The sequence below is a fragment of the Streptomyces sp. 2P-4 genome (assembly GCF_030167965.1).
Classification (GTDB): Bacteria; Actinomycetota; Actinomycetes; order Streptomycetales; family Streptomycetaceae; genus Streptomyces; species Streptomyces globosus_A.
Genome location: NZ_CP095011.1, coordinates 2,186,520 through 2,417,205, shown reverse-complemented (window position 1 = coordinate 2,417,205; position 230,686 = coordinate 2,186,520). Strand labels below are relative to the sequence as shown.

The window sequence follows — 230,686 nt, the reverse complement described above, 5'->3', positions numbered from 1 at the left end:
GAGGGCGCCGCCGCCACCGGCATGAGCCTGGACACGCACCGCTTCGACGACCTGCTCGACCACCCCGGCCTCGCCGCCCGGCAGCTCGGCCTCGACGCCCTCGCCGACGGCTGCCGCTCCTGCGCACTCGTCGAGGTCTGCGGCGGCGGCCACTACCCGCACCGCTACCGCTCCGGCGAAGGCTTCCGCAACCCCTCCGTCTACTGCGCCGACCTCCAGGCCCTGATCCGGCACATCGCCGCCGCGCTGCACCGGGCCGCCGAGGAAGGCGCCGCCGTCCCCGGCCGCACCGCGCCGCCGCCCGGCCGCGCCGCCGCCAAGGCGCCCGCCCCCACCCGGGCGGCCGCCCCGTGACCGCCCCGCTGAGCACCCTCACCGTCCCCTCGGCGACCCTGCGCGCCCTCGCCTCGACCGAGCCCTCCGCCGCAGGGTGCCGCCTCGTCTGCGACGTCCGCCGCTCCAAGCGGCTCGTCCTGCTCCGGGCCATCCTCGACGCCGCCTCCTCCCGCGGCGGCCGCGCCGCCGAGGCCGCCGACCACTGGGCCCTGCTGGAAGAGGCCGAACGGCACGCCCCCGACGCCGTCCACGACGTCCTGCACTACCCCGCCACCGGCGTCTGGGCCGAGGAGACCCTCCGCCGCCTGCACGACCCGGCCGGCCCGCCCCCCGACCTCGCCCACCTCGGCGCCCTCGCCGCCGCGGCCGCCCTGCGGGCCGGCATCGCCTTCAAGGCCGTCCTGCGGCCCGCGGGCGGCCGCCTCGCCCTGCCCACCCTCGGGGTGCTCCGCCCGCCCCGGCCCGGCCCCCTCGCCCTCACCGAGCGCTCCTGGGACCCCGACGACCCCGCAGCCCTCTCCCTGCACACCCTTCCCGACGGCCGCACCAGCCTCGACGACCTCGACCCCTACCGCGCCGCGGGCCACACCCGCCCCGCGCCCGTCCGCGCCGCCCGCCGCCTCACCCCCAAGGGCCACAAACGCTGGGACACCCAGTGGACCGGCGCCCTCACCCTCCTGGAGCGCTACGACACCGCCCGCGCCGAGGAGGCCGCCCTCCTCCTGCGCTCCGTCGTCCCGCTCGCCGGCGGATCCCGCTCCCACGGCGCCACCCTGCCCGCCGCCGCCGGCTCCGTCCTCGCCCGCGCCCAGGCCCCGCCCGCCCTGGCCGCCACGCTCGTCCACGAGGTCCAGCACGGCAAACTGACCGCCCTCGCCGACGTCCTCCCCCTGCACACCGCCGACCGGACCCCGCGGCACTGGGCCCCCTGGCGCACCGACCCGCGCCCCCTGGACGGCCTGCTGCACGGCACGTACGCCCACCTGGCCCTCGCCGGCTACTGGCAGCGCGCCGCCCTCTACGGATCCCGCGGCGCATGGGCCCGCCACGCCCGCATCCGCGCCCAGGTCGCGGCCGTCCTGCCCGAACTGCGCGCCCACCCCCGACTGACCATCGCAGGACGCGAGTTCACCGACGCGATGGCCGAGGCGGAGCGCGCCATGGACGAGCTGCCGCCACCCGGCGACCGGTACGCCGCCGCCCGCCGCGCCGTCGAGCGGGCCCGCCGCGCCTGGTACGCGCAACACCCCGAACTCGACCCGTCCGCACAGGGCTGACGGGCCGTCGGCTGCGGTACCTTTTCAACCCCGTCCACCGCCCGGATTCCAGGGAGACGGCCGCATGACCACCGGTATTCGGCAGGAACGCGACCCGGCCCCCGCGCGGCCGCAGCGCTTCGTCATCAGCTTCGCCGGCTTCAACCGGCCCTGGGCCGTGTGGATCGCCTACCGGCTGGAGGAGCACGGCCACCGCGTCGCCCTCCAGCGCTGGGACCCCCAGTCCGCCGGCGGCCTCACCCAGGCCCTCGACGACCTCGCCCGCGGCGGCAGCCGCGTCCTCCTCGTCCTCAGCGAGCGCTACTTCTCCGCCGGCACCCACTCCGAGCAGGAGTGGAACACCGCCCTGCGGGCCGCCCACGACAACCACCCCGGCCGGTTCGCCGCCGTCTGCCTCACCGACGCCCCCCTGCCCAGCGCCGTCGCCGTCCTGGAGAAGACCGACCTGTGGGGCCTCGACGCGTACGAGGCCGAGTACCGCGTCCTGCGCCGCCTGGAGCTGCCCACCGACCGCGTCGGCACCGAGACCGGCCGCCGCGGCCCCCGCTTCCCCAACGACCCGCCCGAGATCTGGGGCCGCGTCCCCCGCCGCAACCCCCGCTTCACCGGCCGCAACGACGTCATCGGCAGGCTCCGCGCCGCCCTCGCCGAAGCCCCGCCCGGCGCCTCCATCGTCACCCTCCTCGGCCTCTCCGGAGTCGGCAAGACCCAGGTCGCCACCGAGTACGCCTACCGCTTCGCCTCCGAGTACGACGTCGTCTGGTGGGTCCCCGCCGAGGACCGCCCCACCCTCCGCGAACGCCTCGCCGACCTCGCCCCCGAGCTGGGCCTGCCGCGCGGCGCCGGCAGCTACGGCGAGCAGATCCGGGCCGTCCTGGAGGCGCTGCGGCGCGGAACCCCGTACAACCGCTGGCTGATGGTCTTCGACGGCTGCGACAACCCCGACGACCTCACCGACATGCTGCCCTCCGGCGCCGGCGACGTCATCATCACCTCCCGCAACCGCGAATGGGCCTCCCGGCACACCAGCCTCGTCGAGGTCCCCCTCTACGCCCGGCCCGAGTCGGTCACCTTCATCCGCCGCCGCGCCCACCGCCTCACCGGCGAGGAGGCCGACCAGCTCGCCGAAGCACTGGAGGACTACCCGCTCGCCCTCGACCAGACCGCCGGCTGGCTCGCCGACTCGCCCCTGACCGTCGGCGACTACCTGGGGCTGCTGCGCCGCCGCCTGGACTCCCACGAGGCCGTCACCGTCTCCGACGACTACCCGCTGCCCTTCCCCACCGCCCTGGCCATACTCCTCAACAACGTCCGGGAGAACTTCCCCGACGCGCTCGCCCTGCTCCGCCTGTTCGTGTTCTTCGCGCCCGGGCCCGTCCCGCTGCGGCTGCTGCGCGAGTTCCCCGTCGACGACGCGCCCGAACAGCTCGCCGGGCTCATCAACGACCAGATCCGCTGGAACGCCGCCCTGAACAAGCTCGTCCAGTTCTCCGTCGTCCGCCTCGAATACTCCGACCTCGCCGTCGAGGAGGGCGGCGGCGGGCTGGAGACCGTCCAACTCCACCGCATGGTCCACGGCATCGTCCGCGAGAACCTCTCCGAGGAGGAGGCCCGCCCCCTCGCCCGCGCCGTCCGCCAGGTCCTCGCCGCCGCCGACCCCGGCCGGCCCTCCGACTCCCGGCTGTGGCCCCGCTTCGCCGAGCTGATCCCCCACCTGGAGAGCGCCGGCGTCCTGACCAGCACCAACCCGCGGATCCAGACCTTCCTCCTGAACTGCCTGCGCTACCTCATGCTCGCCGGCGAGTACCGCACCTGCCTGCGCCTGGCCGAGCAGACCGACCACGAGTGGCGGGCGATGCTCGGCGACGACCACGACCAGGTCCGCGAGCTCAGCTACCACTACGGCGGCGCCCTGCGCATGCTCGGCCACTTCAAGCGCGCCGAGATCCTCGCCAAGTCCGTCGCCGACCGCATGCTCGCCGAACGCGGCGACCGCGACCTGGAGACCCTCCGCGCCACCAGCACCTACGCCGGCGTCCTCCTCGGCACCGCCAAGTTCGAGCAGGCCCGCGAACTGCTGGAGCACTCCTTCGCCCGCTACCGCGAACTCCTCGGCGAGGACGACTCCACCACCCTCAACGCCGAGAACAACGTCGCCGTCGTCCTGCGCCTGCTGGGCCGCTACCAGGAGGCGTACGAGACCGACCTCGACACCCTGCGCCGCCGCGAGCGCGTCCTGCGCGTCCGCCACATCGCCACCCTCTCCTCCGGGATCGGCTGCGCCATGGGCCTGCGCCTGATGGGCCGCTACCGCGAGGCCCTCGCCCGCCAGGAACAGGGCCTCAAACTCCACCTCCAGGTCCTCGGCCCCAACCACCCGCAGACCCTGCGCGCCGAACACAACCTCGGCATGTGCCTGCGCCGCTCCGGCGACATCCCCGGCGCCGGCGCCCGGCTGCGCAGCGTCCTGGAGCGCTCCACGCGCGTCTTCGGCGCAGAGTTCCCCTGGACCCTGATGGTCGCCTCCGACTACGCCACCTACCTGCGCGAGTACGGGGACATCGGCGAGGCCAGGCGGATCTCCGAGGAGGTCGTCCGCGGCTACCAGACCCAGCTCGGCCTCGCCCACCCCTACAGCATCGGCACCGTCGGCAACCTCGCCCTCGTCCTGCGCGCGCAGGGCGAGCGGGTCGAGGCGCTGAACCTCGCCGAGCAGGCCCTGGTCGGGATGCGCGGCGCCGTCGGCGAACGCCACCCGTGGACGCTGGGCTGCGCCCTCAACGCCACCGGGCACCGCAACATCACCGGCCGGCTCCACGACGCGCTGGAACTCGGCCGCGAGACACTCCGCAACTGCGAGCAGGTCCTCGGCCCGGACCACCCGATGACCCTGAGCGCGCAGATCGCCCTCGCCGCCGACCTGCGATCGGTACGGGAGGACGCGGAGGCGCAGAAACACGAGGACGCGGGCCTGCGGGCGCTGACCCGCACCCTCGGCCCCCAGCACGTCCACACCGTCTCCGCCCGCCAGCAGATGCGCCCCTACTGGGACTTCGAACCCCAGCCGTAGGCACACCGGCGGGCGGGCCGTCGCGGGGGAGGGGCGTGCCTCCTTTAGGCCAGCCAGCCCTGCCGCACGGCCCGCACGCCCGCCTCGAAGCGGCTGCGCGCGCCCAGGCGCTCCATCAGGCCCGTCGCGACGCGGCGGGCCGTCCGGTGCGAGACCCCGAGCCGCTTGGCGATGGCCTCGTCGGTGAACCCGTCCGCGAGGAGCTTCAGGGCGGTCGCCTCGGTGTCGGTCAGCCCGCTCCCGTCGTCCCGGCGGGCCTTCTCGCCGAACGGCCTGGCCCCCTCCCACACGCTCTCGAACAGCGCGCACAGGGCGGTCAGCGTCCCCTGCCCGGTCAGGACGACCGCACCGGCCGCGGTGTCGTCGCTGTCGACCGGGATCACCGCCGTGGCCCGGTCCGTGATGATCATCCGCAGGGGCAGGACGGGCGCCGTCCGCGCCTGCCGGCCCAGCGTGCCCAGCCACTCCGCGTACGCCACGGTGTGCGGGCTGTTGCGGACGCTGTCCAGGTAGACCGTCCGCATCCGGATCCCGCGCCGCAGCAGCGCCTCGTCCAGCGGACGCGAGGCCTCCAGGTTCTCCGGGGTCTGCTCGCCGTCCGGGGCGAACACCATCACCTCCTCCCGCACCTCCCGGTGCAGCAGCGTGAGGCGCTCGCGGATCCGGTCCAGCCCCAGCAGCTGCTCGACACCCGGCTCCGACGCCGTCGGCCGCAGGTCCGCGTACTCCGAGATGAGCCGGGCCGCGGCGGCCCGCGACGCCTCGACACGCTGCTGCTGCGCCGCGAGCTCGGCCTGCTGCCGGGCGAGCAGCAGCTCCATGCCGACATCCGGGCTGACCGCGCGCAGGCGGCCCGGGTGCTCGTACGAGGGCCGGACGAGGGCCAGTTCGCTCAGCTGGTCGAGGCCGGAGCGGACGGCTTCCTCAGGCAGGCCCAGACGGGCGGCGAGCCCGGCCACGCCCTCGTGGGGATGGGTCAGCATCCCCCGGTAGACGGCTTCCGTTGTCTGGTCGAGACCCAGCAGGGTCAACATGCGCGCCTTCACCCCCCGATGAAGTGATCTTCAAAGATGATGATGACACGGAAATCAAGCCGAACGACCGGTTGGGGTGCAGGTTGGCCCCTTCCGTCCAAAGCCCCAAGCGGCCAATTCGCAGAACTGGTTGGGGATCGCCTGGTTTGGGAGGCTCAGGCCCATGTATCTGATCCACGCACAGTTCCGGGCCCCCTCGGAGGGGTGCGCCCTGCCGGTCGACGCGGCGCACCGCGTGCTGGCCCTCGCGCGGTCCGGTGAGGGCGTCGAGCACGTCACCGCCCATCCGTACGCGCAGCCGCACCCGGTGCTCGGTCTGTTCCTCCTCGCGTCCTCCCTGCACGAGGCGGAGGGGCGGGCGGCGGGCGTCTGCCGGCGCCTGCTGAGGGAGCACCGGGACATGTCCGGCTGGGCGCTGCTGAAGGCCGAGGTGCCGCTGCTGGCCCCATTGGGACATGGCCCCTTGGGTCCACCCGGAACGCCTTCCACCCCCCGCGACCTGCGGCGAGAGTAGTTCCCGCCGGGAGGGACAGCCCCCGGCGGGAAGGACCGGCGCCACATCACCGCGGGATGCGGGCCGGATCCGTCCACCCGTACCCCTGCCGGAAGGTCCTCGCCATGAACGCCGCCCGTATCGCCAAGGCCGCCGCGGTCACCGCCCTCGCCGCCGGAACCCTCTCCTTCGGCTCCTCCCTCGCCGCCCTCCCCGGCGACGGCACCCTCACCCGCAGCGTCTCCTCCGCCGCGCTCCCGAAGCAGGACTTCGGCTGGCAGAGCGCCGGAGCGGGCCTGCCGAACAACGACTTCGGCTGGCAGTAGCCGGCCCGCCGCCCGCCCCGCCGCGGCTGCACCTGCAGGGCAGCCGGCACCGGCGGCATGCGGCGGCCGGACACGGCCGAAGGCCCAGCCCCCCGGGAACGGGGAGCCGGGCCTCCGGGCGGCTCGGGGTCCGGGGCTACGCCTCGAACACCTCGCTGATCAGCTGCTGCTGCTCCGCCTGGTGGCGCTTGGCCGAGCCGACCGCCGGGGAGGAGGAGTGCGGCCGCGAGATGCGGCGCAGACGCTCGCCCGCCGGGATGTCGGCGCCGACCGCCAGGTCCAGGTGGTCGATCAGGTTGAGCGCGATGAACGGCCAGGCACCCTGGTTCGCCGGCTCCTCCTGGGCCCAGATGTACTTCGCCGCGTTCGGGTACTTGGCGATCTCGGCCTGGAGCTCCGCACCCGGCAGCGGGTACAGGCGCTCGATGCGGATGATGGCGGTGTCGGTGACGCCGCGCTTGACCCGCTCGGCCTCCAGGTCGTAGTAGACCTTGCCCGCGCAGAAGACGACCTTGCGCACGGCGCCCGGGTCGACCGTCGAGTCGCCGATGACCGGGCGGAACGAGCCGCTGGTGAACTCCTCCGCCTTCGACGCCGCCGCCTTCAGGCGCAGCATCGACTTCGGGGTGAAGACGATGAGCGGCTTGTGGTGCGGGTTGTGGACCTGCCAGCGCAGCAGGTGGAAGTAGTTCGACGGCAGCGTCGGCATGGCGACCGTCATGTTGTTCTGCGCGCACAGCTGCAGGAACCGCTCCGGGCGGGCCGAGGAGTGGTCCGGGCCCTGGCCCTCGTAGCCGTGCGGCAGCAGCAGGGTGACGCCGGACGTCTGGCCCCACTTCTGCTCGGCCGAGGAGATGAACTCGTCGACGACGGTCTGCGCGCCGTTGACGAAGTCGCCGAACTGGGCCTCCCACAGCACCAGCGCGTCCGGGCGGGCCAGCGAGTAGCCGTACTCGAAGCCCATCGCCGCGTACTCGGACAGCAGCGAGTCGTAGACGTTGAAGCGGGCCTGGTCGTCCGACAGGTGCTGGAGCGGGGTGTAGTCCTCGCCGGTCTCCCGGTCGATCAGCACCGCGTGGCGCTGGCCGAAGGTGCCGCGGCGGGAGTCCTGGCCGGACAGCCGGACCGGGGTGCCCTCCATCAGCAGCGAGCCGAACGCGAGGGTCTCGCCCATGCCCCAGTCGATGGTGCCGTCGTCGATCATCGCCGCGCGGCGCTGCAGCTGAGGCAGCAGGCGCGGGTGGACGGTGTGGCTGTCGGGGGCGTTCACCTGGGACTCGGCGATCCGCTTGACGACCTCCGGGGAGACCGCCGTGTTCACGGCGACCGGGAACTCGGCCCGCTCCACCGTGCCCGGGATGCCGGCCGCGGGCTGCGCGGCGGCCTCGCGGACCTCCGCGAAGACCTTCTCCAGCTGGCCCTGGAAGTCCTGCAGCGCCTGCTCGGCCTCTTCCAGCGTGATGTCGCCGCGGCCGATCAGGGACTCGGTGTACAGCTTGCGCACCGAGCGCTTCTTGTCGATCAGGTCGTACATCAGCGGCTGCGTGAACGCCGGGTTGTCCGACTCGTTGTGGCCGCGGCGGCGGTAGCAGATGAGGTCGATGACCACGTCCTTGTTGAACGCCTGGCGGAACTCGAAGGCGAGCCGCGCCACACGGACCACGGCCTCCGGGTCGTCGCCGTTCACGTGGAAGATCGGCGCCTCGATCATGCGGGCCACGTCGGTCGCGTACATCGAGGAACGCGAGGACTCCGGGGCGGCGGTGAAGCCGACCTGGTTGTTGATCACGACGTGGACGGTGCCGCCGGTGCGGTAGCCGCGCAGCTGCGACATGTTCAGCGTCTCGGCGACGACACCCTGGCCGGCGAACGCCGCGTCGCCGTGCAGCGCGACGGGCAGGACGGTGAAGTCCGTGCCGCCCTTGTTGATGATGTCCTGCTTGGCGCGGGCGACGCCCTCCAGGACCGGGTCGACGGCCTCCAGGTGGGAGGGGTTCGCGACGAGCGAGACCTTGATCTGCTCGCCGTCCAGGCCCGTGAAGGTGCCCTCGGCGCCCAGGTGGTACTTCACGTCGCCGGAGCCGTGCATCGACTTCGGGTCGAGGTTGCCCTCGAACTCGCGGAAGATCTGCGCGTACGACTTGCCGACGATGTTGGCGAGGACGTTCAGGCGGCCGCGGTGGGCCATGCCGATGACGACCTCTTCGAGGCGGGCCTCGGCCGCGGAGTCGATGACCGCGTCGAGCAGCGGGATGACGGACTCGCCGCCCTCCAGCGAGAACCGCTTCTGGCCGACGTACTTGGTCTGCAGGAACGTCTCGAACGCCTCGGCCGCGTTCAGGCGGCGCAGGATCCGCAGCTGCTCCTCGCGCTCCGGCTTGGAGTGCGGGCGCTCGATGCGGTCCTGGATCCAGCGGCGCTGCTTCGGGTCCTGGATGTGCATGAACTCGACGCCGGTGGTGCGGCAGTACGAGTCGCGCAGCACGCCGAGGATGTCGCGCAGCTTCATCATCGACTTGCCGGCGAAGCCGCCGACGGCGAACTCGCGCTCCAGGTCCCACAGGGTGAGGCCGTGCTCGGTGATGTCCAGGTCGGGGTGCTTGCGCTGCTTGTACTCCAGCGGGTCGGTGTCGGCCATGACGTGGCCGCGGACCCGGTAGGAGTGGATCAGCTCGAAGACGCGGGCCGCCTTCGTGACGTCGTCGTCGTGGCTGGCGTCGATGTCGCGCATCCAGCGGACCGGCTCGTACGGGATCCGCAGCGCCTCGAAGACGTCGTCGTAGAAGCCGTTCTCGCCGAGCAGCAGGTTGGCGACGATCCGCAGGAACTCGCCGGAGGCCGCGCCCTGGATGACCCGGTGGTCGTAGGTCGAGGTCAGGGTCATGACCTTGGAGACGCCCAGCTTGTTCAGGGTGTCCTGCGAGGTGCCCTGGAACTCGGCCGGGTAGTCCATGGAGCCGACGCCCATGATGACGGACTGTCCGGGCATCAGGCGGGGCACGGAGTGGACGGTGCCGAGGCCGCCGGGGTTGGTCAGGGAGACCGTGACGCCGGTGAAGTCGTCCATCGTCAGCTTGCCGACGCGGGCGCGGCGGACGATGTCCTCGTAGGCCTGCCAGAACTCGAAGAAGTCGAGGGTCTCGGCCTTCTTGATGCCCGCGACGACGAGCTGGCGGTCGCCGTTCGGCTTGACCAGGTCGATCGCGAGCCCGAAGTTGACGTGCTCCGGCTTGACGAGGGTCGGCTTGCCGTCCTTCTCCGCGAAGGAGTAGTTCATCGACGGCATGGCCTTGATGGCCTGCACCATCGCGTAGCCGATGAGGTGGGTGAAGGAGATCTTCCCGCCCCGGGCGCGCTTGAGGTGGTTGTTGATGACGATCCGGTTGTCGAACAGCAGCTTCACCGGGACGGCGCGCACGGAGGTGGCGGTCGGCACGTCCAGGGAGGCGTTCATGTTCTTCGCGACCGCGGCGGCCGGGCCGCGGAGCGTCACCAGCTCGGGGCCCGACGGGGCCTCGGTGGCGGGCGCGGCCTTCGGGGCGGCGGCGGGAGCGGCGGGCGCGGCCGGAGCGGCGGCCGAGGCCTGGGAGGTGACAGTCACAGCAGGGGCACCAGAGGGGGAGGCAGGAGCAGGGGCAGGAGCTGACACAGGCGCGGGTGCGGCGGCGGAGGCGGGTGCGGCGCTCGCCGCCCCCGTGGCGGCGGCGTCGGAGGCCTGCGCGGTGACGGCGGTGGAGGCCTGTGCGGAGGCGCCATCCGTCGTCGGGGTACTCACCGGCTCGTCGGCCTTGGCGGGAGCGCTCGCGCCCCCCGGCTTGTAGTCGGCGAAGAAGTCCCACCAGGCCCGGTCGACCGAGTTCGGGTCCTGGAGGTACTGCTGGTAGATCTCGTCGACGAGCCACTCATTGGCGCCGAAGCCTGAGGCAGGGGTGTTCCCGCCCTCTGCTGCTTCGGTCGTCGTGCTCGAGTTACTGGGGGACTGTGGCGACACGGCGGCAACCGCCCTCTTCCGCTTCACAAGGTATGGACAGCGGGAATAAAGGCTACGCCTCCCGGGCGGGGAGATGCAGGCCGGGCGGGACTTACGTCATGTAGGTCACACCGAACGGCGGGTTTCAGAGCCCGGAATGGCGGGAAACCAGCCTGGTTCGGGTATGCGCCAACCGGGTTGCGACCCACTGGCTTCGCACCCCTGACGGACCCCGGGCACATGTGGCCGAGATCATGTCCTTCCCGGTCGAACCCTACGTCAATGCGACGCCTGCGGGGCGCCCGGAAGGGTGACGAGAATCCGGCAGCCCCGCGCCGATTCGGCCACGCGGATCCGGCCGCCGTGCAGCTCGACCGCCCAGCGGGCGATCGCCAGGCCCAGTCCCGTCCCCCCGTCGCTGCTCTCGCCGCTGTGCGCGCTGCCGCGGTTGAACCGCTCGAAGACCCGGTGCCGCTCGGCCTCCGGGATCCCCGGCCCCTCGTCGACCACTTCCAGGGCGAGGCTTTCGGGGGCCTCCCCGGCACGGGCGCGGACCGTGACCCGGCCCAGCGCCGGGCTGTGCTTGACCGCGTTGTCGATCAGGTTGGCCACCACCTGGTGCAGCCGCTCGGCGTCCGCGTACGCCGTCAGCCCCGGCGGGAACACGTCCAGGTGCAGGTGGACGTCGTTGCGGGTGTGCCCGCCCGACCCGGACGCCAGGCCGGGCCGTCCGGCAGCCGCCAGCCCCGCCTCCTTCAGCACCCCCGACAGGTACGGCCACACCTCGAAGCGCCGCGCCCGCAGCGGGACCACGCCGTTGTCCACCCGGGACAGGTCCAGCAGCGTCCCGACCAGCCGGCCCAGGCGCTCCGTCTGCTTCAGCGCCGTCCGCATGGTCTCCGGATCGGCCTCGGAGACCCCGTCGACGACGTTCTCCAGCACGGCGCGCAGCGCCGCGATCGGCGTGCGCAGCTCGTGCGAGACGTTGGCGACAAGCTCCCTGCGGTGCCGGTCCACCGCCTCCAGGTCGTCCGCCATCAGGTTGATCGTGGAGGCCAGGTCGCCCAGCTCGTCGCGGCGGCCCGCCCCGCGGACCCGGCGCGTGAAGTCCCCGTGCGATATCGCCCGCGCCACGCGCGTCATGTCGTCCAGCGGGGCCGTCAGGCCGTGCGCGACGAACTGGGTGATCAGCATCGAGGCGATGACCGAGAAGACGGTGATGAACCGCAGCTCGGTGTCGGTGCGCAGGGCCACCAGCAGCAGGCCCGTCGTGATGAACACCGAGACCACGACCAGCGTCCCGAGCTTGGTCTTGATCGAGAAGGGCGAGAAGGGGCGCAGGCCCCCGCTGTGGGCGTCCGCCCGCTGAGAGGTCCGCTGAGAGGTCCGCTGGGACGCCCGCTGGGGTGCGTGCCGGAAGCGGCCGGGGCCGCGCGCCCTGCCCTGGCGGTCCGCGCTCACGCCTGCGCCGGGGTCTCCAGGGCGTACCCGACGCCGTGCACGGTGCGGATCCGCTCGGCCCCGATCTTCCGCCGGAGGGCCTTGATGTGGCTGTCGACGGTACGGGTGCCCGAGGCGTCCGCCCAGTCCCACACCTCGGCCAGCAGCTGCTCGCGGGAGAGCACCGCCCGCGGTGTCCCGGCCAGGCACACCAGCAGGTCGAACTCGGTCGGCGTCAGGTGGACGTCCTCCGCCTGCACCCGCACCCGGCGCTGGGCGTGGTCGATCTCCAGGTCGCCCAGGCGCAGCGTGGCCCCGCGAGGGGTGTGCGCGGCGAGCGTGGCCCGCTCCACGCGGCGCAGCAGGACGTGCACCCGCGCGGCCAGCTCGCGCATCGAGAACGGCTTCGTCATGTAGTCGTCGGCGCCGACGCCGAGCCCGACCAGCATGTCGGTCTCGTCGTCCCGCGCGGTCAGCATGAGGACGGGCACCGGGCGCTGCGCCTGGACCCGGCGGCACACCTCCAGGCCGTCGAAGCCGGGCAGCATCACGTCCAGTACGAGCAGCTCGGGCTGCCAGCTCTCGGCGGACGCCACGGCGGCCGGGCCGTCGTACGCCGCCTGCACCTGGAAGCCCTCGGCGCGCAGCCGGGCCGTGATGGCGTCGGCGATGGTGCGGTCGTCCTCGACCACGAGCACGCGCCGCTGTGCGCCTGGGGTGGCCGCGGCGCCGCCGGTGTGGGTGGTGTGTGTCTGTTCCATGTCCCGCCCCTGGAGATCCGCGTGATGGGGTGCAGCGTAGAGGAGCCACCGGCCTGCGGCTATGCGGGGTTCAGACAGCGAAACCACCGGAATTACTGATTCCGAATGCGGTCGGAATGGGGATATGGCGGGGGATGCCGGGTGGGGCGCAGGCCGGTTCCGGGAGGTCCGTCACGGCGGCGTCGCTCGGTCGGCCTCGAAGGGGGGCAGGGCGTCCAGGACGGGTCGCAGGCCCGCCGGGATCGAGCCGTCGGCCGTCGCCACCTCGCGCCCCGCGTGCACGAACACGTACGTGAAGCCGTCGAAGACGGTGCCGCCGTCCATCGAGACCCGCGGCAGCCGCGGGAAGTCCGCCGCGGCGAGCGCGGCGCGAAGTTCCGCCAGGTCCTCCGGCGACAGCCGGCCCGAGCCCGCCGGCCGGGCCTCGCCGTCCAGGCGCGCCCACGAGCCGTCGCCCTTGACCAGCAGGCTCGTCGTCTTACCGGCGTAGCCGCCGCTCCGGGTCACCGTCACCAGCCGTTCGGCGGTGGGGGAGGGCGCGTCCGGCGCCGGGGCGGCCTCCGGCGGGGCAGGCGGCGTGGACGGGGCGGCGGTCGCGGGCGGCGCGCCCGCCGGACTGGCCGCGGATCCGCCCCCGGGCGCCGTGCTGCACCCGGCCAACACCACCGCGACCCCCGCCAGCGCTCCCGCCGTGTTCACCACTCTCCGTGCGCGCACACCCACCCCCGCAGGCTCCACCGGTCGGCCGACCAATGAGTATGGAGGGCGCACCGTTCCCACGGAACCCACCGGAGGACCGCATCCCCACCGCCGCCCGGCGCGCACTGCCGCCGCTGCTCGCCGTCGTCCTCGGCCTGTGGGGCCTGGGGCGCGCGGGCAGCATGTGGCGGGACGAGTCCGTCACCTGGCAGGTCGCGCACCGCCCGCCCGGCGGGCTGTGGGACCTCGTCGGACAGGTCGACGCGGTGCACGGCCTGTACTACCTGCTCGTGCACACCGTCTTCCGGATCGCCGGCACCGGCCCGGACGCGGCCCTCGACGGCGGCCTGTGGGCGCTGCGGCTCCCCTCGGTCGCCGCGACCGCCCTCGCCGCCGCCGGCGTCGCCGCGGTCGGCCGCCGCCTCGCCGGGGAACGGGCCGGCCTCATCGCCGGGGCCGTCTACGCGGTGCTGCCGCCCGTGCAGGCGTACGCCCAGGAAGGCCGGTCGTACGCGCTCGTCGCCGCCGCCGTCGCCTGGGCCACGTACCTGATGCTGCGCGAGCGCTGGGCCGCGTACGGGGCGGTCATGCTGCTCGGCTGCTGGCTGCACGAGTTCGCGGTCCTCGCCCTGGCCGCCCACGCCGTCACCGCACGCCGCTCGCCGGGCTGGCGGCGCAGCGCCGCCGCCGTGCTCGTCCTGCTCCTGCCGCTCGCCGCGGTCAGCGCCCGGCAGGCCGAGCAGCAGCTGGGCTGGCTCGGCCGGCCGAAGTGGCACGACTGGGCCGCGTACGCGGCCGTCGCCGTCGCCGTCTGGCTGCTCGCCCGGCGCGGCGCCCTGCCGGACCGCCTGGCCCGCGTCGCCGTACCGCTCGCCCTGCTGCCGCCGGGACTGCTGCTGGCCGTCTCGCTCGTCCACCCCTGGTACGTCGACCGGTACGTCCTCTACTCCCTCGCCGGGCTCGCCCTGGCCGCCGGGGCGCGCCTCGCGAGCGTGCGCGGCCGGCTGCCGTGGGCGCTGGCCGCGGTGCTGCTCGTACCCGCCGCCTGCTGGTCGGTGTGGCTGCGGACGCCCGACAGCCGCAAGGACGACGCCCTCGCCGTGGCCGCCGCCGTCCGCGAGCAGGCCCGCCCCGGCGACCCGGTGCTGTTCATGCCGGCCCGGCGCCGCGAGTGGCTGCTGTCCTCGCCGGGCGTGTACGGCACCCTGTCCGACCTGGCGCTGGAGCGGACCCCCGCCGCCTCGGCGAGCCTGTGGGGCACGGAGCTGCCGCCGGACGAGATCCGGGCCCGGCTGCTGGCGTCACCGCGGGTGCTGGCCCTGACCGACCCGGAGGGCCAGCCGCTGGACCCGTACCCGCGGGAGGCGGTGAAACGGGAGGTCCTGGCCGCCCACTTCGACGTCTGCTCGGTGACGGACCTCCACGGCGCCCGCCTGACGATCCACGCCCGCCACGGCACGTGCCCGTAGCCGTCCACACCTGTCCCGGCACGTGCCCTGAGCCCGCCGGCCGGGGCGGCAACCCGCTGCGTACGGGTCACTCCCGCCTCGCGGCGGGCCACCCCGTACCAGGGACGCCCGCGCTCGCGAAGCGCCTCGGTGCACCACCCGCCCCGATCACCCTCACTCCACCCAGACGAGCACCCCGTCCCCCTCCCGGGCCGCCCCGCTGAAGAACTGCCGCAGCTCCCGGTAGCGGTCCACCACCCACTCCAGTGACTCCCCGCGCTCCCACACCGCCGCCGGGTAAACGCCCTCCGCGGCCAGGTCCCGCGCGGTCACCCCCTCGACCAGCATTGCGGGCGGCGTGGAGGCGAGGGCCTCGGCGGCCGCGGCGACGCGGTCGGGCGCGAGGTGCCGCGGCGGCCCGTACCCCCAGGGGGACGCGCCCGGCACCGCCGCGTCGCCGTACACGACATCCACCGGGAAGCCGATCCGGTCCAGCAGGAACGACAGCGCGTGCCACGCCTTGCCGGTGCTGTGGCACCGCGGCGGGACCGCCCCCGCGGAAGGCGGCACCGGCGCCGCCGCGCACTCCGCCTCGGCCGCCCCCTCCGCGCGCTCCCGCGCCCAGTCCGGCTCGCGCAGCGCCCGCCGGAACTCGGCGGGCCGCAACCGCACGTACATCCCGATCATGCTCATGCCCGGAGGCTAAGCCGCCCCACCGACAGCCCGACCCGGACCCGCCGTCCGCGGGGAGCGCCTGCACCCGCCCCCGGCTCGTTCGCCCCGGGCGAACACCTGTTGGGGAACACCGGCCCGCGCATATCCATTGAGTCGGTGTAGCTCAACTTGACTGCCGGAAGGAAGATCATGGCTTCGACGTCCGTAACGCTCACCCTGCCCGTGCTGCCGCTCGACGACGAGGTCGTGCTGCCCGGAATGGTGGTTCCGCTGGACCTGTCCGACGCCGAGGTGCGGGGTGCCGTCGAGGCCGCCCAGGCCGCGGGCGGCAGCGGGAAGCCGCGGGTGCTGCTCGTCCCGCGGGTCGACGGGCGGTACGCCGGCACCGGTGTGCTCGGGACCGTCGAGCAGGTGGGCCGCCTCGCCGACGGCGACCCCGGCGCCCTCATCCGCGGCGTCGGCCGCGTCCGTATCGGCGCCGGCACCACCGGACCCGGCGCCGCCCTGTGGGTCGAGGGGGAGAGCGTCGACGAGCGGCTCGCGGACCCGCTGCCCGGCGCCGTCACCGAGCTCGTCAAGGAGTACAAGGCCCTCGCCACCAGCTGGCTCAAGAAGCGCGGCGCCTGGCAGGTCGTCGACCGCATCCAGCAGATCGAGGGCGTCTCCGCGCTCGCCGACAACTCCGGCTACTCCCCGTTCCTGACCGTCGCCCAGAAGGTCGAGCTGCTGGAGACCGCCGATCCCGTCGCCCGCCTCCGTCTCGCCATCGCCTGGCTGCGCGACCACCTCGCCGAGCAGGACGTCGCCGAGTCCATCGCCAAGGACGTCCAGGACGGCGTGGACAAGCAGCAGCGCGAGTTCCTGCTGCGCCGCCAGCTCGAAGCCGTCCGCAAGGAGCTCCGCGAGCTGAACGGCGAGAAGGAGGGCGAGGAGTCCGACGACTACCGCGCCCGCGTCGAGGCCGCCGACCTCCCGGAGAAGGTCCGCGAGGCCGCGCTCAAGGAGGTCGACAAGCTGGAGCGGGCCAGCGACCAGTCCCCGGAGGGATCCTGGATCCTCACCTGGCTGGACACCGTCCTCGAACTCCCCTGGAACGAGCACAGCGAGGACGCCTACGACATCCGCGGCGCCCGTGCCGTCCTGGACGCCGAGCACGCCGGCCTCGCCGACGTCAAGGACCGCATCACCGAGTACCTCGCCGTCCGCAAGCGCCGCTCCGACCGCGGGCTGGGCGTCGTCGGCGGCCGCCGCGGCGGGGCCGTCCTCGCCCTCGTCGGGCCGCCCGGCGTCGGCAAGACCTCCCTCGGCGAGTCCGTCGCCCACGCGATGGGCCGCAAGTTCGTCCGCGTCGCCCTCGGCGGTGTCCGGGACGAGGCCGAGATCCGCGGCCACCGCCGTACGTACGTCGGCGCGCTGCCCGGCCGTATCGTCCGTGCGATCAAGGAGGCCGGGTCCATGAACCCCGTCGTCCTCCTCGACGAGATCGACAAGGTCGGCTCCGACTTCCGCGGCGACCCCGCCGCCGCCCTCCTCGAAGTCCTCGACCCGGCGCAGAACCACACCTTCCGCGACCACTACCTGGAGGTCGAGCTCGACCTCAGCGACGTCGTCTTCCTCGCCACCGCCAACGTCCTGGAGGCCATCCCCGAGGCCCTCGCCGACCGCATGGAGCTGGTCCGCCTCGACGGCTACACCGAGGACGAGAAGGTCGTCATCGCCCGAGACCACCTGGTGCCCCGCCAGCTGGAGCGCGCCGGACTCGCCGCGGAGGAGGTCGTCCTGGAGGACTCCGCCCTGCGCAGGCTGGCCGGCGAGTACACCCGCGAGGCCGGCGTCCGCACCCTGGAGCGCTCCATCGCCCGCCTGCTGCGCAAGGTGGCCGCCCAGCATGAACTCGGCGAGCGGGACCTTCCCCTGCACATCGGCGCCGAGGACCTGCGCGGGCTCATCGGGCGCCCGCACCACGTCCCGGAGTCCGCGCAGGACCCCGCCGAGCGGCGCACCGCCGTCCCCGGCGTGGCCACCGGCCTGGCCGTGACCGGCGCCGGCGGCGACGTCCTGTTCGTCGAGGCGTCCCTCGCCGACCCGGAGACCGGCGCCGCCGGGCTGACGCTGACCGGGCAGCTCGGCGACGTCATGAAGGAGTCCGCGCAGATCGCGCTCAGCTTCCTCCGCTCGCACGGTGCGGAGCTGGAGCTGCCGGTCGCCGACCTGAAGGACCGGGGCGTGCACATCCACTTCCCGGCGGGAGCCGTCCCGAAGGACGGGCCGAGCGCGGGCATCACCATGACGACCGCCCTGGCCTCGCTGCTCTCCGGCCGGCAGGTCCGCACCGACGTGGCCATGACCGGCGAGGTCTCCCTCACCGGCCGGGTCCTGCCGATCGGCGGCGTCAAGCAGAAGCTGCTCGCCGCGCACCGCGCCGGCCTGACCACCGTCGTCATCCCCAAGCGGAACGAGGCCGACCTGGACGACGTGCCCGCCGAGGTGCTGGAGCGGCTCCAGGTGCACGCCGTGACGGACGTGCGCCAGGTGCTGGAGCTGGCGCTGTCCCCGGCGGAGGCCGCCGCGCCCGCCGTCCCCGCGGCCGCCTGACCCCGCCCCGACTCCGCCCTGTACCGCCGGCCGGCACCCGGCGCGGCCCGGGATCCCGTTCCGGCGGGGTCCCGGGCCGCGCCCGCCGGCGCTGCGAAATACTGTGGCCCCTCGGCACAGCAGTGCCGACACACGGACAGGAGCGGCACGTGCACGGCAGCGAAGACCAGGAGTTCCTCGCCCTGGAGCGGGAACTGTCCGTCTTCCTGCGGCGGGCCCGCGCCTCCTCCGGCGAGATGGCCCGCGCCCTCCACCCCGAGCTGGAGCCCGCCGCGTACGGGCTGCTCGTACGCCTGGAGGCGGCCGGCCGGCAGCGGGCCACCGACCTCGCCGCCTACTTCGGCGTCGGCAAGGCCACCATGAGCCGCCAGCTGCGCGCCCTGGAGGTGCTCGGGCTGGTGGCCCGCGAGCAGGACCCCGCGGACGGCCGTGCGTTCCTCGTCGGGCTCACCGACGAGGGCCGCGAGCGGTTCCTGAAGGTGCGCGGCGCCCGCCGCGAGCGGTACATGCGCAAGCTGGCCGACTGGGACCGCGGCGAGGTCGCGGAGCTGGCCCGGCTGCTGAACCAGCTCAACCAGGGCGAGGAATAGGCAGGCGCGCCCCCGGGCGCCCGCAAGGTGCCCCCGGGGCCCCAGGCGCCCGCCGGCGCCTCCTCGGCCCCCGCCTACAGTTCCGCGTACGCCGCCGACGCGTCGTCGTGCCGTTTGCCGCGGGCCCGGTCACGGCGGCCGGGGTCCGACTCCAGCGCCCGCACCCGCCCGATCAGCCCCTGCGCCCCCTCCTTGCGCAGCACCGCCAGGCACTGCGCCCAGTCGCCCTCCCCGAACGTGTCCTTCCACCGGCTCGCCCCGTCGGTGAGCACCGCCAGCGACCGCACCGCCTCCCGCGGGGTGCGCCCGGTCACCGCGCGGGCCGCCACCGCCGGGTCGGCGGCCGCCGTGAAGAAGCCGCCCTCCGCGTTCCGCAGGGCGTCCGCCGACTCCTGCGTCCGCAGGGCCGCGCGGGGGATCCGGTCCAGCCGGTCGTCGACGACCGCCGAGACCGCCCCGTCCGGGGCCTCCAGCAGCAGCACCGAGTCCGACAGCACGAGGTGCTCCACGGCCTCCCCGTCCCAGCGGACGACCACCACCGTCGCCTGCGGCGTGCGTACGTGAGAAAGGTCACACGCCCCCCGGTGGGCGTCGGCCGTCGCCCGGATCGACTCCGCCAGGATCCGGGCCAGCGGCATGTCCCGCCGCGAACCGGACAGTTCGGTCAATCGGCCCCCCAGTCGGGCGGTGAACCACGGGACGCCGTGCGAGCATCCCGTGTCGCCGGCGGGCGGCGTGACCCCGTCCAGGGCGACCAGTACGCCGCCCCCCGCGGCGGGTGTAGCGGCTGATAGCCAGTCCTCGTTGGGGCGTTCCGGGTCGCCGGGGGCCGTGGCGAGGTCGATGCGCATACGGGCATTCTGCCCACCGCCGCCGCCGCGGCAGGGCCGCCGCGCGCCAAAGGTCCGTACCAGAAAGGGCGGTGGCGTCCGCCCGCCGCAACCGAGGCCTCCCGGCGGCGCCGGCGCACCCCGGCGCATGTGGGCGCGCATACTGCCAAAGCCCCCACCGATCTTTCAACCACCCGTCCGCGGAGCGGCAGGGCGGCCGGTGCGCCGAGTTGGTCGCCAACTCTTCCGTGATGTTCACTCGTTCGAGTGGCCGGGTGGGCGATGTCAGGCTCTCTCCCCAACACACTGCGAAGGTCTGAGGCGGTACGAGGGGGCAGGGGGCGTTTACTTGTTGACCGGCCGTTACCTCGGCCACACGAGTAGACGAGCACGAGCACACGTACAGGATTGCGAGCACCGGTGCAGAAGAAGCGGTCTCGGAAGAACGGCACCGCCACCGACGGACCCGCCCCCGCAGGACGCCGCGTCCACGTACGCAGCAGGCTGGTCGTCGGCGTAGCCGTCGCCGGCCTCACTGTCCTCGCGGCAGGCGCACCCGCCGTCGTCACGGCCACCCGCGAGCTGAACGACTCCCAGCAGCTCGTCACCCTCGCCGAACAGACCCGGCACACCCTCACCCTCGCGCACCTCCTCGCCGACGAGCGCGACGCCGTCGTCGAGTACGTCGCCAAGGGCCGGCCCGGAGGCCAGGCCAAGGGGCCCCTCCAGGAGCGCGCCGCCCTCACCGACCGGCGCATCGCCGAGGTCCAGGCCGAAGCCGAGGCCGAGGCCGACGAACCCCTCGCCAAGGCCGCCGGCAGCATCCAGGGCGTCCGCACCGAGGCCGTCGACGGCAAGGGCACCGCCCTCGCCGCCCACCAGGCCTACGCCGCCGTCCTCGCCGAACTCCTCGCCCCCGGCGACCGGCTCGCCGAGCAGACCCCGCCGCGCGCCGAGGCCGCCCTCGCCACCACCCGCCCCCTGGCCCCCCTCGGCCAGGCCGTGGAGCAGGCATCCGCCACCCGCGGACTGCTCCTCGCCGCACTGGCCGTGCCCCGCAGCGAGCAGGGCGCCGGAGCGGCCGCCGCGGACGAACTGTCAGCCGCCGCCCAGCGGGCCCGCGTACGCGAGCAGGCCGCCCTCGACGACTTCACGCGCGCCGCCCGCCCCGACGTACGCCAGACCCTCGCCGCGACCGTCACCGGCCCCGAGGTCAAGGCCGCCGACGAGAACCTCAAGCGGCTCACCGAACGCCCCACCCTCTCCACCGCCGACCGCAAGCTCGACGGCGCGTCCCTCGCCCCCTCGCTGACCGCGCGCATCGACCGCATGCGCTCCGTCGAGGCCACCCTCGCCGGCCAGCGGGCCACCGCCCTCGCCGCGCTCCGCGACGACGACGTGACCCGCCTCGAACTCGTCATCGCCGTGCTCGGCCTGCTGTTTCTGGTCGCCGTCGGCGTCTCCACCGCCGTCGCCCGCTCCCTCACCCGGCCGCTGTCCGTGCTCCGGCGCGGCGCGGCCCGCCTCGCGACGCCCGAGGGCTCCGTCGAGCCCGTCCGGTTCACCGGCCGGAACGACGAGTTCGCCGAAGTCGTCCGCCACCTCAACCAGGTCCGCGAGCAGACCGTCTCCCTCCACACCAAGATCGCCGGCATGGACGCCGACCGGCGCCGCCTCATCGGCCGCAACGAAGCCCTCTCCGCCGGACGGGACGCGCTCGAAGCGGAACTCCGCGACCTGCGCGCCGGCCTGGAGGAGCACCGGCGCATCATGTCCACCACGTCGGTCTCCCTGTCGCTGCGCACCCTCGGCCTCGTCGAGCGCCAACTCGCCGTCATCGACGAGCTGGAGGCCAAGGAACAGGACCCGGACCGGCTCGAAACCCTCTTCCGGCTGGACCACCTGGCGACCGTGATGCGCCGCCACAACGAGAACCTCCTCGTCCTCGCCGGGCAGGAACACGGCACCGGCGGCGCGACGCCCGTCCCGCTCGTCGACGTCATGCGCGCGGCGGTCAGCGAGATCGAGCGGTACGAGCGCGTCGACCTGGCCGTTGTGCCGTCGTTCACCCAGGTCGCCGGGCACGCAGCCGACGACATCTCGCACGTCCTCGCCGAACTGCTGGAGAACGCCACGACGTTCTCGCCGCCCGGCGCCAAGGTCAAGGCCTCCGCCCGCCACCTCGACACGGGCGACGTGGTGTTCTCCGTCGCAGACGAGGGCATCGGCATCACCGCCGACCGGCTCGAAGCACTCAACACCCGCCTGGCCACCCCCGACGCGTACGACGAGGAGACCGAGGCCGAACACGGCCTCGGACTCGGCCTGTACGTGGCCGGGCGCCTCGCCGCGCGCCACGGCGTCACCGCCGAACTGCGCGCCGGCCGGTACGGCGGCACCGAAGCGCTGGTCGTCGTCCCCGCGGCACTCCTCCAGGACGGGCCGCCGGCCGCGTCCCCCGTGCACACCTTCGCCACCCCGGCGGGCCTGCCGCAGTTCCAGCTGCCCGGCGTCGTCGCGGAGGCCAACGAGCACGTCCTCCCGCCGCGCCTGCGGCCGGAGGAGCGCGCGGGGGCGGCCGGGGGCGCGGGTGCCGGCGGTGCTGACGAGGTCGCCGGTGCTGCTGCGGTGGCCGCTGGTGAGGAGCTTGTCGGGTCCCACGAGGCCTACGAGGCGTACGGGCCGTACGGCGCTCCCGGTGGTACCGGGGAGGCGGCCGCGGGTGCTGCGGCCGACCCGACCGGTGCGGCCGACGCGATCGGTGCGGCCGACGCGACCGGTGCGGCCGACCCGACCGGTGCGGCCGACGCGACCGGTGCGGCCGAAGGGGCGGCCGAAGCCGCGGGCGCGGCGGCCGGGCCTGTCCCGGACCCGCTGTTCGATCCGCTGACGGACCCGCTGCCCGAGTTCGCCGCCGAGTCCGGGTCGGAGTCCGGGGCCGGGCCGGCCGCCGATCCGCGGCCCGAGTCCGCCGCCGACCCGCAGGGCGCGCCGGTCGCCGACCCGCAGGGCGGCACGGCCGCGCAGGCCGACGTGCCCGCGGAGGGCGCGCCCGCCGACCCCGCCGCCGGGCCGGGGTTCGCCGCGCCCGTGCAGGCCGTCGCCCCCGTCACCCTGGCCGACGCCTTCGCCGCCGACGCCGCGGCCGCCGCTGCCGCCGACGGCACCACCGCCGACGCGCACGCCCCCGCTCCCGAGGACGCGCCCGCCCCGCTGCCGATGCGCCGGAGGGTCCCGCAGGAGCAACTGCCGTCCGCCGAGCAGGTGTTCACCGCGCAGACCCCGGCCGACCGGGATCCGGGCGGCGAACTCCTCGCGCGTGTCGTCCCCGACGCGGAAGGGTCCGCCTTCGGGGCGGCCGACACCGGCCCGGCGGCCGCCGGGTCCTCGACCGCCGCCGCCCCGCCGGCCGTCGTACCGGACGGGGACCCCGCGCTGCCCGGGCAGTCCGCCGCACCCGTCGCCCCCGACGCGGAACGGCTGCCCCCGACCGACCAGGTCTTCACCGCCGGCGGCGGCGTACCCGCTGCGGCCGAGCCGCACCGGCACGCCCCCGCCGACAACGAGTGGGTCCCCCGCCAGGGCAGCCACCCCCAGCCCGGCACCACGGAGGCCGTCACCGACAAGGGCCTGCCCAAGCGGACGCCCCGCGTCGTCGCCGGCCGCGCCCAGACGGCCCCCGGCGCCGCCGCCGGACCCGGCGCGGTCCCCGCACGGCCGGCCCCGCGCCGCGTCGACGCGGAGGAACTGCGCCGCCGGCTCGGCGGGTTCTACCAGGGGACGCGGGACGGACGGCGCGTCGTGGCCGCCGAACTCGCACAGGACACCGACCAGGGGGACACCGCACAGGAGGCACGCACATGACCGCGCCCAGTACGTACGGACTGAGCACCCAGGCCCGCAACCTGCAGTGGCTGCTGACCGACCTGGTCGAGGAGGTGCCCGGCGTCAACTCCGTCGCCGTCGTGTCCTCGGACGGGCTGCTGCTGCTGTCCTCCGACCCCGGCGGCGCGGCCGCGGCCGCGGCCGGCGGGAGCGGCGCGGGCGGGCCCGGCCGGCCCAGGGGCCCGCGCGGCGCGTCCGCCGACCTCGCCACGATCGTCTCCGGCCTCGGCAGCCTCACCACCGGCGCGGCGGCCCTGATGGAGGGCGGCAGCGTCAAGCAGACCATGGTCGCGATGGAGCACGGCTCGGTGTTCGTGATGGCGATCAGCGACGGCTCGCTCCTCGGCGTGCACGCCACGCCCGACTGCGACATGAGCGTCGTCGCCTACCACATGGCCCTGTTCGTCGGCCGCGCCGGACACGTCCTCACCCCCGAAGTCCGCAGCGAGCTGCGCCAGTCCATGGAGAACACCCCGTGAGAGGTACGGCCTCCGACCGGCTTCCCATACGTGGAGCCGATCGCCGCCCCGCCCGCGTCCGCCCGTACTCCCTGACGGGCGGCCGCACCCGCTTCACGCAGGTCCTGCACGTCGAGACGTTCGTCGCCGCCCTCGACAGCCGCGTCTCGCAGCCGCAGCAGCCCGGCGGCGGCAACGCCCCCGACGGGGTGCCGGCCGCGGACCGGGACGCCGACCGCGACCGGATGCCCGAGATGCCGGCCATCGTCGAGGTCTGCCGCCGCATGCGCACCATCGCGGAGATAGCCGCCCTGCTCAAGCTGCCGCTCGGCGTCGTCCGCGTCCTCGTCAGCGACCTCGCGGACCAGGGCAGGGTCCGCGTCTACGGCACCGGGCACGGCCCGGGCCGCCCCGACCGCGCACTGCTCGAAAGGGTGCTCAGTGGCCTTCGCCGTCTTTGAACCCGCCATCGACGACGAACCCGTCCAGCCCTGGCAGTACGACCGCTCCCGCGCGCCCGTCGCCGTCAAGGTGCTCGTCGCGGGCGGCTTCGGCGTCGGCAAGACCACCTTCGTGTCGTCGGTCTCCGAGATCGCCCCGCTGCGCACCGAGGCGGTGATGACGCAGGCCAGCGTGGACACCGACGACCTGTCGGCCACGCCGGAGAAGAACACCACCACCGTCGCGATGGACTTCGGCCGGGTCACCCTCGCCGACGACCTCGTGCTGTACGTGTACGGGACGCCCGGCCAGGAGCGGTTCTGGTTCATGTGGGACGACCTCGTGCGCGGGGCGATCGGCGGGCTCGTCATGGCCGACACGCGCCGCCTGCGCGACTGCTTCCCGGCGCTCGACTACTTCGAGAGCTGCGGGCTGCCGTACGCCGTGGCCGTCAACCACTTCGACGGCTCCCACGCGTACGAGCCGGAGGACGTGCGGGAGGCGCTCACCATCCCGGAGCACGTACCCGTACTGGTCATGGACGCGCGGCGCCGGGAGACCGTCGTCGAGTCGCTGCTCATGCTCGTCCGACACGCCCTCGACGCGACACCCGAGTAGCGGCGGGACCCGCCCGCCCCACCCGCCCTGCCTGCTCCACCCGCCCTGCCTGCCCCGCCCGCACCACCAGCCACCCACCCACCCCCCCCCCGCACCGGAAACGAGACGTGAGATGCGCAAGATACTCGTCGTGGGGGCCGGCCAGTCCGGTCTCCAGCTCGCCGTCGGCCTCCGGGTGAAGGGGTACGACGTCACCCTCATGTCCAACCGGACCGCGGACGAGATCCGCACCGGCCGGGTCATGTCCACGCAGGTCATGTTCGACACCGCTCTGCGGCACGAGCGCGACCTCGGGCTCGACTTCTGGGCCCGGCACGCCCCCCGCATCGAGGGCCTCGGCGTCTCCGTCGCCGGGCCCGACGGCGCCCGCGCCGTCGACTGGCTCGGGCGCCTCAAGGCGTACGCGCAGTCGGTGGACCAGCGGGTGAAGATGGCGGGCTGGCTCGACGCGTTCGTCCAGCAGGGCGGCCAACTCGTCGTGCACAGCGCGTCCGTCGCCGACCTGGACTACTTCTCGCGCACCTACGACCTGGTGCTCGTGGCGGCCGGCAAGGGCGAACTCGTGTCGATGTTCGGGCGGGACGAGGTGCGCTCCCCGTACGGCAGCCCGCAGCGCGCGCTGGCCGTCTCGTACGTGCACGGGCTCGCCCCGAGGCCCGAGCACCCGGGGACGGAGGCGGTGCGCTGCAACCTGGTGCCGGGCGTGGGCGAGCTGTTCGTCATGCCCGCGCTCACCACGTCGGGGCGGGCCGACATCCTGTTCTGGGAGGGCGTCCCGGGCGGCCCGCTCGACGTGTTCCGCGGCGTGAGCGACCCGGCCGAGCACCTCGCGCTGACGCTGGACCTGATGAAGGCCTTCACGCCGTGGGAGCACGCGCGCACCGCGAACGTCGAACTGACGGACGCGGGCGCCACCCTGGCGGGCCGGTACGCGCCGACTGTCCGCAACCCGGTCGGGCGGCTGCCCGGCGGCGGGGCGGTGCTGGGCGTCGCGGACGTCGTCGTCGCCAACGACCCGATCACCGGGCAGGGCGCGAACTCGGCGGCCAAGTGCGCGGCCTCGTACCTGTCGTCGATCCTGATGCACGGCGACAAGCCGTTCGACGAGGCCTGGATGAAGGCCACCTTCGACAGGTTCTGGTTCACCACCGGCAAGCCCGTGACGCAGTGGACGAACGCGATGCTGGCGCCTCCGCCGGCGCACGTGCTGGAGCTCATCGGCGCCGGCGGGCACCACCAGGAAGTGGCGGACCGGTTCGCCAACGGCTTCGACAACCCGGCCGACTTCGACGCATTCTTCTACGACCCGCAGGACGCGGCAGACTACCTGGCGGAGGTGCGGGGCGCGGAGGCGGGCCCCGAGGCGGACGCGGAGGCGGAGGCCGTCGCGGGCCCCGGGGCGGCGGGCGGGTCCGGTTCGGCGGCCGGTTCCGACGCTGCGGCCGTCCCGGGCTCCCGGTCCGTCCCGGGCTCCCGGTCCGTCCCGGGCTCCCGGTCCGTGCCCGGTTCCGGTACGGCGTCCGCGCCGGCGGGCGGTCCGGCTGCCGAGTAGCCGGTGTCGTCCCCGGCCGAGGCCGCGGCGGGCAGCGGCGGCGGGACGAACGAGGCCAGCGGGGCGTCGCCCGCGTCGGGGCGCACGGCCCCCAGCAGCGGGTTCGCGGCGATGGGCGACACCTTCACCGCGGCGCCCGGCCGCGGGGCCTGGATGACCTTGCCGTCGCCGATGTAGAGGGCGACGTGCGTGGCCGTCGGGAAGTACACCACCAGGTCCCCCGGCCGCAGCCGGTCCAGCGGCACCCGCGGCAGCCGCGCCCACTGCTCCTGGCTGGTGCGCGGGATCGCCCGGCCGGCGTGGGCCCAGGCCTGCGAGGTCAGGCCCGAGCAGTCGAACGCCTCCGGGCCCTCGGCGCCCCACTCGTACGGCTTGCCGACCTGCGCGGCGGCGTACGCGAGGGCCGAGCCGCCCGCAGCCGTCGGGGTGCGCGCGGCCGTCGAGGCGGGCGCGCCCAGCGCCCCCGACGACAGGAGTTCGCGCTGCGCGGAGGCGGTGTCCCGGGCCTCGCGGGCGTCGACCTGCGTGAGCTGGTCGGGGGTCAGGGCGGCGAGCATCCGCTCGACCTCCCGGAGCCTGCGGTCCGCCTCCTCCTTGAGCTCCTTCTTGCGGGCCGCGCCCGCCTGCTGCGCGTCGAGGGCCTTCCGGGCGGCGGTGGCGAGGGTGTCGGCGTGCTGCTCGCCGCGGGTGAGGCGGGCCAGAACGCCCGCCTGGCGGGCGCCCTCGCGGGCCGCGAGGCGGCGCTGGTCCTGTGCCGCCCGCAGATCGCCGGTGAGCAGCATCCGGGCGTACGGGGACAGGCCGCGCACCCCCTGGTACTGCTCGCGGGCGATCCGGCCGGCGGCGGCCCGCTCGGCGTCGAGGGCGGCGCGGGCGCGGCCGAGCTCGGTGCCCAGGCGGCGCTCGTCGTCCTGGCGGGCCTTGAGGGCGGCCTCGGCGGCGTTGTAGGCCTCGGCGGCCTCCTCGGCCTGGCGGTAGAGCGCCTGGAGGCGGGTCAGCAGGGCGCCGACGGAGTCGGAGTCGGCGGCGGTCGCGGCTGGGGAGGTTGGGGCGGAGGTTGCCGGGGAGGCGGACGGGGCCGGGGTGTCGGCCGGTGCCGTGCCCGGGGTCGCCGTTCCGGCCGTTGGCGTGGGTGTGGCCATGGGTGTGGCCGTGGCTGTCGTCGTGGCCTCGGCCCTCGTCGTCGTACGGCCGGTCGCGGCCGGGGCGGACGGGGTCGCGGCCCCCGTGGCCGCGGAGGTCGGGGCGGCCGTCCGGGGAACGGGGGGCGGCGTCGCGGTCGGCAGCGGATCGGCGTGCGGGGCGGGGGCTGGCGCGGCGTGCGGGGCGGGGAGCGGTCCGGCCGTGAGGCAGGCGGCGGCGAGGCAGGCGGCGGGGAGCAGACGGCGGGGCACGTGGTCACCTCCAGGCCGCCGATGCTGACACGGGCGGTATGACAATCCGCCCACCCCGCGCGGCCCTGCCGCACCGGCCACCCGGACGGCGTACGCACCGGCGGGGACACGGTGCGAGCCTGTCCGGGGGAGGGGTCAGGTGCTCAGGAGGCGGGCTTTGGCCGCCGAGAACTCCTCCGGGGTCAGGAGGCCTTCCCGGGCGAGGGCGGCCAGCTGGGCCAGCGAGGCTGCGAGGTCGGAGCCGCCGGCGGGGACTGCGGGGCCCGGGCCGGGCGGAGTGGGAGCGGAGTCCGCGGGGGGAGGGGCGGGCGCAGGCGCGGGGGCGGGTGCCGCGGAGTCGGGCTCTGCCGGGGCGGGCCGACCGGGTTGCCAAGGCGTCGGGCGGGGGCCGTGGTCCGGGGCGCGGTGCGGTGCCTGGGCCGCGTCCCACACATAGGCCCCGCGGGCCAGCAGGCCGCGGAGGAGGGGGCGGCCCGCGGGGCGGCGGGCCGGGTGGACGACGGTGCCGACGGGGCGGATGAACATCAGGCGGCCCCCAGCCGTTCGGCCGGGATGCGGACCGAGCCCGCGATGCGGCCGCCCGCGGCGCGGACGGCGATGGCCGCGTCCTCGGCCCACACGTGCTCGACGACCAGGAGGAGGGCGCAGCTGCCGCGTTCGAGGAGGTCCGCGGCCTCCTTGACGTCCTCCGGGCCGATCAGCGGGGCCGCCTCCCGGTGGGCGAGCAGCCCGTGCAGTTCGACGTACTCGTCGAACTCGGCGGCCATCACCTCGCCCTGTGCCGTCTTGGCCGCCACGAGGCCGTCGATCAGCCGCACGTTGCCGGTCTTGCGCAGCCCCAGCACCGCCTCCACCGCCGGCACGCGCAACTGCTCCTCGGGGAAGGCGAGGACGATGAACTCCACAGGTCCCATGTGCCGAGGCTCCCAGGTCCGCCCGTTCATGACTATTCGTCGGCACACTATGGCATAAGCGGACATGTCACCCGTTCACTTGCTACGTTTCCTGTATGACCGCTCTGACGGCAGAGGTGGCGGACCCCGCCCCGCCTCCGCCCCCCGGCGCCCGCGCACCCCGGGGCAGGGGGGCCGAGCTGATGCTCCTCGCCGGGGCCGTCGCGATCTCCGTCCTCGGCCACCTCCACGTCGGCTTCGCACTGACCGGCGCAGCGCCGCGCGGCGCCGACCGCTACGCCGCCGGGCTCGCCTGTGCCGCTCTGCTCGCCCACCTCGCCGTCCGTTTCCGGGCGCCGTACGCGGACCCGCTGCTGCTGCCGATCGCGTTCCTGCTGAACGGGCTCGGGCTGGTCCTCATCCAGCGCCTCGACGCCACCACCCCCCACCACCTGGCGGCCGGGGACCAGCTGCGGTGGTCCGGGCTCGGAGCCGCCCTGTTCGTCGTCGCCGTCGCCGTGCTGCGCGACCACCGGGCGCTCCAGCGCTACGCCTACCTGGCGGCGGCCGCGGGCCTGGTGCTGATGCTCGTCCCCGTGTTCTTCCCGCCGGTCAACGGGGCGCACATCTGGATCCGGTTCGGGGGGCTGTCCTTCCAGCCGGGGGAGTTCGCGAAGATCCTGCTCGCGGTGTTCTTCGCCGCCTACCTCGCCGCGAACCGGACCGCGCTCGCCCTCACCGGCCGCCGGCTGTTCTGGCGGCTGCGGCTCCTGCCGGGCCGCGCCCTCGGGCCCGTCCTCGCGATCTGGCTGCTGAGCGTCGGCATGCTCGTGCTGGAACGGGACCTCGGCACGTCCCTGCTCTTCTTCGGCCTCTTCGTCATCATGCTGTTCACCGCCACCGGGCGGACCGGCTGGATCGCCATCGGGCTCGCCCTCGCCGCGCTGGGGGCCTACGCCGTCGGCACCCTCGAACCGCACGTCCACAGCCGGGTCGAGGACTGGCTGCACCCCCTCGCCTCCGTCGAGCGCGGCGAAGGCCCCGGCCAGCTCGCCCAGTCCCTCTTCGCGTTCGGCGCCGGCGGCCTGCTCGGCGCCGGGCTCGGACACGGCCAGTCCTTCCTCATCGGCTTCGCCGCCAAATCCGACTTCATCCTCGCCACCGCCGGCGAAGAGCTCGGCCTCGCCGGCCTCACCGCCATCCTGCTGCTGTACGGGATCCTCGTGCACCGCGGCTTCCGCGCCGGGCTCGCGCTGCGCGACCCCTTCGGGCGGCTGCTGGCCACCGGCCTCGCCTCGATCATCGCCCTCCAGGTGTTCGGCATCGCCGGGGGCGTGACCGGGCTGATCCCGCTCACGGGCATGGCCATGCCCTTCCTGGCGCAGGGCGGCTCGTCCGTCGTCACCAACTGGATCATCGTCGCGCTGCTCGTCCGGCTGAGCGACAGCGCGCGCAGGCCGCTGCCGGACGGCGGGGCGGAGGGGGGCGGGTGATCCGGCACATCCGCTGGTGCGCCTGGTTCTGCGCACTGCTCCTCGCGGCCCTGCTCGTCAACGCCGCACGCGTGCAGGTCTGGGAGGCCGCCGCCTACCGGGACAGCCCGGCCAACAAGCGGCCCGCCGTGGAGCGGTGGGCCCAGCCGCGCGGCGACATCCTGGTCGAGGGACGGCCCGTCACCGGCTCCCGGGACAGCCGGCAGCTGCTGCGCTGGGAGCGCACGTACGCGGACGGCCCGCTGTACGCGCCGGTCACCGGGTTCGCCTCGCAGACGTACGGGACGAGCCTGCTGGAGCGCGCCGAGGACGCCCTCCTCGCCGGGACCGACCCCGGGCTCACCGCCTTCCCCCTCTGGTACGACCTGGCCCGCGGCCGGCCCTCCGGCGGGAACGCGGAGACCACCCTCGTCGCGGCCGTCCAGCAGGCCGGGTACACCGCCCTGGAGGGCAAGCGGGGGGCGGTCGCCGCCCTCGAACCGGTCACCGGGCGGATCCTCGCCCTCGTCAGCAGCCCCTCCTACGACCCGGGGGAGCTGTCCGGGACCGGTACGGCCGTCACCGCGGCCTGGACCCGGCTCAACGAGGACCCCGCCCGGCCCATGCTGAACCGGGCGCTGCACGAGACGTACCCGCCCGGATCCACGTTCAAGATCGTGACGGCGGCTGCGGCGCTCGACGCGGGCACCGTCACCGACGTGGACGCGCCGACCCGTACCCCCGACCCCTACCCGCTGCCCGGCACCCGCACCCTGCTCCCCAACGCGGCCTCGGGCTGCGAGGACGCCTCCATGGCCGACGCGGTGCGGTGGTCCTGCAACACGGTGATGGCCCGGATCGGCGTCCGCGTGGGGCTGCGGGGCATGGCGGAGGCGGCCCGCCGGTTCGGGTTCAACGACGCGGGGCTGCGCGTGCCCGCCTGGGTGTCCCGTTCGAACTTCGACACCGACATGAGCCCCGACCAGCTCGCCCTGTCCTCCATCGGGCAGTTCAACACCAAGGCCACGCCGCTCCAGATGGCCCGGGTCGCCGCGGCCGTCGCGTCCGGCGGGGAGCTGCCGGCCCCGTACCTCGTGGAGCGCGCCACCCGCGCCGACGGCACCCAGATCCGCACCGGCGGCCGCCGCGGCGGATCCGGGCGGGCCATGACGCCCTCGACGGCCCTGCGGCTCCAGGAGCTGATGGTCGGTGCCGTCGAGGACGGCACCGCGCGCAACGCGGCCGTCGCCGGAGCGGTCGTCGGCGGCAAGACGGGCACCGCCCAGCACGGCGTCGGCAACGCCGGCACGCCGTACGCCTGGTTCATCGGCTGGGCCAAGGCCGCGGACGAGCCCCTGCCGGGGGTCGCGGTCGCGGTGGTGGTCGAGGACGCCTCCGGGGACCGCGGCGACATCAGCGGCAACAGTGCGGCCGCGCCGATCGCCCGCGCGGTGATGGAGGCGGCCCTCCGGGCCGGGCCCTGAGTGCTTCCCCACGGGTCGGGGGCGTTGGCGGCACCGGACAGCGGTAGACGAGTCGTCAACAAGTCGGGCGCGGGGGATTGACGGGCTTGCTGACAAGCAGTCTCATAACTGGTGTACGCCGCACGGCGATTGCGGCCGGCGGCGACCGACGTCGACCCCCGCCAACCCAGTTAGGGCGAGGTGCCCCGCCATGACGACCACCACGACCACCGACGGGACGGACCCCGGCCGGGTCCTCCAGGACGCGCTCGGCCTCCTCAAGGACCGCGAGCAGATCGCGGCGCGGCTGCTCGAATCCTCCGCCAAGCACTCCTTCGACCCCGACAAGGAACTCGACTGGGACGCCCCCCTCGTCGACGGCGCGTACTACGTGCCGCCGGAACTCCTGTCGCTGTACGACACCCCGCTCTGGAAGCGCATGGGCGAACAGCAGCGCATCGACCTCTCGCGGCACGAGGCCGCCTCCCTCGCCTCCCTCGGCATCTGGTTCGAGATCATCCTCATGCAGCTCCTCGTCAGGCACATCTACGACAAGCCGCTGACGAGCAACCACGTCCGCTACGCCCTCACCGAGATAGCCGACGAGTGCCGCCACTCGATGATGTTCGCCCGCCTGATCCAGAAGATCGGGGCCCCCGACTACCCCGTCTCCCCCCTCCACCACAACCTCGCCCGCCTCCTCAAGACCGTCTCCACCACCCCCGGCTCCTTCGCCTGCACCCTCCTCGGCGAGGAGATCCTCGACTGGATGCAGCGCCTCACCTTCCCCGACGAGCGCATCCAGCCCCTCGTCCGCGGCATCACCCGCATCCACGTCGTCGAGGAAGCCCGCCACGTCCGCTACGCCCGCGAGGAACTCCGCCGCCAGATGCTGACCGCACCCCGCTGGGAGCAGGAACTGACCCGCATCAGCTGCGGAGAGGCCGCCCGCGTCTTCTCCCTCGCCTTCGTCAACCCCCGGGTGTACGAGAACGTCGGCCTCGACCGCCGCGAAGCCGTCGCCCAGGTCAAGGCCAGCGGCCACCGCCGCGAGGTCATGCAGACCGGCGCCAAGCGGCTCACCGACTTCCTCGACGACATCGGCGTCCTGCGCGGAGTCGGCCGCAGGCTGTGGCGCGCCTCCGGCCTCCTCGCCTGATCGCCACCCGGACGGCGGTCCCCGGAAGCTAACCTGCGGGCATGACCGCACCCGCGTACCGCCGGCTGAGCGTCGAGGAGCGGCGGGCCCAGCTCCTCGACGCGGCCCTGTCGCTGTTCGCGCACCGGGCACCCGAAGACGTCTCCCTCGACGGCGTCGCCGAGGCCGCGGGCGTCTCGCGGCCCCTGGTGTACCGCTACTTCCCGGGCGGCAAGCAGCAGCTGTACGAGGCCGCACTGCGCTCCGCCGCCGACCGGCTCGACCAGTGCTTCGCCGTACCGCAGACCGGGCCCCTCACCCGCCGCCTCTCCCTCGCCCTCGACCACTACCTGGCGTTCGTCGACGAGCACGACACCGGTTTCGCCGCCCTCCTGCAGGGCGGCAGCGTCGTCGAGACCTCCCGCACCACCGCCACCGTCGACGGAATCCGCCGCTCGGCCGCCCAGCAGATCCTCCTCCACCTCGCCGTGCCCACCCCCGGGCCGCGGCTGCGGATGATGGTCCGGACATGGATCACCGCCGTCGAGGCCGCCTCCCTCATATGGGTCGACGAAGGCAAACACCCCGACGCCGCAACCCTGCGGGACTGGCTCGTCGACCAGTTCATCGCCCTCCTGGCCGCCACCGCCGCCACCGACCCCGAAACCGCCGCGGCCGCCCGCGCCGCCCTCGCCCTGGAGGAGGCGGACGGGCCGGCCGGCCTCCTCGCCCGACGGGTCATCCCCGTGGTCTCCGAGGCCGCGCACCTGCTGTGAGCAGGGCCGGGCCGGGAGCCGTGGGGGACACTGGAGGCGTGAGAAGCGAACCCACCCCCTTCGAGGGCGGCCCGATGGACGGCCGGGTCCTGCCCGTCCTCGTCGGCCCCACCGGCCACCCCCCGAAGTGGTACGAGATCCCGGTCCCGGCGGCCGACGGCGGTGACCCGACCATCCTGCTGTACGAGCGCGTGCCCTCCGGGTACAGCAAGCGGCTGGCGCTCCAGAAGGGGTGGAAGTACGACTACCGGCCGGGCGGGGAGAAGCCGAAGCTGCGCTGGCCGTGGAGCAGGCCGACGGGGCGGTAGCGGCCCCTCCGCCTGAAGGCGGTACTGCGGCCCGCGCCGGTCCGCGCCGGCGGCGCCAGGGGCGTACGGGGCGTCAGCGGCGCCGGCGGCGCCAGGGGCCTCCGGGGCGTCAGTGGTCCGTGCGGCCCCGGCGGTGCATGGCGAAGGCCAGGCCCGCGGCGCCGACCGCCGCGATGCCGCCGCCCGCCGCGAGCAGCAGCAGCCCGTCGCCCGGCTCGTCGGCCAGGGTGTGCAGCCGCAGGGTGCCGGTCGTCCCGGCGGCGACGACCCGTCCGTCCCGGATTCCGGTCTTGTGGCCGCTCCCGTCCGCGTCCCCGGCTCCGCCCGCGGGGCGCGGACTCGCCGCGGTCGCCTGGCGTGCCGTCGCCGCCCCGCCGCCGACCCAGGAGTCCAGTCGGCCGTCCGGCCGCAGGGCCGCGTGCAGCGCGCCTGTCCCGCCGATGTCCGTGACCCCGTTCCGGCTGGTCAGCACCGCGGCTGTGACCCCGTCGGCGTCCAGGATCTCCGCCTCGTACGCCTCCCCGGCCCGGTAGACGTCCGCCCGGGACACCCCGTCCGCGAGCGCGACGCTCCGCAGGAGCGTGCGCGGGCCGGCGGACTGCGCCGCAGACGCGGCCGGCAGCCCCTCCGCCAGGGCGGAAGCCGTCGGCAGGGCGAGCAGCCCTGCGGCGCATGCGGCCACGGCTGCGGCACGAACGGGACGCCTGCTCAAGGGACTTCCTTCCGAGGTGGGGAACCAACGCCGACGCGCCCACCCTAGGAACCGGCCGTTGCGGTACCGCGATGAGCATGTAACAGCCACCCGGCGGAGAGCCGTAGATGCCGTTACACAACCGAGAAGTCCTCCGGGGGATTGCCACCGGACGCCCCGGCTGCTCCCATGAACGGCGGGGGGTGAAGCCGATGCCCGAACCCGTGCCCGCACGGCTCACAGTGCTGCCGAGCGGCCGCCCCGGCCGCGGCCGGCTCTACGTGAACCTGCCCGACGGCAGGGCAGTGGCCTGGTACGACCGGCAGGCCAACCGGATCAGCCTGCTCGCCGACCCGCACCGCGAAGCGGTCCTCGCCGCCCTGCGGCCCTACCTCACCGGGGCTCCGGCCGTCGGCCCGCCGCCCGTGCCGACCGCCGCCGCGCTGCGCCGCCTCGCGCTGCCACCGGACCGGGACCTCGCCCCCAACCGGCCCGGCGAAGCCCTGCTCGGCGAACTGGCCTTCGGGTCGCCGGGCGGGCGGGAACGGCACCGCATACGGCAGGCGCTGGGTGTGCAGCAGCGCATGGGGGACCGGCTCGACGGGCTCGAAGGGGGCGGCTGGCGGGTCCTGCACTGCGTGCCGGTGAGGGGGCTCGGCCGGATCGACCACCTGGTGATCGGACCCGGCGGGGTGTTCTGCGTGCGGACCGTCGCGGGGCGGCGGCAGCGGGTCGTCGTCGGGGACCTGCTGATCGGCGTCGGCCGGGCCGAACCGCGTCCGGAACCCCGCTGGATCCGCCGGGCGGCAGCCGCCGCGGCCGGTGCGCTCGGGACGCCGGTCGGAGCGGCGCTGGCCGTCGTGGACGCCTCCCGCCTCGACGTCGCGCCCACCGTCCGCGACATCCGGGTGCTGGAGCCGGCCACGGCGCCGGCCGCCTTCGCGGCGGCCCCGGCGACCCTCAAACCGCCGGAGGTGGAGGCGCTGTTCGGGCTCGCGCGGGACATCCGGACCTGGCGGGGGTGGTGAGGGGGCGCTACGCCGAGCTGCGCTTCCTCGGGGCCGCCTTCTTCGCCGCGGCCGTCTTCCCGGCCGCCGTCTTGGCCGTCGACTTCGTGGCGGACGCCTTCGTCCGGGACGCCTTCGTCTCGGACGCCTTGGCCGTCGCCTTCCCCGACGCCGATGTCGACGTCGACTTGCGTGCCTTCGCGGTCGCCGGCTGGGAGCGGGCGGCCGTCGACTTCTTGCCGCCGACCGCCTTCGGGGCGGCAGGCGCCGTCTTGCGGGTGCGCCGCATCGGAGTGACCTCCGCCTCCTCCCTCTCCTCCTTCCCCGCCTTCCCCTCCTTGCCCTCCTGCGGCGTGCCCTCGCGGGAGGCCTTCGCCGCCTTCACGCTCTTCTCCAGCGCCGCCATCAGGTCGATGACCTTGCCGCCCGCCGGCTGGACCTCCGCCTCCGACGGCGGTTCGAACGCGCCGCCCGCCTTCGCCTCGATCATCGCCTCGACGGCCTCGCGGTACTCGTCCTTCAGCGACGACATCTCCACCTCGCCGAGCGTCGCCATCAGCGCGTCCGCCAGGTCCAGCTCCGCGTCCCGCACCGCCACGGACGACTCGGGGGCCACCCCCTCCGGCCGGCGGATCTCGTCCGGCCACAGCAGGCCGTGCATGGCGATCACGTCGTCCACCACGCGCAGCATGCCCAGGCGCTCGCGGCCCCGCAGGGCGAACTTGGCGATGGCGACGCGGCGGCTGCGCTTCAGGGCCTCGCGCAGCAGGGTGTACGGCTTGGCGGCCGTCGCGCCGTTCGCCGCCAGGTAGTACGCCGCGTCCATCTGGAGGGGGTCGATCTCGTCCGCCGGGACGAAGGAGACGATCTCGATCGTCTTCGCCGTGGAGATCGGCAGCTGGGCCAGGTCCTCGTCGGTGATCGGGATGATCGAGCCGTCCGCCTCCTCGTAGCCCTTGCCGATCTCGGCGCCCGACAGCTCCTCGCCGTCCAGCTCGCACACCTTGCGGTAGCGGACACGCCCGCCGTCCTCCAGGTGGATCTGGCGGAACGAGATCGCATGGCTCTCGGTGGCGTTCACCAGCTTGATCGGGATGCTGACCAGGCCGAAGGAAATGGCGCCGTTCCAGATGGATCGCACGGTTCCTCCCGTTTCGTGGCAATCTCATCGTATGACGCCGATCACCATGGTGGAGGGGCGCCGCATCTCGCTCAGCAACCTGGACAAGGTCATCCACCCCGAGACCGGCTTCACCAAGGGCGAGGTACTGCACTACTACGCCACCGTCGCGAAGTTCCTTCTGCCGCACATCCAGGACCGGCCGGTTTCGTTCCTGCGCTATCCGGACGGCCCCGAGGGGCAGCTCTTCTTCACGAAGAACCCGCCGCCCGGCACCCCCGACTGGGTGAAGACCGCGCCGGTGCCCCGGTCCGACGACCCCTCCGCAGAGCAGATCGTCGTCTCCGACCTGCCCACCCTGATGTGGGCCGCCAACCTCGTCGTGGAGTTCCACGTCCCGCAGTGGACCGCCGGCAGCCCCGGCATCGCCAACCGCCTCATCCTCGACCTCGACCCCGGCGCGCCCGCCACCGTCGTCGAGTGCTGCGCCGCTGCCGTGTGGCTTCGGGAACGGCTCGCCGCGGACGGGCTGCGGGCCTGCGCCAAGACCTCCGGGGCCAAGGGGCTGCACCTGTCCGTGCCGCTCGAACCCGTCCCCTCGGAGCAGGTGTCGGCCTACGCCAAGGCCCTGGCCCAGGAGGCGGAGCGGGCGCTGCCCGATCTCGTCGTGCACCGCATGGCGAAAGCGCTGCGGCCCGGGAAGGTCTTCGTCGACCACAGCCAGAACGCCGCCGCCAAGACCACCGCCGCGCCGTACACGCTGCGGGCCCGTGCCCGGCCCACCGTCTCCGCGCCCGTGTCGTGGAAGGAGGTGGAGGCCTGCCGCAACCCCGCCGACCTGGTGTTCCTCGCCGACGACATCCTGCCCCGGATCGAACGGGACGGCGACCTGTCCGCCGTCCTCCTCGACCCCGCCGCCGCCCACCGGCTGCCCGGAGCGCGGCCGTGATCCGCGTCGCCCTCGCCGCATCCGTACGCACCCTGCCGCGGGGCGCGGGGCTCGCGTACGAGCCGAAGTTCGACGGGCACCGGCTCGTCGTGATCCGGAAGCCGGAGGGCGTGGTGCTCCAGGCGCGGTCCGGGCGGATCGTGAGCGGCGCCTTCCCCGACCTCGTCGCGGCCGCGCTGCAGCTGCCCGCCGACACCGTCCTCGACGGGGAGGTCGTCGTCTGGCACGCCGGGCGCACCGACTTCGCCCTCGTGCAGCGGCGGGCCGCCGCGGCGACAGCCGCCCGGGCCGCCGTACTCGCGCAGAGCCACCCCGCCTCGTACGCGGCCTTCGACGTCCTGGAACTCGCCGGGCTCGACGTCCGGGCCCGGCCCTACGAGCGGCGCCGCGCCCTCCTCGTCGACCTGCTGCTGCCCCTCGGGCCGCCCCTTCAGCCCGTCCCCATGACCACCGATCCGGAGCTGGCCGCCACCTGGTACGAGACGCTCCCCGCCAGCGGCATCGAAGGGCTCGTGGTCAAACGGCTCGACCAGCCCTACCCGGCGGGGCGGCGGGGCTGGCAGAAGCTGCGGCACACGGAGGTCCGGGACGCCGCCGTCGTCGGCTACACCGGGACGGAGCGGAGGCCGCAGGCGCTGGTGGTCGTGCTGCCCGTCGGGGACGGGACGCCCGTCGTCTCCAGCCCGCTGTCCGCCGGACTGCGCGGGGAGGTCGCCGCCGAGCTGGCCGCCCGGGGGGCCGGCGCCCCGGCGGTGCGCACGGCCACCGCCGTCGGCGTGGGCGACGTCGCCTACCGGGTGCTCGACCCGCCGCTGTCCGCCGAGGTGCGGCACACCTCCACGCGGCACCCGCCGCCCGAAGTGCTGCGGCTGCGGACACCGCTCTGACCTGCGCCGCGAAGGCACAGGTCAGAGCTGTTTGCGCAGGTCAGGAGTGGGCGCCGCGGCCCGCGCCCGGCGGGGACCCCGGCTGCGGGTGCGGGCCCGGCCCCTCCGCGCGCCGGTAGCCGGACTCCCGGCGGGCGCGGACCTCGTCCGGGTGCTCGGAGGTCGTCGACCCGAAGTTCCCGTAGCCCTGCATCTCGTGCGGGCGCAGACCGCCCTCCGGGATGCCGACGGAGTCGCGCTCCTCGCGGACCTCGTACACCGCCCCGCCCTCCGGCACATGCGGCTGGCTCTCGGCGTCCGGCGGCGGCGGCTCCTTGGCCCGGACCCGCTGCCCCAGCTTGAAGCCGGCCAGCAGGAAGCCCGCGATCAGGATGCCGACCACGAAGAACCAGGCGATGTCGGTGAGAGTCGCGTCGACCGCGATGTAGCTCATGTCCATACGAGTCATTTTCCCGGTTTTCTGGTGATTCACCCGGGGAGAAATGGTTCCCGCCGATCCGATTGCCCCCGGGGCCGGAGGGTATGCGCCGCGGGCGACCGACCGGAGAGAGGAGCCGGGCCATGCCCCGCGGATCGTCACCCAAGCGCGAACGGCAGTACGAGCACATCAAGGAGAGCGCGGAGGAGCGCGGCGTACCCGAGGCCCGTGCCAAGGAGATCGCCGCCCGCACCGTCAACAAGGTCCGCGCCCAGGAAGGCGAGGCCGAGACGGCGAGCAGGCTGTCCCTGGAGGACATGCCCCCGTCGCGGCGCGGCGGCCTGCACTCCCACGAGGGAGCACAGGGACCGACGTACGCGCAGCTGTACGAGGAGGCCCGGAGGCGCAACGTCCGCGGCCGCTCCGACATGAACAAGGCACAGCTCAAGCGGGCCCTCGGGAAATAGGCGTCAGCGCAGGGGGCCGTCCGTGTCGCGGAGCGGCCGGACGCCGCGCCCGGCCAGCACCGCGAGGATCTCCGCGCAGATCGCGAGGGCCGTCTCGGCAGGCGTACGGGCGCCCAGGTCCAGGCCGATCGGCCCGTGCACCCGCGACAGCTCCGCCTCCCGCACGCCCGCGGCCCGAAGCCCCTCGCGCCGCCGGGCCGTCGTCTTCCGCGAGCCCAGCGCGCCCACGTACGGAACCCCCAGCTCCAGCGCCGCCCGCAGGGCCGGCACGTCGAACTCCGGATCGTGGCTCAGCATCACCAGGCACGCCGCGTCCCGCCGCGCCGCCAGCAACTCCTCCGCCTCCGCGGCACCGGCCACGCACTCCGCCTCCCAGCCCAGCAGCCGCGCCTGCGCCCCGATCACCTCCGCCAGCTCGCCGCCGCCCCCGACCACCAGGTGCGGGGCCGACGGAAACGCCTCCACCAGCACCAGCCCCGCCTGCCCGTACAGAGCGTCCCGACCCGCCCGGCGCGCCGCCAGCAGCTCCCCGGCCCGCCGTACGGCCTCGTCCGCCGACCCGTCCGCCGCGTCCACGACCTCGCTCACCGCCCTGTCCGCCCGCTCGTTCAGCCGCGTCACCAGCGCCACCCCTGCCCCCCGGCCCAGCAGCTCCCACCACCGCGCCGGCACCGACGCCAGCGGCTGCAGTAGGACCTCCGCCCGGCCGCCGCAGGTCAGCCGCGCCGCCGCCGCGCCCTCCGCCCCGACCGACACCTCGCACACCCGGGCCGTGTCCCCGGCCCGCCACGCCGCCGCCTCCGCCACCAGCTCGGCGTCGAAGACGCCCCCGTACAGCGAGCCCGCACACCCGCCGCGGGCGTCCACCAGCAGGGCCCCGGCCGGCTCCCGCGGGCCGAAGCCCTGCTCGGCGACCGGGCGGGCCAGGAACGCCGCCCGCCCCTCGGCCGTCCACCGCTGCGCCGCCTCCACCAGTCCGCGCATCGCGCTGCTCCCTCCTCGTCGTCAGAGCGCCGTCGTCGCCGGGGCCGCCGATGCGTGCCGCGGCCCCATCACCAACCTATGCACGCCGCCCGCGCCCACCCATGCCCCGAACCCACAGACCGCAGGGACCGCCCTCGTACGGACCACCGGGCCGACGCGGCGGCCGGCGGCACTTGCGGATCGCCCCCCGATGGGGTTCCGTCGAAAGGGAGAGGCCTAGCGAGGACCCATGTTCTTCACCGACCGCGACGACGCGGGACGACGACTCGCCGAAGCGCTCAGGGCGTACGCGGCGGAGGACCCCGTCGTCCTCGGCCTCCCGCGCGGCGGAGTCCCCGTCGCCTACCACGCGGCCCGCGCCCTCGGCGCCCCCCTCGACGTGGTCGTCGTCCGCAAGCTCGGGGTGCCGTACCAGCCCGAGCTGGCGTTCGGGGCGATCGGCGAGGGCGGCGTACGCGTCATCAGCGACGACATCGTCCGCCGCGGCCGGATCAGCGAGGCGGACATCGCCCGCGTCGAACGCGCCGAACAGGAGGAACTCCGCCGCCGCGCCGACCGCTTCCGCTCCGGCCGCGCCCCCGTCCCCCTCGACGGCCGCACCGCGATCGTCGTCGACGACGGCATCGCGACGGGCGCCACCGCGGCCGCCGCCTGCCGCGTCGTACGGGCCCACGGCGCGCGCCGCGTCGTGATGGCGGCGCCGGTGGCCGCACCCAACGCGGTGGCCCGCCTCGCCGAGGCCGCGGACGAGGTGGTCACCCTGGCGGAACCGGCCGCGTTCTCCGCGGTGGGCCAGTGGTACCGCGACTTCGACCAGACCCCGGACGACGCGGTGGTCGCCCTCCTGGCCAGGGCGGCGGCCGAAAGGACCGGCGAAACATGAGGCAGCGGACCGACCCGACCCCCGTGGTGATCGACGCGGCGGGCCTCCCGCTGGAAGGCGACCTGGCCCTCCCCCCGAACACCCCCGCCGTCGTCCTCTTCGCCCACGGCTCCGGCAGCAGCCGCCACAGCCCGCGCAACCGGCAGGTCGCCGACACCCTCGTCCGCGCCGGCCTCGGCACGCTCCTCTTCGACCTGCTGACCCCGCAGGAGGAAGGGGACCGCGCCCGCGTCTTCGACATCCCGACCCTGGCAGGCCGCCTCACCGCGGCGACGGCCTGGCTGCGCACCCGCCCGGGAACCCCGCCCGCCCTGGCCTACTTCGGGGCGAGCACGGGCGCGGCCGCAGCCCTGACGGCAGCCGCCGCCCCGGACTCCCCGGTCTACGCGGTGGTCTCCCGCGGCGGCCGCCCCGACCTCGCGGACCACCTCCCCGCGGTCCGCGCCCCCACCCTCCTCATCGTCGGCGGCGACGACACCCAGGTCCTGATGCTGAACCGCGAGGCGCAGTCCCGCCTCCGCTGCGAAAGCCGCCTGGAGGTGGTGGAGGGCGCAACCCACCTCTTCGAGGAACCGGGCGCCCTGGAGGAAGTCGCCACCCTGGCCACCAGGTGGCTCACCACCCACCTCCCCGGCCGCAGTGGCGCGGCCCCGTCTCAGACCTGAGGCGCGAAACCGACGAACCCGGCCCAGGCGGCGGGGGAGAGGGCGATCCGGGGCCCGTCCTGCACCTTGGAGTCACGGACGTGGACGGCGTGCGCACCAGCGGCAACCTCGACACAGCTGTCTCCGTCGCCGCTGCTGTAGCTGCTTTTGAACCAGGCCAGTTCATGCGCGTTCATAGTGCTCCTCGCATCTCCCGCAGCAGGCCCGCGGAGTCCTCCAAGGAGAGGGCCTGTGCGCGCATCCTGGCATATCGCCGTTGGAGCACGCTGATCTCCTTCGGGTCGGCGAAGAAGAGGCCTCCACGCTGCCCCTCGTTGTAGGCGAACCAGCGGGCCTCTGACGTCTCCAACAGCTGCACGGGCCCGGCAAGCCCCGCATGTGAAGGACGTACCAGCGGCATCACCTGGATCTCCACGTTGCGCAGGCGGGCGACCTCCAGTACGTGCTCGATGAGCATCCGGGTCACCTCCACCCCGCCCGTCCTCCGCAGGAACAGGTGTTCCTCCAGGATGAAGCCGAAGGTCGTGTTCGGGCGTTCCCGCAGCAGTCGCTGCCGTTCCGCCCGCGCCGCCCACTGCGCCTCGATCTGTTCGTCGCTCAGCGGCGGCAGCTGGTCCACGAACAGGGTGCGCGCGTACGACTCGGGCTGCAAGAGGCCAGGGACCATCCGGCACTCGTACGTGTACAGGGTGACCGCCTCCGCCTCCAACCCCGCCCACCGCCGGAACCAACTGGCCAGTCCCGGCTGCCGCGACAGATGCCGGGCCGCCTGCCGCAGCGCGCCCGTGTTCCCCAGTGCCTCCTCCGCCTGCTCCACGAAATGCCGGTCCGGCATCCTCCTGCCCTGCTCGACGGAGGCCACGGTGTGCCGTGAGAAACTGACCCGCTCCGCGAACTCCGCACGGCTCAGGCCCGCATGCTCCCGCAGGGCCTGGACGACCGCGCCGAACGTGCGCAGGCTGTCCGACGCCTCCGGCTCCCCGCCGACCGGGCCGCAGCCGCCCGCCGCCTCCGCGCCAGCACCGCCCTGGTCCGTGTTCCCGTAGGCCATCCCGGCCCACCTCCCGCGCACGTGCCCGCTTACCGCTCCCGACCCGCCCCATGGTCACGGACCGTGACGCGTACTGTCCACCCTCCGTACGCGTACGCTGACGCGGCGTACGCGGTGGGTCCCTGGTGAACGGCTCGCCCCCGCCCCCACATTGGGGTCATGACACCCCACTCCACCGAACGGACTCTGCCTGCGCCGGTCACCGTACGTGTGTTCTCCGAGCGGTTCCGCTCCACCCGCCGCGGTGCCCGCCTCGCCCGCTGCCTCGCCGTGCACCAGCTCCAGGCGTGGGGCATCAGGTCCGACACCGTCCTCTCCCACGACGCGGCGCTCGTCATCGCCGAACTCACCGCCAACGCCGTCACGCACGGCCGTCTGCCGGGAAGGGACTTCGCACTCACCCTCACCCTCGCTCCCGACACCCTCCGCATCGAGGTCTCCGACACCCGCAGCGAGCGCCTCCCGCCCACCCCGGCCACAGAGCCGCCACCGCTCTCCGAATCGGGCAGGGGCCTGCTCCTCGTCCAATCCCTCGCAACCCACTGGGAGGTCCACCCGCGCACCCCCGTCGGCAAGACGATCTCCGCGCACCTGCCCATCCCCCGTTGACCTCCGGGTGGGGGGCTTGCGTTGGGAGGCCGGTACCGAACCTCGTGGCGGCGGGTTGCCGTCGTCGCCTGGGTGTTTACGAGTCTGGGCGCTCGCCGGATCGGAGCCCTGCTCGTCCCGGTGCATCTCTGACGTAGCCCGCGGACGGAAGGAGGTGCCCCATGTCGAAGGGGAGGGCGAAGGCGTCGTCGGCCACGGGGAGGAGCAGCCGCCAAGCCGAGGTCAGGTTCTCGACAGCCGGCTTCCGCCCGGTGAGCGTGTGCACGGCCGAGGTCCGGTCGGGCCGGCGGAGGGCTGCCGATCACCCCGTGGCAGACGGGTGCGTGAGTACCGGCAGCGGCCACCTCCTCGACGGCGAAGCCGTGATCGCGCTCGTGCCGCGCGTTCCCCGTGTGGCCCACACGCCCCTCGCGCGGGACCTGCGCAACAACGACAAAGGCCCGGACTCAGTGGAACTGAGTTCGGGCCTTCATGCTTGGCACTTCAGCTGGTCAGCGACACTTTCACACTGAGTGGCTGGAGTGCCCCCGGCAGGATTCGAACCTGCGCACACGGCTCCGGAGGCCGTCGGCATTTCCAGCGTTTTCCCAGGTAAGTGACCTAGCTGACGTAATGTTAGAAGCTCCGTCCCGCGGATGTCCCGTGAAAATGAAATGTCCCGTTTAGGTATCACTCTGCGCTGGAGTCCCGCGCGTTGAGGTCCGGCCGCGACAGGGTGGGCATCAGAGGTCCCTCAGTGCGTCAGGCTGCGCGACCCCGGCTCGAGTGGTCGGGACGTCTCGGTAACCCAATCATTCGGAACGCTCGGAACGCGGGTGGCCGTCGTGCCGTACGTCGGTTGAGCACCGAGTGGATCCAAGGGGGGACACGCCCTCGCCCGACCGCCGGCTACTTCCGTCCGGGGGTCCACTTCATGCCGAGCCGGTAGGCGCGGGAGATCACGTCCTGGACTCCGGGACCGTCCGCCGGGGTGAACCAGCGCACCTCGCGTCCGATGACGAGTTCGCCCTTCTGCCGCTTGATGAGGGCGATGGCACAGGCGTGCGTAGATGTAGACGAAGAGCAGGAGCTTCTGGAACTCGGCCTGGTGGTCCAGATTGATGGCGAGGTTCTCTCCCGCCTCCCGTGCCCCGGTCCGGTCGTCCGAGTCGAGGGCGACGTAGGGGAAGCGGTCCACCGCGCCGAAGGCAGGCACCCACGAGCACGGCGCCCACGGCGGCCAATGGCTCACCCTTGCCGACCAGTCCCGCCCAACCCGCCCCGCGGATGCCCTTCCCGTCTACCTCCGCCTGGCCGCCCGCCTCGCACGCGGGACCGGCAACCGCCCCTACGAACGACTCGCCAGCCTGCTCCTGGGTGTCCGCGACTGCCACCACCGCCTCGGCATGCCGGACGACTTCACCACCTATGCCGCCGACCTGCGCGCCGCCCAGAAGCGCAAGCGGAATCTGATGCGACTGATAGACGACTGTGGGCTACGACTCGCCAAGCATGTCATGTTGACATCGTCAACACACCTCACTGTTGTTTACGGTTGAACTCTCGTGTACGCTGATCGCGGGGCTGGGGGTCTGCCCGCGTCGCGAGACGGGGCATTCTCCCGTGGGGAGTCGTGTGCTCGCAGGGCCGCGCGAAAACGCAAGGGAATGGGCTGTGGCGACGGAGATGATCGCGGGGCGGTTCCGGCTCCTGGGGGCTGTGGACTCGGGCAACATGGGCGAGGTCCACAGAGCCGAGGATCTCGAGGCCGCTCCAGGCGACGCCGACCGCGTCGTGGCGGTCAAGCTGATCCTCCGGCGCCGGTCCGGCCTGCAGATCGACACGCACGGCGACACCAAGACCGTGGAACGGTTCGCCCGCGAGGTGCGGATCATGCAGACCTTCGGCCGGCACCCCAACCTCCCGCGTACGATCGCCGGCGGTGTGGACGACACGAACGGCGGCCTGCCCTACCTCGCGATGGAATTCCTCGACGGCCATCCTCTGGCCGACCTGGTCGCCGACGAGCCACAGCTGCCGATCTCCTGGGCGGCGGCCATCGCCGCGCAGATGGCTGAGGGACTCAAGGCCGCACACGTCGAGGGCGTCGTGCACCGCGACCTCAAGCCCCGCAATGTCATGCTCACCCGCGGTGGCCTCGTGAAGGTCCTCGACTTCGGCATGGGCCGGATCGTCGACGACCCGGACGGTACCAAGCTCACCAGTACGGGCGTCACCGTCGGCACCGCCCGCTACATGGCACCCGAACAGTTCCAGGGCGGAGCCGTAACCCCGGCGGCGGACCTCTACGCCCTCGGGTGCGTCCTGTACGAGATGCTCCTCGGCGTACCGCCGTTCGTCGGCACCTCCGCGTACGAACTCGGCGATAAGCACGTCCATCAGGCACCAAATCCGGTCCGGCTGGTCCGGCACGACGTCCCCGAGGCGCTCGCCCGCCTCGTCGACCGCCTCCTCGCCAAGAACCCGGCGGACCGTCCCGAGAGCGCCGCCGCCGTACGGGACGCCCTGCTGCCGTTCGTCGCGCCCGGCGATCCGCTGCCCGCCTGGCGCGAGTTCGATCCGGTGGGCCGCCTCCTCCAGGACCGGTCCGCGCTCTCCACGCCCACGGCGCGGCAGGCTCCAGCCGACCAGCCGCCCGCCCAGACCCGCCCGCAGGCCTCCGGCATGGACGTCTTCGGTGTCCACCGGGACCTGATCGACGAGTACCGCGCCTTCACCCAGGGCGGCACGATCATCCGCGACGAACGCGTCGCCGACTTCGTCCGGCGCGACCTCGACGCCAAGTCCCAGTGGCCCAACCCCTGGCTCTCCCTCAACCCCTTCTTCGACTCCGCCGGAACCGTTGCCGAACTCGCGTCCCAGGGCGTCCTCCACCCCGAGTGCGCGCGGATCTTCCAGGCGAAGAAGACCAGGGGCGGCACCGTCTGCGACGGCCGCCCGCTCACCCTCCACCAGCACCAGCGCGAAGCCGTCGACGCCGCCCGGTCCGGGGCATCCTACGTCCTCACCACCGGCACCGGCTCGGGCAAGTCCCTCTCCTACATCGTGCCCATCGTCGACAAGGTCCTCAGGGACCGGGAGACGGAGCCGAGAGGGACGGCCAAGAGAGTCCGCGCGATCATCGTCTACCCCATGAACGCCCTGGCCAACAGCCAGCTCAAGGAGCTGGAGAAGTACCTGAGGGACGGCTACGGCGCAGGACGCGAGCCCGTCACCTTCGCCCGCTACACCGGCCAGGAGGACGACGCCGCCCGCAGGGAGATCCGTGACAACCCGCCGGACATCCTGCTCACCAACTACGTGATGCTGGAGCTGATGCTCACCCGCCCCGACGACCGAGACAGCCTCGTCCGGATGGCCAAGGGCCTCGAATTCCTCGTCTTCGACGAACTCCACACCTACCGCGGCCGCCAGGGCGCCGATGTCGCCCTGCTCATCCGCCGTGTCCGCGAGGCGTGCCAGGCCGACCGTCTCCAGTGCGTCGGAACCTCCGCCACGATGTCCACCGAGGGCACGATCGACGAGCAGAAGAGCGTGGTCGCGGGCGTCGCCTCCAAGCTCTTCGGCACGAGGATCCGCACCGAGCACGTCATCGGCGAGACCCTGGTCCGCGCCACCGACCCGGCCCCCGACACCGTCCCTGCCGAGCGGCTGCGCACCACCGACGCGCCCCGTGCGTACGCGGACCTGGTCCGCGACCCGCTCGCCCGCTGGATCGAGACCCGCTTCGGCCTGGCCACCGACACCCTCACCGACCGCCTCGTCCGCCAGAAACCCGCCAAGATCGAGGACGCGGCCGAGGACCTCGCCCGGGAGAGCGGCGTGTCCGTCGAGGACTGCGCCGCGGCTCTGCGCGCCACCCTGGAGGCCGGCTCGCAGGCCCGTCACCCCGTCACGGAGCGCCCCCTCTTCGCCTTCCGCCTCCACCAGTTCCTCTCCAAGGGCGACACCGTCTACGTCACCCTGGAGGACCCGGAAAGCCGCCACCTCACCCGCGACTACCAGCAGGTGCAGCCCGGCACCGACGGCAAGCTCCTCATCCCGCTCGCCTTCTGCCGGGAGTGCGGCCAGGAGTACCTGACGGTGTGGCGCACCGAGAAGGACGGAGAGGTCCGCTACGAGTCCCGCCGCGACACCTCCGCCACGGGCGGCAGGGCCGGCGACGGCTACCTCTACGTCGGCCGCCCGTGGCCCCGCTCGCTCGACGAGGCCGTCGCCGAGCGCAAGCTGCCGGAGTCGTGGCTGGAGCTCGACGACCGTGGTCAGGAAGTCGTCAGGAAGTCGTACCGCGAGCGCGCGCCCCGCGCCGTGACCGTCGACCCCTACGGGTACGAGGGACGGGGCGACCTGGACGCCGCCTTCATCCCGGCCCCGTTCCGCTTCTGCATCCAGTGCTCGGTGTCCTACGAGCAGCCGCGTGGCAAGGACTTCGCGAAGCTCGCGACCCTCGACCAGGAAGGCCGGTCCTCCGCCACCTCCCTGGTGTCGGCGGCCGTCGTCCGCTCCCTCAAGGCCGTTCCCGAGGAAGCCCTCGACAAGGAGGCGCGCAAGCTCCTCACCTTCGTCGACAACCGCCAGGACGCCTCCCTCCAGGCCGGCCACTTCAACGACTTCGTCCAGATCACCCAGCTGCGCGGCGCGCTCTACCGGGCCGCCCTGGACGCGGGGGAAGAGGGCATCCACCACGAGGAGCTGGCCACCCGCGTGGCGAACGCCCTCGCCCTGGACCCCGTCGAGTACACCGGCCAGTCGGACCTGCCGCCCGCCCTCGCCCGCAACGCGGCCAAGACCCTGCGTGACGTCATCGCCTTCCGTCTCTACCTCGACCTGGAGAGCGGCTGGCGCATCACCATGCCGAACCTGGAGCGGACCGGTCTGCTGACGATCGACTACGCGGACCTCCAGTGGGTCGCCGAGCGTGACGAGCGCTGGCAGGACACGCATGCGGCGCTCCGCGACGCCGACCCCGCCCTGCGCGCCGAGATCACGCGGACGCTCCTGGACGACATGCGCCGCGAACTCGCCATTGACGTCCAGTACTTCCGCGACGACTTCGACGCCCTCCAGCGTGCCAGCGAGGAACGCCTCATCGACCCGTGGGTCCTCGGCAGGTCCGACGCGCCCAGGGTCAAGACCGCCTACCCGCAGCCCTCCAGCCCCGGCATGGACCGGTCCGGGCACTTCCTCTCGGCCCGCGGCAAGTTCGGCAAGTACCTGCGCCGCACCGCACCCACGGTCTTCGACGTGCGCGACGGCGTGAAGCTGGACAACACCGACCTCCAGAAGATCATCGAGGGCCTGCTGAAGGTGCTCGCGAAGGCCGGCCTGGTCACCGAGGTCAGTGCCGCCCCCCAGCGCGCCGGCCGCTTCCGCGCGCCGACCGGTCCCGCCGCCACCGGCTACCGGATCTCCGCCGCCTCCCTCATCTGGCGGGCCGGCCCCGGCGAGTCCGGCGCCCACGACCCCCTGACCCGCACGTACGCCAGCGGCGACGGGCCGCGCGTCAACACCTTCTTCCGCGACCTCTACCGCAACGCCGCCGCCGAACTGTCCGGCCTGTTCGCCCGCGAGCACACCGCCCAGGTCGACCCCGCCGAGCGTGAGCGCCGCGAAGAAGCCTTCAGCAAGGCCGAACTGAAGCTCCTCTACTGCTCCCCGACCATGGAGCTGGGCGTCGACATCTCGTCCCTCAACGCGGTCATGATGCGCAACGTGCCGCCCACCCCGGCCAACTACGCACAGCGCAGCGGACGCGCCGGCCGGAGCGGCCAGCCCGCCCTCGTCACCACGTACTGCGCCACCGGCAACAGCCACGACCAGTACTACTTCCGTCGCTCCGAGCGCATGGTGGCGGGCGCCGTCGCCCCGCCGCGCCTCGACCTCGCCAACGAAGACCTCGTCCTCTCCCACCTCCAGGGCATCTGGCTCGCCGAGGCCGGGCTGAAGCTCGGCCGGGCCATTCCGCAGATCATCGACATCGCGTACGACGAGAGCCTGGGCCGCCCGAACCCGGCGCTCCACCTCCACGACGACCTGTACGCGGCCTCCCGCGACGCCGACGCGCAGGCCCGTACGGTGGCGGCGGCCCACCGGGTCCTCGGCCCGTTGCTCGCCGACTTCGCCACGACCGTCTGGTGGGACGAGCGCTGGATCGAGGACCGTGTCCGCACCGCCCCCGACCGCTTCGACCGCGCCTTCGACCGCTGGCGAGACCTCTTCCGGGCCGCCCTCGTCGACCAGTACGTCCAGAACAAGCGGGTCCTCGACCACACCCTCACGGAAGGCGACCGGCGGCGCGCCGTCGCCCGCCGCAAGGAGGCCGAGACCCAGCTCAACCTCCTGAAGAACGAGACCCCGGACAGCCGGTCCGTCCTCTCCGACTTCAACCCCTACCGCTACCTCGCCTCCGAGGGCTTCCTGCCCGGCTACTCCTTCCCCCGCCTGCCGCTGGCCGCCTACATCCCGACCACCGGCCGCCGCCACGGCGACGGCGACTACCTCCAGCGCCCCCGTTTCCTCGCCATCCGCGAGTTCGGCCCCGGCGCGCTGATCTACCACGAGGGCGCTCGCTACCAGGTGACCCGCGTCCAGCTGCCCCCGGACTCCTCCGGTGACATCGCCACCACCGCGGCCACCCGCTGCAAGCACTGCGGCTACCACCACGATCCCGAGCAGCGCGCCGACGTCTGCGACATGTGCAAGGAGCCGCTCGGCGCCGCCGCCTACAACCTGCTGCACCTGCACACCGTCTACACCCAGCGCCGGGAGCGGATCTCCTCCGACGAGGAGGAGCGCCGTAGGGCCGGATTCCGGCTGGAGGTCTCGTACCGCTTCCAGGACCACGGCATCCGCAAGGGCCGCCAGGACGCCCACGTCGCGGACCCGGCGGGCAGTCTCGCCACGATCTCGTACGGCGACTCGGCCACCGTCCGCATCACCAACAAGGGACGGCTGCGCGCCAAGGAGAACGAGCAGGACGGCTACTGGCTAGACCCCGCAAGCGGCCACTGGATGAACGAACGCGATGCCGCCGAGGCGTCCGGCGACTCCAGCGAGATGCCGGTCATCGACCCGGACGGCAACGAGAAGCGCCGCAGGAAGCGAGTCGTCCCCTTCGTCGAGGACCGCCGCAACATCCTCGTCGTCACCCTCGACGAGCCGCTGCCCGAGCCCATCGCCCTCACTCTCATGTACGCCCTGGAGCGGGGCGTCGAGGCGGCGTTCGAGCTGGAGGACTCCGAGCTCACCAGCGAACTGCTCCCGCCCGACGACGGTCCCCGCAACCGCTTCCTGCTCACCGAGGCCGCGGAGGGCGGCGCCGGCGTCCTGCGCCGCCTCCAGGCCGAGCCCGGAGCGCTTGCCGTCGCCGCCCGCCGCGCCCTGGAGATCTGCCACTTCGACGAGCACGGAGTGGACCAGGCCGAGCAGCACTGCGCCCGCGGCTGCTACGACTGCCTGCTCACCTACGGCAACCAGCTCGACCATGCGGCCATCGACCGCCACACCGTCGTCCACCTGCTGCGCCGCCTCGCTTCCGCCGTGTCCGAGCCCGAAGGGCGGGGCGAGTCCCCGACGGAGCAGCACCGGCGGCTCGTCGAGGAGCTGGGGCGAACGGCCCCGAAGCTCGCCGACGCGCCGGCCGACGACATGGCGAGCACTCCCCTGGAGCAGACCCTCGTCAACTGGCTCAGGGACCACGGCCTGCGCCTGCCTGACGAGGGCCAGACCCTCGTCGGCACCGCCCTCCCCGACTTCGTCTACCACCTGCCCGGCGTCAACCTCGCCGTTTTCGTCGACGGGCCGGACAGGGAGGAGGACGCCACCCGCGACGAGGACGCCGAGGAGCGCCTCTACGACGCCGGCTGGGGCGTCGTCCGCTTCCCGGCCGACCCCGCCGACTGGGACGCCGTCGTCGCCCGCCACGCCCGCTACTTCGGCGGCCCCGCCGCCTCCTGACCACGGAACCGACCGACCACCCGAGGACCCCGAGGACTCACCCGATGACGCTCACCTACTCCGCCGGTTCCCTGGTCACCGCCCGAGGCCGCGAATGGGTCGTGCTCCCCGAGAGCGCCCCCGACATGCTCGTCCTGCGCCCGCTCGGCGGTTCCGACGACGACATCGCCGCCGTCTTCCCCGCCTTCGAGGACGTCAGAGGCGCCGAGTTCGCCCCGCCGTCCGCCGCCGACCTCGGCGACCACCGCGCCGCCGGGCTGCTGCGCTCCGCCCTCCGCATCGGCTTCCGCTCCGGAGCCGGCCCCTTCCGCTCCCTCGCCGGCATCGCCGTCGAACCCCGCGCCTACCAGCTCGTCCCGCTCCTCATGGCGCTGCGGCAGAGCACCGTACGGCTCCTCATCTCCGACGACGTCGGTATCGGCAAGACCGTCGAGGCCGGCCTCATCGCGAGCGAACTCCTCGCCCAGGGCGAGGCACGCGGCCTTGCCGTCCTCTGCTCACCGGCCCTCGCCGAGCAGTGGCAGGAGGAGCTGCGCACTAAGTTCGGCCTCGACGCCGAACTCGTCCTCGCCTCCACCGTCTCCCGCCTGGAGCGCGGCCTGGACCTGGGGCAGTCGCTCTTCGACAAGTACCCCCACGTCATCGTCTCCACCGACTTCATCAAGTCCACCCGCCACCGCGACGACTTCGTCAAGCACTGCCCCGACCTGGTGATCGTCGACGAGGCCCACACCTGCGTCGTCGCCGACGACACCACCTCCACGCAGAACCAGCTCCGCTACGAGCTGCTGCGTCGCGTAGCCGAGGACGCCGAGCGTCACCTGCTCCTCGTGACCGCCACCCCGCACAGCGGCAAGGAGTCCGCCTTCCGCAACCTCCTCGGCCTGGTCAGGCCCGAACTGGCAGGCACGGACCTGGACTCCGACCGGGGCCGACGACTCCTCGCCCAGCACTTCGTCCAGCGCAAGCGCGCCGACGTACGCCAGTACCTGACGACTGAGGACGGCCTCGGCGACGACAGCCTGGCCGAGCGGACCGCGTTCCCGTCCGACCGCTTCTTCAAGGACGAGACCTACAAGCTGTCACCGGCCTACCGCGCCCTCCTCGACGACGCCATCGCCTATGCGAGCGAGCGCGTCGAGGCCGCCGGCAGCCAGGGCAAGCGCGAGGCCCGTATCGCCTGGTGGTCCGCGATCGCCCTGCTCCGCTCCCTCGTCTCCTCCCCGCGCGCCGCCGCCCAGACCCTCCGTACACGCTCGGCCGCCGCGGCCGCCGCCAGCGCCGAGGAAGCCGACCGCTTCGGCGCGCCCCTCACCCGTGACGCGGCCGACAGCGACAGCCTGGAGGGCATGGACGTGGCCCCCGGCGCCGAGACCGACGACGCGGGCGCCCGCCTCGCCGAACTCGCCGACCGGGCCGCCGCCCTGGAGGGCCCGGAAGGCGACCTGAAGCTGAAGGCCCTGGTCAAGCACCTCAAGGCGCTGCTCGCCGACGGCTACCACCCGATCGTCTTCTGCCGCTACATCCCCACCGCCGAGTACGTCGCCGAGCACCTGGGCGGCAAGCTCGGCAAGAAGACCGTCGTCCGCGCCGTCACCGGCACCCTCTCGCCCCAGCAGCGCATCGAGCGGATCGAGGAGCTGGCGGAGGAGGCCGGGCAGGACCCCGCCGCCCGCCGCGTCCTCGTCGCCACCGACTGCCTCTCCGAGGGCGTCAACCTCCAGCACCACTTCGACGCCGTCGTCCACTACGACCTCGCCTGGAACCCCACCCGCCACGACCAGCGCGAGGGCCGCGTCGACCGCTACGGGCAGCAGCGCGACGAGGTCCGGGTCATCACCCTGTACGGCAGCGACAACGGCATCGACGGCAAGGTCCTCGACGTCCTCATCAAGAAGCACCGCCAGATCAAGAAGGACCTCGGCATCTCCGTCTCCGTCCCCGACGAGACCTCCTCCGGCGTCACCGACGCCATCGTGGAGTGGCTGCTGCTGCGCGGCCGGGAGGGCGAGCAGGGCACCCTCTTCGAGGCAGACTCCTTCCAGCAGAGCTTCGCCGACCTGGAGGCCGACTGGAAGTCGGCGGCCGAACGCGAGACCCGCTCCCGCTCCCGGTTCGCCCAGCGCTCCATCCACCCGGAGGAGGTCGCCCGTGAGGTCCTCGCCATCCGCGACACCCTCGGCCGCGCCGACGAGGTGAACGACTTCGTACGGACCTCCCTCGCGGCCCTGGAAGCCCACCTGGTGGAGGCGGGCGACGGCTCCGGCGACTTCACCGCCGAGGTCAGCGGCACCTCCGCCGGCCTGCGCGACGCCCTCGCCCCCGTCGTCGGCTCCGCCGCCGTCGAAGGCGCCCGCCCCATCCCGTTCCGTACGACCTCGGCCGTGGCCCGGGGCGAGGCCGCCCTCGTCCGCACCGACCCCGTCGTCGGTGCCATCGCCGCCCACGTCCTGAACTCCGCCCTCGACAGCCAGGCCGACGGCCGCCGCCCCGCCCGCCGCTGCGGTGTTGTCGCCACCCGCGCCGTCGACACCCGCACGACCCTGCTCCTCGTCCGCTACCGCTTCCACCTCACGCTGCCCTCCCGGCAGGGAGAGAAGCAGCTCGTCGCCGAGGACGCCCGCCTCCTCGCCTTCCAGGGCTCCCCGAAGAACGCCGTCTGGCTGACCGAGGAGCAGGCCCACGCCCTCCTCGCCGCCCGGGCCGCCGACAGCGTCGACCCCGACCACGGCGAGGCCATGATGACCCGCGTCCTCGGCCAGCTCCCCGCCGTCACCGACCACCTGGAGCAGTTCGGCGGCACCCTCGCCACCGAACTCCACGAGTCCCACCGGCGGGTCCGCCGCGCCTCCGACGAGATCGTCCGGGGCCTGCGGGTCACCGCCCAGAAGCCGGCCGACATCCTCGGCGTCTACGTCTACCTGCCCGCCGCGTCCGGAGAGGCCGCCGTCTGATGTCCGCCACCACCCGCAACCAGGTCTTCTCCGCCGTCCACACCGTCGGCGGCCTGCTCCCCGCCGACATGCTGCTCCGCATCGCCGACGGCAAGGACATCAAGGGCTCCGCCCCCGCCGACTACCAGGTCATCGGCGCCCGTTCCGTACGCGACGAGGCCGAACGCCACTGGGACTACCTGAAGTCCGTCTGGCGCGAACTGCGCGAGAAGCTGCCGGTCGCCCCGGACGCCGAGACCCCGGCCGACCCGACGGGCCTCGCGGTCTCCCAGTGGCTGGAACCGCTCTTCGCCGAGCTGGGCTTCGGCCGCCTGACCCCGATCGGCGCCACCGGGATCCGGGCGGACAGCGACCCCGACCGCGTCTTCCCCATCAGCCACCGCTGGAACCACGCCCTCCTCCACATGACGGCCTGGAACGCCGACCTGGACAAGCGCACCGGCGGCGCGGGCACGGTCCCGCCCCAGTCCCTTGTCCAGGAGTGCCTGAACCGCACGGAGGCCCACCTGTGGGGCGTCCTCACCAACGGCCGCCGACTCCGGATCCTGCGCGACTCCAGCGCGCTCGCCACCGCCTCGTACGTCGAGTTCGACCTTGAAGCCATCTTCGACGGCGAACTCTTCAGCGAGTTCGTGCTCCTGTACCGCCTGCTGCACGTCTCCCGCTTCGCGGTGGCGGAGGGCGCGGCCCCGTCCGCCTGCTGGCTGGAGAAGTGGCGTACGGAGGCGATCGCGTCGGGCACGCGCGCCCTGGACCAGCTCCGCAAGGGCGTCCAGGAGGCCATCACGACCTTGGGCACGGGCTTCCTGCGCCACCCGGCGAACACGACCCTGCGCGAGGGCACGGACGTCAAGGCCCTCCACGGCGCGCTGCTGCGGCTCGTCTACCGCCTGCTGTTCGTCTTCGTGGCGGAGGACCGCGACGCCCTGCACGGCCCGGAGGCGACCGACCAGGCCCGGGACCGCTACACGACCTACTTCTCGTCGGCTCGTCTGAGGCAGCACGCCCGCCGCCGCCGGGGCACGGCCCACGGCGACCTCTACCAGGCCCTTCGGATCGTCCTGGACGCCCTCGGCGACGAGAACGGCCGCCCGGAACTGGGCCTGCCGGGCCTCGGCGGCATCTTCGACGAGACGGAGACGGACGCCCCCCTGAAGGGCCTGTCCCTCTCGAACGAGTACCTCCTCACGGCCGTACGCCACCTTTCCCAGGTCCGGGACGCTGGTTCGCGGCGCTGGCGCACCGTCGACTACCGCCACCTGGACGCCGAGGAACTGGGCTCGATCTACGAGTCCCTGCTCGAACTGGTCCCGCAGCACAGCGCGGCCGACCGCACCTTCGAACTGGTGGAGCTGGCCGGCAACACGAGGAAGACGACGGGCTCGTACTACACCCCGTCCTCGCTCATCGAGTGCCTGCTTGACTCCGCCCTGGACCCGGTCCTGGACGACGCGGTCAAGCGCGGTGAGCAGACGGCGAGCGCGGCGGGCGACCCGGACCCGTCGGACGCGATCGTCCGCGAACTCCTTTCCCTGACGGTCTGCGACCCGGCCTGCGGCTCGGGCCACTTCCTGGTGGCGGCGTCGCGGCGGATCGCGAAGCGGGTGGCGGCGGTACGGGAACGTAACCCGGAGCCCACGCTTGAGGCCGTCCGCCACGCGCTGCACGAGGTCGTGGCGCGATGCGTCTACGGCGTCGACCTCAACCCGATGGCCGTCGAACTGGCCAAGGTGTCGCTGTGGCTGGAGGCCCTGGAACCGGGCAAGCCGCTCGGCTTCCTGGACGCCCACGTGAAGCACGGCAACGCGCTCATCGGGGCGACGCCGAAGCTGCTGCGGGGCGGGATTCCGGACGAGGCGTTCATTGCGACGGAGGGCGACGACAAGAAGCAGGCCAAGTCGCTGGAGAAGCTGAACGCCGAGGAGCGGAAGGGCCAGTTCACCCTCTTCGACATGGAGGACGAGGGCGTGAAGGTCGCGAACACGACCCTCGCGGCCGGCATGCGCCGGATCACCCACGCCCCCTCGGACAACCTGCGTGAGGTACGGGGCCAGGCGGCGGCCTACGAACAGTGGGAGAAGTCCGCCGACTACCTCAACGCCCTCCACTTGGCCGACGCCTGGTGCTCCGCCTTCATGTGGCTCAAGACCCCGGAGGCTCCCAGGGCGGTCACGCACGGCCTCTTCCGCTCCCTGGAGGACCCGGACGCGTCCAGCGCCTCGAAGGCCACCCACGACGAGATCGTCCGCCTGCGGGAGCAGTACCACTTCTTCCACTGGCACCTGGAGTTCCCGGAGGTGTTCTCCGTCCCGGACGGGGTTGTCACGGGGACGGTGGACGAGGCGACGGGCTGGGCGGGCGGCTTCGACTGCGTGCTCGGGAACCCGCCGTGGGACAGCGTGGACTTCCGGGAGCAGGAGTTCTTCGCACAGCGTGCACCCGAGATCGCGGAGGCGTCCCGTACTGCTGTACGGAAGAAGATGATCGAGGCGCTCAAGGACTCGCCGGACACGCTACCCCTGCACGAGGAGTTCGAGGCCGGCAAGCGGGAGGTGTACGCCGAGAGCCACTTCCTGCGCAGGTCGAAGCGGGTGCCGCTGACAGGCCAGGGGAACCTGAACCTGTACGCGGTGTTCGCGGAGACGGACCGGATACTGACGGGGGAGCGGGGACGCGCCGGCGTCATCGTGCCGACGGGCATCGCGACGGACGCACGGACGCAGTACTTCTTCAAGGACCTGGTGCAGCAGGGCTCGATCGCGGCGCTGTACGACTTCGAGAACGCGGCGCCCCTTTTCCCGGACGTGCACCGTTCGTTCAAGTTCAGCATCCTGTCCCTGACGGGCCGAGCCCTGCGCGAGCCTGCCGCTAGGTTCGCCTTCTTCCTCCACGACCCGGCGGAGCTGGACGAGGCGGACAAGGCGTTCACCCTCACACCCGAGGAGATCACCCTCCTCAACCCGAACACGGGCACGTGCCCGGTCTTCCGCTCCCGCCCCGACGCCGAGATCACTCTCGGTGTCTATCGTCGACTTCCTGTCCTTGTTAAGGAGTCGGATGAACATGGGCGGCGCGGCAGTAATCCGTGGGGCGTGTCATTCAATCGAATGTTTGACATGGGGCACAACTCCAGCCTTTTCCGCACTCGTGAGGAGCTTGAAGGCGACGATTGGCGGCTGGATGGCAACGTCTTCGTCCGGGGGGAGGCGAAGATGCTTCCCTTGAGTGAAGCGAAGATGCTTCACCACTATGACCACCGATGGGCAACTTATGAAGAGGACGGCTCCACCCGAGACTTGACCCTCGGGGAGAAGCGGGATCCATGCGCAGAGGTACTCCCGCGATACTGGGTTGCCGAGGGAGAGGTGGATGAAAGACTTGCCAACAGGCGTTGGGTGAGGCGCTGGCTCCTCGGCTGGCGAGACATCTGCCGTGCTACCGATGAACGAACTATGATCAGTGCTGTGTTTCCTGTGAGTGCAGTTGGTCACCCGTTCCCGGTAATCTATACGCCACATTCGGGAAATGTCCCAGTGCTATGTGCTCAGCTTTCCTCTTTTGTCCTTGACTATGTGGCTCGCCAAAAGATTGGTGGAACGCACCTGACTTATGGCTATGTGTCTCAACTTCCAGTTTGCGGGCCGGCTCAAGCAGCACCCCACCTTCCCTGGGTTTCCGAGCGATTTCTGGAACTGGCATACACCTCCATGGGCATGGAAGCGCTTGCCCGCGACCTCGGCGACACCGGCGCCCCCTTCATCTGGGACGAAGACCGCCGCACCGTCATCCGTGCCGAGCTCGACGCCCTGTTCTTCCACCTTTACGGCATCACCCGCGACGACGTCGACTACATCCTCGACACCTTCCCCATCGTCAAGCGCAAGGACGAGGCCAAGTACGGCACTTACCGCACCAAGGACCTCATCCTCGCCGAGTACGACCGCATGGCGGCGGCCGGCGTCAGCCTGACGACGCCGCTAGTGGACGGCGAGAACTACACCTCCACCCTCACCCCGCCCCCGGGCCACGGCCCCCGTCACGAAGGAACCGGAGAGTGACGAGTCCGCCGCCGGCCGGGGCGCGGGCCGAGGCGGTCGCGCGGGAGCGGGAGCGGCTGCGGGCGCTCAGGGAGCGCAGGGAGGCTCAGAGCGCGGACTCCGGAATCGACGGGTTCACCGTACGCAGATGGCGGAAGGTGGGGGTGCTCGGAGCCCAGGCAGTGCCGCGCGCCCACACCCTGCTCCGGCGACTCGCCGACTTCGCGCACGACGCGGCCCACGATGCCGCGCACGACGTACTCACCGACGCGCTGCGCGACGAACCTGACGACCGGCTGCTGCCCGCTGTCCGGACCGTACTCGAACGGGCCGACCCGGCCGTGGTCGCCGCGACGCTCGCGGAGGTTCACGCGGGCGGCTTCCTGTGGCTGTCCGAAGTCGGGGAGCAACGGCTTACCGCGCTGACGGCGGGCGACGACACCCTCGCCGTCTCCGGGAGCGAGGACCCCTCCGGGGCTTTCGCTCTCCTCGCCGCGTTCGCGGCGGAGCGTACGGCCGCCTTCCCGCCCCGGATGCTGCCGCGTGTGCTCCCATGGATACCGCTGAGTGTCCTCGACGACCTGATCGACGCCGGAGCGGTCGGTTCCGAGCACCAGCCCTGGCAGTACCGGGCCGAGGAGATGGAGCACGCGTACCTCAAGGCCCGGCTGATCCCCGACCAGGTGACCGCCGAGCAGGCGACCGCGCTGGAATGGACGGCCCGGGAACGCCGGAACGCGTTCCTCGCCGGGGGCGAGCCGCTGCCCTCGGCCGGTGACGTCTACGACCTCCTGGAGCGGGTCGCCGACGGCGACGCCTCGGTCGTGAAGGAGCTGGAACGGGAGCTGCCCCGTGACCTGGTGCTCCGGCTGCGCCGGCTCCTGGACGGGGTCGCGGTCGGCAACTGGGACCGGGACATATGGGAGGACCGGGGGTTGTGGCGGCTCATTTTCGCTCTGTGGGAGCCCAAGGCGGCCGTCAACCCGTCGCGCTCGCCGCTGCACGCGCTGATGGCCCTGCGCCAGGCCTACGACCTGCTGTGCATGAACGACCTCGCACGTGCGTCCGCCCAGATCGACAAGCTGGTGACGTACGAGGCCGCCGACCCGGCCTGCCGGGCCGAGGCCCTCAACTTCCACGCGTACACGCTGCTGCTCCAAGAGGAACTCGATGCGGCGGCCCTGGTCCTGGAAGGCATCCGCGACGCGCACGAGCGGGCCGAGTCCAACCTTCGTATGCTCCGCCGGCGTCAAGCGGTTCAGCGCAACGACAGACCGGCGGCCTCCAACCCCTATCTCGACCTCGGGCTGCCGCACGGCGCACCGAGCTGGACGACCCGGTACCGGGACCTCCGCCGGGAGCATGTGCGTGATGTGGACATGAGCGCGCAGTTCAACAGCGCGATGAAACGCATCAGGGACGCCGAGCGTGACGAGGACTGGTCTGGCTTCTTCGTGCTGCCGCTCGACCTGGACGTGTTCGAGCTTCCGGACGAGGTGCCGGTCACGTTGGTCCCGCCCCTGACCCCCCTGAGCAGGCGAACGACATCTCACTCTCCCGAAGGCCTGGGGCTCGTGCGGCAGCGGGCGGTGGCGGACCTGCTGCCCCACCTGCTCAACGCGCCCCGGCGCCCCGACCGCAACGCAAGGACGCACACACAGTGAAAAAGGTGCCGCGCAGCCAGCGGAAGACCTCGGTGGTTCCCAAGCGGGTTCCTGCCAAGGGGAACAACGGCCTCAAGCATCGTCGGGACAAGCGGCGAGCGGAGGCCGAAGCCCCTGCTGCCCCTCCGCAGGCGTCCCGCCGACTTCCCGCGGACTCCCCGCGCACCTACCGCCCCGAGGAACTGCTCAGCCCTCACATGCTGCTCGCACGTTTCACCGAGCGGGCGACCGAGCTCCTGGCCGCTGTCCCGGAAGAGGAGAGGCCGGCGCAGACCGCTGTGGCGGCTGCCCTGCGCCAGGCCGTTCTGGAGGCGTTCCGCTCCCGGGAGGAGTACGTGGCCCGGATGGTCGAGGTCGATCTGCTCGCCGGGGCGCCCAAGCAGAATGCCACCTCGCTTCGCAAGGGCATCCGTGCCGCCCTGCTGGACCAGGGCGTGCGGTGCGTGGACGCCCCCGACGGCGAACACGAGCTCTTCGTGGTGGTGGAAGGCGACGGTGAGGCGTTCGAGGTGCTGCGCCCGGCTTACGTGGACCAGGCCACCGGCAAACTGGTGCTCGCCGGGCAGCTGCGCCGCCTGCCCGCCCCGGACGGAGCGGGCGACTCGGCCGGAGGCGGCGACGCCGCGAACGGGGAGGGCGTGTGACCGCGACCGGGATCGATTTCGGTACCACCAACTCGGTGGTGGCCCAGTGGCTGGGCGATGACGTCGACGTGCTGTCGCTGGACGCCCACCACATCGACGCCGACTGGCGTCACCCCGGCTTCGAGTACCTCTTCCCGTCGGTGGTGGGCATGAGCTCACTGCGCCGGGGAGCGTTGTTCGGCTGGGAGGCCAAGCTCCGCTCCGAAGAGGCGGCCGAGGCCTGCAAGCGACTACTCAAGAGCGACGAGTACGTCACGATCCACGGCCGCAGGTTCGCGGCCACGACGGTGGCGGCCGGTGTCTTCCAGGCCATGCGCAAGGGAGCGGAGCACAACCTCACCACCATCGATCAGGCCGTGATCACCGTGCCCGCCAACGCCACGGGAGCTGCCCGCTACCGCACGCGCGCCGCCGCGCGGTTCGCCGGCATCGAGGTCCTGGCGCTGCTCAACGAGCCGACCGCGGCGGCGATCTCGTACGTGCACGAGCTGCGAGAGGCCCGCACCATCCTCGTCTTCGACTGGGGTGGCGGCACGATCGATGTCACCGTGCTCGACTACCAGGACGGGTTCTTCGAGGAGCTCGCTTCACGGGGTGTGACCGAGCTGGGGGGCCTGGAGATCGATCGCCGCCTGCGTGACCTCGTCCTCGAACGGGCTCCGGCGCGATCGGCGTGGACGCCCGCGCAGGAGCGGCAGTTCGGGCTGGACGTGGAGCGCAGCAAGATCCGCCTCTCCTCCGAGGAGTCCGTCCCCATCAGGACTCCGGACGGCGACACCGTCCAGGTGTGGCAGGGGGAGTTGGAGGACGCAATCACCGACCTCGTGGACCGCGCTCTCGCACCGGTTCAGCAGTGCCTCAGCGACCTTCACATGGCGCCCCTGGATGTGGACGCGGTGCTGATGATCGGTGGCACGAGCCAGATCCCGAGCGTCCGGGCCGCGGTCGCCGAGGTCATGCAGCAGCAGCCCGTCGAGGTCGATCTGTGCGATCCCATGACTGCGGTCGCCCGAGGCGCCTCCATCGCGGCAGCCGTACTGTCGGGGGAGACCGAAGGCGTGATCCAGGTGGCGACGAGTCACGCCCTGGGCACGGTCGTCACGGACGACACCGGACAGCGGGCGTTCAGCCAGATCATCCCGCGCAACTCACCCCTGCCGTGGAAGGAGCGCAAGAGCTACACGCCTCGCCGGGACAACGCACGCAGCCTTGCCGTGGAGATCTGGGAAGGAGACCCCCACCGTCCGCTCGACCACGCTGACAACGTCCAGCTGACGGACCTCCGCCTCACCTACCAGAATCCCCGGGCCCGCGAGGACTCCCGCTTCCTGCTGGAGTACACGTACGACACCAACGGGCTCCTGCACGTCAAGGCGACCCTTGAGCACACCGGCGAGGAAGTGCTGAACGAGGAGATCAAGAGCTTCAGCTCCGGTGGTCCGACGCCGGCGGTGCGCAGGGAACTCGATGATCTGCTCGCGGGCAACACGGTCACCACGCTCCTGCCGACGCAGACGCGGAGGCGATCCGCGGGCTCGGCTTCCAAGGCGCTCGTGGTCGACGGCTCCAACCTGGCGTGGATCGGCAGGTCGCCCCGACGACCCGGTGTATACGGCAGGGACGACCGGCCGTCCTACGCCCAACTGCTGTCCGCGCGCGACGCCCTGGCATCGCGGTATCCCGATGCCGTGCTCCACGTGGTCGTCGACGCCACCTTCCGGCACAAGGTCGCGGAGGAGGAACGCGCCGCGGTGGACTCGGCGCTCGCTACAGGGAACCTCATCCAGCCCCCGGCCGGAACCGAGGGCAAGGGCGACGCGCTGGTCACGGCGATCGCGCAGGACTCGGACGGAATCGTCGTCACCAACGACAACTACGCCGAACTGCAAGGCAGGTACCCCTGGTTGCGGGACAAGGACCGGGTGCTCGGGGCCACCCTGACCCAGGGCATGTGGGTCTTCACGCCGCGCACCTGCGTACCACCCCGTCATCGGATCGTACGAGCGGAGGCGTTCCAGCAGTCGCGGGCCCTGATTCCTCCGAGCCCAGATCCACTGCCCGAGTTCAGGTACCACCGCCCTCACGAGGAGTAGTGATGACTGGCGGGGTGGTGAACGACAGGACGAGCCTCAGAGCCGAGATGCTGGCGCTCCTGCTCGAGCCGTTGGGGGTGGATGCCATGGTCGGACCGGCCGCACTCCAGCGATTCGCCAAGGAGGTGGACGCGGTCGCCCAGGCGCGCGGGTGTGCCGGCCTGCCGCCGTCCGGGAGCACGCTTCCGTGGGTGTCCGACGCGGTGGCGGAGTGCTTCGAGGAGCGCGAACTGGCCCGTCTGACAACGGCCAGGGGCGGGACTCCGGCACCGGACGCGGGCAGATCCCTCCGGGAACTGAAGCGGCTCGAAGGACTGCGGACTCATCTCCAGGCACTGGAGGGCGTGCCGGTGGAAGCGCTTCGGGCGGACGCCGCGGCGGTGGCCGCCGTGGAGCGGCTGCTGCCCGAAGTCCTGGAGCCGTGTCGTCGTGCGGACCGGGAATGGCCCGAGGAGATCTGGCGCTCGATCCGTGAGATCGACATCGAACCCGCGCTGGCCGACCTCAGTCGTCGACGAGGAGGCCGGAAGGCGGCGGAGGCGCGCGAGCTCGTGCTCAGGCACAGTGCTGCGGCGGCCTGGAATCTGCGGAACCGGGAGCTGGTGCCGCTGCTGGAGAAGGTGCGGGACTTCGCCGCCGCGGAGGAGTCGTACGAGGCGGTCCTGTCCGAGCGGCCGCAGTGGTGGCGCTGGCTCGCACCGGACGCGCGGTTCGGGTTCAGGTCGGATCGACGTGACGCTCTGCTCTGGGCGATCGAGGTCCGTGACACCGGTGCCGTGTCCGGAAGTACGGTGGACATGCTCGCGGACGACAGCGTGCGGGTGGTGATCGGGCACGGGCTCGCGACGGCGCCCGTGAACACGGCCGTGTCTCCGGCCGCGCCCGCCGCGAGCTCGGCCGCACGGCTCACGGCGGGGCTGCTGGCGGTCGCCTCCCGGACCGACGTCAACGAGCTGCGGGCGTTCGAGTCCTGGTACACGAAGAACGTCGAGTCGTTCGACCGCGTGGCGGCGGACATGGACCTGTGGCGAACCGAACCGGATCTGCGCGAGGCCCTCGGGGCCCTGGTCGGCGAGCTCGCGCCCGGGACGGTGGACACGAGCCGATCGGCCTACCGCGACATCCAGACCGCTCTCCGGGAGGAGGCCGAGGCTCGTCCTTCGCGGGCGCCGTACTCCGCGCACGCGATCGAGAGCGAGGACCTCGTCGGGGTCATCCGCCGCATCGGAGCGCTCGAACGCGAACTGCGCGATGCCGTACGGGTCATGCCCACGGCGCGAGGCAGGCTGCGCGTGGCCATCGCGGGAAGGACCAAGTCCGGGAAGACCACGCTGCGCAAAGCGCTGACCCGTGAGGCGGACCGGACCGGGATCGGGCGAGGGGCGCATCGCACCACGCGGGAGACCTCCGCGTTCCACGTCGGCTCCGTGACGTACCTCGACACGCCCGGCGTCGCCGCGAAGGACGACGACCTCGACGCCACGCGTGCTCGGGCCGCGTGCGACGGCGCCGACGCGGTGATATGGAACTACGCCGACACGCTGCGTGAGGAGGAGTCCGCCGAGCTCCAGCGACTCCTCCTCACGGGGAAACCTCTGCTCGCTGTCGTCAATGTGAAGGGAAAGGTCGACGAACCGCACCGTCTTGAACGCTTCGCCAAGGATCCGGAGAGAGAGTTCGCGTCGGCGACGGGTCACACGGTTCGGATCGAGCAGGTCTCCGCAGCGGTCGGCGTCACGTCGCCCGTCGTCCTCCCGGTCCACTCCGGTGCCGCGCACGAAGCGTTGTCCACGGCGGACCGCGAGCTGGGGGACAGGGCCCTTCGGGCGAGCAGGTTGCCCGAGCTGGAGCAGTCCCTCACCCGGCTCCTGGCCGAGCGTGCGATTCCGCTTCGTGCGGTTCGCCTGGCCGAGGACGTGCGGGCGCCGCTCGCGGCGTTCCACGACCGGCTGATCGAGGAACTCCCCGGGATCGATCTCGCGCTTGCCGAACTCGCATGCTCGACGGCGCGTGACCGGGCAGAGTCGCTGGAAGCCTTCCGGACAGCGGGCCGGGACACGCGTGACCTACTCGAAGCCGAGCGCCACCGCGCCAAGGAGCGGGTGCCGGAGGTGGTTCGGGACCTGGGCGGCGTGGCTGACGCGCAGCGGTGGAGCGACTTCGTCACCGGTTTGGACCTGGAGGGACTTCTCTCCGGTCTCGGGGACACGTTCGAGCAGGAGGCGCGGAAACGGGGGATGCTTCTGCGCGTGCGGGCGAGCGCCACGGACCATCAGGACGACGCGCAGCCGCGTGTACGACCGCGTCCTGATCTGAAGGAGCAGGCCGCGAGCCTGGGCACGGCGGCCGTCAAGGGGGCGGCGACGGCCCTTCTGGGCTCTGTCGCCGCCAAGGGGATCCCCAAGAAGCTTGCGGTCCCCCCTCCCGCGGCGACGTTGGTCTACGCGGTGGAGGGCCTGGCCGGAGCGGCGAAAGCGGTGAGCGGTGAGGTTGCCCGCGCGCGGCGGGCGAAGGACGGGTGGACCAGCACGACCACGACCGAGGCTGAGGCCTGCCTCGATGACCTGTTCGACGGGCTTGCGGCGTGGTCGGCTCGTATCACCGATGACGCGACGGCTCAGATCGATGCCCGGTTCGAGGCGCGGTCCGCGGACATCAGGGTCACGCGGGAGCGGTTCGAGCGGCTCTGCGGGCTGCGGACGGCTGTGCGGTCCGCCCTCGACGCGATCGACCTCGTCCTGGCGCGCCGGCTCCTGGCTCTCGCGGGAGGGGACCCGGCGGCGATCCGTCGGGCACGTCGGACGCCGGGAGTCGAACTTCGTGTCTGGGCCGACGCGTCCCGCGTCGCGGACGTGCGGTCGTGTCTGCGGGACCAGTTCGTGGACGTTCTCACCGAACGGTTCGAGATCGGCGCGGATTCCGGATGCCTCGGCATCCTCGAAGGAACTGAAGGGAACACAGATGGTTGACGGTGGTCCGGTCGACGCGCCCACGATCGACGGGGGCCGAAGCGCTCTGGTACTCGCGTTGGCCGCACGTGCCGAAGAAGTCCTGAGGGCTCATCCTCGCACTCGCGCCCTGACCACGAGCCTGCCTCGTGCGGACACGAGCCCTTTGCGGATCGCACTGCTGGGCCCTTACAGCGCGGGGAAGTCCACGCTCGTTGCGGCACTGCTCCGGCTCCCGTCGGCCGACATCGTCGATCTCGTCGACGCGGCGCCCAAGACGCACGAGGCGACGTCGTACGAGTGGAACGGAGCGACGCTGGTCGACCTGCCCGGGACGCTGTCGGGTGTCGACGGGCACGCCGACGCGGCGCGGGGCGGCGTACGTGGTGCGGACGCGCTGATGATCGTGACAACGAGCGAACTGCCTGGCGAAGCAGAGACCAGGACGATTCTGCGGGCTCTCGACGCTGATGGGTTCGCTGACCGGAGTGTGGTCGTCGTCAACAAGATGAACGCCGAGAACAGCGATCGCGATGTCATCCTCGACGAGATCCGCGGGCGCCTCGGGCCTTTCGCCGACCGCGTCCCGATCGTCCCGACCGACGCACGCGACTACATCGACGCGCTCCATGACCCCACTCTCCCGCCCGATCAGCGCCAGTGGCTTGTCGCGGAGAGCGGTATCGACGCTCTGGCGGCTGAGTTGCGGAGAATGACCGCGCCCGGTGTCAGCGGTGTCCGGCCCGAGGCCCAGGCCTTCGAACTCCTTCGAGTGCTGGCGGACGCCGAGCGGCAGTGGGTGCTGGACGGCGAGGAACTCGATGCCGCGGAGAGCGCGAAGAAGGTCGAGGAGTCGATCTCCCGGACGAAGGAGCATGTGCTGAGCGCCCTGGTGAGAGGGAGTGAAGTCGTCGCTTCCAGGATCACGACGGCCGGAGACAGGGCCGCTGCCGGCGTCTCGGAGAAGGACGGGGTCGTCCCCGACCGCGTCACTCGTGCCGTCCAGGAGCAACTGGAGCGTGCGAGACATGAGTTCGACGCGAGTTTCTCTTCGTCGGTGAGGACGGCGTTCGACGCGCTGGTCGCCGAGTACGGAACCGGTGTGCCCGAGCCCGAATCCTGGGTGAACGACCTCGAAGCACGTAAGGCGACGTTCGACGGGTCCCCGGATGGCACGCCACCGTTGACGCAGGGGGTCAAGGAAGCGGCGAAGAAGGCCGCGAAGCTGGGTACCGAGAAGGCGGGCGAGTGGATCGGGAAGATCGCGGACGGCGGTAACGGGCCGGGAAGCGCGGCCTCCGCCGTCGTGGAAAAGCTCAGCAAGAACCGGGTGGGCCGGAAGATCCTTGACGCCGGAGGGAAAGTCACCAACGGCGCGGAGAAGTTCAAACCGTGGGGCAAGACCAAGGCGGCCGGCAAGGTAGCCGGTACGGCCCGCAAGGTGCAGTGGGTGCTGGCAGTCACGGGGCCGTTGATGGACCTGACGAGCGTCGCGCAGGACCAGAGCAAGTGGATGGCGCTCAACAAACGGCGGAAGCAGATCAAGGATCACTTCGACGAGGAAGCGCGCGAACAGCGGACCGCTCTCACCGATGCCGGTGAGCGGTACCTGAGCGAATGGATCACCGAGGTGGAACGGTCGCTCAGCGGTCTCACGAAGCGGGGCTCGGACATCAAAGCCGAGCGTGAAGCGGCCCTGACGGCGATCAAGGGCCTCCGCGACGAGGCCGAGAAGCTGGTCGGGCCGACCCGCTGACCTGACGGACCGTGGTCCCGGCGGTGAACGCGCCCCGTGACCATGGCCGCTGGGACAGGCGCTCAGGTTCCGATGCGAACCCTTGCCGACCGGAACCAGGCGTACCCGACCGGGCGCTCGGACCCGTCGGCGTGTCGGCGCCGTTAGCCTGTCGGTATGACGGAGCGTGTCGTGCCCGGCCGTACGGACGGCCTGATCACCCTGGAGGCCGCGGACGCGCTGTGGGTCGGGCTGACGGCCGGCGGCGCCGTGCCGACGGCTTCCGGGGCGTTCACCCGCTCGCCCGCCCGTGCCCGGACGGGGTACGTCCTGCTCGGGAGCCGGGTGGTCGCGACGGTCAGGGTGGGCGGTGGTCGGTGGGGTGTCGCGGAGCGCGAGGTGCGCCGGGCGGCCGCGGAACTGAACGCGGTGGTCATGGATCGGCGGGACCTGGTCCGCGTCGGCCCGTTCCGCGGAGCGCCGGAGCCGGAGCCTGAGCCGGAGCGCGACGAGGAGACGCCGCTGCGCTGGCGGTGGCGCGTCGCGGGGGAACTGGGGGAGCCGGGCGGCTCCGGGCGCGGGACACGGCACGAGGCCAGCCGGCCGTGTCATCTGGCGGGGATCGACTGGCGACGGCTACTCGTGGAGCACACCCCCGACGGGACCCGGCGGACGTGGTGGCTGCCGCGCGGGGTGGTGAGGCTGCTCGACGCGGCCGAGCACGCCGAGACGCGGTGGCTGCGAGCCGCGCGGACCCGTGAGACGGGCACGGCCGTGGCCGAGCCGCCCTCCCGCCCTCGGCGGGCGGGGGACGCCGACGGGCGGCGCGCGACGAGCCCTGAGGGCCCCGCCGCCTCAGTGCGCCCATACGGCAGAGAGCTCGAAGGCCAGCTGTACTCGGTGCTCAGCAGAAGGCCCGGCATCTCCCAGAAGGTGGCCGGGTGGGTGTGCGCCGTCTGCGGCGGCGCGCCCGCCGCAGTGCTCGACCACTGCCACGAGCACGGCTACGTCCGCGCCCCCGTCTGCCAGTCCTGCAACACGCGGGAACGCCCCGATCATCTGTACGCCAACGACGTCCGCGTCGCGAACCGCTACGCCCGCCTCTTCCACACCGACGCCGGCGACTGGCTTCGCCACTGGCACCGCTGCACCGGCTGCCGCGCGCGCACCACCCTGCCGCTGCCGCACCTCGCCGCGTGGACCGCCTTCATAGCCTGCCGGTCACTGCGCCCGACCCACCGGGCCCCGCGCGGGCGCGAGCCCTGCGGCACCCTGCGCGTGTCCTGGGCGGGTAGTCAGAACGCGCCCCGGTCCTGCCTGTTCACGGTCACGGTCGATTTCTGCCCCGCCGGCGAGCACCGTGTCCTGGCGCGGGTCCCCTACCGTGAGGCCGCCGAGCGGTTCCGTGGCTGGCTCGCCGAGACGGCCCCCGCCGTGGCCGCCGCGTCCGGCCCCGACCGCCTGGACGGCCTCCCCGCCCAGCCCCGGCCGGTCGTCGTGGACCCCGGCGGCGAGGGCCTGGGACTGTTCTGAGGTGAGGAGCCGCCCGCCGCGTACGGCGACGGGCGGCCCCCGCGTGACACCGGGCGGGCGTGCCGTTCGGTGCCCGCCTCGCCCGCCTGCTCGTGGCCGAGCGGCTGACGGCCTGGGAGGTGTCACCGATCTGTGGGAAGCCGGCGAGTCCGTCGAGGACATCGCGTACGAGTACGACATGGAGCCGGAGCAGGTGGACGCGGTCCGCCAGGCTGTGGTGCGCCTTGCCGCCTGAGTTCTTCCTCGACCGCAACCTCGGACGGCGCGTCGCCGAGGAACTGCGTGCCCGTGGATGGACCGTGCACAGATCGGTGAGGTCTTCGCGGGCGACGCCCAGGGCGTACCGGACGAGGAGTGGATCCTCCACGGGCTTGCCAAGGAGTGGGTGCCTCTGTCGAAAGACGGGCGGATCAAGACACGCGACCGCGCGATCCGGCCGGTCCACGAGCACGCGGCCGTACTGTTCTATCTGGACAACCAACAGATCCGCAGCCTGGAAATGGTCGAGCGTCTCCACATCTGCCGCGAGGCGATCCATCGGGCGGTCGAAAGGGGCGGCCCCGCCGCCTATGCCGTCCGAGCGGACCGTATCGAGCGCACCTGGCCTGACTTGCGCACCGCCCCCGCCCCCCTCCGGGTGGCCGCCCCCACGCCGGGCGGTGTGCCGCGCGTCCATGCCGCCTCACAGCCGATGGCGTCGTCCCCGTCGTGGTCCAGCCGGTGCGGGTCGCGAGCCGACCGAGGCGGACGGGAGACCGTCTTCCGGCGGTGTCAGGCCCGGAGTATGTCGGCCACTTGGTGGAGCGCGTCCTCGCGGTGCCGCTCGCGCGCCGCGCGGACCTCGGGGTCGGGTGACCACAGTGCCTGCCGGCCCGGGTGGTACGTACGCACCACCTGGAAGTGTTCTTGGCCGGCGAGGGCCGGGTGCGCCTTCTCCAGCCGCCGCCAGGTGGCCTGCGCGTCGCCGCCCTGGAGCAGGACGACACGGAGGTCCGGCATCAGTCCGAGGAGGCGCGCGAGGGCCTCGGCGCCGGCCTTCTGTTCGGAGGCGTCGGGCTTCCGATTGATGTACCAGGGGTAGGCGTTCCAGGGCGTGACATCGCGGGCGTCGATGCCGGCCTGCTCGAAGGCCCGGCACTGACGCTCGGCGGTCGGGTCGTCGTTCTCCGTGCACAGGAAGCCCGAGCCGGTGCCGTCCTGGGTCTTGGGCCCCGGATCGCGCAGCACGGACAGCACGCGCGCCTCGGTTCCGCCGTGCCAAGGAGCGACGTACGGCATCCAGCCCCTGCCATCCTGGTCCCGCAGGCCGTCGACCAGCTCGTTGATCGCGCGGACGTGTGCCGCGTACCGATTCCGCTCCTGGTCGGTACGGAACGTCTCGTCCGCCATCTGTCGCGCCATATCGTCCTCCCCCGCCGTCTCCACCCGAGTGCACGCCGACAGGGGTGGTGGTCGGCCTCCTACGCTAGCGGGTGGCACTGACACATGGGGGCGAGGCCCGAGACGTCAGGAGGCGGGTGAGGTCGGCAGCCAGCCCACCGCGCGGAGCGTCGGCATGACCCGGGTGATGACGTACGCCATGACCGGCGTCTCGTCGTCGTCCACGGGGAAGTACAGCGCGTGCTGGAGAGGCTTCACATCCTGCGGGTGCTCCAGGTCGACCGGGGGGAGGTCTTCCCGGTCGAAGGCGGGTTCCAGCGTGACGCCGGGACGGCTCGTCAGAGTCCGCAGGAGCGGCAGCCCGCATTGTGCGGCGAGTTGCGCCGTGGTGAGGGACTTCTTGAAGCCGGCCCGGTCCGAGCCGGTCCCCGGTATGACGGTCCAGGCCATGAGGCGCAGGCGCCCCCTTCCGGCGGGCACGGCCTCGATGCCTGCGCGGCGGCGGCCGTGCAGATTGGCCAGGAGGGCGGGCATCTCGGGAACCACCGACGGCTGGTGGAGGACCAGGTCCCGCTCACCGTTGTCCCAGCGGGTGTCGTGCAGGGTGAGTTGAGGACGACCGGGCAGGGCGAGACGCCATTCCACGGCGGTCCCGTTCTCCGTGGATCCGGAGCAGGTGGCTCCGTGCCGCGTTGCGCGGGTGCCTGACCGCCGCAGGGTCAGCTGGTCCGTAAGTCTCATGACGGTTGAGCTTCTCCTCAAGAGGTGCGGCCGTGCGGCCGTCTGACTGTCAATCATGCCGCCCGGATCCGCAATCCGTACACAAATTCGTATGAAGTGTGGCAGGAAATATACGTTGACGACGTCAACGCATCTCCGCCATTCTGGGACTCCCGGGTTCGGACTCCGCCGTCACACCCGCCGACTCCCGTGGATGGAGCCACACCGTGAGCGACCAGCCCCACCCCTCCCTCCGCGACCTCGTCCTCCAGCGCCTGGCCGCCGCCGGCCTGGAGCCGGAGACGGCGGATCTGCTGCGCGACCTCTTCCCCGGGACTCGGGCCGGAAGCGCCTCCCGAACCGGTCCTCTCTTCCTCCGCTCCATCACGGCCGCCGGGTGGCGAGGCATCGGTCCGGAGGCCACGCTCGGCCTCACCCCCGCACCGGGTCTCACCGTGGTCGCCGGACGCAACGGCTCCGGTAAGTCCAGCTTCGCCGAGGCCGCCGAGATGGCACTGACGGGCGACAACTTCCGCTGGCAGGACCGTACTCAGATCTGGCGGCAGGGGTGGCGGAATCTGCACGATCCGGCGGCTCCCCGCGTGGAGGTGGAGTGCCGCCGTGACGGTGCCGACACGCCCGTCACCGTCCGCAGGAGCTGGCACGGCGACGGGCTGGGCGACGCACGGGTGGCGGTCCACCGGCCAGGCCTGCCCGGCGGAGAGCTGGGCGAGGTCGTCGGCGTGGAGGAACTCGCGCTGTACCGGCCGTTCCTCTCGTACAGCGAACTCGGCGCCGTGATCAACGGCCCCATGACCGCCCTCCATGACGGACTCGCCCAGATCCTCGGCCTGGAGCAGCTCTCCGAGGCCTACAAGGAGGCGGGAGCCCGCCTCAAGGCGATCAAGGACGGCGAGAAGAAGGCCACCGACCTGGCAGCCACGGTCCTCACCGAACTGCGGGGCTCCGGCGACCCGAGGGCCGTCGCGGCCGTGGAGGTTCTCTCCGCACGCCGCCCGGACCGCGAACGCGTTCGCACCCTCCTCGCCGCACGGCCCGAGGGCGACAACGCCGAACTCGAAAGAATGCGCGGGCTCTCCACCCTCGAAGGGCCTGATCTGAGCGACATCAGCGGTGCCGTGACGCGGCTGCGGGAAGCCGCGGCCCGGGCCGATGACGCGCGGTCCGGCTCCGCCGAGGACGCCCGTCGTCTCTCCGACCTCCTGGAGCGGGCGCTCGACCACCGGCGGCGGGCGCGGACCACCGACTGCCCCGTCTGTGACACGCCCGGACTGCTCGACGACGACTGGGCGGTGCGCGCCCGGGAGCAGGTCGAACGGCTCCAGCACGAAGCCGCGGAAGCGCAGTCCGCGCGCGACGACCTGCGCGGCGCCATCCGCGCCGTCCACGATCTCGTCCAGCCCGTCCCCGTATGGCTCCGGCCGGAGGACTCGCCGCTCGCCGCCCTCTGGCGGGAATGGTCCCTGTGCCGGAGCACGACCGACCCCCGCCCGCTGGCGGATCAGGTCGAGCGCCTTTCGGCCGCCCTCGCCGACGCCTGCCGGCAGGAGAGCGAGCGGGCGGCCCGCCTGCTCGCTGATCAGGACGCCGGCTGGCAGCCGCTCGGGGTGCGCCTCGCTGAATGGCTGGCCGCCGCCGACCGGGCCGCCGAGGCCGCATCGCTCGGCAAGCGGCTCAAGGACGCGCAGACCTGGCTCAAGAAGGTCACCGACGAACTCCGCGAGGAGCGGCTGCGCCCGTTCGCCGACCAGTCGCAGACCATCTGGAAGCTGCTCTGCGAGCGCAGCAGCGTCACGCTCGGCTCGATCGGCCTGACGGGGACGGCCAACCAGCGCAAGGTGAAGCTCGACGTGTCCGTGGACGCCATGGACGCGCCCGCCTTCGGCGTGATGAGCCAGGGCGAACTGCACTCGCTCGCCCTCTCGCTGTTCCTCCCCCGCGCCACCCACCCCGACAGCCCCTTCGGGTTCCTGGTGATCGACGACCCGGTGCAGTCCATGGACCCGGAGAAGGTCGAGGGGCTCGCGCGGGTCCTCCACGCCTGTGCCCAGCGCCGCCAGGTGATCGTCTTCACTCACGACACCCGCCTCCAGCAGGCCATCCGCCACCTGCGCATCCCCGCGACGATCATGCAGGTCTCCCGGCAGACCGACTCCGTCGTCAAGGTCACCCGCACCGACGACCCGGTCTCCCTCGCGCTGAGCGAGGCCCGGGCCGTCGCCAAGGACCCGAACGTGCCCCAGGACGTCGCCGACCGCGTCCTGCCCCAGATGTGCCGAGGCGCCCTGGAGGCCGCCTGCCTGGAACCCGCACGGCGCCGCCTGCGGGCCGAAGGCCACGGCCACGCCGACGTCGAGGCCAGGATCGGCAAGGCGCACAAGCTCACCGATCTCGCCGCGCTCGCCTTCTACGACAGCACCATGGAGCCCGCCCAGGTCCTCGCGGCCGTCGCGCAGGACCACGGCCCCTGGGCCCGCGCGCTCATCGAGCGGTGCAACGCCGGCGCCCACCAGCTCCTCACCCCGATCGGCGACCGCATGGACCTGGTCCGGGACACCGAGCGCCTCGCGAAGGCGGTGCGGAGCCGATGACCAGCACCCCCGACGACCTGGCCGCGGCCGCCCGTCGTCTGCTCCTCCCTCCTCCCGGTGTTCCCCACACCCTCGCGCCGGGACTCCGCGCCCGAGCCGCCGCGGCCCTGCTCCGGCTGGCCCTGGACGAGGCCATGGACGGCTTTTGGCGGCGGCTCAGTCCCGCCATGGCGCACAGCCGTGGCCGTACCAAGGCGCTCTGTCTTGAGTGGTACGCCCCGTGCTCCGTGGCCCGTCAGTGGTACGCCGTATGGTCCGCGCTCAGCGCGGCCTGCCACCACCACACGTACGAACTCCCGCCCACCCCGGGCGAGGTCAGGGCCTGGCACGACGACGTCGTCGAACTGCTCGCCGCCCTCCGCCAAGGACCCGAGCGGACCGAAGCCTGACCGGTGCACCGAAAGGACCACGGCATGGACACACGCCGCTACCGCATGGTCGTCACCAGCGGCCTCGACTATGTCAGCACCGGCGCGCAGGTCGACGCCCGGCTCCGGGACTGGCTGCGTGAACCGCCCAAGAACTACGACATCCAGGCGTTCGCGGAGGGACGCAACGAGATAGCCCGGGGAGTCACGCTCGACCACGACTCGGCGACCGGCACCGGCGGGGCGTACGGGCGTTGGCGCCTCCGGGAGACCGCCCCGGACGGCACCTGGCAGACGACCCTGGTGATCAGGCAGACGGAGAGTCGGCCGACCCGCGTACAGCTGGACGTAGAGCACCTTCCCGACGATCCGGACACGTTGCCGACGGCCGCCAAGACCCCCCGCCTTGCGGCAAGCCTGCTGGACGTCCTCCAGGCCCGCGACGGGCTCGCGGACGTGACCCGGATGCCACAGGTCGTCGAGGCGGCCGACATCGACTCCGTCATCGACGAGTTGTGCGACGCGGAGCGCCGTCTGCCGATCGTCATGGCCACCGCCCCGAACGGGGCCGACTTCGATGTCTGGCTGGAGCGGACCCTGGACCCGCTGGTCCGTCCCCTGGCCGGCCTCGCCATCCTCTACGCCCTCGCGCCCGGGGCGGACAACCGCTTCAACCGGCTCATGGAGTACCACCGGGTGTACGGCGGCGGCATCCGGACCTTCCTTCCCGGTGTGGACCCGGCCTGGGCGGCCGACGGCCAGCGCCACCGCGTCATGTCGCACCGGGTCGTCGCCGAGAACCCGGCCCGGGCCCGCCGCCTGCTCGCCCAGCTTCCCCAGGGCCTCGCCACCCGGGCGCCACTGCCGCCCGAGCTGGACGCGGTACCCGTGTTGCGCGCGCGTACCAAGGAGAGCTCGGGCAGCTCCGAGCTGGAGCGGCTGAGGGACGAGAACCACGCCCTCTTCGAGATCCTCGAGGAAGCCGGGCGCGAGCAGCGGGTACGGGCCGACGAGATCAGGGACCTGAAGAACGAACTCCAGCGCGCCAGGAGCGACGAGATCACGCTGATCGCCGAATACGACGAGCAGTACCGGGAACTGCACGAGACCCGGGTCCAGCTTGTCACCGTGCAGAAGCGCCTGCTCGCCCTCGGCGCCGCCGAAGCCGCGTATGCCCCGGACGACGGCGGTCCCGCTGTCCCCGAGTCCTTCGCGGAGATCCTGGAACGGATCGAGGAGATGCCTCGCGTGCACTTCACCGGAACCAGGAAGATCACCCTGGAACTGGACGACCAGGCGTACGGTTCCTCCTGGGTCCGTATGGCCTGGGACGCACTGCTGGCGCTTCGGGACTACGCCGACGTCTCGGTCGACGCCCCAGCCGACGGCGCGGCCTTCCGTGACTTCAAGCAGTGGTGCGAGGACGCTCCGGGCGGCATGCACGCGATATCGCCCCGTAAGGTCGTGCGCGATGAGTCCAAGACGGTGAAGACGAACACCGTCTGGCGCAAGGAGCGGACCTTCCCCGTCCCGGAATACGTGAATCCCGCCTGCCGGCTGTTCATGGGCGCGCACGTGAGGATCGGCGGCGGCAACACCGTCGCTCCACGCCTGCACTACCACGACGCCGCCTGCGCCGAGCACGGGATCTTCATCGGATACATCGGGCCGCACCTCACCAACACCCTCACCTGAGGTACGGAGCGGGGCTAAGGTCCTTCTCGGCACCGGTCTTCGGGCATATGCCCTGCCCGTGTCCAAGGACTGACGGGAACGAGGAACGTACGTGAACCAGGAGTGTGCGTGAACGAGGACAGCGGCAACCCCGCCGAGTACCCGGAGTTCCGGCTGCGGCTGCCCGGCGGGGACGGCATCGGGCGGGCGGTCGGACTCCTCCTCGACGCCGTCGGCACCAACGGGAGCCGCAAGTTCCTGGTCCGGGCCGGTTCGCCGGCCCGGGAGCACGTCATGCCGTCGTTCCCCAAGCACTTCAGCGGCACCTTCAAGCGGCGCGAGGAGCTGAGAGCCGCCGGAGTCCTCGCGCCGTCCGACCGCTGGCCCGGCTGGCTGGAGCTGACCGCTGACGTCGAGTGCGGATCGCCGTCCGCCGCCGCCGAGATACTCGTCGGAGCCCCGCGCAACGGCTGGGAGGAGTGGCGCACCGAGGCGGGCACACCGCTGTCCGACTTCATGGAGGGCATGCGTTCCGGGCCCAACCGGGCTTGGCTCGTGCGCGGCTCGAACGTGGCGGGCAGTGACCTCGTCCACCGGCTCTGGCTCCCGGAGGGGAGGGTCACGCTGTCGGCCTCGCGGCTGCGCCAGGGAGTGGCGCAGGGGGCGAGCAAGGAGCGGCTGAGAGCGTTCGTCGAGGAGGACTACGGGACGACGGCGACCTACAACCAGAAGCTGGAGCTCGTCGACGAGCTGTACGCGTTCCTCTCCTGGATGAAGCCGGGCGACACGGTGTGCGGCATCTCCGGGGGCCGCCTGTACGTGGGTGAGATCACCGGAACGGTCGAGCAGACCGCCTCCGAAGGCGGCCGCTCCAACCTGCGCCGCCCCGTCGACTGGCAGAGCAGCGGGTACGCCTACGACGAGCTTCCCGAGGAACTCCAGCAGAAGCTCTCGGCGCAGCACGACGTCGTCGACCTCACCTCCGTGCAGGCCCTCATCGACGGACTCGGCCGTACTGACGAGGAGCTCGCCGACGAGGCCGTTTCCCGGGAACGCGACCCGAGCGAGACAGTCCCGGCCCTCGCGGCCCGGCGTGAGCTGGAGCTTCCCGAGCCGGGCCAGGCCCTCGCCGACGACCTGCTCGTCCACGACGTGGAGTGGCTGCGCGAGGTGAAGGACCTCCTCTGGGACGAACGGCAGCTGGTGCTGTACGGACCGCCGGGCACGGGCAAGACCCACCTGGCCCTCAAACTCGCCGAGTTCCTCGGAGGCGGGCCCGAACGGGTCAAGCTGGTGCAGTTCCATCCCTCGTACGCGTACGAGGACTTCTTCGAAGGCTTCCGGCCGAAGGAGGACCCCGACACCCGGGAGGTCGCCTTCCGACTGACGGCGGGCCCGCTGCGGGAGCTCGCCGACCTCGCCTCCCGCGAAGGAAACCGCCACATCCCGCACTTCCTGATCATCGATGAGATCAACCGTGCGAATCTGGCCAAGGTCTTCGGAGAGCTCTACTTCCTCCTGGAGTACCGGAACAAGTCGGTCCGCCTGACTTACTCGGGCGACGACTTCGCCCTCCCGTCCAATCTCTTCGTCATCGGCACGATGAACACCGCCGACCGCTCCATCGCCCTTGTCGACGCGGCCATGCGACGGCGCTTCGCCTTCGTGGAGCTCTCGCCGCGTACCGAGCCCACCCAGGGGCTGCTGCGCCGCTGGCTCGCCGCACAGGACCGCGGCCCCGAGCCGGCGGACCTGCTGGACGCGCTCAACTCCCGCATCGACGACCCCGATTTCCGTATCGGCCCCTCGTACCTGATGAAGAAGGCGGTCTACCGGGAAGGCGGCCTCGACCGCACCTGGCGCACCAAGATCCTTCCGCTCCTGGAGGAGCATCACTATGGAGAGGGAATCGACATCGCCAAGACCTACGGTCTCAAAGCCCTTCGCGCGAACATCGCACCGGCTGCCGGCCCGGCTGAGCCCGACGCGTGACCGGCATCGAGCTCGTCGAACACGCCCCGCACACCACCCATGACCTGCCGGCGGCCGTCGGCCGGGCACTCGCCGCCTCCCGGATCGTGGACGCGTCGCCCGACCCGTACCGGACCGGGGGATGGCGGCTGCGCGCGGGGAGCAAGGTCGGAGCCTTCGTGGTCAGGGCCCCGGGGGAGGACCCCGTCACCCTGAGGATCACCCCGAAGGTGCCGATCGCCCACCTGTTCTTCCTCCTGGGGTACGCCCTGAACCCGCGGATCCACCAAGAGGGCACGGTGGAGGTGTCGGCGCACACGGAACTGGTTCCCTTCTTCGCCCAGACCTACGAGAGGACGCAGGAGCGAGCCCTGAGGCAAGGAGTGCTGCAGGGTTACCGGCACACGGAAGAAGCGTCCCCTGTCCTTCGCGGTCGGCTCAGGGAGACCGACCAGGTGCGCCGTCACCACGGACGGCTCTTTCCCCTGGAAGTGGCCTATGACGAGTACACCACCGACATCCCCGAGAACCGGCTGCTGCGGGCGGCGACCGAGCGGCTGCTGAGCCTGCCCCGCGTCCCGGCCGGAGTACGGCGGTCCCTCCAGCACCAACGGGCCCGGCTCATCGACGCCGAGCCCCTGCTGCGCGGCGCCGCTCCGCCCCGGTGGCGGCCGAGCCGTCTGAACCTCCGCTACCAGCCCGCGCTGCGGCTGGCGGAGACCGTCCTGCGCCGCCAGTCGCCCGAGCACCTGCCGGGTGACGTCACCGTCGACGGATTCCTGCTCGACATGAACAAACTCTTCGAGGACTTCGTCTGCGTGGCCCTGCGTGAGGCCCTCACAGCGCATGGCGGACACTGCGCGCTCCAGGCCAGGGGAGTGCATCTCGACGCGGACGTGACCATCCGCATGAGGCCGGATCTCCTCCGGTACGGGGACGACGGCCGCCCGCTGAACGTGGCCGACGCCAAGTACAAGGCGCAGAAGCTCGACGGTTTTCCCGACGCCGACCTCTACCAGATGCTCGCCTACTGCACGGCGCTGGGTCTTCCCGAGGGGCATCTGATCTACGCCGGGGGCGGCACGCTTCACGCTTCCCACCGTGTTCGGAACGCGGGGATCGTCATCCACCAGCACGTCCTGGACCTGGAAGGGCCGCCGGCGGAATTGCTCGGGACGGTCCGGGACCTTGCCCGCCTGATGGCCGAGGGCGCGGGACTCGCATCCCCCTAAGATCGTTTCGGCCGCGCCGCACGCCACGAGGTAAGGAGCCCACCGTGCCCCAGCTCGCCTTCGCGAACAGCTTCTGGGAGAGCTACGACGTGCTGGAGAAGCCCGTCAAAGCCGGAGTGCGCAAGGCGATGGCCAAGTTCCAACAGCTCACCGTCGCGGAACTGCACGCCGACAAGGGGCTTCACCTGGAGTCGGTGGAGAAGGCGCGCGATCCACGGATGAGGACCATCCGGATCAACGACTTCTGGCGCGGAGTGGTCCTCGCCCCGAACGACGGCAGCGATCTCTTCCTCCTCGTCAACGTCGTGCCGCACGACGACGCCTACAGCTGGGCGGCCAAGCGGCTCTACACGGTCAACACCGCCACCCGCGGCCTGGAGGTCCGCAACGTCGTCGCCATCGAGCAACTGACGCCGGTCCTGGAGAAGGCGGCGGCAGTGGCCCCCACTCTGCTTTTCGCCTCCCATTCGGACACCGTGCTGCGGGAACTCGGCATCGACGCGCAGGTGTTGCGGGCGGTGCGCACCATCACGGACCAGGCCCAGCTGGACGCGTTCGGCACCCTGCTTCCCGAGGACCAGTTCGAAGTCCTCCAGTACCTCGCGGAGGGCTTCAACCCCGAAGAGGTCTACCGCGACGTCGTCACCGCACGGCGGCCCGCCGACGCTCCTGAAGACCCCGCGGACGACCTCGCGTCGGCGATCCTCCACACCAGAAGCCGCATCACGCTCGTGACCGGGCCGGACGAACTGGCCGAGATCCTGGAGAAGCCCTTCGCCGCCTGGCGGGTCTTCCTCCACCCCTCCCAGCGGCGCGTTGCCTACCGCGTGTCCTACGGCGGACCGGCCCAGGTGACCGGAGGCCCGGGCACGGGCAAGACCGTTGTCGCCCTGCACCGTGTCAAACACCTGCTGTCCCGCTCCGAAGACAGCCGGGTCCTGTTCACCACGTACACCAACGCGCTCGCGGTGAGCCTGCGCGAGAACCTCGCGCTGCTGCTCGACGGCGATGAGGCGCAGCTTCGCAGGGTCGACGTGACGACGGTGAACGCCTACGCACACCGAGTCCTTCAGACAGCATGCGGCCGGACGCCGTCCCTCGTCGGAGACCGTGAGGAGCGGCAGATCTGGCAGCGGGTCGGCAAACGCCTCGGCCTTCCGTGGCCGGAGCAGTTCCTCGCCCAGGAATATCGCCACGTCGTACTCGCCCAGGACATCGACACGCTCGATGCCTACCGGGGCGCGGTGCGCAGAGGACGCGGCTCGGCGCTGCCCGTAGCCCAGCGAGAGCGCGTCTGGGAGGCGGTGCAGCTCTTCCGGGCCGAACTCTCCGCCCGAGGCGGCCGCACCCACCTCGAAGTCTGCGCCGAGGCGGCACGGCTACTGTCGGCGCGACAAGCCTCGGACGGTCATGACTACCACCACGTGGTCGTCGACGAGGCGCAGGACCTGCATCCGGCCCAGTGGCGCGTACTGAGGGCCGCTGTACGGCGCGGACCCGATGACCTCTTCATCACCGGTGACCCTCATCAGCGGATCTACGACTCCCGGGTCAGCCTGAGTTCACTGGGGATCGGGGTGACAGGCCGGAGCAGTCGGCTGAGGGTCAACTACCGCAGCACGGAGGAGATCCTGAGCTGGTCCACCGGCATCCTGAACGATGTGGCTGTCGAGGATCTCGGCGGGGACGGTGTGGACACCCTCCTCGGCTACCGTTCCCTCCTCCGTGGAGGCCGGCCTCATGTCATGGGACACGCCACCGAGCAGGCTGAGGCGGACGCGATCGTCGAGCGGATCGAGGAGTGGATCGGCCAGGGCATGCGTGCTGAGGAGATCGGGGTGTGTGCCCGGTTCCACCTGCTCCTGGACAAGGTGTACGACAGGCTCGCGGCTCGGGGCATTCCCGTGGTCCGGGTCAAGGAGGCGCCGGGGGCGGGAGCGGCAGGAGTGCGCCTCGCGACGATGCACGCGATGAAAGGGCTGGAGTTCCGGGGCGTCGGTGTACTCGGCGTCTCCGACGGCGCGCTTCCCTTCGCCCGCGAGGTCACCGCGGCGGCGACGGACAGACTGCAGCACGAGGCTGATCTGCTGCGCGAGCGGTGCCTGCTGTTCGTGGCCTGCACACGGGCGCGGGAAGCGCTGCACGTGTCCTGGAGCGGAAAGCCGAGCTCGTTCGTTCCCCTGCCCGCCGCACTTCTCTGACCCGTCGGGCTGTCACTCGCCCGAGTCGCCCGCATGGGGGACGAGGGCGCCGTTGGTCAGTCCGTCCCTGGCCAGAGCGGCAGCCCTCTGCCCCAGTTCCGCCAGCTTCGTCATGCGCTCCTCGAACTCCTGGAGTGTGCGGAAGACCGCTCCGTAGCGACGCTGGTCGGTGACCGCCATCTGCGGGATGCGTGCCGCTCGCGCGTCCACACGATGCGTACCGCTGGCGCTGGTCGAGCGGCGGACATTTGACACGCTCTGAAGAAAGCCGCGCAGGTAGTCCGTATCGAGTTGAGGACTCGTCGAATGGGGGCCGCCGGCATCGGTCTCGATCAGACCCGCCCTGGACAGTTCAGCGAGGCTGACCGTGGCCGTGTCCAGAGAGTCTTCTCCCACCCCCTCTCGCAGAGCGGGCAGGAGGGCACCCAGTGCGTGGAGTTGCTGCTCGATCTCTTCCCGCAGGGACTGGTACTCCGCTCGGAAGTCATGGGTGGAACGGTGGACGTGATGGCCCGGAGTGAGATCGACGGTCTCGTCGAGAAGGTCGATGAGGGGGACGTCGACGACCTGGTCATTACTGGGTTCCAGCGGTCCGTCCGGCTCGTTGCCCGTCAGGTCGATCATGCGCACGTGCGACGGATCCGCGTCGTCCGGCTTCGGGCGGCGGAGGGTCCAGAGCAGTACGGGGACGGAGTGCGAGGAGGCGACTCCGCCAGGCAGTGCGACGACCTGGACGAGGATTCCCCGCCGCACGAGCTCTGCCCGGATCCGGCGTCCCGCCTTGCGGTAGGCCGTGGAGGCCGGCATGACGATCACCGTGCGCCCCCCGGGGGCGGTGTGGGCGTAGCAGTGTTGGAGCCAGGCCAGTTCCCCCTCGGCCTTGGAGGGCGTACCGAGCTCCCAACGCGCGTCGAGGAGCAGCTCCTCACGCCCCCAGTCGGGGCCGGAGGCAGGCGGCTCGCAGACGACGAGATCGGCGCGGAGCGAGGGCCAGGCATCCGCCCGCAGCGAGTCACCCGCTTGGATCACCGCATCGGTTCTGCCGGTCAACTCGGCTCGAAGGCCGGCGAACCGTGCTGCTGCAGGGTCGATCTCCTGCCCGCGAATGACCGTGCCGTCGGCGTCTCCTACGGCCATGAGAAGGACCCCGATACCGCAGGCGGGGTCGAAGACGGTGGCGCCATCGGGGACCCGGCCCGCGAAGTGGACAACTGCCCGGGTGACCCGTGCGGAGGACACCTGGTCAGAGCCGCTGCGGCGGGCCGAGTCCTGGAAGCGCTCGACAAGTCCGTCGACTGCGTCGGCGGCGGGGGCGTTCTTTGCCGACGAGGTGACGAGCGCGGCTGCCGCGGAGTCGAGACCGGACGGATCTCCCGTCGAGAGGAACTCGGCGACTGAAGCCAGGCCGCCGATCAGGTCATCGCCGAACGACGCACGAAGCGCCTGCCAGAGCCGGACCTCGTCGGAGACGTCCTGGCTCTTCCGCTGGGTTGCCAGCCATGTCCGTACGTCGGCAAGGGAGAACAGCGGCGTGCCCGGACTGCCTCCCGCCGGGGCGGGGAAGTCCTTATAGCGGCGCCTCCAGTTCGACACCGCCGCTCGCGTGACGCCTGCGATGCGTGCGATCTCGGCCCCGGTGATCAAAGGGTCTGCTGCCCCCGCTTCATCCCTCATGAGTCAACCGTACACGCCGCTACAGACACGAGGTAGATAGTGAGCGTTGACGACGTCAACGTACCTTTAGGGGGGCGTCTTCTTTCCGCGCGGAGAAGGCGAGCGAGGGATCGGTCAGATCTCGATCACGGTCGCGCGTCCGCCGCACAGAGCGGTGAGGTCCTCGGGGTCGGAGGTGAGGATCGTGGCCGGCCCGGGTGCGGCGAGGGCGGTGGCGGCGAGCATGGCGTCGATGGCGTACTTATGGCCGTGCAGGCCGGTATCGGCGAGGAGGGCGGCGGCGTGGCGGGCGATCGGTTCGGTGATCGGTTCCACGACGAGTCGGGAGAGCGTCCACTCCAGGGCCGGGCGGTTGATGCGGGGGTGGATCACTTCGACGAGGGTGGCCGCAGAGGTGATCACGCGGAGGTCGTCGGCGCGTGCCAGGGCGAGCCAGGCGGTGACCGCGCGGTCGCGAAGGACGGCCTTGGCCAGTCCCTCGCTGTCGAGGACGAGAGTGCCGCCGGGGACCGCGGGGGAGCGGGTCACGCGGCGTCCGCTCCGTGCTCCGTCTGCTCGCGGCGGGCCCGGGCGAGCTGGTCGCGCAGGGCCTGGATCTCTTCATCCGTGACGGGGCCGTGCTCGGCTTCGGCGACGCTGATGAGTTCGTTGAGGTTGTCGCGTTCGATCTGGCGGGCGACGGCCGCGGCCACGTAGGCGGACAGGCCGGAGGGGCCGCTGCGGGCCTTGGCGGCCTCGGCGATGTCGCGTGGCATGGTGATCGAGTACTTGCCGGTGGGCTCACTCATGCTATCTATCCTACCTTCCATCCTCCCGGACTCAGGGATTCTTTCCGGTTGGCACGGCTGCCGCAGGCGGCGCGTCGACCTGGAGAGAGGCGGTGGACGTTATGCGGAGTTCAGTAGGCCAGGCACGACGTACACCCCGGCGACATGGGGCCAGGGCGGTGAAGCCCCCCCATGGGGGCTGACGGCCGACGACGGAGCGGATGTCAGGGCGCTGCCCGACGAGCTCGGGGCCTCGCTGGTCCGGGCCGTCAGGTCAGCCGCCGCTGGAGACTTCGGCCGGGTGGCGAAGGGGCCGGGCGCGGCCCACACCGGCTGGTACGCCTTCGCGCTCGAATACCTGGAGGTGCGCTGGGGGTAGGTTTCCGCGAAGACCCGGAACGAGACCAACGACGCCCTCTGCTCCATGACCATGGCGAAGTGCCGAAGGGCGCGAGGGCGGCCGGATGACGAGCTGCTGCGGCGGGCGTTGCGGAACTGGGCGTTCGTGGTGCCCCGGCCCGACGCGCGAGCCGCCCCCCCTGGCCCATGTCAGCTGGCGCATCACCGAGACCGTCCAGCAGATCGACCCCCGGGTGGTCGTCAACCCCGCGCGGGCGCGGAACCTGCTCTGCGCGGTCTCCTACGTCGGTGGCTACGAGCGGGCGCGGGGGCGGAGGCTGGTCGGCCCCTTCGCCGGGATGTACTACGCCGGATTGCGGCCGGCCGAAGCCGTGGCCGTCACGCTGCCGGACTGCGACCTGCCTGCGGCAGGGTGGGGCAGCGTGGTCCTGCACGCCACCCGCCCCTCCGTCGGCAAGAAGGGGACCGACAGCGGACGGAACCACGACCTGCGCGGCCTGAAGAGCCGCCCGCCTGTCGTGCCGCTCCCGCCCGAACTCGTCCGCCTGTGGAGGGAGAGCGTCGACACCTTCGGCACCACGGTCGGCGGTCGGCTGTTCTTCAACGCGAAGGGCGGCATCGTGGGCTCCAGCGCGTACGATCGCGCCTGGCATGAGGCTCGCAAACTCGCCCTCCCGCCGGACCTGGTGGCATCTCCCCTCGCCGTCCGCCCCTACGACCTGCGGCACTCGGCCCTGTCCACCTGGCTGAACGCCGGCGTCGATCCCACCGAGGTCGCCGAACGGGCGGGCAACAGCGTCGAGGTCCTCATGACCCGGTACGCGAAGTGCCTCTACGGTCGCCAGGCCCTCGCCAACCGACGCATCGACGCGCTTCTGGACGAATACAACTGAGGGGGCGTCAACTCCTCGTGGTGAACCCAGCGGCTCACGTGGAACTCGTGTCCTGAGTGCGTCCCAGTGCGAGCCAGTGCCCTGGGAAGCCCACGCCCTGTCGAGGTGGAGGACCAGGCCGGAGGGACGGGGGCGCGAAGTGCAACGGCCCCCTGCTCCGTATGTGTTTTGCCTGCGCTGGCTGGAAAACACGCAGGTCACGGGGTGCAGGAGAGGGGCGTCCGCCCTCTCCGAGGCGCTTTCGTCCCGCACATGTCCCGCGGCGCCGATTTCGCGGGATCGGGCATAAAGGGACACCGCAGGTGCGGTGCGGTAAAAGTCTAGGTCAGAGTGGTGCCGGTGGAAGAAGTGACGGCAAACAAGGCCGTTGCTGTTTCGTCCCAAGCAAAAGAGGGCCAGACCAGCGTTTTCGCTGGTCAGGCCCTCTTTCCGGAAGTGCCCCCGGCAGGATTCGAACCTGCGCACACGGCTCCGGAGGCCGTTGCTCTATCCCCTGAGCTACGGGGGCGTGTCGTTCGCTGTGCGGCGACGGGTTGAACACTACCAGCTTCCGCCGGGTGATCAGAAACCGTTTCCGGGGGACGGGGGAGCGGGTCGCCCGGACGGGGTGGAAGTGGCGAAAACCCGGACGCGGGGGCCGCAGCCGACCTACTCTCGAGTTGTGCCAGGCGCCTCGGGCCGGGTCCTTGTCGTCGACGACAACAAGGTCATCCGGCAGCTGATCAAGGTCAATCTCGAGCTGGAGGGCTTCGAGGTCGTGACCGCGAGCGATGGTGCCGAGTGTCTGGACATCGTGCACGACGTGGCCCCCGATGTGATCACCCTTGATGTGGTCATGCCCCGGCTCGACGGGTTCGGGGCCGCCGCGCGGCTCAAGGCCGACCCGCGGACCCGGGACCTGCCCGTCGCCATCATCAGCGCCTGCACCCAGTACGAGGTGGAGTCCGGCATCGAGGCCGGGGTCGACGCCTTCATCGCGAAGCCCTTCGAGCCCGCCGAGCTGGTGCAGGTGGTGCGCCGCCTCGTCGAGCGCCGCGGCCGCCGGGAGCGCAGGGGAGCCGGAGCCGGGCAGCGGGGCTGATCCCGGGGGTGTTCCCCCCGGGCATTTCACATCGCGGAATCGGTCGCGGTGGGGCGGGAATTCTGGCCTAGGCTGGTTCCCGTGACCCCCGCCGACCTCACCCGCACCGTCGTGCGCGCCGTGCGCTGCGCCGTCGCGGACGGGGAGCTGCCCGAGGGGGCCGCCGTGCCCGAGCGGGTCGTCATCGAGCGGACCCGGCCCGGCGGGGTGGGGGAGTACGCCACCCCCGTCGCCTTCCAGGTCGCCAAGGGCGCCGGTGGAGCCTCGCCCGTCGACGTGGCCCGGGTGCTGGCAGCACGGCTCGGGCTTGAGGCCGGGATCGAGCGTGTCGAGGTCACCGGTGCGGGGTTCCTGAATTTCGTCCTGGGCGAGTCGGCCGTCGCCGGGGTTGTCGCCGACGCGGCCGTACGGGGCCGGCGGTATGCCGATGTCGCCGCCCGCGTCCCGCTGCCCGCCGGCGAGCTGCGCGAGCAGGCCGTCCGGGCCGCCGTGCGGCGGATCCGGATCGCACAGGGCGACGCCCCTGACGGTCCTCCGTCTGACGTCGCGCCCGTCGCGCGGAAGGACGGGGACGTCGCCGCCTCGTACGGGACCGATGCCGCACTGTGGGCCGTGCTGCGCATGCCCGCGCACGAGACGCCGGCCTTCGGGCCGTGGCTGCTCCGGCAGGACGAGTCCAGTGAGTTCTTCCGCGTCCGGTACGGCCACGACCGGGCCCGTGCGCTGGTGCGCAACGCCGCCCTGCTCGGGTTCGCGCCCGAGGCCGGGCCCCTGGACGGCGGTGCCGACGCACTGCTGCGCGTCCTGCGCGATCATCCCCTCGCCCTCGAAGCCGCCGCGCACCGCCGGGCGCCCGAGTACCTCGCCCGCCACCTCGTCGAGCTCGCCGACGCCCTGCTCGGCTTCCAGTACGGCGTCCTGCCCCTCGGAGACGAGAAACCCTCGGCCGCCCACCGCGCCCGGCTGGCCCTCGCCGAAGCCGCCGGGGCGGTGCTGGCCGGCGGCCTGGCCCTGCTCGGCATCGACGCCCCCGACCGCCTGTGATCCGCGAAGAGAGACACCGATGAGCCGTTCCGCGCACCCCGCCGGGCCCCGCCACGCCGACGTCCTGCCCGAGGGCCACTACTCCCCGCCGCCCGCCGACCTCAACGCCCTCGACGAGAAGGTCTGGTCCCGGACCGTCCGGCGCGGCGACGACGGCACCGTGTCCGTCGGCGGCATCGAGGTGACCCGCCTCGCCGAGGAGTTCGGGACGCCCGCCTACTTCCTCGACGAGGAGGACTTCCGGGCCCGCTGCCGCGCCTGGGCGGACGCCTTCGGCCCCGACGCCGACGTCTTCTACGCCGGCAAGGCCTTCCTCTCCAAGGCCGTCGTCCGCTGGCTGAAGGAGGAGGGGCTCAACCTCGACGTGTGCTCCGGCGGCGAGCTCGCCACCGCCCTCGCCGCCGGCATGCCTGCCGAGCGCATCGCCTTCCACGGCAACAACAAGTCCGCCGCCGAGATCACCCGCGCCGTCGAGGCGGGTGTCGGCCGCATCGTCCTCGACTCCTTCCAGGAGATCGCCCGCGTCGCCCACACCGCCCGCGAGCACGGCGTCCGCCAGCCCGTGCAGATCCGCGTCACCGTCGGCGTCGAGGCGCACACCCACGAGTTCATCGCCACCGCGCACGAGGACCAGAAGTTCGGCATCGCCGTCGCCGACGGGTCCGCCGCCGAGGCCGTACGCCGCGCCCTCGGCCACGACAGCCTGGAGCTCCTCGGCGTCCACTCCCACATCGGCTCGCAGATCTTCGACATGGCCGGCTTCGAGGTCTCCGCACGCCGCGTCGTGCAGCTGCTGGCCGCCGTACGCGACGAGCACGGCGTCGAGCTCCCCGAGATCGACCTCGGCGGCGGCCTCGGCATCGCCTACACCTCCGCCGACGACCCGCGCGAGCCCCACGAGATCGCCAAGGCCCTCCACGAGATCGTCGCCCGCGAGTGCGAGGCCGCCGGGCTGCGCGCGCCCCGCATCTCCGTCGAGCCGGGCCGCGCCATCGTCGGCCCGACCGCCTTCACCCTCTACGAGGTCGGCACCGTCAAGCCGCTGCCCGGGCTGCGCACGTACGTGTCGGTCGACGGCGGCATGTCCGACAACATCCGCACCGCGCTCTACGACGCCGAATACTCGATCGCGCTCGTCTCGCGCACCTCCGACGCCGAGCCGGTCCTCGTCCGCGTCGTCGGCAAGCACTGCGAGAGCGGCGACATCGTCGTCAAGGACGCCTACCTGCCGGCCGACCTGGCCCCCGGCGACCTCGTCGCCGTGCCCGCGACCGGTGCGTACTGCCGCTCCATGGCCAGCAACTACAACCACGCGCTCCGCCCGCCCGTCGTCGCCGTGCGCGACGGGGCGGCCCGGGTGATCGTCCGGCGCGAGACGGAGGAAGATCTCCTGCGCCTCGACGTCGGATGATGAAATAGATGTCTCACGCATTGGACCGAAGGTGGAAACTTGTGTCCATTGCGTGAGACTGGTCCAGACTTGACGCGCAATTCCGCGCGCCGGGTGCCGAGGGAAGATCGAAAGGCGTAGGTCGAATGATGCGTACGCGTCCGCTGAAGGTGGCGCTGCTGGGCTGTGGTGTGGTCGGCTCAGAGGTGGCGCGCATCATGACGACGCACGCCGACGACCTCACGGCGAGGATCGGCGCGCCCGTCGAGCTCGCGGGCGTGGCCGTCCGCCGCCCCTCAAAGGTCCGCGAGGGCATCGACCCCGCACTGATCACCACCGACGCCACCGCCCTGCTCAAACGGGGCGACATCGACGTCGCCATCGAGGTCATCGGCGGCATCGAGCCGGCCCGCACCCTGATCACCACCGCGTTCGAGCACGGCATCTCCGTCGTCTCCGCGAACAAGGCGCTCCTCGCGCAGGACGGCGCCGCCCTGCACGCGGCCGCCGGGCAGGCCGGGCTCGACCTCTACTACGAGGCGGCCGTCGCCGGCGCCATCCCGCTGATCCGGCCGCTGCGCGAGTCCCTCGCCGGCGACAAGATCAACCGGGTGATGGGCATCGTCAACGGCACGACGAACTTCATCCTCGACAAGATGGACGCCACCGGCGCCGGCTACCAGGAGGCGCTCGACGAGGCGACCGCCCTCGGCTACGCCGAGGCCGACCCCACCGCCGACGTCGAGGGCTACGACGCCGCCGCCAAGGCCGCCATCCTCGCCGGCATCGCCTTCCACACCCGCGTCCACCTCGACGATGTCTACCGCGAGGGCATGACCGAGGTCAGCGCCGCCGACTTCGCCTCCGCCAAGCGCATGGGCTGCACCATCAAGCTCCTCGCGATCCTGGAGCGCGCCGCCGACGGCGAGTCCGTCACCGCGCGCGTCCACCCCGCGATGATCCCGCTCAGCCACCCGCTCGCCTCCGTCCGCGAGGCGTACAACGCCGTCTTCGTCGAGGCGGAGGCCGCCGGGCGGCTGATGTTCTACGGGCCCGGCGCGGGCGGCGCACCGACCGCCTCGGCGGTCCTCGGCGACCTCGTCGCCGTCTGCCGGAACAAGCTCGCCGAGGCAACGGGGCCCGGCGAGTCGGCCTACACCCAGCTGCCGGTCAGCCCCATGGGCGACGTCGTCACCCGGTACCACATCAGCCTCGATGTGGCCGACAAGCCGGGTGTCCTCGCCCAGGTGGCCACGTGCTTCGCGGAGCACGGGGTGTCGATCGACACGGTCAGGCAGCAGGGCAAGGACGGCGAGGCCTCCCTCGTCGTCGTCACCCACCGCGCGCCCGACGCCTCCCTTTCCGGGACCGTCGAGGCCCTGCGGAAGCTGGACACCGTCCGCGGTGTCGCCAGCATCATGCGTGTTGAAGGGGAGTAAGGACCCATGAGCAGCAATCGCACCCACCAGTGGCGCGGCATCATCGAGGAGTACCGGGACCGCCTGCCGGTGACGGACGCGACGCCCGTGGTCACGCTCCGCGAGGGCGGCACTCCCCTCGTGCCCGCGCAGGTGCTCTCCGAGCGCACCGGCTGCGAGGTGCACCTCAAGGTCGAGGGTGCGAACCCGACCGGGTCGTTCAAGGACCGCGGCATGACCATGGCCATCACCAAGGCCAAGGAGGAGGGCGCACAGGCGGTCATCTGCGCGTCCACCGGCAACACCTCCGCCTCCGCCGCCGCGTACGCGGTGCGCGCCGGCATGGTCTCCGCCGTGCTCGTCCCCCGCGGCAAGATCGCCCTCGGCAAGATGGGCCAGGCGCTGGTGCACGGCGCCAAGATCCTCCAGGTGGACGGCAACTTCGACGACTGCCTCGACCTCGCCCGCGCGCTGTCCGACAACTACCCGGTGGCGCTGGTCAATTCCGTCAACCCGGTGCGCATCGAGGGCCAGAAGACGGCCGCGTTCGAGATCGTCGACGCGCTCGGCGACGCCCCCGACATCCACGTGCTGCCCGTCGGCAACGCCGGCAACATCACGGCGTACTGGAAGGGCTTCAAGGAGTACAAGGCCGACGGCCTGGCCTCCCGTACGCCCCGCGTGTGGGGTTTCCAGGCCTCCGGCTCCGCTCCGATCGTGCGCGGCGAGGTCGTCAAGGAGCCGCACACCATCGCCACGGCCATCCGCATCGGCAACCCCGCCTCCTGGGAGTACGCGCTGGCCGCGCGCGACGAGTCGGGCGGCTTCATCGACGAGGTGACGGACCGCCACATCCTCGCCGCCTACCGGCTGTTGGCCTCGCAGGAGGGCGTCTTCGTCGAGCCGGCGTCCGCCGCGTCCGTCGCGGGCCTGCTCAAGGCCGCCGAGGCGGGGCTGGTCGACCCCGGCCAGAAGATCGTGTGCACCGTCACCGGCAACGGCCTGAAGGACCCCGACTGGGCGGTGGCCGGCGCCCCGCAGCCCGTCACCGTCCCGGTGGACGCCGAGGCCGCGGCCGCCCGCCTCGGACTGGTCTGACGCGCCGCCCCGGACCGGCTCTGCCCGGTCCGGGGCCGGCCGCGGCCGCAAAGGGGCCCCGACCGGCCCCGAGTTGCCGGGCTCCGGCTCCGCCGGAACGCCTCGCAACCCGCAGCGGCCCGGCCCCGGCCCCGGCCGACGAATCCGGCAACTCAGGCCGTACGGCACCAAAACCCACGGCCTGCGGGACCCGGGCGCGACACGCGTCGTGCGCCTCCCGTGCGCCCTATGTCGCGGAAGAACCTTCCTTCGATACGCTGTACCGACATCCGCCACCGCGCATATGACCGCGGTGCTGCCCACAGGGCCTTCGGGTGTCGTACGTTCTCCAGTACATTCACAGCGAAGTTCTCGCACAGTCACAAGGAGTGTCATCGGACGATGGCCGGTCCAGCGTTCCGCGCCGCCGCCGTACGGGTGCGCGTCCCCGCCAGCAGTGCCAACCTCGGCCCCGGCTTCGACAGCCTCGGCCTGGCCCTGGGGCTCTACGACGACGTGGTCGTCCGGGTGGCCGACTCCGGCCTGGGCATCGACATCGCGGGCGAGGGCGCCGACACCCTCCCGCGGGACGAGAACCACCTGCTCGTACGCTCCATGCGCACCGCCTTCGACCTGCTCGGCGGACAGCCACGCGGCCTCGAAGTGGTCTGCGCCAACCGCATCCCGCACGGCCGCGGCCTCGGCTCCTCCTCCGCCGCCATCTGCGCCGGCATCGTCGCCGCCCGCGCGGTCACCATAGGCGGCGAGGCCCGCCTCGACGACGCGGCCCTGCTGGAACTGGCCACCGAGATCGAGGGCCACCCCGACAACGTCGCCGCCTGCCTGCTCGGCGGCTTCACCCTCGCCTGGACCGAAGGCGGCAGCGCCCGGGCGATCCGCATGGAGCCCGCGCGTTCCATCGTTCCGGTGGTCTTCGTCCCCTCCAAGCCCGTCCTGACGGAGACCGCGCGCGGCCTGCTGCCGCGCACCGTCCCCCACGTGGACGCCGCAGCCAACGCCGGCCGCGCGGCCCTGCTCGTCGAAGCCCTGACCAGGCGTCCCGAGTTGCTGCTGCCGGCCACCGAAGACCGCCTCCACCAGGAGTACCGGTCCCCGGCGATGCCCGAGAGCGTGGCACTCGTCAACCGACTGCGCGCGGACGGCATCCCCGCGGTCATCTCCGGCGCGGGCCCCACGGTCCTCGCGCTGGCCGACAACGACGCGGCCGACAAGGTCGCGCAGCTCGCGGGCGAGGGGTGGGCGGCCAACCGGCTGGCCCTCGACTCCGCGGGCGCGAGCGTACTCCCGCTGGCAGCCCAGAGCGGCTGACCGCCCCGGTGCAGCAGCCGGGGGCGGGCGGCCTGGGCAGGCCGCCCGCGCGGAAAGCGCGATTGCCGGTGATTGAGAGGGGGAATATCTGTTGGATCCGGTAGTGTTAGTCTCAAGTGCGCAGCCGAAGCCGTCATGGCCAGGCGCTCAGTGTCCCCATCCGGGACCACCTTTCTTCCGGGAGCCTCCCCGACTGCTTTGATCGCCGCCAGCAGTTTCGAGCACGCTCCGGAATCGGCGTGAAATTCCCACGCGTCCAGCTCGGGGGCCTCGCGCCGGAACCACCCAAGCACGTTTCTCTCCGCCGTACATCTACCGGCGGACCACCGCCCCGGCACGGTCCATACACCTAGGACTGCTGTCGGACAGCACAACCGGTCGCCGAGCCAGACAGGCCGACGTCCGCTCCAGGGAAGGACCCTTCGTGAGCGACACCACCGATCTGATGGGCGCTGCCGACACCAACGTCGACACCAGCGCCCCCGCCGCGGCCGCCGCGACGAGCACAGCCGGCCGGCGACGCCGCTCCGGCACCGGCCTCGAGGGCATGGTCCTGGCCGAGCTCCAGCAGGTCGCGTCGGGCCTCGGGATCAGGGGCACCGCGCGGATGCGCAAGAGCCAGCTGATCGAGGTCATCAAGGAGGCGCAGGCCGGCGGCGGTGCCGCCAAGGCCGCGGCTCCCGCCGCCGACGCCGAGGCCAAGCCGAAGCGCCGCGCCACCAGCAAGGCCCGTACGGGCGAGGCCCCCGCCGAGGCGCCGGCCGAGAAGCCCGCCGCCGCGGCGCAGATCGAGATCCCCGGCCAGCCGGCCGGCGGCGCCCGCACCGGCGAGGCCGAGCGCGCGGCGGACGAGGCCCCCGCGGGCGAGCGCCGCCGCCGCCGTGCCACGGCGCCCTCCGGCAGCCCGGAGGCCGCGGCTCCCGCCGCCACCGTCGTCGTCGAGGCGAAGACCGAGACGGCCGCCGCAGCACCGGCCGAGACCAAGGCCGAGGCCGCCACCGCGGTGTCCGCCCCCGCCCAGGAGGGCGAGGGGCGCGGCCGCCGCGACCGCCGGGAGCGCGGCGACCGCCAGCGCGACCGCCGCGAGCGCGGTGCCAAGGGCGACGACCAGGGCCAGGGCCAGGGCCAGGGTGGCCAGGGCCAGGGCGGCGGCCGCGGCGACCGCGACCGCGACCGCCAGCAGGGCGGCCGCGGCCAGGGCCAGCAGGGTCAGCAGGGCCAGCAGGGCCGGCAGGACAACGGCCCGCAGGACGACTTCGACGACGAGGGCGGCCGCCGCGGCCGCCGCGGCCGCTACCGCGACCGCCGGGGCCGCCGAGGCCGCGACGACTTCGCGCCGGGCGAGCCGCAGGTCGCCGACGACGACGTCCTGATCCCCGTCGCCGGCATCCTCGACATCCTCGACAACTACGCGTTCATCCGGACCTCGGGCTACCTGCCCGGCCCGAACGACGTGTACGTCTCCCTCGCCCAGGTCCGCAAGGCCGGCCTGCGCAAGGGCGACCACATCACCGGCGCCGTCCGCCAGCCCAAGGACGGCGAGCGCCGCGAGAAGTTCAACGCGCTGGTGCGCCTGGACTCCGTCAACGGCATGGCGCCCGAATCGGGCCGCGGCCGCCCGGAGTTCCAGAAGCTGACCCCGCTCTACCCGCAGGACCGGCTCCGCCTGGAGACCGACCCGGGCGTGCTGACGACGCGCATCATCGACCTGGTGTCGCCGATCGGCAAGGGCCAGCGAGGCCTGATCGTGGCCCCGCCGAAGACCGGCAAGACCATGATCATGCAGGCGATCGCCAACGCGATCACCACGAACAACCCCGAGTGCCACCTGATGGTCGTCCTCGTCGACGAGCGTCCGGAAGAGGTCACCGACATGCAGCGGTCGGTCAAGGGCGAGGTCATCTCCTCGACCTTCGACCGCCCGGCCGAGGACCACACCACCGTCGCCGAGCTGGCCATCGAGCGCGCCAAGCGCCTCGTCGAGCTGGGCCACGACGTGGTCGTCCTGCTGGACTCCATCACCCGCCTGGGCCGCGCGTACAACCTCGCGGCGCCCGCCTCCGGCCGCATCCTGTCCGGTGGTGTCGACTCGACCGCGCTGTACCCGCCGAAGCGCTTCTTCGGTGCCGCGCGCAACATCGAGGACGGCGGCTCGCTGACCATCCTGGCCACCGCGCTGGTCGACACCGGCTCGCGCATGGACGAGGTGATCTTCGAGGAGTTCAAGGGCACCGGCAACATGGAGCTCAAGCTCGACCGCAAGCTCGCCGACAAGCGGATCTTCCCCGCCGTCGACGTCGACCCGTCGGGCACCCGCAAGGAGGAGATCCTCCTCAACAGCGAGGAGCTCTCCATCGTCTGGAAGCTGCGCCGGGTGCTGCACGCGCTCGACTCGCAGCAGGCCATCGAGCTGCTGCTCGACAAGATGAAGCAGACGAAGTCGAACGCCGAGTTCCTGATGCAGATCGCCAAGACGACCCCTGCAGGCAAGAACGACGACTGACGGCCGCACCCGCGCCGTACCGGGGCCGCCCCCGCCGCACTCCGCGGCGGGGGCGGCCCCGCGTTTTCCGCGCCGCAGCCGGTACGCCCGCTCCGTGCGGCCTTCGCCACATCCGCGGCTTTCGCGCATTCCGGCCCGCCGCAGTGTGGAACCCAGCGCAGCACTGCTCCGTCTGTGTCAAGGGGGCGCGCAGCGGCCGGGCGGCGGCGGGACCGCTCCCCAGGACTGAGGAGAGCATGAGCGAGGAGAGCAGCGGCCCGAAGCCGCACCGCGCCGGATCGCGGCGGCGGCGGAAGCCGGCCGGGCGCCGCAGGGGCCTGGCCGTCGCCGCGTGGACCGCCGCCGGAGTGGTCCTGCTGGGCGGGGCGGGCCTGGGCTGGTTCTGGTTCAAGCTGAACGGGAACCTCCACACCGTCGACATCGACCAGGCGCTCGGCTCCGACCGCCCGCAGAACATCGACAACGGCTCGATGGACATCCTCGTCCTCGGCTCGGACTCCCGCGGCGGCGCGAACGCCGCGTACGGCCGCGACGACGGCGGTGCGGCCCGCTCCGACACGGCGATGATCGTCCACCTGTACGAGGGCCACAAGAAGGCCAGCGTCGTGTCGATCCCCCGCGACACCATGGTCAACCGCCCGCCCTGCACCCTGGCGAACGGCAGGACCGACCGCGGCCGGCAGCGCGAGCAGTTCAACGAGGCCTTCTCGATCGGCGGTGCGGCCTGCGTCGTCAAGACCGTCGAGAAGATGTCCGGGATCCGCATGGACCACTACATCGAGGTCGACTTCACCGGCTTCAAGGGGATCATCGACACCCTCGGCGGCGTCGAGGTCACCACCGCCAAACCCATCAAGGACGACGGCAGCCACCTCGACCTCCCGGCCGGAACCCACCACCTGGACGGCGAGCAGGCCCTCGGCCTGGTCCGCACCCGCAAGAGCGTCGGCGACGGCAGCGACCTGGGCCGAATACAGCTCCAGCAGGCCTTCATCAAAGCCCTGATCAAGCAGGTCAAGGGCATCGGGATCTTCGACAACCCCAAGCGGCTGATGGACCTCGCCGACACCGGGACCAGGTCGCTGACCACGGACAAGGCGCTCGGCGACGTGAAGTCCCTCCTCGGCTTCGCCCAGAGCCTGCAGGGCATCGACGCGCAGGACATGCAGATGATCACGCTGCCGGTGGGCGCGGACCCGTACGACACGAACCGCGTCGCCCCGCTCGCCAAGGAGTCCAAGATGGTCTGGGACGCCCTGCTCGCCGAGCAGCCGATCCCCGCCGAGGCCACCGCCGCCTCCGCCGGCGACAAGGGCAAGGCCGCCGAGATCGTCCGGTAGACCGACTCCGCGCGGGTGCGGAATACGCCGGCCGCCCCGCTCGTTGAGGAGGGCGTTCCCGGAATTTTGACAGGCAGCCCGGTCCTGGCAGACTGGTCTGTCGGCCCCGGTTCACGCAGTGCGCAATTCCGCCCCTGCGACCCGGCGCCCTCCCGAATCTAGGAGACACCTTGAAGCGCGATGTTCACCCCGAGTACGTCGAGACCCAGGTCAGCTGCACCTGCGGCGCGTCGTTCACCACCCGTAGCACCCTGACCGAGGGCACCATCCGTGCCGAGGTCTGCTCCGAGTGCCACCCGTTCTACACGGGCAAGCAGAAGATCCTCGACACCGGTGGCCGTGTCGCCCGCTTCGAGGCCCGCTTCGGCAAGGCTGCCGGCTCGAAGTAGCGAGCCCCCGGCGCCGGACCCCGGCTGCACCCCGTCCAACGGGGGCGGCCGGGCCGGCGCCTTTGTCGTCCCGCAGCCATTTTTCGTACTTTCACCCCAGGAGCCCCCGATGTTCGAGGCGGTCGAGGAACTGGTCGGCGAGCACGCCGACCTTGAGAAGAAGCTCGCCGACCCTTCGGTCCACTCCGATCAGGCCAATGCGCGCAAGCTGAACAAGCGCTATGCGGAGCTGACCCCGATCATCGCCACCTACCGGGCGTGGAAGCAGACCGGCGAGGACATCGACACCGCGAAGGAGCTCGCGGCCGACGACCCCGACTTCGCCGCCGAGGTCAAGGAGCTGGGCGCGCAGCGCGAGGAGCTCACCGAGAAGCTGCGCCTGCTGCTGGTCCCGCGCGACCCCAGCGACGACAAGGACGTCCTCCTGGAGATCAAGGCGGGCGCCGGCGGCGACGAGTCCGCCCTGTTCGCCGGCGACCTGCTGCGCATGTACCTGCGCTACGCCGAGCGGGTCGGCTGGAAGACCGAGATCATCGACTCCACCGAGTCCGAGCTCGGCGGCTACAAGGACGTCCAGGTCTCCGTCCGCACCAAGGGCGGCAACGGCGCCACCGAGCCCGGCCAGGGCGTGTGGGCCCGGCTGAAGTACGAGGGCGGCGTCCACCGCGTCCAGCGCGTCCCGGCCACCGAGTCGCAGGGCCGCATCCACACCTCCGCCGCCGGCGTGCTCGTCACCCCGGAGGCCGAGGAGGTCGAGGTCGAGATCAACCCGAACGACCTGCGCATCGACGTGTACCGCTCGTCCGGCCCCGGCGGCCAGTCCGTCAACACCACCGACTCGGCCGTGCGCATCACGCACATCCCGACCGGTGTGGTCGCCTCCTGCCAGAACGAGAAGAGCCAGCTCCAGAACAAGGAGCAGGCCATGCGCATCCTGCGGTCCCGCCTGCTGGCGGCCGCCCAGGAGGCCGCCGAGCAGGAGGCCGCGGACGCCCGCCGCAGCCAGGTCCGCACCGTGGACCGGTCCGAGAAGATCCGGACGTACAACTTCCCGGAGAACCGGATCTCGGACCACCGGACCGGGTTCAAGGCGTACAACCTGGACCAGGTGCTCGACGGCGACCTCGACTCGGTTATCCAGGCCTGCGTCGACACGGACTCGGCCGCCAAGCTCGCGGCCGCGAACTCCAACTGACCCGTCCCCCGCCACCCCCCCCGTACGACAGCAGCCCGGAGGACCAGCGTGAACTTGCTGCTTGCCGAGGTGGCCCAGGCCACCCAGCGGCTGGCCGCCGCAGGCGTGCCCTCACCGCGCTTCGACGCGGAGGAGCTCGCGGCCTTCGTCCACGGCGTCAAACGGGGGGAACTGCACCACGTCAAGGACGCCGACTTCGACGCCCGCTACTGGGAGGCAGTCGCCCGCCGCGAGGCGCGCGAGCCGCTCCAGCACATCACCGGGCGGGCCTTCTTCCGCTACCTGGAGCTCCAGGTCGGGCCCGGGGTGTTCGTGCCCCGGCCCGAGACCGAGTCGGTCGTCGACTGGGCCATACAGGCCGTCCGGGCGATGGACGTCGTCGAGCCGCTGATCGTGGACCTGTGCACCGGCTCCGGCGCGATCGCGCTCGCCATGGCCCAGGAGGTGCCCCGCTCGCGCGTGCACGCGGTGGAGCTGTCCGAGGACGCGCTGCGCTGGACCCGCAAGAACGCCGAGGGCTCCCGGGTCACCGTCCACCAGGGCGACGCCCTGGAGGCCCTGCCGGAGCTCGACGGGCAGGTCGACCTGGTGATCTCCAACCCGCCGTACATCCCGCTCACCGAGTGGGAGTACGTCGCCCCCGAGGCGCGCGACCACGACCCGGAGATGGCGCTCTTCTCCGGCGAGGACGGCCTCGACACCATCCGCGGCATCGAGCGGACCGCGCACCGGCTGCTGCGGCCCGGCGGGATCGTCGTCGTCGAGCACGCCGACACCCAGGGCGGCCAGGTCCCGTGGATCTTCGCCGAGGAGCTGGGCTGGGCGGACGCCGCCGACCACCCCGACCTCAACAACCGCCCGCGCTTCGCGACCGCCCGCAAGGCCCGGCCGTGAGCGCCCCCCGACCCGCCCCCACTCCGCTGCACGAGGAGGCCCGCTGATGGCCCGGCGATACGACTGCAACGACGCGACGGACCGCAGGACGGGCCTGCGCGAAGCCGCCTCCGCCGTGCGCCGCGGCGAGCTCGTCGTACTGCCCACGGACACGCTGTACGGCATCGGCGCCGACGCCTTCAGTGCGGAGGCCGTCGGCGACCTCCTCACCGCCAAGGGCCGCGGCCGCAGCATGCCCACCCCGGTCCTCATCGGCTCCCCGAACACCCTGCACGGCCTCGTCACGGACTTCTCCGAGCAGGCGTGGGAGCTCGTCGACGCCTTCTGGCCGGGCGCGCTGACGCTCGTCGCCAGGCACCAGCCGTCGCTGGCCTGGGACCTCGGGGAGACCCGCGGCACCGTCGCCGTGCGCATGCCGCTGCACCCCGTCGCGATCGAGCTGCTGACCGAGGTCGGCCCGATGGCGGTGTCCTCGGCGAACCTGAGCGGGCACCCGGCCCCGGAGGACTGCGACGCGGCCCGCCGGATGCTCGGCGACTCCGTCTCCGTCTACCTGGACGGCGGCCCGACGCCCGGCATCCAGCCGTCGTCGATCGTCGACGTCACCGGGAAGGTCCCCGTCCTGCTGCGCGAGGGCGCGCTGTCCGCCGGACAGCTGCGGGAGGTCGTACCCGACCTCGAGGTGGCCCCGTGAGCCCTCAGGGGCGTGGCATAGCCGGCGGCGGCGTCCCCGCGGCCGCCCAGGGGCGGCCCGCGGCGGGGGAGCCGGCGGGCCCGGACACCTTCCGCATCCTCCACGTCAGCACCGGCAACGTGTGCCGCTCGCCCATCACCGAGCGGCTGAACCGGCATGCGCTGGCGCACCGCCTGGGGCAGGTTCCGGCCAGCGGGCTGATCGTCGAGAGCGCCGGCACCTGGGGCCACGAGGGCGCCCCGATGGAGGCGAACGCCGCCGCCGTCCTCGCCGACTTCGGCGCCGACGCCACCGGGTTCACGGGCCGCGAGCTCCTCGACGAGCACGTCATCCGGGCCGACCTCGTCCTGACCGCCACCCGCGACCACCGGGCGCAGGTCATCTCCATGGGGCACTCGGCCGGCCTGCGCACCTTCACGCTGAAGGAGTTCACCCGCCTGGTGCGGGCGATAGATCCGGCCACCCTGCCCCCACTCGACGACGGTGTCGCCGAGCGCGCCCGGGCCCTCGTACGGGCGGCTGCGGCGCTGCGCGGCTGGCTGCTGGCCCCCTCCCCGGACGCGGACGAGGTCCACGACCCGTACGGTGCGCCGATCACCTTCTTCCGCTCGATCGGCGACGAGATCAACCAGGCGCTGGACCCGGTCGTGACGGCGCTGACGGGCGTCGCCGCGCCCCGCTGAGCCGCCCGTGCCCCGCAGGGCGCGACGGGCCCCGCGGGCCTACAGTGGCGGTACCCGGGTATCCCACTGGAGTCGCGCCATGAGCGTCATCACCCCGCCCACGGACCTGCTGCGGCAGCAGGATCCGCAGATGGCCGACGTGCTCGCCGGGGAGGCGCAGCGGCAGGCCACCACGCTGCAGCTGATCGCCGCCGAGAACTTCACCTCGCCCGCCGTGCTCGCCGCGCTCGGCTCGGCGCTCGCCAACAAGTACGCCGAGGGCTACCCGGGCAACCGGTACCACGGCGGCTGCGAGTACGCCGACCTCGCCGAGCGGACCGCCGCCGAGCGGGCGCGGGCGCTGTTCGGCGCCGAGCACGCCAACGTCCAGCCGCACTCCGGCTCCTCGGCGATGCTCGCCGCGTACGCGGCCCTGCTGCGGCCGGGGGACACCGTCCTCGCGATGGGCCTGCCGTACGGCGGGCACCTCACCCACGGCTCTCCGGCCAACTTCTCGGGCCGCTGGTTCGACTTCGTCGGCTACGGGACCGACGCCGAGACCGGGCTGATCGACTACCACCAGGTGCAGCAGCTGGCGCGGACCCACCGGCCGAAGGCGATCGTCTGCGGCTCCATCTCCTACCCGCGGCACCCCGAGTACTCGGTGTTCCGGGAGATCGCCGACGAGGTGGGGGCCTACTTCATCGCCGACGCCGCCCACCCCATCGGGCTGGTGGCCGGCGGGGCCGCGCCGAGCCCCGTCCCGTACGCCGACGTCGTCTGCGCCACGACGCACAAGGTGCTGCGGGGCCCGCGGGGCGGGATGATCCTGTGCGGCGCCGAGTTCGCCGAGCGGATCGACCGGGCGGTGTTCCCGTTCACGCAGGGCGGCGCGCAGATGCACACCATCGCGGCGAAGGCCGTCGCCTTCGGGGAGGCGGCCCGCCCGGCGTTCACCACGTACGCCCATCGGGTGGTGGCCAACGCGCGGGTGCTCGCCGAGGCGCTGGAGGAGCGCGGGTTCGCCGTCACGACCGGCGGCACCGACACGCACCTGATCACCGCCGACCCGGCCGCGCTCGGCGTCGACGGCCCCGCGGCCCGGGGCCGGCTCGCCGCCGCGGGCATCGTGCTGGACACCTGCGCCCTGCCGTACGGGGACCAGCGCGGGATCCGGCTGGGCACGGCCGCGGTGACCACGCAGGGCATGGGCGAGCCGGAGATGGCGCGGATCGCCGGCCTGTTCGCCGAGGCGCTGCGCGGTCAGGCGGCGGGGGTGCGGGCGGAGGTGGCCGCTCTCGCGCAGGGCTTCCCGCCGTACGGCCGGTGAGCGCGGCCGGGCGGGGCCGGCTGCAACCGCCGACCGGACCCCTCGCGTCCTCGGCATGGGGCACATCACGGCTAATGTGTGGGGCTGAGATGGCCGGCGATACATCTGGGGCAGCCCGTGCGTGAATATCTGCTGACGCTTTGCGTCACGGTCGCGGTGACCTATCTGCTCACCGGGCCCGTTCGGAAGTTCGCCATCGCGGCCGGGGCGATGCCCGAGATCCGCGCCCGCGACGTGCACCGCGAGCCCACTCCGCGGCTCGGCGGCATCGCGATGTTCGGCGGCCTGTGCGCGGGCCTGCTGGTCGCGGACCACCTGCCGAACCTGAACGGCGTCTTCGAGCTGTCGAACGAGCCGCGGGCGCTGCTCTCCGGGGCGGCGCTGATCTGGCTGATCGGCGTCCTCGACGACAAGTTCGAGATCGACGCCCTGATCAAGCTGGGCGCGCAGATGATCGCCGCGGGCGTGATGGTCATGCAGGGCCTGACCATCCTGTGGATCCCCGTCCCGGGTGTCGGGACGGTCGCGCTCACGCAGTGGCAGGGCAACCTGCTGACGGTCGCGCTGGTGGTGATCACCATCAACGCGGTGAACTTCGTCGACGGCCTCGACGGCCTGGCCGCGGGCATGGTCTGCATCGCCGCCGCGGCGTTCTTCCTGTACGGGTACCGGATCTGGTTCGGCTACGGCATCGAGGCGGCGGCGCCGGCGACCCTCTTCGCGGCGATCCTGATGGGCATGTGCCTGGGCTTCCTGCCGCACAACATGCATCCGGCCCGCATCTTCATGGGCGACTCGGGGTCCATGCTCATCGGCCTCGTCCTGGCCGCCGGCACGATCTCGATCACCGGCCAGGTGGACCCGGACACCATGGCGCTCTTCGCGGGCGGCGAGCGCAACGCGACGCACGCGATGCTGCCGGTCTTCATCCCGCTGCTGCTGCCGCTGACGATCATCGCGATCCCGATGACGGACCTGATCCTGGCCATCGTGCGGCGCACCTGGAACGGCCAGTCGCCCTTCGCCGCGGACCGCGGGCACCTGCACCACCGGCTGCTGGAACTCGGCCACTCGCACAGCCGCGCCGTGCTGATCATGTACTTCTGGTCGGGGCTCTTCGCCTTCAGCGCGGTGGCCTACTCGGTGCACTCGGCCTCGATGTGGATCGTCTTCGTGATCGCCCTGCTCAGCGCCGTGGGCCTCGTCCTGCTGCTCCTGCCGCGCTTCACGCCGCGCGCCCCGCGCTGGGCGGAGTTCCTGGTGCCGCCGCGCTACCGGCACGCGGAGCGGGCCGCGGAGGCGGCCGCACAGGACGCCTCGGGGCGGGAGCCGGAGCCGGCGCGGGCGGTCGCGGTGGGCGTCTCCGGCGTCAACGGCGCGACAGCGGTGGGCCCCCGTTCGCGGTTCCCCGAGCGGCGTAAGGCCGGATCCGCGCGCTGACGGCGCATCCGCAATTCGGAATCGAAACGCCTTTACCACACGAAACGGCCGCCCGTCGTGCACACACGGGCGCGTTAGCTCTCATGTGTGACAGTAAGCACACGAGCCAGGTAAAGCTCTCATCAAATAGTTTGTGATACCGTTCACTAAACCCGGTGACAGTGCCGAAGGGTCGTAGTGCGACGGTCCCTCGGCCCGAGCGTTCTGCTCGGACCGGGCCTTACGCTCGTCCCGTACGAGTCCCGTACCCCCACCACCACGCGGAGCTACCCCGCCATGCGGTCTGATGACGTCCGATCCCTGCTGCAAACCGCCGTACCCACCGCTGCCGCCGGCGCTGTCGCCGCGATCGTCAGCGGCGTGGTCGCGGGTGGCGAGGGGGCCATCGGTGCGCTCGTCGCCACGCTGGTGGTGATCGCGTTCATGGGTGTCGGCTTCGTCGTACTGCAGCACACGGCCCGGTCGTGGCCGCATCTGTTCCAGATGATGGGCCTGGTCCTCTACACGACCCAGATCCTGCTGCTGTTCGTCTTCGTCGCCGCGTTCCGGGACACGACGCTTTTCAACCCCAAGGCCTTCGCCATCTCGCTGGTCGTCGCGACGCTCGTCTGGATCGCCGCGCAGACCCGCGCCCACATGAAGGCCAAGATCCTTTACGTCGAGCCGAACGCCGACAAGGGTGACAAGCCCGAAAACACGGGGTCCTCGTCGTGAAGGGTAGGGGCGGGATAAGTGGTCGTTCGAGATGCTGCTATCGTCCGGTGCCGTGTGCGGCATCGCGGGCGCGGGCATCTGAGCTGACGCCTGCTCAATCGCGAGGCTCAATGCCTGCCGGCCGCCCCCACATCCGTAAGACCAGTCCCGTGCCGACCCGCGGCCCTGCGCCGCGCCGACACAACGAGGTTGCCGTACCTATGCGCCACGCTGAAGGAGCCCGCGGTGAGTGCTGACCCGACGCAGGTGCTCGCCTTCGAGACCGATTGCCACATCTTCGACGGCTGTGGCTTCCCGGCTCCTGGCCTGCACTCGTTCCTGTTCGAGCCGATCTTCGGCGACGCGGACAGCAGCGTCTACTTCAACAAGACGATGCTGCTGGCCCTGCTCGGGTCCGTCATCATCCTCGCCTTCTTCTGGGCGGCCTTCCGCAAGCCGAAGGTGGTTCCCGGAAAGCTGCAGATGGTCGCCGAGGCCGGCTACGACTTCGTCCGCCGCGGCATCGTCTACGAGACCCTCGGCAAGAAGGAAGGCGAGAAGTACGTCCCCTTCATGGTCGCGACGTTCTTCTTCGTCTGGATGATGAACCTCTGGTCGATCATCCCGGTCGCCCAGTTCCCGGTGACCTCCGTCATCGCCTACCCGGCCGGCCTCGCGCTCGTCATCTACGTCATGTGGATGTCGGTCACCTTCAAGCGCCACGGCTTCATCGGCGGCCTGAAGAACCTGACGGGCTACGACAAGTCGCTCGGCGGGATCCTGCCGCTGGTCATGCTGATCGAGTTCTTCTCGAACGTCCTGGTCCGCCCCTTCACCCACGCGGTCCGTCTCTTCGCGAACATGTTCGCCGGTCACACGCTGCTGCTGCTCTTCACGATCGCCAGCTGGTACCTGCTGAACGGCATCGGCATCGCCTACGCCGGTGTCTCGTTCGTGATGGTCATCGTGATGACCGCCTTCGAGCTCTTCATCCAGGCTGTCCAGGCCTACGTCTTCGTGCTCCTGGCCTGCAGCTTCCTCCAGGGCGCCGTCGCCGAGCACCACTGACCGGCCCCACCCCCAAACCATCAGACGTCCGGTGGCCAACCCCCACCGGTCCATGAAAGAGAAGGAAGAACCGGCATGTCCGCTCTCGCGCAGACCCTCGCCGCTGGCGTCGAAATCAAGGGCAACCTCGGCTCCATCGGCTACGGCCTCGCCGCCATCGGCCCCGGCGTCGGCGTCGGCATCATCTTCGGCAACGGCACCCAGGCCCTGGCCCGCCAGCCCGAGGCCGCCGGCCTGATCCGCGCCAACCAGATCCTCGGCTTCGCCTTCTGTGAGGCGCTCGCCCTCATCGGTCTGGTCATGCCGTTCGTCTACCCGACCTCCTGATCGCGGTAGCGAACACCCTTTAGACGGAAGGCACTGATGTGAACCCTCTGGTTCAGATTGCGGCTGAGGAGCCCCAGAGCCCCCTCATCCCGCCGATCCCCGAGCTGGTCATCGGTCTGATCGCCTTCGTCATCGTCTTCGGCTTCCTCGCCAAGAAGCTCCTCCCGAACATCAACAAGGTTCTGGACGAGCGCCGCGAGGCGATCGAAGGCGGTATCGAGAAGGCCGAAGCCGCTCAGACCGAGGCCCAGAGCGTGCTGGAGCAGTACAAGGCCCAGCTCGCCGAGGCTCGGCACGAGGCCGCTCGCCTGCGCCAGGAAGCGCTCGAGCAGGGCACTGCGCTCAAGGAAGAGCTGCGCGCAGAGGGCCAGCGGCAGCGTGAGGAGATCATCGCTGCCGGCCACGCCCAGATCGAGGCCGACCGCAAGGCCGCCTCGCAGGCCCTGCGCCAGGACGTGGGCAAGCTCGCCACCGACCTGGCCGGCAAGCTCGTCGGCGAGTCCCTTGAGGACGCCGCCCGCCAGAGCCGCACCATCGACCGCTTCCTCGGCGAGCTCGAGGAGAAGGCCGAGGCGGCCCGATGAACGGAGCGAGCCGCGAGGCACTGGCCTCCGCGCGCGAGCGCCTCGACGCGCTGACGGACAACACGTCCGTCGACGCGGCGAAGCTCGCCGGTGAGCTGGCTGCCGTCACCGCGCTGCTCGACCGTGAGGTCTCGCTGCGCCGGGTCCTCACCGACCCGGCGCAGCCCGCCGAGGCCAGGGCCGAGCTGGCGCAGCGCCTGCTCGCCGGCCAGGTCGGCGGGGAGACCCTCGACCTGGTCATGGGCACGGTCCGGTCCCGCTGGTCCCAGTCCCGCGACCTCGTCGACGGCCTGGAGCAGCTGGCGGACACCGCCGACCTCACGGCGGCCCAGCAGAGCGGCGCGCTCGACGGCGTCGAGGACGAGCTGTTCCGGTTCACCCGGATCGTCGCCTCGAACCCCGAGCTGCGCGCCGCGCTGACCGACCGGACGGCCACCGCCTCCGCCAAGGGCGAGCTGCTGCGCAGCCTGCTCGGCGGCAAGGCCCACGCCGTCACCGAGCGGATGGTCACCCGTCTCGTCACGCACCCGCGTGGACGTAGCCTGGAAGGGGGCCTCGAGGCCCTGTCCAAGCTCGCCGCCGAGCGCCGTGACCGCGTGGTCGCCACCGTGACCAGCGCGATCCCGCTCAGCGACGCGCAGCGCGCGCGTCTCGGCGCGGTGCTGGCCAAGCTGTACGGCCGCCAGATGCACCTGAACCTGGACGTCGACCCCGAGGTCGTCGGCGGGATCGTGGTGAAGATCGGCGACGAGGTCATCGACGGCAGCATCGCGAACCGCCTCGCCGAGGCGGAGCGCCGCATGGCCGGCTGACCGGCCACAAACAGAACAAAGATTCCTAGCGGCCCGGTTGGGCCGTGCAGAACTTGCAGAAGATTCCTGGGGGTCGCCCCCAGACCCCTATGAAGCTTCAGGCCCAACAAGGAGAGCAGGGAACCCAGATGGCGGAGCTCACGATCCGGCCGGAGGAGATCCGGGACGCACTGGAGACTTTCGTCCAGTCGTACAAGCCGGACGCGGCCTCGCGCGAGGAGGTCGGCACGGTCAGCGTTGCCGGTGACGGCATCGCGAAGGTGGAGGGCCTGCCCTCCGCCATGGCGAACGAGCTGCTGAAGTTCGAGGACGGCACCCTCGGCCTCGCGCTCAACCTCGAGGACCGCGAGATCGGTGCGATCGTCCTCGGCGAGTTCAGCGGCATCGAGGAGGGCCAGCCGGTGCAGCGCACCGGTGAGGTGCTCTCCGTCGGCGTCGGCGAGGGCTACCTCGGCCGTGTCGTCGACCCGCTCGGCAACCCGATCGACGGTCTCGGCGAGATCGCGACCGAGGGCCGCCGCGCCCTCGAGCTGCAGGCCCCGGGCGTCATGCAGCGCAAGTCCGTGCACGAGCCCATGGAGACGGGTTACAAGGCCGTCGACGCCATGACGCCGGTCGGCCGCGGCCAGCGTCAGCTGATCATCGGCGACCGCCAGACGGGCAAGACCGCCCTGGCCGTCGACACGATCATCAACCAGCGCGAGAACTGGCGCTCGGGCGACGTGAACAAGCAGGTCCGCTGCATCTACGTCGCCATCGGCCAGAAGGGCTCCACCATCGCTTCCGTGCGCGCCGCGCTGGAAGAGGCCGGTGCCCTGGAGTACACGACCATCGTCGCCGCCCCGGCGTCCGACCCGGCCGGCTTCAAGTACCTGGCGCCCTACACCGGCTCCGCCATCGGCCAGCACTGGATGTACCAGGGCAAGCACGTCCTGATCGTCTTCGACGACCTGTCGAAGCAGGCCGACGCCTACCGCGCCGTGTCGCTGCTGCTGCGCCGTCCGCCGGGCCGCGAGGCCTACCCGGGCGACGTCTTCTACCTGCACTCCCGCCTGCTGGAGCGCTGCGCCAAGCTGTCGGACGACATGGGCGCCGGCTCGATGACCGGTCTGCCGATCGTCGAGACCAAGGCGAACGACGTGTCGGCGTTCATCCCGACCAACGTCATCTCCATCACCGACGGCCAGTGCTTCCTGGAGTCCGACCTGTTCAACGCCGGCCAGCGCCCGGCCCTGAACGTCGGTATCTCGGTCTCCCGTGTCGGTGGCTCCGCGCAGCACAAGGCCATGAAGCAGATCTCCGGCCGCCTGCGCGTCGACCTCGCCCAGTACCGCGAGCTGGAGGCGTTCGCCGCGTTCGGTTCCGACCTGGACGCCGCGTCGAAGTCCTCCCTGGAGCGCGGCAAGCGCATGGTCGAGCTGCTCAAGCAGGGCCAGTACCAGCCGATGCCGGTCCAGGAGCAGGTCATCTCCATCTGGGCGGGCACCACCGGCAAGATGGACGACGTCCCGGTCGAGGACATCCGCCGCTTCGAGTCCGAGCTGCTCGAGTTCCTGCGCCACAACCGCAAGGACCTCCTGACCTCGATCCGCGAGGGCGGCAAGATGTCGGACGACACCCTCCAGTCCGTCGCCGACGCCATCGCCGACTTCAAGAAGCAGTTCGAGACCTCGGACGGCAAGCTTCTGGGCGAAGACGCTCCGGCCGGCAAGTAACGACGGAAGGGACCTGACTCATGGGAGCCCAGCTCCGGGTCTACAAGCGTCGCATCCGATCCGTTACCGCGACCAAGAAGATCACCAAGGCGATGGAGATGATCGCCGCCTCGCGCATCGTCAAGGCGCAGCGCCAGGTGGCGGCCTCCACGCCGTACGCGACCGAGCTCACCCGTGCGGTGACCGCGGTGGCGACCGGCTCCAACACCAAGCACCCGCTCACCACCGAGGCCGAGTCCCCGGTGCGCGCGGCGGTGGTGCTGCTCACGAGCGACCGCGGTCTGGCCGGCGGCTACTCGTCCAACGCCATCAAGGCTGCGGACCGGCTGACGGAGCGGCTGCGCGGTGAGGGCAAGGAGGTCGACCACTACATCGTCGGCCGCAAGGGTGTCGCCTACTACAACTTCCGCGAGCGCAAGATCGTGGACAGCTGGACCGGCTTCACCGACAGCCCGAGCTACGCGAACGCGAAGGCCGTCGCCGCCCCGCTGATCGAGGCCGTCACCAAGGAGACGGCCGAGGGCGGCGTGGACGAGCTGCACATCGTCTACACGGAATTCGTGTCGATGATGACGCAGAACGCGGTGGACAACCGGATGCTGCCGCTCAGCCTCGAGAAGGCGTCGGAGGAGACGGTCGGCAAGGGCGAGATCCTGCCGCTGTTCGACTTCGAGCCGTCGGCGGAGGACGTCCTCGACGCCCTGCTGCCGCGCTACGTCGAGAGCCGCATCTACAACGCGCTGCTGCAGGCCGCTGCTTCCGAGCACGCCGCCCGCCGCCGCGCGATGAAGTCGGCCACCGACAACGCCGGTGAGCTGATCACCAGCCTCACCCGGCTTGCCAACGCGGCCCGCCAGGCCGAAATCACCCAGGAAATCAGCGAGATCGTCGGTGGCTCCGCAGCCCTGGCCGACGCGAACGCGGGGAGTGACAAGTAAGTGACGACGTCTATCGATAACGCAGTGGCTGCCGCCACCGGCCGCATCGCGCGGGTCATCGGCCCGGTCGTCGACGTGGAGTTCCCCGTCGACGCGATGCCGGAGATCTACAACGCGCTGACCGTCCAGGTCGCCGACCCGGCCGAGGAGGGCGCGCTCAAGACGCTGACCCTCGAGGTCGCGCAGCACCTGGGTGACGGCATGGTGCGCACCATCTCCATGCAGCCCACCGACGGCCTGGTCCGCCAGGCAGTGGTCACCGACACCGGCAAGGGCATCACCGTGCCCGTCGGTGACGTCACCAAGGGCAAGGTGTTCAACACCCTGGGCCGCGTCCTCAACGAGGACGAGTCCACGGTCGCGAACGCCGAGCGCTGGCCGATCCACCGCAAGGCCCCGGCCTTCGACCAGCTCGAGTCCAAGACCGAGATGTTCGAGACCGGCCTGAAGGTCGTCGACCTCCTCACCCCGTACGTCAAGGGTGGAAAGATCGGTCTGTTCGGTGGTGCCGGTGTCGGCAAGACCGTTCTGATCCAGGAAATGATCATGCGTGTGGCGAAGCTGCACGAGGGCGTTTCCGTCTTCGCGGGTGTCGGTGAGCGCACCCGTGAGGGCAACGACCTCATGGTCGAGATGGAGGAGGCCGGCGTTCTCGACAAGACCGCGCTGGTCTTCGGCCAGATGGACGAGCCCCCGGGCACCCGTCTGCGCGTCGCCCTGGCCGGTCTGACCATGGCGGAGTACTTCCGCGATGTGCAGAAGCAGGACGTGCTGTTCTTCATCGACAACATCTTCCGCTTCACGCAGGCCGGCTCCGAGGTCTCCACGCTGCTCGGCCGCATGCCGTCCGCGGTGGGCTACCAGCCGAACCTGGCCGACGAGATGGGTCTCCTCCAGGAGCGCATCACCTCGACCCGCGGTCACTCGATCACCTCGATGCAGGCGATCTACGTCCCCGCGGACGACCTGACCGACCCGGCCCCGGCGACCACCTTCGCCCACCTCGACGCGACGACGGTCCTCTCCCGTCCGATCTCCGAGAAGGGCATCTACCCGGCCGTGGACCCGCTGGACTCCTCGTCCCGCATCCTCGACCCGCGGTACATCGCCAAGGACCACTACGAGGCCGCGACCCGCGTCAAGGGGATCCTGCAGAAGTACAAGGACCTCCAGGACATCATCGCGATCCTCGGTATCGACGAGCTCGGCGAGGAGGACAAGCTCGTTGTCCACCGCGCCCGCCGTGTCGAGCGCTTCCTGTCCCAGAACACCCACGCGGCGAAGCAGTTCACCGGCGTGGACGGTTCGGACGTCCCGCTCGACGAGTCGATCGCCGCGTTCAACGCGATCTGCGACGGTGAGTTCGACCACTTCCCCGAGCAGGCCTTCTTCATGTGCGGTGGTCTCGAGGACCTGAAGAAGAACGCCAAGGAGCTGGGCGTCTCCTGATCCGGGACGGCCGGGGCGGGGCGCGTACCCGCCCCCGGCCGAACCGATCGCACGGAGAGGGGCGGGTGCGTCCCGTCCCTCCCCGCACGCCCATTAGAATTCATCCAACACCCGGCGAACCTGCCGGGTGGTGACCCGAGGAGCCAACCTTGGCTGCTGAGCTGCACGTCGAGCTGGTCGCGGCGGACCGCAGTGTCTGGTCCGGCGAGGCCACCCTGGTCGTCGCCCGCACCACGTCCGGCGACATCGGCGTCATGCCCGGTCACCAGCCGCTTCTCGGCGTGCTGGAATCGGGCCCGGTGACCATTCGCACCAGTGACGGCGGTACGGTCGTCGCCGCGGTGCACGGCGGTTTCATCTCGTTCGCGGACAACAAGCTGTCCCTGCTGGCCGAGATCGCCGAGCTCGCGGACGAGATCGACGTCAAGCGTGCGGAGCGGGCGCTGGAGCGCGCCAAGTCGGAGGCGGATGCCGCCGCCGAGCGTCGCGCCGATGTCCGGCTGCGTGCGGTCGCGGGGCACTGAGTCCCGCACCGAACAGGTTTGTGACCTCAGCCGCGGCTCGTTCCGGAATTTCCGGGGACGGGTCGCGGCTGAGGCGATGTACGTCCGTTTTACTTGCGGTAGTCGATGAGCGAGGAGGTCGGTGAAGATGCTCCTCGCTCTGCTTGTGAGCGGCCTGGTCGTAGCCCTGGTGGTGATCGGCCTTTTCGTCTTCGGGCTGCGCCGGCGGCTGATCCAGCGCTCCGGCGGCACCTTCGACTGCAGCCTGCGCTGGGACGTGTCCGACAAGCACGACGTCTCCGGCAAGGGCTGGGTGTACGGGGTCGCCCGCTACAGCGGTGACCGTATCGACTGGTTCCGCGTCTTCTCCTACTCCCCGCGGCCCCGCAGGCTGCTGGAGCGGGGTTCGATCGAGGTCGTCGCGCGCCGCGCCCCGGAGGGCGAGGAGGAGCTGGCCCTGCTGTCCGACGCCGTCGTGCTCGGCTGCACCCACCAGGGGGTGCGCCTGGAGCTGGCGATGAGCGAGGACGCCCTGACCGGTTTCCTGGCCTGGCTGGAGGCGGCGCCGCCCGGCCAACGGGTGAATGTCGCGTAAGAATTCCCTGCCCCGTTGGGTGGGGGTCCCCCCAGACGAAGTCTGGGGGAGGGTGAATGTTGCCTGACATGCCGCCGCCCTCCCCGGGACTGACTGCTCCGGGGAGGGCGGCGGTGTCTTCGGGCCGCGGCCGGGGGCGGGGGGCGGATCCCGTCCCGCGGCCGCGGCGGTCAGCGGTTCACGGTGCGGGGGTCACTGCAGGCCGGAGTGGACGGCGGAGGCGAGCTCGCCGTTCGCGGTGTCGCCGCTGAACTCCCAGTAGAAGGCGCCCTTGAGGCCCTGCTGCTTGGCCCAGGCCATCTTGCCGGCGATGGTGGCGGGGGTGTCGTAGCTCCACCAGTTGCTGCCGCACTTGGCGTAGGCGGTGCCGGCGACCGTGCCGGTGGCCGGGCAGGTGCTCTTGAGGACCTTGTAGTCCTCGATGCCCTGCTCGTACGTGCCCTGCGCCGGGCCGGTGGCGGTGCCGCCGGGGGCGGCCTGGGTGACGCCGGTCCAGCCGCGGCCGTAGAAGCCGATGCCGAGGTTCAGCTTGCTGCCCGGGACGCCCTTGGCCTTGAGCTTGGCGATGGCGTCGGCGGAGTTGAAGCCGGCCTGCGGGATGCCGGCGTACGAGGTGAGCGGGGAGTGCGGGGCGGTCGGGCCCTTCGCCGCCCAGGCGCCGAAGAAGTCGTACGTCATGACGTTGTAGAAGTCGGTGTACTGCGCGGCGCCCGCGTAGTCCGCGGCGTCGATCTTGCCGCCGTCGGAGGCGTCGGCAGTGATCGCGGCCGTGACCAGGTTGTTCGGACCGAACTTGGCCTTCATGGCCTTCATCATGTTGGTGAACGCGGTCGGGCCCGAGGTGTCGCAGGTCAGGCCGCAGGCGTTCGGGTACTCCCAGTCGAGGTCGATACCGTCGAAGACGTCGGCCCAGCGGGGGTCCTCCACCAGGTCGTAGCAGGACTGGGCGAAGGCTGCCGGGTTGGCCGCGGCCTGGCCGAAGCCGCCCGACCAGGTCCAGCCGCCGAACGACCACAGCACCTTGATGTGCGGGTACTGGGCCTTCAGCTTGCGCAGCTGGTTGAAGTTGCCGCGCAGCGGCTGGTCCCAGGTGTCGGCCTTGCCGTCGACGCTCTGGTCGGCGCTGTAGGCCTTGTCGTAGTCGGCGTAGGCGTCGCCTATGGTGCAGCGTCCGCCCTGGACGTTGCCGAAGGCGTAGTTGATGTGCGTGATCTTCGCCGCGGTGCCGGAGGTGACCAGGTTCTTCACGTGGTAGTTGCGCCCGTAGACGCCCCAGTTGGTGAAGTAGCCGAGCTTGACCTTCTCACCCGGGTCCGGCGGGGTGGTGCCGCCCGGGGTGGTGACGGTCAGGGTGCCCGAGGAGGGCCCGGTCTGGCCCGCGGTGTCGCGTGCGGTCACGGAGTACGTGTACGCCGTCCCCTTGGTCAGGCCGGTGTCCGTGTACGAGGTCCCGGTGACCGTCGCGATCTTCGCGGAGCCGCGGTAGACGTCGTAGTCCTTGACGCCCTTGTCGTCGGTCGCCGCGGCCCAGGACAGGGCGGCCGAGGTCTCGGTGACCGTGCCGGCGGTGGGCGTGCCGGGGGCCGAGGGCGGGTTGTCGCCGGGCTCGGAGGGCCCGCCGTCGCAGGGGGCGCCGTTGAGCTTGCAGCCGGCGGGGGCTCCGGAGCCGCTGCCGTTGAAGCCGAAGGTGACGCTGGCGCCGGGCGCGAGGGTGCCGTTCCAGCCGACGTTCTTGGCGGTCCAGTGGTCGGCGGAGTTGGTGACCGCGGCGTCCCAGGCCGAGTTGACCCGGGTGCCCGAGGGGAAGTCCCACTCGACGGTCCATCCGGTGAGGGTGGTGGTGCCGGTGTTCTTCACCGTCCACCTGCCCTCGAAGCCGGAGCCCCAGTCCGAGACCTTCGTGTACGTCGCCGTCGCGGACGCGGCGGCCTGCGCGGGGCCGGCCAGGGCCACGAGCCCGGCGGCCGGCACGGCGAAGGCGGCCACGGCCGCGGCGAGCCTGCGCATCAGACGGGTGGTGCGGGGTGGGGGTGCTGTGCTCAAGGGTGCTCCTCCGTAGGTCCGTCGCGGCCGCGGGGCCGGCTGCGACTCGGGGGTGGGACCTGCGCCGCCCGTGAGCGTCCCTGGCACGGCACGCTCACCACAGTTTCCGCGAGCGTAGAAAGGTCTGGACCAACCGTCAAGAGGTCCAGACCACAACGGAGTTGGAGGCGGGCTAGAGTCCCAGCTCCTGCGCGAGGACGGCCGCCTGCACCCGGCTGCGCAGCTCCAGCTTCCCCAGCAGCCTGCTCACGTGCGTCTTCACCGTCGCCTCGGCCATCGACAGCCGCACCGCGATCTCCGCGTTCGACAGGCCCTCGCCGAGGCAGCCCAGCACCTCCCGCTCCCGGCGGGTCAGGGACTCCACCGCGGCGGCCCGCTCCGGCGCCACGGCGGCCTTCGCCTTCTGCGGCGCCGCGAACTCGGCGATCAGGCGCCTGGTCACCGCCGGGGAGATCAGCCCCTCGCCGCGCGCGACGGTCCGCACGCCGGCGATCAGCTCCGCCGCGTCGGCGTTCTTCAGCAGGAAGCCGGCCGCGCCCGCCCGCAGCGCCCCGAAGACGTACTCGTCGAGGTCGAACGTCGTCAGGACCAGGACGTCGGCCAGGCCCTCCGCCACCACCTGCCGCGTCGCCGACACCCCGTCGAGCCGGGGCATCTGCACGTCCATGAGGACGAGGTCCGGGCGGAGCTCCCGGGCCAGCCGCACCGCCTCCTCGCCGTCCGCGGCCTCGCCGACGACCTCGATGTCGCCCGCGCTGCGCAGGATCAGCACCAGCCCCGCGCGCACCGCGCTCTGGTCCTCCGCCACCACCACCCGGAAGGTCACCCGGTCACCGCCTTCTCCTCCGCGGGCAGGACCGCCCGCACCCGCCAGAGCGGGCCCTCGCGGCCCGCCGTGAACTCCCCGCCCAGCAGCTCCGCCCGCTCCTGCATGCCGACCAGGCCGGCCCCGGAGCCGGGGGCGCGGCGCGGGGGCCGGTCGGCGCAGGGCGACTCGACCGCCACCGTCAGCAGCCCGCCGGCGCGGGCCACGCGGACCCGTACCGTGCCGGGGGCGGCGTGCTTGAGGGCGTTGGTGAGCGACTCCTGGACGATGCGGTACGCCGCCAGCTCCACGGGGGCCGGCAGCGGATCCGGCCCGTTCCCCCGCTCGTCGCACAGCTCGAACTCCAGCCCGCTTCCCCGGCCGTTGACGCGGGCCTGCGCCACGAGGGCGTCGAGCCCGTCCAGGGTGGGCGTCGCGACGGCCTCCTGCTCCGCGCCCGCGTCCCGCAGCAGCCCGATCAGCCGGCGCATCTCGGCCAGCCCCTGCACGCTGTTCTCGCGGATCACCCCGAGGGCCTCGCGGCTCGTCGCGGGGGAGTCGATGGACAGGGCCGCCGTGGAGTGGATGGCGATCGCGGACAGGTGGTTGGCCACCATGTCGTGCAGTTCGCGGGCCATCCGCGCCCGCTCGGCCACCACCGCCTGGGTACGGTCCATCTCGGCCAGCAGCGCCGTCTGCTCCGCGCGCAGCCGGGCGGCGACGGCGGCCTCGCGGTGGTTGCGCAGGGTCGCGCCCGTCAGCGCCGGGCCGAAGCTGACGATGCCGGTGACCACGCCGATCATCAGCGCCTGCGGGGTGCGGAGCCAGGCCACCGCGATGATCGTGACGGCCACGGTGACCAGGCCGGTCGAGACCGGCAGCCGCCGGGCCATCGGGGGCTTTCCGTAGAGGGCGGCCGCGTACACCAGGTCCGTGAAGATCATGATCGTGCCGAAGTTGCCCACGGTGAACTGGTCCGCGATCACGGCGAGGGTGCCGACGCCCATGATGAGGTGCGGGCAGCTGCGGCGCACCAGCTCCAGCGGCCCGATCACCAGCAGCGGGACCAGGGCCGCCCAGGCGGGGAAGAAGTGCCGGTTGTTCGTGGTGTAGATGCCGAGCGACCACAGCAGCACCCCGCCGAGCACGCTGACCGCGGCGAGGAGCACGTCGTCGCGGTGGGGGCGGGGGAGCCGGCGGCTCGGTGCGGGGGCGGTCGGGGTCTCGGTCGCGGTCACGTCCCCATCCAACACGCTGAGCGGCCCGGGGGCCTCGCCGCCGGGGCGTACCGCGCGGGCGGTCCACTACACCGAAGGATGCAGTCCCGGTTCACCTGCGGAGACGACGAACCGGCGCGCCGCGGGGGAGAGGCTGGGACCAGGTGCCGGGCGGCCGTCGGCCGCCGCACCGCCGAACCCCCCAGCGAATGGAGAAACCCGTGCTCGTCGCCCTGATCGTCGCCTGCGAGGTGGGCTTCTGGGTGCTGCTCGCCGCCGGCCTCGCCCTGCGCTACTTCGCGAGGATGCCCCGGCTCGGGGCGGCCGTCCTGCTGTGCGAGCCGCTGCTGGAGCTGGTGCTGCTGGTGGTCTCCACGCTGGACCTCAGGAACGGCGGGGAGCCGTCCTGGAAGCACGGCCTCGCCGCCCTCTACATCGGCTACACGGTCGGATTCGGCCACTACACCGTGAAGTGGCTCGACCGGCATGCCGCCCACCGCTTCGCCGGCGGCCCCAAGCCGCCGGGCCCGAAGTACGGCAGGGAACGGGCCCGCCACGAGGCGAAGCTGTGGCTGCGGACCGTGGCCGCCGGCGCCGTCGCCCTCGCCCTGCTGGAGGCCGCGATCCTCTACGTCGGCGACGCGGGCGACACCTCCGGCCTGCGCGGCTGGCAGTTCGGCGCCCTGCGCGCGGTCGCCATCCACGGCATCGTGGCCGCCACGTACTGGATCTGGCCCCGCAAGGCCCCGGCGGCCGGGACCCCGGAGGCGCCAAAGACCCCGGCCCCCGGCGCCGACCCGGCCCTCCCCGGCCGGCGCGACGCCTGAGGCCCGTTCGGCAGGTCAGTCCCGCTCGCCGCCCGGCACCCACAGCACGTCCCCGACCTCCTTGTTGGCCGTACGCGCCAGGATGAACAGGAGGTCGGAGAGGCGGTTGAGGTAGGTGGCGGTCAGCGGGTTCATCACCTCGCCGTGCACCTCCAGCGCCGCCCACGTGGAGCGCTCCGCTCGGCGGACCACGGTGCAGGCCTGGTGCAGCAGGGCCGCTCCGGGCGTGCCGCCGGGGAGGATGAAGCTGCGCAGCTTCTCCAGCTCCGCGTTGAAGCGGTCGCAGTCGGCCTCCAGCTTGTCGACGTAGAACTGCTCGACCCGCAGCGGCGGGTACTCCGGCTCCGCCACGACCGGGGTGCAGAGGTCCGCGCCGACGTCGAACAGGTCGTTCTGCACCCGCACCAGCACCTTCACGACCTCGTCCGGCAGGCCGCCGAGGGCGATCGCCGTGCCGATGGCCGCGTTCGCCTCGTTCGCGTCGGCGTACGCGGAGATCCGCAGGTCCGTCTTGGCGGTGCGGCTCATGTCGCCGAGGGCCGTCGTGCCCTTGTCGCCCGTGCGGGTGTAGATGCGCGTGAGGTTCACCATGCGGCCAGCGTAGGGGAGTCGCGGGCGCTGCGGCTGCTGGGCCGGACCGGTGTGATGTCCGTCATCTGAGACGTGACGCGTGTTACTTCCCGGTCACACCACCGCCCGCGACCGCTAGTCTCCGGCCGAGAGGCACGAGACCGGGCCGTTTCAAGAACGAGGGGTGTGCAGTGGCTGGGAAGCTCGCCGTCATCGGTGCGGGGCTGATGGGTTCGGGAATCGCTCAGGTCTCCGCTCAGGCGGGATGGGACGTCGTCCTGCGCGACGTCACCGACGCCGCGCTGACCCGGGGCACCGACGGCATCAAGGCCTCGTACGACAAGTTCGTCTCCAAGGGGAAGATGGCGGCCGAGGACGCGGAGGCCGCGCTCGCCCGCATCACCACGACGACCGACCTGGACGCGGTCGCGGACGCCGACATCGTCGTCGAGGCCGTCTTCGAGAAGCTCGAGGTCAAGCACGAGATCTTCCGCGCCCTGGACAAGCTCGTCCGCGAGGACGCGATCCTGGCCTCCAACACCTCCGCCATCCCGATCACCAAGATCGCCGCGGTGACGGAGCGCCCGGAGCGCGTCGTCGGCGCGCACTTCTTCTCGCCGGTGCCGATGATGCAGCTGTGCGAGCTCGTCCGCGGCTACAAGACCAGCGACGAGACCCTCGCCGCGACCCGCGCGTTCGCCGAGTCCGTCGGCAAGACCTGCATCGTCGTCAACCGCGACGTGGCCGGCTTCGTGACGACCCGTCTGATCTCGGCGCTCGTCGTCGAGGCCGCCAAGCTGTACGAGTCGGGCGTGGCGTCCGCCGAGGACATCGACATCGCCTGCAAGCTCGGCTTCGGGCACGCCATGGGCCCGCTCGCCACCGCCGACCTGACCGGCGTCGACATCCTGCTGCACGCCACCGGCAACATCTACACCGAGTCCCAGGACGAGAAGTTCGCGCCGCCGGAGCTCATGCGCCGCATGGTCGACGCGGGCGACTTCGGGCGCAAGACGGGCCAGGGCTTCTACAAGCACTGAAACCGGACACCCGCACGGACGCCCCGGATTGGGGCGCCTGTTCGAGATATCGGCCCTGCGGGTGATTTTGGTATCGGTTCGCTCACGGTCGGCAACTTCACTGCCCGCGCCGCAGTCAGTTGCAGTGAGAGTTGCCGACCGCGGACCAGTCGGACCAGACACAAGCCAGCACTGCCGGGAGCGCATATGCACATCAGGGGCGACCACGCCGAACTCGCTGTCGGGGGCCGCCTCGACGTGCGCAGCGCGGCGGACGCCCGTACGGCCCTGCACACCGCCCTCGACCGCGGGCGCGGCGACCTCGTGCTCGACCTCACCGGACTCGACTCGTGGGACGCCACCGGCCTCGGCGTGATCATGGGCGCCCACCGCAGGGCCGGGCGGACCGGCCGCCGCCTCGTGCTGCGCGGGGTCCCGCCGCAGATGCAGCGCCTCCTGGTCGCCACCCGCCTCCACCGCATCCTCGCCATCGAGGGCGGCCTGGAAGCGGAATCGCTCCCGAGGGTCTGAGACCACAGGGGCAGCCGCCCCGCCGCCGCACCCGCCTGCGGAAACGTAACGGTACGGCGGATAACGCACCCCTGCGGTTCCGTGTTCGACCGGCCACCGTCTAGGGTCGGGCGGACACCGGACCGGCAGCGGCACCGCACGCGCCGGGCCGGACCGCAGAACGGCAACGGCACAGGGCGCGATCGGGGGCACAGGTCATGGACCGCACGCAGGGGCAGGCCGAACCGGGGGAGCGCGCCGCGGCGGGCCCCGGGGCGCACACCGCGCCCGGCCCCGTGGCCCGCGTCGTCACCCTCACCGCGGGCGACTACACCCTCACCGTCAACCCCGTCGACGGCAGCGAGATCGAGCCGCGCCGGCCCGGCACCGGCGGCGGTACCCCCGCCAAGCGCGACGCCGCAGGCCGCAGCGCCCACACCGCCGCCGCGCGGCCCCCCGCCCTGCCCGGCCCCGCAGCTCCCGCCCCCGTACTCGTCGGCCGCGAGGAGGAGCGCGAGCGCCTCGTACGCCTCCTCGGCCGCGGCCGCTCCGTACGGCTGACCGGACCGGCCGGATCCGGCCGCACCCGTCTGCTCGACGCGGTCGCCGCGGACTGCGCCCCGCTCGCGCCCGACGGCGTCGTCCGCCTCTCCGGATTCGGCCACCAGCAGCCCGGCGAACTCCTGTACGCGCTCCACGACGCCGTCTACCAGGCCCCCTGCGAGCGCCCCGGGCGCGCCGAACTCCTCGCCCGCGTCCGCGACATCGGCGCCATCGTCCTCCTCGACGACCTGGAGATGGGCGGCGCCGCCCTCGACGAGCTGCTCGCCGCCACCCCCGAGTGCGCCTACCTGCTGGCCGCCACCCCCGACACCCGCGCCCCCTCCGACGACTCCCACCTGGAGGAGGTCTTCCTCACCGGCCTCGGCCGGGCCGACTGCCTGCGCCTCCTCGAAGCGCGGACCGGCCGCCCCCTCACCGACGCCGAAACCGCCTGGGCCGAGGACCTGCGCTTCGCCTCCGAAGGGCTGCCGCTGCGCTTCGTGCAGGCCGCCGCCCTGCTGCGGCGCCGCGACGAGCTCAACCGGGCCGCCGCCGCCGACGACGACGAGGAGCCCGGCGTCTTCGAGGAGCGGCCCCGGTCCGCCGGACCCGTCCCGCTGCCGGCGCTCGCCGAGGCCGCGGCCCCCGCCGAGCTGCTCGCCTCGCGGGCCAGCGAGTCGGCGCGCGCCGCACTGCGGATCGCCTGCGCGCTCGGCGGGGAGCTGCCGCACCACGCCCACCTGCCCGCCCTGGTCGGGGACACCCACGCCGACTCGGCGGTCGCCGAACTCCTGGCCGCCGGCCTGATCACGCCGGTCGGCCCGCGCCACCGGCTCGCCGCAGGGGTGGCCCGGCAGCTTGAGGAGGCCGGCTTCGGCGAGACCGCCGCGGAGGAGGCCCGTACCGCCGCCCGGCACTACGCCTGGTGGACCGGGCACTCCTCGGTGACCCCGGAGCGGGTCGCCGCCGAGGCGGACGCGGTCCTCGCGGCGCTCGCCGGCGCCGACGTCGTCGCCGGGGTGCTGCTCGCCCGCAGCGCGGCCCCGGCGTTCGCCGCGTCCCGGCACTGGGAGGCGTGGGAACGCGTGCTGCGCGCCGGCGCGGAGGCCGCGCGGAAGGCCGGAGAGGTCGCCGAACAGGCGTACTTCCACCACGAACTCGGCGTACTCGCCCTGTGCGAGGGCCGCGTGGACCGCGCGCGGGCCGAACTGGAGGCGTCGATCGGCCTCAAGGGCGCCCTCGCGGACAAGCGGGGCACCGTGGCCGGGCGCAGGGCCCTGGCCCTCGTCACGGACCGGGAGGCCGCCGTCCAGGCCTCGCCGCCGCTGCGGCTGGAGGCGCCGGCGGCGTCCGCCGCCGGGACGGCGGCCGTGCTGCCCGCCGGCTCCGGGGGAGCCGCGGGATCCCGCATACCCGGCGGCTCCGCGCGCCCGGGCGCGGCCTCAGCCGCAGCCTCCCCGTCCGCCGCGGCCCCCGCCGCCTCCGGGTCCGCCGCCCCCGCGGCGAAGCCCCGGCCGGCCGCCGCGCCTGTCGCCTCGGAGGCCCCGACCGCCGCGCTCCCGGCGTCGGAGGCGGTCACGGCCGCGCTGCCCGCCACGGGGGCCGCCACCACGGCGGTGCCGGTCATCCGGCCTGCCGTCGCGCCCGCCTCGCTCTCGAAGGTGTTCGAGGACGCCTTCCCCCTCGACCCCAAGCCCGCGCCCGGCCCCGTACCCGCGTCCGCGCCCGTCCCGCCGCCCGGGTACCCCGCGGGGCCCCCCGCTCCCGCGCGCGGTCCGGCCGCCCTGCTGCGGCAGCGGCGCAAGGCCGTCCTGACGGCCGCGGCCGGCGCGCTGACGGTGGCGGTGCTCGGCACGGTCGTCGGGCTCGCGATGAGCCCGTCCGGGACGCAGGCCCCGGCCGGCGGCTCCACGACCTCCTCGACCCCGCCGACGGGCACGCCGTCGAGCGGCGCAGGCCCGACGGGGACGGACGGCGGCGGCAGCGACTCCGCACCGCAGCCGGCCACGGCGCCGTCCCCCCGGCAGTCCGGCGCCTCCGCCGAGCCCGGCCAGAGCGCAGAGGCGAGCCCCACCAAGGGCACCCCCTCGCGCCGGCCGTCGCCCGGCACCGGGCCGTCCACGCAGAGCCCGCCGGTGACCGGCCCCACGGCCTCGTCGCCCTCGCCCAGCCAGAGCCCCGTCGCGAGCCCGACGCCGTCGCCGCCGCCCACGCCGACGGCCACCACGCCCCCGGCCACGGCCACCGGCACGACCAGCGCGGCGGGTCCGACCTCCCCGCAGGAGCCGTCCCCCCAGTCGTAGCGGCACGGTCGCAGCGGAACCCCCGCGCCGTACACGCACAGCGGCCGCGCCCCCACAGGGGGGCGCGGCCGACGTGACGGATGCGGGGCACCGATCCGGCCGCAGCGGATGCAGGCGGCGGCCGGTGCGGGAGACCGTCAGAACAGGCGCAGCTTGTCGTCCTCGATGCCGCGCAGCGCGTCGTAGTCGAGCACCACGCAGTCCATGCCGCGGTCCGAGGCCAGGACGCGCGCCTGCGGCTTGATCTCCTGGGCCGCGAACACGCCGCGCACCGGCGCCAGGTGCGGGTCCCGGTTGAGGAGCTCCAGGTAGCGGGTCAGCTGCTCGACGCCGTCGATCTCGCCGCGCCGCTTGATCTCGACCGCCACCGTCGCGCCCGAGGCGTCCCGGCACAGGATGTCCACCGGCCCGATCGCCGTCATGTACTCGCGCCGGATCAGCGTGTAGCCCTCGCCCAGGGTGTCGATGCGGTCCGCGAGGAGCTCCTGCAGGTGCGCCTCGACGCCGTCCTTGATGAGGCCCGGGTCGACGCCCAGCTCGTGGGAGGAGTCGTGGAGGACCTCCTCCATCGTGATGATGAGCTTCTCGCCCGCCTTGTTGACGACGGTCCACACGCCTGCCTGGTCGCCTGCGCCCTCCTTGAGAGTGCACGGAGGCGACATCCAGTTCAGCGGTTTGTACGCCCGGTCGTCCGCGTGGATCGAGACACTGCCGTCGGCCTTCACGAGGATCAGACGGGGTGCCGAGGGCAGGTGGGCGGTGAGGCGGCCCGCGTAGTCGACGGAGCAGCGGGCAATCACGAGACGCATGGTGCGCAACGCTACTCGACCCGCGGCCCCCCACGCGATTCGCCCCCGAAAGCCCCGTTCGCCGATGGCGCGTTGTATGCGCATTCTCCTGGTGCGGCCACCGGTGGGCGCCTACCGTGGTGGCGGGAGGTCGTCGAGCGTGCACAGTGCGTCGCCGCGCCGGCCGCCTCCCTCCCTGCCCGTAGGACCCCGGCTGCCCAGAGGACCGGGGTCGCGAGAGGAGAACCCATGTCGCTCGACGTCTCACCGGCCCTACTCGAACAGGCCGAGCGAGGCGAGGTCGACGAAGCCGCCTTCGTCGACTGCGTCCGGACCTCCCTGCCCTTCGCATGGGAGATGATCAGCTCGCTCGTGGCGCGGCTTGAGGTGGACGGCGGGGACTTCGCCGACAACCAGACGCCGCCGCCCGACGAGCAGGCGCGCGGGCAGCTGCTGCGCGCCCTCGCGAGCGACGCCATACGGGGTGCGCTCCAGCGGCACTTCGGGGTGCGCCTGGCCTTCCAGAACTGCCACCGCGTCGCCGTCTTCCCGCTGGACGCCTCCGCGGACGACCGCCTGGCCCGCTTCACCTCGATCCGCGGCCAGCTGCTCAACCAGTCGCCGGAGCTGCGCGACTGCTAGCGGCGGAGCGGCGGAGCGGCCGCCCCGGCCCGGGCCTCAGCGGAGGCGGGGCAGGACCTCGGCGGCGAGCCGGCGCACGTTCTCCTCGGTGGCCGCGAGGTCGCCGGACCCCTCCGCCAGCAGGGCGAACCGTGTGATGCCCGTCCGCTCGGACGTCGCCGCGAGGCGGTCCGCCGCCAGCCGCGGCGTCCCCACCGGGTGCAGGTCGCACAGCAGCCCGGTGTAGGCGGCGGGGTCGCGCATCGCCCGCTTCCGGCCGTCCACGGTGACGTGCGCGCCGAGGCCCTGCCTCAGCCACCCCGGCATCGCCTTCGCGAGCGTCTCGCGGGCGTCGCGCGTCCGGTCCGCGAGCTGGCACACGCCCGCCGACACGTGCGGGGCGTGCGGGTCGCGGCCCGCCTCGGCCGCCGTACGCCGGTACAGGGCCACCATCGCCGCCTTCTCCTCGTCCCCGCAGTGCATGCCGAGCAGCATCGGCAGCCCGCGCTCGGCGGCCAGCCGCACCGAGGCGGGCGAGGTGCAGGCGACGATCACTTCCGGTCCCTGTCCGTCACCGTCGAGCGCCTCCGCGGGCCGCGGGACGACGGCCACCTCGCGGAAGACGTGCCGCCCGCCGACGGACGCCACCCGCGGCTCGCAGAGCCAGCGCCGCAGCAGGTCCAGCCCCTCCGGGAAGCCGTTCTCGTACGCGTCCAGGCCGCCGCCGAAGACCTCCAGGTCGACCCACGGCCCGCCGCGGCCGACCCCCAGGGCGAAACGGCCGCCGGAGGCGATGTGCAGCAGCGCCGCCTGCTCGGCGAGGGCCACCGGGTGCGTGTTCGGCAGCACGCTGACCGCCGTGCCCACCGTCAGCCGCTTCGTCCGCCCGAGCAGCAGCCCCGCCAGGGTCACCGCCGAGGGGCACACGCCGTAGGGGACGAAGTGGTGCTCGGCGAGCCAGACCGAGTCGAGCCCGGCCTCGTCGGCCACCTCCGCCGTCCGCACCGCCCGGTGCAGTGCCTCGCCGTGCCCCTGGCCCGGGAACTGGGCCGCCAGTACGAACGCTCCTACGCGCATCGCCTTCTCCTCCTTGCAGGCTGACGCGGCCTCCCCAGGTCGACCGGTACTTCCTATGGCAACAACGCCTGACACGTGCCAAGGGCACGGTCCGGCAGGAAAGTTATTGGGATTGTCTGGCCGGTGCCGTCCGGTCCGCTCACCCCTTCCGGACACCCTGCGGGCCGGGGCCGCCGCTGCGCGTAGTCTGGGAGAAAGTCACTGCCGTCCGCCCATTCGTGAGGTATACGTGTCACCGCGCCACAACCGCCCCAGGGGCGGCGGGAAGCCAGCCGACCGTGCGGACGGCGGCGCCGGATCCGCGGCAGCGGGCGGCGACCGGTTCGGCCTGGAGCGCACCGAGGAGTACCTGGGCGAGGAGTGGAAGGTCCGGCACGTCGCGGGCGCGAGCGCCGCCGGCAAGCGCTACCGCTGCCCGGGCTGCGACCAGGAGATCCCCTCCGGCACCCCCCACCTGGTGGCCTGGCCCGAGTACGGCGGCGTGGACGACCGCAGGCACTGGCACAAGGCCTGCTGGAACGCGAAGGACCGCCGCACCACGCGGGTGCAGCGGTCCAGGAGCGCCCCCCGGTACTGAGGCGCGGGTCCGGATCGCCGGGCCGGATCGCCGGGCCGCGTTACACGTCCCGCCGGCCCACGACCGCGTACGACCCTGCGACGGCGGCGCCGGCCACGGCGACGATCAGCACCAGCTGGGCCCAGTTGCCCGGCAGGCCGCCCACCTCGGAGGTGGGCAGACCGAACATCTGCATGATGGCGACCGGCGCGTTGTAGCGCAGGATCAGGTTGCCGAGCGGGGTGAGGCTCTCCCACATCGTCAGCATCCCCCCGACCACCGGCGGGAGCATGACCAGGCCGAGCATCACGGCGATGGCCCCGGCGGAGTGCCGCACGACGGCGCCGATCGCGAGGCCGAGCACCCCGAGCAGGGTGATGTACAGGCACCCGGCGAGGGCGGCGAGCCACTCGCCGGCGGTCTGGTGCGCATCCGGGCTGTCCACCGCGATCATCGAGGCGATCCCGACCACCGCGACCGAGGCGCTGACGACCGTGAAGGCGACCGCGGAGAAGACGAGGTACTTGGCGGTCAGCACGCGGGCCCGGTCGGGGGCCGCGGTCAGCGTCGTGCGGATCAGCCCGGTGGCGTACTCGGAGGTGACCGTGAGCACGCCGAGGACGATCACCGCGATCTGCCCCACCAGCAGCCCGAAGACGGCGGCCGCGGTGTGCGGTGGGTTGACGTAGCCGGCGGGGTCCTCGGTCTCGCCGACCGCGAGCAGGCCGATGCCGACGACGAGGAGGACCAGCGCGCCCAGCGTCCACAGGGTGGAGCGCACGGAGACCATCTTGGTCCACTCGGAGGCGAGGGCGTGCCCCAGGTGCGGCCGGGGCTCGGGCAGCGGCGGGTCCTGATCCTGCGGCTGGTCCGGGAGGGCGGCGGGGCCGGTCATCGGGTGTCCTCGGGGTTGTTCGGTGCGGTGCCGGCGGTGCCGGCGAGCTCGGCGGCGCTGCCGGGCATCAGGAAGGGCTTCCCGCCCGCGCCGGGCGGCGGGGGAGCGAAGAAACCATCCTGCGGAACCTCGGGCGCCGCGGCGCCGTCCTCCCAGTCGGGCAGGGCCAGCGGGTCCGGCTCCCAGAGCTCGGCGCGCGGGTCCTCGGTGGAGGTGTACTCGACGGAGGACTGCGTCATCCGCATGTACGCCTCCTCCAGCGAGGCCCGGTGCGGGGACAGCTCCCACAGGCGTACGCCCGCCCCGTGCGCGAGGTCCGAGATGTGCGGCAGCTCCAGGCCCGTCACGCGCAGTGCCCCGTCGGGCTCCTGCAGCACCCTGCCGCCCGCCGCCGTCAGGGCCGCGGCCAGCGCCTTCCGGCCATCCTGATCATTGCCGGCCGCGCGGACCCGCGCGAATCCGGCCGAGTTGTGGGCGATGAACTCCTGGGTGCCCATGTCGGCCAGCAGCCGTCCGCGGCCGATGACGATGAGGTGGTCGGCGGTCAGCGCCATCTCGCTCATCAGGTGCGAGGAGACGAAGACGGTGCGGCCCTCGGCGGCCAGCTGCCGCATGAGGTTGCGCACCCAGAGGATGCCCTCGGGGTCGAGGCCGTTGACCGGCTCGTCGAAGAGCAGTACCCGGGGGTCGCCGAGGAGGGCGGTGGCGATGCCGAGGCGCTGGCCCATGCCGAGGGAGAAGCCCTTGGTGCGCTGCCGGGCGACGTCCTGGAGGCCGACGACGGCCAGCACCTCGTCCACCCGCTTCTCCGGGATCCCGGACAGCTGGGCGATGGACAGCAGGTGGGTGCGGGCGCGGCGGCCGCCGTGGACGGCCTTCGCGTCGAGGAGGGCGCCGACGTTGCGCTGGGCGTTGCCGAGCTCGCGGAAGGGCCGGCCGTTGATCGTGACCTGGCCGGAAGTGGGCTGGTCCAGGCCGAGGATCATGCGCATGGTGGTCGACTTGCCGGAGCCGTTGGGCCCCAGGAAGCCGGTCACGTGGCCGGGCCTGACCTGGAAGGACAGCTGGTCGACCGCGGTCTTGGCGCCGAAGCGCTTGGTCAGGCCGACTGCCTCGATCATTGCTCTGCCCCTTGCCCGGCGGACGGCTTTCGTCCGAGTTAAGGGTTAAGAGGATAGCCAGGAGCCTGCGGTTCCGCGCAGGGCCGGATCCCTGAGGCGTCCCTGAGGCGGACCCGGGAATGACCCGTAGTACGGCCGGGGAGAGCGGTGTCCGCCTCCCGGGGGAGGGCGGGTGCGGGGTCCGCCCTGAGACGGACCCCACAGCGGGGGGCGGACCCCACAGCGGGGGACGGACCCCGCAGCGGGGGACGGGCCCCGCCGGCGGGGCCCGTCCCCCGGAGGGGGCTGCCGTCAGGCGTCGCGCGTGCGCAGGACCGCGTACCCGGCCGCCACGGCGAGGGCCGCCCAGGCGACCATGATCCCGAAGCCGCCCCAGGGGCCGTAGGGCGGCTCGGAGCCGTCCAGCACAGCCGGGACGGTCTGCATGATCCGGCTGCCGGCCACGTTCGGGAAGAAGTACGCCACCTTCTGCGTGGCGTCGACCGAGCCGAGGATCGGGGAGACCAGGAAGAAGAGGGGCAGCAGGATGCCGAGCGCCAGCATCGAGCTGCGCAGCACCATCGTCAGGCCCATGGCGAACACCGCGATGACCGCCATGTAGAGCCCGGCACCGAAGACCGCGCGCAGGACGTTCGGCTCGCCGATGCCGATGCTGTGCTCACCCAGCAGGGCCTGGCCGGTGAAGAAGGACACGAAGCTCGTGGCCAGGCCCACGGCCAGCGCGAGGGCGGTGGCCACGAGCAGCTTCCCGGCCAGGAAGGAGCCGCGGCGGGGCACCGCCGCGAGCGAGGTGCGGATCATGCCGGTGCTGTACTCGGTGCCCACGACCAGGACGCCGAAGACGATGACGGCGGCCTGCCCCAGCGTCATGCCGGCGAAGCTGGACATCGTCGGGTCGAAGGAGAGCTGCTGCTCCTTCGGCATGTTCTCGAACTGCGAGTTGATGAAGACGCACAGCAGCGCGCTCATGCCGACCGTGACGACCGCGGCGGCCGCCAGGGTCCAGACGGTGGAGCCGACGGTGCGGATCTTGGTCCACTCGGACCGGAGGACTGCGGGGAAGGACATGGTCACCGGCCGCCCTTGCGGGTCGTTTCGGTCCCGGCGCCCCATACGGGGGCGTCGGCCGGACGGGCCTGGCTGCCGACACCGGCGGCCGGGGCGCCGGGGGCGTGGGCGTGGTACTCGACGGAGTCCGCCGTCATGCGCATGAACGCTTCCTCCAGTGAAGCCCGCTGCGGGCTGAGTTCGTGCAGCACGATGCCGTGCCGGGCGGCCAGTTCACCGAGCTGTTCGGACGCCACGCCGTCGACCTCGAGGGCGCCGGAGTCCGGGAGGGCGGTCGCCGCGATCCCCTCCGCGTGCAGGAGGTCCTTCAGCTGCTCCTGCTGGGGCGAGCGCAGCCGTACGAAGCTGCGCGAGTTGTGCTGAATGAATTCGGCCATCGACATGTCGGCCAGAAGCTTTCCCTGGCCGATAACGATCAAATGGTCGGCGGTCAGTGCCATCTCGCTCATCAGGTGCGAGGAGACGAACACCGTCCGCCCTTCGCCGGCCAGCCCCTTCATCAGGTTGCGGATCCAGAGAATTCCCTCCGGGTCCAGGCCGTTGACCGGCTCGTCGAACATGAGGATCTCCGGATCGCCGAGCAGGGCGGCAGCGATGCCCAGCCGCTGCCCCATGCCGAGCGAAAATCCTTTCGACTTCTTCTTCGCGACGGCCGTCAGGCCGACGAGGTCGAGGACCTCGCCGACGCGGCTCGCCGGGATCCGGTTCGACTCGGCCAGGCACAGCAGGTTGTTGTAGGCGCTGCGGCCGCCGTGCATGGCCTTCGCGTCCAGGAGTGCACCGATGTGCTTCAGGGGCTCCGACAGGTCCCGGTAGTGCTTGCCGTCGATCCTGACCGTCCCGCTCGTCGGGTTGTCGAGGTCGAGCATCATGCGCATGGTCGTGGACTTCCCGGCCCCGTTCGGGCCGAGGAAGCCGGTGACCACCCCCGGTTTGACCTGGAAGCTGAGGTTGTCGACGGCGGTCTTGGCGCCGAATCGCTTGGTAAGGGCCTCTAGCTCGATCATGAGGCTTACGCTAAAGCGCCCGAGGGCCCCGCGCCACCTCGAACGGGTGACGCGGGGCCCTCGGGACGACGTCTCGCCGCGGATCGGCCGACGGCGCGTCAGGACACCTCTGACCAGGCAGGAGCAGCGGCGGGGCGCCGCCTCGCACCTAGCGGGTCTGCTGCGCGGGGACCCCGCGGGAGACCGGCTCGTCGTCGATCGGGGAGCCGGCGGCCGCCACCGCGGCACCGGTCAGAGTCGCCAGCATCTCGCGAACGTTGGTCAGCTGGGCGTTGATCGAGTCGCGGCGGTTGGTCAGCGCCGCCAGCTCGCGCTCCGACTCGCTGCGGATGCGGTCCGCCTTCGCGTTGGCGTCGGCCACGATGTCCTCGGCCTGGCGCTGCGCGGTCTCCACCGTCTGGCGCGCCCGGCGCTCGGCGTCCGTACGCAGCTTCTCGGCTTCCAGGCGCAGCTGCTCGGCGCGGTGCTCGATCTCCGCCAGCCGCTTCTCGGCCTTCGCCTGGCGGGAGGCCAGGTCGCGCTCGGACTGCTCGCGGCGCTTGGCCAGGTTGGTCTCGAAGTCGGCCGCGGCCTGGGCGGCCTTGGCGCGGGTCTCCTCGAACAGCGCGTCGGCCTCCTCGCGCTTGGAGGCCGCGTCCTTCTGGGCCTCGGCGCGCAGGGTGGCCGCGTCGCCCTTGGCCTTCTCGACGATGCGGACGCCCTCGTCCTCCGCCTTCGACTTGCGGTCCGCGGCGAACGACTCGGCGTCGTTGCGCACCTGCTGGGCCGCCGACTCGGCCAGCTCGCGGTGCTGCTCGGCCGCCCGGCGGGCCTCCTCACGCAGGTCCTTGGCCTCCTCCTCGGCGAGCCGCAGGATCTTCTCGACCCGCGCGCCGAGGCCCGCGTACGACGGCTCCGCGTCGCTCACCTGGGCCTGGGCGTTCTGCGTTTCGAGATGCAGCTCCTCGATCCGCTTTTCCAGGGCACTGATACGGCCGAGGGCGCTGTCGCGGTCGGAGACCAGCTTGGCAATGCGGTCGTCCACCTGACCGCGGTCGTAACCACGCCGCACGAGCTCGAAGCCGAAGGGGGAGGAAGTGTCGCTCATGGGGTTCCTGTCGAAGTGAGACCGATGAGGTGCTACGTGAGGTGTTAGGGGAATCCTAGGCGCCCGAACGGCGTGTCATCGAGTCAATCCGCGTTTGATCTGGACAATGACACCCCTTTTGAGTGGCAAGACGGCAGAATGCTTATCACTCGTTCGGATGAACCTTCATCAGGTGCTCACCCTTCGGACACCGCTCACCCGTCCGAGGACTTGCCCCCCGAGCGGGACGACCCCGCCGCAGCTCCGGCCTTCACGCCCCCCGGGCCCTGTGAGACCACCGAGGCCTTGCCGCCCGAAGGCGCCTCGAAAGACTCCAACGCCTCAAGAACGTCCTGGACACGGGAGATCTCCGCCTGGATGTCCTCGCGGCGGCGCACCAGCACCTCCAGCTCGCGCCGGCCCTCCTCCACGATCCGCTCGGCCTCCGCCTTCGCCTCGGCGAGCGCGGCCTCCGCCTCGCGGGCCAGCTCGGCCTTCTTCTGCTCCGCCTCCTTCAGCAGCGTCTCCGCCTTGCGGACCGCCGCGATGCGCACCTTGCCCGCCTCGCTGCTCGCGTCCGACAGCATGGTCTTGGCCTTGTTCTCGGCCTCGACGCTCTGCTCCGTCGCCGCGCGGACCAGCTTGTCGACGCGCTCGCCGGCCGACTTCATCTGCTCGGCCGTCTCCCGGCGGGCGCGCTCGTGCAGCTCCTCGATCTCGCTCTCGACGCGGCTGCGCAGCTCCTCCGCCCGCTCCCTTATGGCGGCGGCGTCCGACCGCGCGCCGACCAGCAGCTCGTCCGCGTCCGTACGGGCCTTCTCGACCAGCGAGTTGCCCTCGACGGTCGCCTCCGACGTGATCCGGGCCGCCTCCTTGCGGGCGGCGTCGACCATCGCGTCGGCCTGCTCCTCCGCGGCCGCCGTCGCCGCCACGGCCTTCGCCTTCGCGTCCGCGGCGAGCTGCTCCGCCTCCGCCGCCGCCTCGGTGATGAGCCGGTCCACCTGCTCCGCGGCCTCGGTACGCCGCTTGCCGGCCTCCTCGCGCGCCTCGTCCAGCAGCCGGTCGGACTCCTCGCGGGCCTCCGTGCGGGTGCGCTCCGCCTCGGCGGCCGCCTCCGTCCGGACCCGTTCGGCCTCCGCCCGGGTGCGGGCGGCGTGCTCCTGCGCCGACGACAGCGCCTCCGACGCCTCGGCGCGCAGCCGCTCGGCCTCCGCCGCGGCCTCGCCGACGGTGCGCTCGTTGTCCCGGCGCGTCTGCGCGGTGAGCCTGTCGGCCTCCGCGGACGCCTCGGTGACGAGCCGGTCCGCCTGCTCGGCGGCCTCGGTGCGCAGCCGGCCCGCCTCCGCGCGCGCCTCGTCGAGGGTCTGCTCCGCCTCGCGCTCGGCCGCGGCGAGCGTCTCGTTCGCCGCGACGGTGAGGCGCTCCGCCTCCGCGGTGGCCTCGCCGATGATCCGGCCGCCCTCGGCACGGGCGTCGTCGAGGGCCTGCGCCGCCTCGGTGCGCAGCCGCTCGGCCTCCTCGGCCGCCTCGGCGATCGTCAGCTCGTTCGCCGCGCGCACCTCGTCGACCAGGCGGTCGCCCTCGTTGCGGGCGTCCACCAGGACGCGGGCGGCGTCCCGCTCGGCGGCCGCCATCGTGTCGGCGGCCTGCCGGGTGAGCTTCTCGGCCTTCGCCTCCGCGGCGGCGAGCGCCGCCTCGTTCGCGGCGCGCGTCTCCTCCGTGAGCCGCTCCGCCTCGGAGACGGCCTCGGTGACGAGCCGGTCCGCCTGCTCGGCGGCCTCGGTGCGCAGCCGGCCCGCCTCCGTGCGCGCCTCGTCCAGGGTGGCCGCGGCCTCGGTGCGCGTGGCCTCGGCGGCCTCCGCGGCCTCGGCCGTGAGCCGCTCCGCCTCCGCCGCCGCCTCCGCCACGGTGGCCTCGTTGGCCGCGCGGGTCTCCGCGGTGAGCCGCTCGGCCTCCGCCGTCGCGTCCGCGACGACCTGCGCGCCCTCGGCGCGCGAGGCCTCCAGTGCCTCCCCGGCCTCGCCGCGGATGCGGTTGGCGTCGTCGCGGGCGTCGGCCCGGGTGCGGGCGGCGTCCCGCTCGGCCGCCGAGAGCGCGTCGCTGGCCTCCGTACGCACCCGCTGGGCGTACTCGGCGGTGTCGCTGCGCAGCTGCTCCGCCTCGGCGATCGCGTCCGCGACCGTCCGCTCGGCGAGCGCCTTCGCCGCGTCCGTCTCGTTCCGCGCCTCGGTGCGGATGCGGTTGGCGTCCTCGGTGGCGCGCTCCCGCTCGTCGTACGCGTCCGAACGGACCCGGGCGGCCTCCTCCTCGGCCTCCGTCCGCGTACGCTCCGCCGCGTGCTCGGCGGCGCTGCGCAGCCCGGCGATCTCCTCCTCGGCCTGCTCGTGCAGCCCGGCCACGGCGTCGCGTACCTGCTGGGCGGTGGCCTCGGCCGCCGCGACCAGCTCCGCGGCGCGCCGTTCGGCCTCCTCGGTCAGGCGGGCCGCCTCGGCCTGCGCCTCCTCCGAGCGCTTGCGGGCCGCGGCGAGCAGCTCCTCGCTCTGCTCGCGGGCCTGGGCGCGCTCGCTCTCCGCGTCGGTCCGCGCCGACGCGAGGGTCTCCTCCGCCTCCCGGCGCCGCCGGGCCGCTTCCTCCCGGGCGGCGGCCAGCGCCTCCGCGGCCTCCTCGGCGACCCGCTCGGCGGCGGCCTTCGCCTCCGCGCGCAGCCGGTCCGCGGTCTCCTGGGCCTCCGAACGCACCCGCTCGGCCTCGGTCTCGGCCTCGCTGCGCAGCCGTACGGCCGCCTGCTCGGCCTCGGCGCGGACCCGGCCCGCGTCCTCGGCGGCCTCCGTGCGCAGCCGGTCCGCCTCCGCCTCCGACTGGGCCTGGAGGGTGCGGATCCGCTCGGCGGCCTCGGCGCGGAGCCGGTCGGCCTCCTCGGCGGTCTCGCGGCGGATGCCTTCCGCGGCGCCGCGGGCGTCGCGCAGTGTCTGCTCGGCCGTCGCCAGCCGGGTCTCCGCCTCGCCGTGCAGCCGGGACAGCTCCGCCTCGGCCTCGTTCCGCTTCGCGGCGAGGGCCTGCTCGGTCTCCTCGCGGCGGGCCGCGGCCGCGGCGTCCGCCTCGGCGCGGACGGCCTCGGCCTGCTCCTCGGCCTCCGAGCGCAGCCGCTCGGCCTCCGCGCGGGTGCGCTCCAGGGTCTCCTCGGCCTGCCGGCGCAGCGTGGTGGCCCGCTCGACGGCCTCCGCGCGCACCCGCTCGCTCTCGGCGGCGGCGCCGGAGCGCAGCTCGTCCGCGTCGGCCTTGGCCTTGCCGAGCAGCTCCTCGGCGGTCTTCGCCGCCTCCTCGATCTGCTGGACGGCCTCGCGGCGGGCCTCGCCGCGGATCCGCTCGCCCTCGGCGACGGCCTCGGCGCGCAGCTGCTCGGCCTCGCCGCGCAGCCGCCGCGCCTCCGCCTGGAGTTCGACGGTGCGGGCCCGGTACTCCTCGGTGTCGTCCTTCGCGGCGCCCTTGAGCTCCGCGGCCGCGTCCGCCGCCTGGGCGCGCAGCCGCTCGGCCTCCGCCTCGGCCTCGCGGCGGATCCGCTCCGCCTCCTCGGACGCGGCGCGGGTGGTGGCGCGGGCGTCCTCCGAGGCCTTCGTCAGGATGTCCTCGGCGGTGCGGGCGGCCTTCGCGAGCTGTGCGGCGGTGTCCTCGGCCGCGGCGGCGCGGGCCTGCTCGGCGGCCTCGGCGCGCTGCCGCTCCACGTCGGCCCGGGCGTCCGCGAGGACCTGCTCGGCCTCCGCCTTGAGCGCCTCGGCCTCCTTGGTGGCCTCGCCGACCAGCCGGGCGACCTGCTCCTTGGCGGTGCGGGTGCGCTGCTCGTTGACGGACTCCGCCGAGGCGAGCTGCCGGGCGGCGCTCTCCTTGGCCTCCGCGAGGACCCGTTCGGCCTCGGTGCGGGCCTCGCGCAGGGCGCCCTCGGCCTCCTGGACGCGCTGCTCGGCCACCCGGCCGAGGTCCAGGGTCTGCCGGCGGGTCTGCTCGGCCTCCGCGGTGGTCGACGACCGCAGCCGCTCCGCGTGCTCGGTGGCCTCCTGGGCCTGCGCCGACGCGGCGGTCAGCAGCCGCTCGGCCTCCTTGCGGGCGCGCAGCAGCGTCGCCTCCGCCTCGGCGCGGGCCGCCTCGGCGTCGGCGGCGAGCCGGCGGCGGGTCTCCTCGGCGACCCGGGCGGCCTCGGCGCGGGCGGCGTTCAGGGCCTGCTCGGCCTCGGCGCGGGACTCGTCCATGAGCCGGCGTGCCTGCGCCTCGGTACGGGCGCGCAGCTGCTCGGCCCAGGCCACGTTCTCGTTGACGTGCGCCTCGACGGTCTGGCGGCGCTCGTTGAGCTCCTGGTCGAGCCGCTGGCGGCGGTTGACGGCCTCGGCGTGCAGCTCGGCTTGGAGGCGCGCCTGGTGCTCGGCGTGTTCCTGGAGGATGCGCTGGGTCTGCGCCCGGGCGTCGCGCAGCTCGCGCTCGGCGTCCGAGCGCATCTGGTCGGCCTGCACCTGGGCGTCGCGCAGCAGCCGTTCGGCCTGGTAGCCGATGTCCTGGCCGTCGTACGCGGGGCGGGACGCGAGGGCCCGCCGCACCTCGTGCAGCTTCGCGCGGAGGACCTCGACCTGGTAGCCGAGGTCCTCGGCGTGCTGGACGGCCTTTCCGCGCTCCTTCTTCAGCCGCTCCATCTCCGCTTCGAAGAGCGAGAGGTGATCGGCCTCAGCCTGAAGGCTCTCCTGGCTTTCGTAGCCCCGCACAGCGCGGTCCCATCCGTCCCCTGGTCGCAAGCTCACTCCCAAATGAGCACCGTCCGCCCGCTGAACGGCGCCCCCGGGGAATGGTGTCAGATACCGGGGCAGGGGTCACAGGCCCCGACCCCGTCTGAAGCACCGAACCCCGGCCGAGCCACGGCCACTCTACCGGCCGGGGAATGGGGACATCAGTGCTGCGGGTTGGAGGTGACCAGTTCGGTCAGGACGCCGTGGCAGTCCTTGGGGTGGAGGAAGGTGATGGAGGACCCCATGGAGCCGGTGCGGGGGGCGTCGTAGAGGACCCGGACGCCCTTGCCGCGGATGGCCTCCGAGTCGCCGTGGACGTCCTCGGTGCCGAAGGCGATGTGGTGGACGCCCTCGCCGTTCTTGGCCAGCCACTTGGCCACGGTCGAGTCCTCGCGCACGGGTTCGAGGAGCTGGATGTAGGAGGCGCCGCCGTCCGAGGTGCCGTTGATCCGGAGCATGGCCTCGCGGACACCCTGCTCCTCGTTGACCTCGGTGTGGAACACCTCGAAGCCGTACGTGGCACGGTAGAACTCGACGGTCTTGTCCAGGTCGAAGCAGGCGATCCCGATGTGGTCGATTCTTGTCAGCATGGGACCAGTGCACCGCCGAGGAGGCCTGTCACGCAACGTGCCAGCGATCACACCCACTGCCCGGTGACGGCGCGGGTACCGCTCAGTACATTCGGGTAAACCCTCGTTCACTCCTCATCCTCAAGGGGCTGTGCTCCATGTCCGGAACGAACAACACCACGTCCGTGATCGTCGCCGGGGCCCGCACGCCCATGGGGCGGCTGCTCGGCTCGCTGAAGTCCTTCTCGGGTGCCGACCTCGGCGCCGTCGCCATCAAGTCCGCCCTGGAGCGGGCCGGCATCTCCGGCGACCAGGTGCAGTACGTGATCATGGGCCAGGTCCTCCAGGCGGGCGCGGGCCAGATCCCCGCCCGCCAGGCCGCCGTCAAGGCCGGCATCCCGATGAACGTCCCCGCGCTGACGATCAACAAGGTGTGCCTCTCCGGCCTCGACGCCATCGCCCTGGCCGACCAGCTGATCCGCGCCGGCGAGTTCGACATCGTCGTCGCCGGCGGCCAGGAGTCCATGACCAACGCCCCGCACCTGCTGCCCGGCTCCCGCGAGGGCTTCAAGTACGGCGCGATCGGCATGCTCGACGCTATGGCCCACGACGGCCTCACCGACGCCTTCGAGGGCATCGCCATGGGCGAGTCCACGGAGAAGCACAACGCGCGCCTCGGCATCGAGCGCGGCCCGCAGGACGAGTTCGCCGCGGCCTCCCACCAGCGCGCCGCGGCCGCCCGCAAGAACGGCGTCTTCGACGCCGAGATCACCCCGGTCGAGATCCCGCAGCGCAAGGGCGAGCCCGTCCTCTTCGCCGAGGACGAGGGCATCCGCCCCGAGACCACGGTGGAGTCGCTCGGAAGGCTGCGCCCGGCGTTCGCCAAGGACGGCACGATCACCGCGGGCACCTCCTCGCAGATCAGCGACGGCGCCGCCGCCGTCGTCGTGATGAGCAGGGCGAAGGCCGAGGAGCTCGGCCTGGAGTGGCTGGCCGAGATCGGTGCCCACGGCAACGTGGCCGGCCCGGACAACTCGCTCCAGTCGCAGCCGTCGAACGCGATCCGGCACGCGCTGCAGAAGGAGGGGCTGGAGGTCTCCGACCTGGACCTCATCGAGATCAACGAGGCCTTCGCGGCGGTCGCCGTGCAGTCAATGAAGGACCTGGGCGTGACCCCGGAAAAGGTGAACGTCAACGGCGGCGCGATCGCCCTGGGCCACCCGATCGGCATGTCCGGCGCCCGCGTGGTCCTGCACCTGGCGCTGGAGCTGAAGCGCCGGGGCGGCGGCGTCGGCGCGGCCGCCCTGTGCGGCGGCGGCGGCCAGGGCGACGCCCTGATCGTCCGGGTCCCCGAGGCCCGGTAACGCAGCACCCGTCCCGGGCCCCGCATCCGCGGGGCCCCAGCGAGAACCGAGGAGCGCAGCACGCATGACGGTGGACGTCCCCCAGCTGGTGGCCCAGGCGCGGGAGGGCCGGCCGAGAGCGGTGGCCCGGCTGATCTCGCTGGTCGAGGGGGCGTCCCCGCAGCTGCGCGAGGTCATGGCCGCCCTGGCCCCGCTCACGGGCGGGGCGTACGTGGTGGGCCTGACCGGCTCGCCGGGCGTCGGCAAGTCCACGTCCACCTCGGCGCTGGTCACGGCGTACCGGAGGGCGGGGAAGCGGGTCGGCGTCCTGGCCGTCGACCCGTCCTCGCCGTTCTCCGGCGGCGCGCTCCTGGGCGACCGGGTGCGCATGTCGGACCACGCCTCGGATCCCGGCGTGTACATCCGCTCCATGGCCACCCGCGGCCACCTGGGCGGGCTGGCGTGGGCCGCGCCGCAGGCGATCCGGGTGCTGGACGCCGCCGGATGCGACGTGATCCTGGTCGAGACGGTCGGCGTCGGCCAGTCGGAGGTGGAGATCGCCTCGCAGGCCGACACGTCGGTGGTGCTGCTGGCGCCCGGCATGGGCGACGGCATCCAGGCAGCGAAGGCGGGCATCCTGGAGATCGGCGACGTGTACGTGGTCAACAAGGCCGACCGCGACGGCGCGGACGCCACGGCCCGCGAACTGAACCACATGCTGGGCCTCGGCGAGGCCAGGGCGGCGGGCGACTGGCGGCCGCCGATCGTCAAGACGGTCGCGGCCCGCGGCCAGGGCGTCGACGAGCTGGTCGAGGCCCTGGAGAAGCACCGGGCCTGGATGGACGAGCACGGGGTGCTCCAGCAGCGCCGCGCGGCCCGTGCGGCGCGCGAGGTGGAGACCATCGCCGTGACCGCGCTGCGGGCCCGCATGGCGGACGTGCACGGGGACGCCCACCTCGGCGGCCTGGCCGCCCGGGTGGCCCGGGGTGAACTCGACCCGTACGCCGCCGCGGACGCCCTGCTCGCCACGCTCACGGAGGGCTGAGCCGGGCCGGCGCCGCGCCGCATGCGGGCCGGGCCGGGCGACCGTAGACTGACGGCGCCCGGAATGCCCCGGTTCGAGCCCCTGCAAGGGAGTGCGCATGGCGAAGAGAGGCAACAAGAAGCGAGCACGCAAGAAGAAGAAGGCCAACCACGGCAAGCGCCCCAACGCCTGACCGCGGCCCCGGCCGGACACGGCGAAGGCCGCGCCCCCGTGCGTACGGGGGGCGCGGCCTTCGCCGGTGAGGTGGGGCGAGGCGGTGCGGGCCGGAGTCCGGCGGCGGTCTACGCGCGATGCGCGGCGGCCCGCCGGAGCCGCGGATGCGCCGCCGCGGCCTCAGCCCTTGCCGCGCTGGTCCCGCAGGTGCGCCGCGACGGGCTCCAGCGAGGACCGCAGCGCCGCCAGGGCCTCCGGCGGCAGCAGGTCGATGAAGTGCCGGCGGACGGACGCCACGTGGTGCGGGGCGACCTTCCGCATGAGCTCCATGCCCTCGTCGGTCAGGACGGCGTACAGCCCCCTGCGGTCGGACTCGCAGTTCACGCGGACGACCAGGCCGGCCGCCTCCATGCGCGTGATCTGGTGGGACAGCCGGCTCTTGGACTGGAGCGTCGACGTGGCGAGGTCGCTCATCCGCATCCGGTGGTCCTCGGACTCCGAGAGGTTCACCAGGATCTCGTAGTCGTTGATGGTGAGTCCGAAGGGCTGGAGATCCTTTTCCAGCTGGTGCATCAGCAGCCTGCTCACGTCCAGGTGGGTCCGCCAGGTGCACTGCTCGGCGTCGGTAAGCCAGGGGGTCCCCCCGGACGGAGTCTGGGGGAGGGGGGCCGTCTCGGTCTCCATGGTCTCCATGAATGAACTCTACCTAAGAAAGTTGAATGACGTACAAAATCGGGGAAACCGGCGCTCACAGCCCCAGGCGCCGCTGGAAATCGCCCAGCTGACCCGGCATGCGCACGCCGAGCTGGCCCAGCGGGCCCTGGCCGCCGTGTCCGCCATGGCCCGCGCCGGCCCCGGGAACGCCCGGTTCCGCGCCGACCGTGCCGACCGGCCGCTCCGCCATCAGCGCCTCCGAAGACTGCAGGAGCACCGTCCCGGCCCCGACGAACTCGAACTGGTGCTCCTCGCCCGAGGATCCGCCGATGCCGGTGAGCGAACGGATTCCGCCCAGTACGCCCGACATGTACCCGTGGTCGTAATGGTGACAGGGTGAGGGGCAGTCCGCCCACCCGACCAGGGCCTGCGGGTCCACGCGCAGCGGCGGCTCCATGAAGACCACCGGACCGTTGGACGCCGCAACGAACTTCCCGGTTCCGATCAGCGTCAGGAAGCCCGGGACGATCGACTGCTTCAGTGCCAGGGACGGCTGGTAGGCCAGCAGGTTCCCGGCCCGGATCGTCAGGTTGCCGTCGTCGAGGTCGTACGAGTTCACGTCGTAGGCGCGGTCGGCCAGCAGCATCTTGCCCTGGCCCTCGGCGACCACCCAGTCACCGGCGTGCAGCGGCGAGTGGAAGCTGGTGCGCAGCAGCCGGTCGAAGCGGCCGTGCCCGACGCCGTCGAACTCGATCCGGCCGTAGTACGCGATCATCTTGCCCTTCTGCAGCAGCCACTGGCTGCCCTTGAGCTCCACGCAGAAGGTGTACGGGTTCACGTTGTCGTCGGACGGCAGCGAGTACGGGTCGAAGACCGCCGGGCCGCCCGGCCCTCCGGTCACGGGGCCAAAGTTCACAGCTTCTCCTCCGAGGCCTGCACGTACACCGCACCCTGGCCCGACAGCTCCAGCTGGAACGCCTCGCCCGAGCCGCGCCCCACCATGTCGCGCCACCCGAGCGCGGTGGAGAGCTTGTTCCTGACGTCCCCGTGGTGGGCCACGTACGCCTGCGGGTCCACGTGGACCGGGCGGTTCGGGGTGATGGGGAGCTCGATCACCCCGCCGTGCGCCATCACGGCCACCGAGCCGTGCCCCTTGAGGGTGGTGGTGAACAGGCCCTGCCCGGTCACCTGGCCGCGCACCATGCCCATGACACCGCCCTGCGAGCCCATGAACATCGTGCCCTGCTGGAGGGTGCCGTCGAAGGCCAGCAGCCGGTCCGCCTCGACGTACAGCTTCTCGCCGGTGAGGTTGACGACCTGGACGTGGTGGCCGCCGTGGCCGAACATCACCGTCCCGCTGCCCTCCACCGTCATCAGCGGCGTCTGCTCGTTCGCCACGCGCCGGCCGATCATGCTCATGACGCCGCCCTGGCCGCCGGTGATGCTCGGCGTGAACGACACGCTGCCGCGGTAGGCGAGCATCGCGCCCCGCTGGCTGTACAGGGTCTGCCCCGGCACGATCTGCGCCTCGACCATCTTGGAGTTGATCTCGCGGAACGGCATCAGATGTCGCCCCCGACGGTGTTGCGCTCGCTGGGCTGCACGTACACCAGGCCCTCGCCCTCGAAACGGATCTGGAACGCCTCGCCGGAGCCCTCGCCGATCAGCGTGCGGAAGGTCACCCCCGACTGGAACGACTGCCGCAGGTCGCCCGTGTGCGCGATGTACGCCCCCGGGTCGACGGACAGCGGGTACTGGCCGCTGACGCGCAGCACCACCGCCGGGCCGTCCGACATGATCGCCGCCTGCCCGGTGCCCTCGACGGTCGTGGTGAACAGGCCGTTGCCCGTCGCCCCGCCGCGCAGGCCGGTGAAGGTGGTGCCGGTGCGCAGGCCGGCGTCGGTGCACAGGAGGTTGCTGGACTCGACGTACAGCTTCTCGCCGTGCAGGCTGACCAGGTTGATCTCGCTCGCGCGGTCGGCGAAGAAGCACGTGCCGTGCCCCTGTACCTCCATCACCGTCATCTGCTCGCCGGTCAGCCGGCGCGTCACCATGCCGCGAAGGCCTTCGCCGCCGCCTGTCATCTTCTTGAAGGCCATCTGGCCGTCGTACGCAACCATGGAGCCGTTCTTCGCTTTCACGGCATCCCCGGTCAGGTCGACGGCGAGCACCTTGCTGCCTTGGAGTCGGAACTGAGCCACGGGATGACGTTAGCCGCACCGCGCGGACGCGAATAGGGCCCCTCCTCGGACACCGGCACCGGCCGGACGGCGGCGGCACGGCCGGGACCGGGCCCCCGGGTCAAGATCCGGCAAAGAGGCTGAGACACTGGGACGGCCCCGAGCCGCCACCCCCGAAGGTTGAAGATGGACATCAAGACCGCCTCCGCCCTGCACCGGCTGCGCCTCGTCTCGGTCCCCGAGGCGCTGTCGTTCCCGGCCCTGCTGATCTTCGGCTCGCTGCTGAGCCGGATCTCGGACATCGACTACCTGATGCCGCCGCTGGGCGCCCTGCACGGCTTCCTCTTCGTCGTGTACGTGCTGTTCCTGCTGGACGTGTGGAACAAGGCGAAGTGGCCCTTCAAGAAGGCGGCCCTGTTCTTCCTCCTCGCGGTGATCCCCTTCGGCGGCCTGTACGGCGACCGCATCCTCAAGCGCGACGAGGCCGAGATCGTCGCGGCCGCCCGAACCGACCGCGAAGCGGCGAACGCCTGATCGTCGCGTTCTCGGTGACCCCGCGGAGCACGCGCACCGCATCCGCGACGCACTCGCCGAAGGCGGCCGCCGTGGAACGCCACCCGGCCTGACGTGCGCCGCCGTTCGGCCGCTTCCGGTGCAGGGCCGAACGGCCCTGCGGCAGGAGCGGGCCGAGGTTCCCGCGGCGGCCTGCGGTTGCGTGCCAGGTCCCCGATGCGGGGCCCTTGCGCGTGCGGAGTCCGGCCCCGTGCGGTAGCGGGCTCCGGCGGCGGGCCCCGTCCGGGCGGGGCCGAGTCCCCGGCGCCGCCTCCCGTACGGCTCCCCGCTCCCGTCCCCCTGTACGGCCGTCCCCGCGGCCCGCGGGTCACCCGTTCGGCCCTGTCAGGGGCGCGCGGCGCGGAAACCCCCCGTCGGGTGAGCCCCGTTCGACACCCCCTTCCGGGTCCCCTTTCGTGGGGGTACCAAGCCTCGGCTTCAAGCACCGGGAGGGGCCGTGCGACCGGACGACGACTACGACTACGAGCTCCACAGCCGTCTCGCCGGTCCGTTCGCGGACCCGGGCAGCACCGGGCGGCGGGTCCGGTACCGGACGCTGCTCTCGCGGGAGGAGCGGGGCACGCGAATACGGGCCGTCCTGCTGATGGCGCTGGCGCCCGTCGCCGCCGCCGGGCTGCTCCTCTACCTCGTCTGGCCCTCGCACCGCACGGTCCGCGAGGGCGGCGAGTGGTGGCTGGTGCACCTGGACACCGCGATGCTCGGCTGCATCGGCGTGATCATGCTCTTCATGCTGGTCAACGTCGTGTCGATCGCCCACGCGACGATGACCGCCCGGGACCCCGTCCCCGTACCGCCCGAGCCCGGGACCCGGGTCGCGTTCCTGACGACGTACGTCCCCGGCAAGGAGCCCCTCACCATGGTGCGGGACACCCTCCGGGCGGCCGTGGACCTGCGCCACGACGGGCACCTCGACGTGTGGCTGCTCGACGAGGGCGACGACCCCGAGGCCAGGGCGCTGTGCGCCGAGCTCGGCGTGCACCACTTCACCCGCAGGGGAGTGCCCGCCTGGAACACCGCGCGCGGCCCCCACCGGGCGCGCACCAAGCACGGCAACTACAACGCCTGGCTCGCCGCGCACGGCGGCGCCTACGAGTTCCTCGCCTCCGTCGACACCGACCACCGCCCGCTGCCGAACTACCTGGAGCGGATGCTCGGCTACTTCCGCGACCCCGACACCGCCTTCGTCGTCGGCCCGCAGGTGTACGGCAACTACACCGCCGCCGTCACCAGGGCCGCAGAGTCCCAGCAGTACCTCTTCCACGCGCTGATCCAGCGGGCCGGCAACCGCTACGGCGCGCCCATGTTCGTCGGCACCAACAACGCCGTGCGGATCAGCGCCCTCCGGCAGGTCGGCGGGTTCCGGGACTCCATCACCGAGGACATGGCCACCGGCTTCGAGATGCACCGCCGGCGCAACCCGGCCACCGGCCGGTTCTGGCGGTCGGTCTACACCCCGGACGTGCTCGCCGTCGGCGAGGGCCCGGCCTCCTGGACCGACTTCTTCACCCAGCAGCTGCGCTGGTCCCGGGGGACGTACGAGACCCTCCTCAAGCAGTACGGGAAGGGCTTCTTCCGGATGCCGCCGGGCCGGCTCCTCAACTACACGCTGATGCTCGTCTACTACCCGATGACGGCCGTGAACTGGCTCCTCGGCGTCCTCAGCTGCGTGCTGTTCCTGTGGTTCGGGGCCTCCGGCACCCAGGTCTCCGCCGACGTGTGGCTGATGCTCTACACCGACGCCGCCGCCCTCCAGGTCGGCCTCTACCTGTGGAACCGCCGGCACAACGTCTCGCCGCACGAGCCCGCCGGCTCCGGCGGACTGGCCGGCATCGCGATGTCCGCCGTCTGCGCGCCCGTCTACCTCGCCTCCCTCACCTCCGCCGTGCTGCGCACCGAGGGGCGGTTCGTCGTCACCCCCAAGGGCGCCGCCGCCGGCACCGACCGGGCGGCCTCCTTCCGCATCCACTTCGCCTGGGCGGCCGTCCTGGCCGTCTCCCTGGCGGCCTCCGCCCGCCTCGGCCACACCCACGCCGCGATGCGCACCTGGGCCGTCCTCGCGCTGCTCGTCTGCCTGGCCCCGCCCGCCGTGTGGGCGGCGTCGGTGCTGCGCGCCCGCCGGGCCGCCGCCCGGTCCCGCACCCCCGAGCCGGGCCGCGGCGCCGGGCCCGGCGACGAGCCGGAGGCGGCGTTCGCCCCGACAGGAGGGAACTGACCCATGGCCTACCGCCCCTCACGGCAGTTCAAGAACACGCTGCTCGGCACCGCGGCCGTGGTCGTCCTCGCGGCGCTCAACGCCCCCGCCGCGCTGTCCTTCGCGCAGGAGCGCTACCACGCGTACCGGATCGCGCAGCCCTCCTACCGGCTCGAGTACGGCTCCTGGTCGCTCGTCGACCTGCCGAAGGACCGCCGCATCAACGCCATGCACGCCGCCCTCCTGCACACCGGCAAGGTCCTGCTGATCGCCGGCTCGGGCAACGACCAGGAGAACTTCGACCAGGGCACCTTCGAGACGGTCCTGTGGGACCCGCGCACCGACACCTTCAAGAAGATCCCGACACCGGAGGACTTCTTCTGCGCCGGCCACAGCCAACTCCCCGACGGCCGCCTCCTCGTGGCCGGCGGCACCGCCCGGTACGAGGTCCTCGACGGCAAGGTGACCCGGGCGGGCGGCGCCATGCGCGTCAAGAACGAGAGCCCCGACAAGGCGGTCACCCTGCGCAAGGGCACCCGCTTCCGGTCGCCGTCCGGCGTCGAGTACGCCTCCCGCTTCGACGTCACCGTGCCGAAGGCGAAGCGCGAGTTCGAGATCACGTACGGCCGGGACGGTCAGGCACTGCCCTGGAAGACGAAGGTGACGGCCTCCGAGGCGCGCGTCTTCGTCGAGGCGGTCGAGCCGGGCGCCCGCGGGCTGACCACGCAGGCCGCCCAGTACGCGGTCGTCGGGCTGAAGGGGAAGGACGCCGACAACGTCTACGGCCTCGCCGAGCGGCTCAGCACCGACAAGCAGGACTTCCAGGGCATCAGGTCCGCCTACGAGTTCGACCCGGTCGCGGAGCGGTACGTGCCCGTCGCCCCCATGGCGGACGCCCGCTGGTACCCCACGCTCGTCGCACTCCCCGACGGGCGGGCGCTCGCGGTGTCCGGGCTCAACGACGTCGGGGACGTCGTCCCCGGCGACAACGAGTTCTACGACCCGAGGACCCGCACCTGGAGCAAGGGCCCCTCCCGCTACTTCCCCACCTACCCCTCCCTCTTCCTCCTCCAGGGCGGCAAGCTGCTCTACACCGGCTCCAACGCGGGCTACGGCCCCGCCGACAAGGGCCGCGAGCCCGGCGTGTGGGACCTGGCAGCCAACACGTTCACCCCGGTCCGCGGGCTCGCGGACGCCGACCGGCTGGAGACGTCCGCGTCGGTGCTGCTGCCGCCCGCGCAGGACCAGAGGGTGATGGTGCTCGGCGGCGGCGGGGTCGGCGAGTCCAGGCTGTCCACGGCCAGGACGGCGATCGTCGACCTGAAGCAGCCCGCGCCCGCCTTCCGGCCCGCGGCCCCGCTGCCGCAGGGCACCCGCTACCTGAGCAGCGTGCTCCTCCCCGACGACACCGTCTTCACGACCGGCGGCTCCCGCGACTACCGCGGCCGCAGCGCCAGCGACATCCTCAAGGCGCAGTTCTACGACCCCCGCACCGACGCCTTCACGGCCGCCGCCGCCCCGACCGTGGCCCGCAACTACCACTCGGAGGCGCTGCTGCTGCCCGACGGGCGGGTGGCGACCTTCGGCTCCGACCCGCTCTTCGCGGACAAGGACAACACCCGGCTCGGCAGGTTCGAGCACCGCCTGGAGGTGTACTCCCCGCCCTACCTGCACCGCGACCCGGCCGCCCGGCCGGAGCTCGGGGCGGGGCCGGACACGGTCGGCGCGGACGGCCGCGCCACCTTCGCGACGGCGCACCCGGAGCGGATCGCGCGGGCGCGGCTGATGCGGCCGAGCGCGGTCACCCACACCACCGACGTGGAGCAGCGCTCCGTGGAGCTCGGTGTGGCCCGCGGGGACGGCTCGGCCACCTTCACGGTGCCGTCCGACCCGACGCTCGTCCCGCCCGGCTGGTACATGCTGTTCGCGGTCGATGCGGCCGGGACGCCGTCCACCGCGAAGTGGATCAAGGTGCCGGTGCGGGCGGCTGCTGCCGAACCGGAGCGGTGACGGAACGGCAGGGCGTCCGGCTCACTGCACGGCGCGGCCGGCTCACTGCACCGCGCGGCGGGCCAGGCCGAGCGCGTAGTCGGGCCACCAGGTGCCCGCCGCCGGCCCCCCGCGGCAGGTGCCGTCCGACTCGCCCGGCCGCTTGACCCACAGGTACGCGTCCACGAGCGGGTCGCCCGTCCGGTCGGTCGGCGGGGCGCCGAGCGCGCGGCCCGGCGGATTGCACCAGGCCTCGGGCCCGCCGCCCGGCAGCGGGCCCGCCCCGTTGCGGCTGGTGTCGACGACGAAGTGCTTGCCGCCGGTCGCCGCCGAGATCCGCGCCCCGTACGCGCGGGCCGCCTCGACGGGCTGGAAGTTGGCGGTGTTCAGCGCGAACCCGTCGGCCCGGTCGAGCCCGGCCCGGCGCAGGGGATCGACGAGCCGCTGCGGATCGGGCAGCCAGGCCGGGTTCCCGGCGTCCAGGTACACCTTCGTGTGCGGGTTGCGCTTGAGCCGGGCCACGGCCTCGGAGAGCAGCGCGAACCGCTCCCCGTGCAGGGCGGCCGGGGTGCAGCCGTCGACGACGTGCGGGACGGCGTCGGGCTCCAGGACGACGACGGCCTTCGCCGACCCCACCGCGTCGGCGAACCTGCCGATCCACGCCCGGTACGCGGCGGCGTCCCGGGCGCCGCCCGCCGAGTGCTGGCCGCAGTCGCGGTGCGGGATGTTGTACGCGGTGAGGACCAGGGTCCGGCCCGCGGCCGCGGCGCCGGCGGCCGCCCGGCGGATGGCGGGCGCCGGATCGCCGCCGGCGCCCCACAGGGCCATCGGCCGCTCCGAGATCCGCCGCAGCACCTGGGCGTCTGCGGCCCGGCCGCGGCCCTCCCAGTCGGCGACCTGGCGGGCGGCGTCGCTGTCCGGGTCCACCCAGAACGGGGACCCGCCGCCCGCGGCGGCGTCGGCGGCGCCGTCCGCCTGCCGGTCCGCCGAACGGGACGGAGGTGCGGACTCCGGCTGCGGTGCCGAGCACGCGGGCGCCGCGGCGAGCAGCAGCGCCAGGCCCGCGGCGGCGGCGAAGGGTCTGCGGGGGCGGCTTCGGCCAGGCATCCGGCTTCCTCGGGGCGCAGGGGCGGCTCGCGGACCGGGCCATGGTGACACGGCCGCCGCACCACCCGGCCGACCCGCGCCCGGCCGCGCCCCCGCTCTCCCTCCCCCGGCGGTCACGGCCGCCCCGGCTCAGCCCGACGGGGGAGCGCCGGCGGCCGCGAGGCGTCCCCTGCCCGGCCCTGCTGCTCCGCTTCGGCACCCGTACCCGCCGCGCGGTCCCGGCGGCGCCGAAGGGGACGTACGACCGAGGAGTGAGACGGGCCCCGCCGCCAAATGACCGCCGGGTAGGGTCGGATGCGTGTCCAAGCCGCTCAGTCTCCCCTTCGATCCCATCGCCCGCGCCGACGAGCTCTGGCAGCGGCGCTGGGGACCCGCCCCCGCGATGGCCGCGATCACCTCGGTCATGCGGGCGCACCAGATCCTGCTCGGCGAGGTCGACGCCGTCGTCAAGCCGTACGGACTGACCTTCGCGCGGTACGAGGCGCTCGTGCTGCTCACCTTCTCCAAGGCCGGCGAGCTGCCGATGTCGAAGATCGGCGAGCGCCTGATGGTGCACCCGACGTCGGTGACGAACACGGTGGACCGGCTGGTGCGCTCCGGCCTGGTGGCCAAGCGCCCCAACCCCAACGACGGCCGCGGCACCCTGGCGTCGATCACGGAGAAGGGCCGCGAGGTCGTCGAGGCGGCGACGAAGGACCTGATGGCGATGGACTTCGGGCTGGGCACGTACGACGCCGAGGAGTGCCAGGAGATCTTCGCGCTGCTGCGGCCGCTGCGCGTGGCCGCCGAGGACTTCCGCGAGGGGTAGCAGGGCTCACACGGCCCGGGGGCGGATCGGCCGCAGGGGGCGGCTAGGCTCGTGGCCATGAAGAAGAGCGTGCTGACCCGGTACCGGGTGATGGCCTACGTGACCGCCGTCATGCTGTTGATCCTCTGCGGCTGCATGGTCGCCAAGTACGGCTTCGACACCGGCGCCGACCTGACCTTCGTCGTGTCCCAGACGCACGGCGTCCTCTTCATGATCTACCTGGCGTTCGCGCTGGACCTGAGCTCCAAGGCCAAGTGGTCCTTCGGCCGGATGCTGTGGGTCATGGTCTCCGGGACCATCCCCGGCGCCGCCTTCTTCGTCGAGCGCAAGGTCCGCGCCGACGTCGAGCCCCTGATCACCGACGGCGGCCTGGCCCCCGCGAAGGCGTAGGCGCCCGCCGTTCCGGTGGAAACCCCGGGGAGCAGGAAGACTCCCCGGGGTTTCCCATCGACATTTACTAGGACGTCCTAGTAAATTCGAAGCATGGACGCTGACGCCATCGAGGAGGGCCGCCGCCGCTGGCAGGCCCGTTACGACAAGGCCCGCAAGCGCGAGGCCGACTTCACCACGCTCTCCGGCGATGCCGTCGACCCCGTCTACGGCCCCCGGCCCGGAGACGCGTACGAAGGTTTCGAGCGCATCGGCTGGCCCGGCGAGTACCCGTACACCCGCGGCCTGCACGCCACCGGCTACCGCGGCCGGACCTGGACCATCCGCCAGTTCGCCGGCTTCGGCAACGCCGAGCAGACCAACGAGCGCTACAAGATGATCCTGGCCGCCGGCGGCGGCGGGCTCTCCGTCGCCTTCGACATGCCGACCCTCATGGGCCGCGACTCCGACGACCCGCGCTCCCTCGGCGAGGTCGGCCACTGCGGCGTCGCCATCGACTCCGCCGCCGACATGGAGGTCCTCTTCAAGGACATCCCCCTCGGCGACGTCACGACCTCGATGACGATCTCGGGCCCCGCCGTACCCGCCTTCTGCATGTACCTCGTGGCCGCCGAGCGCCAGGGCGTCGACCCCGCCGTCCTCAACGGCACGCTCCAGACGGACATCTTCAAGGAGTACATCGCCCAGAAGGAGTGGCTCTTCGAACCCGAGCCGCACCTGCGCCTCATCGGCGACCTCATGGAGTACTGCGCCAAGGGCATCCCCGCCTACAAGCCGCTGTCCGTCTCCGGCTACCACATCCGCGAGGCCGGCGCGACCGCCGCGCAGGAGCTGGCGTACACCCTGGCGGACGGCTTCGGGTACGTGGAGCTCGGCCTCTCCCGCGGCATGGACGTCGACACGTTCGCGCCCGGCCTGTCCTTCTTCTTCGACGCCCACCTCGACTTCTTCGAGGAGATCGCCAAGTTCCGCGCCGCCCGCCGCATCTGGGCCCGCTGGATGAAGGAGGTCTACGGCGCGAAGAACGAGAAGTCGATGTGGCTGCGCTTCCACACGCAGACCGCCGGCGTCTCCCTGACGGCGCAGCAGCCCTACAACAACGTGGTGCGCACGGCCGTCGAGGCCCTCGCCGCCGTCCTCGGCGGGACGAACTCCCTGCACACCAACGCCCTCGACGAGACCCTCGCCCTCCCGAGCGAGCAGGCGGCCGAGATCGCCCTGCGCACGCAGCAGGTGCTGATGGAGGAGACCGGCGTCGCCAACGTGGCGGACCCGCTCGGCGGTTCCTGGTACGTGGAGCAGCTCACCGACCGCATCGAGGCGGACGCCGAGAAGATCTTCGACCAGATCAAGGAGCGCGGCCTGCGCGCCCACCCCGACGGCAGGCACCCCATCGGGCCGATCACCTCGGGCATCCTGCGCGGCATCGAGGACGGCTGGTTCACCGGCGAGATCGCCGAGTCCGCCTTCGCCTACCAGCGGGCGCTGGAGAAGGGCGACAAGCGGGTCGTCGGCGTCAACGTCCACCACGGCTCGGTCACCGGCGACCTGGAGATCCTCCGCGTCAGCCACGAGGTCGAGCGCGAGCAGGTGCGCGCCCTCGCCGACCGCAAGGCCGGCCGCGACGACGCGAAGGTGACCGCCTCGCTGAAGGCGATGCTGGACGCCGCGCGCGACGGCTCCAACATGATCCCGTCCATGCTCGACGCGGTGCGCGCCGAGGCCACCCTCGGCGAGATCTGCAACGCCCTGCGCGACGAGTGGGGCACCTACACGGAGCCGCCGGGCTTCTGAGCCCCTGCCGCAGCCGGCTTCCTCCGGGCCGGCCGCGTCCGCACCCCCTTCCCGGGCGGCGGCCGCGGCCGGCCCGGCGCCGTTGCCGGGGTTCCCCGCCCGGGCGGGGGCAGAGTCAGGCGCCGGCGGAGCCGCGGAGGCCGTGCATCAGCAGCGCCGTGAACGAGGCCGCCCACAGGCCGTCCACCGGCTCGGAGCTGACCAGGGTCCGGTGCACCACCGTCCCGGCGATCACGTCGAAGATCAGGTCGGTGGTGCGCTCCGCCACGGCCTCGTCGGGCTCCCGCGGCAGCTCCCCGCGGGCCTGGGCGCGCTCCCGGCCCAGTACGACGAGGCGTTTCTGCCGGTCGACGATGGCCGAGCGGATGCGGTCGCGCAGCGCCGGGTCCCGCGTGGACTCCGCGACGACCGCCATCAGGGCCGTCCGCGCCTCCGGCCGCCGCAGCAGCGCCGCGAACTGGAGGACCACGTTCTCGACGTCGGCCTCCAGGCAGCCCCGGTCGGGGAGTTCGAGGGAGTCGAAGAGCTCCGCGACGGCGTCCACGACGAGTTCGCTCTTGCCCGCCCAGCGGCGGTACAGGGTGGTCTTCGCCACGCCGGCCCGCGCCGAGACGTCGCCCATCGTCAGCTTCGACCAGCCCAGCTCGACCAGGGCGTCGCGCGTCGCGGCGAGGATCGCGGCGTCCGCAGCGGCGCTGCGCGGACGGCCGGTGCGACCGGACGGCGGACTCTCCTTGGGCATGGCGCAGACCATACCCGCCAGTAGCGGAACCGCCGGGCCCCCCGATCGTGTGCTTCAGATCACGGCGCGCGGTGGGGCGCCGGGCCCCGCGGGGAGTTACGCTACGGCTCGTAGCGTAAGAGCGACGACCACGCGAAGAGCTACCGGCGCCAGGTGGGGACCCGGCGCCACCACACCACGGCAGGACCGGCATTCGGGGCCTGCACAGGACGGCACGACACCGCACCGCCGGCCGGGCCGTTCGGAACGGGAACGCAATTCGGCCGATGTTTTTCGTCGGCACGCGCGCACGGGGGAGGATGTACGCATGCAGCCCAGAAACATGTCCATGAGCGGCGTCGTCGACCTCGCCGCGGTGAAGGCGGCCGCCGAGGCCAAGGCGAAGGCCGAGCAGGCGCGCGCCGAAGCGGCCCGGCAGGCCGCGCAGGGCGGCGCCCCCGCCCCGGGCGCGGTGCCGCCGTCGGCCCTCGTGACCGACGTCGACGAGGCCGGCTTCGAACGCGACGTCCTCCAGCTCTCCTCCGAGGTCCCGGTCGTCCTGGACTTCTGGGCCGAGTGGTGCCAGCCCTGCAAGCAGCTCAGCCCGCTGCTGGAGCGCCTCGTCGTCGAGGCGAACGGCCGCCTCGTCATGGCCAAGGTCGACGTCGACGCCAACCAGATGCTGATGCAGCAGTTCGGCATCCAGGGCATCCCCGCAGTGTTCGCGGTGGTTGCCGGGCAGGTGCTGCCGCTGTTCCAGGGCGTCGCCCCCGAGCAGGAGATCCGCGCCACCCTGGCCCAGCTCGTCCAGGTCGCCGAGGAGCGCTTCGGCATCATCGGCCTCCAGGTCGACCCGGCCGCCGAGGGCGGCGCCCCGGCGGGATCCGCCCCGGCGGCGGCTCCGGCCGGCCCGCACGACGCGCTGCTGGAGGCGGCCGTCACCGCCCTCGACGCGGGCGACCTGCCCGGCGCGATCCAGGCGTACAAGAACGTGCTCTCCGACGACCCGGCCAACACCGAGGCCCGGCTGGGCCTCGCGCAGGCCGAGCTCCTGGCCCGCGTCCAGAGCGCCGACCCGCAGGCGGTGCGCCGCGCCGCCGCCGAGAACCCGGCCGACCCGCAGGCCCAGATCGCGGCCGCGGACCTCGACCTCGTCGGCGGGCACGTCGAGGACGCCTTCGGCCGCCTCATCGACACCGTGCGCGTCACCGCCGGCGCCGACCGGGACGCCGTACGGGTCCGGCTGCTGGAGCTGTTCGAGGTCATCGGCGCGGACGACCCCCGGGTGGGTCAGGCGCGCGCGGCCCTCGCGCGGGTGCTGTTCTAGGCGGCCCGCACCCCCCGGCCGTGCCGTCGCGGACCGGCCGGGGATTTGTTGACACGGAGACGAACAGCGGCCGCGCTTTGCCAAAACTTGGCAAACGCGGCCGCTGTTACTCGCAGTAAGTCTCCCTCCGTGAACTGTCCGGAGTGTTGGGGAATCCCCCGATCTGCCGGGGCCATGGGTGGCACCCTGCGTCGCCACCCGGCAGCGCCGCGCCAAACCCCGGTTATCTCGGCGTTACCCGCCAGTAACGAACCCTCTTGTGCCCCGGCCGGGAATGCACCACGATCGGCGACGCTCGGTCCTTCCCCGCAGAGCCGCACGCGGCGCCGCGGGGGCAGGGTCCCCACCGGGCCGGCCGGTGCAGCGGCACCGTCCGCGGGACAGGGGGGTCTTCGCCGCACCCGGCGGAGCCTGTCCTCCAGGCCGCGCGAACGCGCGGCCAGTGGTTGTCGCTCGGGGGTGAACGCCGGTGCACCGGACGCGGTACGGCCGCGGTACGGCCGCCTGCGCTCCTTCCCGAGGACGTAGCACTTCTCCCATCCCAGGTCGGGCGCTGCCCGGACCGGAGATGTACGTCCGAGAAGGAGGAACGAAATGAGTTCTCAGGTTCGTGGCGGGACCAGATGGAAGCGCTTCGCGCTCGTCATGGTGCCGAGCATCGCGGCCACTGCCGCGGTCGGCGTGGGCCTGTCCCAGGGCGCCCTGGCGGCGTCCTTCGCCGTCTCCGGCCAGGACTTCAAGGTCACGGCCGACAAGCTGGACGGTGACAACCTGATCCAGTACGGCGGCATCGCCGAGGGGCACGACCTCAAGGGCAACCCGGCGCACCACCCGGTCACCATCTCCGGGTTCAGCCACGCCGAGATCACCAACATGTGCCAGTCGCTGGTCACGCCGACCCCGCTCGGCAACATCACGCTCCAGCTCCGCACCGGCCACAAGGGCAAGCCGGCCGTCGCGGACAACATCTACCTGGACGTCGCGGAGCTCGACACCGACGCCGAGTTCACGAACCTCGACATCGGCGTCGCGGTCGGCGACGAGAGCCACAAGACCAAGCCGCAGGCCGGCACGGTCACCAACAAGTACGCGTTCTCGCAGCGCGCCGACAAGGCGGTCCTGACCAAGGTCCGCCAGAAGGCGTGGGCGACGACGGCGGGCACCTTCAAGCTGCCCGACCTGAAGCTGCGCCTCATGGGCGGCGACCAGCCGTGCTACCAGGACGAGAAGTAGCCCGTCCCGGAGTGTGACCGGCAGGGCGGTCGGCGGCGGCGCACGCAGCGGCCGACCGCCCGTCGGGGCTCCACAGAGTTCTCCGTACCACCGTTTCCAGGGAGCTGTTGTCCATGACCCCCCAGGCCCCGGTCTACGAACGCGCCGCCGATGACGCTTGGCTCACCGCGGTGTACTACCGCTTCCACGCCTGGAGCGGTCGCCGACCCTTCTGGGCCGGGCTGTTCACGCTCCTCGGCGGTATTCCGATCGTCTACTTCCCGTACGCGGACATGCGGCTCGGCAACGTCACCATCGCGATGGCGACGACGACAGGCTCGGGCTCGCTGATCATCGGCGTCCTGCTCGTCACGCTCGGCCTGACGCTGTGGTTCCAGCAGGGCGTCCGCGTCTTCGCCGGCGTCGCCGCGATCCTGCTGGCCCTGGTGTCGCTGCCGGTCTCCAACCTCGGCGGCTTCTTCGTCGGCTTCATCTTCGCGATGGTCGGCGGCGCGCTGGCACTGTCCTGGGCGCCGGGGATCCCCGCGGACGAGGAGGCCGGCGCGGCGGGTGCCGCCGTCAGGGCCCAGGCCCCGCGGATCGGGCCGCAGAGCGTCCCCGCCCCGTACGGAACGGAAACGGAGTACGCGACCGAGACCACTGCCCACGCCGACGGCGGGAGGAACAGTGCGGGGTGACGAGACGCAGCGGGGCACGGTCCCGAGCGAAGAGTCCCGTGAGAGAAGGGGGCCGCGGCACGCCGCGCCCCGCAAGTCGCTGCTGAACAAGATCCAGATACCCGTCGGCAGGACCATGGCCCTGGCGGCCATGCCGACGGCCGTGTTCGTCGGGATGGGCATCGCCCCCAAGCTGGCGGTGGCCGACGACAAGGAGATCCCCTTCGCCCCCGGCCCGTGCGTGACGCGGTCCGACGAACCCGCGGAGTCGGCCTCCCCGAGCCCCTCGAAGAGCCCCGAGCCGAGCGCGTCCCCCGGCTCCTCCGCCGCCCCCAAGCCCGGCCCGACCCCGCCGGCACCCAAGCCGTCCGCCGCCAAGCCGTCCACCGACGCGCGGCCCGGGCAGGCGGCCACGACCCCGCCGGCCGCACCCGCCCCGTCGGCATCCGCGTCCGCCACGGTGAACCCGCTGGACCCCCTGGACATCGGCGGCAAGGTCAAGGACCTCTTCGGCTCCCTGCGCCCGCAGCCGTCGGCAACCCCGACGCCCGCGGCCCCGACCCCGTCCGCCCCGGCCCCGACGACTCCGGCCAAGCCGGCGCCGGACCCCGCGGCCGACGCCATCCGCGAGGCGGCGAAGAAGGTCGGCGCCGGTGTCACGGAGCTGTCCCAGGACGTCAAGGACACCGCCACCAAGCCGAAGGACGAGACGGGCGCGAAGAAGGACGGCGACGACGAGGACGCTGCGAAGCCGGACGCGTCGGCCGACCCGGACGGCAAGCAGCCCTTCCCGTGCCCGACCCGCGACCCGGAGGCCCTGGCCAACGCGAAGCTGGAGCCGGGCATCCCGCTCCTGCCGGACGAGCCCTGGTACCTGGACAGTTCGCTGCTGACCCTCTACGGCCTGGACTACCAGGGCATCGTCGAGGTGAAGACGGCGAGCGGGAAGACCAAGAAGGTCCTGAAGTTCACCGCGGACTCGCTGGACATCAAGGACCTCTACCAGACCGTCGGCAAGGGCGCGAACACCGCCCACCTGAAGTCCCGCCCCGGCTCCACCTCCAAGATCCGCGGCGGCGAGGTGACGATGTACACGGAGAGCCTGAAGGGCAACCTGTTCGGGATCATCCCGATCGAGTTCTCCCCGGACAGCCCGCCGCCCCTGAACGTCCCCTTCGCGTTCTTCACGAACGTCAAGGTCGTCCAGGCCGGCCAGTTCGGCGGCACCCTGACCGTCCCGGGCCTGAAGAACTACATCGGCCCGCCGGAGGGTTAGCCCGCACGCGGCCGAGGCCCGCTCCTCCCGCAGGATCGGGCCTCGGCCGCGCCTTCAGGGCTCGGCGATGAACTTCGGCAGGACGTCGGTGTCCATCCCGTACTCGTCGAAGATGTCCACCAGCGCTCTGGTCATGGAGTCCACTCCGGGCTCGCGGACGATCACCAGATCCCGAACCTGGAAGTACGAGCCGTCGGCGCATTCGCCGGTGGTCGACCAGCGGTCCATGACCCTGGCGACCTCGCGGTACGTCAGAAGCGTGGCAGTCCAGCGCGTGCCGTCGGGAGCGGTGACGATCGCATCGGTGTTCTCGACGGTGCCGGGGTCGTCGTCCAGACCGAGGATGTACGTGATCGAGAACCGGTCCGTATCGACAACGTGGAGCGGATTGTCAGCCATAGATCTCCTGTAGTTTCTTGATGACGGCCGGCTCGTTGGCCTTATCGCTCATGGCGACGATCTCGTAGGCGCCGTCGACCTCACGGAAGAACAGTCTCCCGCCGTTCCTGGCTCGCATGTAACGGATGCCTCCGCTGAGGGCGGAGGCGCCGATTCCCGCTTGTACATTTCCTGCGGCGAGCTTGGCCTCAAGAGCCTTGAAGTCCTGGGCCACCTGCTGGTTCTTGGCGGACTTCACCATCATCTTGTAGAAGAATCCGCTTGTCCCGATCAGCGACCTCACGCAGATTTTCGGGTCGGCTGCGGTCGCGGCGGACGGCGTATTCTTGAAGACTGCCTTAGTGGGGGCGTCCTCAACCGCAGCTATTAGGCATCCCGCCGCGGGCTGGCCCTTTTTGAGGGTCTCCAGGAGCCTACGCATCCGCTCCAAGGTGTTCCTGGAGAGTTCAAGGCCGTCCAGGAAGGTGGCGACGCCCTTGCCGACCTTGTAGATCACCTTGGCGACGGCAGGGATCTTCGACACTGCCACGCCGACCATTACGACGTTGACCAGGGTCCACAGGCAGCTCTCAACGTCACGCTGTGTGAAGCACTTTTTGGCATCCGTGTAGCCGAGTTCGTCGAGCAGGATCTGCCCGCCGATCTCGATCACCCAGTCGAGGACGTCCTTACCCGCGAGTTCCTTGGCCGCGCGGAACTCGTCGACGCACGACTGACCGCAGTTCGCCAGCAGCAGGGCCTCTTCGTCCTGCGAGAGGTCCGCGCCGGTGTCAGGCTTGGGAGCCTCGACGATTGCCTTGCGGGCTTCTTCCTGCTCCTTGCGGTACTCCTCCTCGGCGCGTGCTGCAGCTGCCTCGGCGTCCTGCGCGTCTTGGACGGCGTTCGCTGCGGCTGTCTCGGCAGCGGTCGCGGCCGCCTCTGACCGGGTGGCAGCCGTGTCCGCCGAGCTCGCATCACGGGTGGCGGCGTCGGCGGAGGCACGGGCGCCGGCGGCGCTTTTCTCGGCCTCTGTGGCCTCGTTGTTGGCGCCGAGTGCTTCATTGGCGGCGTCCTTGGCGGCGCTGCGCGCGAAAAGCGCGTCCGTGCCGGCCTGCGCGTTGTACTCCTTCGTCTTGTCGTCCGCCTGCTTGGCGGCCTCGGCGTCCACAGTCGCCTTGGCCGCCGAGGTCCGGGCGCTGGCCGCGGACTTCTGTGCGGCGGCGGTGTCGGCCGCGGCGGCAGCTGCTGCCTGGGCGGCGCGCTTGACATCGCCAGATGCCTTGTCGGCGAGCGCCTTGGCGGTGGCAGCGGCCTTGGTGGCCTCATCGGCCTTGGCGGTGGCGGCCGCCGCCTGCTGTTCGGCGTGGCTCTTGGCCGACTGGCCGACCAGGATGGCGAAGGCGGCTGCCGTATCGGTTTCGCGGTAAGGCGTGCCCATCGCGATGGCCGTGTTGGCCGGCTGCACAGCTTGGGCCGCTGAGTCCCGGGCGGCCGAGGCCGCCTGGGCGGTGGCGTAGGCGTGGCCGGCGGTGATGGCCGACCACGCGGCCGTCTTGAGCGCCTCCGCCCGCGCTGCGGTCGCGTTCTTGGTGGCCTGGAGTGATGCGCCCTGTGCCTTCTTCGCTTCGGCTTCGGCCTTCGTGGCGTTCACCGAGGCGGCCTCGGCCGCGTCGATGGCGTCGGCAGCCGCAGCGTGCGCGGTCGCGGCGGCGGAGTTGCTGGTCTGGTACGCAGCCCAGGCCTTGTCCGAAGACGCCTTGGCCCGTTCCGCAGCCCCATCGGCGCGGCTGGAGGCGGCTCGAGCACTGTGCGCGGCCGTCGTCGCGTTGTCGGCATCCGCACGGGCGCGAAACGCCGCCCCTGCCGCTGTGTTCGCGGCGGTGCGTGCCGCGGTCGCAGCCTCCCGGGTCTCAGCGGCCGCGGGGGTGCCTGCAGCCGCAGCGGCGGCCGCTTCCAGAGCGGCGGCGCGCGAGGCGGTGGCGTTCTTCTCCACCTCTGCCGCCTCTGCCTTTTCACGCGCCTTGGCGGCCTTGCCTCCGGCAGCCAGAGCGAGGCCGAGCTGATCGTCCGCGGTCTTCGCCTGGCTCTCGGCCTCTGTCCGTGCGCGGGCTGCAGTCTCGCGTTCAGTGGCGGCGCGCTTCTCGGCGGCCTGGGCCTTGGCACGTTCGGCGGCGGCAGTCTGCCGCGCCTTGGCGGCGGTTGCCTTTTCCTTTTCGGCCTTTGCCCGCTCGGTCTTGGCCGTCTCGGCGGCCTTGCGGGCGGTTTCCTGCGCCGCCTCGGCCGTGGCCCGCGCGGCCCGGGCCTTGGTGGCGTTGTCAGCCGCTTCCTTCGCCTGGGCCGCTGCCGACGCGGCGGCAGCCTTGGCCTGTGCTGCGGCCTCCTCGGCGGCGACTCGGCGGAACTCCGTGTTCAGGGCGTGTGACTGGGTCTGAGCCATTGCGTACAGGGTCTTGCTGTCCGCGACTGTTGCCTTGGCGGCGTTCGCCGCGGTCGTCGCGGCCTTCGCTGCGGCCTCTGCCGCTGCCGCCGACGCTTTGGCGACCTGGACGGACTGCTGTGCGAACAGCAGACCTCGGCCGCGCGGAGCCTTAGCCGCGTCGGCAATCGCCCATGCGGTGTTCTGCGCAGTGTGAGCCTTGGCGGATACTGTCTTGGCCGCCGCTGAGGCGGCCTCCGCGACCTTTGCCTGTTCGGCGGCCTTTGCGCGGGCCCCGGCCAAGTCCTTGTCGGCCTGAGCGAAGACGGCGGCCGCGGGGCGGCCGGAGTCGTCGACGGGCTGGCCGGCCCAGTACCTCTGCCATGTCAGGATCTGGTCGGCGAGCCATGCCTGACCCAACGCCTCGATCATCGCCTCGGTGGACTTGCGGACCTCGACTGCTGCGGCGACCTCAGCGTTGACGATTTCGGCACGCGGGGTGGCCTGGGACGCGTACTCCTGCTCCCACTCCAGGTGTGCCGTCACGACGATCGGCGACATCACGCGGTAGTAGTCGTCGGGGTTGCGGCTGTCGCAGGCGCCCCAGGCGACCTTCAGCGCCTCGACCTCCAGACGGAATTCGGCCGAGCCCTCGGTTGGGGCCTTGGGCAGGTAGCCGCCGAGCCGCAGGTAGCGGGCGATGTCGCTCGCTGTGGGGGAGCGGTAGTTGCTGCTCGACGCGTTCTTCAGCATCCAGTCGGTGACGAAGTCGTGGTTCTCGTCCTTGCCCTTGAGCTCGGCAGCGAGTGCCTTCGCCCTGTCGAGGGCGGTCCTCGAGGGCACCGCGTGGCCGTCGGAGCCCAGTTGGTTGTACAGGTCCCGCTGCGGGCCCAGGGTGAAGGCGACGACGTCTTTGTCGAACTGCGGGGCGTACTGCGGGATGCCTGCGCCGGTGCCGGACTTCCAGTACGTGTAGTTCGACTTCTCCCAGCGCTCGCGCCGCTCGGCAGAGGCCACGGGGGAGCCCTCGTATGAGTCGCGGTCCTTGATCCGCGCCTCGTTCAGCGGGTGCATGCCCATCAGTGGATCGGTCGCGGCGGCCAGTTCGGCGGGGGTCCCGGTGAGGGCCTTGGCCGCCGTCTTCTTCATCTCCGGACCGCCGATGTGCAGGGCGAAACCGGCTGCGCAGCGGTCGATCCGAGCCTGTTCGCCGAGACTGATCGGGCGGTACGGAGGTTCGGTGTCCGGCGGGATCTCGACGGCGCCTGCGGGTGCAGCCTGGATGAGCCCAACCAGGACCGCGGAAGCGGTGAGTAGTGCGGTGCCTGTCAGCCCGCGCCGCAGGGCGTCGCGGGAAGTGCGACTCCTACACGGTAAGAGCGTGGTTCGTTGCACGTGCCTGCCTGTCCTGTCTTCAGGGTTCTTGGTCAGCCCTGCAGGAAGGCGCTGCGACGATTTCGTGGCGCCGTGAATGACAGCACGCCGCGCGGCAGAGGTGGTGAATCCCCCATGTGCACAGTTGACTGTGCGCCCCCGTTTGCCTTCCCCCAAGGCACCTCGAGGCTTTCATGATCGAGTTACCGTCGGTAGGAGGGTTTCGGTCGAAATTACTGACCAGTAGTCGTTGAGGCGGGAAACGCCGAGGGCGGCGCCCCCGGGCCCCTGTCGGGGGTTTGGGGTGCCGCCCTCGGTGTGCGTCAGGCCAGGTTCGGGCCGCCCAGGTGGTGGACTCGGACCATGTTCGTCGTGCCGGGGACGCCGGGCGGGGAGCCCGCCGTGATGATCATCGTGTCGCCGGCGTTGTAGCGGCCGAGCTTGACCATCTCGGAGTCCACCAGGTCGACCATGGCGTCGGTGGTGTCCACGTGCGGGACGACGTACGAGTCGACGCCCCAGCTCAGCGTGAGCTGGTTGCGGGTGTTGACGTCCGTGGTGAACGCGACGATCGGCTGGACCGCGCGGTAGCGCGAGAGGCGGCGGGCGGTGTCGCCGGACTGCGTGAAGGCGACCAGCGCCTTCCCGTCGAGGAAGTCGGCGATCTCGCAGGCCGCGCGGGCGACCGAGCCGCCCTGCGTACGCGGCTTCTTGCCCGGGACCAGCGGCTGCAGGCCCTTGGCGAGCAGCTCCTCCTCGGCCGCCGCGACGATCTTCGACATCGTCTTGACGGTCTCGATCGGGTAGGCGCCCACCGAGGACTCCGCCGACAGCATGACCGCGTCGGCGCCGTCGAGGATCGCGTTGGCCACGTCGGAGGCCTCGGCGCGGGTCGGGCGGGAGTTGGTGATCATCGACTCCATCATCTGGGTCGCGACGATCACCGGCTTGGCGTTGCGGCGGCACATCTCGATGAGCCGCTTCTGGACCATCGGGACCTTTTCGAGGGGGTACTCGACCGCCAGGTCGCCGCGGGCCACCATGACCGCGTCGAAGGCCGCGACGACGGCCTCCATGTTCTCCACCGCCTGCGGCTTCTCCACCTTGGCGATGACGGGGACCCGGCGGCCCTCCTCGTCCATCACGCGGTGGACGTCCTTGACGTCGTCGGCGTCGCGGACGAAGGACAGGGCGACCATGTCGCAGCCCATCCGCAGCGCGAAGCGCAGGTCGTCGACGTCCTTCTCCGACAGGGCGGGGACGTTGACGGCCGCACCCGGCAGGTTGATGCCCTTGTGGTCGGAGATCACGCCGCCCTCGATGACGATGGTCCGCACCCGCGGGCCGTCGACCTCGATCACGCGCAGCTCGACGTTGCCGTCGTTGATCAGGACCTGGTCGCCCTTGGCGACGTCGCCCGGCAGCCCCTTGTACGTGGTGCCGCAGACGGACTTGTCGCCCGGGACGTCCTCGGTGGTGATGGTGAACTCGTCACCGCGCACCAGCTCGACCGGGCCCTCGGCGAAGGTCTCCAGGCGGATCTTGGGGCCCTGGAGGTCGGCGAGGACGCCGACCGCCCGCCCGGTGTCCTCGGACACCTTGCGGACGCGGTCGTACCGCTCCTGGTGCTCTGCCTGGGACCCGTGGCTGAAGTTGAAACGGGCCACGTTCATACCGGCCTCCATGAGCGCTTTCAGCTGCTCATAGGAGTCGACGGCGGGGCCCAGCGTGCAGACGATTTTGGAACGGCGCATGGAGCGGATCCTATCGGTTTGTTTCGTAGCGGAATATTCCGTCTGGTGGAAGGTCCAAGACACGCTACCGAGCTACCAGCGCGTAGGCCTGCCTCGCGATCTCCAGCTCCTCGTCCGTCGGGACCACGGCCACCGCCACGCGGGCGCCCGCCGGGGAGACCACCCGCGGCTCAGGCGACCGTACGGCGTTGGCCTGCGGGTCCACGGCCAGGCCGAGCCCCGCCAGGCCGTCCACCACGGCCTGGCGCACCTGGTGGGCGTTCTCGCCGACCCCGGCGGTGAACACGAGCGCGTCCACCCGGCCGAGCACCGCGGTGTACGCGCCGACGTACTTCTTCAGCCGGTGGACGTACGCCGCGAACGCGAGCCGCGCCGACTCGTCGCCGTCGCCCGCCCGCCGCAGCACCTCGCGCATGTCGTTGTCGCCGCACAGCCCCAGCAGACCGCTCTTCTTGTTCAGGAGCGAGTCGATCTCGTCCACCGACAGGCCCCCCACCCGTGCCAGGTGGAAGACCACCGCCGGGTCCAGATCGCCCGAACGGGTGCCCATGACCAGGCCCTCCAGCGGCGTCAGGCCCATCGACGTCTCCACGCACACCCCGCCGCGCACCGCCGACGCCGAGGCGCCGTTGCCCAGGTGCAGCACGATCACGTTGACGTCCGCGACCGGCCGGCCGAGGAGCTCGGCCGCGGCCCGCGACACGTACGCGTGCGAGGTGCCGTGGAAGCCGTACCGGCGGATCGCGTACCGGTCCGCCGTCGCCGCGTCGATCGCGTAGCGGGCCGCGTGCTCCGGCATCGTCGCGTGGAAGGCCGTGTCGAAGACCGCCACCTGCGGGACGTCCGCCCGCAGGGCGCGCGCCACCTCGATGCCCGTGACGTTCGCCGGGTTGTGCAGCGGGGCCAGCGGGATCAGGCTGCGGATCTCCGCCAGTACCTCGTCGTCGATCACGGTCGGCTCGGTGAAGCGGGTCCCGCCGTGCACCACGCGGTGCCCGACGGCCGCCAGCTCGGGGGAGTCCAGGCCCGTCCCGTCGGCGGCGAGCTCCGCGGCGACCGCCTCCAGCGCCTCCCGGTGGTCGCCGATCGCCCCGGTCCGCTCGCGCCTGCCGCCCCCGGCGGCCGGTCCGGCCAGCGGCTCGTGGACCAGCCGGGAGGTTCCCTCCCCGATCCGCTCCACGAGGCCGGCGGCGAGCCGGGTCGGGCCGGCCATGTCGAGCAGCTGGTACTTCACCGACGAGGAGCCGGAGTTGAGGACGAGGACGCGGGATGCGGTGGTCACGTGGGGAGCTTTCCTTCGGGAGCGGCGGAGCAGGAGCGGCGGAGCAGGAGCGGCGGGCGGGGGCTGGGGAGCGGCGGGCGGGGCGGAGGAGCGGGCGTGCGGTCAGGCCGTCGGCACCGCGGACCCCTGCGCCTGGATGGCGGTGATCGCGACGGTCGTGACGATGTCCTGGACGAGCGCGCCGCGCGAGAGGTCGTTCACCGGCTTGCGCAGGCCCTGGAGGACCGGGCCGACCGCGACGGCGCCCGCCGAGCGCTGCACGGCCTTGTACGTGTTGTTGCCGGTGTTGAGGTCGGGGAAGATCAGCACGGTCGCCCGGCCGGCGACCTCCGACCCGGGCAGCTTCGTCGCGGCGACCGACGGCTCGACGGCGGCGTCGTACTGGATGGGCCCCTCGACGGCCAGGTCGGGGCGCCGGGCCCGGACGATCTCGGTGGCCTTGCGGACCTTGTCGACGTCCGCGCCGCGGCCGGAGGTGCCCGTCGAGTACGAGAGCATGGCGATCCGCGGCTCGACGCCGAAGGCCGCCGCGGTCGCCGCGGACTGGATGGCGATGTCGGCGAGCTGCTCGGCGTCCGGGTCCGGGTTGACCGCGCAGTCGCCGTACACCAGCACCTGGTCGGCCAGGCACATGAAGAAGACGGAGGAGACGATCGCCGCCTCCGGCTTCGTCTTGATGATCTCGAAGGCGGGGCGGATGGTCGCGGCGGTCGAGTGCACCGACCCCGACACCATGCCGTCGGCCAGCCCCTGCTGGACCATCAGCGTGCCGAAGTAGTTGGCGTCCGTCACCACGTCGGCCGCGAGCTCGACCGTCATGCCCTTGTGGGCGCGTGCCTGCGCGTAGAACTCGGCGAAGCGCTCCCGCAGCGGGGAGGCGGCCGGGTCGATGAGCTGCGCCCCCGACACGTCCACGCCGAGGTCGGCGGCCCGCTTCAGGATCGCCTGCTCCTCGCCCAGCAGGGTCAGGTCGCAGACCCCGCGGCGCAGCAGCACGTCGGCGGCGCGCAGGACGCGCTCCTCGGTGCCCTCCGGCAGTACGACGCGGCGGCGGTCGGCGCGCGCCCGCTCCAGCAGCTCGTGTTCGAACATCATCGGCGTGACGCGCTCGGAGCGGGCCACCGACAGCAGTCCGCGCAGCTCGGCGGTGTCCACGTGCCGTTCGAACAGGCCGAGCGCGGTCTCCAGCTTGCGCGGGGTCGCGGAGTTCAGCCGGCTCTGGAGCTCGAACAGCTCGGCGGCGGTCGGGAAGCTGTTGCCGGCCACCGACACCACGGGGGTGCCCGGCGCGAGCTTCGAGGCGAGGGCGAGCACGTCGGGGCCGGGCCGCTCGTTCAGGGTGAGCAGGACGCCGGCGATCGGCGGGGTGCCGGAGGAGTGCGCGGCGAGCGCGCCGATGACCAGGTCGGAGCGGTCGCCGGGGGTGACGACGAGGCAGCCGGGCGTCAGGGCGCCGAGGAAGTTCGGCAGCATCGCACCGCCGAAGACGAAGTCGAGCGCGTCGCGGGCCAGCCCGGCGTCGTCGCCGAGGAGCACCTCGCCGCCGAGCGCCCGGGTGATCTGGGCGACCGTCGGCGCGGCCAGCGACTTGTCGTCGGGCAGGACGTAGCAGGGCACGGGCAGGCGGGCGGCCAGCCGTTCGGCGATGGCGTCCCGGTCCTCGGCGGCCACCCGGTTGACCACCATCGCCACGACCTCGCAGCCCAGGCTCTCGTACGCCCGGTAGGCGTTGCGGGCCTCGGCGCGGACCTCGTCGGCGGCGCGCCGGGTGCCGCCGACGACGGGTACGACGACCGCGCCGAGCTCGTTCGCGAGGCGGGCGTTGAGGGCCAGTTCGTCGGGGAGGTTCGTCTCGGCGTAGTCGGTGCCGAGGACGAGCATCACCTCGTAGTCCCGGGCCGCCCGGTGGAAGCGGTCGACGAGCCGGGAGACCAGCTCGTCGGTGCCCTTCTCGGCCAGGACCGCGGAGGCCTCGCGGTACTCCATGCCGTACGCGGTCGAGGCGTCCTGGTCGATCCGGTAGCGGGAGCGGAGCAGTTCGAAGAGCCGGTCCGGCGCGTCGTGCAGGAGCGGCCGGTAGACGCCGACCCGCGCCGTCTGGCGCGTCAGCAGTTCCATGATCCCCAGCTCGACGACCTGGCGGCCGTCGCTCCGGTCGATACCGGTCACGTACACGCTGCGCGTCACGCGTGCTCTCCGTCCCTCGTGCGCCGCGGCAGGGCTGTGGCAGCCGCCTGCGGATCTCCGTCGAATTCCCCCGATAGGGTGGGCTTGCCCTCTTGACAATACCTCTGCGGATGGATAGGGCGCCGCCTGGGAAGAGGCGCCGGTGCGGCGTCCGCCGGGGGCTGCGGGGCGGGGCGGCGCAGCACGCGCCCGGCCCCGCCCGCGTGGAACAATCGGACAAGCCGCACGATGACGCCCTCCACGGGCACGGCCGTCCGCCCGTACGCGACGCACGGCCGGGGGACGACCAGGAGCAGACGACCAGGAGCAGGAGACACAAGGCGATGCGCATCGGAGTCCTCACAGCGGGAGGCGACTGCCCCGGCCTGAACGCCGTCATCCGGTCGGTCGTCCACCGTGCCCTGGTGGGGCACGGGGACGAGGTCATCGGCTTCGAGGACGGCTTCAAGGGCCTGCTGGACGGCCACTACCGCCCCCTCGACATCAACGCCGTCAGCGGCATCCTCGCCCGCGGCGGCACCATCCTCGGCTCGGCCCGCATGGAGCGCGCCCGCCTGCACGAGGCCGCCGAGAACGCCAACGAGCTCGCCCGCCGGTACGGCCTCGACGCGCTCATCCCGATCGGCGGCGAGGGCACCCTGACCGCCTCCCGGATGCTGGCCGACGCCGGGATGCCGGTCGTCGGCGTTCCGAAGACTATCGACAACGACATCTCCGCCACGGACCGCACCTTCGGCTTCGACACCGCCGTCACCGTCGCCACCGAGGCCATGGACCGCCTCAAGACCACCGCCGAGTCCCACCAGCGCGTCATGGTCGTCGAGGTCATGGGCCGGCACGCGGGCTGGATCGCCCTGGAGTCCGGCATGGCCGGCGGCGCGCACGGCATCTGCCTGCCCGAGCGGCCCTTCCAGGTCGACGACCTGGTGAAGATGGTGGAGGAGCGCTTCTCGCGGGGCAAGAAGTTCGCCGTCGTCTGCGTCGCCGAGGGGGCCCACCCGGCCGCCGGCTCCATGCCGTACGAGCGGGGCGAGATCGACCAGTACGGCCACGAGCGCTTCGCCGGCATCGGCAACCGGCTCGCCGTCGAGCTGGAGAACCGCCTCGGGAAGGAGGCCCGCCCGGTCATCCTCGGCCACGTCCAGCGCGGCGGCGTCCCCACCGCGTACGACCGGGTGCTGGCGACCCGCTTCGGCTGGCACGCCGTGGAGGCCGTCCACCGCGGGGACTTCGGCAACATGACCGCCCTGCGCGGCACGGAGATCGTGATGGCCCCGCTCGCGGCGGCCGTCGCGGAGCTGAAGACCGTCCCCGAGCACCGCATGTCCGAGGCCGAGTCCGTCTTCTGACGCGGGCCGCCACCCGCCGCCCGCCACCCGTCGGCCCCGGCTCCCCGGGGCCGGCGGGTCACCGCGTACCGGACGCGTACGCCCAGAAGCGGTCCACGATGCCGGCGAGGAACTCCCGCCCGCCGTCGCCCGCCCCGCCGGCGCCGCCCCATCCGAGGGTGGCGACCATGGCGGACTGGTAGTCGGCGTGCAGCCGCTCCAGTACGGGCTCCAGGTGCTCCCGCGGCACCGGCAGCAGCTTGGCCAGCGGCTTGGCGTGGGCCTGCCAGCGCGTGGTGACCGCGCTGCGCAGGATCTCCGCGAGCTCCTCCTGCTTGCCGGTCGCGGCGATGAACTGGGCCAGTGTCAGACCGAGGACCTGGGCCAGGGCCACCGACTGCCGCTCGTTGCCCTTCCAGCGGCCGGCGTCCTCCATCTTCCGGTACGAGCCCGTGTCGAGCCCGATCCGCCGGGCCAGCTCGTCCGGGGACATGCCGCGGGCCATCCGGTGCTCCCGCAGGGTCACCGGCTCGGACAGCAGTTCGCCGGGCGAGCACCACAGCACGCCGGCCAGGGCCGTGAGCTCGGCGGCCGTCGGCGTGAGCTCGCCGCGCTCCCAGGCCATCACCGTCTCCGGCTCGACGATCAGTCCGTACTGGGCGCGCAGGCCGTAGGAGACGTGGCCGGGCGCCATGCCCAGGGCCGCGCGCAGGCGCCGCGCGGCGGGGGCATTGAAGGGTGGGCTGGATTGCACAGGGCACACGGTAGGAGCGGCCGGGCCCCGGCGACTACAGACTGTTCAAACAAGCCAACAACTCGTAGGAAAGTCCTATGGAGTTCGGGGGTTTGGTCCGGATTTCAGGCGACTGTCCGGTAATCGGACGCCTGTTGGGCCTGCGTTCCAGCGTAAGGTTCCGGCCAGCCGACCGGAGGGGCCTCCTCCTGATCTTCACGGATCCGCCGCACTCCGCCGCGAACCGCGCGCCCCTCCCGTGCGTGATCCCTACGGGGCCCTCGCCGACGGGGGTGGCGAGGGCCCCGCACCGGAGTCCTTGCCTTGACGCCCGCGTCAGGGAATAGCGTCGGGCCATGCGCATCGGCGAACTGGCGGAGCTGGCCGGCACCAGCACACGGACCCTGCGGTACTACGAGTCGCGCGGACTGCTCTCCTCCAGGAGGGCGCCCAACGGCTACCGCACCTATGACGAGGACGACCTGCGGCTGCTGCGCCAGATCCGCACCCTCCAGGACTTCGGCTTCGACCTGGAGGAGACCCGCCCGTTCGTCGAGTGCCTGCGCGCCGGCCACCCGGCCGGCGACGCCTGCCCCGCCTCCCTGGCCGTCTACCGGCGCAAGCTCGCCGAACTCGACGGCCTCATCGGCCGGCTGGCCGACGTACGCGACCAGGTGGCCCGGCAGCTCGCCGAAGCCGAGCGCGCTGCGGGCCCGGAGGCCGTCCCGCGCTGCGAGAGCACGCCCTGACCCGGTGAAGACGAAGACGAAGACGAAGAGGAAGGAGAAAGCGGTGACACGAGCCGCAGGTGTGGCCCAGGTGACGGACGCGGACTTCGAGGAGGAGGTGGTGGGCGAGCGGGAACGCCCCGTCCTGGTGGAGTTCACCGCCGACTGGTGCGGCCCCTGCCGGCAGCTCGCACCCGTGCTGTCCGCCCTCGCCGCCGAGGAGGGCCACCGCCTGAAGGTCGTGCAGATCGACACGGACCGCAACCCCTCCACCGTCGTCCGGTACGGGGTGCTGTCCGCGCCGACCATGCTGGTCTTCCGCGGCGGGGAGCCCGTCCTGCAGATCGTCGGCGCCCGTGCCAAGCGCCGCCTGCTCCAGCAGCTCGACGGCGTCCTGGAGCAGGCGGCCACGGCCTAGGGGCGGAACCAGACCGTCGCCAGCGGCGGGAGGGTCAGGACCAGGCTCGCCGGGCGGCCCTGCGCCGGCACCCGCTCGGGCAGCAGCGGCCCTGTGTGGCGCAGGCCGCTGCCGCCGTACTCCGGCAGGTCCGTGTTGAGGACCTCCCGCCAGGCAGGCACCTCCTCCGGGACGCCGAGCCGGTAGCCGTGCCGCACCACCGGCGAGAAGTTCGACACGCACAGCAGCGGCGAGCCGTCGTGCGCGTACCGCAGGAACGCGAAGACGTTGTCGTCCGCGGCGTCCGACTCCACCCACGCGAAGCCCTCCGGGACACTGTCCCGCTCCCACAGCGCGGGCGCCGCGGCGTACTCCCGGTTCAGGTCGCGCACCAGCGTCCGCACGCCCTGGTGGTCCCCGGCCGCCGAGTAGGCCGGGTCCAGCAGCCACCAGTCCGGGCCGTGCGCCTCCGACCACTCGGCGCCCTGGGCGAACTCCTGCCCCATGAACAGCAGCTGCTTGCCGGGGTGCGCCCACATGTAGCCGAGGTAGGCCCGGTGCCCCGCCCGCTGCTGCCACCAGTCGCCCGGCATCTTCGACACCAGCGCCTGCTTGCCGTGCACCACCTCGTCGTGCGAGATGGGCAGCACGTAGTTCTCGCTGTACGCGTACACCATCCCGAAGGTCATGTCGTGGTGGTGGTACTTGCGGTGCACCGGCTCCTTCGAGACGTACCGCAGCGTGTCGTGCATCCAGCCCATGTTCCACTTCAGGCCGAAGCCGAGGCCGCCGGAGTCGGTGGGCCGCGTCACCCCGTTCCAGGCGGTGGACTCCTCCGCGATCGTCACGACCCCGGGGCAGCGCCGGTACACCGTCGCGTTCATCTCCTGGAGCATCGCGACGGCGTCCCAGTTCTCCCGCCCGCCGTGCTCGTTCGGCGCCCACTCGCCTTCGCCGCGCGAGTAGTCCAGGTACAGCATCGACGCGACCGCGTCGACCCGCAGCCCGTCGACGTGGAACTCCTGGCACCAGTACACCGCGTTGGCGACGAGGAAGTTGCGGACCTCCTTGCGCCCGTAGTCGAACTCCAGCGTCCCCCAGTCCGGGTGCTCCGCCCGCCGCGGGTCCTCGTGCTCGTACAGGGGCCGCCCGTCGAACCGGGCGAGCGCCCACTCGTCGCGCGGGAAGTGCGCCGGCACCCAGTCGAGGATCACCCCGATCCCGGCCTGGTGCAGCGCGTCCACCAGCGCCCGGAAGTCGTCCGGGCCGCCCATCCGCGAGGTCGGCGCGTAGTAGCCGGTCACCTGGTAGCCCCACGAGCCGCCGAAGGGGTGCTCGGCGACCGGCATCAGCTCCACGTGCGTGAAGCCCAGCTCCTTGACGTACGGCGGGAGCTGCTCGGCCAGCTCCCGGTACGACAGCCCCGGCCGCCACGACGGCAGGTGCACCTCGTACACCGAGAACGGGGCCTGGTGCACCGGGCGCCGCCCGCGCGAGGCCATCCACTCCGCATCGCCCCAGACGTGGCGGGAGGCGGTGACCACGGAGGCGGTGGCCGGCGGGACCTCCGCGTGCTGCGCCATCGGGTCGGCGCGCAGCGTGTGGCCGCCGTCGGGCCCGGCGATCTCGTACTTGTACAGGGCCCCCTCGCCGACGCCCGGCAGGAACAGCTCCCACACGCCGGACGAGCCGAGGGAGCGCATCGGCTGGGCGACCGGGTTCCAGTAGGAGAAGTCGCCGGTGACGCGGACCCCCTGGGCGTTGGGCGCCCACACGGTGAAGCGGGTGCCGGCGACGCCCTGGTGCTCCATGGGGCGGGCGCCGAGCGCCGTCCACAGCTCCTCGTGCCGGCCCTCGCCGATCAGGTGCAGGTCGAAGTCGCCGAGCGCGGGCAGGAACCGGTAGGGGTCGTGGACCTCGGTCTCGGTGCCGTCGTAGGCGACCAGCAGCCGGTAGTCGGGAACCTCGCCGAGGGGGAGGAGCCCGGAGAAGAGGCCGTCGCCGTCGGAGTGGAGCTCTGCGCGCAGCCCCTTGGCCACGACGGTGACGGCCTTGGCGTACGGCCGCAGCACCCGGAACACCACCCCGCCCCGCTGGGCGTGGGCGCCCAGCACCGCGTGCGGGTCGTGGTGGCGGCCCTGGAGCAGCCGGTCCCGCTCCCCGGCGTCGAGCGCCGGTGCGGGCTGCACGCCGCGGGCCGGTGCGGCCCGGCGGGCCCCGGGGGTGCGGGGGGTGCGGGCCGGGCGCGCCGCGCGGGCGGGTTCCGGCGGGGCGGGGGCCGCCGCTGCTGCGGGCGGTGCTGCGGCTTCCTCGCGGACGGTCGGTGACGGCTGTCGTGCGGCGCTCACGCGAGCGGCCTCCTCGGGGGCTTCGGGTGGGGGTGGGGGGCGGCGGAGCCGGGCGGCGGCGGGGACGGGTGCGGCATGCGGCGGGCGGGGCGCTCCCGCTCGGCGAGCCGGCGGATCGCGGCCATGGGGACGTGCAGCCAGTCGGGGCGGTGCCGGGACTCGTAGCGGGCCTCGTACACCGCCTTGTCGGTCTCGTACGCGCGCAGCAGGACGGGGTCCTCGCGCGGGTCGCGGCCGGTGGTGCGGGCGTAGCCCTCGCAGAACGCGGCCCGGCAGGCGTCCGCCCAGGCAGGGGCGAAGGGGCGGTGCGAGCGGGCCGCGTAGTCGAAGGAGCGGAGCATTCCGGCGATGTCGCGCACGGCGGGCTCGGGGCGGCGGCGGTCGGCGAGCGGGCGGGCCGGCTCGCCCTCGAAGTCGATCAGGGCCCAGCTGCCGTCGGCGGTGCGCAGGGTCTGGCCGAGGTGGAGGTCGCCGTGGATGCGCTGGGCGGGTACGCCGGCGCCGCGGGAGGCGGCCAGGGCGTCGAAGGCGCCGCGCAGCCCGTCCTCGAAGGGCTGGAGGGCGGGGACCTCGCGGACGGTCGCGGCCAGCCGGGCCGTCATGCCGGCGGCGAGCCGGGCCGCCTGCGCGGGGCCGAGGGCGACGGTGGGCAGGGCCGCGGCGAGCGCGCTGTGGACCTCGGCGGTGGCCCGGCCCAGGGCGTGGGCCTCGGCGGTGAAGTCGGCGCCCGCGGCGAGCCGGCGCAGTGCGAGCTGCCAGCCGTCCTCGGAGCCGCGCAGGTACGGCTGGAGCACGCCCAGGGTCAGCGGCTCGGCGGTGCGGTGGCCGCCGGGCGGGCCTGCGGGCAGTTCGGCCTCGTACCAGGCCACCGGGGCGGGGACCCGGGCGCAGCCGGCGGAGGCGAGGGCCCGGGGCAGTTCGAGGTCGGGGTTGGTGCCGGGCCAGACCCGCCGGAACACCTTCAGGATGTGCGAATCCCCGTAGATGAGGGAGGAGTTGGTCTGTTCGCCGGACAGCGGCCGCGGGGCCGGGTCGGCGGGGATGGGGGCGTCCGGGTCCCGGTCGAAGCGCAGCGGCCCGTGGCTGCCGGGGGCGCGCAACCGTTCCAGCAGGAGCGCGGCGAGCCGCGGGTCGCCGAGCCCCTCGTACACGGCGTGGCCGGCGTACGGGCCGCGCTCGGCGTGGCCGATGAGGGCGGGGGCGAGGCCGGGCGGCAGCGGTGCGGGCCGCACGCCGAGCAGGAGCTGGTAGCAGTCCGCGGTGCCGTCTGCGCAGTCGACGCCGACGAGCAGGTGCAGCAGGCCGGGCGTGCTGCCGGGCGGCAGCAGCTCGACGGCGGAGACCAGCCGCAGCCGGGTGATCGCCCGGCCCTTGCCGGCGAACCAGCGCTGCCGGGGCAGCCAGGCGCGCAGCATGGGTTCGAGCGGCCCGAGCGGGACGGCGGCCGGACTGCTGTGGCGGCTCCGGGCGGATGCTGCCTCCGACATGGCGTCGTCCTTTCCCCGGGCCGTCACAGAATGCGCAGAGTGTCCCGGATGGCGAGGGTTGCTGTCCGGTGGTGGGAGAGTGTCGGGCCGAGATGGTCCCTACGGGGGGCGGGCCGTTGACCCGTTCGGTTCCCGCCCCTGCGGTGCGCGCGCCGCGGCGGCGGCGCGCGCGGCTACTCGGTGCGCAGGCGGAACCAGTAGAAGCCGTGCCCGGCGAGGGTGAGGAGGTACGGCCACTCGCCGATCGGCGGGAAGCGCACGTCGCCGATGAGCTCGACCGGGACCCGCTTGTTGAACGACTGCAGGTCCAGCTCGGTGGGCTGGGCGAAGCGGGAGAAGTTGTGCACGCAGAGGACCAGGTCGTCCCCGTACTCGCGGAGGAACGCGAGGACCGCGGGGTTGGACGAGGGCAGCTCGGTGTACGAGCCGAGTCCGAAGGCGGGGTTGGCCTTGCGGATCTCGATCATCCGGCGGGTCCAGTGCAGCAGCGACGACGGGGAGGCCATCGCCGCCTCGACGTTGGTGACCTGGTAGCCGTGGACGGGGTCCATGATGACCGGCAGGTTCAGCCGCCCCGGGTCGCAGGAGGAGAAGCCGGCGTTGCGGTCGGGGGTCCACTGCATGGGGGTGCGGACCCCGTCGCGGTCGCCGAGCCAGATGTTGTCGCCCATGCCGATCTCGTCGCCGTAGTACAGCACCGGGGAGCCGGGCAGCGACAGCAGCAGGGCGGTGAACAGCTCCATCTGGTTGCGGTCGTTGTCGAGGAGGGGGGCGAGGCGGCGCCGGATGCCGATGTTGGCCCGCATCCGCGGGTCCTTGGCGTACTCGGCGTACATGTAGTCGCGCTCTTCGTCCGTGACCATTTCGAGGGTGAGCTCGTCGTGGTTGCGCAGGAAGATGCCCCACTGGCAGCGCTCCGGGATCGCCGGGGTCTTGGCCAGGATCTCCGAGACGGGGTAGCGGGACTCCCTGCGCACCGCCATGAAGATGCGCGGCATGACGGGGAAGTGGAAGGCCATGTGGCATTCGTCGCCGCCTGAGGAGAAGTCGCCGAAGTAGTCGACGACGTCCTCGGGCCACTGGTTGGCCTCGGCGAGGAGGACCGTGTCCGGGTAGTGGGCGTCGATCTCCGCACGGACCCGCTTGAGGAAGCTGTGGGTGCGGGGGAGGTTCTCGCAGTTGGTGCCCTCCTCCGCGAACAGGTAGGGCACGGCGTCGAGGCGGAAGCCGTCGATGCCGAGGTCCAGCCAGAAGCGCAGGGCGGAGATGATCTCCTCCTGGACCGCCGGGTTCTCGTAGTTGAGGTCCGGCTGGTGGGAGAAGAAGCGGTGCCAGTAGTACTGCTTGCGGATCGGGTCGTACGTCCAGTTCGAGGTCTCGGTGTCGATGAAGATGATCCGCGCGTCCTGGTACTGCTTGTCGTTGTCCGCCCACATGTAGTAGTCGCCGTAGGGCCCGTCCGGGTCCTTGCGGGACTGCTGGAACCACTCGTGCTGGTCGCTGGTGTGGTTCATGACGAAGTCGATGATCACCCGCATGCCCCGCTGGTGGGCGGCGTCCACGAACTCCACGAAGTCGGCGAGGTCGCCGAACTCGGGCAGGACGGAGGTGTAGTCGGAGACGTCGTAGCCGCCGTCGCGCAGGGGCGAGGCGAAGAAGGGCGGCAGCCACAGGCAGTCGACGCCGAGCCACTGGAGGTAGTCCAGCTTCGCTGTGAGCCCCTTCAGGTCCCCGACCCCGTCGCCGTTGCTGTCGTGGAAGGAGCGGACGAGGACCTCGTAGAAGACGGCCCGCTTGAACCAGTCGGGGTCGCGGTCCTTGGCCGGGGTGTCCTCGAACGTGTCGTGGACGGGATCGTTGATGATCATGTGGTGGGTGACCCTCCGGTGGGCGGGGACGGTCGCAGAGCGGTCAGCACGTGCGCGGGCGCGCGGCCCGGTTCCAGGCGCACGTAGTTCGCCCTGCCCCAGTGATAGGTCTCGCCGGTGAGCTCGTCGCGCACGGCGAGGGACCCGTGCCAGTCGAGGCCGAGTACCGGCATGTCCAACGAGACCGTCGCCTCCTGGGTGTGGTGCGGATCGAGGTTGACGACCACCAGTACGGAATTGGCGCCCGCGTGCTTCGAATAGGCGATCACCTGTTCGTTGTCGGTCGGATGGAAGTGGATGTCGCGCAGCTGCTGCAGCGCGGGGTTCTCCCGGCGGATCCGGTTGAGGGCGGTGATCAGGGGGGTGATGGTGCGGCCCTCGCGCTCGGCGGCCGCCCAGTCCCGCGGCCGCAGCTCGTACTTCTCCGAGTGCAGGTACTCCTCGCTGCCCTCGTGCAGCGGGGTGTTCTCGCACAGCTCGTAGCCGGCGTAGACGCCCCAGGTCGGCGAGAGCGTGGCGGCCAGGACGGCCCGCACCTCGAAGGCGGGGCGCCCGCCGTGCTGGAGGTAGGCGTGCAGGATGTCCGGGGTGTTCACGAAGAAGTTCGGGCGCAGGACGGACGCCCAGTGCGCCCCGGCCAGCTCGGTGACGTACTCGGTGAGCTCCGCCTTGGTGTTGCGCCAGGTGAAGTACGTGTACGACTGCTGGAAGCCGACGGCGGCGAGGGTGTGCACCATCGCGGGTCGGGTGAAGGCCTCCGCCAGGAAGATCACGTCCGGGTCGGTCCGGTTGACCGCCGCGATCACCTTCTGCCAGAAGACCACCGGCTTGGTGTGCGGGTTGTCGACGCGGAAGATGCGGACGCCGTGGTCCATCCAGTGCCGCAGGATGCGGACGGTCTCCTCGACGATGCCGGCCATGTCGGCGTCGAAGTGGACCGGGTAGATGTCCTGGTACTTCTTCGGCGGGTTCTCCGCGTACGCGATCGTCCCGTCGGGCCGGTGCCGGAACCACTCGGGGTGCTTCTCCACCCACGGGTGGTCGGGGGAGCACTGGAGGGCGAAGTCCAGCGCGATCTCCAGCCCGAGCTCGCCGGCCCGGGCGACGAACGCGTCGAAGTCCTCCAGGGTGCCCAGGTCGGGGTGGACCGCGTCGTGGCCGCCCTCGGGGGAGCCGATCGCCCACGGCACGCCCGGGTCGCGGCGGGTGGCCGAAAGCGTGTTGTCCGGCCCCTTGCGGAAGGTGGTGCCGATGGGGTGGATCGGCGGCAGGTAGACGACGTCGAAGCCCATGGCGGCGATGGCGGGCAGCCGTTCGGCGGCAGTACGGAAGGTGCCGCTCACCGGCGCGGCGCCGGGCTCGGTGACGGCCCCCTCGGACCGGGGGAACATCTCGTACCAGGAGCCGAAGAGGGCCCGCTTGCGCTCCACGAGCAGCGGCAGGGCCTTCGCGGAGCTGACGAGCTCCCGGTAGGGGCGCCGGGCGAGCGCGGCCTGCGCCAGCGGGTCGAGGGCGGCGGCGTACCGCTCGGCCGCCGGCCGGTCCTCGTCGCGCATGGCGGCCGCCGCGGCGAGCACGTCGGCCCGGCCGTCGCGCTTGGTGATCCTGGCGGCGGCGCGCTCGTACAGCTCGGCGCCCTCCAGCAGGGTCAGGCCGGGGTCGATCCCCGCCGGCACCTTGATCGCGGCGGCGGCCCGCCAGGTGGCCAGCGGATCGCTCCAGGCCTCGACGGTGTAGGTCCACCGCCCCTCGGTGTCGGCGGAGACCCGGGCACCCCAGCGGTCGGTGCCGGGGGCGAGTTCGCGCATCGCAACCGGCGGGCGCAGCCGCCCGCTGGGGTCGCGGAGCACGACGTGGGCGGCGACGGCGTCGTGGCCCTCGCGGAACACGGTGGCGGACACCTCGAAGACCTCGTCCACCACCGCCTTGGCAGGTCTGGCACCGCAGCCGACGGCGGGGCGGACGTCAAGGACGGGAATGCGACCGATCATGATGGGATCACCTGGGGGCAGTTCGCAGGGCTCGGTGACAACAGGCCGGTCGGGACGCCGACCGGTAGTGCACGCTCTGTTCGCTCTGTTTCTAGCCGTTCGGAAGACGGCTGCGCTGCGGGCATGGCCGCTCCTGTCCGCGTTCACTCGGGTGGCGGGGAAGGGCTGGGCGGGGGGTGCCGTGCAGGTACGCGGGGAGCCCTTCCCAGTCTCGCCCGGCCCAATCCGCACCTCCGGTCAACTACTCGTGCGTAGCGCGTAACGCCGGACCGACATGCTCCGGACCGGGAGGTGATGCTCCGTCAAGTCGTTTGGGGCCAGCGGTCGCGTCCCTCGGCACGCTTGCCACAACCGCCACTTGCGTGGTCTCCCGGACTGGTGCGAACCCGCCGAACCCGCCCATCCCGCAAGGGCGTGCGACGGCCGGAAACCTCCTCGACGGCGTCGATTTCCGGCCGTTGTGGACGAGCGCCGGACACCCGCCGCCGGAACCGGTGGCACGGACACCGCGCCTGCGCCCCTCGTGCGCCTCCAACTCGCCTTGACGGTACGGGATTTCACCGGCAGCGCAGCTCCGCACCGCCGGGCCGGGGGCGCCCTGGCCCGCCCGGACCGGCCGGAGGCCGCCGTACGCGGTCCGCCGGCGCCCCGGGAGACCTGCGGCGGCCCGCGGCGCGGGTCCCGCAGCGCCCGCGCAGGGGGCCGGCATGATCGCCCGGTCGGGGGAGCCCGGCACGGCCGCCGCCCACCCACCCGATCCGGTCACACCCCTGCGGCGCGCACCGGCGCCCGAGGCGCCCTCAGGCGGGGCCGGACCGGTTCGAGGAGTGCTTGCGGGGCGGTGGGGAGCCGCGGCGGCCCCGTGGCCGCCGGGGCCCGGCCCGGCTAGCCTTCCGGGGGTTGTTGCGCGGGCGCACAGCGTGGTGCGGCCGCTCCGGTCCGCACTCGCCTGCGAAGGTGGAACGCGTGAAGGCTATCCGTCGATTCACCGTACGCCCCGTCCTGCCCCCGCCGCTGCTGCCGCTCGCCGACCTCGCGCGCAACCTGCGCTGGTCGTGGCACACGGAGACCCGCGAACTCTTCCAATCCGTCGACCCCGAGGGCTGGCAGGCCGCGAGCGGCGACCCCGTCCGCCTGCTCGGCTCCGTCTCCGCCGCCCGCCTCGACGCCCTGGCGTCCGACCGCCGGTTCCTGCGCCGGCTCGCCGTCGCCGCCGCCGACCTCGACGACTACGTGCACGGCGCCCGCTGGTACCAGACCCACGAGGACGTCGCCGACCTCCCCGCCGCCATCGCCTACTTCTCACCCGAGTTCGGCATCACCGCCGCCCTGCCCCAGTACTCCGGCGGCCTCGGGATCCTCGCCGGCGACCACCTGAAGGCCGCCAGCGACCTCGGCGCCCCCCTCATCGGCGTCGGGCTCCTCTACCGGCACGGCTACTTCCGCCAGTCCCTCTCCCGCGACGGCTGGCAGCAGGAGCACTACCCGGTCCTCGACCCCAACGAGCTCCCGCTCTCCCTGCTGCGGGACGCCGACGGCGCCCCCGCGCGGGTCACCCTCTCCCTGCCGGGCGGCCGCGCCCTGCACGCCCACATCTGGCAGGCCCGCGTCGGCCGCGTCCCGCTGCTGCTCCTCGACTCCGACGTCGAGGACAACGACGCCGGCGCCCGGGAGGTGACCGACCGGCTCTACGGCGGCGGCAGCGACCACCGGCTGCTCCAGGAGATGCTGCTCGGCATCGGCGGCGTCCGCGCCGTCCGCACCTACTGCGCCCTCACCGGCCACCCCGAGCCCGAGGTCTTCCACACCAACGAGGGCCACGCCGGCTTCCTCGGCCTGGAGCGCATAAGGGAACTCGACGGGGCGCAGGACCTCGGCTTCGACGCCGCCCTGGAGGCGGTCCGCGCCGGCACGGTCTTCACCACCCACACCCCCGTCCCCGCCGGCATCGACCGCTTCGACCGGGCGCTGGTCGCCCGCCACTTCGGACCCGGCGGCGAGCTCGACGGCGTGCCCCTCGACCGGATCCTGGAGCTCGGCGCCGAGACCTACCCCGGCGGCGACCCCGGCGTCTTCAACATGGCCGTGATGGGCCTGCGCCTCGCCCAGCGCGCCAACGGCGTCTCCACCCTCCACGGCGCCGTCAGCCGGGGCATGTTCGCCGGGCTGTGGCCGGGATTCGACCCCGCGGACGTCCCCATCACCTCCGTGACCAACGGCGTGCACGCCCCGACGTGGGTGGCCCCCGAGGTCGTCCGGCTCGGCGCGCGGCAGATCGGCGCCGGCCGCACTGAGGACGCCCTGTCGGTCGGCGGCTCCCAGCGCTGGGACGCCGTCGCCGACATCCCCGACCAGGACATCTGGGAGCTGCGCCGGGGCCTGCGCGAGCAGCTGGTGCTGGAGGTGCGCGAGCGGCTGCGGGCCTCCTGGCGCCAGCGGGGCGCCGCCGAGGCCGAGCTCGGCTGGGTGGACTCCGTCCTCGATCCGGACGTCCTCACCATCGGCTTCGCCCGGCGCGTGCCCTCGTACAAGCGGCTCACGCTGATGCTGCGCGATCCCGAGCGGCTGCGCCGGCTGCTGCTGGACCCCGAGCGGCCGGTGCAGATCGTCGTCGCCGGCAAGGCGCACCCGGCCGACGACGGCGGCAAGCGGCTTGTGCAGGAGCTGGTGCGCTTCTCCGACGACCCGCGCGTGCGGCACCGCATCGTCTTCCTGCCCGACTACGGCATGGGCATGGCCCAGAAGCTGTACCCGGGCTGCGACGTGTGGCTGAACAACCCGCTGCGCCCGCTGGAGGCCTGCGGCACGAGCGGGATGAAGGCCGCGCTCAACGGCTGCCTCAACCTGTCCGTGCTCGACGGCTGGTGGGACGAGTGGTTCGAGCCCGACTTCGGCTGGGCGATCCCCACGGCCGACGTCGGCACGGACGAGGACCGGCGCGACGACCTGGAGGCGAAGGCCCTCTACGAGCTGGTCGAGCAGCGGGTCGCGCCCCGGTTCTACGACCGCGCCGACCGCAGCGGGCTGCCGGTGCGGTGGATCGAGATGGTCCGGCGCACCCTCGTCTCCCTCGGCCCCAAGGTGCTCGCGGGGCGGATGGTGCGCGAGTACGTGGAGCGGCTCTACGCGCCGGCGGCCCGCGCCCACCGGGCGATGAAGCAGGACGCCGCGCGGGACCTCGCCTGGTGGAAGGGCCGCGTCCGCGCGGCCTGGCCGCAGGTCGCCGTCGAGCACGTGGAGGCGCAGGCGGCGGCGCCCGTCGGCGGCACCGCCGAGCTGGGGGCGACCCTCACGCTGCGGGTGCGGGTGGCGCTCGACGCGCTCGCCCCCGAGGACGTCGAGGTACAGGCCGTCGCGGGCCGGGTGGACCCGCAGGACGTCATCCGCGACGGGCGGGCCTTCCCCCTCAAGCCGGCCGGCGGGCCCGACCTGGAAGGCCGCTGGGTGTACGAGGGGCCGCTCGCCCTGGACCGCACGGGGGCCTTCGGGTACACGGTGCGGATCCTGCCCTCGCACCCGCTGCTGGCCTCGCCGGCCGAACTGGGGCTGGTCGCGGCCCCGGCAGACGGCGACACGGCCGGGGAGGCGGGCCCGCAGGGCGGCGTCATCCTGCGATAGCGGCACAGCGCACAGCCGGGGCGGGCGGGGCGAGGGCCCTGCCCGCCCCTTCGCGCGCCGGGGGGCGGCCCGTACGGCGGCAGCGGGCGGCCCCGGGCGGGTGAACCTCCGAACGCGTGCGCAAGCCGCGCCGCCGCGGCGTGCGGGGCCGCTCCTACGCTGCCCGCTGGACGCCACCGCCGACCGCGCGTCCAGCGCCGACAGAACGGACACCGCCCCCATGCGCCTTCGCAGCACCGCCGCAGCCCTCCTCACCGCCCTCGCCCTCGCCGTCCCGGCGGGCACCGCGGCCGCCGACCAGCACGACAAGGACCTCGGCAGGCTGGACTACCTGATCGGTGGCGGACACGGCGGCGACGAGCACCGGTCCATCCGCCCCGCCGGCCTCGACACCTGCTACGAGCTGAACGGCACCTCGCACGACAAGCCCGCCACCGCCGTCAGCAACGGGACGGAGGGGCGGGCGTACCTCTTCCCGGACCGCGGCTGCAGCGGCCGGCCCGAGCGGATCCTGGAGCCGGGCGACCGGGTGTACGACGTGCACGTCCGCTCGGTGTTCTTCACGCCGGTCGACCGCCACGGCCACGACGAGGGCGGCCTCGGCGACGGCGGGTTCTCCGGCGACCGCGGCGACTTCGCCGGCGGGGAGGCCGGCCCGCAGGAGGCGCCGCCGGCCGGGCACGAGGCCGCGCAGGAGGACCGGCGCGCGCAGCGGTCCGGCGCCTTCGACGCGGTCTTCGCGGCCATCCCCTAGTGCTGCCGGCCCGGCCGCCGACGCGGGCATGGAACAGGGCCGTCCGGGAGGGTCTCCCCCCGGACGGCCCCGTGTCGTGTCAGCCGGTGTGCCCCATCCGCCCGCCCGGGGTCAGAAGGTCAGCTTCCAGCTGTTGATGTAGCCGGTGTCCCAGCTGGCGAGGTCCGCGACGCGGAGCTTCCAGACGCCGTTCGCGACCTCGGAGGAGGCGTTCACGGTGAAGGACTGGACGATGTTGTCCGCGCTGCCGCCGCTGCGGTTGCGCAGGTTGTAGACGGTGCCGTCGGGGGCGACCAGGTCGACCCGCAGGTCACCGACGTACGTGTGGACGATGTTGACGTCCACCTTCAGGGCGCTCGACGCGTTGCCGGAGCGGGTCACCGTGATCGGGGACTCGACCGTGGCGTTGTCCCGGATCTGGTAGTCGGCGGTGTTCTCGAAGACGTTCTGCTCGCCCGTGCCGACGGTCCAGGTGAAGGAGGCCGTACCCGACTTGTTGGCGGAGTCGGTCACCGTCACCGTCACGTTGGACGTGCCCGCGGTGGTCGCCGTGCCCGAGATCAGGCCCGTGGAGGAGTTGATCGACAGGCCGGCCGGCAGGCCGGTGGCGGAGTAGGCCAGCGCACCGGGGTTGGTGCTGGTCGCCTGGACCTGGAGGCTGACCGCGGTGCCCACGGCGGTGTTCTGGTTCGGGATCGCCGTGACCGTGACGCCGTCGCTGATGCGGGCGCCGACGTTGATGGCGGCCCAGGCGTTGGCCGTGTTGTTGTACGTGGCCGAGCCCTGGCCGTACAGGTCGGCGGCGGCCTGGAGGGTCGCCGTGCGGGCGGCCGCGTAGTTGGTGTTCGACTTGAAGTAGCCGACCGTCAGCGCGCGGAACCAGATCTTCGAGGCGGCGTCGCGCCCGATGGGCGTGACCGGGAGGTTGTCGTAGGTCGGCGAGTCGTAGCTCACGCCGTTGACGACCTTGGCGCCGGAGCCCTCGGAGGCCAGGTAGTACCAGTGGTTGGCCGGGCCCGAGGAGTAGTGGACGTCGATGTTGCCGAGGCCCGAGTACCAGTAGTCCTTGGAGGAGCCGTCCTTGCTCGGCTTGTCCATGTAGCGCAGCGGGGTGCCGTTGCCGCGGATGTCGATCTTCTCGCCGACCAGGTAGTCGCCGACGTCCTGCGGGTTGTCGGCGTAGAACTCGACGGCCGCCGCCATGATGTCGGAGGTCGCCTCGTTCAGGCCGCCGGGCTCGCCGCTGTAGGTCATGTTGCCGGTGACCGAGGTGAGGCCGTGGGTCATCTCGTGCGCGGCCACGTCGGTGGAGGTCAGCGGCTTGGCGTTGCCGTCGCCGTCGCCGTAGGTCATGCAGAAGCAGGAGTCCTGCCAGAACGCGTTCACGTAGTTGTTGCCGTAGTGGACGCGGCTGTAGGGGGCGACGCCGTCGTTGCGCAGGCCGTTGCGGCCGTGCACGTTCTTGAAGTAGTCCCACGTGACCGCGGCGCCGTAGTGGGCGTCCGCGCCGGCCGTCTCCAGGTTGGAGGGCGAGCCGTTGCCCCAGACGTCGTCCGGGCCGGAGAAGAGGGTGCCGGTGCCGGAGCTGCCGCGGTTGAGGTTGTACGTCTTGTGGCTGCCGCGGTTCGCGTCCGTCAGGGTGTAGTTGCTGCCGGACTGGCTCGTTCCGAGGGTGACCTGGCCGCTGTACATGGTGTTGCCGGTGCCGGTCTCGACGGCCTGCCACTCGGTGATCTTCGCGCCGGTCTTGGCGTCGGTGACCACGTGCAGCTCGTTCGGGGTGCCGTCGTGCTGGAGGCCGCCGACGACGGTCTCCCAGGCGAGGACGGGCGCGCCCTCGGCCGCCCAGATCACCTTGCGGGCGTTCTTGGCGGGCTTGGCGTCCTTCGACCCCGCCGAGTTGGCGGCGGACAGGGCCTGGCCCTCGGCGGCGGCCGGGGTGACCGCGGCGTCCGTGGTCGGCACCTTGATCTCGTGGTTCGTGGCCTTGGTGACGCTCTTGGTGGTGCCGTTCTTCGCGTGGACCGTCAGGTCGCCGCCGAGCACCGGCAGGCCCGCGTACGTCCGTTCGTACGTGGTGTGCGTGGTGCCGTCCGCGTCCTTGACGACGTCGCGGACGATGAGCTTCTCCTGGCCGCCGAGGCCCAGTGCCCTGGCCGCCTGGGCGGTGGCGGAGGTCGCCTCGGAGAGGAGCGTCGCACGCTCGGAGGGGCTGAGCTTGAGGGGCGCCGCGCCGGGGTTGGCCTTGGCGGCGGCGGGCGCCTTGGACGCAGCGCTGTCGGCGGTGGCGCTGCCGGCCTGGATGCCGACGGCGAGCATCGCGGCCGCGGCGACGAGTGCGCCGGCCGCGGTGGCGCGCCTGTGGGGGGTGGGACTCAACGCAGACTCCTTCTGCAAAGGGAATCCGGGCGGCTGGGTGGGCCGCCGGGCAGAACAGGGCTGGTGCGATGAACGGATCGAAGAGTGCCACCCGCGCGCGCCAATGTCAGGGTCGCGTCAAAAACTTGGCCGGAAAGGGTTCGTTGACCGAGGCGGCGTATCCGCTATCCGAACTCTTCGCCTTCGCGTGCGGAGTCGGGGCCCCAGAATATGGAACTTGGGGTACCGGTTGCTAACACTTGAGCAACAAGACCTCGCGTTCGGGCGATCGGCATATGTAGTAAGAGTGTTTGTCGTACTGTTTCCCGGTGCGCCAGTTGCCCGCCGCCAGGGGAAGCCGCGGGTACGCGCCACAGTCATAGACCGCGTGCCAGGGGGGCCCATGAGGCATGTCCATTTTCCTGCGCAAAGAGTAGCCGGAGCGGCGGCCGAGCTCCTTGCTGCGCCCGTGCGGCGTATCGGCGACAAGGCGCGCTGGTACCTGCCCGCCGCCCTGACCGCCGACTTCCTCGGAGCGGCCGTCCCGGTGGGGCTCGTCTTCGAGGCCGCACAGCAGGTCCGGCCCGTGTACTGCGCCCTCGGCGCGGCCCTCGCCTGGACCGGCGTGCAGGCGGTGCGCCGCCGGTACGCCACCCGCGCGCTCGGCGAGTCCCGCGGAGTGCTGCCGGTCGTCCACGACTGGCTGATTCTGATCGGCGTCCTGGCCGTGGCGCGCGTGGTCACCGGCGAAAGCACGCCGCGCCTCGCCGCCCTGGGCGCCCTGCTGCCGGCCCTCCTCATCACGGTCGCATGCCGCAAGCTGACCTACCGCCACCTCTCCGCGGCCCGCCGCGAGGCCCAGGCCGTCAGCCGCGTCCTCGTGATAGGGGAGCCGGCCGCCGCGGACTCCCTCACCGCGCACCTCGCCGCCCGCACCGACCACCCCTACGTCGTCGTCGGCGTCGTCCCCGTCGGCACCGGCCCGCTGGAGGGCGGCGTCCCCGTCGCCGCACGGCTGGACACCCTCGCCCCGGACGCCCCGGCCGCCGACTCCGAGGCCGTCCTCGACGCCGTCCGCAGCCACCACGCCGACCTCGTCCTCGTCGCGCCCGGCGCGCGGATCGCGGGGGAGCGGCTGCGCCGCATCGCGTGGGCGCTGCACGACGCGGGCCTCGAACTCGCCGTCTTCCCCGGCCTGGTGGAGGTCTCCGTCAAGCGGCTGGAGACCCTCTCCGCCGGCGGCCTCGCCGTGCTGCGCGTCGCCCCGCCCGTCGGCCGCGGCCTCCAGACCGCGCTCAAGGCCGCCCTGGACCGCATCGGCGCGGGAGTGGGACTGCTCCTGCTCTCCCCGCTGTTCCTCGCGATCGTCCTCGCGATCCGGCTCGGCTCCCGCGGCCCGGCCTTCTACCGCCAGCAGCGGATCGGACGCGACGGCGTCCCGTTCACGATGTGGAAGTTCCGCACGATGGTCGTCGACGCCGACCGCCTGAAGGGCGAGCTGGCGGGGGCCAACGAGAACGACGGCCTCATGTTCAAGATCCGCCGCGACCCCCGGGTGACCCGGGTCGGCCGCCTGCTGCGCCGCACGTCCCTGGACGAACTGCCCCAGCTGCTCAACGTGCTGGCCGGCCACATGTCGCTCGTCGGCCCGCGCCCGCCGCTGCCGGAGGAGGTGGCCCGCTACGACGAGGTCGAGCTGCGCCGCCTCACCGTGCGGCCGGGCATGACCGGGCTCTGGCAGATCAGCGGGCGGTCCGACCTGTCCTGGGACGAAACAATCCAGCTCGACCTGAGCTACGTCGACAACTGGTCCTTCACCAGCGACGTCGACGTCATGGGCCGTACGCTCCGCGCCGTCGTCGACGGCCGCGGAGCGTACTGAGGGGCCCTGCCGCGTGCGTTCAGCCCCGCGTTCCCGCTCCGCCCTGCTCCAGCCACCACCGGTAGGTGGAGGCGATGCCGTCGCGCAGCCCGATCTCCGGCTTCCAGCCGAGCGAGGTCAGGCGGGTGACGTCCAGGAGCTTGCGCGGGGTGCCGTCCGGCTTGGAGGTGTCCCAGGCGAGGCGGCCGCGGAAGCCGGTGACGTCGGCGACGGTCTCGGCGAGGGCCCGGATGGTGAGGTCCTCGCCGCAGCCGATGTTGACCGGCTCGTCCCCGTCGTAGCGCTCCAGCAGCACCGAGCAGGCCGCGGCCAGGTCGTCGACGTGGAGGAACTCGCGGCGCGGCGTGCCGCTGCCCCAGAGCACGACCTCCTCGCGGCCCTCGGCCGCCGCCTCGTGGAAGCGGCGGATGAGCGCGGGCAGCACGTGCGAGGTCTCCAGGTCGAAGTTGTCGCCCGGGCCGTAGAGGTTGGTGGGCATCGCGGAGACGTACGAGGCCCCGTACTGCCGGCGGTACGACTGCACCTGCACGATGCCGGCGATCTTCGCCAGCGCGTACGCCTCGTTGGTCGGCTCCAGCGGGCCGGTCAGCAGGGCGTCCTCGGTGATGGGCTGCGGCGCCAGCTTGGGGTAGATGCAGGACGAGCCGAGGAACAGCAGCCGGGGCACGCCGGCGGCGTGCGCGCCGCCGATGACGCTCAGCTGGATCCTGAGGTTGTCCTCCAGGAACTGCACCGGGTACGTGCTGTTGGCCATGATGCCGCCGACCTTGGCGGCGGCCAGCACCACGGCGTCGGGCCGGGTGTCGCGCAGGTACGCGGCGGTCGCGGCGGCGTCGCGCAGGTCGAGGTCGGCGCGGCTGCGGGTGAGCACCTCGTGTCCGTCTGCGGTCAGGCGGCGTGCGACGGCGGAGCCCACGAGGCCGCGGTGGCCCGCGACGAAGACGCGGGCGTTCGGCGGCAGGAGCGGCAGCGAACTTGTCATACCGCCGATGATGCCAGCCCGCCGGCGGCCGCCCGCACCGGTGTACGGTACGCATCCGGCCCTCCGGGCCGGGCCGCGGCGCCGGGCGGGGGTCCGGCGGGTGCTGCGTCCCCGCGGCCCGGCCGCGGCAGGCCGCCGGGCCGCCGGAACCGGGCCGCACCCACCGCATGACCAACCGGCAGGAACCTCCGCGGCCGCACGGCCGGGGCGGGCCGGCCCCGAGGCGCAAGCGCCTCCAGAACCACACACCGCAACGATCCCCAGGGGGGACCCCACATGGGCAAGACCGCGCTGATCACCGGAGTCACCGGGCAGGACGGCTCCTACCTCTCCGAGCTCCTGCTCTCCAAGGGCTACACGGTGCACGGGCTGGTGCGGCGGTCCTCCAGCTTCAACACCGAGCGGATCGACCACATCTACCAGGACCCGCACACCGCGAACCGGTCCTTCGTCCTGCACCACGCCGATCTGTCCGACGGCGTCGCGCTCGTGAACCTGCTGCGTGAGATACGGCCCGACGAGGTCTACAACCTCGGCGCCCAGTCCCATGTGCGGGTCTCCTTCGACGCCCCGCTCTACACGGGCGACGTGACCGGCCTCGGCGCGCTGCGGCTCCTGGAGGCGATCCGCGCGAGCGGCATCGACACCCGCATCTACCAGGCCTCGTCCTCGGAGATGTTCGGCTCCACCCCGCCGCCGCAGAACGAGGACACCCCGTTCCACCCGCGCAGCCCGTACGGCGCCGCCAAGGTGTTCGCTTACTGGACGACGGTGAACTACCGCGAGGCGTACGACATGTTCGCCGTGAACGGGATCCTCTTCAACCACGAGTCCCCGCGCCGCGGCGAGACCTTCGTGACCCGCAAGATCACCCGAGCCGTCGCCCGCATCAAGGCCGGCCTCCAGGAGCACCTGTACCTCGGGAACCTCGACGCCGTCCGCGACTGGGGCTACGCGCCGGAGTACGTCGACGCCATGTGGCGGATGCTCCAGCAGGACGAGCCGACCGACTACGTCGTCGCCACGGGCGTGGCCGCCACGGTGCGCGAGTTCGTCGAGTCCTCCTTCGCCCACGCGGGCCTCGACTGGACCGAGCACGTGCGCTACGACGCCAAGTACGAGCGCCCGAGCGAGGTCGACGCGCTGATCGGCGACTCGTCCAAGGCCCAGGAGCTGCTTGGCTGGAAGCCGTCGGTCCTGGTCGCGGAGCTGGCACAGATCATGGTCGACGCGGACATCCGCCTCGTCGAGGACCAGCTGGCCGGTGCAACGGTCCGTATCGACCGCTGAGGCCTTATATTTCCCCTACGATTTGCCGTGTACGGACATCGCCGCAGGCATCTGCGGCGGTGACCGGACATACCTGCCGTACGTCCGCAATGCGCCCGCCCTGCTGAACCAGGTTGGTCCCAACCCGGTATGGAATCGGTCAAGGGGGGTGACGGGGTTCCGTTTGCGCCCTAGTCTGCGCCCGTACATACGGCTGTTCGTATAGTTCCAGCCATCAGAACCGGGCGATACGCCCTGGGGGGCTCATGCGTAGATCCAGAGGGCTGACTGCTGCCCTCGTCCTGTCACTGGCCGGTGCCGGCACCGGGATAGGCCTGGTGCTCATGCCCCAGGCGTCCGCCATCACGGCGCCCGTGGCGTTCACCGCCGACAGCCTGCCGACGTGGCAGCCCAACGGCATCGTCTGGGCGATGGCCGAGGCGAACGGCACCGTCTTCGCCGGCGGAACCTTCTCGGCGGTCCGCCCGCCGGCCGGCGCCTCCGGAGCCGAAGAGGAAGCCGTCAACTTCGTCGCGCTCGACGCCGCGACGGGCAAGCCGACCGCGTGCAAGCTCGCCTTCACCGTCGGCGAGGGCACCGCCACCGTCCGCGCGCTGACGGTCTCGAACGACAAGAAGACCCTGTACGCGGGCGGCTACTTCGGCGCCGTCAACGGCACCCCGGTCTCCAGCCTCGCGGCGATCGACATCGAGAGCTGCACCCCCAAGGCCGCCTTCCACCCCGGCTTCCCCGCCACCGTGCGGGCGCTCGCCGCCACCGGGGACACCCTCTACGCGGCCGGCGACTTCAACTCCGTCGAGGGCCAGACCCGCGAGCGGTTCGCCGCGGTCGACGCCGGCACGGGTGCGCTGAAGCCCTTCACCGCCAACGCCGACGAGCCGGGCCGCGCCGTCGCGGTCACCCCGGACGGCAAGCACGTCCTGCTGGGCGGCGACTTCTTCACCGTCAACGGCACCGACTCGCACGCGCTCGCCGTGGTCGACGCGGCCACCGGCAAGCTCGCCAAGACCTACGACAACATCCCGTGGAACTCGGTCGTCAAGTCGATCGCCACCGACGAGACCGGCTTCTACACCGGCAACGAGGGCTCCGGCGGCGGCGTCTTCGACGGCCGCATCGGCCTGCGCCTGAGCGACTTCGGCGAGAAGTGGCGCGACCGCTGCCTCGGCGCCACCCAGTGGGTCCTGCCCTACGAGGGCGTGCTCTACAGCTCCTCGCACGCCCACGACTGCTCCACCGAGCTGGAGTACCCCGACGGCCGCCGCCGCCACCTGCTGGCCCAGCCGACCGACCACGAAGGCGCCGCCCCCGCGCCCGTCGACGGCTTCGTGCGCGGCCCCCGCAAGCTCGGCTGGTTCCCCGACACCAACGACGGCCTCGGCGAGGGCATCGGCCCGCGCGTCATGGCCGTGTCGGAGAAGGACGGCAAGAAGTTCATGTGGGTCGGCGGCGAGTTCACCACCGTCAACGGCCGCGAGCAGCAGAGCCTGACCCGCTTCGCCTCCACCGGCGACGTCGGCGCCCCGACCACCCCGGTCGCCAGCGCCGACAGCGTCAAGCCCGGCGAGGTCCAGGTCCGCTGGCGCACCAGCTACGACGCGGACGACAGCAAGCTGACGTACCGCATCTACCGCAACGGCTCCGGCACGCCGATCCACACCATGACCGCCGACTCCCTGGAGTTCGAGCGGCCCCAGGCCTCCTGGAACGACACCACCGCCAAGGCCGGCCAGAGCTACACCTACCGGATCACTGCCACCGACGCCGCCGGCAACACCAGCGCCCTGTCGGCCAAGGCCTCGGTGACCGTCCCGACCTCCGTCCAGGCGTACCCGAACCAGGTCCGCGCCGACGGCGCCCAGCTGTACTGGCGCTACGACGACACCGTCAGCCCCTACGTGGCCGACTCCTCGGACGGCGGCAACACCAGCGGCATCCAGGTCAACGCCCCGTCGCTGCGCCAGACGCCCGGCGCGGTCACCGGGTCCAGCACCGCGATGGGCTTCAACGGCACCAGCCAGAAGCTCCACAGCGACCGCCGCCAGACGGTCGGCAGCAGCTACAGCGTCGAGACGTGGTTCAAGACGGACACCTGGCGCGGCGGGAAGCTCGTCGGCTTCGGCAACAACACCACCCGCACCAGCAGCTCGCACGACAAGCACATCTACATGACCAACACCGGCCGCCTGGTGTTCGGCGTGTACAACGGCTCGACCCAGACCATCAGCACCGGCCTGTTCGACACGTACAACGACAACAAGTGGCACCACGTGGTCGCCACCCAGGGCCCCTCGGGCATGGCGCTGTACGTGGACGGCCAGCTCAAGGGCACGCTGAACGTCACCACCTCCGCGAACTTCGCGGGCTACTGGCACGTCGGCGGGGACAACCTCTCCGGCTGGCCGTCGCGCCCCACGAGCAGGTTCTTCGCCGGCCAGCTCGACGAGACGGCCGTCTACGGCAAGGTCCTCACCGCCGCCCAGGTCAAGAACCACTTCGACCTGGCGAAGGCCCCCTCCGACACGGTCTCCAAGGTCACCGCGACCGAGGACACCTACGTCAACCAGGGCGCCCCGAGCGCGGCCAACGGCGCGTCCACCTCGCTCGCCGTCCGCGGCAGCCTGGCCTACGAGACGTACCTGCGCTTCAACCTGCCGGCCGCGCCGGCCGGGCAGGTGCTGAAGTCGGCCATGCTCCAGGTCAAGACGACGACGCAGTCGGGCGCCGGCACCGCCGACACCGTCTCCGTGGTCCCGGTCACCGGCACCTGGAGCGGCGCGACCACCTCCTACACCAGCAAGCCGGCCCTCGGCACGACGCCGCTCGGCACCTTCGCGGCCATCCCGGACGGCTCGGCCCTGCACAGCGCCAAGCTGGACACGGCCGCGGTCTCGGCGCTGCTCGGCGGCAGCCACAGCCTCGCCCTGACCAGCACGGGCGCCGACGCGCTGTGGCTGTGGTCGAAGGAGTCGACGGCTGCGGACGCAGCTCCCCAGCTGGTCCTCACCTTCGGCCCGAAGTAACCGGAGGGTGCGGGGCCCGGCCGTTCCGGCGCCGGGCCCCGCACGCCTGCCGCACCCGAACCAACCGGCACGCACGGGAGCCCCACCGATGTACCGACGCTCCACCGCGGCTGCGCTCCTGATGGCCGCAGCCCTCACCCTGACCGCCTGCAGCTCGGACGGCGACGGCAAGGCCGGCGAGGCCGAGGCCAAGCCGCCGGCCGCCTCCCCGGTCCCGGACCCGGCGGACTCCGCCGCCCCGTCGGCCGCGCCCGACGCCAAGCCCACCGGGCCCGTCCTCCCGGACGCGAAGCTCACCCCGAAGACGGGCAGCTTCAAGCCCAACGAGAAGGCGTACCTGAGCGGCCGGGTCCCCGAGAAGATGGACCCGGCGGCCGTCCTCCAGAGCGGCCAGGAGGCCTGCCAGCGGGTGGAGCGCACGGCCAAGCGGGACAAGGACGCGGCGACCGGCGCAGTGATCTCCGGGGAGATCCCCGGCGCGAAGGACGCGATCCCGCACCTGTGCCCGGCGCAGAAGCCGATCCTGGACGCCGCCGCCAAGGGCTTCGGCGACGGCACCCGGCCCGCCCCGGCACCCGGAACCTACCGGGCGCTGACCCAGAACACGGCCTGCACCTGGGAGGCCAAGGGCAAGGACGGCTCCGTCCTGGCCTCGGGCCCGGAGTCGGCCCCGAAGCCGGGCGACAAGATCACGGCGACGGTCCCGGCGGGCGCGGCGGAGTTCAGCTCCGTCAACTGCTCCGCCTGGATCCCGGCCTGACGCCTCTTCTCCGACGGCGCCCCCGCACCCCCGCACGGGGAGGCGGGGGCGCCGCCGTGTTGTGCCCCCGCGGCGGTCAGGCCTCCGGGAGCCAGGCCGCGCGGTCCGTGCCCCAGCGGGACGGCCCGGCCGGCCAGTCGCCCGGACCCACCGCGAGCGGGGGAGCCGCGTACCGCAGCCGTCCGTAGCCCGAGCCGCCCTCGCGCAGCCGGGCCTGCGCACCGGCCCCCGCCGCCCCGTCAGCCCCGGCCGCCCCGCCGGGTGCCGGGCGCGGGTCCCGCGGGACCTCCCGCACCAGCCACGACGCGGTTCCCGCCAGGGAGAACCGCAGCACCCGCCCGCCGCCCCCGGCCAGGGCCCGCAGCACCCCGGCGGCCAGCAGGTAGCCGGTCCCGTGGTCCAGCGCCTGCGCGGGCAGCACCCCGGGCACCCCGTCCGGGCCGGCCTCCGCCGCAGCGATCCCGTACCCGGCCTGCACCAGCGAGTCGAAGCCCCGCCGGCCCGCCCACGGACCGTCCCAGCCCCACGCGCACACCTGAGCGAGGACCAGACCGGGCCGCGCCGCGGCCAGCTCCCCGGCGCCCAGGCCGAACCGGTCCAGCGCCCCCGGCCGGTAGCCGGACACCACCACGTCGGCCTGCGCCAGCAGCCCGTCGAACACCGCCCGGTCGGCCCGGTCCGCGAGGTCGAGGACCGCCGAGCGCTTGCCGAAGCCCGTGTCGGCGTACGTGTCGTCCGCCTCGGGCATCCCGGGCGGGTCCACGCGCAACACGTCCGCGCCGAGCAGGCCGAGCGTGCGGGTGGCCACCGGCCCCGCGATGACCCGCGTCAGGTCCAGCACCCGCACCCCGGACGCGGGCAGCGGGCCCGGCCCGAGCTCCCGCCCGCGGCCCCCCGTCTCCCGTACGGCGGCGAGCGGCTGCGGCGCGCCGAAGGAGTCGGCCACGGCCACGGCCAGGCCGCCCGCCGCGTACACCGCCTCCTGCACGTCGGCCGCCCGGCGCCCCGCCAGCTCGGCCCGCAGCCGCTCCGGCGTCAGCGGCCCGGCGCCCAGGCCGCGTTCCAGGGCCGCCCGGTGGTGCGGATAGTTCGCGTGGGTGCGCACCCACCCGTCGGCGGCGCGCCAGAAGCCGGACAGCGGCGCGAACGACACCGGCGCCCGCCCCTCCACCCGCAGGAGCCGCTCGCTGAGGAAGGCCGCCGAGACGGCCCCCTCGTCGACCGCGATCTCCGCCCCGTCCGCCGCATCCCCCGCCGGCCGCCCGGACCGTACGGCGGCCAGCTCGGCCGCGGCCAGCGAGCACACCCCGACCGTCGCCCGCGCCAGCTCCCGCACCGGCAGCCGCGCCGCGCCCAGCGCCCCGCCCCCGCGGTACACCACCCGCCGGGCCGCCCCGTCCGGCCCGCCCAGCGCCGCCCATGCCTGCCGCGTGGCCCCGTCCGCTTCCCCGTTGATCTTCATGGGGCCATTCTGGGCGAGCACCGCGGCAGGGAGAACACCCGTCAGCCGTAGGCGATGACACGGCCCCGGCGCAGGGCGTGCTCGGCGGCCCCCAGGTACAGCGCGGTGTAGTACGCCGCGTCGGGCACCTCCTGCCACGGGCCGGGGTGCGCGGCCGCGGCCCGTCCGGCCGCCGGACCGGCGAACCAGCCGGTGAGGGCGAGGGGCCCGCCGTCCCGCGGTACGCAGTCGGGCAGCTCCAGTACGTCCGCCAGCCGCCGGGCGGCCCCGGCGGCGCGGTGCGCGCTGCGGATCCGCGCCCCGCCCCCGCCGGGCTCCGCCGGCACGGACAGTTCGATCACCCCGTCGAAATCGGCCGGGACGAGCAGCTCCCAGTCCAACAGGGCGTCGTGGAGGCGGGACCCGTCCGGCTGCGCCCGGCACAGCGCCTCGAGCGCGCCGTAGGGCCGGTCCGCCTGCTCCGCGAAGCCGCCGGCCCGCCCGCCGCGCGCCGCACGGCGCCCGCGCAGCCCCAGCCGGCCGAGCAGCCCGGGCCTGCGGCCCGGCTCCGCCGCGGACGTCCCCGGCCGCGCGGGGCCCGGCGCCGGGAAGCGGCCGAGCCCGCGCCGCTCCAGTTCCCCGCTCAGGGCGGCGAGGACCGGACCGCGGATCTCGGAGTCCGCCCAGTCCTCGTCCGCCACGCTCACCACGTAGATGCCCACGGGCGCGGGCGGTCAGCGGTCCAGGGCCGCCCGGTACACGGGCAGCAGGGTGTCCAGGACGGCGTCCATCGAGAAGGACTCCGCGGCCAGGGCGCGGGCGGCCTGCGAGGCGGCGGCGCCCGCCGCCGGGTCCAGCAGTTCCCGCACGGCCGCGGCGACGCCCGCCGGGCCGGGCTCCACGGCCCGGCCTGCGCCCGCCCCGGCGACGTCCTTGGCGAGCCCGTTGGAGTGGGTGACGACCGCGGGCACGCCCACCGCGAGGGCCTCCAGCACGGACATCGGGAACGGCTCGTCCACCGACGGCAGCACGTACACGTGCGCGCGGCGCAGCTCGGCGAGCACCTCGGCCGACGACAGGGCCCCGGGCACGGTGAACCGGTCCGCCAGGCCCAGCTCGGCGATCCGGGCCAGCACCGCGGCCCGCTCGCCCTCGTCCGGGCCGGCCACCACGAACTCGGCGTCCGGGTGCGCCGCCAGCACGGCCGGGGCCGCGTCCACGAAGTCGACCGGGCGCTTGCGGGCCTGGAGCCGCGCCGAGTACAGGATGCGCGGCGGCCCCTGCGGGGCGGGGCGCGCCTCCTGCGCCGGGGTGCCGTTGACCAGCCGGACGGCCTGCGGAAGGGGGCCGCCCACGACCGCGTCCAGCCCCTCCCGCTCGTACGGGGTGAGGTACAGCACCGCGTCCGCGCCGCGCAGCACCCGGCGCACGGCCAGCGCGTCCAGCACCTTCGCCAGCAGCCTGCCGCTCGGGTCGACCATGCCGTGCGTCTGGAGCACCAGCGGCCGCCCGGCGCGCAGCGCCGCGAGCGCCACCGGCAGCGTCACCAGGTCGCGCGCCAGGTGGACGTGGACGACGTCGGCGTCGCGCACGAGCCGCCCGGCGGAGGCGAGCAGGGCCGGGGAGGTCATGCCGCTGAAGCCGAGGGGGAGGATCCGGCGGGCCGGGAACAGCTTCGCGGGAATCCCCTCGACCTCGGTCGGCCAGGGTTCGCCGAAGCCCTCGCCGAGGGCGAGGAGGGCCGCCTCATGGCCGCGCTCCCGCAGCCCCCCGGCCAGGTTGAGGGCGACCCGCACGGGGCCGCCGAAGGCGTGCGTGGGGGAGTGCAGGGTGACGGCGTGCAGGACTCTCACTTGGGCTCCTCGACCGGGCGGCGGCGCCCGTCCATCGTCTGCAGGGTCAGGGCGGGGAGGTCCTTGTGGACGACCGAGCCGGCGCCCGCGACCGCGCACCGGCCCACGGTGACCCCGGCCAGCACCGTCGCCCGCACCGCGACCCACGCCCCGTCCTCGACGGTGATCGGCGCGTTGCGGTAGGGGAAGTCGGCCGCCCGGTGGTCGTGGGAGCCGGTGCAGAGCATGGCCTCCTGCGAGATGCACACGTTCGACCCGATGGCCACCGGCTCCAGGTTCAGCAGCCAGGCGCCCTCGCCGATCCACGTGTGGTCGCCGACGGAGAGCTTCCACGGCCACAGCACGCGCACCCGGTGCCGGATCAGGACGCCCTCGCCGATCCGGGCGCCGAAGGCCCGCAGCAGGGCCACCCGCAGCCGGGCCGGGCAGAACCACGCCATGAACACCGTGTTCATCACGGCGAACCAGAGGGCCTGCACGAGCAGGCCGCGCCCCTTGTCGTACCCGGCCAGCGTGAAGGAAGGAAGATCACGCAACGGTCGCACCTCATCGTTCTCCCCGGTGTCCCCGGGGCCCCCACGGGGCCGCGCCTCCCCTGGCGCCGCCCGCTCAGACTAGACTGCCGCCGGATCAGGCACATGGGGTGGGGGCAGCAGTGGCAACGGACATACGCAAGCCCCTCATCGCGGCCCTGCGCCCCGACCCGCGGGAGGAGGCGGAAGCCGCCCGCTGGGGCCGCGTCACCACGCCCCGCACCCTGCTCTCCCGGGCCCTGTCCGTCCCGCTGATCCTCGGCTTCACCGTCTTCCTGCCGCTGATCGTCGCCGTCCAGACCGGCGACGGCCGCCGCGACGCCGCCTTCTGGCTCCAGCTCCTGCTGACCATGTACGCGGGCGTGCGGCTCTCCGCGATGATCCTGACCAGCCGCCGCAAGCTGCTCCAGGGATCCTTCTGGCTGTTCGTCTACATGGCGATGGGCGTGGCCCCGCTCGCCCAGGCCGTCCTGGGCCGCGTCCCGACCCCCGTGGTCGGCCCGCGCTCCGACCTCACCCTCGCCATCGGGCTCGTCCTGCTCGGCTGCACCGCCTTCGACGTCGGCGTCCTGCTCGCCCGGCACCGGCCCGCCGTCAGGGCGTCCAGTGCCCGCAAGGAGGCCGGACGGCCCGTCATGGCGCACCGGCGCCGCCTCCAACTGCTGACGGTCCTCGCCTTCGGCTGCTCGGCCGTCTTCATCATGAAGCTCGGCGGCCCCGCGGTGTTCTTCTCCAGCCGCCAGGAGATCATCGCCGGCATCCAGGAGGCGGGCGTCTCCAACGGCGACGGCCAGGCCGGCCAGGCGTTCCTGCGCGGCTTCGGCACCGTCCCGGCGCTGCTCGCACTGCTGCTGTACACGCGCTGGCTGATCACGTCGAAGTACGCCCGCCGCAAGGTGTCGGTCATCGTCACCTGGGCGGCGCTGTGCGGGCTCAACCTCGTCGTCAACAACCCCATCTCGAACCCGCGCTACTGGTTCCTCACCGTCATGTTCGCGATGCTGTTCACCGTCTTCCCGGTGAGCGCGGCCATGTACCGGGTGGCGCTGTCGATGGCGGTGGTCGTCGCCCTGCTGGTCTTCCCGTTCGCGGACCGCTTCCGGTACGACGAGAAGAACTACAAGCCGGTGGAGACGACCTCGTTCCTGGAGCCGATGGCGCTCAAGGACTACGACCAGATCGGCATGTTCGCGAACACGATCACGTTCTCGGATTCCGGGCCCGGCCACTTCTACGGGCGCCAGCTCGCCGGGTCGGTCTTCTTCGCGGTGCCCCGCTCGGTGTGGCCGGGCAAGCCGCGCGACACCGGCGTGATGGTCGGCCAGTGGATGGGCACCGTCAACACCAACCTGTCGTCCCCGATCTGGGCCGAGCTGTGGATCGACTTCGGCCCGCTCGGCATGGGCGCCGGCCTGCTCGGGATGGGGTACGCGGCCGCGCGCGTCGACCGGCGGTACGCGAAGCGGGCCACGCGGCGGGCGCCGCCCGGCAGCCTGATCTCCGTGGTCGTGCCGCTCGTCGCCGGCTACTCGTTCATCCTGCTGCGCGGGCCGCTGCTCCAGGCGTCCGGGCGCGTGGCGATCGCGGCGCTGTGCCTGGCGCTGGTGGCCACGTACCGCACGGACAAGGCCACCACCCTCCGCTGACCGGCGGCGGCGCGGGCCGCCCCGGGATCAGGGGACGGGCAGGCGGGCGGCGCGGAGCCAGGCCGCCGAGGCCTTCGCCGCGGAGCCCAGCGCGAGCCCCCACGCGGCGCCCGCCACGCCGAACAGCGCGTACCCGCCGAGCAGGAAGCCCACGGACAGCAGCGAGAACACGACCTGCAGGGACAGCGTGGCCTTCGGGCTGAGCACCCGCAGCGTCAGCAGCGCGCACGTGCCGAGCCCCATCACGGCGTACTGCGCCCCGGTGGCCGGCAGCAGCGCCGACGCGGCCTGCCAGGTGTCGCCGAGGAGCCGCCGCCCCACCGAGTCCGGCAGCGCGTACAGCGCCGCCCCCCACGCCGCGCCCAGCACGGCCAGCGCCGCGCCCATCGCCGCCGTCAGCCGGATGACACCCCGCTTGCCGGAGGCCCGGCCCACGACCGGCGGCCCGAAGGCGTTCGCGGAGTTGATCAGCACGTTCAGCGGCCCGAACACCGTGGTGGCGCCGCGCAGCGCGCCGACGGCCAGCGGGGTCGCGAAGACGCCGAGCCCGAGCACCGCGAGCTGGCTCGCGCCGTTGCCGACGGCGAACTCCACGGCGAAGCGCTGCCCGAGGTGCCCGCGCCGCAGGTACGGGCGCAGGTCGGCCCGCGCCCCGCGGACGTACGGCCGCAGCAGGAGCAGCCCGAGGGCGAGCGCCGGCAGCGCGGACAGGCCCCACGCCAGCACCAGCCGCCCCGGCGCGGACCCGGCGGGCTGGACGAGGAGCGCGGCGACGGCGCACGCCAGCCGCAGTGCGTCCGCGGCCAGGGCGCGTTCGGGCCTGCGCAGCGCGGAGAAGCAGTACCGCAGCCCGTCCTGGAGCAGCACCGCCGGCAGGACGAGGCCCAGGGCGAGGAAGGCCGCCCCGGCGTCCCCCGGCAGCAGCGCCCCGACGGCCGCGAGCACCGCCCCGGCCGCGGCCGCGGCGGCCGCGGTGAAGCCGAGGGCGGAGCGGCACACCGCGCCGAGCCGCTCCGCGTCCTTCTCCAGGACGGTGCTCTGCCCGACGTAGGCCATGTTCAGCCCGAGCAGCACGCTGAACGCGACGTACACCATCGAGAAGTCGGCGAAGCCGGCCGCGGTGGACAGCCGGGCGGCCAGCACCACCACGAGGATGTTGGTGGCGCTGGACGCGGCCTGGTCGAGGACGGAGGAGACGGCGGCGAGGCTCCGCCGGCTCACCTGTTGCCCATGCGGACGGTGCGCAGCGCCACGGTGTCCGTGCCGTCGCCGGGGATGTGCTGCTCCGGTTCGCCCGGGCCGCCCGGGCGGGGGCCGGCGGGCGGCTGGGGCCGGGGCGCCGGCGCCGGGGCGGCCGCCGCGGGGGCGCCGCCCTTGGACTTGCCGCGGCCGCGCTTCTCGACGGGCAGCGGCGCGTGCACGACGGCGCCGAGCACGGTGCCGCCGGCGCCGGTGATGAGCTCCCGGATGCGGACCAGGTCGGTGCGGTGCACGGCGCGCGGGTCGCAGACCACCAGCACGCCGTCGACGCGGTCGACGAGCGCGAGGGCGTCGGCGTACGACAGGACGGGCGGGGCGAGCACCACGACGGTGGAGTTGGGGGAGTCGGCCTCGGAGATGAGGCGGGTGGCGCGCGGCGAGGTCAGGGCGCGGGCCACGTTGCGCACCCGGTCGCCGGGGATGAGGTCGAACGCGCCGGACTCGCCGGCGTCGACGACGAGCTGGCGGCCGTCGGGCCACTCGGAGTCGCCCTGGGCGCCGGGGGCGCCCGTACCGGACCCGCCCGGCATCTGGCTCCAGCGGGGCCGGCCGCCGGCGTCCGTGGGCAGCTGGCTGGCGAGCACCGGGGTGCGCAGGTCGGCCTCGATGAGCAGGACGTCCTTGCCGGTCTCCGCGAAGGAGGCGGCCAGGTTGACGGCGACCGCGGCGGCGATCTCGCTGCTTCCGCGCGGGGCGACGACGAGGAGCCGGCGCCGGTCGGCGAACCGGGAGTCGTAGGCGAGCCGGAACGCGACCGAGCGGAACGCCTCGGCGAGCCGCGGATCCTCCTCGCCCGCGGCGAGGAGCGGCCCGCCCGCGCTCTTGTCCTTGGGCAGCGCGCCGAGGACGGGGGCGCGCAGGGCGCGCGCGACGTCGCCCTCGGAGCGCGGCGCGGGGTCGAAGACGAGCCGCACCCAGGCGGCGAGCAGGCCGAGCGCGAGGCCGACGGCGGCGCCGAGGGCGAGGGAGATCACGATGCCCGGGCCGTCGTCGTCGCCGGGCGGGGTGGCGGCGCTGGTGACGCGGCCGGGCGCCATGTCCAGGGCCTGGAGCTTGGCGATGTTGCTGTTGAGGCTGTTGACCTTGCTCTGCAGGTCGGTCTTGGAGGAGTACGCGGCGTCGCGCGCCGAACCCGCCGGCATCCCGTTGATCTGCCGGACCAGCTCGTCGAGCTGCTTGGCGACCGGGGCGCGCTGGTCCTCGTAGCCCTTGACCATCGTGTCGCGGGTGACGTCGAGGGCCTCCTGCCGCTTGCGCAGGTAGGCGTCGGTCAGCGCGTTGGCGCGCTTCGCGGCCTCCTTGGGGGAGGACGCGGTGTAGGTGAAGCGGAGCACCATCGTCTGCGGCGGATTGGTGACCTGGAGGCCCGAGCGGAAGGCGGCGAAGTCCTTGGCGGTGACGCCGAGCTTCTTCGCGGCCTCGTTGGCTATGGAGCTGGACAGGGCGACCTGCCGCTCGGAGCCGATGTTGATCGCCTTGTCGGGGGCGAGGCTCGGGTTGAACGGGTCGTCGGTGGGCGCGCGCAGCACCACGTCGGTGGTCGCCACGTAGGTGTCGGCCGTGGAGATGCCGAGGTAGACACCGCCCAGCAGGCCCACCCCGATGCCCGCGCCGATCAGCCGCCGGTAGCGCAGGAGCTGGCGGAACTGGTCCCGGAGGAGGTCGGGTTCGTCCTCGGCCGGGACCGCTGCAGGGCGGTTCGTCTCGATCACGGCTGCGGACCCCCAAGTGCTTCGTCTATCAGTGCGTCGATGCGGGCCAGGCCCGCCTCGCGGCTCAGGTGGGCCGCGACGTGGCGGGGCCCCGCCGCGCCCAGTGCGTCCGCGCCCGCGGGGTCCTCGGCCAGGACCCGTACGGCCTTGAGCAGCGCTTCGGGGTCCTCCGGCGGCACGAGCACCCCGGCGCCCGAACGTTCCACTTCCTGGGCCGTGCCGCCCTCCGCCGCAACGGAGGCGACGACGGGCCGGCCGGCCTGGAAGTACGAGGTCAGTTTGGACGGCACGCTCATGTCGAGCACGGCCGCGTGCTGCGTCACGGCGAGCACGTCCGCCGCGGCGAGGATATCCGGGAACTCTCTGTCGGCGGCAGGGGGGATGATGTCCAGGTTCGGCACGTCGGCCGAGAGCGCCTCCAGCGCGGCCCGCTGGCTGCCGTCGCCCATGAGGACGAAGCGGACGGCGGGGTCGAGGCGGGCGGCGCCGACGAGCACCTCCAGGCCCTGCTTGAGGCCCATGTTCCCGGAGTGCAGCACCACGGTCTGCCCGGGCGCCCAGCCGAGGTGGCGCCGCGTCTCGCCGCGCGGCCGCCTGGGCTGGGGCACGTGGGACCAGTTGGGCACGAGGCGGATCCGTCCGGGGTCGACGCCCATGCCGACGACGCGGTCGGTGAAGGTCTCGTGGATGACGCCGACGAGGGACGCCCGCTTCAGGGCGTACGCCTCGGCGCGTCCGGCGAGGACGGCCGCCTTGTCGCCGCCGCTGATGCCGCTCTGCGCGGCCGCGGCGCCCATCAGATCCTGCACGACGGGGACGAACGGGACCTTCCACTTGGCCGCGAGGCGGGCGGCGAGGATGCCGCCGGCGAGGCTGGGCATCTGCGCCATGACGGCGTCGGGGCGGCCCATGCGGGGCGGGGCCACCGCGCCGTGCAGGAGGATCGATCCTTCGAACAGGGCGCGCTTCACGGCGGTCTGCCGGGCCGGCACGGTGTGCGCGCGCCGGTGCACGGTGACTCCCGTGCGCTGTTCCGTGCGCCGCAGCGCTCCCTTGTACTCCGGCTCCAGCGACCACGACGGGTAGTGCGGCATGCCGGCGAGGACGTGCGTATCGTGGCCGAGTTCCGCCCAGTGCTCCGCGATCTGGGTGGCGTACGGGCCGATTCCCGCGTGCTCGGGAGCGTAGTTGGTGGAAACCAGCAGCAGGCGCCGGTGGCCGGATGTGGACACGTGAGGTCCCCTTCTCCCCAGGATGATGCGCTGGTCACCCTATTCGTTCACCGGCACGCCGTGGTACGTGCACGCTATTGTCTGCTAATCCACCACACCGGGGGGTGTGGTTGCTGGGGGGTAACTCATGACGGAGCAGGACATGTCCGAACTTGGCGCCGGGGCGCGCAGACCGTATCGAGTCGGCTATGCGCCGGGCGCGTACGACCTCTTCCACATCGGACACCTCAACATCCTCCGGCATGCCCGGAGCCGCTGCGACTACCTGGTGGCCGGCGTCGTCTCGGACGAGATGGCCGAACTGGCCAAGGGGCGGCGCCCGATGATCCCGCTCGTGGAGCGGCTGGAGATCGTCCGCAGCGTGAAGTACGTGGACGCGGCGTTCGTCGAGACGGTCCCGGACAAGGTGGAGACCTGGAGGCAGGTCCGGTTCGACGTCCTCTTCAAGGGCGACGACTGGCGGGGCACCCCCAAGGGCGACAAGCTGGAGAGCGACTTCGCCGCCGTCGGCGTCGACGTCGTCTACTTCCCCTACACGGTGCACACCTCCAGCACCCAGCTGCGCCGGGCGCTGGACGCGCTCGCCGGGCCGCCCGCGGAGGGCGTCAGCGTCGAACGGCGCTGAGCTCCCGGAACCACTTCGCGAGGAACGCCGCCAGGAACAGGGCGGCGACCGCGCCGAGGCCGGCGTACGCCCAGCGGAACAGCTCCCCGCCGCCGAGCAGCAGGAACACCAGGCAGAAGACGCCGTAGTCGACGGGCAGCAGGACCACCGCGCGCAGCGTCGACGGCGCGGCTGCGGGGCTGCCCGGCGCCGGCCGGGGCTTCAGCTTCTCGGTCAGCAGCCCGCCGAAGAAGGTGACGACCGCCGCGAACTGGAAGCCCAGCGGCACCAGCAGCCAGCCGGCGGAGCCCGTGCCGTAGGCCTCGGGGAAGCGGAAGAAGGCGATGAGCACGCAGGAGTGCAGCGCGGTCAGCTTGGCCGCGTCCACGACGTGGTCGAGCCATTCGCCCGCCGGGCTGCCGCCGCCGCGCAGCCGGGCCAGCTGCCCGTCCGCCGAGTCGAAGGCGAAGCCCGCGGCCAGCGCGGCCCACACGGCGGCGCCGAGCGCCCAGGACGGCGGGACGAGGGCCACGGCGGCCACGGCGGCGAAGCTGAAGGCGGCGCTGACGAGGGTGACCTGGTTCGGGGTCAGCCCGAGGGCGTACGACCCGGCGGCCAGGTAGCGGCCCGCCGGCCGGTTGACGAACCGCGAATAGAGCGAGACCCCCTTCGCCGACTTCTGCGCACCGCGCAGCTCCCGCAGCGCGGTTCCTACACTCGCCATGCGCACCCCTGATTCCCGCGACGGCACACCTGCCCGGTCGGGGCACGTGCGTACGAAGGCCACATCATCGCAGGGCCGGAGCGGGCTCCCGCCCGGAATCCGCCGCGCGGACGTCCGGGAGCAGCAGCACGCCCAGGTTCGCGGCGGCGCTGAGGACGGCGGCGGCCAGCAGCGGCGCGGCCGTGCCTGCCGCGGCCGCGAGCGGGGCGGCGACGGCGAGGCCCAGCGGCCGCGAGGCGAAGGAGATCAGGGTGTCGAGCGAGCCGACCCGGCCCAGCGCCTCCAGCGGGATCCGGCGCTGGAGCTCGGTCTCCCACAGCGGGCTGAGGACGCCCAGCCCGAACATCGCGGCGAAGTAGGCGGCCGCCGTCACGCCCAGGGGCAGCCGCAGCGCGAACGCGGCCAGCGGCAGGGCCTGCGCCGCCGCCCCGACGGCCACCCCGTACAGCGGGCGCCGGACCGGCAGCCGGCCGGCCGCCCACACCCCGGCCAGCAGCCCGGCGGTGCCCACCTGGGCGACGACGACCCAGGATCCGGCCCCGCCCAGGCTCTCGACCGCGATCAGCGGCCCGAGGGTCAGCAGGAGCCCGGCGGCCAGGTGCCAGACGCCGTGGGCGAGGGCGTTGGCCAGGAACCACGGGTGCCGGCGCGCCTCGGCCCAGCCGCCCCGCAGCTCGGCGGCGAACCCGGCCCGCACCCGGGCCGCGGGGGCGTGGAGGGGCCGCAGACCGCCGAGGGTGAACGCGGAGCCGGCGAACAGGGCGGCGGTCAGGAGGGAGGACCATCCGGCGCCGAGGGCCAGCACCGCTCCGCCCGCGGTGGCGGGGCCGGCGATCTGCGCGATCCCGCCCGCGACGCCGAGCCGGGCGTTGGTGCGCAGCCGGTCGGGGGCGGGGACGACCGCGGCGACCAGGGTCCGGGCGGAGGGGTTGCCGAAGGCGACGCCGGCGCCGGTGGCGGCGGCGAGCACGGCGAGCCACCCGATCCGCACCGGCCCGGCCAGCAGCAGGAGCCCGGTCCCGAACTGGGCCGCGGCGCGCACCAGGTCGGCGGCGAGCACGACGCGCCGGGCGGGGAAGCGGTCGGCGGCCACCCCGGCGACGGGGAGCAGGAGCAGCATCGGCACCAGCTCGGCGGCGAGCACGATGCCGAGGTCGGCGGCCGAACCGCTGCGCACGACGGCGAGGGTGAGGGTGGTGGGGATGAGGGCGGTGGCGAAGGCGGCGCAGGTGCGCCCCGCGAGGAGCCGCCGGATCGGCGAGGTCATGACAGCAGACTATTTCGCCAGCGAATCATTCGTCAACGAAATATATGGCGGCGGATGCGATACTCCCCGCATGGACACAGAGGACTCCGTCGACCGCCACATCGCCCGCTGGAGCGGCAAGGTGCCCTTCGACGTGCCCACCGAAGGCGTCATCACCCGGATCCAGCTGCTGGCCAAGCACGTGAAGTACGGCAAGGAGCGGGCCCTGGCCGAGACAGGCCTTCAGGAGTTCGAGTTCGAGACCATGCACCGGCTCGCCGGCCGCGGCGCCCCCTGGCGGGCGCCCTCCGCCGAACTCGCCGCCGAACTGCTCCTCTCCCCGGCCGGGATGACGGGCCGCCTCGACACCCTGGAGAAGTCCGGGCTGGTCCGGCGGGTCCGCGCCGAGGGCGACCGCCGCCGGGTCGACGTCGAGCTCACGGACGAGGGCCACCGGCGCTGGATCGACGCCATGCGCTGGCGGGGCATCGCCGAGGCGGAGATGGTCGAGCCCCTCGACGACGGCGAACGCGCCGCGCTCTCCGCGCTGCTCAAGCGGATGCTGCTGCACGTCGAGGCGAAGTAGCCCGGGACCGCGCCGCGCGCCGCGCCCGCCCGGCTCTCAGTCCGCGACGCGCAGCAGCAGCACCGACCGCGCCGGAACCGCCAGCTCCTGCCCGCCCCGGTGCCGTGTGCCCGGCGCCGCGGCCTGGTCCTCCCGCGAGGTGTCCAGCAGCAGTTCGTACTCCGCCGCCCACGGCGGACCCGGCAGCACCCACGGCAGCGGCCGGTCCCCGGCGTGCAGCAGCGCCAGGAAGCTGTCGTCCGCGACCTGCCGCCCCCGCCCGTCCCGGCCCGGGATGTCCCGCCCCGACAGGTACATCCCCAGCGCCGCGGCCGGCGCGTACCAGTCCTGCTCCGTCATCTCGGCGCCGGCCGGCGTGAACCAGGCCAGGTCCCGCAGGCCGTCGGCGGCCTGCGGCCGGCCGGAGAAGAACGCCCGCCGGCGCAGCACCGGGTGCTCCTGGCGGAGCGCCACCAGCCGCGCCGCCAGCGTGCACAGCTCCCGCCACTGCGGATCCTCCAGCAGGGACCAGTCCACCCAGCCGACCCCGTTGTCCTGGCAGTACGCGTTGTTGTTGCCGCCCTGCGTCCGGCCGAACTCGTCGCCCGCGACGAGCATCGGCACCCCCGTCGACAGCAGCAGCGTCGTCAGCAGGTTGCGCAGCTGCCGCCGCCGCAGCGCCCCGATCCCGGGATCGGCGGTCTCGCCCTCCGCGCCGCAGTTCCACGACCGGTTGTCGTTGGTCCCGTCCCGGTTCTCCTCCCCGTTCGCCTCGTTGTGCTTGCGCTCGTAGCTGACCAGGTCCCGCAGGGTGAAGCCGTCGTGGGCGGTCACGAAGTTCACCGAGGCGTACGGCCGCCGCCCGCCCCACGCGTACAGGTCGCTCGACCCCGACAGCCGGTAGCCCAGGTCCCGTACGTCGGGCAGGGCGCCCCGCCAGAAGTCCCGGACCGCATCCCGGTAGCGGTCGTTCCACTCCGTCCACAGCGGCGGGAACGCCCCCACCTGGTAGCCGCCCGAGCCCACGTCCCACGGCTCCGCGATCAGCTTCACCCGGCGCAGCACCGGGTCCTGCGCGATGACCGCGAGGAACGGCGACAGCATGTCGACGTCGTGCATGGACCGGGCCAGCGCCGCCGCGAGGTCGAAGCGGAAGCCGTCCACCCCCATCTCGGTCACCCAGTACCGCAGCGAGTCGGTGATCATCCGCAGCACGTGCGGCCGGCCCGCGTGCAGGGTGTTCCCGCAGCCCGTGTAGTCGGCGTAGCGCCGCTGGTCGTGCTGGAGCCGGTAGTAGCCCCGGTTGTCGATGCCGCGCAGCGACAGCGTCGGCCCCAGCTCGCCCGCCTCCGCGGTGTGGTTGTAGACCACGTCCAGGATGACCTCGATGCCCGCCGCGTGCAGGGCCCGCACCATCCGCTTGAACTCGCCGACCTGCTGCCCGGCCGTGCCGCTGGAGGAGTACCCGGCGTGCGGGGCGAAGTACCCGACCGAGTTGTAGCCCCAGTGGTTGCGCAGGCCCCGGCGCAGCAGGTGGTCCTCGTGCGCGAACTGGTGCACCGGCAGCAGCTCGACCGCCGTCACGCCGAGCCGCACCAGGTGCTCGACCGCCGCCGGGTGGGCGAGGCCCGCGTACGTGCCGCGCAGGTGCTCGGGAACACCCGGATGGCGCATCGTGAACCCGCGCACGTGCAGCTCGTAGATCACCGAGTCGGCCCACGGCGTCTTCGGCCGGACGTCGTCCGACCAGTCGTCGTCATCGTGGACGACGACGCCCTTCGGCACGAACGGCGCCGAGTCCCGGTCGTCGCGGACCGTGTCGGCGATGTACTGCTGCGGCCAGTCCCGGACGTGCCCGTACACCTCCGGCGGCAGCGTGAAGTCTCCGTCCACGGCCCGCGCGTACGGGTCGAGGAGCAGCTTCGCCGGATTGAAGCGGGCCCCCGTCCACGGGTCCCACCGGCCGTGCACGCGGTAGCCGTACCGCTGGCCGGGCCGCACACCGGGCAGGAAGCCGTGCCAGATCTCGTGCGTCAGCTCGGTCAGCGCGCACCGCGTCTCGGCGCCGTCCGCATCGAAGAGGCAGACCTCCACGGCCTCGGCGCCCTGCGCCCACAGCGCGAAGTTGGTGCCCGCCGTCCCGTCCGGCCCGGTCCGGAAGCGGGCCCCCAGCGGGTGCGAGGACCCGGGCCACACCGGCGGCCCGGCCGGCTGCGCCGACGCGCCGGGCCCCGACCCCCGTACGGCCCCCGGGGCCCGGGGGGCCTCCGGCGCCTGTCCTGCGTCCACCGCGGTGTTCACCGCACCTTGCTCGGCTGCGCTCGACACTGCCCGCCTCCACGGCTCCTCGGTACCGGCGGGGGCAGTGCTGTGCGGCCCGGGCGTCCCGGCCCGGTCCCGCCCCCGTCTGGTCCTTCCCACTGTTCTGCCCGGACAGTTCCCCCCGGAACGTGGGCCGCGGCGACGTTTCCCCGGCGGGAGCCGGTCGTTGGAGGGATCGTGACACTTCTGACGAGGCGGGCAGGGGCTGCCCTGGCCGCCGCAGCGGCCTGGGCGTGCCTGCTGGGCGGGCTGTCCGCGTGCACCGGCGAGGGCGGCGGCTCCCCGGTCGAGATCCAGCTGCCCGGCAAACCCCGCTCCCCGGCGGAGGCCATCCGCATCACCCCCGAGGACAACGCCGAGGGCGTCCCCGCCGAGGGCCCGCTGAGCGTCCGCGTCCCCGAGGGCCGCCTGGAACGCGTCGTCGTCACGAAGGTGGAGGACGCCCAGGAGGTGCGGGTCCCCGGCACGATCGCCCCCGACGGGCTCAGCTGGAGCCCCGATCCGGACGCCGGCCGCCTCGCGCTCGCCGCCAAGTACACCGTGGACGCCGTCGCCGTCGACGGCCACAACCGCCGCCAGGCCCGCCACACCACCTTCACCACGTACGTGCCCGAGGAGCGCTTCATCGGCTACTTCAAGCCGGAGAACCGCTCCACCGTCGGCGTCGGCATGATCGTGTCCTTCCGGTTCAGCAGGCCCATCGAGAACCGGGCCGACGTCGAGCGGGCCGTCACCGTCACCGCCGATCCGCCCGTCGAGGTCGCCGGCCACTGGTTCGGCCGCGACCGCCTCGACTTCCGGCCCCGGGAGTACTGGAAGCCGGGCACCGAGGTCACGGTCCGCATCCGGCTGCGCGACGTCCAGGGCGCCCCCGGCTCGTACGGCATCCAGGACAAGACGGTCCGCTTCACCGTCGGCCGCGCGCAGGTCTCCACGGTGGACGCGGCCGCGCACACCATGGCGGTCCGCCGCGACGGCCGGCTGCTGTCGACGGTCCCCATCAGCGCCGGGTCCCCGGAGAACCCGACCTACAACGGCAGGATGGTGGTGATGGAGATGTACGACGTCACCCGGATGAACGGGCAGACCGTGGGCTTCGGCGGCGAGTACGACATCCCCGACGTCCCGCACGCGATGCGGCTCACCACCTCCGGCACCTTCCTGCACGGCAACTACTGGGTCAGCCCCGACACCTTCGGCTCCGCCAACACCAGCCACGGCTGCGTGGGCCTGCGCGACGACAAGGGCGGCGGCTCCGACACCCCCGCGGGCTGGTTCTTCGACCGGACCCTCGTCGGCGACGTGGTGGAGGTCGTGAACTCGCAGGACAAGACGGTCGCCCCGGACAACGGGCTGGGCGGCTGGAACATGCCCTGGACGGAGTGGGCCGCAGGCTCCGCCCTGTCCTGACCGCTGTCCTCCGCCGGCCGCCCCGCCCGCGCTCCCGCCCTGCGGGCGCTCGGGTGAACGCATGACCGGTTTGCCGTAGCGCAGGGAGTGTCCGCGCGCCCCCCGCCGCGCCCCGCCCGCAGCCTGACAGGGCACATCAGCGCAGGCAAGGACGGAGTCTCATGTCAGCAAGGAACTGGGCCCTCGGGCTCGCGATCGGAGCCGTCGTGGCCGCGGGGACACCCGCCGCGGCCCTGGCCGCCGACACCAGCGGGGAACGGCCCGCCGCGGCCGCGGCGCGGGCCCCGCTGCCCGGCGGCCTCGGCCCGTGCGTCCCCGGCGACTGCCCCAGCCCCTTCCCGCCGATCGGCAGCAACGGCATCCCGGTGGGCCGCGACAACGCCGTCAACATCTTCGCGGGCGGGGACTTCCGCGTCCGCGGCACCGCCTCCGAGGCCGAGGGCCGCCTCGTCGTCCTGGGCGGTTTCGACCAGGACAAGCAGGCGGGCGGGGACCAGCGGTACAACGTGGGCGTCGTCGGCGCCGGCTCGCTGGTGCCGCCGCCGGCGGGGGCGGACTTCCTCACCACCGGCCGGGACGTCACCGTCGCGGACGGCGAGCGACTCCTCGCCGACACCGGGGTGGTCCGCTACGGCGGCACCCTCACCGGCACCGTGACCGGCACCCTCGTCGCCGACCCCGACGCCGCCGCCCCCTACGCCGGCCTGCGCGACCGGCTCACCGCCGCCAGCCAGTGCTACGCCCGGGTCGACGGACAGCCCCGCCCGGCCACCGGCACGGTCGTCAACAGCGGCTTCGAGACCCTCCTCACCGGGGACGGCACCTCGGCCCTCCAGGTGTTCAACGTCGACGCCGACCTGGTCAACGCCGGCGCCATGAACGGCCAGCAGGGCATCCGCTTCGACCGGATCCCCGCGAACGCCACCATCCTCGTCAACGTCCTCGGCACCACCCGCACCATCAACACCTTCAGCGGCGGGATCGCGGACACCGACCCCCTCAACGCCTACCGCGAACGGCTCCTGTGGAACTTCCCGGACGCCACGACGGTCAACCTGAACGGCACCGGCCAGTTCCAGGGCAGCGTCCTGATCGGCAACCAGGCGTCCGAGGCCACGGTCACCCTCCCCGGCATGAACGGCCGCTTCTTCACCACCGGCTCCGTCACCCACGGCAGCTCCACCCTCCCGGGCAGCGGCCAGGAGTTCCACGCCTACCCCTTCACCGGCGACCTCCCCGAATGCGGCCCCGGCCCCGAGCCGGTCACCGGCGCGGTGTCCGTGCTCAAGCGGGACGAGAACGGGGCCGCGCTGCCCGGGGCCCGCTTCGAGCTGTGGCGGGAGACGAACGGACAGGACGGGGCCCAGTTCACCGGTCCCGACCCGGACACCCGCGTCGCGGAGTGCACCACCGGCGCGGACGGCCGCTGCTCGCGCGAGGTCGAACCCGGCACCTACTACTGGCGGGAGACGGCCGCCCCCGACGGCTACGAACTCCCCGCCGACCCCGTCTTCCCGCTGACCCTGACCGCCGATGACGCCGAGGCGGGCGTCAGCGTCACCGTCGACAACACGAGGCAGCCCCAGCCGGTCACGGGGCGGGTCGCCGTCCGCAAGGTCGACGCCGCGGGCGGAGCCACGCTGGCCGGAGCCGTCTTCGAGCTCTGGCGCGAGACCAACGGGACGGAGGGGCTGCAGACCCTCGGCATCAACCCCGACCAGCGTGTCGGCGCGGAGTGCACCACCGGCGCGGACGGCCGCTGCTCCAGCGAGGTCGAACCCGGCACCTACTACTGGCGGGAGACCGCCGCTCCCGACGGGTACGAGCTGCCCGCCCGGCCCGTCGCAACCGTCGTGCTGACGGTGCAGAACGCGTCGGCCGGGGTGACGGTGACGCTCCCCAACGCCCGGCGCAGCGACGGCGGAGGCGCCGTCCAGGTCCTGAAGCGGGACAAGACGACGCAGCTCCCGCTGCGCGGGGCGGCGTTCGACCTCTGGAAGGAGGCCAACGGCACCGAGGGGCTCCAGACCGCAGGCGCGGACCCCGACCTCCGCATCGGGTCGGGCTGCACCACGGACACCGCGGGCCGCTGCGGATTCCGGCAGCTGGAGCCGGGCTCGTACTACCTGGTGGAGACTGCCGTGCCCCCGGGCTACGTGCTCCCGCGCAACCCCGTCACCGGCCCGCTCGTCCTGGACGCGAACACCCCGGGCGCCACGGTCGCGGTGACGGTCGACAACCGCCGCGAGGGCGCGTGCGAGTGCAAGGACAAGGAGCACGGCAAGGACAAGAAGGACAAGAAGGACAAGGGCAAGAAGAAGGACAAGAAGAAGAAGGAGAAGGAGAAGGCCGAGAAGCCGCACTCCTGATCCGTTGTTCCCCGAGTGCCCCCGCGCGGTCCCGAGCCGCGCGGGGGCACTCCGCTGCCCGCTGCCGGGTCTTGGGACGGAACGGTGACATGACCGTTTCTCTTCGTGATGTCTCGGTGTGTTTTCCTGTGGGCAAGCGCGCGAGCGTCCGCGCGCGGGGGACGTGGGGAGAAGAGAAAAGTGAAGCTGCAGCCGATTCGCGGCCGTGCCCGCCGCACCGGTCTGCCGGCCCTTCTGCTGGGAGCGGCGCTGCTGTTCACGAGCGCGTGCAGCAACGGCGGCGACGCCGGCGGCGCAGGCGCCGGCAGCGCAGGCGCGGGGGGCGCGGCCAAGACGGGGACGGAGGCCTCCAAGGCGGTCGTCACCGTCAAGCCGGACGACGGGTCCAAGGAAGTGGCCACCAGCGGCGTCCTGAAGATAACCGCAACCGGCGGCAAGCTCACCACGGTGACCGTCGCCGACACCAAGGGCAACCAGGTCGAGGGCAAGATATCGGCGGACGGCGCCGGCTGGGAGCCGGTGCGGCACCTGGCCTCGGCCACCGAGTACAAGGTGCACGCGGTCGCCAAGGACGAGGCGGGCCGCGAGTCCGCCAAGGACGCCACCTTCACCACCCTCACCCCGAAGAACACCTTCATCGGCCACTACACGCCCGAGGACGGGCAGACCGTCGGCGTCGGCATGCCGGTGTCGTTCAACTTCACCCGCGGCATCACCAACACCGAGGCGGTCGAGAAGGCCATCACGGTGACGGCCGAGCCGTCCGTCCCGATCGAGGGCCACTGGTTCGGCAACGACCGCCTCGACTTCCGCCCGGAGAAGTACTGGGCCGCCGGAACCAAGGTCACCGTGAAGATCGCCCTGGACGGGGTCGAGGGCCGGCCGGGCGTCTACGGCAAGCAGACCCGCACGGTCAGCTTCACGATCGGCCGCTCGCAGGTCTCCACGGTCGACGCGAGCGAGCACACGATGCAGGTCGTCCGCGACGGCCAGGTCATCAAGAACCTGCCCATCACCGCAGGCGCCCCGTCGACGACCACGTACAACGGCCAGATGGTCATCAGCGAGAAGTACAAGGTGACCCGGATGAACGGGGCGACCGTCGGGTTCGGCGGCGAGTACGACATCTCCGACGTCCCGCACGCGATGCGGCTGTCGACCTCGGGCACCTTCGTCCACGGCAACTACTGGGCCTCGGCGAGCACGTTCGGATCGCAGAACGTCAGCCACGGCTGCATCGGCCTGAAGGACGTCCGCGGCGCCTACGACGGCAACCAGCCCGCCGCCTGGTTCTTCAACGAGTCGCTCATCGGCGACGTCGTCATCGTGAAGAACTCCAAGGACAAGCAGATCGCCCCGGACAACGGCCTCAACGGCTGGAACATGGACTGGGCGGAGTGGGTCAAGTAGCCCCTCCGCGAGCCCGCTGACGGCGGCCCGGTGCTGTGACCCACGGCACCGGGCCGTTTGGTGTTAACCGGCGCTAACCTTCCCCGTATGACCCTCTCTCTCGAAGTCTCCGAAGGCGTCGGCACCATCCGCCTGGACCGGCCGCCCATGAACGCCCTGGACATCGCCGCCCAGGACCGGCTGCGCGAGCTGGCGGCCGAGGCCGGCGACCGCGCCGACGTCCGGGCCGTCATCCTCTACGGCGGCGAGAAGGTGTTCGCGGCCGGCGCGGACATCAAGGAGATGCAGACGATGGACCATGCGGCGATGGTCGCCCGGTCCCGCGCGCTCCAGGACGCCTTCACCGCCGTGGCGCGGATCCCCAAGCCGGTCGTGGCGGCCGTCACCGGCTACGCGCTGGGCGGCGGCTGCGAGTTGGCGCTCTGCGCGGACTACCGCATCGCCGCCGACAACGCCAAGCTCGGCCAGCCCGAGATCCTGCTCGGCCTCATCCCCGGCGCGGGCGGCACCCAGCGCCTCTCCCGCCTGGTCGGCCCGTCCAAGGCCAAGGACCTGATCTTCACCGGCCGGATGGTCAAGGCGGACGAGGCGCTCGCCCTCGGCCTCGTCGACCGGGTGGTGCCCGCGGCGGAGGTGTACGGGCAGGCGCAGGCCTGGGCGGCGGCGCTCGCCAAGGGCCCGGCCATCGCGCTCCGTGCGGCGAAGGAGTGCGTCGACGCGGGCCTGGAGGCGGACATCGACACGGGCCTGGCAATCGAACGGAACTGGTTCGCGGGCCTGTTCGCGACCGAGGACCGGGAGCGGGGCATGCGCAGCTTCGTCGAGGAGGGGCCGGGCAAGGCGAAGTTCCTCTAGGGCGGCGGGAATTCGCCGGTCCTCCCTGGGGGTGGATTAGCCCGGCCTTAACGCGGCCTTAAGCGGGGCGGGCGACCGCCCGCGGGTGATCATCGCAGTGCGGTGCGTCATCGCAGTTCAGCGCCGCCGGGCGGGCCTCCGGTTGCCCGGCGCATATGACGGGGCACCCCTGCGCGGCATCACGCTGCGGGGGGTGTTTTCCCGCGGAACGGCCCGGGCGGGCCCGCAGCCCGTCCATGATGGGTGCATGGCGGGCCTGGAGGGTGTGGAGCAGCCGCGGCCGCAGGGCGGCGCCGCGGCCGTGCGGCCGACGGCGGCACTGGAGGACGAGCAGGGCCTCGGCGCGGTGGAGGAGTACGGCAATCCGGCCGAGGCGGAGGTGACCCTGCCGTCCATGCCGGTCTCGGCGGGCACCGCCCGCCGGCTCGCCCAGTACGTGGTGATCCGCTTCTGGGGCTTCTCCCCGCAGGTCGCCGAGCACACCGTGCTGCTGGTGTCCGAACTCGTCGGCAACGCGGTGCGCCATACGGGCGCCCGCTCGTTCGGCTTACGGATGGTGCGGCGGCGCGGCTGGATCCGGGTGGAGGTGCGCGACCCCTCGCGGGGGCTGCCCTGCCTGATGCCGGTGCAGGAGCTGGACACCACGGGGCGGGGGCTCTTCCTCGTCGACAAGCTGTCCGACCGGTGGGGCGCGGACCTGCTGCCCCGCGGCAAGATCACCTGGTTCGAGATGCGGGTGGCGGACCGCTGAGCGGGCCCCGGAACGCCTGAAGCCCCCGTGCGCCGCGGTGGGGCGTCGTGGGGGCTTCATGGGTGCGCCGAGGATCGAAAGGGGTGTGATCCTCGGCGTGGGCGACTTCGCTCGGGTCAATGGGAAGCCGTGATTCCGACTATGGCAGACGGGGGACCGAATGCCAAAAGTCCCAACTTGGACATAAGTGTGCATATCCCAAGACTTTCCCGCTAAATCTTAGGTGAGGTCGGCCACGCACCTCGTAATCCATGAATAAGTATCCACCCCCCTGTGTGAATCCTTGATCAGGCGGCGGGTTAACCCCCGAATGGCCCCTCTTTGGTCGGTGTCCCGAATTGGGTCAATCGTTACTTCTCGGCGCAACGCCCCCTTAAATGGGCGGGTGCCTTGCTACCCGGACCGCAGGTCCGCCCTCCGCGCCGGTGCGGCGGCCGCCGCCGGAGTCCTCGCCACCGCCTGTGGCGCGGGCGGCGCCCACCCCTCCGCCGCACCGGCCTCCGCGGCCCCCGCCAAGGCCGCCCCGGCCCGGCCGCCCCGCCGCCCCGCGGCCGCGCCGCGCCGCTTCGCCGGGCAGCCCGAGGAGATTGCGCACGGTCCCCGCACCCGCCCCGAGGTGGCCCTCACCTTCCACGGCAACGGCGACCCCGCGACCGCCCGCGCCGTCCTCGCCGAGGCCGAGCGCGCCGGCGCCCGGGTCACCGTCCTCGCCGTCGGCACCTGGCTCGACGCCCACCCCGCAATGGCCGCGCGCATCCTGGACGGCGGCCACGAACTCGGCAACCACACCCAGCGCCACCTCGCCCTCAACGACCTGCCGGAGGCCGAGGCCTACGCCGAGATCACCGGCTGCGCCCAGCGCCTGCGGCGGCTCACCGGCTCCATCGGCACCTGGTTCCGCCCCTCGCAGACGCAGCACGCCACCCCCCTCGTCCGGACGCTGGCCCGCAGGGCGGGCTACCCGCACGTCCTCTCGTACGACGTGGACTCCCTCGACTTCACCTCGCCCGGCGCGGCGGCCGTCATCCGCACCGTCACCGGGACGATCCGCAGCGGATCCGTGGTGAGCCTGCACTTCGGCTACGCGGACACGGTCGACGCGATGCCGCCCCTCCTCGAAGAACTCGCGCGCCGGAAGCTGCGCGCGGTGACCACCACGGAGCTGCTGACCCCATGACGACCCCCCGCCCCTCCCGTAAGGCCGCCGCGCTCGTGGCCGGTCTGGCCCTCGCCGCCCTGGCCGGCTGCGGATCGGCCGACCGGGGCCCCGCCGAGGCGCTCGGCTCCAAGGCCCCCGCCGGCCGGCCGGCCAAAGCCGTCCCCGCGGCCCCGCCGGGCCTCCCCGGCATGCCGCCGCTCCTCGACCCGAACGACGTCTACGCCGCCGACCGGCCGAACGCGCTGTCCCCGGTGGTCAAGGACTTCCCGTCGCGCGTCTACGTCCCGAACACCAACTCCAACACCGTCTCGGTCATCGACCCGGCGACGTACAAGGTCATCGACACCATCCCGGTGGGCGTCCAGCCGCAGCACGTCGTCCCCTCCTGGGACCTGAAGACCCTCTGGGTCAACAACAACCGCGGGCACACCCTCACCCCGATCAACCCGGCGACCGGCGAGGCCGGCAAACCGGTCGAGGTGCACGACCCGTACAACCTGTACTTCACGCCGAACGGCAAGTACGCGGTCGTCATGGCCTCCATGGACAAGGAGCTCGTCTTCCGCGACCCGCACACCATGGACCGGGTCAAGACGGTCCCCGTGACCTGCTTCGGCGTCAACCACGCCGACTTCTCGGCGGACGGCCGCTACTTCATCGTCTCCTGCGAGTTCTCCGGGGAGCTGCTGAAGGTGGACACGGAGAAGATGGAGGTCGTCGCCCAGCAGAAGCTGCCCTTCGAGGGGGCCATGCCGCAGGACGTGAAGGTGTCCCCGGACGGCAAGACCTTCTACGTCGCCGACATGATGGCGCACGGCATGTGGGTGCTCAGCGGGGACCGGTTCGAGACGCCGAAGCTGCTGCCCACCGGCAAGGGCTGCCACGGGCTGTACGTCAGCCGCGACTCCAGGGAGATGTACGTCTCCAACCGCGGCGAGGGCTCCGTGTCCGTCTTCGACTTCAAGCAGAACAAGATCACGAAGAAGTGGGAGCTGCCGGACGGCGGCAGCCCCGACATGGGCGGCGTCAGCGCCGACGGCAAGGTGCTGTGGCTGTCCGGCCGCTACGACAACGAGGTCTACGCGATCGACACGGTGACGGGCAAGGAGCTCGCCCGGGTCCCCGTCGGCGGCGGCCCGCACGGCCTGGCCGTCTACCCCCAGCCGGGCCGCTACTCCCTCGGCCACACCGGCATCTTCCGCTGAGGACGTGCGGGGAGGCGCTCCGGTCCGCGGCCCGGTCCGCAGCGCCTCCCCGCGCGGATCACCAGGCGACCGGGAGCCGCTCCGGCAGGCGCTTGATGAAGCCGGTGCGCCACACCAGGTTCTCCGCGGGCACGGCGAGCCGCAGCCCGGGCAGCCGCTCCACCAGCACCTCCAGCGCGATCATCGCGTGCACCCGGCCCAGCGCGGAGGCCGGGCAGAAGTGCCGGCCCGCGCCGAACGCGAGGTGGGCGTTGCGGCTCTCGCGCTCCAGGTCCAGCTCCTCCGGCCGGTCGAAGGCCGCCGGGTCGAAGTTGGCCCCTTCGAGGAGGACGAGGACGAGCTCGCCCTCCCTGACGAGGACGTCGCCGACCCGGACGTCGGCGAGCGCGATGCGCGGCAGGCCGTCGCCGACGGACAGGTTCCAGCGCAGCAGCTCGTCCACGGCCACCCCCATCCGCTCGGGATGTCCGCGCAGCCATCCGATGAGCTCCGGCCGCTGGAGCAGCGCCAGTACGGCGAGGACGAGGAACGCGGACGTGGACACGGCGCCGGCGCCGAAGAGGGACACGGCGACGGTCGCGAACATCTCGTCGGTGAGGTGCGCCGACTCCGGGTCGGACTCCTTCAGCTCCGCGAACCGGCCGAGGAGCCCCGTACGCTCCTCGGCGGGCAGGGCGGCCTGCCCCGCCAGCCGGTCGGCGAAGTAGCCGACGTCCTTGTACCAGTTGAGGGCGGAGTCGGCGAACGGCTCGCGCGCGGTCATGAACGCGACGTCCAGCCCGGACATCAGGCGCCGCCAGTCCTCGGACGGCACGCCCAGGATCCGGCAGTGCATGGCCGCCGAGTAGGGGTCGGCGAACGCGGCCCGCAGGTCGGCGGGCGCCCCCTCGGCGGCCATCGCGTCGAGGAGGGCGTGGGCCGTGGCCCGCAGCGCTTCCTGAAGGCCCGCCTGGCGCGGGTTCAGCGACTTCATCACCGCGGCCCGCAGGCCCGCGCTGGTGATGGTGCCCATGTTGTCGACGACCTCGGGCGGGATCGTCAGCGCGTACTGCCGGGGGACGCCGTCGTTCGCCGTGTCCCTCAGGCTGAACCGGTCGTCCTCCAGCACCTGCCTGGCCAGCGCGTAGCTGCTCACCAGCCAGGCCTCGTCGCCCGTCAGGGTGCGGACCCTGGCGACAGGCGCCTTCCCGCGCAGCCGGGCGCACTCCTCGGGGAGGGCGTCGCCGCGGCGCGACAGCGGGAAGTCGAGGAGGGGGGCGGCCTGCTGCCGGCCCGTGTCAGGCTGCCCGCCGCTCATCGGCGCTCCCTTCGGCCGGTGCGCGGTCCGCGGGCTCCGGCCGGACGACGGCGCAGCCCTGGTTGCGGGTCGCGCGCAGGCCCCCGCCGCGCGCGAAGAGGAGGTCGGTGAGCGGCATCCGCACGTGGTAGGCCGCCACGGACGAGGGCACGTCCAGAATGCTCGGCGTGTCCAGGAAGAACGGCAGTTCGGCTGCGAGGTAGTCGAAACAGGCCTGCAACTGGGCGTCCGTCATGGATTCGCCTTCCGGCAGCTTGGGGCCGACGAAATGAACGGCCATCTCCTCGCACCCCTTGCGGAATTCGCCGTCGGTCTCCAGGAAATGCAGGACGCGTCGGTGAAGGAGTCGGTAAACGGAGTTCGACTGGAAGTCGGACAGTGCGCTCACCCGTATGCCCGGATGCGCCCGGACGGATTCCTCCACGCCCTTCAGGACCCGCCGGCGGACGGCCTTGATATCCTTCGAGGCCCGCCTGGCGGCGTGCTCGCGGCTGTACCCGAACGCCGCGAACATGCGGTCCACGTGCAGGTCCGCGTAGACGAAGTCGACCTGTGCGAAACGCGATGAGGCCCAGCGGGCCAGGCTTCCGATGCGGTCGGAGCCGAAGTAGCTGTTTCCGGGGCTGACTCCGATGAGCACATGGTCGCCGTCCTCCCATATGTGCCGGCAGGCGCGGGTGAAGGGGAGGACTTCGAATGATGCGTCGGCTGTGATCGCCACCTGTGATCACCTTTGTTTGCCGCATGTCCCTGGGAGCCCTGCGCTCCTGGTGTGGCGGCAATGCCGGTACGTTATGCGGTGACCCCGGAACGTGACAAGCCCACGTCCGGTTTCCCGGCCGGAATCAGTGATTCCGGGTTACGGCGCGGTAATTGAATTTGTTTCTGCCGGGCGAACGGGACCCGGAGTCCGCAGCCGCCCGGGCCGGCGCTACCCTGAGCCGGTCAGACAGCACCGAGAAGGGGTGGATCCCAAGTGGCGGACATCGAGAGCGCGCGGGCGACGTTCGGCAGGTTCGACGCGGACGGCGACGGCTTCGTGACGGCCGACGAGTTCCGTCAGGCCATGGCCCAGATGGGCGACCCGTTCGTGACGGGCCCGGTCGCGGACGCCGTGATCGCCGCCCGGGACACCGACGCCGACGGCCTGATGAGCTTCGACGAGTTCTGGGCGTCCCTGAACAAGTGAGCCGTGCGCCGTGCCCCCGCCCGCCCCGTCCGGGCAGGCGGGGGCACGGCCGCGTGTACGCCCGTCAGGGCGCGCCCGCCCCGTCGGCGGGCCCCGCGGCATCCGGATCGCCGCCCGGGCGGTCCGCCATGCCGCCGACCTCCTCCAGGGCCTCCTCCAGCCAGCGCAGCCAGAACGTCTCCAGCCCGATGCCGCCGTGCAGCACGAGCCGGCGCAGCCGGTCCTCGTCGGAGTCCCGGCCGGGCGGGAAGTCCCGCTCCTCGATGGCCTCGTAGAGCGCCAGCTGCCGGCGGTGCAGCTCCAGGTGCCGCCGCAGCTCGGCCAGGAGACCGTCCGTCCCCACCACGGCCGCGGCGCGGACGCGCAGCAGCAGCGGGTCGCGGATGGCCTTCGGGTCCTGGCTCCCGCCCACCCAGCGCGCCAGCTCCCCGCTGCCGGCGGGCAGGACCTCGTACGCCTTCCGCTGCCCCCGCACGGGCCCGTCGCCCGGCAGCGCCCGGATGTACCCGGCCTCCTCCAGCCTGCCGAGCTCCCGGTAGATCTGCTGGTGCGTCGCCGACCAGAAGTACCCGATCGACCGGTCGAACCGGCGGGTCAGCTCCAGCCCCGACGAGGGCTTCTCCAGCAGGGCGGTGAGGATCGCGTGCGGCAGGGACATGCCGCCATCCTAGGGAGGCCGGACGGCGGGCAGCGGGGAGCGGCCGCCCGGCACCCCTGCGGCGGCGGGGACTCAGTGCCAGGAGGCCAGCGCCTCCGGCGTCTTCGGGCCGAGGGCGTCCGCCGCCAGCCGGCCGCCGGAGCGCAGGAACGCCGCCACCGCCGGCGCCCAGGCCTGCCGCAGGCCCGCCCCCGCCAGCAGCTCCGGGTCCGACAGCAGCGCCGCCGCCGGACCGAAGCGGATCCCGTCCGGGGTCAGCACCGCGGCGTCGTCCGCCCAGCGCACCGCCAGGTCGACGTCGTGCGTCGCCATCACCACCGTCGTCCCCGCGGCGCGCAGCCCCGCCAGGGCGTCCAGCAGCCGCTCCTGCCCCTCCGGGTCCAGGCCGGCCGTCGGCTCGTCCAGGATCAGCACCCGCGGGGCCATCGCGACCGCCCCGGCGATCGCCGCCCGTTTGCGCTGCCCGTACGACAGCAGGTGCGTCGGCCGGTCCCGCAGCGCGGTGATGCCGAGTGCGGACAGCGCCTCCCCGACGCGTGCCCGCACCTCGGCGGCCGACAGGCCCAGGTTCATCGGGCCGAAGGAGACGTCCTGTTCGACGGAGGCCGCGAACAGCTGGTCGTCCGGGTCCTGGACGACCAGCTGGACCGCCTTGCGCAGGCGGGTCAGGCCCGCCCGGTCGTACGCCACCGGCGTCCCGTCCAGCAGGAGTTCCCCGGAGGCCGGCCGCAGCCCGCCGCTCAGCAGCCGCATCAGCGTGGTCTTGCCGCTGCCGTTGCGGCCCAGCAGGACCAGCGCCCGGCCCTCGGCGATGGAGAAGTCCACGCCGTCCAGCACCGCCGGGCCGTCCTCGTAGGCGTAGCCCGCTCCGGCCAGTTCCACCAACGGGTTCACGAGTACAGCCCCTCCAGGGTGTAGGTCAGCGCGACCAGGCCCGCGATGAGGGCCGCCGAGGCCGCGAGGAAGCGCCGGGACAGGGCGGCCTCGGGAACGAGCACGCGCAGCGCCCCGTCGTACCCGCGCCCGGCGAGGCCGGACTGGAGCCGCGCCGCCCGGTCGAAGGCCCGGACGAACGAGGTCGCTGCGAGCCCGGCCAGCGACCGCCACACCGCGGCCCGGTCCGCGTGCCCCAGCCGGGCCGCCTGGGCCCGCCGGACCTGCGCCAGCGAGTCCAGCAGCAGGAACCCGATGCGGTACATCACGAGCGCCACGTCCACCACGGGCGCCGGCACCCCGGCCCGGACCAGCCGGGGCAGCACGTCCGAGACGGGGGTGGTGAACGCGAACAGCAGGACGCCCAGGGACGCGGCGGACGTGCGCAGCAGCAGTTCGCCCGCGTGCCGCGGCCCGTCCGGTGCGAGCGACACGGGCCCGGCCGCGCCGCCGACCGCGAAGAGCAGCGGCAGCGCACCGGTGAAGCAGAAGCCCAGCGGGATCCGGAAGGCCCGCCACAGCTGCCGCCCGGCGACGCCCGCCGGCCCGAGCAGGACGGCGAGGGTCGCCGCGGCGACCAGGGGCCCGCCGGGCCAGGGCGGAAGGCACACGGCCGTGACCGTCAGCCCGAGCCCCAGCAGGGCCTTCTCCAGGGGGTGCCGGCCGCGCCAGCGGCTGCCGTGCGCAGCCACGTCGATCGGCAGCACCGGCTAGCCCTCCGCGCGCGTGTCGCCCGGGGTGCCCGATGCGATGGCCGCCGCGGCCGCGGCGCCCTGGCGGCGGCCCCTGCGCACCCCGAAGTAGTAGGCGAGGACGCCCGCGCCGAGGGCCGCCTGGAGGGCGAACAGGGCCGACTCGACCTCGCCGGACGGCGGCTCGTACAGCGGGGTGAACCACGGCTCGTAGTCGGGCCTGAGCTCGGTGATCGCCGCTTCGGCCTGGGCGTCGGCGCCGGCGAACGGCTCCTCCCTGCCCTCGCCGAGGCCCAGCGCGAGGGGGAGCACCGCGAGGGCGGCGACCACGAGCAGCAGCAGGGTGTTGATCTTCGCGTTCCGGCTCATGCCCATCACGCCGCCGCCTTCCGGTCGGAGCGGCCGGCGAGCTTGGCGACGCCCAGCCGGACCAGGTCGGACTTGCTGGACTGCATCAGCAGCCGCATCACCAGGACCGTCAGCAGGCCTTCGCTGACCGCCAGCGGGATCTGGGTGACGGCGAAGATGCCGCCGAACTTCGCGAGGGCGCCGGCGACGCCGCTGCCCGGGTCGGGGAAGGCGAGCGCCAGCTGCACGGAGGTGACGCAGTAGGTGACCAGGTCCGCGGTGAAGGCGCCGAAGAACACGGACACCATCAGCGGGGCGCCGGACCGCCGCAGCAGCAGGTAGACCCCGAAGCCCGCCCACGGGCCGGCGATCGCCATGGAGAAGACGTTGGCGCCGAGGGTGGTCAGGCCGCCGTGCGCGAGCAGCAGCGCCTGGAAGAGCAGGGTGATCGTGCCGAGCACCGCCATGATCGGCGGCCGGAACAGGATCGCCCCGAGCCCGGTCCCCGTCGGGTGCGAGCAACTGCCCGTCACAGAGGGGATCTTCAGGGCGGAAAGGACGAAGGTGAAGGCTCCGGACGCGCCCAGGAGCAGGGTGCTCTCCGGGTTCTCCTTCACCTCGCGGGTGAGTGCGCGGACGCCGTGGACGACGAAGGGAGCGGACGCGGCGCCCCAGGCGGCCGCGTGCAGCGGGGGCAGAAACCCCTCGGCTATGTGCATGTGTGGGGAGACCTCTCCAGCACCTCGTGGATGGACAGCACGCCCCGGCCGGTCTCCTGGCTCACGGGTCATGCCGCCCTGGCTCCGCCTTCCCGGGCGGTGCGGATCACCCCGCGCCGCCCAGTGGCTTCCCGCAGGAGTGGAGCCGGACTTCCCGTTCACAGTGGCGAGGGCCGCACCGGTCTTCCACCGGTTTCCCGAACACCAAGGCCCGCTGACCCTAATGGCCCGCACGGACCCGGAACAAGCCGGTGTGGGCGAGCGCACGCCCGAGCCGGATTCCGCTTCCGGGCCGTCCGGCGGCGTACGCGCTCTCCGGGAGCAGCCGGAGCCGCCGTTCCGCCGCGTGTTTCCGCCCTTGCGGCGCCCGTTCGGTCCCCCGGAGAGCCCCCGGCGCACGGCCCGGCGTGATTCCGCCGCCGTGCTCCCACCGGCGTGCGCCGGAGCCGCGGAACGGGCCCGCCCCCCGGACGGGTGCCGTCCGCTGGCGGGGCCGGCGGGGGCCGCGCAGGGTGGAGCCGTGGCCGCCGAACCCGACACCGCGAACCCGTACGACTACTCCGACCTCACCGCCCTCTTCGTCAACTGCACGCTCAAGCGCTCGCCGGAGACCAGCAACACCGAGGGCCTCATCGACCGCAGCCGCGCCGTCATGGAGTCGGCCGGCGCCCGCACCTCGGTCGTCCGCGCCGTCGACCACGACATCGCCACCGGCGTCTGGCCGGACATGACCGAGCACGGCTGGGAGACGGACCAGTGGCCCGTCCTGTACAGCCGGGTCATGGACGCGGACATCCTGGTCCTGTGCGGGCCGATCTGGCTCGGCGACAACAGCTCCGTCATGAAGCAGGTGATCGAGCGCCTCTACGCCTGCTCCTCCCTGCTGAACGAGCACGGCCAGTACGCCTACTACGGCCGGGTCGGCGGGGCGCTCGTCACCGGCAACGAGGACGGCGTCAAGCACTGCGCGATGAACATCCTGTACAGCCTCCAGCACCTCGGCTACGCGATCCCGCCGCAGGCCGACGCCGGCTGGATCGGCGAGGCCGGGCCCGGCCCCTCCTACCTGGACCCGGGATCGGGCGGCCCCGAGAACGACTTCACCAACCGCAACACCGCCTTCATGTCGTGGAACCTCATGCACCTCGCGGCGCTGCTCAAGCGCTCCGGCGGCATCCCGGCCCACGGCAACCAGCGCTCGCTGTGGGACGCCGGCTGCCGCTTCGACTTCCCCAACCCGGAACACCGCTGACGGGCGGCCCGGCCGGTGCCGGTCAGCCGCAGCACACGTTCCGGTGCGCGATGTCGACCACGAACCGGTCGGGCGAGCGGAGCGTGAACGCCTTGTACGAGGGCCTGCTGTCGAAGGCGGCGCCGAAGGTGACGTACCCCTCGAAGTCGCCGGTCATGGCGAGGCCCTTGAGCGCGGGCAGGTTCGTCCGGACCAGCTTGGGCCCGCGGTAGGTGCCCTCGCCGGAGCGCAGGTGCGCCGCGGCGGGGTGCAGCCGGATCTGGAGGAAGTGCTTCCCGGCCAGCGGGACGGGCGCCCCGGAGCCGTCCTGGTGGAGCGCGGGGACGCGGGTGACGTCCGCGTCGGGCACGTACCCCTTCAGGTCGATGACGATCCGGTCGTACGCGCAGTGCCCGGCCCAGCGGGCGCCCACGACGAGCGGGGTGGCCGGGGCCCGGCCGGAGGGGGCCGCGGCCGTGGAGGCCGGTGCGGCGAGGGCGAGGGCGGCGGTGAGCAGGACTCCGGTGGCCAGGGCCGCGGTCCGCCGGCGGCGCAGGTGGTTCATGGCGTCCCCCTGTTCTTTCGAGAGACGGGGACAGGTTGTCGCTCCTGAAGACACGCCGTGCATGCCCATGGTTGCAGCAAAACGCAAAAAAATCGGGCAGAAGGGGTGAACCTGGTGGGGTCCGCCCCTTCTGCCCGCGTCCGCCCGGCTCAGCCGGCCGGTGTCAGCACTCGATGACGTTGACGGCGAGGCCGCCGCGCGCCGTCTCCTTGTACTTGATCTTCATGTCGGCGCCTGTCTCCTTCATGGTCTTGATGACCTTGTCGAGGGAGACCTTGTGGGAGCCGTCGCCGCGCATCGCCATCTTCGCCGCCGTGACGGCCTTCACCGCCGCCATGCCGTTGCGCTCGATGCACGGGATCTGCACCAGGCCGCCGACCGGGTCGCAGGTCAGGCCCAGGTTGTGCTCCATGCCGATCTCGGCCGCGTTCTCCACCTGCTCCGGGGTGCCGCCCAGGACCTCCGCGAGCGCGCCGGCCGCCATGGAGCAGGCCGACCCGACCTCGCCCTGGCAGCCGACCTCGGCGCCCGAGATCGAGGCGTTCTCCTTGAACAGCATGCCGATCGCGCCCGCGGCGAGGAGGAAGCGGACCACGCCGTCCTCGTCCGCGCCGGGCACGAAGTTCACGTAGTAGTGCAGGACGGCCGGCAGGACGCCCGCCGCGCCGTTCGTCGGGGCCGTCACGACGCGGCCGCCCGCCGCGTTCTCCTCGTTGACCGCCATCGCGTAGATCGTCGTCCACTCGCTGCGGTGCATCATCGGGTCGCCCTCGGTGCGCAGCTGCCGCGCCGTGGCCGCGGCCCGGCGCTTGACGCGCAGGCCGCCGGGGAGGATGCCCTCGCGGGACATGCCGCGCGACACACAGGCCTGCATGACCCGCCAGATCTCCAGGAGGCCCTCGCGGATCTCCTCCTCCGTGCGCCAGGCCTTCTCGTTCTCCAGCATCAGGGAGGAGATCGACAGGCCGGTCTCCTTGGCGAGGCGCAGCATCTCGTCGCCCGAGCGGAAGGGGTACTTCAGCACGGTGTCGTCGAGCTTGATCCGGTCCTCGCCGACCGCGTCCTCGTCGACCACGAAGCCGCCGCCGACCGAGTAGTACGTCTTCTCCAGCAGCGGCGTGCCGGCGGCGTCGTACGCGAAGAGGGTCATGCCGTTCGCGTGGTACGGCAGGGAGCGGCGGCGGTGCAGGACGAGCTGGTTCGGCTCGTCGAAGGCGATCTCGTGCGCGCTCCCTATCTCCGTGCCCAGCAGGCGCAGCCGGCCCGTGCTGCGGATGCGCTCCACCTCGTCGTCGGCGGTCTCGACGTCCACGGTCCGCGGGGAGTGGCCCTCCAGGCCCAGCAGCACCGCCTTGGGCGTGCCGTGGCCGTGGCCGGTCGCGCCGAGCGAGCCGTACAGCTCCGCGCGGACGGACGCGGTCTGGGCGAGCAGGCCGTCCTTCTTCAGCCGGTTGACGAACATGCGGGCGGCGCGCATCGGGCCGACGGTGTGCGAGCTGGACGGACCGATGCCGATCGAGAAGAGATCGAAGACGGAAATGGCCACGGTGGCGGACTCCAGGGTCACCCCCGCGGTGGCGGGGAGCGAACCGCCGCGTCGCTCTCGCAGCGGGGGCGAGGCGGCCGGCGGAGGGGGCGGACTTTGCAGGGATTGCGGGCAAAGATCGCCTCGTGGGCGCCCTTGCCCGGTTAATCAGCGTACGTCAGGTCGTGAGGGGGCCGGTGACGCCGGCCTGTACGGCGGCTTGCGGGCCGGTGGCGCGCCGCGCCGCCGGCCCCGGCCATGGGAAAGGCCCGGCCCTGTGGGACACAAGGCCGGGCCTTTGGAGCCGCGGCCTTACAGCGACGGGTACAGCGGGTGCTTCGCGGCGAGCGCCGAGACGCGCGCCTTGAGGGCCTCGCCGTCGTAGGACGGCTTCAGGGCCTCGGCGATGACGTCGGCGACCTCGGTGAAGTCCTCGGCGCCGAAACCGCGGGTGGCCAGGGCCGGCGTGCCGATCCGCAGGCCCGAGGTGACCATCGGGGGCCGCGGGTCGTTCGGGATGGCGTTGCGGTTGACGGTGATGCCGATCTCGTGGAGGCGGTCCTCGGCCTGCTGGCCGTCCAGCTCCGAGTTGCGCAGGTCCACCAGGACCAGGTGCACGTCGGTGCCGCCGGAGAGGACGTCCACGCCGACGGCCTTGACGTCGTCCTGCACCAGGCGCTCGGCGATGATCTTCGCGCCGGCCAGGGTGCGCTCCTGGCGCTCCTTGAACTCGGGCGAGGCCGCCACCTTGAAGGAGACCGCCTTGGCGGCGATCACGTGCTCCAGCGGGCCGCCCTGCTGGCCGGGGAAGACCGCGGAGTTGATCTTCTTGGCCAGTTCCTGCGTCGACAGGATGACACCGCCGCGCGGACCGCCGAGGGTCTTGTGCGTGGTGGTGGTGACGACGTGGGCGTGCGGCACCGGGTTCGGGTGCAGGCCCGCGGCGACCAGGCCGGCGAAGTGCGCCATGTCGACCATCAGGTACGCGCCGACCTCGTCCGCGATGCGGCGGAAGGCGGCGAAGTCCAGCTGGCGCGGGTACGCGGACCAGCCGGCGACGATCAGCTGCGGCTTGGACTCCTTGGCGAGGCGCTCGACCTCGGCCATGTCGACCTGGCCGTCCTCGCCGACGTGGTACGGGACCACGTTGTAGAGCTTGCCGGAGAAGTTGATCTTCATGCCGTGGGTCAGGTGACCGCCGTGGGCCAGGTTCAGGCCCATGATCGTGTCGCCCGGCTTCAGCAGCGCGAACATCGCGGCGGCGTTGGCCTGCGCACCGGAGTGCGGCTGGACGTTCGCGGCCTCGGCGCCGAAGAGCGCCTTGATCCGGTCGATGGCGATCTGCTCGACGACGTCGACGTGCTCGCAGCCGCCGTAGTAGCGGCGGCCCGGGTAGCCCTCGGCGTACTTGTTGGTCAGGACCGAGCCCTGGGCCTCCATGACGGCGACCGGAGCGAAGTTCTCCGACGCGATCATCTCCAGGGTGGACTGCTGGCGTGCGAGCTCGGCGTCGACGGCGGCGGCGACGTCGGGGTCGAGCTCGTGGAGCGGGGTGTTCAGAACGGACATCTTCGGTCCCTGGTTCAGTTGCCGGAAAGGGTGAGCTGCTCGTACTCGGCGGCGGAGAGCAGGTCCTCCGGCTCCTCCGACACGCGCACCTTGAAGAGCCACCCGCCCTCGAAGGGGGCGCTGTTGACGAGCGACGGGTCGTCCACGACGTCCTGGTTGGCCTCGACGACCTCGCCCGTGACGGGGGAGTACAGGTCGCTGACCGACTTGGTCGACTCCAGCTCGCCGCAGGTCTCGCCCGCGGTCACGGTGTCGCCGACGGCGGGGAGCTGGGCGTAGACGACGTCACCGAGCGCGTTGGCCGCGAACGCGGTGATGCCGACCGTCGCGACGCCGTCCTCGGCGGCCGACAGCCACTCGTGCTCCTTGCTGTAACGCAGCTGCTGGGGGTTGCTCATGGCCTGATTCTCCTGGATGCGGGGGAGTGCGGACGAACGGTTGTCTTGCCTGTCGAGACTCGGCCCGGCAGGCGGGAGCGTGCGGGCGTGCCGACGCGTCGGGGTCTACTTCTGCCGCTTGTAGAAGGGCAGGGCGACGACCTCGTACGGCTCATGGGTACCGCGGATGTCCACGCCGACGCCGGAGGCGCCCGGCTCGGCGTGTGCCGCGTCGACGTACGCCATGGCGATCGGCTTGCCGAGAGTCGGGGACGGGGCGCCGGAGGTGACCTCGCCGACCACCTGGCCGCCGGCCACGACGGGGAACCCGGCGCGCGGGACCCGGCGGCCCTCGGCGACCAGGCCGACCAGCTTGCGCGGCGGGTTCGAGGCGGAGCGCTCGGCAGCGGCCTCCAGGGCGGCGCGGCCCACGAAGTCGCCCTCCTTCTCGAACTTCACGACCCGGCCCAGGCCCGCGTCGAACGGGGTCAGGGAGGTGGTCAGCTCGTGCCCGTACAGCGGCATGCCCGCCTCCAGGCGCAGCGTGTCGCGGCAGGACAGGCCGCACGGCACCAGGCCGCGGCCCTCGCCGGCCTTGCTCAGCGCCTGCCACAGCTCCACGGCGTGCGCGGGGGAGACGAAGAGCTCGAAGCCGTCCTCGCCGGTGTAGCCGGTGCGGGCGATCAGCGCGGGGACGCCCGCGACCGTGCCCGGCAGGCCGGCGTAGTACTTCAGGCCGTCCAGGTCGGCGTCCGTCAGCGAGGCCAGGATGGCGGGCGACTCCGGCCCCTGCACCGCGATCAGCGCGTACGCGTCGCGGTCGTCGCGGACCTCGGTGTCGAAGCCGGCCGCGCGCTCGGTGAGGGCGTCCAGGACGACCTGGGCGTTCGAGGCGTTGGCGACGACCATGTACTCGGTCTCGCCGAGGCGGTAGACGATCAGGTCGTCGAGGATCCCGCCGTCCTCCCGGCAGATGTGCGTGTAGCGGGCGCGGCCGACGCCGACGGTGGAGATGTTGCCCACCAGGGCGTAGTCGAGGGCCTTGACGGCCTCCGGCCCGGTCAGGGTGATCTCGCCCATGTGGGAGAGGTCGAACAGGCCGGCCTTCGTGCGCACGGCGTTGTGCTCGTCGCGCTCGCTGCCGTACCGCAGGGGCATGTCCCAGCCGGCGAAGTCGGTCATGGTCGCACCGAGCGAGCGGTGCAGCGCATCGAGCGCGGTCAGGCGGGGGGCATTGCTCATGGGTGTGGCTCCCGGGTCCCAGGGCATGACATGACGAGGACGTTCCTCCCCATCTGTCATCGGAACCTGAGAGGTTCGCCGAGAGTTCCCGGGAGCGGGATCACCGACTTGCACCTTGGGTGGAGCACCCCCCGGCTCCGTCGCGGGGGACGGGCGGGGCGCGGCTCGCTTTTCAGATCTGCCTCATCCACGCGGTACGGGGCCTGAGAGATTCAAGGGAGGTACTTGCTCCTTCGGCGCCCGGGCACGGCCTCGCGGCCTGCCGGGACTCTCCCGCGCGGATTCAAGCGGCCGGTATGCAGTTGGTCCAGATGGCGCACATCATTGCACGAGGTGCCGGAGAACGGGTGCGCGGGCCCGAAAGACCGTTCCATCCGCCAAAGGCCGGAGGGGCGGGGCGGGGCGGGGGCCGGCGCGGGCGGGCGTCCGCCGGGCGGACGCGCCGACGCAAACCCGGGACGCCGTATTACCGTCCCTTTACATTGGGTGGGAATGGGTCCCGGTGACCCGTGCGGGGGAGGCGATCGGTGTGCGGAGGTTCGGAGTGCTGGCCACGGCGGGTACGGCGGAGGGGGTGCCGGCCCGGCCGGCGGCGGGAGCGTGCCGCGGGTCCGTGCGCGACCTGCGCGGCACCGGCGGGAGCGGCCCCGAGCGGCTCGGCTTCGCCGAGGGGGACGTCGTCGTGGTCTCGGGCCTGCCCGGCGGCGGGAAGAGCACGCTGATCAAGCGCGCCGCCGAAGGCCTCGGCATCGACTCGCAGGACGTGCGCGAGCGCTGGGAGCGCCGCATGCCCCGCGCCCTGCCGTACGCCGCCTACCGGCCGCTGGTGCGGATCGCCCACTACTGGGGGATGTGGCAGGCCCTGCGCTCCGGCGCCTCCGTCGTCGTCCACGACTGCGGGACGCAGGCCTGGGTGCGCGGGCTGCTCGCCGCGGCCGCCCGGCGCCGCGGCCGGGCCCTGCACCTGGTGCTCCTCGTGGCCACCCCCGAGGAGGCCCTGGCCGGGCAGCAGGCGCGCGGCCGCGGCGTGTCGGCGTACGCCTTCTCCCGCCACCGGGCCGCCGTCGACCGCCTGCTCCGGGCCGCCGAGACCGGGCCGCTGCCCGCCGGCTGCGCGTCGGTGGTCCTCCTGGACCGGCCCGCGGCCGCCCGGCTGACCCGTATAGCCTTCCGGCCGGCGCCCCCGGCCGTCCGGCCGGCTGCCTGACCGGCCGCGGGGGCCCGGACCGCGCGTGGCCGCGCGGGCGGCTACCCTCGGGCGCGGAACACGGCGCGACGAGCGGAGGCGGACATGGGCGGGGACGGCGGCTGGCCGGAGAACGAGCTGGAGCAGGTGCTCGGCGCCGCCCTCGGCGCGCCGGACGCGGGCCCGCGGATCGTCGAGGTCCTCGGCCGCAGCTCCGTCTGGGTGCCGCTGCCCGCCGGAGGCGGCCCCGACAGCGCCTCCCTCGCGCTGCCCACCATGGACATCGGCGGGGCGGCGTACGTCCCCGTCTACAGCTCCGCGTCGCAGTTCCGCGCCTGCGTGGGCACCGCCATGGACTTCGCGGTGGCCCCCGCTGCCGAGTTCGCCCGCGGCCTCCCTCCCCAGCTCGGCATCGCCGTCAACCCGGAGGGCGCCGTCGGCGTCCCCCTGCCCCCGCCCGCCGTCGCCGCCCTGTGCCGCGCCGGCCGCACCGAGCTCGACGGGCCCGCCTCCGGCGCCCGCGTCCGCCTCTACGAGCCCGACTGGCAGGAGGACCCGGTGGACCTCCTGGCCGCGGCCTCCGAGGAGTTCCGCGCCACCGGCGCCGTGGCCGCCGCGTACCGCTGCCTGGCCAGCGTCGAGGGCGGCGCGCCCGAGCTCTACATCGCGGTCCGGCTCGTCGGAGCGGACCCCGGCCTGCGGGCCGTCCCCCTGGAGGCCCTCGGCCGGGCCCTGGGCCGCGTCCCGGCGCCCTGGCCCGTCCAGTTGGTGCTGCTCGACGCCCCCGAGGCCGCCGGCGACCCCGTCGCCGACCACATCGTTACGCGCGTACGCCCCTTCTACGTCCCCTAGCGCCGCTTAAGCTGGTGACATCTCCTGGCCGCACGAGTGGCCTGGACAGCGGGTCTACGCGGGCGGACGAGGAGGGGGTACCGGTGAGTGCGTCAGGCACGGCCGCGGCCGGGCAGGTCGAGCACGTGATGCGCCAAGTGACTCCCGGGCGCTACGAGAGCTACGAGTCACTTCTGCACGCCCTCGCCGAGGGCCGGCTGTGGATGCTGCTCTGGCAGGGCTCTCCAGGCTCCCCGGACGCCCAGTACGGCGGCATGGAGCTGGAGGGCCTCGGCTACGCCCCGTGCGTCACCTCGCCCCGGGAACTGGCCGCCAGCGGCTGGAACCGGGGCTACGAGGTCGTCACCGGCCGGGACATCGCCCGCGCCCTCTACCCCGACCGGTGGGGGCTCTGGCTCAACCCGCACGCCCAGGGAGGCGGCCTCGGCATCCCCTGGGCCGACCTGCGCCGGATCGCCACCGGACTGGACCGGATGCCGGCCGGCCCGCTGCGGCTGTCCGAGCCGGCCCTGGAGCTCCCGCAGTTCTACGGGCTGCTGACCCAGCACGCGCACCGCACCCCGGCCGTGCGGTCGCTGCGCCGCGCCTGGGTGCAGCCCGCGCTGGGCTCGCCCTACCTCGCGGTCGGCCTCGACCTGTACGACGCGTCCGCGCCCGCGCTGGAGTCCGTACGGGAGATGATGCGCCAGTCCGTGGGGGCGGTGCCCGAGGGGGTGCCGGTCTGCACGGTGGCGCTCGCCGACGAGCACGACCCCGTCGCGATGTGGCTCCGGTCGCAGACGCGCCCGTTCTACGACCGCGAGGGGCAGGCCCCGGCCTACTGAGAACCGGCCACAAGGGCCCCGTCCGATCCGTGGACGCACCTGCCGCGCGACCTCTCCGGGCCGCGGGGAGCACCGGCTTCGCAGCCGCTCCCCGCGGCCTTCGCCTTGTCCGGATTTCGCTGCCCTTGAACACCCAAAAGGCGTGCTCCTGAGGCCCCTTGGGCACCATGTCCGCATGCGTACCGAACGGACGGTGTTGCTCCGCTGAGCCGACACCGGAGTCCGGATAACGGGAATCGGACCCTCACATCACGGTTGCGCATCCATTCATCTGCGGGTCTGGCGGCTGATCGACGCGCCGATGAAGACTCCCCACCCAAGAGCCGCTCCGCCCCCGGGAAGGACCCGGCTCACCTGCACACCGCTCGCCGCTCCGCCCTGCTTTCCGCACGCACCGCACCGAGCACAGCACCACCCGCACGTCCAGCACTTCTGCACCTCCCGCACCGCTGCACGTCCCGTGCGTCCCGCACACCCCGCACTGCCGCACGTCCCGCACTGTCGCACGTCCTGCACGTCCCGCACCGCGCACGTCCCGCACTCCGGCACGCCCCTGCTGCGTGCCGCGACGCAACTCCAGCGCCACTCCGCACCAACGCCGCCACAGCGGCGGGCATGGGCCGGCGACCCGCCGGCCGAGAGGGGTCCCCACCACGATGACGGCACCACTGCATGACACGAGCGCGGAAACCCCCGCACCCGTGTCCGTAGCCGATGTCCCGGCGAAGGCCATCGAGGGCCGTTCGCCCGGCCGTATCGCCTGGATGCGGCTCAAGCGCGACAAGGTCGCGCTGACCGGCGGCATGGTCGTGATCCTCCTGATCCTGGTGGCGGTGTTCGCGCCGCAGATCGTGAGCGTGCTGGGCCACCCGCCCAACGAGTTCCACGAGGACCTGATCGACCCGGACCTCGGCACGCCGATCGGCTCCTTCGGCGGCATCAGCTCCGAGCACCTGCTCGGCGTCGAACCGACCAACGGGCGCGACGTGTTCAGCCGGATCGTCTACGGCGCCCGCATCTCCCTGGTCGTCGCCTTCCTCGCCGCCTTCGTCTCCGTCGCCATCGGCAGCTTCCTCGGCGCCCTGGCCGGCTTCCTCGGCGGCTGGGTCGACGGCCTGATCAGCCGCACGATGGACCTGCTGCTGGCCTTCCCGCAGCTGCTGTTCACCATCGCCCTGGTCTCCGTCGTCCCCAACTCCCTCTGGGGATTCGAGGGTTCCGGCGTCCGCATGGGCGTGCTGATCGTCGTCATCGGCTTCTTCGGGTGGCCCTACATCGGCCGCATCGTCCGCGGCCAGACGATCTCCCTGCGCGAGCGCGAGTACGTCGAGGCGGCCCGCAGCCTCGGGGCCGGCCGCGGCTACATCCTGGTCAAGGAGCTGCTGCCGAACCTGGTCGCCCCGATCCTCGTCTACGCGACGCTGATCATCCCGACCAACATCCTGACGGAAGCGGCCCTCAGCTTCCTCGGCGCCGGCGTCAAGCCGCCGACCGCCTCCTGGGGAAAGATGCTCTCCGACGCCGTCCCCATCTACCAGGACGACCCCATGTACATGGTGGTCCCCGGCATGACGATCTTCATCACCGTCCTGGCGTTCAACCTCTTCGGGGACGGGCTGCGCGACGCACTCGACCCCAAGGGCAGCTGAACCGCTTCACCGATTCACCCACCACTGGAGGTTGGACCACCGTGATCCGCAGAAAGCAGGCACTCGCGATCACCGCCGTGATCGCCGCCCTGTCGCTGACCGCCGCGTGCGGCGGCGGCGACGGCGAGAAGAAGTCCGAGGCGAAGGGCGCCGGCGGCGCCGCCTTCAACGCCGCCACCACCGGCGTGGTCAACCCGTCCACCGAAAAGGGCGGCGAGCTCA

General features: G+C 72.8%; 182 protein-coding genes, 1 tRNA gene, 4 pseudogenes and 2 riboswitches (2 of these 189 only partly in view). Of the genes and pseudogenes, 112 read left to right on the top strand and 75 right to left on the bottom strand.

Annotated features, from left to right (window positions below):
- The 3 genes from MUK52_RS10040 to fxsT form a co-directional block, all read left to right on the top strand.
- On the top strand, window positions 1–354 hold the 3' end of the coding sequence (locus MUK52_RS10040) for an FxsB family cyclophane-forming radical SAM/SPASM peptide maturase (protein WP_502963552.1). It extends 972 nt beyond the left edge of the window; only the last 354 of its 1,326 coding nucleotides appear in the window; its start codon lies beyond the left edge, outside the window; it ends in the stop codon at window positions 352–354.
- Entirely contained in the window at window positions 351–1,613 is a 1,263-nt protein-coding gene (locus MUK52_RS10035; protein WP_284575658.1) for an HEXXH motif domain-containing protein, read from the top strand. The genes MUK52_RS10040 and MUK52_RS10035 overlap by 4 nt, the downstream gene beginning before the upstream one ends.
- A 64-nt stretch (window positions 1,614–1,677) precedes the next feature.
- Entirely contained in the window at window positions 1,678–4,683 is a 3,006-nt protein-coding gene (gene fxsT / locus MUK52_RS10030) for an FxSxx-COOH system tetratricopeptide repeat protein (RefSeq protein WP_114054150.1), read from the top strand.
- Between the two features lie 44 nt (window positions 4,684–4,727).
- Here the strand turns inward: fxsT and MUK52_RS10025 are convergent, their stop codons facing one another.
- Entirely contained in the window at window positions 4,728–5,717 is a 990-nt protein-coding gene (locus MUK52_RS10025) for a LuxR C-terminal-related transcriptional regulator (protein ID WP_284575656.1), read from the bottom strand.
- Window positions 5,718–5,880: 163 nt separating this feature from the next.
- On the opposite strand from MUK52_RS10025, the gene MUK52_RS10020 reads away from it, so the two are divergent.
- Together MUK52_RS10020 and MUK52_RS10015 are read left to right on the top strand one after the other, a co-directional pair.
- On the top strand, window positions 5,881–6,231 hold the full coding sequence (locus MUK52_RS10020; protein WP_114054152.1) for a hypothetical protein: 351 nt from the start codon (window positions 5,881–5,883) through the stop codon (window positions 6,229–6,231).
- A 56-nt stretch (window positions 6,232–6,287) separates the two neighbouring features.
- Window positions 6,288–6,536 carry a hypothetical protein gene (locus MUK52_RS10015; RefSeq protein ID WP_114054153.1) on the top strand — a complete coding sequence of 83 codons (249 nt, stop codon included), beginning with the start codon at window positions 6,288–6,290 and terminating at the stop codon, window positions 6,534–6,536.
- 136 nt (window positions 6,537–6,672) lie between these two features.
- Here MUK52_RS10015 and MUK52_RS10010 read toward each other — a convergent pair whose 3' ends face one another.
- The 4 genes from MUK52_RS10010 to MUK52_RS09995 all read right to left on the bottom strand — a co-directional run bounded on the left by MUK52_RS10010 (window position 6,673) and on the right by MUK52_RS09995 (window position 13,406).
- Entirely contained in the window at window positions 6,673–10,527 is a 3,855-nt protein-coding gene (locus tag MUK52_RS10010; protein ID WP_284575654.1) for a multifunctional oxoglutarate decarboxylase/oxoglutarate dehydrogenase thiamine pyrophosphate-binding subunit/dihydrolipoyllysine-residue succinyltransferase subunit, read from the bottom strand.
- A 258-nt stretch (window positions 10,528–10,785) separates the two neighbouring features.
- Window positions 10,786–11,847, bottom strand: coding sequence for a HAMP domain-containing sensor histidine kinase (locus tag MUK52_RS10005; RefSeq protein WP_114058467.1), 1,062 nt, complete (start codon window positions 11,845–11,847; stop codon window positions 10,786–10,788).
- A 116-nt stretch (window positions 11,848–11,963) separates the two neighbouring features.
- Complete coding sequence (locus tag MUK52_RS10000) at window positions 11,964–12,707, bottom strand: response regulator transcription factor (RefSeq protein WP_114054155.1); 744 nt, start codon at window positions 12,705–12,707, stop codon at window positions 11,964–11,966.
- A 171-nt stretch (window positions 12,708–12,878) separates the two neighbouring features.
- The gene (locus MUK52_RS09995; protein ID WP_114054156.1) at window positions 12,879–13,406 is read right to left on the bottom strand and encodes a hypothetical protein; all 528 of its coding nucleotides are present in this window, start codon (window positions 13,404–13,406) and stop codon (window positions 12,879–12,881) included.
- Window positions 13,407–13,465: 59 nt separating this feature from the next.
- Here MUK52_RS09995 and MUK52_RS09990 point away from each other — a divergent pair, with 59 nt between their 5' ends.
- Entirely contained in the window at window positions 13,466–14,875 is a 1,410-nt protein-coding gene (locus MUK52_RS09990; protein WP_284575651.1) for a glycosyltransferase family protein, read from the top strand.
- A gap of 153 nt (window positions 14,876–15,028) precedes the next feature.
- Here the strand turns inward: MUK52_RS09990 and MUK52_RS09985 are convergent, their stop codons facing one another.
- Entirely contained in the window at window positions 15,029–15,547 is a 519-nt protein-coding gene (locus MUK52_RS09985) for a DUF1877 family protein (protein WP_114054157.1), read from the bottom strand.
- Between the two features lie 171 nt (window positions 15,548–15,718).
- Here MUK52_RS09985 and lon point away from each other — a divergent pair, with 171 nt between their 5' ends.
- The gene (lon, locus tag MUK52_RS09980) at window positions 15,719–18,124 is read left to right on the top strand and encodes an endopeptidase La (RefSeq protein ID WP_284575649.1); all 2,406 of its coding nucleotides are present in this window, start codon (window positions 15,719–15,721) and stop codon (window positions 18,122–18,124) included.
- A gap of 149 nt (window positions 18,125–18,273) precedes the next feature.
- Window positions 18,274–18,714 carry a MarR family winged helix-turn-helix transcriptional regulator gene (locus MUK52_RS09975; protein WP_284575648.1) on the top strand — a complete coding sequence of 147 codons (441 nt, stop codon included), beginning with the start codon at window positions 18,274–18,276 and terminating at the stop codon, window positions 18,712–18,714.
- 74 nt (window positions 18,715–18,788) lie between these two features.
- On the opposite strand, the gene MUK52_RS09970 is transcribed toward MUK52_RS09975, so the two are convergent.
- Window positions 18,789–19,565 carry a protein phosphatase 2C domain-containing protein gene (locus tag MUK52_RS09970; RefSeq protein WP_114054160.1) on the bottom strand — a complete coding sequence of 259 codons (777 nt, stop codon included), beginning with the start codon at window positions 19,563–19,565 and terminating at the stop codon, window positions 18,789–18,791.
- A 399-nt stretch (window positions 19,566–19,964) separates the two neighbouring features.
- Between MUK52_RS09970 and MUK52_RS09965 the strand changes: the two genes are divergently transcribed.
- From MUK52_RS09965 to MUK52_RS09945, 5 genes and pseudogenes are all read left to right on the top strand, one after another.
- Window positions 19,965–23,408 carry a sensor histidine kinase gene (locus MUK52_RS09965; protein WP_284575647.1) on the top strand — a complete coding sequence of 1,148 codons (3,444 nt, stop codon included), beginning with the start codon at window positions 19,965–19,967 and terminating at the stop codon, window positions 23,406–23,408.
- The gene (locus MUK52_RS09960) at window positions 23,405–23,908 is read left to right on the top strand and encodes a roadblock/LC7 domain-containing protein (protein ID WP_114054162.1); all 504 of its coding nucleotides are present in this window, start codon (window positions 23,405–23,407) and stop codon (window positions 23,906–23,908) included. Before MUK52_RS09965 ends, MUK52_RS09960 begins: the two co-directional genes overlap by 4 nt.
- Window positions 23,905–24,348 (top strand): DUF742 domain-containing protein, encoded by a 444-nt coding sequence (locus MUK52_RS09955; protein ID WP_114054163.1) that lies wholly within the window; start codon window positions 23,905–23,907, stop codon window positions 24,346–24,348. The genes MUK52_RS09960 and MUK52_RS09955 overlap by 4 nt, the downstream gene beginning before the upstream one ends.
- Window positions 24,329–24,946: a GTP-binding protein gene (locus MUK52_RS09950; RefSeq protein WP_114054164.1), complete on the top strand. Its 618-nt coding sequence runs from the start codon at window positions 24,329–24,331 to the stop codon at window positions 24,944–24,946. The genes MUK52_RS09955 and MUK52_RS09950 overlap by 20 nt, the downstream gene beginning before the upstream one ends.
- A 112-nt stretch (window positions 24,947–25,058) precedes the next feature.
- Window positions 25,059–26,294: pseudogene (locus MUK52_RS09945) on the top strand (styrene monooxygenase/indole monooxygenase family protein); the annotation flags it as partial.
- On the opposite strand, the gene MUK52_RS09940 reads toward MUK52_RS09945, so the two are convergent.
- The 3 genes from MUK52_RS09940 to MUK52_RS09930 all read right to left on the bottom strand — a co-directional run bounded on the left by MUK52_RS09940 (window position 26,270) and on the right by MUK52_RS09930 (window position 28,806).
- Complete coding sequence (locus MUK52_RS09940) at window positions 26,270–27,892, bottom strand: C40 family peptidase (protein ID WP_284575645.1); 1,623 nt, start codon at window positions 27,890–27,892, stop codon at window positions 26,270–26,272. The pseudogene MUK52_RS09945 and the gene MUK52_RS09940 sit on opposite strands and share 25 nt — an antisense overlap.
- A gap of 135 nt (window positions 27,893–28,027) precedes the next feature.
- Window positions 28,028–28,417, bottom strand: a complete 390-nt coding sequence (locus MUK52_RS09935) for an SHOCT domain-containing protein (protein ID WP_114054165.1) — start codon at window positions 28,415–28,417, stop codon at window positions 28,028–28,030.
- A complete protein-coding gene (locus MUK52_RS09930) occupies window positions 28,417–28,806 on the bottom strand; it encodes a DUF6325 family protein (RefSeq protein WP_114054166.1) in 390 nt (129 codons plus the stop codon). The genes MUK52_RS09935 and MUK52_RS09930 overlap by 1 nt, the downstream gene beginning before the upstream one ends.
- Window positions 28,807–28,901: 95 nt before the next feature.
- Between MUK52_RS09930 and MUK52_RS09925 the strand changes: the two genes are divergently transcribed.
- From MUK52_RS09925 to MUK52_RS09905, 5 genes are all read left to right on the top strand, one after another.
- Window positions 28,902–30,278, top strand: coding sequence for an FtsW/RodA/SpoVE family cell cycle protein (locus MUK52_RS09925; RefSeq protein ID WP_114054167.1), 1,377 nt, complete (start codon window positions 28,902–28,904; stop codon window positions 30,276–30,278).
- Window positions 30,275–31,741, top strand: a complete 1,467-nt coding sequence (locus tag MUK52_RS09920; protein ID WP_114054168.1) for a penicillin-binding transpeptidase domain-containing protein — start codon at window positions 30,275–30,277, stop codon at window positions 31,739–31,741. The genes MUK52_RS09925 and MUK52_RS09920 overlap by 4 nt, the downstream gene beginning before the upstream one ends.
- Before the next feature lie 190 nt (window positions 31,742–31,931).
- Window positions 31,932–32,879 (top strand): AurF N-oxygenase family protein, encoded by a 948-nt coding sequence (locus tag MUK52_RS09915; protein ID WP_114054169.1) that lies wholly within the window; start codon window positions 31,932–31,934, stop codon window positions 32,877–32,879.
- Between the two features lie 41 nt (window positions 32,880–32,920).
- Window positions 32,921–33,634 (top strand): TetR/AcrR family transcriptional regulator, encoded by a 714-nt coding sequence (locus MUK52_RS09910; RefSeq protein WP_114054170.1) that lies wholly within the window; start codon window positions 32,921–32,923, stop codon window positions 33,632–33,634.
- Window positions 33,635–33,672: 38 nt separating this feature from the next.
- Window positions 33,673–33,942: a DUF8847 domain-containing protein gene (locus MUK52_RS09905; protein WP_114054171.1), complete on the top strand. Its 270-nt coding sequence runs from the start codon at window positions 33,673–33,675 to the stop codon at window positions 33,940–33,942.
- Window positions 33,943–34,051: 109 nt separating this feature from the next.
- Here the strand turns inward: MUK52_RS09905 and MUK52_RS09900 are convergent, their stop codons facing one another.
- Window positions 34,052–34,654, bottom strand: a complete 603-nt coding sequence (locus MUK52_RS09900) for a hypothetical protein (protein WP_284575638.1) — start codon at window positions 34,652–34,654, stop codon at window positions 34,052–34,054.
- A gap of 191 nt (window positions 34,655–34,845) precedes the next feature.
- On the opposite strand from MUK52_RS09900, the gene MUK52_RS09895 reads away from it, so the two are divergent.
- Complete coding sequence (locus MUK52_RS09895) at window positions 34,846–35,661, top strand: nuclease-related domain-containing protein (protein WP_284575636.1); 816 nt, start codon at window positions 34,846–34,848, stop codon at window positions 35,659–35,661.
- A gap of 7 nt (window positions 35,662–35,668) precedes the next feature.
- Here MUK52_RS09895 and ku read toward each other — a convergent pair whose 3' ends face one another.
- A complete protein-coding gene (gene ku, locus MUK52_RS09890) occupies window positions 35,669–36,781 on the bottom strand; it encodes a non-homologous end joining protein Ku (protein ID WP_284575633.1) in 1,113 nt (370 codons plus the stop codon).
- A gap of 31 nt (window positions 36,782–36,812) precedes the next feature.
- Here ku and ligD point away from each other — a divergent pair, with 31 nt between their 5' ends.
- Window positions 36,813–37,709, top strand: a complete 897-nt coding sequence (gene ligD / locus MUK52_RS09885) for a non-homologous end-joining DNA ligase (RefSeq protein ID WP_284575629.1) — start codon at window positions 36,813–36,815, stop codon at window positions 37,707–37,709.
- On the top strand, window positions 37,709–38,596 hold the full coding sequence (locus MUK52_RS09880) for an ATP-dependent DNA ligase (RefSeq protein ID WP_284581686.1): 888 nt from the start codon (window positions 37,709–37,711) through the stop codon (window positions 38,594–38,596). The genes ligD and MUK52_RS09880 overlap by 1 nt, the downstream gene beginning before the upstream one ends.
- A 40-nt stretch (window positions 38,597–38,636) precedes the next feature.
- On the opposite strand, the gene MUK52_RS09875 is transcribed toward MUK52_RS09880, so the two are convergent.
- Window positions 38,637–39,035, bottom strand: coding sequence for a DUF6479 family protein (locus MUK52_RS09875; protein ID WP_284575628.1), 399 nt, complete (start codon window positions 39,033–39,035; stop codon window positions 38,637–38,639).
- A gap of 122 nt (window positions 39,036–39,157) precedes the next feature.
- Here MUK52_RS09875 and MUK52_RS09870 point away from each other — a divergent pair, with 122 nt between their 5' ends.
- Complete coding sequence (locus MUK52_RS09870) at window positions 39,158–39,481, top strand: plasmid stabilization protein (RefSeq protein WP_114054176.1); 324 nt, start codon at window positions 39,158–39,160, stop codon at window positions 39,479–39,481.
- Between the two features lie 3 nt (window positions 39,482–39,484).
- Here MUK52_RS09870 and MUK52_RS09865 read toward each other — a convergent pair whose 3' ends face one another.
- On the bottom strand, window positions 39,485–40,465 hold the full coding sequence (locus tag MUK52_RS09865) for an XdhC family protein (RefSeq protein WP_114054177.1): 981 nt from the start codon (window positions 40,463–40,465) through the stop codon (window positions 39,485–39,487).
- A gap of 229 nt (window positions 40,466–40,694) precedes the next feature.
- Here MUK52_RS09865 and MUK52_RS09860 point away from each other — a divergent pair.
- Window positions 40,695–42,013: pseudogene (locus MUK52_RS09860) on the top strand (phosphoribosyltransferase family protein).
- Here the strand turns inward: MUK52_RS09860 and MUK52_RS09855 are convergent.
- Both MUK52_RS09855 and MUK52_RS09850 read right to left on the bottom strand, forming a co-directional pair.
- A complete protein-coding gene (locus tag MUK52_RS09855; protein WP_114054178.1) occupies window positions 42,004–42,189 on the bottom strand; it encodes a DUF397 domain-containing protein in 186 nt (61 codons plus the stop codon). The pseudogene MUK52_RS09860 and the gene MUK52_RS09855 overlap by 10 nt on opposite strands.
- Entirely contained in the window at window positions 42,186–43,064 is an 879-nt protein-coding gene (locus MUK52_RS09850; protein WP_284575625.1) for a helix-turn-helix domain-containing protein, read from the bottom strand. Before MUK52_RS09850 ends, MUK52_RS09855 begins: the two co-directional genes overlap by 4 nt.
- Window positions 43,065–43,223: 159 nt before the next feature.
- Between MUK52_RS09850 and MUK52_RS09845 the strand changes: the two genes are divergently transcribed.
- The 12 genes and pseudogenes from MUK52_RS09845 to MUK52_RS09790 form a co-directional block, all read left to right on the top strand.
- Window positions 43,224–43,673, top strand: a complete 450-nt coding sequence (locus tag MUK52_RS09845; RefSeq protein ID WP_114054180.1) for an ATP-binding protein — start codon at window positions 43,224–43,226, stop codon at window positions 43,671–43,673.
- A 1,199-nt stretch (window positions 43,674–44,872) separates the two neighbouring features.
- Window positions 44,873–45,211: pseudogene (locus MUK52_RS09840) on the top strand (hypothetical protein); the annotation flags it as partial.
- Between the two features lie 127 nt (window positions 45,212–45,338).
- Window positions 45,339–51,629, top strand: coding sequence for a protein kinase domain-containing protein (locus MUK52_RS09835; protein WP_284581685.1), 6,291 nt, complete (start codon window positions 45,339–45,341; stop codon window positions 51,627–51,629).
- 44 nt (window positions 51,630–51,673) lie between these two features.
- Window positions 51,674–54,583 (top strand): DEAD/DEAH box helicase, encoded by a 2,910-nt coding sequence (locus MUK52_RS09830; protein WP_284575624.1) that lies wholly within the window; start codon window positions 51,674–51,676, stop codon window positions 54,581–54,583.
- The gene (locus tag MUK52_RS09825) at window positions 54,583–58,641 is read left to right on the top strand and encodes an Eco57I restriction-modification methylase domain-containing protein (RefSeq protein WP_284575622.1); all 4,059 of its coding nucleotides are present in this window, start codon (window positions 54,583–54,585) and stop codon (window positions 58,639–58,641) included. The genes MUK52_RS09830 and MUK52_RS09825 overlap by 1 nt, the downstream gene beginning before the upstream one ends.
- The gene (locus tag MUK52_RS09820) at window positions 58,638–60,284 is read left to right on the top strand and encodes a hypothetical protein (protein WP_284575620.1); all 1,647 of its coding nucleotides are present in this window, start codon (window positions 58,638–58,640) and stop codon (window positions 60,282–60,284) included. Before MUK52_RS09825 ends, MUK52_RS09820 begins: the two co-directional genes overlap by 4 nt.
- 197 nt (window positions 60,285–60,481) lie before the next feature.
- Window positions 60,482–60,928 (top strand): hypothetical protein, encoded by a 447-nt coding sequence (locus MUK52_RS09815; RefSeq protein ID WP_284575619.1) that lies wholly within the window; start codon window positions 60,482–60,484, stop codon window positions 60,926–60,928.
- Entirely contained in the window at window positions 60,925–63,021 is a 2,097-nt protein-coding gene (locus MUK52_RS09810; RefSeq protein WP_284575618.1) for an Hsp70 family protein, read from the top strand. Before MUK52_RS09815 ends, MUK52_RS09810 begins: the two co-directional genes overlap by 4 nt.
- A 2-nt stretch (window positions 63,022–63,023) precedes the next feature.
- Complete coding sequence (locus MUK52_RS09805) at window positions 63,024–65,990, top strand: GTPase (RefSeq protein ID WP_284575617.1); 2,967 nt, start codon at window positions 63,024–63,026, stop codon at window positions 65,988–65,990.
- Window positions 65,991–66,135: 145 nt separating this feature from the next.
- On the top strand, window positions 66,136–67,725 hold the full coding sequence (locus tag MUK52_RS09800; protein WP_284575614.1) for a GTPase: 1,590 nt from the start codon (window positions 66,136–66,138) through the stop codon (window positions 67,723–67,725).
- 156 nt (window positions 67,726–67,881) lie between these two features.
- Window positions 67,882–69,237: an endonuclease domain-containing protein gene (locus MUK52_RS09795; RefSeq protein ID WP_284575613.1), complete on the top strand. Its 1,356-nt coding sequence runs from the start codon at window positions 67,882–67,884 to the stop codon at window positions 69,235–69,237.
- Window positions 69,238–69,529: 292 nt separating this feature from the next.
- Window positions 69,530–69,652: pseudogene (locus tag MUK52_RS09790) on the top strand (PIN-like domain-containing protein); the annotation flags it as partial.
- 356 nt (window positions 69,653–70,008) lie between these two features.
- Here the strand turns inward: MUK52_RS09790 and MUK52_RS09785 are convergent.
- Together MUK52_RS09785 and MUK52_RS09780 are read right to left on the bottom strand one after the other, a co-directional pair.
- The gene (locus tag MUK52_RS09785) at window positions 70,009–70,638 is read right to left on the bottom strand and encodes a uracil-DNA glycosylase (RefSeq protein WP_284575612.1); all 630 of its coding nucleotides are present in this window, start codon (window positions 70,636–70,638) and stop codon (window positions 70,009–70,011) included.
- Between the two features lie 105 nt (window positions 70,639–70,743).
- On the bottom strand, window positions 70,744–71,262 hold the full coding sequence (locus MUK52_RS09780) for a hypothetical protein (RefSeq protein ID WP_284575611.1): 519 nt from the start codon (window positions 71,260–71,262) through the stop codon (window positions 70,744–70,746).
- A 302-nt stretch (window positions 71,263–71,564) separates the two neighbouring features.
- On the opposite strand from MUK52_RS09780, the gene MUK52_RS09775 reads away from it, so the two are divergent.
- The 6 genes from MUK52_RS09775 to MUK52_RS09750 all read left to right on the top strand — a co-directional run bounded on the left by MUK52_RS09775 (window position 71,565) and on the right by MUK52_RS09750 (window position 81,395).
- Window positions 71,565–73,949 carry an AAA family ATPase gene (locus tag MUK52_RS09775; RefSeq protein ID WP_284575608.1) on the top strand — a complete coding sequence of 795 codons (2,385 nt, stop codon included), beginning with the start codon at window positions 71,565–71,567 and terminating at the stop codon, window positions 73,947–73,949.
- Entirely contained in the window at window positions 73,946–74,338 is a 393-nt protein-coding gene (locus tag MUK52_RS09770; protein WP_284575606.1) for a hypothetical protein, read from the top strand. Before MUK52_RS09775 ends, MUK52_RS09770 begins: the two co-directional genes overlap by 4 nt.
- Window positions 74,339–74,362: 24 nt before the next feature.
- Window positions 74,363–76,012, top strand: coding sequence for a hypothetical protein (locus MUK52_RS09765; protein ID WP_284575604.1), 1,650 nt, complete (start codon window positions 74,363–74,365; stop codon window positions 76,010–76,012).
- A gap of 108 nt (window positions 76,013–76,120) precedes the next feature.
- The gene (locus MUK52_RS09760; protein WP_284575603.1) at window positions 76,121–77,983 is read left to right on the top strand and encodes a DUF4357 domain-containing protein; all 1,863 of its coding nucleotides are present in this window, start codon (window positions 76,121–76,123) and stop codon (window positions 77,981–77,983) included.
- Window positions 77,980–79,194: an McrC family protein gene (locus MUK52_RS09755; RefSeq protein WP_284575601.1), complete on the top strand. Its 1,215-nt coding sequence runs from the start codon at window positions 77,980–77,982 to the stop codon at window positions 79,192–79,194. The genes MUK52_RS09760 and MUK52_RS09755 overlap by 4 nt, the downstream gene beginning before the upstream one ends.
- A 44-nt stretch (window positions 79,195–79,238) precedes the next feature.
- Window positions 79,239–81,395, top strand: coding sequence for a UvrD-helicase domain-containing protein (locus MUK52_RS09750; RefSeq protein ID WP_284575599.1), 2,157 nt, complete (start codon window positions 79,239–79,241; stop codon window positions 81,393–81,395).
- A 12-nt stretch (window positions 81,396–81,407) separates the two neighbouring features.
- Here the strand turns inward: MUK52_RS09750 and MUK52_RS09745 are convergent, their stop codons facing one another.
- From MUK52_RS09745 to MUK52_RS09735, 3 genes are all read right to left on the bottom strand, one after another.
- Window positions 81,408–83,069, bottom strand: coding sequence for an N-6 DNA methylase (locus MUK52_RS09745; RefSeq protein ID WP_284575596.1), 1,662 nt, complete (start codon window positions 83,067–83,069; stop codon window positions 81,408–81,410).
- A gap of 114 nt (window positions 83,070–83,183) precedes the next feature.
- Window positions 83,184–83,597 (bottom strand): PIN domain-containing protein, encoded by a 414-nt coding sequence (locus tag MUK52_RS09740; protein ID WP_284575595.1) that lies wholly within the window; start codon window positions 83,595–83,597, stop codon window positions 83,184–83,186.
- Window positions 83,594–83,857 carry a CopG family transcriptional regulator gene (locus MUK52_RS09735; protein ID WP_284575594.1) on the bottom strand — a complete coding sequence of 88 codons (264 nt, stop codon included), beginning with the start codon at window positions 83,855–83,857 and terminating at the stop codon, window positions 83,594–83,596. The genes MUK52_RS09740 and MUK52_RS09735 overlap by 4 nt, the downstream gene beginning before the upstream one ends.
- Before the next feature lie 443 nt (window positions 83,858–84,300).
- Between MUK52_RS09735 and MUK52_RS09730 the strand changes: the two genes are divergently transcribed.
- Entirely contained in the window at window positions 84,301–85,089 is a 789-nt protein-coding gene (locus tag MUK52_RS09730; RefSeq protein ID WP_284575593.1) for a site-specific integrase, read from the top strand.
- Window positions 85,090–85,525: 436 nt separating this feature from the next.
- Here the strand turns inward: MUK52_RS09730 and MUK52_RS09725 are convergent.
- Window positions 85,526–85,597: transfer RNA gene (locus tag MUK52_RS09725), tRNA-Arg, on the bottom strand.
- A 153-nt stretch (window positions 85,598–85,750) separates the two neighbouring features.
- Here MUK52_RS09725 and MUK52_RS09720 point away from each other — a divergent pair.
- The 25 genes from MUK52_RS09720 (at window position 85,751) to MUK52_RS09600 (ending at window position 111,559) form a co-directional block, all read left to right on the top strand.
- Window positions 85,751–86,170 carry a response regulator gene (locus MUK52_RS09720; protein WP_428985397.1) on the top strand — a complete coding sequence of 140 codons (420 nt, stop codon included), beginning with the start codon at window positions 85,751–85,753 and terminating at the stop codon, window positions 86,168–86,170.
- A gap of 81 nt (window positions 86,171–86,251) precedes the next feature.
- On the top strand, window positions 86,252–87,214 hold the full coding sequence (gene nrtL / locus MUK52_RS09715; protein ID WP_284575591.1) for an ArgS-related anticodon-binding protein NrtL: 963 nt from the start codon (window positions 86,252–86,254) through the stop codon (window positions 87,212–87,214).
- Between the two features lie 19 nt (window positions 87,215–87,233).
- Window positions 87,234–88,625 (top strand): diaminopimelate decarboxylase, encoded by a 1,392-nt coding sequence (gene lysA, locus MUK52_RS09710; protein ID WP_284575589.1) that lies wholly within the window; start codon window positions 87,234–87,236, stop codon window positions 88,623–88,625.
- A 125-nt stretch (window positions 88,626–88,750) separates the two neighbouring features.
- A complete protein-coding gene (locus MUK52_RS09705; protein ID WP_162793123.1) occupies window positions 88,751–90,043 on the top strand; it encodes a homoserine dehydrogenase in 1,293 nt (430 codons plus the stop codon).
- A 6-nt stretch (window positions 90,044–90,049) separates the two neighbouring features.
- Entirely contained in the window at window positions 90,050–91,120 is a 1,071-nt protein-coding gene (gene thrC / locus MUK52_RS09700; protein WP_114054185.1) for a threonine synthase, read from the top strand.
- A gap of 381 nt (window positions 91,121–91,501) precedes the next feature.
- Window positions 91,502–92,428: a homoserine kinase gene (gene thrB / locus MUK52_RS09695; protein ID WP_284575586.1), complete on the top strand. Its 927-nt coding sequence runs from the start codon at window positions 91,502–91,504 to the stop codon at window positions 92,426–92,428.
- Window positions 92,429–92,852: 424 nt separating this feature from the next.
- Window positions 92,853–94,931 carry a transcription termination factor Rho gene (gene rho / locus MUK52_RS09690; RefSeq protein ID WP_114054187.1) on the top strand — a complete coding sequence of 693 codons (2,079 nt, stop codon included), beginning with the start codon at window positions 92,853–92,855 and terminating at the stop codon, window positions 94,929–94,931.
- A 236-nt stretch (window positions 94,932–95,167) separates the two neighbouring features.
- Window positions 95,168–96,271: an LCP family protein gene (locus MUK52_RS09685; RefSeq protein WP_284575585.1), complete on the top strand. Its 1,104-nt coding sequence runs from the start codon at window positions 95,168–95,170 to the stop codon at window positions 96,269–96,271.
- 170 nt (window positions 96,272–96,441) lie between these two features.
- On the top strand, window positions 96,442–96,660 hold the full coding sequence (rpmE, locus tag MUK52_RS09680) for a 50S ribosomal protein L31 (protein WP_030153765.1): 219 nt from the start codon (window positions 96,442–96,444) through the stop codon (window positions 96,658–96,660).
- A 109-nt stretch (window positions 96,661–96,769) separates the two neighbouring features.
- The gene (prfA, locus tag MUK52_RS09675) at window positions 96,770–97,855 is read left to right on the top strand and encodes a peptide chain release factor 1 (RefSeq protein WP_114054189.1); all 1,086 of its coding nucleotides are present in this window, start codon (window positions 96,770–96,772) and stop codon (window positions 97,853–97,855) included.
- A gap of 48 nt (window positions 97,856–97,903) precedes the next feature.
- On the top strand, window positions 97,904–98,749 hold the full coding sequence (gene prmC / locus MUK52_RS09670) for a peptide chain release factor N(5)-glutamine methyltransferase (RefSeq protein WP_125540883.1): 846 nt from the start codon (window positions 97,904–97,906) through the stop codon (window positions 98,747–98,749).
- Between the two features lie 46 nt (window positions 98,750–98,795).
- Window positions 98,796–99,443 (top strand): L-threonylcarbamoyladenylate synthase, encoded by a 648-nt coding sequence (locus MUK52_RS09665; protein WP_114054191.1) that lies wholly within the window; start codon window positions 98,796–98,798, stop codon window positions 99,441–99,443.
- Entirely contained in the window at window positions 99,440–100,126 is a 687-nt protein-coding gene (locus tag MUK52_RS09660) for an arsenate reductase/protein-tyrosine-phosphatase family protein (protein ID WP_472911980.1), read from the top strand. The genes MUK52_RS09665 and MUK52_RS09660 overlap by 4 nt, the downstream gene beginning before the upstream one ends.
- Window positions 100,127–100,205: 79 nt before the next feature.
- Window positions 100,206–101,435, top strand: a complete 1,230-nt coding sequence (gene glyA, locus MUK52_RS09655; RefSeq protein ID WP_114054192.1) for a serine hydroxymethyltransferase — start codon at window positions 100,206–100,208, stop codon at window positions 101,433–101,435.
- 105 nt (window positions 101,436–101,540) lie between these two features.
- Entirely contained in the window at window positions 101,541–102,875 is a 1,335-nt protein-coding gene (locus tag MUK52_RS09650; RefSeq protein ID WP_174250498.1) for an MraY family glycosyltransferase, read from the top strand.
- Between the two features lie 276 nt (window positions 102,876–103,151).
- Complete coding sequence (locus MUK52_RS09645) at window positions 103,152–103,589, top strand: Cg1360 family ATP-synthase-associated protein (RefSeq protein ID WP_114054194.1); 438 nt, start codon at window positions 103,152–103,154, stop codon at window positions 103,587–103,589.
- Between the two features lie 210 nt (window positions 103,590–103,799).
- The gene (gene atpB / locus MUK52_RS09640; RefSeq protein ID WP_162793326.1) at window positions 103,800–104,636 is read left to right on the top strand and encodes a F0F1 ATP synthase subunit A; all 837 of its coding nucleotides are present in this window, start codon (window positions 103,800–103,802) and stop codon (window positions 104,634–104,636) included.
- Window positions 104,637–104,711: 75 nt separating this feature from the next.
- Window positions 104,712–104,963 (top strand): ATP synthase subunit C-like protein, encoded by a 252-nt coding sequence (locus MUK52_RS09635; RefSeq protein WP_018535366.1) that lies wholly within the window; start codon window positions 104,712–104,714, stop codon window positions 104,961–104,963.
- Between the two features lie 38 nt (window positions 104,964–105,001).
- Complete coding sequence (locus MUK52_RS09630) at window positions 105,002–105,547, top strand: F0F1 ATP synthase subunit B (RefSeq protein WP_114054196.1); 546 nt, start codon at window positions 105,002–105,004, stop codon at window positions 105,545–105,547.
- Window positions 105,544–106,359, top strand: a complete 816-nt coding sequence (locus MUK52_RS09625) for a F0F1 ATP synthase subunit delta (protein ID WP_114054197.1) — start codon at window positions 105,544–105,546, stop codon at window positions 106,357–106,359. Before MUK52_RS09630 ends, MUK52_RS09625 begins: the two co-directional genes overlap by 4 nt.
- 128 nt (window positions 106,360–106,487) lie before the next feature.
- Window positions 106,488–108,074: a F0F1 ATP synthase subunit alpha gene (gene atpA / locus MUK52_RS09620; RefSeq protein WP_114054198.1), complete on the top strand. Its 1,587-nt coding sequence runs from the start codon at window positions 106,488–106,490 to the stop codon at window positions 108,072–108,074.
- Between the two features lie 20 nt (window positions 108,075–108,094).
- Window positions 108,095–109,012: a F0F1 ATP synthase subunit gamma gene (locus MUK52_RS09615; RefSeq protein ID WP_114054199.1), complete on the top strand. Its 918-nt coding sequence runs from the start codon at window positions 108,095–108,097 to the stop codon at window positions 109,010–109,012.
- Window positions 109,013–109,024: 12 nt separating this feature from the next.
- On the top strand, window positions 109,025–110,461 hold the full coding sequence (gene atpD, locus MUK52_RS09610) for a F0F1 ATP synthase subunit beta (protein ID WP_428985481.1): 1,437 nt from the start codon (window positions 109,025–109,027) through the stop codon (window positions 110,459–110,461).
- Between the two features lie 149 nt (window positions 110,462–110,610).
- Window positions 110,611–110,985 carry a F0F1 ATP synthase subunit epsilon gene (locus MUK52_RS09605; RefSeq protein WP_114054201.1) on the top strand — a complete coding sequence of 125 codons (375 nt, stop codon included), beginning with the start codon at window positions 110,611–110,613 and terminating at the stop codon, window positions 110,983–110,985.
- Between the two features lie 127 nt (window positions 110,986–111,112).
- Window positions 111,113–111,559 (top strand): DUF2550 domain-containing protein, encoded by a 447-nt coding sequence (locus tag MUK52_RS09600; protein ID WP_114058473.1) that lies wholly within the window; start codon window positions 111,113–111,115, stop codon window positions 111,557–111,559.
- A 192-nt stretch (window positions 111,560–111,751) separates the two neighbouring features.
- Here MUK52_RS09600 and MUK52_RS09595 read toward each other — a convergent pair whose 3' ends face one another.
- From MUK52_RS09595 to MUK52_RS09585, 3 genes are all read right to left on the bottom strand, one after another.
- Entirely contained in the window at window positions 111,752–113,566 is a 1,815-nt protein-coding gene (locus MUK52_RS09595) for a glycoside hydrolase family 18 chitinase (RefSeq protein ID WP_174250499.1), read from the bottom strand.
- A gap of 208 nt (window positions 113,567–113,774) precedes the next feature.
- On the bottom strand, window positions 113,775–114,428 hold the full coding sequence (locus MUK52_RS09590; protein ID WP_114054203.1) for a response regulator: 654 nt from the start codon (window positions 114,426–114,428) through the stop codon (window positions 113,775–113,777).
- The gene (locus MUK52_RS09585) at window positions 114,425–115,645 is read right to left on the bottom strand and encodes a sensor histidine kinase (protein ID WP_284575573.1); all 1,221 of its coding nucleotides are present in this window, start codon (window positions 115,643–115,645) and stop codon (window positions 114,425–114,427) included. Before MUK52_RS09585 ends, MUK52_RS09590 begins: the two co-directional genes overlap by 4 nt.
- 200 nt (window positions 115,646–115,845) lie before the next feature.
- On the opposite strand from MUK52_RS09585, the gene MUK52_RS09580 reads away from it, so the two are divergent.
- Window positions 115,846–116,451, top strand: coding sequence for a hypothetical protein (locus MUK52_RS09580; protein WP_284581684.1), 606 nt, complete (start codon window positions 115,846–115,848; stop codon window positions 116,449–116,451).
- Window positions 116,452–116,466: 15 nt separating this feature from the next.
- Here the strand turns inward: MUK52_RS09580 and MUK52_RS09575 are convergent, their stop codons facing one another.
- Entirely contained in the window at window positions 116,467–117,042 is a 576-nt protein-coding gene (locus MUK52_RS09575; RefSeq protein ID WP_114054206.1) for a cob(I)yrinic acid a,c-diamide adenosyltransferase, read from the bottom strand.
- 170 nt (window positions 117,043–117,212) lie between these two features.
- On the opposite strand from MUK52_RS09575, the gene MUK52_RS09570 reads away from it, so the two are divergent.
- The 3 genes from MUK52_RS09570 to MUK52_RS09560 all read left to right on the top strand — a co-directional run bounded on the left by MUK52_RS09570 (window position 117,213) and on the right by MUK52_RS09560 (window position 121,396).
- A complete protein-coding gene (locus tag MUK52_RS09570; protein ID WP_114054207.1) occupies window positions 117,213–118,061 on the top strand; it encodes a 3-hydroxyacyl-CoA dehydrogenase family protein in 849 nt (282 codons plus the stop codon).
- A gap of 186 nt (window positions 118,062–118,247) precedes the next feature.
- Window positions 118,248–118,571: an STAS domain-containing protein gene (locus MUK52_RS09565; RefSeq protein ID WP_114054208.1), complete on the top strand. Its 324-nt coding sequence runs from the start codon at window positions 118,248–118,250 to the stop codon at window positions 118,569–118,571.
- Window positions 118,572–118,768: 197 nt separating this feature from the next.
- Window positions 118,769–121,396, top strand: coding sequence for an ATP-binding protein (locus MUK52_RS09560; RefSeq protein WP_284575571.1), 2,628 nt, complete (start codon window positions 118,769–118,771; stop codon window positions 121,394–121,396).
- Between the two features lie 137 nt (window positions 121,397–121,533).
- On the opposite strand, the gene nucS is transcribed toward MUK52_RS09560, so the two are convergent.
- Window positions 121,534–122,205 carry an endonuclease NucS gene (gene nucS / locus MUK52_RS09555; RefSeq protein WP_114054209.1) on the bottom strand — a complete coding sequence of 224 codons (672 nt, stop codon included), beginning with the start codon at window positions 122,203–122,205 and terminating at the stop codon, window positions 121,534–121,536.
- 228 nt (window positions 122,206–122,433) lie between these two features.
- Between nucS and MUK52_RS09550 the strand changes: the two genes are divergently transcribed.
- A complete protein-coding gene (locus MUK52_RS09550) occupies window positions 122,434–122,826 on the top strand; it encodes an SCO5389 family protein (protein WP_114054210.1) in 393 nt (130 codons plus the stop codon).
- A 36-nt stretch (window positions 122,827–122,862) separates the two neighbouring features.
- Here MUK52_RS09550 and MUK52_RS09545 read toward each other — a convergent pair whose 3' ends face one another.
- Window positions 122,863–123,882, bottom strand: coding sequence for an LLM class flavin-dependent oxidoreductase (locus MUK52_RS09545; protein WP_114054211.1), 1,020 nt, complete (start codon window positions 123,880–123,882; stop codon window positions 122,863–122,865).
- A gap of 229 nt (window positions 123,883–124,111) precedes the next feature.
- On the opposite strand from MUK52_RS09545, the gene MUK52_RS09540 reads away from it, so the two are divergent.
- Complete coding sequence (locus tag MUK52_RS09540) at window positions 124,112–124,459, top strand: Rv1322 family protein (protein WP_114054212.1); 348 nt, start codon at window positions 124,112–124,114, stop codon at window positions 124,457–124,459.
- 40 nt (window positions 124,460–124,499) lie between these two features.
- Here the strand turns inward: MUK52_RS09540 and MUK52_RS09535 are convergent, their stop codons facing one another.
- From MUK52_RS09535 to mce, 7 genes are all read right to left on the bottom strand, one after another.
- Complete coding sequence (locus MUK52_RS09535; RefSeq protein ID WP_284575570.1) at window positions 124,500–125,333, bottom strand: ABC-2 transporter permease; 834 nt, start codon at window positions 125,331–125,333, stop codon at window positions 124,500–124,502.
- Window positions 125,330–126,454 carry an ABC transporter ATP-binding protein gene (locus MUK52_RS09530; protein WP_284575569.1) on the bottom strand — a complete coding sequence of 375 codons (1,125 nt, stop codon included), beginning with the start codon at window positions 126,452–126,454 and terminating at the stop codon, window positions 125,330–125,332. The genes MUK52_RS09535 and MUK52_RS09530 overlap by 4 nt, the downstream gene beginning before the upstream one ends.
- A gap of 291 nt (window positions 126,455–126,745) precedes the next feature.
- On the bottom strand, window positions 126,746–127,522 hold the full coding sequence (locus MUK52_RS09525; protein ID WP_114054215.1) for an ABC transporter permease subunit: 777 nt from the start codon (window positions 127,520–127,522) through the stop codon (window positions 126,746–126,748).
- Between the two features lie 2 nt (window positions 127,523–127,524).
- Window positions 127,525–128,529, bottom strand: a complete 1,005-nt coding sequence (locus MUK52_RS09520; RefSeq protein WP_114054216.1) for an ABC transporter ATP-binding protein — start codon at window positions 128,527–128,529, stop codon at window positions 127,525–127,527.
- 148 nt (window positions 128,530–128,677) lie between these two features.
- Window positions 128,678–129,616 (bottom strand): coiled-coil domain-containing protein, encoded by a 939-nt coding sequence (locus tag MUK52_RS09515; protein WP_114054217.1) that lies wholly within the window; start codon window positions 129,614–129,616, stop codon window positions 128,678–128,680.
- A gap of 194 nt (window positions 129,617–129,810) precedes the next feature.
- Window positions 129,811–134,343 carry a polarized growth protein Scy gene (gene scy / locus MUK52_RS09510; protein ID WP_284575568.1) on the bottom strand — a complete coding sequence of 1,511 codons (4,533 nt, stop codon included), beginning with the start codon at window positions 134,341–134,343 and terminating at the stop codon, window positions 129,811–129,813.
- 182 nt (window positions 134,344–134,525) lie between these two features.
- Window positions 134,526–134,954 carry a methylmalonyl-CoA epimerase gene (gene mce, locus MUK52_RS09505; protein ID WP_114054218.1) on the bottom strand — a complete coding sequence of 143 codons (429 nt, stop codon included), beginning with the start codon at window positions 134,952–134,954 and terminating at the stop codon, window positions 134,526–134,528.
- Window positions 134,955–135,091: 137 nt separating this feature from the next.
- Here mce and MUK52_RS09500 point away from each other — a divergent pair, with 137 nt between their 5' ends.
- The 3 genes from MUK52_RS09500 to MUK52_RS33280 all read left to right on the top strand — a co-directional run bounded on the left by MUK52_RS09500 (window position 135,092) and on the right by MUK52_RS33280 (window position 137,493).
- Window positions 135,092–136,297: an acetyl-CoA C-acetyltransferase gene (locus tag MUK52_RS09500; protein WP_114054219.1), complete on the top strand. Its 1,206-nt coding sequence runs from the start codon at window positions 135,092–135,094 to the stop codon at window positions 136,295–136,297.
- Between the two features lie 64 nt (window positions 136,298–136,361).
- Window positions 136,362–137,321, top strand: a complete 960-nt coding sequence (gene meaB / locus MUK52_RS09495) for a methylmalonyl Co-A mutase-associated GTPase MeaB (protein ID WP_114054220.1) — start codon at window positions 136,362–136,364, stop codon at window positions 137,319–137,321.
- A gap of 97 nt (window positions 137,322–137,418) precedes the next feature.
- Window positions 137,419–137,493 (top strand): 50S ribosomal protein bL37, encoded by a 75-nt coding sequence (locus tag MUK52_RS33280; protein ID WP_099895366.1) that lies wholly within the window; start codon window positions 137,419–137,421, stop codon window positions 137,491–137,493.
- A 161-nt stretch (window positions 137,494–137,654) separates the two neighbouring features.
- Here the strand turns inward: MUK52_RS33280 and MUK52_RS09490 are convergent, their stop codons facing one another.
- From MUK52_RS09490 to MUK52_RS09475, 4 genes are all read right to left on the bottom strand, one after another.
- Window positions 137,655–138,158 carry a MarR family winged helix-turn-helix transcriptional regulator gene (locus MUK52_RS09490; protein ID WP_114058475.1) on the bottom strand — a complete coding sequence of 168 codons (504 nt, stop codon included), beginning with the start codon at window positions 138,156–138,158 and terminating at the stop codon, window positions 137,655–137,657.
- A 64-nt stretch (window positions 138,159–138,222) separates the two neighbouring features.
- A complete protein-coding gene (locus tag MUK52_RS09485; protein ID WP_246042335.1) occupies window positions 138,223–139,044 on the bottom strand; it encodes an AIM24 family protein in 822 nt (273 codons plus the stop codon).
- The gene (locus tag MUK52_RS09480; RefSeq protein ID WP_284575565.1) at window positions 139,041–139,691 is read right to left on the bottom strand and encodes an AIM24 family protein; all 651 of its coding nucleotides are present in this window, start codon (window positions 139,689–139,691) and stop codon (window positions 139,041–139,043) included. The genes MUK52_RS09485 and MUK52_RS09480 overlap by 4 nt, the downstream gene beginning before the upstream one ends.
- Window positions 139,691–140,329, bottom strand: a complete 639-nt coding sequence (locus tag MUK52_RS09475) for an AIM24 family protein (protein ID WP_114054223.1) — start codon at window positions 140,327–140,329, stop codon at window positions 139,691–139,693. The genes MUK52_RS09480 and MUK52_RS09475 overlap by 1 nt, the downstream gene beginning before the upstream one ends.
- Window positions 140,330–140,494: 165 nt before the next feature.
- On the opposite strand from MUK52_RS09475, the gene MUK52_RS09470 reads away from it, so the two are divergent.
- The 3 genes from MUK52_RS09470 to glxA all read left to right on the top strand — a co-directional run bounded on the left by MUK52_RS09470 (window position 140,495) and on the right by glxA (window position 145,082).
- Window positions 140,495–140,842 (top strand): DUF3817 domain-containing protein, encoded by a 348-nt coding sequence (locus MUK52_RS09470; protein ID WP_114054224.1) that lies wholly within the window; start codon window positions 140,495–140,497, stop codon window positions 140,840–140,842.
- A gap of 475 nt (window positions 140,843–141,317) precedes the next feature.
- Window positions 141,318–143,093 carry a glycosyltransferase family 2 protein gene (locus MUK52_RS09465; protein ID WP_284575563.1) on the top strand — a complete coding sequence of 592 codons (1,776 nt, stop codon included), beginning with the start codon at window positions 141,318–141,320 and terminating at the stop codon, window positions 143,091–143,093.
- Between the two features lie 3 nt (window positions 143,094–143,096).
- Complete coding sequence (gene glxA / locus MUK52_RS09460; protein WP_114054226.1) at window positions 143,097–145,082, top strand: radical copper oxidase GlxA; 1,986 nt, start codon at window positions 143,097–143,099, stop codon at window positions 145,080–145,082.
- 42 nt (window positions 145,083–145,124) lie between these two features.
- Here the strand turns inward: glxA and MUK52_RS09455 are convergent, their stop codons facing one another.
- Window positions 145,125–146,168 carry a glycoside hydrolase family 6 protein gene (locus tag MUK52_RS09455; protein ID WP_114054227.1) on the bottom strand — a complete coding sequence of 348 codons (1,044 nt, stop codon included), beginning with the start codon at window positions 146,166–146,168 and terminating at the stop codon, window positions 145,125–145,127.
- A gap of 298 nt (window positions 146,169–146,466) precedes the next feature.
- On the opposite strand from MUK52_RS09455, the gene MUK52_RS09450 reads away from it, so the two are divergent.
- The 3 genes from MUK52_RS09450 to icmA all read left to right on the top strand — a co-directional run bounded on the left by MUK52_RS09450 (window position 146,467) and on the right by icmA (window position 149,160).
- Window positions 146,467–146,976, top strand: coding sequence for a MarR family winged helix-turn-helix transcriptional regulator (locus MUK52_RS09450; protein WP_114054228.1), 510 nt, complete (start codon window positions 146,467–146,469; stop codon window positions 146,974–146,976).
- A 57-nt stretch (window positions 146,977–147,033) separates the two neighbouring features.
- Window positions 147,034–147,366: a DUF3817 domain-containing protein gene (locus MUK52_RS09445; RefSeq protein WP_114054229.1), complete on the top strand. Its 333-nt coding sequence runs from the start codon at window positions 147,034–147,036 to the stop codon at window positions 147,364–147,366.
- Window positions 147,367–147,459: 93 nt separating this feature from the next.
- Window positions 147,460–149,160: a coenzyme B12-dependent isobutyryl-CoA mutase large subunit gene (gene icmA, locus MUK52_RS09440; RefSeq protein ID WP_114054230.1), complete on the top strand. Its 1,701-nt coding sequence runs from the start codon at window positions 147,460–147,462 to the stop codon at window positions 149,158–149,160.
- Between the two features lie 115 nt (window positions 149,161–149,275).
- Here icmA and MUK52_RS09435 read toward each other — a convergent pair whose 3' ends face one another.
- The gene (locus tag MUK52_RS09435) at window positions 149,276–149,902 is read right to left on the bottom strand and encodes a TetR/AcrR family transcriptional regulator (protein WP_114058476.1); all 627 of its coding nucleotides are present in this window, start codon (window positions 149,900–149,902) and stop codon (window positions 149,276–149,278) included.
- Between the two features lie 307 nt (window positions 149,903–150,209).
- Here MUK52_RS09435 and MUK52_RS09430 point away from each other — a divergent pair, with 307 nt between their 5' ends.
- The 4 genes from MUK52_RS09430 to MUK52_RS09415 all read left to right on the top strand — a co-directional run bounded on the left by MUK52_RS09430 (window position 150,210) and on the right by MUK52_RS09415 (window position 154,373).
- A complete protein-coding gene (locus MUK52_RS09430) occupies window positions 150,210–151,208 on the top strand; it encodes a tetratricopeptide repeat protein (protein ID WP_114054231.1) in 999 nt (332 codons plus the stop codon).
- A 594-nt stretch (window positions 151,209–151,802) separates the two neighbouring features.
- The gene (locus MUK52_RS09425; RefSeq protein ID WP_284575561.1) at window positions 151,803–152,441 is read left to right on the top strand and encodes a DUF6230 family protein; all 639 of its coding nucleotides are present in this window, start codon (window positions 151,803–151,805) and stop codon (window positions 152,439–152,441) included.
- A gap of 113 nt (window positions 152,442–152,554) precedes the next feature.
- Complete coding sequence (locus MUK52_RS09420; RefSeq protein ID WP_284575559.1) at window positions 152,555–153,118, top strand: DUF6114 domain-containing protein; 564 nt, start codon at window positions 152,555–152,557, stop codon at window positions 153,116–153,118.
- Window positions 153,108–154,373 (top strand): hypothetical protein, encoded by a 1,266-nt coding sequence (locus MUK52_RS09415; RefSeq protein WP_284575558.1) that lies wholly within the window; start codon window positions 153,108–153,110, stop codon window positions 154,371–154,373. Before MUK52_RS09420 ends, MUK52_RS09415 begins: the two co-directional genes overlap by 11 nt.
- A 54-nt stretch (window positions 154,374–154,427) precedes the next feature.
- Here the strand turns inward: MUK52_RS09415 and MUK52_RS09410 are convergent, their stop codons facing one another.
- The 5 genes from MUK52_RS09410 to pta all read right to left on the bottom strand — a co-directional run bounded on the left by MUK52_RS09410 (window position 154,428) and on the right by pta (window position 163,764).
- The gene (locus MUK52_RS09410; protein ID WP_284575557.1) at window positions 154,428–154,772 is read right to left on the bottom strand and encodes a hypothetical protein; all 345 of its coding nucleotides are present in this window, start codon (window positions 154,770–154,772) and stop codon (window positions 154,428–154,430) included.
- Complete coding sequence (locus MUK52_RS09405) at window positions 154,765–158,562, bottom strand: hypothetical protein (RefSeq protein WP_284575556.1); 3,798 nt, start codon at window positions 158,560–158,562, stop codon at window positions 154,765–154,767. The genes MUK52_RS09410 and MUK52_RS09405 overlap by 8 nt, the downstream gene beginning before the upstream one ends.
- A 302-nt stretch (window positions 158,563–158,864) precedes the next feature.
- The gene (gene pyk / locus MUK52_RS09400; RefSeq protein WP_114054235.1) at window positions 158,865–160,295 is read right to left on the bottom strand and encodes a pyruvate kinase; all 1,431 of its coding nucleotides are present in this window, start codon (window positions 160,293–160,295) and stop codon (window positions 158,865–158,867) included.
- A gap of 64 nt (window positions 160,296–160,359) precedes the next feature.
- Complete coding sequence (locus MUK52_RS09395; protein WP_284575554.1) at window positions 160,360–161,577, bottom strand: acetate kinase; 1,218 nt, start codon at window positions 161,575–161,577, stop codon at window positions 160,360–160,362.
- Window positions 161,578–161,679: 102 nt separating this feature from the next.
- Window positions 161,680–163,764 carry a phosphate acetyltransferase gene (gene pta, locus MUK52_RS09390; RefSeq protein ID WP_114054237.1) on the bottom strand — a complete coding sequence of 695 codons (2,085 nt, stop codon included), beginning with the start codon at window positions 163,762–163,764 and terminating at the stop codon, window positions 161,680–161,682.
- Between the two features lie 323 nt (window positions 163,765–164,087).
- Between pta and MUK52_RS09385 the strand changes: the two genes are divergently transcribed.
- Window positions 164,088–165,113, top strand: a complete 1,026-nt coding sequence (locus MUK52_RS09385) for an ATP-dependent 6-phosphofructokinase (RefSeq protein ID WP_284575551.1) — start codon at window positions 164,088–164,090, stop codon at window positions 165,111–165,113.
- Window positions 165,114–165,171: 58 nt separating this feature from the next.
- On the opposite strand, the gene MUK52_RS09380 is transcribed toward MUK52_RS09385, so the two are convergent.
- The gene (locus MUK52_RS09380; RefSeq protein ID WP_428985399.1) at window positions 165,172–165,855 is read right to left on the bottom strand and encodes a helix-turn-helix domain-containing protein; all 684 of its coding nucleotides are present in this window, start codon (window positions 165,853–165,855) and stop codon (window positions 165,172–165,174) included.
- Window positions 165,856–166,181: 326 nt separating this feature from the next.
- Here MUK52_RS09380 and MUK52_RS09375 point away from each other — a divergent pair, with 326 nt between their 5' ends.
- Window positions 166,182–166,574: a MerR family transcriptional regulator gene (locus tag MUK52_RS09375; RefSeq protein WP_114054240.1), complete on the top strand. Its 393-nt coding sequence runs from the start codon at window positions 166,182–166,184 to the stop codon at window positions 166,572–166,574.
- 4 nt (window positions 166,575–166,578) lie between these two features.
- Window positions 166,579–166,971 carry a thioredoxin family protein gene (locus tag MUK52_RS09370; protein ID WP_342777092.1) on the top strand — a complete coding sequence of 131 codons (393 nt, stop codon included), beginning with the start codon at window positions 166,579–166,581 and terminating at the stop codon, window positions 166,969–166,971.
- Here the strand turns inward: MUK52_RS09370 and glgB are convergent.
- The 4 genes from glgB to MUK52_RS09350 form a co-directional block, all read right to left on the bottom strand.
- Window positions 166,968–169,298 carry a 1,4-alpha-glucan branching enzyme gene (gene glgB, locus MUK52_RS09365; RefSeq protein ID WP_284575550.1) on the bottom strand — a complete coding sequence of 777 codons (2,331 nt, stop codon included), beginning with the start codon at window positions 169,296–169,298 and terminating at the stop codon, window positions 166,968–166,970. The genes MUK52_RS09370 and glgB overlap by 4 nt on opposite strands.
- On the bottom strand, window positions 169,295–170,785 hold the full coding sequence (locus tag MUK52_RS09360; protein ID WP_114054242.1) for a maltokinase N-terminal cap-like domain-containing protein: 1,491 nt from the start codon (window positions 170,783–170,785) through the stop codon (window positions 169,295–169,297). The genes glgB and MUK52_RS09360 overlap by 4 nt, the downstream gene beginning before the upstream one ends.
- A 173-nt stretch (window positions 170,786–170,958) precedes the next feature.
- Complete coding sequence (treS, locus tag MUK52_RS09355; protein ID WP_114054243.1) at window positions 170,959–172,653, bottom strand: maltose alpha-D-glucosyltransferase; 1,695 nt, start codon at window positions 172,651–172,653, stop codon at window positions 170,959–170,961.
- The gene (locus MUK52_RS09350; protein WP_284575549.1) at window positions 172,650–174,644 is read right to left on the bottom strand and encodes an alpha-1,4-glucan--maltose-1-phosphate maltosyltransferase; all 1,995 of its coding nucleotides are present in this window, start codon (window positions 174,642–174,644) and stop codon (window positions 172,650–172,652) included. The genes treS and MUK52_RS09350 overlap by 4 nt, the downstream gene beginning before the upstream one ends.
- 966 nt (window positions 174,645–175,610) lie before the next feature.
- Between MUK52_RS09350 and glgP the strand changes: the two genes are divergently transcribed.
- Window positions 175,611–178,262 (top strand): alpha-glucan family phosphorylase, encoded by a 2,652-nt coding sequence (glgP, locus tag MUK52_RS09345; RefSeq protein WP_284575548.1) that lies wholly within the window; start codon window positions 175,611–175,613, stop codon window positions 178,260–178,262.
- A gap of 220 nt (window positions 178,263–178,482) precedes the next feature.
- Entirely contained in the window at window positions 178,483–179,016 is a 534-nt protein-coding gene (locus MUK52_RS09340) for a hypothetical protein (protein ID WP_114054246.1), read from the top strand.
- 111 nt (window positions 179,017–179,127) lie between these two features.
- Here MUK52_RS09340 and MUK52_RS09335 read toward each other — a convergent pair whose 3' ends face one another.
- Window positions 179,128–181,395, bottom strand: coding sequence for a M4 family metallopeptidase (locus tag MUK52_RS09335; RefSeq protein WP_114054247.1), 2,268 nt, complete (start codon window positions 181,393–181,395; stop codon window positions 179,128–179,130).
- A gap of 382 nt (window positions 181,396–181,777) precedes the next feature.
- Here MUK52_RS09335 and MUK52_RS09330 point away from each other — a divergent pair, with 382 nt between their 5' ends.
- Window positions 181,778–183,256, top strand: a complete 1,479-nt coding sequence (locus MUK52_RS09330; RefSeq protein ID WP_114054248.1) for a sugar transferase — start codon at window positions 181,778–181,780, stop codon at window positions 183,254–183,256.
- Between the two features lie 19 nt (window positions 183,257–183,275).
- Here the strand turns inward: MUK52_RS09330 and MUK52_RS09325 are convergent, their stop codons facing one another.
- Window positions 183,276–184,238 (bottom strand): GDP-L-fucose synthase family protein, encoded by a 963-nt coding sequence (locus tag MUK52_RS09325; protein ID WP_284575546.1) that lies wholly within the window; start codon window positions 184,236–184,238, stop codon window positions 183,276–183,278.
- 276 nt (window positions 184,239–184,514) lie between these two features.
- Between MUK52_RS09325 and gmd the strand changes: the two genes are divergently transcribed.
- The 3 genes from gmd (at window position 184,515) to MUK52_RS09310 (ending at window position 189,311) form a co-directional block, all read left to right on the top strand.
- The gene (gmd, locus tag MUK52_RS09320; RefSeq protein ID WP_114054250.1) at window positions 184,515–185,528 is read left to right on the top strand and encodes a GDP-mannose 4,6-dehydratase; all 1,014 of its coding nucleotides are present in this window, start codon (window positions 184,515–184,517) and stop codon (window positions 185,526–185,528) included.
- Window positions 185,529–185,773: 245 nt separating this feature from the next.
- Complete coding sequence (locus MUK52_RS09315; RefSeq protein WP_284575542.1) at window positions 185,774–188,551, top strand: LamG-like jellyroll fold domain-containing protein; 2,778 nt, start codon at window positions 185,774–185,776, stop codon at window positions 188,549–188,551.
- A gap of 88 nt (window positions 188,552–188,639) precedes the next feature.
- The gene (locus MUK52_RS09310; RefSeq protein ID WP_284575540.1) at window positions 188,640–189,311 is read left to right on the top strand and encodes a hypothetical protein; all 672 of its coding nucleotides are present in this window, start codon (window positions 188,640–188,642) and stop codon (window positions 189,309–189,311) included.
- A gap of 76 nt (window positions 189,312–189,387) precedes the next feature.
- On the opposite strand, the gene MUK52_RS09305 is transcribed toward MUK52_RS09310, so the two are convergent.
- Genes MUK52_RS09305 through MUK52_RS09290 form a run of 4 tightly spaced genes read right to left on the bottom strand, consistent with a single transcriptional unit; the run spans window position 189,388 to window position 193,141 of the window.
- Window positions 189,388–190,773 (bottom strand): CoA transferase, encoded by a 1,386-nt coding sequence (locus tag MUK52_RS09305; RefSeq protein WP_284575538.1) that lies wholly within the window; start codon window positions 190,771–190,773, stop codon window positions 189,388–189,390.
- A gap of 41 nt (window positions 190,774–190,814) precedes the next feature.
- Window positions 190,815–191,474 (bottom strand): hypothetical protein, encoded by a 660-nt coding sequence (locus tag MUK52_RS09300; protein ID WP_284575537.1) that lies wholly within the window; start codon window positions 191,472–191,474, stop codon window positions 190,815–190,817.
- Between the two features lie 12 nt (window positions 191,475–191,486).
- Window positions 191,487–192,605: a glycosyltransferase gene (locus MUK52_RS09295; protein ID WP_284575535.1), complete on the bottom strand. Its 1,119-nt coding sequence runs from the start codon at window positions 192,603–192,605 to the stop codon at window positions 191,487–191,489.
- A complete protein-coding gene (locus tag MUK52_RS09290) occupies window positions 192,602–193,141 on the bottom strand; it encodes a WcaF family extracellular polysaccharide biosynthesis acetyltransferase (protein WP_284575534.1) in 540 nt (179 codons plus the stop codon). Before MUK52_RS09290 ends, MUK52_RS09295 begins: the two co-directional genes overlap by 4 nt.
- A gap of 155 nt (window positions 193,142–193,296) precedes the next feature.
- Here MUK52_RS09290 and MUK52_RS09285 point away from each other — a divergent pair, with 155 nt between their 5' ends.
- Window positions 193,297–194,784, top strand: a complete 1,488-nt coding sequence (locus MUK52_RS09285) for a hypothetical protein (protein WP_246042780.1) — start codon at window positions 193,297–193,299, stop codon at window positions 194,782–194,784.
- A 27-nt stretch (window positions 194,785–194,811) separates the two neighbouring features.
- On the opposite strand, the gene MUK52_RS09280 is transcribed toward MUK52_RS09285, so the two are convergent.
- Genes MUK52_RS09280 through MUK52_RS09270 form a run of 3 tightly spaced genes read right to left on the bottom strand, consistent with a single transcriptional unit; the run spans window position 194,812 to window position 198,958 of the window.
- Window positions 194,812–196,005 (bottom strand): MATE family efflux transporter, encoded by a 1,194-nt coding sequence (locus MUK52_RS09280; protein WP_284575533.1) that lies wholly within the window; start codon window positions 196,003–196,005, stop codon window positions 194,812–194,814.
- On the bottom strand, window positions 196,002–197,756 hold the full coding sequence (locus MUK52_RS09275; RefSeq protein WP_284575531.1) for a lipopolysaccharide biosynthesis protein: 1,755 nt from the start codon (window positions 197,754–197,756) through the stop codon (window positions 196,002–196,004). The genes MUK52_RS09280 and MUK52_RS09275 overlap by 4 nt, the downstream gene beginning before the upstream one ends.
- Window positions 197,753–198,958 carry a glycosyltransferase gene (locus MUK52_RS09270; RefSeq protein WP_284581683.1) on the bottom strand — a complete coding sequence of 402 codons (1,206 nt, stop codon included), beginning with the start codon at window positions 198,956–198,958 and terminating at the stop codon, window positions 197,753–197,755. Before MUK52_RS09270 ends, MUK52_RS09275 begins: the two co-directional genes overlap by 4 nt.
- Before the next feature lie 172 nt (window positions 198,959–199,130).
- On the opposite strand from MUK52_RS09270, the gene MUK52_RS09265 reads away from it, so the two are divergent.
- Window positions 199,131–199,613, top strand: coding sequence for an FAD synthase family protein (locus MUK52_RS09265; RefSeq protein WP_284575530.1), 483 nt, complete (start codon window positions 199,131–199,133; stop codon window positions 199,611–199,613).
- On the opposite strand, the gene MUK52_RS09260 is transcribed toward MUK52_RS09265, so the two are convergent.
- Both MUK52_RS09260 and MUK52_RS09255 read right to left on the bottom strand, forming a co-directional pair.
- Window positions 199,594–200,316, bottom strand: coding sequence for a CDP-alcohol phosphatidyltransferase family protein (locus MUK52_RS09260; protein ID WP_284575528.1), 723 nt, complete (start codon window positions 200,314–200,316; stop codon window positions 199,594–199,596). The two genes, MUK52_RS09265 and MUK52_RS09260, sit on opposite strands and share 20 nt — an antisense overlap.
- 64 nt (window positions 200,317–200,380) lie before the next feature.
- Entirely contained in the window at window positions 200,381–201,583 is a 1,203-nt protein-coding gene (locus tag MUK52_RS09255; protein ID WP_114054259.1) for an MFS transporter, read from the bottom strand.
- 70 nt (window positions 201,584–201,653) lie between these two features.
- Between MUK52_RS09255 and MUK52_RS09250 the strand changes: the two genes are divergently transcribed.
- Window positions 201,654–202,148 carry a MarR family winged helix-turn-helix transcriptional regulator gene (locus tag MUK52_RS09250; protein WP_246042336.1) on the top strand — a complete coding sequence of 165 codons (495 nt, stop codon included), beginning with the start codon at window positions 201,654–201,656 and terminating at the stop codon, window positions 202,146–202,148.
- Between the two features lie 36 nt (window positions 202,149–202,184).
- Here MUK52_RS09250 and glgX read toward each other — a convergent pair whose 3' ends face one another.
- Entirely contained in the window at window positions 202,185–204,455 is a 2,271-nt protein-coding gene (gene glgX, locus MUK52_RS09245; protein WP_502963551.1) for a glycogen debranching protein GlgX, read from the bottom strand.
- 180 nt (window positions 204,456–204,635) lie between these two features.
- Here glgX and MUK52_RS09240 point away from each other — a divergent pair, with 180 nt between their 5' ends.
- The 7 genes from MUK52_RS09240 (at window position 204,636) to MUK52_RS09210 (ending at window position 213,608) form a co-directional block, all read left to right on the top strand.
- Window positions 204,636–205,859, top strand: coding sequence for a L,D-transpeptidase (locus MUK52_RS09240; protein ID WP_114058482.1), 1,224 nt, complete (start codon window positions 204,636–204,638; stop codon window positions 205,857–205,859).
- A 161-nt stretch (window positions 205,860–206,020) separates the two neighbouring features.
- The gene (locus MUK52_RS09235; protein ID WP_284575525.1) at window positions 206,021–208,228 is read left to right on the top strand and encodes a choice-of-anchor A family protein; all 2,208 of its coding nucleotides are present in this window, start codon (window positions 206,021–206,023) and stop codon (window positions 208,226–208,228) included.
- Between the two features lie 186 nt (window positions 208,229–208,414).
- Window positions 208,415–209,638: a L,D-transpeptidase gene (locus MUK52_RS09230; RefSeq protein WP_284581682.1), complete on the top strand. Its 1,224-nt coding sequence runs from the start codon at window positions 208,415–208,417 to the stop codon at window positions 209,636–209,638.
- 87 nt (window positions 209,639–209,725) lie between these two features.
- Window positions 209,726–210,493 carry an enoyl-CoA hydratase/isomerase family protein gene (locus tag MUK52_RS09225; RefSeq protein ID WP_114054263.1) on the top strand — a complete coding sequence of 256 codons (768 nt, stop codon included), beginning with the start codon at window positions 209,726–209,728 and terminating at the stop codon, window positions 210,491–210,493.
- Window positions 210,494–210,740: 247 nt separating this feature from the next.
- Entirely contained in the window at window positions 210,741–211,244 is a 504-nt protein-coding gene (locus MUK52_RS09220; RefSeq protein WP_114054264.1) for an ATP-binding protein, read from the top strand.
- Between the two features lie 385 nt (window positions 211,245–211,629).
- Window positions 211,630–212,421 (top strand): polysaccharide deacetylase family protein, encoded by a 792-nt coding sequence (locus tag MUK52_RS09215; protein WP_246042341.1) that lies wholly within the window; start codon window positions 211,630–211,632, stop codon window positions 212,419–212,421.
- Complete coding sequence (locus MUK52_RS09210) at window positions 212,418–213,608, top strand: YncE family protein (RefSeq protein ID WP_114054266.1); 1,191 nt, start codon at window positions 212,418–212,420, stop codon at window positions 213,606–213,608. Before MUK52_RS09215 ends, MUK52_RS09210 begins: the two co-directional genes overlap by 4 nt.
- Window positions 213,609–213,666: 58 nt before the next feature.
- Here the strand turns inward: MUK52_RS09210 and MUK52_RS09205 are convergent, their stop codons facing one another.
- Together MUK52_RS09205 and MUK52_RS09200 are read right to left on the bottom strand one after the other, a co-directional pair.
- Window positions 213,667–214,905 (bottom strand): cytochrome P450, encoded by a 1,239-nt coding sequence (locus MUK52_RS09205; RefSeq protein ID WP_284575524.1) that lies wholly within the window; start codon window positions 214,903–214,905, stop codon window positions 213,667–213,669.
- Complete coding sequence (locus MUK52_RS09200) at window positions 214,886–215,626, bottom strand: tRNA-dependent cyclodipeptide synthase (protein ID WP_284575522.1); 741 nt, start codon at window positions 215,624–215,626, stop codon at window positions 214,886–214,888. The genes MUK52_RS09205 and MUK52_RS09200 overlap by 20 nt, the downstream gene beginning before the upstream one ends.
- A gap of 255 nt (window positions 215,627–215,881) precedes the next feature.
- Here MUK52_RS09200 and MUK52_RS09195 point away from each other — a divergent pair, with 255 nt between their 5' ends.
- Window positions 215,882–216,094 (top strand): EF-hand domain-containing protein, encoded by a 213-nt coding sequence (locus tag MUK52_RS09195; protein WP_114054268.1) that lies wholly within the window; start codon window positions 215,882–215,884, stop codon window positions 216,092–216,094.
- Between the two features lie 64 nt (window positions 216,095–216,158).
- Here MUK52_RS09195 and MUK52_RS09190 read toward each other — a convergent pair whose 3' ends face one another.
- The 5 genes from MUK52_RS09190 to MUK52_RS09170 form a co-directional block, all read right to left on the bottom strand.
- Window positions 216,159–216,752 (bottom strand): PadR family transcriptional regulator, encoded by a 594-nt coding sequence (locus MUK52_RS09190; protein ID WP_284575513.1) that lies wholly within the window; start codon window positions 216,750–216,752, stop codon window positions 216,159–216,161.
- Window positions 216,753–216,824: 72 nt separating this feature from the next.
- Window positions 216,825–217,646 carry an energy-coupling factor ABC transporter ATP-binding protein gene (locus tag MUK52_RS09185; RefSeq protein ID WP_284575510.1) on the bottom strand — a complete coding sequence of 274 codons (822 nt, stop codon included), beginning with the start codon at window positions 217,644–217,646 and terminating at the stop codon, window positions 216,825–216,827.
- Window positions 217,643–218,392 (bottom strand): cobalt ECF transporter T component CbiQ, encoded by a 750-nt coding sequence (gene cbiQ / locus MUK52_RS09180; protein WP_114054271.1) that lies wholly within the window; start codon window positions 218,390–218,392, stop codon window positions 217,643–217,645. Before cbiQ ends, MUK52_RS09185 begins: the two co-directional genes overlap by 4 nt.
- 3 nt (window positions 218,393–218,395) lie before the next feature.
- The gene (locus tag MUK52_RS09175) at window positions 218,396–218,746 is read right to left on the bottom strand and encodes an energy-coupling factor ABC transporter substrate-binding protein (protein ID WP_284575509.1); all 351 of its coding nucleotides are present in this window, start codon (window positions 218,744–218,746) and stop codon (window positions 218,396–218,398) included.
- A 5-nt stretch (window positions 218,747–218,751) separates the two neighbouring features.
- A complete protein-coding gene (locus MUK52_RS09170; RefSeq protein ID WP_114054272.1) occupies window positions 218,752–219,444 on the bottom strand; it encodes an energy-coupling factor ABC transporter permease in 693 nt (230 codons plus the stop codon).
- A 29-nt stretch (window positions 219,445–219,473) separates the two neighbouring features.
- Window positions 219,474–219,668: riboswitch (cobalamin riboswitch) on the bottom strand.
- 296 nt (window positions 219,669–219,964) lie between these two features.
- Here MUK52_RS09170 and MUK52_RS09165 point away from each other — a divergent pair.
- A complete protein-coding gene (locus tag MUK52_RS09165; RefSeq protein WP_114054273.1) occupies window positions 219,965–220,696 on the top strand; it encodes a flavodoxin family protein in 732 nt (243 codons plus the stop codon).
- 22 nt (window positions 220,697–220,718) lie between these two features.
- Here the strand turns inward: MUK52_RS09165 and MUK52_RS09160 are convergent, their stop codons facing one another.
- The 5 genes from MUK52_RS09160 to gcvT all read right to left on the bottom strand — a co-directional run bounded on the left by MUK52_RS09160 (window position 220,719) and on the right by gcvT (window position 225,953).
- Window positions 220,719–221,240, bottom strand: a complete 522-nt coding sequence (locus MUK52_RS09160; protein WP_114054274.1) for an AMIN-like domain-containing (lipo)protein — start codon at window positions 221,238–221,240, stop codon at window positions 220,719–220,721.
- A 163-nt stretch (window positions 221,241–221,403) separates the two neighbouring features.
- Window positions 221,404–222,786 (bottom strand): L-serine ammonia-lyase, encoded by a 1,383-nt coding sequence (locus MUK52_RS09155; protein WP_114058485.1) that lies wholly within the window; start codon window positions 222,784–222,786, stop codon window positions 221,404–221,406.
- 291 nt (window positions 222,787–223,077) lie between these two features.
- On the bottom strand, window positions 223,078–224,334 hold the full coding sequence (glyA, locus tag MUK52_RS09150) for a serine hydroxymethyltransferase (RefSeq protein WP_114054275.1): 1,257 nt from the start codon (window positions 224,332–224,334) through the stop codon (window positions 223,078–223,080).
- Window positions 224,335–224,348: 14 nt separating this feature from the next.
- Window positions 224,349–224,732 carry a glycine cleavage system protein GcvH gene (gcvH, locus tag MUK52_RS09145; RefSeq protein WP_114054276.1) on the bottom strand — a complete coding sequence of 128 codons (384 nt, stop codon included), beginning with the start codon at window positions 224,730–224,732 and terminating at the stop codon, window positions 224,349–224,351.
- 105 nt (window positions 224,733–224,837) lie between these two features.
- On the bottom strand, window positions 224,838–225,953 hold the full coding sequence (gene gcvT / locus MUK52_RS09140) for a glycine cleavage system aminomethyltransferase GcvT (protein WP_114054277.1): 1,116 nt from the start codon (window positions 225,951–225,953) through the stop codon (window positions 224,838–224,840).
- Window positions 225,954–226,135: 182 nt separating this feature from the next.
- Window positions 226,136–226,239, bottom strand: a riboswitch (glycine riboswitch).
- A gap of 237 nt (window positions 226,240–226,476) precedes the next feature.
- On the opposite strand from gcvT, the gene MUK52_RS09135 reads away from it, so the two are divergent.
- The 5 genes from MUK52_RS09135 to MUK52_RS09115 form a co-directional block, all read left to right on the top strand.
- Window positions 226,477–227,160, top strand: coding sequence for an AAA family ATPase (locus MUK52_RS09135; RefSeq protein ID WP_502963623.1), 684 nt, complete (start codon window positions 226,477–226,479; stop codon window positions 227,158–227,160).
- A gap of 84 nt (window positions 227,161–227,244) precedes the next feature.
- Window positions 227,245–227,991 (top strand): enhanced serine sensitivity protein SseB, encoded by a 747-nt coding sequence (locus MUK52_RS09130; protein ID WP_284575507.1) that lies wholly within the window; start codon window positions 227,245–227,247, stop codon window positions 227,989–227,991.
- A gap of 83 nt (window positions 227,992–228,074) precedes the next feature.
- Window positions 228,075–228,815, top strand: coding sequence for an enhanced serine sensitivity protein SseB C-terminal domain-containing protein (locus MUK52_RS09125; protein ID WP_114054279.1), 741 nt, complete (start codon window positions 228,075–228,077; stop codon window positions 228,813–228,815).
- A gap of 656 nt (window positions 228,816–229,471) precedes the next feature.
- Window positions 229,472–230,464, top strand: a complete 993-nt coding sequence (locus MUK52_RS09120; protein ID WP_114054280.1) for an ABC transporter permease — start codon at window positions 229,472–229,474, stop codon at window positions 230,462–230,464.
- A gap of 41 nt (window positions 230,465–230,505) precedes the next feature.
- Window positions 230,506–230,686: the 5' portion of an ABC transporter substrate-binding protein gene (locus MUK52_RS09115; RefSeq protein ID WP_114054281.1), read on the top strand. The gene runs 1,583 nt beyond the window's last position; the window shows 181 of its 1,764 coding nt (coding positions 1–181); the start codon lies at window positions 230,506–230,508; the stop codon falls past the right edge of the window.

What these genes read in the sequence shown, in the direction of transcription:
- fxsT (WP_114054150.1), top strand. Translation starts at nt 1,678, where the DNA reads ATGACCACCGGTATTCGGCAGGAACGCGACCCGGCCCCCGCGCGGCCG.
- MUK52_RS10025 (WP_284575656.1), bottom strand. Translation starts at nt 5,717, where the DNA reads ATGTTGACCCTGCTGGGTCTCGACCAGACAACGGAAGCCGTCTACCGG.
- MUK52_RS10020 (WP_114054152.1), top strand. Translation starts at nt 5,881, where the DNA reads ATGTATCTGATCCACGCACAGTTCCGGGCCCCCTCGGAGGGGTGCGCC.
- MUK52_RS10015 (WP_114054153.1), top strand. Translation starts at nt 6,288, where the DNA reads ATGCGGGCCGGATCCGTCCACCCGTACCCCTGCCGGAAGGTCCTCGCC.
- MUK52_RS10000 (WP_114054155.1), bottom strand. Translation starts at nt 12,707, where the DNA reads ATGGAACAGACACACACCACCCACACCGGCGGCGCCGCGGCCACCCCA.
- MUK52_RS09990 (WP_284575651.1), top strand. Translation starts at nt 13,466, where the DNA reads ATGGAGGGCGCACCGTTCCCACGGAACCCACCGGAGGACCGCATCCCC.
- MUK52_RS09985 (WP_114054157.1), bottom strand. Translation starts at nt 15,547, where the DNA reads ATGAGCATGATCGGGATGTACGTGCGGTTGCGGCCCGCCGAGTTCCGG.
- lon (WP_284575649.1), top strand. Translation starts at nt 15,719, where the DNA reads ATGGCTTCGACGTCCGTAACGCTCACCCTGCCCGTGCTGCCGCTCGAC.
- MUK52_RS09970 (WP_114054160.1), bottom strand. Translation starts at nt 19,565, where the DNA reads ATGCGCATCGACCTCGCCACGGCCCCCGGCGACCCGGAACGCCCCAAC.
- MUK52_RS09960 (WP_114054162.1), top strand. Translation starts at nt 23,405, where the DNA reads ATGACCGCGCCCAGTACGTACGGACTGAGCACCCAGGCCCGCAACCTG.
- MUK52_RS09935 (WP_114054165.1), bottom strand. Translation starts at nt 28,417, where the DNA reads ATGTTCATCCGCCCCGTCGGCACCGTCGTCCACCCGGCCCGCCGCCCC.
- MUK52_RS09930 (WP_114054166.1), bottom strand. Translation starts at nt 28,806, where the DNA reads ATGGGACCTGTGGAGTTCATCGTCCTCGCCTTCCCCGAGGAGCAGTTG.
- MUK52_RS09925 (WP_114054167.1), top strand. Translation starts at nt 28,902, where the DNA reads ATGACCGCTCTGACGGCAGAGGTGGCGGACCCCGCCCCGCCTCCGCCC.
- MUK52_RS09915 (WP_114054169.1), top strand. Translation starts at nt 31,932, where the DNA reads ATGACGACCACCACGACCACCGACGGGACGGACCCCGGCCGGGTCCTC.
- MUK52_RS09910 (WP_114054170.1), top strand. Translation starts at nt 32,921, where the DNA reads ATGACCGCACCCGCGTACCGCCGGCTGAGCGTCGAGGAGCGGCGGGCC.
- MUK52_RS09895 (WP_284575636.1), top strand. Translation starts at nt 34,846, where the DNA reads ATGCCCGAACCCGTGCCCGCACGGCTCACAGTGCTGCCGAGCGGCCGC.
- ligD (WP_284575629.1), top strand. Translation starts at nt 36,813, where the DNA reads ATGACGCCGATCACCATGGTGGAGGGGCGCCGCATCTCGCTCAGCAAC.
- MUK52_RS09875 (WP_284575628.1), bottom strand. Translation starts at nt 39,035, where the DNA reads ATGGACATGAGCTACATCGCGGTCGACGCGACTCTCACCGACATCGCC.
- MUK52_RS09870 (WP_114054176.1), top strand. Translation starts at nt 39,158, where the DNA reads ATGCCCCGCGGATCGTCACCCAAGCGCGAACGGCAGTACGAGCACATC.
- MUK52_RS09865 (WP_114054177.1), bottom strand. Translation starts at nt 40,465, where the DNA reads ATGCGCGGACTGGTGGAGGCGGCGCAGCGGTGGACGGCCGAGGGGCGG.
- MUK52_RS09855 (WP_114054178.1), bottom strand. Translation starts at nt 42,189, where the DNA reads ATGAACGCGCATGAACTGGCCTGGTTCAAAAGCAGCTACAGCAGCGGC.
- MUK52_RS09850 (WP_284575625.1), bottom strand. Translation starts at nt 43,064, where the DNA reads ATGGCCTACGGGAACACGGACCAGGGCGGTGCTGGCGCGGAGGCGGCG.
- MUK52_RS09845 (WP_114054180.1), top strand. Translation starts at nt 43,224, where the DNA reads ATGACACCCCACTCCACCGAACGGACTCTGCCTGCGCCGGTCACCGTA.
- MUK52_RS09835 (WP_284581685.1), top strand. Translation starts at nt 45,339, where the DNA reads ATGATCGCGGGGCGGTTCCGGCTCCTGGGGGCTGTGGACTCGGGCAAC.
- MUK52_RS09830 (WP_284575624.1), top strand. Translation starts at nt 51,674, where the DNA reads ATGACGCTCACCTACTCCGCCGGTTCCCTGGTCACCGCCCGAGGCCGC.
- MUK52_RS09825 (WP_284575622.1), top strand. Translation starts at nt 54,583, where the DNA reads ATGTCCGCCACCACCCGCAACCAGGTCTTCTCCGCCGTCCACACCGTC.
- MUK52_RS09815 (WP_284575619.1), top strand. Translation starts at nt 60,482, where the DNA reads ATGCTGCTCGCACGTTTCACCGAGCGGGCGACCGAGCTCCTGGCCGCT.
- MUK52_RS09805 (WP_284575617.1), top strand. Translation starts at nt 63,024, where the DNA reads ATGACTGGCGGGGTGGTGAACGACAGGACGAGCCTCAGAGCCGAGATG.
- MUK52_RS09795 (WP_284575613.1), top strand. Translation starts at nt 67,882, where the DNA reads ATGACGGAGCGTGTCGTGCCCGGCCGTACGGACGGCCTGATCACCCTG.
- MUK52_RS09785 (WP_284575612.1), bottom strand. Translation starts at nt 70,638, where the DNA reads ATGGCGCGACAGATGGCGGACGAGACGTTCCGTACCGACCAGGAGCGG.
- MUK52_RS09770 (WP_284575606.1), top strand. Translation starts at nt 73,946, where the DNA reads ATGACCAGCACCCCCGACGACCTGGCCGCGGCCGCCCGTCGTCTGCTC.
- MUK52_RS09765 (WP_284575604.1), top strand. Translation starts at nt 74,363, where the DNA reads ATGGACACACGCCGCTACCGCATGGTCGTCACCAGCGGCCTCGACTAT.
- MUK52_RS09745 (WP_284575596.1), bottom strand. Translation starts at nt 83,069, where the DNA reads ATGAGGGATGAAGCGGGGGCAGCAGACCCTTTGATCACCGGGGCCGAG.
- MUK52_RS09735 (WP_284575594.1), bottom strand. Translation starts at nt 83,857, where the DNA reads ATGAGTGAGCCCACCGGCAAGTACTCGATCACCATGCCACGCGACATC.
- MUK52_RS09730 (WP_284575593.1), top strand. Translation starts at nt 84,301, where the DNA reads ATGACGAGCTGCTGCGGCGGGCGTTGCGGAACTGGGCGTTCGTGGTGC.
- lysA (WP_284575589.1), top strand. Translation starts at nt 87,234, where the DNA reads ATGAGCCGTTCCGCGCACCCCGCCGGGCCCCGCCACGCCGACGTCCTG.
- MUK52_RS09705 (WP_162793123.1), top strand. Translation starts at nt 88,751, where the DNA reads ATGATGCGTACGCGTCCGCTGAAGGTGGCGCTGCTGGGCTGTGGTGTG.
- thrC (WP_114054185.1), top strand. Translation starts at nt 90,050, where the DNA reads ATGAGCAGCAATCGCACCCACCAGTGGCGCGGCATCATCGAGGAGTAC.
- thrB (WP_284575586.1), top strand. Translation starts at nt 91,502, where the DNA reads ATGGCCGGTCCAGCGTTCCGCGCCGCCGCCGTACGGGTGCGCGTCCCC.
- MUK52_RS09685 (WP_284575585.1), top strand. Translation starts at nt 95,168, where the DNA reads ATGAGCGAGGAGAGCAGCGGCCCGAAGCCGCACCGCGCCGGATCGCGG.
- prfA (WP_114054189.1), top strand. Translation starts at nt 96,770, where the DNA reads ATGTTCGAGGCGGTCGAGGAACTGGTCGGCGAGCACGCCGACCTTGAG.
- MUK52_RS09665 (WP_114054191.1), top strand. Translation starts at nt 98,796, where the DNA reads ATGGCCCGGCGATACGACTGCAACGACGCGACGGACCGCAGGACGGGC.
- glyA (WP_114054192.1), top strand. Translation starts at nt 100,206, where the DNA reads ATGAGCGTCATCACCCCGCCCACGGACCTGCTGCGGCAGCAGGATCCG.
- MUK52_RS09645 (WP_114054194.1), top strand. Translation starts at nt 103,152, where the DNA reads ATGCGGTCTGATGACGTCCGATCCCTGCTGCAAACCGCCGTACCCACC.
- MUK52_RS09635 (WP_018535366.1), top strand. Translation starts at nt 104,712, where the DNA reads ATGTCCGCTCTCGCGCAGACCCTCGCCGCTGGCGTCGAAATCAAGGGC.
- MUK52_RS09625 (WP_114054197.1), top strand. Translation starts at nt 105,544, where the DNA reads ATGAACGGAGCGAGCCGCGAGGCACTGGCCTCCGCGCGCGAGCGCCTC.
- atpA (WP_114054198.1), top strand. Translation starts at nt 106,488, where the DNA reads ATGGCGGAGCTCACGATCCGGCCGGAGGAGATCCGGGACGCACTGGAG.
- MUK52_RS09615 (WP_114054199.1), top strand. Translation starts at nt 108,095, where the DNA reads ATGGGAGCCCAGCTCCGGGTCTACAAGCGTCGCATCCGATCCGTTACC.
- MUK52_RS09600 (WP_114058473.1), top strand. Translation starts at nt 111,113, where the DNA reads ATGCTCCTCGCTCTGCTTGTGAGCGGCCTGGTCGTAGCCCTGGTGGTG.
- MUK52_RS09595 (WP_174250499.1), bottom strand. Translation starts at nt 113,566, where the DNA reads ATGCGCAGGCTCGCCGCGGCCGTGGCCGCCTTCGCCGTGCCGGCCGCC.
- MUK52_RS09575 (WP_114054206.1), bottom strand. Translation starts at nt 117,042, where the DNA reads ATGGTGAACCTCACGCGCATCTACACCCGCACGGGCGACAAGGGCACG.
- MUK52_RS09565 (WP_114054208.1), top strand. Translation starts at nt 118,248, where the DNA reads ATGCACATCAGGGGCGACCACGCCGAACTCGCTGTCGGGGGCCGCCTC.
- MUK52_RS09560 (WP_284575571.1), top strand. Translation starts at nt 118,769, where the DNA reads ATGGACCGCACGCAGGGGCAGGCCGAACCGGGGGAGCGCGCCGCGGCG.
- nucS (WP_114054209.1), bottom strand. Translation starts at nt 122,205, where the DNA reads ATGCGTCTCGTGATTGCCCGCTGCTCCGTCGACTACGCGGGCCGCCTC.
- MUK52_RS09550 (WP_114054210.1), top strand. Translation starts at nt 122,434, where the DNA reads ATGTCGCTCGACGTCTCACCGGCCCTACTCGAACAGGCCGAGCGAGGC.
- MUK52_RS09545 (WP_114054211.1), bottom strand. Translation starts at nt 123,882, where the DNA reads ATGCGCGTAGGAGCGTTCGTACTGGCGGCCCAGTTCCCGGGCCAGGGG.
- MUK52_RS09535 (WP_284575570.1), bottom strand. Translation starts at nt 125,333, where the DNA reads ATGACCGGCCCCGCCGCCCTCCCGGACCAGCCGCAGGATCAGGACCCG.
- MUK52_RS09530 (WP_284575569.1), bottom strand. Translation starts at nt 126,454, where the DNA reads ATGATCGAGGCAGTCGGCCTGACCAAGCGCTTCGGCGCCAAGACCGCG.
- MUK52_RS09525 (WP_114054215.1), bottom strand. Translation starts at nt 127,522, where the DNA reads ATGTCCTTCCCCGCAGTCCTCCGGTCCGAGTGGACCAAGATCCGCACC.
- MUK52_RS09520 (WP_114054216.1), bottom strand. Translation starts at nt 128,529, where the DNA reads ATGATCGAGCTAGAGGCCCTTACCAAGCGATTCGGCGCCAAGACCGCC.
- MUK52_RS09515 (WP_114054217.1), bottom strand. Translation starts at nt 129,616, where the DNA reads ATGAGCGACACTTCCTCCCCCTTCGGCTTCGAGCTCGTGCGGCGTGGT.
- mce (WP_114054218.1), bottom strand. Translation starts at nt 134,954, where the DNA reads ATGCTGACAAGAATCGACCACATCGGGATCGCCTGCTTCGACCTGGAC.
- MUK52_RS09500 (WP_114054219.1), top strand. Translation starts at nt 135,092, where the DNA reads ATGTCCGGAACGAACAACACCACGTCCGTGATCGTCGCCGGGGCCCGC.
- meaB (WP_114054220.1), top strand. Translation starts at nt 136,362, where the DNA reads ATGACGGTGGACGTCCCCCAGCTGGTGGCCCAGGCGCGGGAGGGCCGG.
- MUK52_RS09490 (WP_114058475.1), bottom strand. Translation starts at nt 138,158, where the DNA reads ATGGAGACCGAGACGGCCCCCCTCCCCCAGACTCCGTCCGGGGGGACC.
- MUK52_RS09480 (WP_284575565.1), bottom strand. Translation starts at nt 139,691, where the DNA reads ATGCCGTTCCGCGAGATCAACTCCAAGATGGTCGAGGCGCAGATCGTG.
- MUK52_RS09470 (WP_114054224.1), top strand. Translation starts at nt 140,495, where the DNA reads ATGGACATCAAGACCGCCTCCGCCCTGCACCGGCTGCGCCTCGTCTCG.
- glxA (WP_114054226.1), top strand. Translation starts at nt 143,097, where the DNA reads ATGGCCTACCGCCCCTCACGGCAGTTCAAGAACACGCTGCTCGGCACC.
- MUK52_RS09455 (WP_114054227.1), bottom strand. Translation starts at nt 146,168, where the DNA reads ATGCCTGGCCGAAGCCGCCCCCGCAGACCCTTCGCCGCCGCCGCGGGC.
- MUK52_RS09445 (WP_114054229.1), top strand. Translation starts at nt 147,034, where the DNA reads ATGAAGAAGAGCGTGCTGACCCGGTACCGGGTGATGGCCTACGTGACC.
- icmA (WP_114054230.1), top strand. Translation starts at nt 147,460, where the DNA reads ATGGACGCTGACGCCATCGAGGAGGGCCGCCGCCGCTGGCAGGCCCGT.
- MUK52_RS09435 (WP_114058476.1), bottom strand. Translation starts at nt 149,902, where the DNA reads ATGCCCAAGGAGAGTCCGCCGTCCGGTCGCACCGGCCGTCCGCGCAGC.
- MUK52_RS09430 (WP_114054231.1), top strand. Translation starts at nt 150,210, where the DNA reads ATGCAGCCCAGAAACATGTCCATGAGCGGCGTCGTCGACCTCGCCGCG.
- MUK52_RS09425 (WP_284575561.1), top strand. Translation starts at nt 151,803, where the DNA reads ATGAGTTCTCAGGTTCGTGGCGGGACCAGATGGAAGCGCTTCGCGCTC.
- MUK52_RS09420 (WP_284575559.1), top strand. Translation starts at nt 152,555, where the DNA reads ATGACCCCCCAGGCCCCGGTCTACGAACGCGCCGCCGATGACGCTTGG.
- MUK52_RS09410 (WP_284575557.1), bottom strand. Translation starts at nt 154,772, where the DNA reads ATGGCTGACAATCCGCTCCACGTTGTCGATACGGACCGGTTCTCGATC.
- pyk (WP_114054235.1), bottom strand. Translation starts at nt 160,295, where the DNA reads ATGCGCCGTTCCAAAATCGTCTGCACGCTGGGCCCCGCCGTCGACTCC.
- MUK52_RS09385 (WP_284575551.1), top strand. Translation starts at nt 164,088, where the DNA reads ATGCGCATCGGAGTCCTCACAGCGGGAGGCGACTGCCCCGGCCTGAAC.
- MUK52_RS09375 (WP_114054240.1), top strand. Translation starts at nt 166,182, where the DNA reads ATGCGCATCGGCGAACTGGCGGAGCTGGCCGGCACCAGCACACGGACC.
- MUK52_RS09360 (WP_114054242.1), bottom strand. Translation starts at nt 170,785, where the DNA reads ATGTCGGAGGCAGCATCCGCCCGGAGCCGCCACAGCAGTCCGGCCGCC.
- treS (WP_114054243.1), bottom strand. Translation starts at nt 172,653, where the DNA reads ATGATCATCAACGATCCCGTCCACGACACGTTCGAGGACACCCCGGCC.
- MUK52_RS09350 (WP_284575549.1), bottom strand. Translation starts at nt 174,644, where the DNA reads ATGATCGGTCGCATTCCCGTCCTTGACGTCCGCCCCGCCGTCGGCTGC.
- MUK52_RS09340 (WP_114054246.1), top strand. Translation starts at nt 178,483, where the DNA reads ATGCGCCTTCGCAGCACCGCCGCAGCCCTCCTCACCGCCCTCGCCCTC.
- MUK52_RS09330 (WP_114054248.1), top strand. Translation starts at nt 181,778, where the DNA reads ATGAGGCATGTCCATTTTCCTGCGCAAAGAGTAGCCGGAGCGGCGGCC.
- MUK52_RS09325 (WP_284575546.1), bottom strand. Translation starts at nt 184,238, where the DNA reads ATGACAAGTTCGCTGCCGCTCCTGCCGCCGAACGCCCGCGTCTTCGTC.
- gmd (WP_114054250.1), top strand. Translation starts at nt 184,515, where the DNA reads ATGGGCAAGACCGCGCTGATCACCGGAGTCACCGGGCAGGACGGCTCC.
- MUK52_RS09315 (WP_284575542.1), top strand. Translation starts at nt 185,774, where the DNA reads ATGCGTAGATCCAGAGGGCTGACTGCTGCCCTCGTCCTGTCACTGGCC.
- MUK52_RS09310 (WP_284575540.1), top strand. Translation starts at nt 188,640, where the DNA reads ATGTACCGACGCTCCACCGCGGCTGCGCTCCTGATGGCCGCAGCCCTC.
- MUK52_RS09305 (WP_284575538.1), bottom strand. Translation starts at nt 190,773, where the DNA reads ATGAAGATCAACGGGGAAGCGGACGGGGCCACGCGGCAGGCATGGGCG.
- MUK52_RS09265 (WP_284575530.1), top strand. Translation starts at nt 199,131, where the DNA reads ATGTCCGAACTTGGCGCCGGGGCGCGCAGACCGTATCGAGTCGGCTAT.
- MUK52_RS09260 (WP_284575528.1), bottom strand. Translation starts at nt 200,316, where the DNA reads ATGGCGAGTGTAGGAACCGCGCTGCGGGAGCTGCGCGGTGCGCAGAAG.
- MUK52_RS09255 (WP_114054259.1), bottom strand. Translation starts at nt 201,583, where the DNA reads ATGACCTCGCCGATCCGGCGGCTCCTCGCGGGGCGCACCTGCGCCGCC.
- MUK52_RS09250 (WP_246042336.1), top strand. Translation starts at nt 201,654, where the DNA reads ATGGACACAGAGGACTCCGTCGACCGCCACATCGCCCGCTGGAGCGGC.
- MUK52_RS09235 (WP_284575525.1), top strand. Translation starts at nt 206,021, where the DNA reads ATGTCAGCAAGGAACTGGGCCCTCGGGCTCGCGATCGGAGCCGTCGTG.
- MUK52_RS09225 (WP_114054263.1), top strand. Translation starts at nt 209,726, where the DNA reads ATGACCCTCTCTCTCGAAGTCTCCGAAGGCGTCGGCACCATCCGCCTG.
- MUK52_RS09220 (WP_114054264.1), top strand. Translation starts at nt 210,741, where the DNA reads ATGGCGGGCCTGGAGGGTGTGGAGCAGCCGCGGCCGCAGGGCGGCGCC.
- MUK52_RS09210 (WP_114054266.1), top strand. Translation starts at nt 212,418, where the DNA reads ATGACGACCCCCCGCCCCTCCCGTAAGGCCGCCGCGCTCGTGGCCGGT.
- MUK52_RS09205 (WP_284575524.1), bottom strand. Translation starts at nt 214,905, where the DNA reads ATGAGCGGCGGGCAGCCTGACACGGGCCGGCAGCAGGCCGCCCCCCTC.
- MUK52_RS09190 (WP_284575513.1), bottom strand. Translation starts at nt 216,752, where the DNA reads ATGTCCCTGCCGCACGCGATCCTCACCGCCCTGCTGGAGAAGCCCTCG.
- MUK52_RS09175 (WP_284575509.1), bottom strand. Translation starts at nt 218,746, where the DNA reads ATGAGCCGGAACGCGAAGATCAACACCCTGCTGCTGCTCGTGGTCGCC.
- MUK52_RS09170 (WP_114054272.1), bottom strand. Translation starts at nt 219,444, where the DNA reads ATGCACATAGCCGAGGGGTTTCTGCCCCCGCTGCACGCGGCCGCCTGG.
- MUK52_RS09160 (WP_114054274.1), bottom strand. Translation starts at nt 221,240, where the DNA reads ATGAACCACCTGCGCCGCCGGCGGACCGCGGCCCTGGCCACCGGAGTC.
- glyA (WP_114054275.1), bottom strand. Translation starts at nt 224,334, where the DNA reads ATGTCCGTTCTGAACACCCCGCTCCACGAGCTCGACCCCGACGTCGCC.
- gcvH (WP_114054276.1), bottom strand. Translation starts at nt 224,732, where the DNA reads ATGAGCAACCCCCAGCAGCTGCGTTACAGCAAGGAGCACGAGTGGCTG.
- gcvT (WP_114054277.1), bottom strand. Translation starts at nt 225,953, where the DNA reads ATGAGCAATGCCCCCCGCCTGACCGCGCTCGATGCGCTGCACCGCTCG.
- MUK52_RS09130 (WP_284575507.1), top strand. Translation starts at nt 227,245, where the DNA reads ATGGGCGGGGACGGCGGCTGGCCGGAGAACGAGCTGGAGCAGGTGCTC.
- MUK52_RS09120 (WP_114054280.1), top strand. Translation starts at nt 229,472, where the DNA reads ATGACGGCACCACTGCATGACACGAGCGCGGAAACCCCCGCACCCGTG.